We start from the raw sequence: 230,686 nt of genomic DNA, 5'->3' as shown, positions 1-230,686 counted from the left end.
CCTCAACCTCACCCGCGCCACCGGACTGTCCCGCTTCCCCGTCTACGCCGGCCGGCTGGACGAGGTCACCGGCATGGTCCACCTCAAGGACGCCCTCGCCGTCCCCGCCGCCCGCCGGGCGCGCACTCCCGTCGCGCGGATCGCGGTGCCGCCGCTGCTGGTGCCGGGGACGCTGCCGGCGCAGCCGCTGCTGGAGAAGCTGCGCGGCGGGCAGCCGATAGCCGTGGTCGTCGACGAGTACGGCGGCACGGCGGGCGTCGTGACGCTGGAGGACATCGTCGAGGAGCTGGTCGGCGAGGTCCGCGACGAGCACGACCGGGAGGTCGACGGCGTCCCCGACCTGCGGGCCGCGCCCGCCGCCGACGGCCGCCCGGCGTGGGACGCCGACGGCGGCTGCCGACTCGACGCGCTGCGCCGGATCGGGCTGACGGCGCCGGAGGGCCCGTACGAGACGGTGGCGGGGCTCGTCGCCGCGCTGCTGGGCCGGATTCCGGCGGCCGGGGACACGGCGGCGCTGCCGGGCTGGCGGCTCGCCGTACGGCACGTCGACCACCACCGGGCGGCGCTGGTACGGCTGGTGCGTACCGCAGGCGACGCGCCCCCGGTGCCCGCCGCGGCGGGCAGGGGCGAGGCGGAGGGGAGGGCCGCGTGAGCGCGCTCCAACTGGCCTTCGCCGCGCTGCTGGTGCTGGCCAACGGGTTCTTCGTGGGCGCCGAGTTCGCCCTCGTCTCCGTCCGCCGCAGCCAGATCGAGCCGTACGCCACCGCCGGCTCCGCCCGCGCCCGCCGGGTGCTCCACGGTCTTGAGCATCTGCCGCAGATGATGGCCGCCGCGCAGTTCGGCATCACGGTCTGCTCGCTGACCCTCGGCGCGCTCGCCGAACCCGCCATCGCCTCGCTGCTGGAGCCCGCCTTCCATGCAGCCCACGTGCCGCACGGCCTCATCCACCCGCTCGGCTACGCCGTCTCGCTGGCCGTCGTCGTCTGCCTCCACCTCGTCGTCGGCGAGATGGTGCCCAAGAACCTCGCGCTGGCCGCGCCCGCGGCGGCGGCCCTGTGGCTCGCGCCCGCGCTGGTCGCGTTCGCCCGGCCGTGCCGCCCCGTCACGGCGCTGCTCGGTGCCCTGGCCCGGCACCTGCTGCGGCTGGTGCGGGTGGAGCCGCGCTCGGCGCTCACCAGCGTCTACACCACCGAGCAACTGACCGACCTGGTCGCCGACTCCCGCGACGCCGGGCTGCTCGGCGACGGCGAGCAGCGCCGGCTCAACGACGCGCTGGGCCTCGGCTCGCGGCCGGTGACCGACGTGCTGCTCGACCCCGGCTCGATGGTCGCCGTCACCGCCTCCGCCACCCCGCGGCAGGTCGAGGAGCTGACGGTGCGCACCGGCTTCTCGCGCTTCCCGGTGCGCGACGCCGGCACCGGCGCGGCAGGACCCACGTATCTCGGCTATCTGCACGTGAAGGACGTCCTCGACCTGGACGAGCGCGAACGGGCCGTGCCCGCGCACCTCTTCCGGCCGATGACCGTGCTGCGCCCGGAGCTGCCGCTGGACGACGCGCTGGCCGCGATGCGGCGCGGCGCCTCCCATCTGGCGGCGGTGGCCGACCCGGCGGCGCCGGGTCGGGTGCTGGGGCTGGTGACGCTGGAGGACGTGCTGGAGCTGCTGGTCGGCGAGGTACGGGACCCCGCCCACCGGCTGACGGTGCGGCAGCGGACGGCGGGCGGGACGGCCGCGGAGTCCGTGCCCACCTCGGTCGGCTGACCGGAGGCGGGCCGGGCTTCGGCCGCCTGCCCGGCCCGAGCCGGTCCGGGCCGGGCGCGGCCGGTCAGCCGGCGTCCGGCTCCGCCTTCGGCTCGCGGCCGGACAGTATCTCGCCGTACGCCTGCATCAGGTCCGGCAGCCGCAGCGTCGCCAGGTCCTCGCGGCCCGGCGGCCCCGGGTAGGCCGACAGCCGCAGGTCGCGGTAGGCGCAGCTCTTCTCGTACAGCGTGCGCAGGAAGCGGCCGTTGCCCAGCTCGTCGATCCAGCCCTGGTCGACGACGTGCCCGCAGATGCTGCGCAGCTCCTCGACCGACTCCTCGTCCCACTTGTCGCCGTTCTGCGCGGCCAGCACCTCGCCGATCGCGGTCAGCTCCAGCGGGCGGTAGCTGGGGAAGCCGACGCGCGTCGTGAAGCGGGACGTGAGGCCCGGGTTGCTGGAGAGCAGGCGGTCCATGCCTTTGGGGTAGCCGGCGAGGATGACCACGAGCCGGTCGCGGTTGTCCTCGGCGCGCTTGAGCAGCACCTGGAGGGCCTCGTCGCCGTACGCGTCGCCGCGGGAGTAGCCGACGCCCGCGAGGCTGTACGCCTCGTCGATGAAGAGCACGCCGCCGAGCGCGGAGTCGATCAGGTCGTTGGCCTTCACCGCGGTCTGGCCCAGGAACTCGCCGACGAGGTCGGCCCGTCCGGCCTCCACCAGCCGGTCGCTGGCGAGCAGCCCGAGGGCGTAGAAGACCCGGCCCAGGATGCGCGCCACGGTGGTCTTGCCCGTACCGGAGGGGCCGGAGAAGACGAAGTGCCGCTTCGGCGGCTGCACCGGCAGGCCCTCACCGGCCCGCAGCCGCGCCATGTTGAGCTGCGCCGACAGCGCCCGCACCTGCCGCTTGACGGGGTCGAGGCCCACCATCCGGTCGAGGTCGGCCAGCGCCTCGGCGAGCATCCCGGGGTCGGCGGCGGCCGGCTGGTGTGCGGAGCCCGCGTGCAGTGAGGCGCGCTCGCGCAGCACGCCGGAGCCCCCGGCGGGGGGCGGCGGGCGCAGCACCTCGTCGGCGGGCACCAGCTCCCGGCCGTCGGGGGCCGGGGGAGCGGGGTCCCCCGGCGCGGTCTCCTGCTCGGCGCCGCCGAGGGACACCGACGCCAGGCCCGGCACCGGGTCCAGGCCGTCGAAGTCGTCGAGCCCGTCGATCGCGGCGATCCGGGCCGCGGTGTCCATGAAGGAGGGGTCGATCCGGTGCACCGCGCGGTACAGCGGCAGGGCGGCGGCGCTGCGGCCCGAGCCCTCCTGCGCGCGGGCCAGCCAGTAGCGCAGCTCCTTGCGCTGCGGCTGTTCGCTGCGGCAGCGCATCAGCGCGGCGGAGAGCATCGGCACGGCCTGCCCGTACATCTCCAGCCGGACCCGCGCCATGCCGGCGAACAGCCCCGCCTCGATGCCCAGCAGCGGATCGTCGGTCAGCGGCACGGTCAGCCGGACGAGCTGCTCCCAGTCCTTGACCAGGTACGCGCGGCAGGCGTGCAGGAAGCGCACCTGCGGGTCGGCGTCTGCCGGGGGACAGGCGGCGAGCGCCTGCTCCAGCTCGGCGACGTGCCGGCCGTCCAGCCAGTGTGAGGCGTGCGCGAGCAGCAGGTCGCGGCCGGAGTCGAGCACGGGCTGCACCCACCAGCCCAGCCAGTACCAGGAGTTGAGGGGGCGGCGGTGCCGGGCGCGCTGCTCGCCGAAGCGGTCGCGGTGCCGGTACATCTCCAGCAGCGCTGTGGCGGTGTCCGCCCGCAGCGCGTGCAGTCCCAGCCAGGCGTCGGCCATCTGCGGGTCCTGCCGTACGGCGGACCTGAACTCCTCCTCGGCCCGGGTGTACGCGCCCATGGTGTAGGCGTCGACGCCCCGCAGCCAGGCGAGCTCCGCGGGGGCCTCGGGCCCGCGCGCGCCGTTGTCCATCACGTAGCCACCAACCGTTCCCCCGTGGATCTCCTCGGGTCGCTGGTCGGCCGTCTCTCGCGAACTCCCTTGCAGAACAGGGGAGTTGCAGCAAAGACGGCCTGCTCGCATGGTACCCGCGGCGGCGATGCGGGCCGACGGCACGTATCGGACGCGCGCGCGGGGAATCCGGCCGCCCGCCGCGGTGACCGTGGGTGAGGGGCGGCCGGTACGTAAGTCATCCCATTGTTCCCTCTTGAGGACAGAACGAAGCCCCCGATCACGGGGGAACAATCGGGGGCTTCGCGCGTGAGGCGGTGCCGGTGGGGCCCGCTCACTGAGAACGTAAGTCCTGTACTGCCCCTGGGTCAAGCGGAGTTGGGGCCTGGAGGGGCCGATTCCGGCCGGGCCTCCGACCGGCTACGCAGGGTGTGCGCCCCGCGGGGTCAGCGGGCCGTCGCAGGGCCCGGGACCAGCCGGTACGCGTCCCCCTGACGCACCACCAGAAGACCGGCGTACGGGCGGGACGGGTCGGCCGAGAAGTGCGCACGCTCCGCCCGCTCCCAGTCGTCCCAGAACCCCGCGAGCCCCGGCCCGTCGCGCTCCCGCCCGCGCGCCCACGCCGCCGCGGCCGGCACCTCCATCCACAGCAGCCGGGCGAGGTGCGGCCGCAGCTCCCGGCGGCCCGCGCCGACGCCCTCGACGAGCACCACGGGCGCCGGCGGCAGGGTGCGGCGCGCGGTGAAGGCGCGGGCGTCCCAGTCGTACGCGTCGTAGACCGCCGGCCGCCCCGCGGCCAGCGGGTCGAGCACCTGGCGGCGCAGCCGTGCGGTCCAGCCGAAGAACTCGCGGTGTGTCGCGATGTCGTCCAGCCGGAGTACGGGCGCCCCGCCCAGCGCCGCGGCGAGCCGGCCGGCGAACGTCGTCTTGCCGGACCCGGCGTGCCCGTCGACGGCCACCAGCCGCACCGGTCCGCAGGACGGTTCGAGGCCCCGCAGCTCGCGGGCCAGGGCGGCCGGCGCGGTGCCGGGCGCCGGGGGGTCGGGTGCGCTCATCGCCGCAAGGCTACGGCGACCGCCCGGCGGGCCCGTTCTCCGCCCCAGGTCACACCAGTGGTATGAACCAATGTTCACCCATGTCGTAGCACGGATTGACTTCCTAACGGCAGAGCGAGGGTGAATAGTTGTGGCCTGCCCCCCAGCACGCGCCGCAATCGTCTGGAGAGTCCGCCATGCCCCGTAGTGCGTCACGGCGCGCCGTGCTGGCTGCCGCCCTGGCAGCCGCAGCGGCCGGTGCCGCCCCGGTCGCGTCCGCCTCCGCGCTCAGCGCCCCGCCCGCCCCGGGCGGCGCGGCCGGCCGGCCGCCGCTCGGCAGCTCCCTCGTCGACTACCACGGCTGGGCCTCCGCGCCGGCCTGGCGCCGCGGCAGCGCCCGCGGCACGAAGGTCGTCCCCGGCAGCCGCCCCGGCATCGTGATCGGCCGCCCCGCGGGCCGTACGGAGTACGCCGACCCGCACACCGGGACCACCGCCTCCTGGGAGTACGCCACCTGGACCTCCCCGGTCCACCGGCTCGCCCCGGCCGCCACCGAGGTCGTCGCCTCCTGGAACGCCGCCACCCCGGCCGGCACCTGGCTGATGGTCGAGCTGCGCGGCACGTACAACGACGGCGGCCGCACGCCCTGGTACGTGATGGGCCGCTGGGCCGCGGGCGACGGGGACATCCGCCGCACCACGGTCGACGACCAGTCGGACGGCAGGAGCAGCATCTGGACCGACACCTTCTCGGTCGACGACGCGGCGAGCGGACTGCGGCTCGTCGACTACCAGGTGCGGGTGACGCTCTACCGCAAGCCCGGCAGCGACGCGACGCCGCAGGTGTGGCGGGTCGGCGCGATGGGCTCCGACGTGCCGGACCGCTTCGAGGTGCCCGCGAGCACGCCGCGGCTGTCGCGCGAGCTGATCGTCCCGCGGTACTCGCAGAACATCCACGCCGGCCGCTACCCGGAGTACGACAACGGCGGCGAGGCGTGGTGCAGCCCCACCTCCGCGCAGATGATCATCGAGTACTGGGGCCGCAAGCCCGCCGCCGGTGACCTGGAGTGGGTCAACCCCGACTACGACGACCCGCAGGTCTGCCACGCCGCCCGCTTCACGTACGACTACCAGTACGAGGGCTGCGGCAACTGGCCCTTCAACACCGCCTACGCGAGCACGTACCGCGACATGCACGGCGTCGTCACCCGGCTCGGCTCGCTCGCCGACGCCGAACTCCTCGTGGCTGCCGGCATCCCGCTGATAACGTCCCAGTCCTTCATCGAGGCGGAGCTGGACGGGGCGGGCTACGGCACGTCGGGCCACCTGATGACCGTCGTCGGCTTCACCAAGGACGGCGACGTCGTCGCCAACGACCCGGCCTCGCCGAACAACCCGGCGGTCCGGCACGTCTACAAGCGCCGCCAGTGGGAGAACATCTGGCTCCGCACGAAGCGCTACGACGCCGCAGGCAAGGTCCGCTCCGGCACCGGCGGTATCTGCTACGTCCTCTGGGGTGGCGAGATCACCGGTGCTCAGAAGGCCGCACTGGCCGCCGTCGGTATCCGCTGAACCGCCCGCGCGAGGCCCCTCCGCAGCACTGCGGAGGGGCCTCGCCGGGGGTGGTCCGGGCGCGCGGGGAGAATCCAGGGAGATCCGCAGTCGGACGGCTTGCCGCGGTACCCGCCCCGGGTCAGAGCTTGGTGACGCCCCAGGTGTCGAGTTCGTAGCGCGCTCCGATCACCCTGAGGTGACCCTGCCTCACCTTCTCGGCCACCGGCCCTTCGAGCAGGATCTCGTCCCGGATGCGGCGCACGTTCGCGTTGATGGCCCGGTTCTCCCGGTCAGGGGAGTTCTTGTCGGGGTCGATGGAGGGCCTGATCTTCTCCGCCAGCCACAGCAGCCGCGGCGAGGTGTCCGGCGGCAGCGGGTCGCCGTCCACGACGTGCATGGCGAGCTTCACGGCGCCGCAACTCTGGTGACCCAGTACGACGATGAGCGGGATGTCCTTCTCCTGGACGCCGTACAGGGCGCTGCCGTAGACGGCCCCGTCGAGCACCTGTCCCGCCGTACGGGCCACGAAGAGGTCGCCCAGCCCCTGGTCGAAGATCAGCTCCGGCGGGACGCGGGAGTCGATGCAGCTCACGATCATCGCCCACGGCGTCTGGTTCGTGACCAGCAGCCTGCGGTCGGTTTCGTACTGGCGGGGGTTGGACTGTGCCTGGATCTTCCAGGCCGCGTTGCCCTCCCACAGCTTCGCCTCCGCCTGCGCCGGAGTCAGCGGCGGCCACGGCCAGTTGCGTGTGCCCGGCGCGTGCGGAGCGCGTGGTGTCGCGGTCGCGGGCCCCGCTCCCAGGCCGATCCCGGTCCCGAGGGCGGCCCCGCCGGCGAGGGCGGCGCGGAGTAAGGAGCGGCGCCCCGTGCCTATAGCACTCTTATCCGTGTGTTGGGCATCTATTTGCCTCTTGTTTCCCTTGTTGTTCATAAGGGTTGACGGTAAATCTCCGCCTGATGCTGCATAAGTGACCAAACTCGTCAGGAAATTGATCGAATTTGAATGCATTCACTGCTCGTCAGCGGTTCCCACGCTGAGGGCATGTGGTGAGGGCATGATCGATCCACTGTCCGGAAAGGTCTGGACCTGAACTGCGCAGAGCGGCAGGGGACTAGGGCCGGAACCAGAGCCGCCGGCGCGGGTCGCCGGGCGTGCCGGCCGGCACCTGGCGCTCGGCCGCCGCGCGGACCTCGTGGTGGGAGTCGTGCGCGGTGACGCGCATCGCCTCCTCGTACGCCGCGAGCGCACCCCGCATCGCCGAGCCGGCGAGCCCGCGGCGGCGTACGACCCCCTTGACCCAGGTGAGGAAGCCCGTCACCGCGAGCAGACAGCCGCCCACGACCAGATACGGCACGACCTCACCCATGCGGCCACCCGCCGCCATCGGCGTACCGGGCGACCGGGACGGGGGTGCGGGGCGCGGCGGTGCCGCCCCCCGCCGTCATCGCCGTCGCGTCCATGTACCGGAGAACTCCCGGTGCGCCCGCGGGGTTCCGCGCGGTCAGCCTTCGACGAATTTCAGCCCGATGACCCCCGCGAGGATCAGCCCCAGGCACGCCAGCCGGGCCGGCGACGCGCTCTCGCCCAGCGCGAGGATGCCCACCGCGGCCACCCCCAGCGACCCGAGCCCGACCCACACGGCGTACGCCGTGCCGACGGGCAGGCTGCGCAGCGCCATCGTCAGCACGACGACGCTCGCCATGGCCATCACCAGCCCGATCGTCGAGGGCCAGAGGCGGGTGAGGCCGTCGGACTGCTTCAGGGCGGTGGCCCAGACGAGTTCGAGGCCGGCGGCGATCAGCAGGAATATCCAGGGCACGGTGTCTCCCGGGTCGGTCGTGCGGGTGGTACGGGGAGGGGCGCGCGGGCCCGCGGGCGGCCGCGCTACGCGGCGAAGCCGCCGTCGACGGCGATCGCCGCGCCGGTGATCTGCGCGCCGCCGGGGCCCGCGAGGTGGGCCACGGTGGCGGCGACGTCCTCCGGGCTGCCGTAGCGGCCCAGCGCGCTGATCGCGCGGGCGGCGTCGGCGTCGGGGGAGTCGGCGGGGTTCATCTCGGTGTCGGTGTCGCCGGGGTGGACGACGGTGACGGCGATGCCCTGCGGGCCCAGGTCGCGGGCGAGCCCGCGGGTGAGGCCGGTCAGCGCGGACTTGCTGGCGGCGTAGACGGTCCAGCCCGGCATCGGCACCCGCTCGGCGAAGCTGCTGCCGATGCTGATGATCCGGCCGCCCGGACCGAGGTGGCGGGCGGCGGCCTGGGAGGCGAGGAAGACCGCGCGGACGTGGATGGCGAGCACCGCGTCCACATCCTCCCGGCTCACCTCGGCCAGCGGCCCGTACGGCGCGATGCCCGCGTTGTTCACCAGTACGTCCAGCCGGCCGAGTTCTGCCGCGGCGCGGTCGACCGCGGCGACGACGGCGTCGGGGTCCGCGGCGTCTGCCTGGATGGCCAGCCCCCGGCGGCCGGTCTTCTCCACGGCGCGTACGACCTCCGCGGCCCGTTCGGGCGAGCGGTGGTACGTCAGCGCCACGTCGGCGCCCTCCTCGGCCAGCCGCCGCGCGATCGCGGCGCCGATGCCGCGGCTGCCTCCGGTGACCAGGGCCGTCCGGCCCGCGAGCTGCGTCATGTTTGTTCCCTTCAGTATCCGGAGAACTCTCCGGTTGGCCCTTCGAAGAGTAACCGGAGAACTCTCCGGATGCCAGCGAGAACCGGAGAAGTCTCCTGTTCGCTATCCTCCGGACAGGAAGGAGCGCAGGTGACACACGACGACGCGACCAGCCGGCGGCGCCCGGCCGGCGCCGAGCTGCCCCTGGTGGGCGGCCCGCCGGCGGAGCGCGCGGACGCCGCGCAGAACCGCCGCAGGATCCTCGCCGCCGCGGCCGCGATGGTCGCGGAGCGCGGCCCCGACGCGCTGTCCATGGACGAGGTGGCCAAGGCCGCGGGCGTCGGCGTCGGCACCGTCTACCGCCGCTTCGGCGACCGCGCGGGGCTGGCGTACGCGGTCATCGACGACCGCGAGGTGCAGTTCCAGGCCGCGTTCCTCCAGGGCCCGCCGCCGCTCGGGCCGGGCGCGGGCGCGCCGGAGCGCATCCGCGCCTTCCTGCACGCCCTGGTCGACCGCACCGAGGACCAGCTCGGGCTGCTGCTCGTGGCCGAGATGGACTCCGCCGACGCCCGGTTCACCGAGGGCTCGTACGAGCTGTACCGCCAGCACCTCGCGCTGCTCGTCGGCCGGATCCGGCCGGGGGCCGACGTGCGCTGGCTCGCCGACGCCCTGCTCGCCCCGCTGGCCGCCAACCTCTACGGCTATCAGCGCCGCACCGGCGGCATGAGCGTCGCCCGCGTCAAGGCCGGCTACGACGACCTGCTCGCCGGCCTCGCCCCCGGCGGCGGTGCCGCCGCCCCCTGACGGGGGAACCCGCCCCGGTCAGTGGCCGGTTCGCTGCGTACCCCGTCTGTCTCGGCGTACCGCCGATCGGGCATACTCCCCTTCACCGCAGCCTTACATGCCGGCTCGCCGCAATCCGGCGGGGCAGCATCGGGCTGCACCAACACAACGGGCGGTGCCGGCGTATCCCGGCCGGAGCCGCCGTCGACAGCGCCGTACGCGCGCCCGGCGAAGAGGAGTGCACCGCATGGCCGAACGTGGTCCGCTGCCCGTGGAACGCGAGCTGCCCACCGAGGAGTCACGCGACCTGCTGGCCCTCGTCCGCGAGCTGGTCCGGCGGGAGATCGCTCCCGTGGCCGCAGAAGAAGAGGAAGCGGGCCGCTTCCCCCGGGAGTTGTTCACCACCCTGTCGCACTCGGGACTGCTCGCGCTGCCCTACGCGGCCGAGTACGGGGGCGGGGAGCAGCCGTACACGGTCTACCTCCAGGTGCTGGAGGAGTTCGCCGCCGCCCGGCTGACCGTCGGCCTCGGCACCTCCGTGCACACCCTCGCCACCCACGCGGTCGCCGGCTACGGCACCGAGGAGCAGCGCAAGGAGTTCCTTCCGGCCGTCCTCGGCGGCGGCCTGCTCGGCGCGTACTGCCTCTCCGAGCCCGCCTCCGGCTCCGACGCCGCCGCCCTGACCACCCGGGCCGTACGCGAAGGCGACACCTGGACCCTGGACGGCACCAAGGCGTGGATCACCCACGCGGGCGTCGCCGACTTCTACACCGTCCTCGCCCGCAGCGGCGGTCCCGGCGCCGGCGGCATCACGGCCTTCCTCGTACCCGGCGACGCCCCCGGGCTGACCGCCGCGCCGCCGGAGAAGAAGATGGGCATGAAGGGCTCGCCCACCGGCCTGCTGCACTTCGACGGGGTACGCGTCCCCGACGCGCGCCGCATCGGCGAGGAGGGGCAGGGCTTCGCGATCGCGCTCGACGCCCTCGACTCCGGCCGGCTCGGCATCGCGGCGTGCGCGATCGGGGTGGCGCAGGGGGCGCTCGACACGGCGCACGGATACGCGCTGGAGCGGCAGCAGTTCGGCCGGCCCGTCGCCGACTTCCAGGGGCTGCGCTTCCTGCTCGCCGACATGGCGACGCAGATCGCGGCCGGGCGCGCGCTGTACCTCGCTGCCGCGCGGCGGCGCGACGCGGGCCTGCCCTTCGCCCAGGACGCCGCGATGGCCAAGCTGTTCTGCACGGACGCGGCGATGCGGGTGACGACCGACGCCGTGCAGGCGCTCGGCGGCTACGGCTACACGGCCGACTTCCCCGCGGAGCGCTACATGCGCGAGGCGAAGGTGCTGCAGATCGTGGAGGGCACCAACCAGATCCAGCGCGTGGTCGTCGCGAGGCACCTGCTGGGCGCCGAGACGGACCGGGGCTGAGGGCCGGTCCGTACCGCGTCAGGAGGGCGGGACGGAGCCGGGGTGCGGGACGGGCGCGGGCGGGTGCCGCGGGGCGGTGTGCGGGCGCTACTTGCGCCGGCGCATCCCCGGCAGCCGACGCCGCGCCGGCTCGTTCCCCGGGCCGACGTGCGAGAAGGGCTGGCGGCGCCAGTCGAGGCCCTCGGGCAGCGTAAGCAGCACGGCCGTGTCCTCGGCGCGCGCGTCCAGCCGCGCGTCCTCGGGCACCGCGGCCGACAGCGGGCTGCCGGAGCCCGTGCACACGGTCAGGCCGAACGGGTTCGCCGGGGTCACGCGGGCGTGCTCGGGAAGCACGTCCTCGCCCTCCAGCAGGGCGATGGGCTGGACGCAGTCCGGGCAGAGCACCCGGAAGATCAGCGAGGTCTCGGCGTAACCGCCGCCCTCCTCGTCGTCGACGGCGTCGGGATCGACGAGCTGGACATGCTCGGAACGGCGCATGCTGCTCCCCCTCAGGTTGGGCCACCTGGACGGTCACGTGGTGGTCTCGACCACAGCAAGGATTTCCCTCGCTGTCATCCGAATAATCGTCCGCAGGGTCCCCCTCGCTCCCCGATGGACTGTGGCCTTCGTCACACGCTGCCGTGTGCGCCCCGTGCGCCCCCGAAGGCGCCCTCCCCGGCCGTTCCGGCGGCCCCGGATGTACCTGACCGCCGCAAACGAAGTAGGTTGATGCGTTGTGGAGGAGTTGGACAGGCACATCGTGGAGCTGCTCGTCAGGGACGGGCGGATGAGCTATACGGACCTGGGCAAGGCCACCGGCCTGTCCACCTCGGCCGTGCACCAGCGGGTGCGGCGGCTGGAGCAGCGCGGCGTGATCCGCGGCTACGGCGCCATCGTCGACCCGGAGGCCATCGGCCTGCCGATGACCGCGTTCATCTCGGTCAAGCCCTTCGACCCCAGCGCCCCGGACGACATCGCGGACCGGCTCGCCGAAGTCCCCGAGATCGAGGCGTGCCACAGCGTGGCGGGGGAGGAGAACTACATCCTCAAGGTGCGCGTCGCCGCCCCGGCGGAGCTGGAGGACCTGCTGGCCCGCATCCGCTCGCTCGCCGGCGTCTCCACCCGCACGACCGTCGTGCTCTCCACGCCGTACGAAGCCAGGCCGCCGCGCATCTGACGGCGCGGCGCCCCCGATCCGAATCCGAGGCACCGCAGCCGTGACCGCCGACAGCCCCGCCGCCCGACCCGCGGAAACCGCGAACTCCGCGTCTTCCCCGGCCGGTTCCGCCCGCCGTACCGTGCTGCTGCGCGGGGGCACCGTCCACAGCCCCGCCGACCCGTTCGCCACCGCCATGGTCGTCGAGGGCGACCGCGTCGCCTGGGTCGGCTCCGAGGGCGCGGCCGACGGCTTCGCGGACGCCGGCACCGTCGATGAGGTCGTCCACCTCGAAGGCGCCCTCGTCACCCCGGCGTTCACCGACGCGCACGTCCATCTGACCGCCACCGGGCTGGCGCTGACCGGGCTCGACCTCTCCGGCGCCACCGGGCTGGCCGACGCGCTGGCCCGGATCCGCGCGCACGCCGCCGACCGTCCCGCGGACCGGGTGCTCATCGGCCAGGGGTATGACGAGACCGGCTGGCCCGAGGGCCGCCCACCGACCCGCGCGGAACTCGACGAGGCCGCCGGCGGCCGCCCGCTCTACCTGACCCGCGTCGACGTCCACTCCGCCGCCGTCAGCACCGCCCTGCTCGACCTGGTGCCCGGCGTCGCGGACCGCGACGGCTACGCCCCCGACGCGCCGCTGACCCGCGACGCCCACCACGCCGTACGCCGCGCCGCGTACGCCGCCATGTCGCCCGCGCAGCGCGCCGCCGCGCAGGGCGCCGCGCTCGACCGGGCCGCGGCCGTCGGCATCGGCTCCGTGCACGAGTGCGCGGGCCCCGACATCAGCGGCGAGGACGACTTCGCGGCGCTGCTCGCGCTGGCCGCCGAGCGGCCGGGGCCGCGGGTGACCGGCTACTGGGGCGAGGCCGTCACCGGGCCCGAGGACGCCCGGCGCCTCCGCGAACTCGGCGCCTTCGGCGCGGCCGGCGACTTCTGCGCCGACGGCTCCCTCGGCTCCCGTACCGCCCACCTGACGCAGCCGTACGCCGACCGCCCCGGGCACCGAGGCAACGGCTACCTCGACGCCGCCGCCGTCGCCGACCACGTCGCCGCCTGCACCGAGGCGGGGCTCCAGGCGGGGTTCCACGCGATCGGGGACGCCGCGGTGGCCGCCGTGGTCGACGGCGTACGGGCCGCGGCCGAGCGGGTCGGCCTGGACCGCGTACGGGCGCTGCGGCACCGGGTGGAGCACGCGGAGATGCTCACCGCGGAGACCGTCGCCGGGTTCGCGGAGCTGGCGATCACGGCGTCCGTGCAGCCGGCGTTCGACGCCGCCTGGGGCGGCGAGGAGGGCATGTACGCGGCCCGGCTGGGACCGGAGCGGGCGCGGGCCCTCAACCCGTACGCGGCCCTCCTGCGCGCCGGTGTGCCGCTCGCCCTCGGCTCCGACGCCCCGGTGACCCCGCTCGACCCCTGGCGCACCGTCCAGGCCGCCGCGTTCCACCACACGGCCGAGCACCGCATCTCCGTTCGCGCCGCCTTCACCGCCCACACCCGCGGCGGCTGGCGGGCTGTCGGCCGCGACGACGCCGGCGTGCTCGTGCCCGGCGCGCCCGCGGACTACGCCGTCTGGGCGGCCGGCGACCTCGTCGTACAGGTGCCCGACGAGCGGGTCGCGAACTGGTCGACCGACCCGCGCTCCGGCACCCCGGGCCTGCCCGACCTCACGCCCGGCGCGGAACTGCCCGTGTGCCTGCGTACCGTCGTGGCCGGAAACACCGTCCACCCGGGGCCGATCGGGTGAGTTAACGATCTTCGATAGGCCGAACGAAGGCCGTCCCGGGCGTGGGACCACGGCCTGATTTCGGGACTGACCAGCCGCTTCGGCAAAACGCCACAGGTGACACGGCTGTTGACACGCAACGGGCAACGGCGGGTAGTTTCGGCCGAGTCCACCACAGGACGTCCGGCCGGATCACCTCCGCGCAGTCGTGGAACGCTCTGGGCCACGGATGGTGTGCCGCACCGGCGCCCCATCGCAGGCAGCCAGGTCCAGGACTCCGGCACGGGGGCGAGGGAGGATGGCATCCGTCGGGCTGGTGTGACCCCGGGTGGGGCCCGGACGCTCAGTAGACAACGGCCCTCGGTCGATCCGCAGCCAGCGGGTCCCAGGTCGGACCGAAGGGCGCCGGGCCCGACCCGCAGTGGCACGGGCCGTGCGGGCACGGCCCCGCGAGCCACCGGCCGCCACTCCCGTTCCCTCCTTCTTCCGCGGTCTACGCGCCCGTCCCTGTCATCGCCCCCGCCCGTCCCGCGGTACCGTTGCGCACCGCCTCGGTGCCGGACTCCGCCGGACTCTGGCTATGGTGGGCGTCCGTCCCGCGCGGCCGTGTGCGCGCGTGGACGGCTCAAGCGGGAATTGCGGAAGGGACGGCAGTGACAGACGGGGTTCAGGGGCGCTACGGCCCGCTGGGCGGGATCCTGGTGATCATCCCGACGTACAACGAGGCCCTGAACCTCGAGTCGATCGTCTCCAGGGTGCGGGCCGCGGTGCCGGACGCGGACGTCCTGGTCGTCGACGACAACAGCCCGGACGGCACCGGGAAGCTCGCCGACGAGCTGAGCGCGAACGACGAGCACGTACACGTGCTGCACCGGGCGGGCAAGGAGGGCCTGGGCGCCGCCTACCTGGCCGGCTTCGGCTGGGGCCTGGAGCGGGACTACGGCGTGCTGGTCGAGATGGACGCCGACGGCTCGCACCGGCCGGAGGAACTGCCCCGGCTGCTCACCGCGCTCAAGGGCGCCGACCTGGTGCTCGGCTCCCGGTGGGTGCCCGGCGGCCGGGTGGTCAACTGGCCCAAGTCCCGGGAGTTCATCTCCCGCGGCGGCAGCGCGTACTCGCGGCTCTGGCTCGGGCTGCGCATCCGGGACGTCACCGGCGGCTACCGCGCGTTCCGCCGGGAGACGCTGGAGGGCATCGGGCTGGCGAACATCGCCTCGCAGGGGTACTGCTTCCAGGTGGATCTGGCCCGGCGCGTGGCCGACGCCGGCCACCACGTCGTGGAGGTCCCGATCACCTTCGTCGAGCGCGAGCGCGGCGACTCCAAGATGAGCAAGGACATCTTCGCCGAGGCGGCCTGGCGGGTACCGGCCTGGGGCGTACGGTCCCGGCTGGGACGGATTCTCGGCCGCAGGCACACTTGAGTCATGAGCGATCGCATTCCGCAGCCGTACGAGGACCCGGCAGGCTCCGACGACCGGGGGGCGGGCCCCGGCGGCCCGGGCCGCCGCGGCCCCGGTGACGGCCGCGGCCGCCCGCCGCGCAGGCGCCGCTCGCTCGCCCGCACCCTGGCCCCCCTGGGCGTCGCCGCGTGGGCGCTGCTGGAGCTGTGGCTGCTGATCATGCTCGGCTCCCGGATCGGCGTCCTGGGTGTCTTCGCGGTGCTGGTGGGCGGGCTGATCCTGGGCTCGGTCGTCATCAAGCGGGCGGGCCGGCGGGCCTGGCGGTCGCTCGCCGACCAGCTCCAGCGGCAGCAGCGCGGCGAAGCGCCGGAGCCCGACCGCGCGCGCGGCTCGGGCAACGGGCTGACGATGCTGGCCGGGCTGCTGCTGATGGTCCCGGGCCTGGTCACGGACGCCGTGGGCCTTCTCCTGCTGCTGCCGCCGGTACGGGCGCTGGTGCGCCGGAGGCTGACCCGGGCGATCGAGCGCTCGGCCTCCGGGAGCGACCTGGGACAGGCGTACACACAGGCGCGCATCCACCGCCCGGACGGCAAGGTCGTCCAGGGCGAGGTGATACGGGACGAGGACGAGGACCGGCCGCCGGAGCGCTGAGCCCCGGCACCCGGGTCCTCGTTCAGCCGTCCGTCACCTCAGGACCGGCCGCCTTCGCAGCGTACGGGCCCGGAGGTCACCGTGTACCGCCCACCGTTTTCGGGCACCCGGAAGGGCCCGTCCCACTGCGGGACGGGCCCTTGCCGATGCCGTTCTCCGGAAGCGGCGCCGCGCCTCAGGCCGACTTGCGGCTGTCGCGCGGATGCACGGCGATGTTCATCGCGCCGGAGCGCAGTACCGCGAGCCGCTCGGCCAGGACCTCTTCGAGCTCGTCGCGGGTGCGCCGCTCCATGAGCATGTCCCAGTGCGTCCGGGCGGGCTTGACCTTCTTCTCCTCCGGTCCCTCGCCGTCGACGAGCAGCGCCTGGGCGCCGCACGTCTTGCACTCCCACTCCGGCGGGATCTCCGCCTCGACCGAGAACGGCATCTCGAACCGATGGCCGTTCTGGCATGCGTACTCCACCGCCTGGCGCGGGGCCAGGTCGATGCCGCGGTCCGTCTCGTAGCTGGTCACCACGAGTCGCGTGCCGCGAAGAGCTCGCTCACTCATGAATCGTTGCCTCCCGGGCTTGTCGCCCACAGGACAGGTGTCGCTGTCGTCGTCATCCGGTCAACGTCCGGTCGGCGATGAAGATTCCCGTTCCGGGACATGCGTCGCCCGTCGTGCCGCCCCATTGCTTCTACCCACAGGCGTCCGCTTTGTCACGTGTGACGGAGATGTCACCGACTGATTTCATCTCACTGCATGCTGTAACGGTCCGCCTGCCGAGCCGGAGGCGTACACTACCGCTCCGCGCCAGGCGGCACATAATTCACCTCGCGGGTGTCGCGTCGCACCTCGTCCCTCCGGCCCGTCTCCGGCCCGGTCGGCGCGGGTTCCGGGATCGTGAAGACGCGCAGGAAGTACTGGGCCAGCGGGCCGATCGCGAGGGCGTAGACGACCGTGCCGGCACCGACCGCGCCGCCGAGCGCCCAGCCGGATGCCAGTACGGCGATCTCGATCAGGGTGCGGACCAGCCGGACGGAGAGGCCGGTGCGCCGGTGCAGCCCGGTCATGAGGCCGTCGCGGGGGCCGGGGCCGTAGCGGGCGGAGATGTACAGGCCCGTGGCCACGCCGTTGAGGGCGATGCCGGCGAGCATCTGCGGGATCTGCAGGGCCAGGCCGTGCACGTCGGGCAGGAGGACGAGCGAGGCGTCCATGGCGACGCCGATCACCACCACGTTCGACACGGTGCCGAGCCCCGGGCGCTGCCGGATCGGTATCCACAGCAGCAGCACCGCCGCACCGACCACGATCGTCGCGCCCCCCATCGACCACCCGGTCTGCTTGCCGAGCCCCTGGTGGAAGGTGTCCCACGGGTCGAGTCCGATTCCGGCGCGCACCATCAGCGCGCAACTCAGCCCGTACAGCGTCAGGCCGACGTACAGATGCGCGAGCCTGCGGGCCGTACGAGATCCCCTCCAGCGCGACAAGACTGGCTCCCCTCTGGTCCTGTTGGATGGCTGCGTGCCACTATGTGGACTGGGCTTGTACAGGTGATATGGCCAATCGGGGAAAGGTGGACTGGTTCTCATGGCGGAATGGACATCGGCCGTCGGTGCGGTTCAGCTCGCGCGCCTGCTGCGGTCGCAGGAGAGCGCGGGCGCCGTGGCCCTCGACCGGCCGGGCCGCCGCGTGCCCGCGTACCGCGCCCTGGCCGACGGCGTGCGGCTGCTGGTGCTCGAAGGGCGCATCCCGGTGGCCACCCGGCTGCCCGCCGAGCGCGAACTTGCCGCCGCCCTCGGCGTCAGCCGCACCACCATCGCCGCGGCGTACGAACACCTGCGCGCGGCCGGCTTCCTCGAATCCCGCCGCGGCGCCGGAAGCTGGACCTCCGTGCCGGCCGGGCACCCGCTGCCCACCCGCGGTCTGGAGCCGCTGCCGCCGGACGCCACCGGCTCGATGATCGACCTCGGCTGCGCCGCGCTGCCGGCCCCCGAGCCCTGGCTCACCCGCGCGATGCACGGCGCCCTGGAGCAACTCCCGCTCTACGCCCACACCCACGGCGACTACCCCGCGGGGCTGCCGGGCCTGCGCGCGGCCATCGCCGAGCGGTACACCGCCCGCGGGGTGCCGACCATGCCCGAGCAGGTCATGATCACGACCGGCGCGATGGGCGCGATGATCGCCCTGTGCCGGCTCTTCGCCGGCCGCGGCGAGCGCATCGCGGTGGACTCACCGAGCTACGCCAACATCCTGCAGCTCATGCGGGAGGACGGCGCCCGGCTCGTGCCCGTGGCCATGGGCGAGGGGCTGACCGGCTGGGACGTCGAAACCTGGCGGCAGACCCTGCGCGACGCCGCCCCGCGGCTGGCGTACATCATCCCCGACTACCACAACCCCACCGGCGCCCTGGCCGACGACGACCAGCGCCGCGCGCTCGTCGACGCCGCCCGCCGCGCCGGCACCGTCGTCGTCGCCGACGAGACGATGAGCGAACTGCGCCTGGACGACACCGGCGAGCGCCCCCGGCCCGTCGCCGCGTACGACCCGGCGGGCTCCACCGTCGTCACCGTCGGCTCGGCCAGCAAGGCGTTCTGGGCCGGCCTGCGCATCGGCTGGGTGCGCGCCGCGCCCGAGGTGATCCGGAGCCTGGTCTCCGCCCGCGCGTACGCCGACCTCGGCTCGCCCGTGGTGGAGCAACTGGCCACCACCTGGCTGCTGGAGGGCGGCGGCTGGGCCGCAGCCACCGGTCTGCGCCGCTCCCAGGCGCGCACCAACCGCGACGCGATCGTCGCCGCCCTGCGGCGCCATCTGCCCGACTGGGAGTACACCGTGCCGCACGGCGGGCTGACCCTGTGGGTGCGCACGGGCGGTCTTTCCGGCTCGCGCATCGCCGAGGCGGGCGAGCGGGTGGGCGTACGGATCCCGTCGGGGCCGCGGTTCGGCGTCGGCGGGGCCTTCGAGGGGTACGTGCGGCTGCCGTTCACCGTCACCGGGGCGGTCGCGGAGGAGGCCGTCGGCCGGCTCGCGGCGGCGGCCCGCGCCGTGTCGGAGGGCGGCGGGCCCGTGGCGGCGGAGCCGGCGGGGGCGTTCATCGCCTGACGGACGGCACCGCCGAGGGGCGGGGGGCGCGGGCTGACGACCGGTGACCACCGCGATCACGTGTGTACGGAGCGGACCGGCGGGTCGGCACCCCGCACCTGCCTGCCGGTCCGGCCGCCGGGAGATGGCCGACGCCGTGGATACCGGGCCAGCCGCCCTGGCCGGCGCCGTTCGTCAGCCGCCGACCTGCGCCGCCGCCGTGCCGGTCGCGGAGCCGTCGGCCGGGGGCTCCGGCAGCAGTTCCAGCACCGCCCGGCGCAGCGCCTCCGGCGTCTCGCGGTGGTGCGGGTCGGGCGTCGCCGGCACCTGCAGCCGGTGCACCTCACCCTGGCCGAGGCGTACGTAGCCGCGCCCCGGCGGGACCTCGTACACCGGCGTGGTGTGCGGCGGGGCGCCGAGGATGGAGGCGACCTGGGCCGCCGAGGCGGGGCCCAGCACGACGCGGGCGCGGGTGTGGTCCCGTACGGCGGGACCCAGGGAGGCGGCGCAGTCGAACTGGTCCGCCACCACCACGGTGACGTTCGCCGCCCGGCCGTGCCGCAGCGGCACCTCCAGCAGCCCCTGCGGGTCCTCCCGCCCGGCCGCGGCGGCCAGATGGCTCAGCGCCGCGGGCCGGTCCACGACGATCCACAGCGGCCCCGCCGCCCGTCCGCCGTCCGCCGCGTCGTCCCGGGCGGCGACCGGGAGCTGCAGCCGGCGCTCCGTCTCCTCCGCCGCCCAGCGCAGCAGCGCCAGCGCGCCGGCCACCGTGGACTCCACCGCCAGCACCCCCGGCCGCCCCGCCAGGAAGGCGAACTCGCCCGCGCAGCCGCCGTCGACCACCAGCACCTCGCCGTGCGGCAGCGCCTGGAGCGCCAGCGACCGCAGCAGCGTCGTCGTGCCGGTGCCGGGCTGGCCGAGGGCGAGCAGATGGGGCTCGGTGGAGCGCGGTCCGGTACGCCAGAGCACCGGCGGCTCGTCCCGGTCGCCGGCCTCCGTGCGCACCGGCAGCGTCCGCCGGACGCCCTCGGCGTCGGTGAAGCCCAGCACCGACTCGCCGTGCGCCGTGACGTAGGGCTGCGCGCCGATGTCGGTGGGCAGCGGGTCGAGGACGGCGAGGTCGAGGCGGTTGTCGTCCTCGTGCCAGTCGAAGAGGTACTCGCGCCCGCGGCCGCACTTGGCGTACAGCAGTTGCTCGATGCGCGCCCGGGACTCCGGCTCGCCGTCGCGGAAGTACGGCGGGTAGCGCAGCCGCAGCGCGGTCAGCCGGTCGTCGCCGTCGAACCCGGCGTCCCCGAAGACCTGCTCGATGTCGCCTTCGTGGGCGTAGAGAGGGTGCGGGTCGTCGGGGGAGGAGAAGTACGGCACCAGTGCCTCGTACAGCGCCGCCAGCCGCTCCTGCCGCCGGGCCGCCGCGTCCTCGTCCGCCGCGGGGTCCGTCTCCCCCCGGCCGCGGCCCGCCCACACCGCCGCGGCCAGCAGCGCCACGGCGGCGGCGAGCGGCCCGTACGGCATCAGATACACCAGCAGCAGGCAGGCGCCGGCGAGGAAGGCCGTCGGCCCCCGCCGCTCCTTCGGGGTCGCGCTCCAGCGCCGCCGGGCGGCGGTCGCGAGCCGTCCGGCGCCGCGGGTCACGACCACCACCGGCCGCAGCACGTCCGCGGCGCCGTCCGCCGCCGTCCTGGCCAGCTCGCGGCCGCGGGCCGCCGGGGGCGTCTCGCGGCCGAGCAGCCGGGCCAACGGTCGTCGCATGCGTCGGGTCTCCGAGTCCTGGGTACGGACGCGCGGCTGGTCGGGGCGTCCTAGAGCTTGATGCCGCCCAGCAGGCTGGCGAGGCTCTGGCCGCCGGCCTTGATGCTGGGTGCGATCGCGGTGCCCGCCAAGTAGAACCCGAAGAGGGCGCAGACGATGGCATGGGACGGCTTAAGCCCGTCCTTGCGGAAGAACAGGAAGACGATCACTCCCAGCAGGACAACGCCTGAGATCGACAGAATCACGGAAATCTCCAGGGGCGACGGAGCCGTCAGAGGTCGTTTGCCAGCCTGGCAGTGAGATTTACCGAAGAAAAGCGGCAATTGGGTGATTTGCCCCATGCTCACCCGAGTGGCCGGAGAGCGGTCGCCGCGCGGTGTCGGCCGTGCTCCGGCGGGCGGGGCAGGCGAGCCGCGCGGGTGGCGTCACTCGTCCAGCCGGGGCTGGTGCGCGGGCGCGGGGCAGACGCGGCGGCCCTGCTGGTCGAAGACGTACAGGTGTTCCAGGTCGATCAGCAGCGGCACGTGCGTGCCGGGCCGGACCTGGAGGTCGGGCCCGGTCCGTACGACGAGGTCGCCCCCGGCGATCGCGGCCCGCTCGGCGCTCTGCGGCGGCGCGGCCGGCACCGGGGGCTCCTCCAGCACGCCCACCGCCCCCTCGCCCGGTTCGTCCTGGCCGAGGCCGTGCAGATGGGCCACCGCCCTGTCGCGCAGCCGCCCGAGGACGGTGCCCTCCTTGTTCTTGCGGTGGCCGCCGGGCGCGCTGTCCGTACGCGGTCCCTCCAGCGCCGGTACGAGGGCCGCGCGCGAGCCGGTGTTCAGATGCAGCAGCGCCTCGTGGCCCAGGTACTCCACGTGCTCCACGATGCCGCTCATCGCCCACTCGCCGGCGCGCGCCAGCGAAGGACGGGCGATGCGCACGGCCTCGGAGCGCAGGCCGACGATCACCGGCCGGCCCTGCTGGATGCGGAGCATCTGGTGGTCGGGGGAGAGGGGTTCCGGCAGCACCAGGCTCTGCCGGCCGAGGTCGATGGTCATGCGGCCGGGCAGCGGGGCGTGCACGACGGCTTCGAGCAGGTTGATCCGCGGAGTGCCGATGAACGCGGCGACGAAGATGTTCTTCGGCAGCGCGTACGCCTCCCGCGGCGAACCCACCTGCTGCAGCACGCCGTCGCGCATCACGGCGATCCGGTCGCCGAGCGACATCGCCTCGGCCTGGTCGTGCGTCACGTAGACCGTGGTGACCGCCAACTCGCGGTTGAGCCGGGCGACTTCCGCGCGCAGGTGGTTGCGCAGCTTGGCGTCGATGTTGGACAGCGGCTCGTCCATGAGGAACGCGGTGGGCTCCCGCGAGATCGCCCGGCCGATCGCCACGCGCTGCCGCTCGCCGCCGGAGAGCTGCGCGGGGTAGCGGTCGAGCAGGTCCTCGATGCCGAGCAGCCGGGCGGTGGCGTCCACCCGCGGGCCGACGTCGCCGCGGGCCTCCAGCTTCAGCGGGAAGCCGATGTTGTCGCGGTTGGTCATCCGCGGGTAGAGGGCGAAGTTCTGGAACACCATGGCCATGCCGCGCTGCCCGGGCGCCAGTTCGGCGGCGTCCTCGCCGTCGAGCAGCAACTGCCCCTCGGTGACGGACTCCAGGCCCGCGATCATGCGCAGCACCGTGGACTTGCCGCATCCGGAGGGGCCGAGCAGGACGACGAACTCGCCGGGTTCGATATCGAGCGAGAACCGGTCGACGGCCCTGATGCCGCGCTCGTAGACCTTGGTGACGCCGTCCAGTGATATCGCACGTGACATGGTGTTTTGTTCCGTATTTCGGCGACAAGGATGCGGTAGACGTGCACAGTTGGATTACGGGCCCCGAAAGATAGCGAAGTTCACCCGGGCTGGGAACGCCTTGCGCAGCCCGATGCGCAGGTCCGCAGGCGAATCCGCCGGAACGGGCCGGCGGCCGCCCGTACGGGGGCGGTTACAGCAGTTCCCGCTCGTCCGCCCGGACCAGTCGGGCGCCGCCGGCGCCCTCCGCGCGGGCCTGCTCCAGCCGCAGCCGGGCGGTGTCGCGGCCGCCGAGGGTGAGGGTCATCAACTGGTTGCCGAACCACGGTCCGCCGGTCTTGCGCCACTCGATCGGCGGGGCGGCGAGCCGGCCGTGCCGGGCGAGCAGCTTGCCGAGGAGCCGACCCGTGCGGCTCCAGCCGAACCGGAAGCCGGCCCTGATGGGGGCGGGAACGCTGTTGTGCATCGGTGAGCAGGTGAGCTGCGCGACCACCGGCCGCGGGCCCTCGGGACCGGCCGCCGCCGGCCACCGCGGCTCGGCCACGTAGGCGTGGTGGACGTCGCCGGAGAGCACCAGCACCGAGGCCGGCGCCCCGTCGGCGCGGCCGACCTCGGCGATGAGGTCCGCAAGTTCTGCGAAGGACCGCGGAAACGCCGACCAGTGCTCCAGGTCCGCCCGCCGCCGCAGCTTCTCGCCCAGCCGCGCCCAGCGCGCGCCCCGCTCACCTGCGCACAGCGCCGCGTTCCACCCCTCGGCGTCGTGCACCGCGGGCGGCAGCAGCCACGGCAGTGAGGTGCCGATCAGGAGGTGGTCGTACGCGCCCGGGTCGGCCAGCGCCTGCCGGCGCACCCAGTCCATCTCGTCCGGGTCGACCAGCGCGCGGCTCTTCTCCGCCAGCACCCGCGCGGCGCGCGAGTCGACCATGAGCAGCCGGGTGCGCCCGAGGTCGCGGCGGTAGCTCCAGCGCACGGCGGCCGGGTCGGCGTCGGCGCGTTCGGCGAACTCCCGGAGCAGCTCCGTGCCGTCGCCGGCCGCGCGCACGGCCGCGTAGAGCGGGTCGGCCGCCAGCTCGTCGGGGGAGAGGTTGCCGAGGTGCTGGTAGACCCAGTACGACATCAGCCCGCCGAGGATCCGCTCGCGCCACCAGGGCTCGGCGCGGATCTCCTCCAGCCAGGAGGCGGAGGTGTTCCAGTCGTCGATCACGTCGTGGTCGTCGAAGATCATGCAGGAGGGCACGGAGGCCAGCAGCCGGCGCACCTCGGGGTCGAGCCAGGACTCCTCGTACAGGTGGGTGTACTCCTCGTAGTCCGCGATCTGGTCGCCCGGCGGCACGTCGGGATCGCGGCGCCCGGCGAGGTACTCGCGGGTGGCGGCGGAGGTCTCGTCCGCGTACACCTGGTCGCCGAGGAGGAGCAGGATGTCGGGGCGCTCGGCGTCCGGGTCGGTGTCCAGCCGGCGCGAGAGGGTGTCGAGGGCGTCGGGCCCCACGGGGTCGTGGCCGCCGCCGGGCTTGGCGGCCCAGCGGCAGGAACCGAACGCCACCCGCAGCGGGGCGCCGGGGCGCGGGGTGCGGATGGTGCTCGCGGGGGCGCCGGGCAGCGGCCAGACCTCGTGGCCGTCGAGGAGCACGCGGTACGGGGTGGGGGCGCCCGGCGTCAGCCCGGTCACGGTGATCAGCGCGTAGTGGTGGCCGCCGACCTGCCAGGTGCGGGCGCTGCCGCCGGCGCCGTCCGCGCAGCGGACCTGCGCCTCGCAGGGGCCGCCGGTCTCCACCCAGACGGTGGCGCGGGAGTCGTCGGCGTACCGCAGCAGCGGCCCGAGCCGCAATTCCGCCATGGTCGCCTCCTCGTCCCGGTGGCCAGGCGCCACTGCGGGGGAACGCGCGGACCTGCCGGGAGGTTCCGTGGGGCGCGGCGGCTTCGTACCGGAGCCGGTCAGGCGACGGCCGGGGCGTGGTCGGCGCGTCCGGGCACGAGCGACTCCAGCAGGGCCAGGCAGCGGGCGAAGGACTGCCACTCGCGGTCCCGGTCGCAGTCCCCGCCGACGCCCACGTCCGCCGGGCCGCCGGTCCCGGCGGGCGCGGTGAACCGGGACCACACGGCCTTGCCGAACGGCCCCGGGGCACTCCAGCCCCACGCGTCGCTGAGCGTCGCCACTATCTGCAGCCCCCGCCCGGACTCGGCGACCTCGTCGGCCTCGCAGGGCGCCGGCACGCCCTCACCCGGGTCGAAGACCGCGCAGACGACCTCGCCGCCGCGGCGGACGAGGGTGAGGGTCACCGGCTGTGGCTCGGCGACGGGCAGCGGGGGGCAGCCGGGCACGCCGTGGCGTACGGCGTTGGTCACCAGCTCGGAGACGACGCACTCGACGCTGTCGGTCAGCTCGGCGAGATCCCAGTCACGCAGCGTGGTGCGGACCGTGCGCCGGGCTTCGGCTATCGACCGCGGATGGGCATCGAGGGCGCAGGCAGCGAACGCCGATGCCTCGGCCCGCTCCCCGAAAGCTGCCGCCATGCCGATTCCCCGATCGATGCTGTCGCCTTGGCACGTGCTGGTTGTTCAATGGTGAGTGATATGGACCTCCGGATGCAAGTACAGATGCACTTTCATCCGCAAGCACAGGTGCACGTCCCCCGGCAAGTCGGGCATACGGGCCGCACCGGGCCCGGCGGGGTGGATCCGGGGACGCGTCCGGCGCCCGGTCAGTCACGCAGCGCGTTCGCCGCCGTCGTCGTGTAGGTCTCCACGGCGTCGACCCCCGCCTTGTGGGACTCGTGCCCGTCGGAGAGGACGGCGACGAGCAGGGTGTGGCCGCCGTGCTCGACGCGGCCGATGCTGTTGATGTCCCACAGCCCGGTCGAGGAGCGCGGCAGCCAGCCGTTCTTGAGCGCCGCCGCCCCGGTGTCGTCCGCCGCCGCGGACACGCCCCAGCGCTGGTCGTCGACCACCGAGGCCATCAGCTTCCCGACGTAGTGGCGGGAGTCGCCGTCCAGCGGCGAGCGGCCGTCGCCGTACACCGCTTCGAGCAGCGTCAACTGGTCGGACGCGGTGGTCTGCGTCAGTCCCCAGGTGCCGCCGTCGCCGGGCTCGGTCTCGGTCAGGCCGAGGCGGCGGTTGGCGTCCGCGAGGCCGGAGCCGCCGCCGATGTCCGACCAGAGGGCGTCGGTGGCGTCGTTGTCGCTGCTGCGTATCATCTCCGCGGCCAGCTTCTTCTGCGCGCCGGTCAGCGTCTTGCCGTCGTCCTGGGCCTGGAGCAGCAGGGCGGCGAGGATGTCGACCTTGACGATGCTCGCGGTGTCGAAGGAGCCCTTGCCCGAGGCGTACGTGGCCTGGGCGCCCGAGTCGAGGTCCGCCACGGCGAGGTCGTACGCGCCGGCCGGCTTCGGCAGCGCCTTGAGCGCCTTCGTCACGGCCTTGTCCGCCGAGGGCGCCGGAGCCGGTGCCTTCCCGGCCGCCGGTGCGTACTGGACGTAGCGCGTGCGGGGCGCACCCGCGGCCTCCGCGGTGTCCCCCACGAGGGGAGCGGAGGACGACGCGGTGGCGGCGATCACGGCGAGCGTGCCCGCCGCGACCGCCGCGGAGCGCAGCGTGGGGAGATGATTTCTCGACACGCTGCCGGAGGCTAGAGGACCCAGGTGCGGAAACGACTGGGAATCAGATGAACATTCGATGAGAAAACGGGCGCCCGCGGTATTTATCCGGACCCGGCGTGACGCCCCGTGCGCCTTCGGTCAGCGGATGATCGACACGATGCGGCAGACGGCCTCCGCGAGGGCCCGGTCACCGGCGACCTCGGCGCGGGCCAGAGCCGCCGCCGGCTCCACGCCCCGTACGCACAGCCGCCAGGCGGTCTCGGCGTCCAGCCGCACCAGCGCGTCCGGCTCGCCCTCCCCGGGCGGCAACGCCAGCGACCAGCGGGTGCCGCCCGCGGGGGCGGGCCCGACGGCCGTCGCCGTCCAGGCGCCGCCGGCCGGTCCCGGCACCGCCATCAGGACCCGGGTCCCGGGCGGCGCGGCGGTGTCGCGCAGGGTGTGCGGCAGGGCCCGCATGAAGGTGTCGAGCACCGCGGCCAGCGGGCCGGCCTCCGGGTCGTGGGGCTGTCCCGCGGCGTGCCGGATCTGCTGCCGGTGGGTCCAGAACTCGGTGAAGTCCCGCGCCACGTCCAGCCAGCGCGGCGCCGGCTCGGCGCCCGCCCACGACACGCCCAGCGACGGGCCGCGCAGCGCGTCGCCCGCGAAGTGGGCGGCGATACCGGCGCCGGCCGCGTCGAGCGCGCCGGTCAGCGACGCGGGGCTGACCCGGGCGTGGGCGTCGACCCACTCCTGGTTGATGCGGTGGATGAACGCCGCCAGCGGCTCGCCTGCCGCGGGCGCCGGGCCGCCGGTGTGCCCGTCGCGCTCGCGGGCGAGGCGGCCGTAGAAGTCGCCGAGCAGGTGCGCGGCCACGTCGTGCACCGTCCAGCCGGGCACCGCCTCGCGCCGCCAGTCGTCCGGCCGCAGCGCGTGCAGCGCCGACATGAGCGCGCGCTGCTCGGGGGCGAACAGCGGCCGGGCGTCGATCGGCGGGCCGAGCCAGGGGAGGTCCGGCTCCGCGGGTGTCACCTGCGGTTCCATGGCCGGATCCTGCCACCCGCGGGCGGAGCGCGGCCAGCGATTACGGCCCCGGCGGGGCCTGGCCGGTCAGAATCAGAAGAGGCGGGTCAGCGCCGAGGCGTCCACCGGGTGCAGCGGCTCCTCGCCCGCCAGCAGCCGCAGCACCTCGGCGACCGCGGACTCGCCCAGCCGCTCCCGGCACTCCGCCGTGCCCGCCGCCTGGTGCGGGGTCAGCAGCACGTTCGGCAACTGCCGGAACGGGTGCCCGGCGGGCAGCGGCTCGGCGTCGAAGACGTCGAGGGCCGCGTCGATACGGCCGCCGCGCAGCTCCGCGAGCAGCGCGTCCTCGTCCACGAGCCACGAACGCGCGGTGTTCACCAGACCCGCACCGTCCGGCAGCAGCGCCAACTGCGGCGCGCCCAGCAGCCGCCGGGTCGCCTCGGTGGCCGGGGCGTGCACCGCCACGACGCGGCTGGTGCGCAGCAGCTCGTCCAGCGGCAGGATGCGTACCCCCAGCTCCGCCGCGTCCGCTTCGGACAGGAACGGGTCGGTCACCGACACCCGCGCGCCGAAGGCGCGGACCAGCTCGATGTACGCGCGGCCGGTGCGGGAGGCGCCGATGACGCCCACCGCGCTCGCACCCAGCTCGTGCCGCGGCGGCGCCTGCCCGGCGCTCTCCCAGTCCGCGCCACGGCGCATCGCGTGGTCGAAGCGGTGGATCCGGTGCAGCAGCGCGAGGGTGAACGCGAGCGCGACCTCGGCGACCGGCCGGGCCATCGCGTCCCCGGCCTGCGTGACCCGTACGCCGCGGGCGAAGGCGTCCCCCGTGACGTACGGGGCGACGGCGGAGCCGGTGTGCGCGAGGAGTTCGAGGCGGTCGGCCACCGCGAGCAGCCCGGCGTCCAACTGCGGCGCGCCCCACGCGGTGACCAGCGCCCGGGCCCCGGGCAGGGCGGCGGCCAGCGCCGCCCGGTCGCGGTGCTCGTCGAGCACCGTCAGCTCCGCGGCGTCCGCGAGCCGCCGCCACACCGCGTCGGTGAAGAACTGCGCGCGCAGCTCCGGCGGTACGCACACCACCACCCGGTCCCGGGCGGCGCCGCGGTCAGCGGAGCCAGTCATCCAGGTGCTCCTTCACGAAGTCGTCGTCGGTCAGCCACGGGTACGCGGCCGCCACGCGGCTCAGCTCGTCGGCCTGCCCCGGCGAGAGCACCTCGCCGGGGTCGAGGCACCAGGTGCCCTTGAGCAGCCCCTGCCGCCGCAGCACTTCGTGTACTCCGGCGATGCAGCCGCGGAACCCGCCCCGTACGTCGAAGACCGCGCTGTTGGCGTCGGTGAGCTGCGGCCGGCGCGCCAGGCAGCGCAGCAGCGCCTCGTGGTCCCCCGCGCGGGCCCGGCGCACGTCGGCCAGCAGCCCGGCCGCCGGCCGGGTCCACACCGCCCACTGCCCGAGGAGCCCGCCGGCGAACCAGCGCCGGCCCCCGGCCGTGTCGTACGGGGTGAGGAGGTCGCCGACGATGTCGTCGTCGTTGCCGGTGTAGAGCGCGACCTCCGGGCCGCGGTCGGCGCCGGCGACCGCGCGCACCACGTCCGCGGTGCGGTAGCGGTCGAACGGCGCGATCTTGATGGCCGCCGTCGAGGGCTGGTCGGCGAGCGCCGCCCAGAACGCGGGGGACAAGTACCGCCCGCCGACGGCCTCCTGCAGATAGAAGCCGATGACCGGCAGCACCTCGCCGACGGCGCGGGCCCGTTCCAGCAGTCCCTCCTCGTTCGCGCCCGGTACCGCGGGGCTGAGCAGCACCGCGTCGTAGCCGAGGGAGGCGGCCAGCTCCGCCTCGGCGACGGCCTGCGCGGTGTAACCGCAGGCGCCGGCTATCCTCACCGCCGGCCGGCCCGAGGCGGCGGCGCTCTCCGCCGCGGTCTCCGCGGCGAGTTCGAGCACCGGGCGCAGCAGGCCGACCTGCGGCTCGCGGATGGCGAACTGGGTGGTGTGCACGGCGACGGCGATGCCGCCGGCGCCGGCGTCGAGGTAGTAGCGGGTCAGGGCGCGCTGGCGGCGCTCGTCCAGGCGCCGGTCCGCGGTCAGGGCGAGCGGGTGGGCGGGGATGACGGCGCCGTCGGCGAGGACGTCCAGCGGGGTGGGGCGGTCGGTGGGCATGGGGCGGCTCAGAACCTTCCGTCGCGTACCTGGAACTTGGTGGGCTTGCCGGACAGCGGGAGCCCGCGGTGCAGCCAGTCGGCCTGCCAGCCGACGAGGGTGCGCAGCGGCACGTCCGGGTAGCCGAAGAGAGCGTGGCAGGCCGCGGCGTCGGAGAGGAGGGCCGTGGGGGCCTCGGTTCCCTCGAAGACCGGCTCGGTGCCGAACTCGGCGCCGAACCGGTGCGCCAGCCGGCGCACGGCGGCGGTCTCGGGCCCGGTGATGTTGAGGGTGAACGGCTCCCCGTCGCGGGCGTGCAGCAGTGCGCGCAGGGCGACTTCGTTGGCGTACCCTTGCCAGACGACGTTGACGTGGCCCGTGGTGACGTCCACGGGCGCGCCGGCGTGCACCCGCTGGGCGACGTCGGCGAGGACGCCGTAGCGCAGGTCCACCGCGTAGTTGAGGCGCAGCAGCGCGACCTTCGTGCCGTGGGTGAGCGCCGCGTGCGCGAAGAGCCGTTCGCGGCCCAGGCACGACATGGCGTACTCGCCGACCGGCCCCACCGGGTCCGACTCGGCCGAGCCGCCGGTGCCCACGGACACCAGCGGATAGACGTTGCCGGTGGAGAACGCCGCGACCCGGGCGTCCGCCCAGCGGCGTGCGACCCGCTCCGGCAGCCCCGCGTTCACCGCCCAGGCGTGCGAAGGCGCCCCGGCGGAGCCGAACTTGGCGCCGACCATGAACACGACGTTCCCCGCGTCCGGCAGCGCGGCCAGATCGGTGTCCGGGTCCATCAGGTCCGCGGCCACGGTGCGTACCCCCGCGGCCTGCAGCCGCCCGGCCGCGGCCGGGTCCGACCAGCGGGACACCGCGTGCACCGCCACGTCCGCACGCCCCGCGGCATCCAGCGCCCGCCGCGCCAGCCGGCACAGGCTCGGGCCCATCTTGCCGCCGGCGCCGAGCACCAGCAGGTCGCCTTCCAGGCGGGCCATGTCCTCGGTCAGCCCCGGCGAGGGGGTGGCCAGGCGCTCCTCAAGTGCCTTCTCGTCAGCGAACACGATCGGTTCTCACCCCTTGATCCCGGACGCCGTGACGCCCTCGGTGAAGTAGCGCTGGCCCACCAGATACGCGGCGAAGATGGGCACGAACGCGATGACGGAGCCGGACAGCACGACGTTCAGCGGCACGTTCTGCTGCTGCAGGGAGGCGATGCCGACGGTGAGTGTGCGCATGTCCGTGGACTGCCCGATGACCAGCGGCCACAGGAAGTCGTTCCAGTGCCACAGGAAGACGAAGACGCCGAGCGTGGCCAGGATGGGCTTGAGCAGCGGCAGCACGATGCGGCCGAAGATCTGCAGCTCGCTGCAGCCGTCCAGGCGCGCCGCCTCGAACAGCTCGTCCGGCAGCCCCTGGATGAACTGCCGCATGAGGAAGACCGCCTGGGCGTTGGCGAGCGTCGGCACGATCAGGCCCCAGTACGTGTCCACGCCGCCGAGCTTCGCGATCATCGCGAACGTCGGGATCATCGTGACGTGATAGGGCACCATCACCATCGACAGGAACGACCAGAACATCGCCTCGCGGCCGGGGAAGCGCTTCTTGGCGAAGGCATAGCCCGCAAGCGACGACAGCAGCAGCACGCCCACCACCGACACCAGCGAGTAGAGCAGCGTGTTGAAGAGCCAGCGCGGCACGTCCTGGGAGTTCATGACGCTCCCGTACGCCTCGCCGCCCAGCGGCCACGGCACCAGGCTGCCGGGGAACTCCACCGCCGCGGCGGGCTTCAGCGACAGCACCACCATGGCGTAGAACGGGAAGACGGTGACGACGGCGGCCAGGGCCAGCAGCAGGCCGCGGCCTATCCGGCCGGCGGTGCTGCCGCGCATCGCGTGCGGTACGGAGTCGCGGTTCGCGGCGCGGCGCAGCCGGCGCTCGTCGCGCCGGGCGGCGAGTCCGGGCGCGCGGCCCTTGCCGGGCGCGGGCGCCGGAGCCGGTCCTGCCGGTATCTCTTCGTGCGGGGTCTTCGCGGGGGCCGAGGTCATGGTCAGTCGTCCTTCCCGATCGTCAGCCGCTGGATCAGCGCGACCACCAGCGTCAGCGCGAAGAGCGCCACGCCGATCGCCGCCGCGTAGCCCAGGTCGAAGTACTTGAAGCCGGCGTCGTAGAGCTGGAAGACCAGCGTGTAGCTGGAGTTGGCGGGGCCGCCGCCGGTCATCGTGTAGACCGCGTCGAAGACCTGGAACGAGGCCGTCGTCTCGATCACCGCGAGGAAGAACAGCGCCGGCCGCAACTGCGGCAGCACGATGTGCCGGAACCGCTGCCAGGGGCCGGCCCCGTCGGTGAGTGCGGCCTCCTCCAGCTCCCGCGGGATGTCCTGCATCCGGGCCAGCAGGATGAGCATCCCGTAGCCGAACCGCGACCAGATGCCCACCAGCGCCAGCGCGGGCACCACCAGGGTGTCGTGGGAGAGCCACGACTCCTCCGGCAGCCCGATCCAGCCCATCGCCGTCGACCAGGGGCCGCCGGTGGAGAAGATCCACACGAACACGGTGGCTGCCAGCACCAGCGAGGTGACGACCGGCAGGAAGAACACCGAGCGGAAGACCTTCGAGCCGCGGAACGCCCGCCGGGTCAGCAGCGCGAGCCCCACCGAGACCGCGATGGTGCCGGGCACGGCCAGCACCGTGTAGATCACGGTGACCTTCAGCGCGTCCCAGAACAGCGGGTCGTCCTTCAGCCGGGTGAAGTTGTCGGCGCCGATGAAGCTGCCGCCCCCGGTGAGGGTGTAATCGGTGAAGCTCATCAGCACCCCGGCGACCGCGGGGCCGAACCGGAAGGCGAGGAAGAGCAGGAAGCACGGCAGGACGAACAGCAGGCCGATCCGGGCCTCGCGGCGCGCGTGCGGCCCGCTGCGGCGCCTTCGCCTGTTCCGGGTGGGTTCCGCGACGACTGCCACGGTGGGTCTCCTTGCGGTACGGGGGTGGTGCGGGCGGATGCGCGGCCCGGCCGGCGGCAGGGGTTCGGCGCCGCCGGCCGGGCGCGCGGTCCGTGGGGCCCGCGCCGGCCCGGAGCAGTCGGTGGTCCGGGCCGCGCGGGCTACGGGAGGGGAAGGGGGCCGCGGCCCCGCGGGGTCAGCGGGCGATCTGGGCGTCGGCCGCCTCGGCCGCCGCCTTCAGCGCGTCCTCGGGGCTCTTCTTGCCGAGCAGCGCGGCCTGCAGCTCGGGCGCGAGCACGCCCATCACCTCGCGCGCCTTCTCCTCCAGCGGACCCGCGTTCATCGCGGGCAGCGTGTCGGCGACCGCCTGCTGCAGCTCGTCGTCCGGGTAGAGGTCGTCGGCGGAGGTACGGGCCGGGAAGTAGCCGGCGCCCTTCTCCAGGTCCGCGGCGTTCTCCGGCTGGGCGACGAAGTTGATCCACTTGCCGGCGGCCCCGGTGTCGGCGCCCTTCAGCATCGACAGCGCGCCGACGGTGCCGTAGCCGACCGACTCCTCGCCGGTCAGCGGCGGCTGGACGACGATGTTCTCCCGGCCCCAGAACGGCTCGACGTCGGCCGGGACGTTGGTCCACGTACAGGCGACCTTGCCCTTGGCGACCGGGGTCTGCTCCAGGTTCGGCGTGGTGGTGACGAGGTCCTTGGGCGTCCAGCCCTCCTCGACGAACTCCGTCAGGTACGTCAGCGCCCCGACGCCCGCCGCGTCGTCGAACGCCACGGACTCGCCGTCCTCGGCGAACACCTCGCCGCCGGCCTGCCAGAGCAGCGGGTAAAACGTCATGTTGAGCGTCTGCGCGGTGTCACCGGTGTAGCTGAGGGCGTAGTAGCCCTCGTCCTTCATCTTCGGGCCGAGCGCCTTCAGGTCGTCCCAGGTCTCGGGGTAGGAGTCCTCGCCGACCGCGTCGAAGACGCGCTTGTCGCATATCAGCGGGTTGGCGCTGGTGAGGATCGGGGTGCCGAGCACGTCGTCGCCCACGGTCACGGACTGCAGCGCGAAGTCCGTGTAGTCGGACTCGGCGTCGGCCGGCATGTAGTCGGCGGCCGGCACGATGTCCGGCGCGTACTTCGGCAACTGGTCCGGCACCAGGTAGACCACGTCAGGCCCCTTGCCGGAGGCGATGGCGGTGCCGAGCGCGGTGTCGCGGTCGGCCCACGGGTAGGTCTCCACCTTGACCGAGATGTCCTTGTTCTCCTTCTCGAACTTCTCGACCATGCCGTCCCAGTACGCCTTGTTCTTCGCCTCGTCGAAGATCACGGGGTACGTCCACATGGTGACGGAGCCCTTCCCGCCGCCCGCGCCGTCGCTGCCGCCGCAGCCGGCGAGCGCGACGCCGGCCAGCGCGGTGGCGAGCAGCGGTACGGCGACGGCTCTGGTCCGTGAACGCCGGTGGTGGATCAGGGTCATGGCACTTCCTCCGGGGATGGGGCGGGATAAAAGGGTGTGGGGGCGGTGCGGATGTCAGCGGGCCGGCACCGCCTGGACGGTGCCGGTGTGCCGGGCGCGCTCCGCGGCGAACGCGGCGAGGTGGCTGCCGAGCGACGCGGCGGTGCCGGAGCGCAGCACGCCCGAGTCGCCGGTGGCGACGGCCCGTACGAAGGCGTCCATCAGCCCGGCGTCGCCGCCGCCGTGGCCGTCGGCCGCGTTGGAGCCGGCGGCGTCGACGGTGCGCACGGTGGTCTCGCCGGTGCGGAAGTCCTGCACGGTGACGCTCTCGCCGTCGCCGCGCAGCCAGCCGTGGGAGCCGAAGACGCGGGTCTGGCGGTGGGTCTGCTCGGTGAAGGCGACCATCTGGAAGGTGGCGGTGACCCCGCCGGACAGCAGCATCGCGAGGACCTGGTGGTCGACGACGTCGTTGTCCGCGCGGTAGGCGCACACCCCGTACGGGCCGGTGCGCAGCGCCTCGATCAGCCCGGCTTCATCAGTCGGGTCCGTCGCGCCGGTGACGTGGGTGACCGGCCAGACCGCGCCCTTGTCGCGCAGCACCGGCAGGTAGAGCTTCGGCGCGCTGTACGGGCAGTCGGCCTCGACGGCGCAGTCCGTGCAGCGCTCCCCGGCACCGGCCGGGGCGTTCTCGGGGCGGAAGTGCTTGAGCCCGCCGAAGCCGGTGACCTGCTCGATGCGGGCGCCGGTGACGTACGCGATCCAGTCCAGGTCGTGGCAGGACTTGGCCAGCAGCATCGGCGAGGACAGCTCCTCCTTGCGCCACGGGCCGCGCACGTAGCTGTGCGCGTAGTGCCACCAGCCGACCGGCTCCAGATGGTCCAGCGAGACCAGCTCGCCGAGCACGCCGGAGTCGACGACCTCCTTCACCAGGTCGGTGTACGGCATGTAGCGCATGACGTGGCAGACCGCGAAGAGCACCCCGGCCCGCTCGACGCCCTCGACGATGCGCCGGGTCTCCTCCTCGGTGGGCGCGAGCGGCTTCTCCGCCAGGACCGCGTAGCCGGCCTCGGCGAAGGCGAGCACCGGGTCGACGTGGTCGCGGTCCTGGGTGGCGACGACGACCGCGTCGGCCTCCACCCCGGCCGCGGCGAGCGCGCGCCAGTCGTCGAACTCGCGCGGCGCGCCCACCGCCGCCCGGGCGGCCGGGCTCGGGTCGGCGACCGCGACCAGTTCGGCCCGCTCCGGGTGCGCCCGCACCCAGTCGGCGTACGTGCGCCCGCGGTTCCCGGCGCCGGCGACGGCGATGCGGACGGGCCTGGCGGTGATCGGGGGATGCGTGGACACGGCAACTCCGGTGCTGGGTACGGGCGGTCGGGACAGCGGGTGCGGGGGGCGCGGGGGAGAGGTCAGAGCCGCAGGTTGCCCGCGGTGTGGACGACGCGGTCGCCCTCGTCCGGCAGGGCCGCCCGCGTCACGCCGTCCTCGACGCAGCCCGCGTGCAGCAGGTGCGAGCCGGAGTCCGCGAAGGCGGCGGGCTGCAGCTCCAGCCGGCCGCCGGTGAAGGTGCAGCCCTGCGCCCGGTAGCGGTTGACGCCGCCGTCGAGCGCGATGTGCGCGGTGCCGTCGTCCGCGGCGGTGGCGTCGACGCCGGTCAACTGCCAGGTGACGGTGCGGTCCCCACCGCCGCGGGAGAGCAGCGCGCCGGCCTTGTTGGTGCCCGAGAGCCGGGCGCCGTCCAGGCGCAGCCGCTGCCCGCCCGCGCCGGTCAGCCTGATCCCGGTGTCGGTGAACACCCCGCCCTCGACGGTGAGGTCGGCGTGCGCGTACGAGACGGGCTCCGCGCCGGGGGCGCCGGTGACCCGGCAGTGGTCGAGGACCAGCGGCCCGGTGCCCCGGAACGCCGCGCCCTCGGCGCCGTCGAGCACGACGCGTTCCAGCGTCAGCGGGGCCTTCACCCCGGGGGCGGTGATCTCGGCGCCGGGCGCGAAGGAGAACGCGGAGTCGGCGATGACGTTCGGCCGTGCGGACCGGTCGGACGCCTGCGAGACGATCAGCGGCCCGCTGGCCGTACAGCCGCGCATCTGCACGCCGTCGGCGTTCACCCACAGCATCCCCGAGCCGTCCAGGGACTCCTTGCCGATGACGGTGACGTCCTCCAGCGTGAGGTCGGTGACCTTGACGCGGGCGACGAACCAGGAGCACACGTGCCGGCGGACGGTGATCCGCCTGGCCGCGCCGCCCCAGGCGGCACCGGAGTTGGCGAACGTCATCAGGCCCGAGTTGCCGGTGTAGACGAGGTCGTGCTCGAACTGGCCGTGGGTGACGAACGGGCCCTGGTCGTCACCGTCGCCGTGGCAGTTGGTGACGTAGCAGTAGGCGGAGGCGGTGAAGTCGTTGAGGTGGCGGGCGTTGGAGGTGCGGCAGTCCGTGATGTGCCCGTAGAGACAGTAGATCTGCTGGGTGAGATAGCCTGCGCCGCCGTAGGTGACGGACTTGGGGTTGGCCAGGCTGCAGTTCTCGGTACGGAACCGGGTGCACCAGCGGCGCATGATCACGGGCCAGAAGGTGCCGGTCGCCCCGATGCCGGAGACGTCGCAGCCGACGGCGTACTCGTACGCCACCGGGTGCGAGCCGGTGTACTGGTCGTCGCCGGCGCCTTCGAAGACGAGGTTGCGCACGTGCGCCCGCTCGACGGGCTCGACCCGGGTCCAGGTCAGCGTGCGCCCGGCGGCCAGCGGCCAGCCGGTCTGGTAGCCGACGCGGATGTGCGTGCCGTCGACGATCCCGGTGACCTGGACGAGCCGCTGGATCTCCTTCTCGTACTTCCCGGACCCGGCGGCGTCCGACTCGACCGCCCACCACTGGCCGACGCCGAACGCGCCGGAGTCGCCGACCTCGTACACGTCGGACAGCTCGGGCAGCTCCGCGCCGAGCTTGTGCTCGTGGACGGTGTCGGTGACCTTGCCGCGGAAGAACAGCACCGCGCCGAAGGGGTTGTCGTGCCCGTTCTCCTCGATGCCCTCGGTGAGCATCCGGTTGCCGCCGAAGTCCAGCTCGACGTCCGAGCGGTCCGTGGTGTGGCGGCGGGTGAAGAGCAGGTCGGTGTGGGCCTCGATGCGGTGGATGCTCTTGTCGGCGAGCATCTTGTCCAGCGCGTCGTCGGCCGGACGCCCGGGGCCGGAGTGGCCGTAGTCGCGGAAGTCCGCGACACCGCCCCGGCGGGGGCCGTTGTCGGCGCCGGTGCCGCGCGCGGGGGCGGCGGCCCGGGCGGTGCCGGCGGAGGCCGCGGCGGCACCGGCGGCGGCCAGGCCGGCCAGGCCGGTGACGCGCAGCATGCTGCGGCGGGCGGTGCTCGGGTGCTGCGGAACGCTCATGGCGGACTTCGCCTTCCGAGAAGGTCCGGATCGTGAGAGGCGTTCCTGCGGTGACTGCCGTGACGGCGGATGGCCTTGCGGACCGCGGGCCGCCGGCGGGGGCCGGTGGCCGGTCCCGGGCGTGAAGGGCAGGCGCCGGGGACGGGTCCAGTGCATGTCGCGCCGGTGACCGTGAGGTCGCGGCGGATGGCTGGAAAGGTACGGCCGCCCCCGCCGATCGGTCAAGAGCCGATTTTCGCGGGCCGGCCGCCGGGTGGGCGGCGGGCGCGCTAGCGGACGGCGGTCCGGGGTGCCGTGCCGTCCGGCGCGCCGGACGCGTCCGCCCCCTCGCCCGGCCAGCCCAGTTCGATGCTGATCCGGTGGGCCGCGTCGCGTACCTCGCCGCCCAACTCCTGGTAGCGCCAGGCGGGGAGGCCGAGCTTGAGGCCGGTGATGCTGACCGCCCCGGCGCAGCCGCCGCGGTCGTCCCGCACCGGCGCGCCGATGCAGATGATGCCCTCGGCATCCTCCTCGTCGTCCAGCGCGTAGCCGACGCGGGCGATGTCGCGCAGATGGGCCAGGAACGTGTCCGGGTCGGTGATCGTCCTGCCGGTGCGCCGCGGCAGGCCGTGCCGCTCGATCACGGCCGCCGCCTCCGCCTCGGGCATCGCCGACAGCAGGGCCTTGCCCAGTCCGGTGCAGTGGGGGAGTTCGCGCTCGCCCATGCGCAGGTCGAGCCGGACGCGGTTGTCGACCTCGACCTGGTCCACGACCACGGCGAGGCCGCCCTCGGGCACGGCGACGCGGGAGGCCATGCCGGTACGGGCGCTGAGGTCGCGCAGCACCGGGTGGGCCAGCCGGCGCAGGGAGACCTGGGCCCTGGCGCGGTCGCCGAGGCGGGCCAGGCCCATGCCGAGCCGGTAGCGCCGGCTCATGCCCTCGCCGTCGTCCGAGACCAGGCCGAAGGCGCGCAGCGTCTGCAGGGTGCCGAACGCGGTGCTCTTCGAGACGCCGCACCGCTGGGCGATCTCCGTGACGCTCAGCCCGTCGCCGGGCGGCGGGCTCGCCAGGGTCTCCAGGATCTCGGCCGCCCGCCCCACGCTCTTGACCCAGTACTTCGGCTCGTCGGCATCCGTTCTGTTCGTCATGACCGAACAGTCTAGGGGGTGAGGTCGGGGTTCCGTCGAGTCCAAGGGGTTGACCGGCGCTTTTTTCGGCCGTAGAGTCAGGCTCTGTTCGGTTAGGCAGAACGGTGTTCTGAAAAAGACTCAACGCATCGTTCATCACTCACCGTTCGTACGACCTTTTGCACCTTTCCTGCGACGACTGCCGGGCGGATGGCGCCAGGGTTCACGGGCCGGGCAGGGCCCGTGGAACCGAGACACTCGACGCAAGGAGCACGCACCATGAGCCCAGGCCCGGACGTCACCACCGCCGGAGCCGGAGCAGCCCTCGCCGAGCGCGCCCAGCGGGTCGTGCCCGGCGGGGTGAACAGCGGCCAGCGCAGCATCCCGGGCCTGCCCGGACTCGTCGTCGCCGGCACCGGCGGCGCCCGCTTCCGCACCGCGGACGGGGCCGAGTTCACCGACTACCACGCGGCCTTCGGCCCGCCGCTGCTCGGCCACAACGACCCCGACGTGGCCCGCGCCGCCGCCGAGGCCGGCGCCGCGCTCGGCCACATGGGCGTCGGGGTGACCGAGGGCGAGATCGAACTCGCCGAGGAACTCTGCGCGCTGGTGCCCTCGCTGGAGAAGGTGCTGCTCACCAGCACGGGCAGCGAGGCGACGTTCCACGCGCTGCGCGTCGCCAGGGCCGCCACCGGACGCCGGCTGGTGGTCAAGTTCCAGGGCTGCTACCACGGCTGGCACGACTCGGTCAGCCTCAACGTGATCTCCGCGCCCGACCGCGTCGGCGGCCACGACCCGATCTCCGCCGGCATCCTGCCCGAGGTCCTCGACGCCACCCTGGTGCTGCCGTTCAACGACAGCGCCGCCGTGCGCCGCTGCTTCGCCGCGCACGGCGAGGACATCGCCGCCGTCATCGTCGAGCCCGTACCGCACAACGTCGGCGCGCTCCTGCCGCACCAGGAGTTCCTGACCACGCTGCGCGAGGAGACCGCCGGGGCCGGCAGTGTGCTCGTCTTCGACGAGGTCATCACCGGCGTCCGGCACAGCCTCGGCGGCTGGCAGCAGATCTCCGGCGTCACCCCCGACCTCACCACCCTGGGCAAGGCCATCGCCAACGGCGCCCCCGCCGGCGCCATCGGCGGCCGGGCCGACCTGATGGAGCTGTTCTCCACCCGCCCCGGCGCCCCCGCGTTCTTCGCCGGCACGTACAACGGGCACCCCTCCGTCGTCGCCGCCGCGCTCGCCACGCTGCGCAAGCTGCGCGAGGAGCCGGTCCACGACCACGTCTTCCGGCTGGGCGAGCGGGTGCGCACCGGGCTGCGCACCGTCTACGCGCGCCTCGGCGTGCCCGTCGCCGTCACCGGCTACGGCTCCGTCTTCGTCACGTACTTCATGCCGGGCTACGACGGCGGTGCCGCCGGCGCCGAGAGCCCCACCCCGCGGACGTACACCGACCTGCTCGCCAACGACGCGGGCCTCTTCGTCGGCTACCGCCGCCGGCTGCTGGAGCACGGGATCTTCGAGCTGCCGCTGAACCTCAAGCGCAGTCACCTCTCCTACGCCCACACCGACGCCGACGTCGACCGGCTGCTGGAGGCCACCGAGGCCGCCGTCACCGCCGCGCTCGCCGACGGCGGCGCCCGCGACCTGGAGCACGCCTCCACCATGGGCGGCGCCACCCCGGCCGCCGCCGGCCGGCCGGAAGAGGCGGGCCGCTGATGCTCACCGTCGACACCACCCGCCCCACCGGACCCGCCGGCCGGATCAGCCGCGTCGAGACCCTGATGCTCGGCACCGCCTGGCGCGACTTCGGCTACGTCCGCGTGCACACCGACGAGGGCCTCTCCGGCGTCGGCGAGATCACCCACCCGTACCGCGGCCGCGAGGTCTGCGCGCTCGCCGAGGCGATGTCCCGACGCCACCTGCTGGGCGCCGACCCCTTCGACGTCGAGGAGATCTGGCTCCGGCTGCACCAGGGCGACTTCCTGCGCGGCGGCGACGTCGGCGGCATCGTCCTGTCCGGCCTCGACCAGGCGCTCTACGACCTCATGGGCAAGGCCCTCGGCGTCCCCGTCTACCGCCTCACCGGCGGCGCCTGCCGCGACGGCGTCCCCGTCTACGCCAACGGCTGGTACGACGGCGAGCGCGACCCCGAGGTGTTCGCCGCCAAGGCCCGCGCGACCGTCGCCAAGGGCTACCGCGCGCTGAAGTTCGACCCCTTCGGCTCCGGGCTGCACGAGCTGGGCCCCGCCGAGCTGCGCCGCTCCATCGGCCTCGTCGCCGCCGTCCGGGAGGCGATAGGCCCGGACGTCGAGCTGTTCGTCGAGGGCCACGCCCGCTTCGCCATGCCCACCGCGGTGCGGCTGCTGCACGAGCTGGAGCCGTACGGCATCGGCTGGCTGGAGGAGCCGCTGCCCTGGACGCACATCGAGCGCTACGCCGAACTGCGGCAGCGGGCGTCGTTCCCCATCGCCGGCGGCGAGCACTTCCACGACCGCTACGAGTACAAGCAGCTCTTCGCCACCCACGCCGTCGACATCGTGCAGCCCGACCTGTCGATGGCCGGCGGCCTCACCGAGGTGCGCAAGATCGCGGCCATCGCCGACGCGCACGGCATGCTCGTCGCCCCGCACAACTCCAACTCGCCGCTGTGCACCACCGTCTCCGTACACGCGGCGCTCGGCATCCCCAACCTCAAGGTGCTGGAGACCTTCGACGGCCTGCTGGAGCCCTACGTCTTCGAGGCCCTGCGCGGCACGCTGCCCATCGCCGACGGCAGCATCGGCCTGCCCACCGCACCCGGCCTCGGCGTCGAGCTGGCCGACGAGGTCTTCGCCGAGCACCCGCCCACCCACCGCTTCTGGAACATGTTCGAGGACGGCTGGGAGAAGCGGGACAGGAGCGCACCGGCATGATCACCGACGTCCACTCCCATCTCTTCCGGCCCGGCACGGACTTCGACGACGCGTTCCGCACCGAGGCCGCCCGCGCCCACGCGGGCGAGGTGGACCTCACGGTGCGCTGGGAGGAGTACGCGGCCGCGGCCCCCGACGGCACCCGCACCATCGTCGTCGGGGGCAAGGCCCGGCGCAGCGGGCTGTGGGTCGACGACGCCGCGGTCGCCGCGTACACCGCGGCGCACCCCGGCCGGCTGGTCGGCTACCTCTCCCTCGACCCCACCCAGCCCGGCTGGCGGGACGAACTGCGCCAGGGCCACCAGGAGCTGGGGCTGCGCGGCATCAAACTGATGCCGATGTACGCGGGCTTCGACCCCGCCGCCGAGGAGTACGACGACCTCTTCGGCTACGCCGAACGCCACGGCCTGCCGCTGCTGGTGCACACCGGCACGACGTTCGTCTCGGCCGCCCCGCTGGAGTACGCGATGCCCCGGCACCTCGACGCCGTCGCCATCCGCCACCCCGAGCTGCGCATGGTCCTCGCCCACCTCGGCCACCCCTTCGAGGGCGAGTGCCTGGCCGTCATCCGCAAGCACCCGCACGTCTACGCGGACGTCAGCGCCCTGCACTACCGGCCGTTCCAGCTCTGGCACAGCCTGCGCCTGGCACAGGACTACGGCGTCTGGCACAAGCTGCTCTTCGGCAGCGACTACCCCTTCACCACGGTCGACGCCTCGGTCGCCGGGCTGCGCGAGATCGCCCGGATCCCGGGGATCCCCGGGCTGCCGCCGCTGGACCGGGACGAGGTGGAGAAGCTGATCCACCGGCCGGCCCTCGACCTGCTGGGGCTGTCGTGAGCGGGGCGGGGGAGCGGCGGCCCGGTGCGGGGGACCGGTTCGACCTCACCGGGCGCACCGCCGTCGTCACCGGCGCCGCCCGCGGCCTCGGCCGCGCCTTCGCCACCGGGCTCGCCGGGGCCGGCGCCGACCTCGTCCTCGTCGACCTGCCGGACGCCCCCGGGCTGGCGGAGACGGCCGCGGCGGTACGGGCCCACGGCCGGCGGGTGCGGACGTACGGGCAGGACCTGGCGCGTACCGGCGAACTGGCCGGGCTCGCCGACCGGATCCGCGCGGCGGCCGGGCCGGTGCACATCCTGGTCAACAACGCGGGCACCGCGGCCCTGGAGCGCTTCAACGAGATCACCCCGGAGAGCTGGTCGCACGTCATGCGGGTGAACGCCGACGCGGTGTTCTTCCTCTCCCAGCGGCTCGCCGAGCACATGGCCGCCGACCGGGTGCCCGGCCGGATCGTCACCGTCACCTCGAAGAACGCGCTGGTCGCCGAGGCGGGGCTGGCCCACTACAACGCCGCCAAGGCCGCCGCCCAACTGCTCACCGAGACCCTGGCGGTGGAGCTGGCGCCGCACGGCATCACCGCCAACACCCTGGCGCCCGGCATGGTCGACACACCCATCGACGGCGAGTTCCCGCTGGCGCGCGAGGGGTTCGAGGCCGCGTACCGCGAGCGGATCCCGCTCGGCCGCTACGCCCGGCCCGAGGAGTGCGTCGGCGCGCTGCTGCTGCTCGCCTCGGACGCCGGGGCGTACATCACCGGCGCCAGGATCGTCGTGGACGGCGGCGTGCTCGCCGACCAGATGCCGCGGCTGCGCTTCATGCCGCCGTACCGCAGCAGCCTGCCACCGGACGACGGCGCCGGGGACGGGTGAGCAGGGAAGTCAGCCCCCGGCCAGCGGGCGGAACACCAGCCGGGCCCGCTTCGGCGGCAAGTACACCTCCGGCAGGTCCACTTCGGGCAGTGTGACCTCCGGTCCCAGCGCGAAGCCCTCGCGGCGCAGCCGGTCGATCGCGGGCCCGTTGAGCGCGTCCGGCTCGGCAACCAGCCGCCGCGCGCCCGCCGCCGCGGCGAAGCGGATGATCACCCCCATCAGCGCGGCCGTGAAACCGGGCTCCGCCGCGCCCTCGGCGGGGCCGACCAGCAGGTGGAGGCCGAGGTCGCCGGGCTCGGCGGGGTAGCACTCCGAGACCCGGTCGGCGGCCGGTTCGTACGTCTGCACCAGCGCGACCGGCGCGCCGTCGCGCAGCAGCAGGTGGGCGTGGTGGGTGGGGAGGGTGTCCATGTGCGCGTAGACGTCGCGGACCTGGGTGCGGGACAGCCCGGCCATGCCCCAGAAGCGGGCGCGCTCCGCGGTGACCCAGCCGTGCAGCAGGGCCGCGTCCGCGTCCGGGACGACCGGCACCACGCGCACCGTGCCGAAGCCGCCGGCCTGCTGCTCGTGCCGTGGCCTCCGGTCGCGGGGCGCGGGGTCAGCGGTCGTCATGGGACTCCTTCAGGGCCTGCCAGTCGGTGAGTACGGGAATCAACTCGCCGCGCTGCCAGGGAGCGAGCTGGTCGCGATGGTGCGGGGCGCCGGGGACGCCGCACGCGCCGAACGGCACCACCCAGCGGCTCTCCTCGCGGCGGGAGACGTCCCAGACGTAGCGGGCGGCGGGGCCGCGGGCACACAGGTCGGTGACGCCGGGAACGGCGGCGGTGGCCAGCACGCAGTCGTGGTCACCGGCCAGCCCGGGCCACGGCTCGCCGGGGCCGCCCGAGCCGCCGGGGCCGCCCGTGCCGCCGGGCAGCGCCTGCCAGGGCGCCAGCCGGTGCGCCTCGCCCCAGGTCGAGGGGGCGCCCGGAGCCGCCGCCGCGAGGTGCGCGGCGGTCTCCTCGGCGGCGGCCCGCACCAGCGCGGGCAGGTCGATCTCCGGCAGCCGGTCGGTGGCGAGCAGGGTGCCCAGGGCGTACCCGATCCGGGTGTGCAGGTCCAGCCAGGGCAGCAGCAGCGCGGGGTACGGGGGCGGGTCGGCCAGCGGCGTCAGCGCGGGCTGCGCGGCCAGGGCGCGGACGACGGCGGAGCGCAGCCGCGCGTACGCCAGCGCGTCGGCGCTGTCCGCCGCCATCCGCAGATCCCAGCGCAGCAGCCGGTCGCGCAACTCCGCGGCGGCGGGGCCGAGTCCGTCGACGCCGGCGAGCAGGTCCAGCAGCGGCCGGGCCGCGGCGTTGAGGGTGTCGGTGTGGACGGCGGCCATGTCCCCGGCGCGCCAGGACCCGCCGCCGGCCAGCAGCTCGCGGATGCGCTCGGCCCGGTACGGCGGGGCGAACTCGGCGCCGAACGGGGCTGCCGGGCCGCGCTCGTTGGCCATCACGGCGATCCCGCCGGCCACCGGCACCGACGGCATCGGCGCGTGCCGCCCGCGCCACGCGTACGCCGCCTCCCACGCCGGTACGGCCCCGCGCAGGTTGGCCTCGTCGCGTACCGGCACCGTCCCGGCGACCCGGTGCAGCAGCCCGCCCGCGGTGTCGGCGGCCAGCACCACGTTGACCGGCTCGACCCAGCCGTCGAGCGCCGCGTCCACGTCGGCGACTTCACGGGCCCTGAGCAGCGCGGGCAGCGCCGGGAAGCCCAGCTCCCCGTACACCCGCGGCGGATACCTGAGGCTCAGTGCCTCCCACTCGCCGTCCGCCGCGCTCCCCGGCACCTCGGCGATCACCGGCCCGCGGCCGGTCTCCACCACCTCGACCCCGGTCGCCGCCGCGCCCGCGACCTCGACGGTCTCGGTGTGTGACGCGGCCGGCTGCCAGTCGTCGGGGCCCAGCGCCTCGATCCGGCCCGCGCGGCGGCGCAGCCGCTCGATGTAGAGATCCTGGTAGTCGGCCATCGCGTTGGTGATGGCCCAGGCGACGCCGCCCGTGTGGCCGAAGTGCGGCAGCCCGGGGACGCCGGGGACGGCGAAGCCGACGACGTCGTACTCCGGGCAGGCCAGATGGATCTGCTGGTAGACCCCGGGGTTCTCGATGAACCGGTGCGGGTCCCCGGCGATCAGCGCGCCGCCGTCCGCGGTCCGCTCGCCGGAGACGAGCCAGCCATTGCTGCCCGCGGTGCCGGGACCGTCGGTGGCGAACAGCTCCACCGCCCCGGCGCCCAGGTGTGCGTCGACCATCCGGCGCCACAGCTTCGCGGGGAAGCCGGCGAAGAGGATGTGGGTGGACAGCCACACGGCCAGCGGCGTCCACGGCGACCAGCGGCCGGGCGCGAGCCCCGTGGCCGCGAACTCCGGGGCCCGCGCGGCGCCTTGGGCGAGTCCGGCGTTGACCCCGTCGACGTACGACGACACCCAGCCGGCGGTCTCGCGGTCCTCCTCGGCCAGGTGGCGGAAGCAGCGGCGCGCGGTGTCGTCCAGCCGGACCCGGCGGGCGAAGACGTCCCAGTCGCGGGCCGCCTCGCCCAGGAACGCCGCGGAGGTGCCGGCGGCGCGGTGGCGTTCGACCTCCAGTTGCCAGCCGCGGTCGAAGGCGGCGTTCTGCCCCTGGGCGTAGGCGAGTTCGCGATGATCGGCGGCGCGGATGTGGGGGATGCCCCAGGAGTCGCGGTACACCTCGATGCCCAACGCCGTCGCCACCCCTCGCTCGAAAAAGCTTAGGGTAGCCTAACCAAAAAGGTCGGGTGGGGCGCGGTCGGGGGTCCGCGCCCCACCCGGTCGGGGGCCTGCCTCAGTGCCGGATGAGGGCCGTCGGGGGGCCGTACCTCATCCGGACGAGCGGCCGCCCGGGCTCTCGTCCGCGGATTCGAGCGTGCGTTCCCCGCTGCCTGCCGGCAGCTCCGCGTGCTCGTGGTCGTGTGCGACCGCGCGGTATTCCTCGATGGTCGGCTTCTCGATGCGCGTGTGCGGGCCGAACATGGCGTGCGCCAGCTTCGCGCGCACCCGGTTGGTGATGCCGGCCGGGGGCCGGCGGACGCCGTTGGCGTCGGTCTCCGGGCCGAGTTCGTACGGCTGCGGCTGCTCGTGCGAGGTGAGCTTGTGCAGCTCCGCCTGCGGGAGCGGCTCGTGCACCTCGATGTACTCGCCGTGCGGCAGCCGCTTGATCATGCCGGTCTCGCGGCCGTGCAGCACCTTGTCCCGGTCGCGCCGCTGCAGTGCCAGGCAGATGCGCTTGGTGAGGATGAAGGTGAGCACGGGCACCACGAACACCATGATCCGCAGGGCCCAGGTGACGTTGTTGACCGACACGTGGAAGTGCGTGGCGAAGACGTCGTTGCCGCCGCCGATGAGGAACAGGGCGTAGAGCGACAGCCACGAGGTGCCGAGTGCGGTCCGCACGGGCACGTTGCGCGGCCGCTGCAGCAGGTGGTGCTCCCGCTTGTCTCCCGTGACCCACGCCTCGATGAACGGGTACGCGCCGATGACGACCAGCATGAGCGGGAAGAGTGCGATGGGTATGAACACGCCGAGCGAGAGTGTGTGACCCCAGGCGTTGATCTCCCAGCCGGGCATGATGCGCACCATGCCTTCGGCGAAGCCCAGATACCAGTCCGGTTGGGCGCCCGTCGACACTTGGTCCGGCCGGTACGGTCCCACGCTCCAGATCGGGTTGATCGACGCCACGGCCGCGATGATGGTGACGAGGCCGAAGACCAGGAAGAAGAAGCCGCCCGCCTTGGCCACGTACACCGGCATGAACGGCGCGCCGACGACGTTCTTCTCGGTCTTGCCGGCACCGCCCCACTGCGTGTGCTTGTGGTAGAAGACCAGGATCAGGTGCGCCACCAGCAGGGCGAGCATCAGCCCTGGCAGCACCAGGATATGGAGTGCGTAGAAGCGCGGGATGATGTCGTGGCCCGGGAACTCGCCGCCGAACAGGAAGAACGAGAGGTACGTTCCGATCACCGGCGTGGAGATCGTCGCACCCTCCACGAAGCGCAGGCCCGTGCCGGAGAGCAGGTCGTCCGGGAGCGAGTAGCCGAGCAGGCCCTCGAAGAGGCCGATGAACAGCATCGTCCAGCCGAACACCCAGTTGATCTCACGCGGCTTGCGGAACGAGCCGGTGAAGAAGTGCCGCATCATGTGGACGAGCATGCCGACGACGAAGATGAGCGCGGCCCAGTGGTGGATCTGACGCACCAGCAGACCGCCGCGCACGTCGAACGAGATGTCCAGCGTGGAGGCGTACGCCTCGGACATCCGCACGCCGTTCAGGGGAGCGTAGGAGCCGTCGTACACGACCTCGGTCATCGACGGGTTGAAGAACAGCGTCAGGTAGACGCCCGTCAGCAGGATGACGATGAAGCTGTAGAGGCAGATCTCGCCGAGGAGGAAGGACCAGTGGTCGGGGAACACCTTTCTTGCGTACTTACGCCCGGCGCCATGTATCCCGAGCCGGCCATCGGCCCAGTCCGCGAGGCGCTCGCCGGACTTCGCCCGGGTGGGCGGACGGGTGCCCATCGCGCCCTGCGATGAGTCTTCCGTCTGGGTTACGGACATGCGGTTGCTCCTGCCTCCCTGGTGCACTCCCACCTAAAGGACAGGAACAGGCGGCCGAATGTGACATGAAACGAGGTAGTGTGAGCCACATCACACGGGTGGTCAACTACCCGGGATCTCCTGCTCAGTCCAGACGACCTTGCCCCGGGACGAGTACCGCACACCCCAGCGGTGCGCCAACTGGGCGACGAGGAACAGCCCGCGTCCGCCTTCGTCGTTGCTCGTCGCGTGCCGCAGATGCGGCGACACATGGCTGGTGTCGGAGACCTCGCAGGTCAGCACCGACTGCAGGATGAGCTTGAGCCCGATGGGCCCGGGCGCGTGCCGGACCGCGTTGGCGAGGAGTTCGCTGACGATGAGTTCGGTGGGCAGGGTCAGCTCCCGCAGCCCCCATTCCGTGAGCCGCCGGCGCACCAGGTCGCGGGCGTCGGAGAGGGCGGAGTGGTCCACCGGCAGCCGTACCGAGACCACGCGGTCCGGCGGCAGTGCCCGGAGCCGGGCCGCCAGCAGCACCGCGTCGTCGCTCGGCCGGGCGGGCAGCAGGTCGCGTACGGCCGCGTCGCACAGGTCCTGCACCGGGCGCCCCGGGCGGGCGAGCGAACGGCGCAGCCGGGCCAGCGACTCCTCGGGCCGCTCGGGCAGCAGGCCGTTGGTGTAGAGCGCGAGCAGACTGCCCTCGGGCAGGTCGAGTTCGGCGCAGCCGTACGTGCTGGAGCCGCCGCCCAGCGCCGGGCCGGTCGCCGCCTCGACGACCTCGCTGCTGCCGTCCGTCCGGACGACGACCGGCGGCGGGTGCCCGGCGAGCGCCAGGGTCACCCGCATCGCGATGGGGTCGTGGACGGCGTAGACGCAGGTTGCCGCGGGCGTCGGCAGGTTGCGCTGCGGGTCGGCGAACGGGTCGGGCGGCTCCTGCATCAGCCGGGACACCAGCGCGTCCAGATGGGTCAGCAGCTCGTCCGGCGGCAGGTCGAGGCCGGCCATGGTGTCGATCGCCGAACGCAGCCGGCCCATGGTCGCCGCGGCGTGCAGCCCGGTGCCGGTGACGTCGCCCACCACCAGCGCCACGCGGGCGCCGGACAGCCCGATGACGTCGAACCAGTCGCCGCCCGCGCCGCCGGTGCCGGGGAAGGTGCCCGGCACGTACGCCAGGCCCGCCTCGATCGCGCTGTTCTCCGGCAGGTGCGCGGGCAGCAGGCTGCGCTGGAGGGCGGAGGCGGTGGTGTGGGTGCGGGTCTGGCGGCGGGCGTTGTCGACGCTCACCGCCGCCAGTTCTGCGACCTCGGTGGCCAGCCGCAGGTCGGCGTCGTCGAAGGGGGTGGGGCGCTCGGAGCGGTAGAGGGTGACCAGGCCGAGGAGCGCGCCGCGCGCGGTCATCGGCACGAAGATGAGCGAGTGCGCTTCGTCCGCGGCGTCGGGCAGGGTCACGGGTGCGCCCCGCTCGCCCGGGGGCCCGCTCGCGGGATCGGGCTCCGGTACGGAGTGCCCCCGGTCCCCGTCGCCGCCGACCGCGGGCCCGGCGTGCGCCGGGTGCTGGATGAGCCGCGGGCGCAGGTCCGTCAGCGCGCTGGACTGCGGGGAGGCGTACGGGTAGCGCACCTGCGCGCCGACGCCGTCCTCCTCCCGGTACGCCGACGGCGCCACCGCCGCCCGCCGCAGCGCCAGTTCCTCCACCCCCTGCGCCGGCGCCGACTGCTCGCCCCGCCACACCGAGTCGGCGATGTCGACCACCACGGCGTCCGCCAGCGCGGGCACGACGACCGCGGCCAGCTCCTGCGCCACCCGGCCGACGTCGAGCAGGGCGCCGATGCGCGCCTCCGCGGCGTACAGCAGCTCCAGCCGGGACCGGGCCCGGCGCCGCTCGGTGATGTCGCGGACGTGGGCGAGCACGGCCACGAGGGCACCCTCACCGTCGCCGTCGCTCATCGGGTAGGCGGAGACCGACAGCACCCGGTCGCCGTCGCCGGCCATCCGCACGCCGCGCACCGGGTCACCGGACGCGAGCACGTGCCGGAGCAGTTGCTGCAGCTCGGCCCCGTCGGCGACCGCCCCCACGTCCCGCGCGGACGGTGCGCCTCGTTCCGTACGCTCCCCGTCCTCCTCCGCCGGCTCCTCAGGCACTCCCGGGAGCAGGCACGCGGAGGCGTTGGCGCGCAGTAGCCGCAGCTCGGAGTCGAAGACCAGCAGCGCGGAGCGCGCCCGGTCGAAGAGGACGCCGAGCAGCAGCGCGTCGAGCTGCGCACTCGGATGGGCACCGGCCATGCCCCCAATCTCGCCTCCCCGGGGTGATCGCGCATCCGCGCACCCCGGCGGGCACCGCGCGCCGCGGTTCCGGGCTCACCCGTTCGGGTGCCGGTCGCCCTGCTGGTCCGGCCGGCCGCGCTCCTGTTCGCCCTCCTCGCCCTCGCTGCCGGTGGGCGTCGGGGTGGGCGAGTCGGAGGGGGAGGGGGACTGCGAGCCCGACGGGGTGCCGCTCGGCGCCGACACCGTCGCCCGCGAGGAGGCGGTCGACGACGGGCTGCCGGGCTCCGTGGAGCTGCCGCCGGGGCTGGGCCCGGGCGTCGTCGGGTCCGCGGTCGGTGCGGGCGGCGGGGCCGTGGAGGGCCGGGAGCGCTGCGCGCGGTCCTGCGCGTCGGCCCGCGCGGGCGGCGGGCTCGCCGCCGACGGGGTGCCGGGGGCGTCGGGGGTGCCGGCGGAGTTCGTCGGCAGCGGTCCGAACGGGGCGTCGGGGCGCTCGTCGGCGCGGTCGGCGTCGGGTCTGCCGTCACCGCCGAGCACGTTCGCCGCGACCAGCCCGCCGGAGATCGCCGCCACCCCGGCCGCCGCGAGGGCCGCGAGCCGCGCGCGGGGCGGGCGCCGGCGCCGCCCCCGGCCGTGCCGGGCCCGGCCGGGGACGACGGGCTGCTCCAGCGTGTCGTCGTCCGGGGGCACCGGCGTGTACGGGGCGGTGTCCGGGTACGCCGCGCGGCCCTCGGCGAACAGCTCCAGATCGCGCGGATCCGGCCCCGGCACCGCCGGGCCCGGCTCCTGGAGCGGGACGGGCCCGCCGCCCGCCGGGGCGTCCGGGGCCGGGCCGGTGGCGGCGGCGCACCAGGGCGCGCCGCCCGCGTCGTGCCACCTGCCGCAGCCCGGACAGTCCATCATGGCCACCTGACCTCGCCGTCCTTCCGTGGCGTGGAGGGGTCTGCCGACAAGTCCCCAGTGTGCCAGCGGGCAACAGCGGCCGTAGCGTACTGAATCGGCATATATGAGCGCCGCCTGAGACTCGTCTCACACGGCGCCCACACCGGCCTCCGCAGTTACGGCACCACCACGATCTTCCGGCCCTTCCCCGACGCGAACTGCTCCAGGGCGGCCGGGTATTGTTCCAGCGGCAGCCGGTCGCTGATGAGCAGTTCGGGGTCGAGCACGTCAGCGGCGAACAGCTCCGCCGCCCGCTCGTAGCTGTGCAGCACGGCCATCGAGCCGGTGATGGTGATCTCCTGGTTGTAGATGCGGTACGGCTCGATGGTGGCGGTCGTCGCGTAGTCCGCCACCCCGAACTGCAGGAAGGTGCCGGCCTTCCCGACCCGGCCCAGACCGTCCTGGATCGCCGCCGCGTTGCCGGTGGCGTCGATGACGACGTCCCACCCCTCCGGCTGCCCGAACTCCTCCGGCGTGGCCGCCGCCCGGCTGCACCCCACCTTCTGCGCGGTGGCCAGCCGCTCGGGGTTGAGGTCGACCACGTCCACCGCCGCGGCGCCGGTGCGCTTGGCCAGCTCCAGCATCATCAGCCCCATCGTGCCCGTGCCGTAGATGAGCACATGGGCGGCGAGCTTGCTGTTGAGCACGTCGTAGCCGCGCACCGCGCACGACAGCGGCTCGATCAGCGCCGCGTCCTGGGTGCGTACGTGGTCGGGCAGCCGGACGCAGTTGGCGACCGGCGCGACCGCGTACTCCGCCGCCCCGCCGGCGACGGTGACGCCGATGGCGCCCCACCGCTCGCACAGGTTGCCGTGGCCGGTACGGCACTTGCGGCACTCGTGGCAGTACAGCGACGGGTCCACGGCGACCCGGTCGCCGACCGCGACCTCGGTGACGTCGCGGCCGATGCCGACGACCTCGCCCGCGAACTCGTGCCCCGGCACCACCGGCAGCGTGGGCGCGAACTCGCCCTGCAGGATGTGCAGATCGGTTCCGCACAACCCGCACGCCGCCACGTCCACCACGACCTCGCGCGGGCCGGGGGTGGGGTCGGGGACGTCGGTCACGGTGACCGTGCCGGGGGCTTCGATGACGGCGGCCCTCATTTGACGGCTCCTAGGGACAGGCCCTGGACCAGCTTGTCCTGGGCGGCGAACCCGGCGGCGAGCACCGGGAGGGAGATGACGACGGAGGCGGCGCAGACCTGGGCGAGGAAGAGCCCCTGACTGGTGATGAAGCGGGTGAGGAAGACGGGGGCGGTCTCCGCCGTCACCCCCGTGAGCACCCGCGCGAACAGCATCTCGTTCCAACTGAAGATGAAGCAGATCAGCGAGGTGGCGGCGATGCCCGGGCCGGCGACCGGGGCGATCACCCGGGTCAGCACGGTGGTGAGCTTCGCCCCGTCGATCTGCGCGGCCTCCACGATCGAGACGGGGATGTCCGCGAGGAACGACTGCAGCATCCACACCGCGATCGGCAGGTTCATCGACGTGTACAGCAGGACGAGCAGCCAGATGTTGTCGAGCATCCCGGTGTTCTTGGCGAACAGGTAGATCGGGAGCAGCCCGGCGACCACCGGCAGCATCTTGGTGGAGAGGAAGAAGAACAGCACGTCGGTCCAGCGCTTCACGCGCCGGATGGACAGCGCGTACGCGGCCGGCAGCGCCAGCGCGAGCACCAGCACGGTCGAGAACACGCTCGCCATCACCGAGTTGAGCAGCGCGGGCCACGGGCTGGGGCCGCCGCCGGAGCCGAAGAACGTGCGGTAGCCGTCGAGCGTGAGCGACGCGGCGACCGCCGGCGGGTTGGCGGCGGCGTCGGTCTCCGCGTGCAGCGAGGTGAGCACCATCCACGCCACCGGCAGGAAGAACGCGATGCCGACGAGCCAGGCCAGCAGCCCGAGCCCGGCACTGCGGCGCCGCGCCTTGCGCAGGGCGGGCGGCAGCGCGGCGCGGCCGGTGCGGGCCGGCTTCCGGGCCGTCGCTACGGTCGTGGTCATGCGCGGGACGCCTCCTCCCGGAACAGGGACGACACGACGCGCAGCGCGAAGGTCGCGATGACGATGGAGCCGATGACGACGAGCACGCCGGCGGCCGAGGCCAGCCCGTACTCGTGCGCCTGGTAGAAGGTCTGGTAGATCGTGTACGGCAGGTTGGCGGTGCCGAGCCCGCCCGAGGTGATGGTGAACACCGCGTCGAAGTTCTGCACGATGTACACCGAGCCGAGCAGCACGCCCAGTTCGAGATAGCGGCGCAGATGCGGCAGCGTGAGGTAGCGGAAGATCTGGAAGCTCGTGGCGCCGTCGAGCTTGGCGGCCTCGACCATCTCCGTCGGCCGGCTCTGCAGCCCGGCCAGCAGGATCAGCATCATGAACGGTGTCCACTGCCAGATCAGCGCGGCCTCGACGGCGATCAGCGGCATGTCCGACACCCAGTCCGGCTGCGGCGGCGTGTCGTCGCCGAACAGCTCCGCGACCCAGGTGATGGCGCCGTTGAAGAGGCCGTACTCGGGGTTGTAGAGCGCGTGCTTCCACAGCAGCGCGGCCGCGACCGGCACCAGCAGGAATGGCGCGATGAGCAGCGTGCGCACCACGCCGCGGCCGGGGAACGCCCGGTCCAGCAGCAGCGCGATGAGCAGCCCGAGCACCACGCTGACCAGGACGACCGCGGCGGTCAGCACCGCCGTGGTCACCACCGACTCGCGCAGGCCCTCGTCGCTCGCCACCTGGCTGTAGTTGTCGAGTCCGGTGAAGCTGCGGTCGTCGGGGCGCAGCGAGTTCCAGTCGAAGAGGGAGATCACCAGGGTCGCCACGAACGGCAGTTGGGTGACGGCGATCAGGAACACCAGCGCCGGCAGCAGCGGCGCGCGGGTGGCCCAGGCGCGGGCCCCGCGGCCCGGCCGGCGGGGTGCCGGCCGGCCCGCGCGCGGCGCCGGGCGCTCGGTGCGTACGGCGGTCGGAGTACTCATCGGTCCCGGTACTCCCCGCCGACCTCCTCGGCCAGTTCCTGGGAGTTCTCCAGCGCGTCCTCGACGGACTGCTTGCCCGCGATGGCCGAGCTGATCTCCTGGGAGACCTTGGTGCCCAGATCGGAGAACTCGGGGATGCCGACGAACTGGATGCCGGGCGCGGGCCGCGGCTGGGTGCCCGGGTCGCGCGGGTCGGCGCCCTCGATCGCCTCGCGGGTGATGTCGGCGAAGGAGCCGGCGGCCTTCAGGTAGTCGGGGTTGGAGTACGTCGACGCGCGCTTGCCCGCGGGCGCGTTGGCCCAGCCCAGCTCCTTGCCGACCAGCTCCTCGTACTCCTTGCTCGACGCCCAGGAGATGAACTTCCAGGCGCTCTCGGGCCGTTCCGACGCCTTCTGCACGCCCCACGCCCAGGTGTAGAGCCAGCCGGAGGACTCGGTCTTGTCGACCGGCGCAGGCGCGTAGCCGATCTTGCCGCGGACGGGGGAGTCCTCGGCCTCCAGCGAGCCGGTGGCCGCGGTGGCGTCGTACCACATGGCGGTCTTGCCCTGGGTGAGGTTGTTCAGGCACTCGGCGTAGCCGGACTGGGCCGCGCCGGCCTCGCCGTGCTCGCGGACGAGGTCGACGTAGAACTTCGCCGCCTTGGTGAACTCGGGCGAGGTGAGCTGCGCCTCCCAGTTCTCGTCGAACCAGGTGCCGCCCATGGTGTTGACCACCGTCGTCAGCGGCGCGATGACCTCGCCCCAGCCGGGCAGGCCGCGCAGGCAGATGCCCTTCATGCCGGGCTCGGCGCCGTCCGCCTCGGCGGCGAGGTCGGCGACCTGCTGCCAGGTGGGCTTGTCGGGCATCTTCAGGCCGTTCTCGGCGAAGACGTCCTTGCGGTACATGAGGAAGGACGACTCGCCGTAGAAGGGCTCGGCGTACAGCTTGCCGTCCTCGGCCGTCAGCGACTCGCGCATCGGCGCGAGGACGTCCTCCTGGTCGAACTTCGCGTCGTCCGCGGCGTATTCGTCGAGCGGCAGCAGCCAGTCGTTCTCGGCGAAGAAGGGCACCTCGAAGTTGCTGATGGTGGCCACGTCGTACTGGCCCGCCTGGTTGGCGAAGTCCTGGCTGATCTTGTCGCGGACCTCGTTCTCCGGCAGCACGGTGAAGTTCACCTCGATGCCGGTCTTCTTCGTGAAGTGCTTGGCCGTCAGCTTCTGCAGCTCGACCATCTGCGGGTTGTTGACCATGACGACGTTGACGGAGTCGTCGCCCCCGGAGCTGCCGCCGCCCCCGCGCCGCTGCACGCGGCGAGCAGGGCCGCGGCGGTGGCCACGGGCACGAGGGTGCGGATGGTGCGCTTGCTGCGGGTCGGAGTGAGCATCGCATGCTCCCAAAGAGGGTCGGGGGCGGGAATCGGGGCGTACGGAGCCGGGCCACCCGGCTTGTTGCTCGTCCGGGGAGGCGTGGCGTACACGGGGTATGGGATGTGGTGTGCGGACGTAGGGAAGGGGCGCCGGTCCCGTCAGGTCCTGATGACCTGCGGGCCGAGCAGCGAATAGCGGTGGGCCTCCGCGGCGGGCAGCCCGGTGTCGGTGATGATCACGTCGAACTCGGAGACCTCCGCGAACCGGCAGAAGCTCACCGCGCCGAACTTGGTGTGGATCCCGGCGAAGACCTTCCGCCGGGCCACCCGCATCGCCTGCGCCTTGACCTCGCTGACCGCCGGGTCCGGGGTGGTCAGCCCGTAGGCGCGGGAGATGCCGTTGGCGCCGACGTACGCCAGGTCGATGACGAAGCCGGCGAGCATCCTGGTCGTCCAGTGGTCCACGGTGGCCAGGGTGCTGCCGCGCACCCGCCCACCGAGCAGTAACACGGTGACCCGGTCGTCCCCGGCCAGGGCGCTCGCGGTGGCGAGCGAGGCCGTGACGATGGTCAGCGGGCGGGGCCGCGGCAGCGCCTCGGCGATGAGCTGGGGGTTGAAGCCCTCGTCGATGAAGACCGTCTCGGCGTCCCCGAGAAGCTCCGCCGCCGCGGTGGCGATGCGCGACTTCTCCGGCACGTGCATGGTCGTGCGGTACGCGAGCGTGGTCTCGAACCCCGCGCTCTCCACCGGATACGCGCCGCCGTGCGTGCGCCGGACGAGCCCGTGGTCCTCCAGGAGCGTCAGGTCACGCCGTACGGTCTCCCGGGAGACACCCAGGTCGGCGGCCAGCTTGGCGACGTCCACCTTGCCGGCGCGCCGAGCGGTCTCCAGGATGACCCGTCTGCGTTCTTCTCCGTCCACGACGACCACCTGCCTTCGCGGTTTGGCTGTGGGGGGTGCTGTCGGAGTGGTGAAGCCCTGCCCGTTCGGGCTTCCGAAGGCATTTCTACCGGCGGCGGAACGCACCGGCCAGGCTTCATGCACCGCACGTCGTGACCGACTGTGCCCGCTTTCACGGCTGTATCACCGCTGGGGAGCGGCAGTCGGCCGGTTTCGGTGCCTGCCGGGCATGCCCGCCCCGGCCAGGACGCGTGCCCGTTCGGTGCCCGGTTGGGCAACGGGCGTGGGTTCGGGCCCGTTCGCTTCGGGAGGTGAACGCGGCGGGATCCGCCGGATCCATTGACGGCGCCCGCGCGAAGGAGTTCACTTTCGCACCGAAACAGGTCTGGACCAAGCTCGATACCCGGCTGACCAGTCGGGACGCCCGGCACCCGCGGCGTTCCCCGGTCGGCAACCCCCCACCAGAGGATCGAGGCGCACCTTCATGACCTCACGGAGCAAACGGCGTCGCCGTACGCCCGCCGTCCTGCTGCTCGCGGCCGTCTGTGCCGGGCTGAGCTGGACACCCGGCTCTGCGGGCGCCGCACCGGACGGCGCCCAGGCTGTGACCTTCGAAGACAACTTCGACGGACCCGCAGGTTCCGCCGTCGACGGCGGCAAGTGGCTGACCGAGACCGGCGACAACGTCAACAACCACGAGCGGCAGTACTACACCTCGGGCAACGCCAACGCCGCGCTCGACGGCCAGGGCAACCTGGTCATCACCGCGCGCAAGGAGAACCCGGGCGACTACCAGTGCTGGTACGGCCGGTGCGAGTACACCTCCGCCCGGCTCAACACCTCCGGGCGGTTCACCACCACGTACGGCCACGTCGAGGCGCGGATGAAGCTGCCGCGCGGGCAGGGCATATGGCCGGCGTTCTGGATGCTCGGCGACGACATCGGCCAGGTCGGCTGGCCCGCCAGCGGCGAGATCGACGTGATGGAGAACGTCGGCTTCGAGCCGGGCACCGTCCACGGCACGATCCACGGTCCCGACTACTCCGGCTCCGGCGGCATCGGGGCCGGCTACTCGCTGCCCGGCGGCGAGGCGTTCGCCGACGGCTTCCACACCTTCGCCGTCGACTGGTCGCCGAACGAGATCACCTGGTCCGTGGACGGCAACGTCTACCAGACGCGCACGCCCGCCGACCTCGGCGGCAAGCGGTGGGTGTTCGACAAGCCGTTCTTCCTGATCCTCAACCTCGCGGTCGGCGGCTACTGGCCCGGCGACCCGGACGGCAGCACCTCCTTCCCGCAGCAGCTCGTCGTGGACTACGTGCGCGTCACCACGCCCGACGCCGCGCAGTAGCCCCGCGGGCCTACGTGCCGTAGCTCTGGATCCGGCGGCCGTGGCCGCGCTCGGTCAGCGCCGCGAGGCGCGGCGCGAGCTCGGCCGCGACCTCCGGCACGTCGACGGTCAGCAGCCGCCGGTCGCGCATGAGGACCCGGCCGTCGACGATCGTCGTGCGCACGTCGCCCGCGCGGGCGCTGTGCACCAGGGTGGCGGCGAGGTCGTGCACGGGCTGCGTGTGCGGCCCCGTCAGATCGACCAGGATCACGTCGGCCCGGCGGCCGGGCGCCAGCGAACCCACCCGGTCGCCGAGGCCGACGACCCGCGCGCTCTGGGTCGTCGCGTGGTGCAGCATCTGGCGCGCGGTGGCCCAGGTGGCGTCCCGCTCGGCCGACTTCTGCACCAGCGCGGTGAGCGCCATGCTCTCCCAGACGTCGAGCGTGTTGTTGGACGCGGCCCCGTCGGTCGCCAGCCCCACCGGCACGCCGGCCGCCCGCAGCGCGCGCACGGGCGTGGTGTCCCAGCCGAACTTCAGATAGCCGCGCGGCGCGGTCGCCACCCCGGCGGCCGGCGCCCGGCCCAGCAGCTCGATGTCGGCGCCCGTGAGCCCCGTGCCGTGCGCGATCAGCACGTCCGTGTCGAGCAGCCCGCAGCGCTGGAGCACCTCGACCGGCGTCCGGCCGTGCCGGGCGAGGCTGGCCTCGGTCTGCTCCCGGTTCTCCGCGGCGTGCAGATGGACGAGCAGCCCGTGCTCCCGCGCGAGCCGGGCCGTGGCCGCCAGGTCGTCGTCCGTCACGGTGTACGGCGCGTGCGGCGCCAGGCACGTGGTGATCCGGCCGTCCGCGCCGCTGGCGCGGCGCAGCGCGAAGTCCAGGGACCGCTCGCGGCCTTCCGCGCCCTGGGAGGAGAAGTACGCCAGGCCCAGCACCGCGCGCAGCCCGGTGGCCGTGACGGCGTCGGCGACCCGGTCCATGGCGAAGTAGTGGTCGGCGAACGTCGTCACGCCGCCGCGGATCATCTCGGCGCAGGCCAGCAGCGCGCCCAACTCGACGTCCCGGTCGGTGAGGTTGCTCTCCACCGGCCAGATCCAGTCGTTGAACCACTCCTCGACCGGCACGTCCTCGGCGAACCCGCGCAGGAAGACCATCGGCGCGTGCGTATGGCAGTTGACCAGCCCCGGCAGGGCGACCTGGCCGCGGGCGTCGATGCGCTCGGCCGCCGGCACGCGCGCGGCGTCCGCCGCCGTCGTCACCGCCGCGATGGCGCCGTCCCTGATCACGATCCCGGCGTCCTCGGCGAAGTCCACCTCGCCGCCGGGGCCGTGGACCAGCGCGGTGCAGCCCTCGATCACGAGGCCGGCGGGCTCCGCGCCCGGCCCGGCGTCCGCGGTGTGCTCCGGCTGCGCCATGGTCGACTCCTCGATCGGCCCGGGGATCCCGCCGGGAACGCTACCGGCCGCGACTGACAGCGCGCGGCGCGTTCCGTCGCCGCGGACGGCGCCCGCTGCCGCGGGCCTTGACGCGCGCCGCCGTGAGTGGGTGTATGGGAGCGCTCCCAAATTCCGCGTCAACCGACTTGCGAGGAGCCGCACATGAGCGCACCGAGAACCACACCCCCCACCGCTCGCGGACGCCGCCGGCGCGGCGGGACCCGTACCGGACGCGCCCTGCTCGCCGCCCTGCTCGGCCTGGCCGCCGCCGTCGCCGGGTTCGGTACCGGCGCGCAGGCCGAGCCCGCCGCCGCGGCCGTGGGGCTGCACACCGAGGGCGGCCGGCTGCTGGAGGGCAACGGCAGCGACTTCGTGCTGCGCGGCGTGAACCACCCGCACGCCTGGTACACCGGCGAGCTGGACTCGCTGCGCGAGATCAAGCAACTGGGCGCGAACAGCGTGCGCGTGGTCCTGGCCACCGGCGACCGCTGGCCGCGCAGCGACACCGCCGACGTCGACAACGTTGTCTCGCAGTGCAAGGCGAACCGCCTGATCTGCGTGCTGGAGGTCCACGACACCACCGGCTACGGCGAGGAGGGCGCCGCCGTCTCGCTCGACCGCGCCGCCGACTACTGGATCAGCGTCCGCGACGCCCTCGCCGGCGAGGAGGACTACGTCATCGTCAACCTCGGCAACGAGCCGCACGGCAACCGGGGCTACGAGCGCTGGACCGCCGACACCCGGGGCGCCATCGCCAAGCTGCGCGCCGCCGGACTGCGGCACACCCTGATGGCCGACGCCCCCAACTGGGGCCAGGACTGGACGAACACCATGCGCGGCAACGCGCGCGCCGTCGCCGACTCCGACCCGCAGGGCGACACGCTCTTCTCGGTCCACATGTACGGCGTCTACGACACCGCCGCGGAGATCGAGGACTACCTGACGTCGTTCACCGAGGCCGGACTGCCCATCGCGGTCGGGGAGTTCGGGCATGATCACTCCGACGGCAACCCCGACGAGGACGCCGTCATGCGCCTCACCCGGGAGCTGGGCCTCGGCTATCTGGGCTGGTCGTACAGCGGCAACGGCGGCGGCGTCGAATACCTCGACATGGTGCGGAACTTCGACCCGGCCGCGCTGACGGACTGGGGGCGGCGCTTCTTCCAGGGCCAGGACGGCATCGCGGCCACCGCGAAGGAGGCCACCGTCTACGGCGGCTGAGCCCCGGCCACCGCCACACCCGCCCGGCGGTACGCGCCGGCCCCCGGCCGCCGGGCGGGCAGCGGCGCCGTGCCGCCGCCCGGCCCGTACGAGGGCCACGCCGGGCTCGTACCGCCGCCCGTGCCTGTGCTTGTGCCTGTGCCCGCTCAGCTCCCCGCGCCGCCCGGCCCGCGGAAGCTCGTGTACACCGCCGCCACGTCATCGCGGCCGTGCCCCGCCGCCGACGCCTCCCCGTACAGCCCGCGCAGCGCCGCCAGCAGCGTCGTGTCGACTCCCGCGGCGCGGGCCGCGCCGTCGATCAGGTCGACGTCCTTCAGCGCGGCGTCGAGCGCGAACTGCGGCTCGTACGAGCCCGCGAGCATCCCCTCGCCCTTCGCGTGCGCGTACCCGCAGTCCGCGGGCGCGCCCTCGATGGCCGCGAGGAACAGCTTCGGGTCCAGCCCGAGCGCCCCGGCCAGGGCGAGCGACTGGGCCGCCGCCGCCGTGATCGAGGCGATCCAGGCGTTGCACGCCAGCTTCAGCGCCGTACCCGCGCCGACCTCGGGACCCGTCCACACGGTCTTCACCGAGATGGCCGCCGTCAGCGGCTCGATCCGGGCGAAGACGGCCGGATCGCCCGCCGTCAGCAGCGTCAGCCGGCCGGTCTCCGCGGGCTGCCTGGTGCCCAGCAGCATGGCCTCGACCAGGGTGCGCCCCGCCTGCGCGGCCAGCTCCGCGGCCCCGCGGGTCCCCTCGGGGCCGACGGTGGCCGTCTGCACCCACACGGTGTCCCCGGGCGACGCCGCCAGCGCGTCGCCCAGGACGGCGAGCACGGCGTCCGCGTCGTACAGCGCGATCAGTACCGCGTCGGCGTCGCGCACCGCCTCCGCCGCGCTCGGCGCGACCCGCGCGCCGTCGGCGGCGAGCGGCTGCGCGCGCTCCGGCGTGCGGTTCCAGACGGTCACCTCGACGCCTTCGCGGAGCAGCGAGCGCGCCATGCCCGCGCCCATCACGCCCGTTCCCAGTACTGCTGCTTTCACCTTGCGGACTCCTCTGTCATTGCTCGGCTGCGCGGCGCCGTACCTGACGGACCGCGGGTCACAACTCCTCGTGTGCGTCCGGGTCGCCGCCCACGCGCCGCTGCGGCCGGCCGGCGACCGCGGCCATCTCGGCGGCCGACAGCTCGAAGCCGAAGACGCCGAGGTTCTCCCGCTGCCGCGCGGGATCCGCGGACTTCGGGATGGGCACCGCGTCGAGCTGCGCGTGCCAGCGCAGCACCGCCTGGGCGGGCGTCACGCCGTGCGCCTCGGCCACCCGCGCGATCGACGCGTCGCGCAGCACGTCGGTGCCGCGGCCCAGCGGGCTCCAGCTCTCCGTGACGATGCCCTTCCCGGCGTGGTACGAGCGCAGCTCCTCCTGCGGGAAGTGCGGGTGCAGCTCGATCTGGTTGACCGCGGGCAGCACGCCGGTCTCCCGCTCCAGCCGGTCGAGTTGGGCGACGGTGAAGTTGGAGACGCCGATGGAGCGTACGAGGTCCTCCTCGCGCAGCTTGATCATCGCGCGCCAGGAGTCGGTGTACAGGTCCACGCGGGGCAGCGGCCAGTGGATCAGGTAGAGGTCGACGTAGCCCACGCCCAGCCGCCTGCGGGACTCCTCGAAGGAGGCGAGCGTCTGCTCGTAGCCGTGGTGGCGGCCGGGGAGCTTGGTGGTGACCACGACGTCCTGACGCGGCACGCCGCTGCGGGCGATGCCGCGGCCTGTGCCCGTCTCGTTGCCGTAGTTGAGCGCGGTGTCGACCAGCCGGTAGCCGGTCTCCAGGGCGGTGGCGACCGCCCGCTCGGCCTGCGCGTCGTCCATCGGGTACGTGCCGAGGCCGAGGGCGGGGAGCTTCGTACCGTCGTTGAGCCTGCGGACCGGGACGCTGGTCACACGTGCTCCTTCCCTTTATCGTACGGTGCGTTCAGTATAAGGCGGACGCCGGAGGCGGGCATGGGCGAAACGGGTGGGCCGCGCGCGCCGCGGGGCCGGCCGCGAAGCGAGCGGGCCAGAGCCGCGGTGCTCGCCGCCGCCACGGAACTGCTGGTGGCCGGCGGGGTGCAGGCGGTCACCATGGAGGCGATCGCCGCCCGGGCGCGGGTCAGCAAGTCGACGGTCTACAAGTGGTGGCCCACGCGCGGGCACGTGATGCTCGACAGCCTGGCGCACGTCACCGGGGACCCGCCCGCCCGGCCGGCCGCCGGCACGAGCCTCGCCGACGCCCTCGCCGCCGAGGCCGGCGCGCTCGTCCGGATCGTGCGCGACACCGCCGCCGGTCCCCTGGTGGCCGACCTCGCCGCCGCCGCGCAGGCCGATCCCGGCATCCGTACCGCGCTCGACGAGCGGTGGGTGGGCCCGCGGCGCGCCGCCTGCGCACGGCTGCTCCACGACGCCGTGGCCCGCGGCGAACTGCGGCCGGACACCGACGTCGCCGCCGCCCTCGACCAGCTCTTCGCACCCGTCTACCACCGGCTGCTCCTCGGCCACGCCCCGCTCGCCGACGACCTCGCCGCCACCCTCGTACGCCAGCTCCTCGACGGCCTCGGCGGCGGCCGCGGGCGATCGGAAGAAGATCAGTGACCATCCGGGCGACCGCCCCGCACACGACCCATTCGGTGCAAGAACTCCCTTACGTCCCAAGCGGTGTGGCCGGGTGTCCGCGGACTGGACGCGATCCAGCGGCGGGCCGTAGCGTGCTCTTCCGCGCGGGCGGACAGCGAAGGAATGTGGTCGGCCTCCCGATAAACCAGCACCTGGGGGGTGCTTACCGAATGGATCCGTTCTGTATGCGCCCGGCCAGCGGGCCACGGACCGGCTGACCCGGCATGGCAGAAGCTGACGCACCGTTCGCGGAGGCGATACGCGCCGCACAGGCCGGCGACGAGACCGCGTTCGTGCATCTGTACAGATCCGTGCACCCCTGCCTCGTCCGCTACGTCGGCACCCTCGTCGGCGACGCCGCGGGCGACGGCGACGCGGAGGAGGTCACCGCGGGGGCCTGGCAGGACATCGCCCGCGATCTGCGCGCGTTCGACGGCGACGCCCTGAGCTTTCGCGCCTGGTGCGCCCGCCTCGCCCGCGCCCGCGCGCTCGCGCACCTCCGCGACCGCCCCGGCGGCCCGCGGCCCGAGGGGGTCCCGGGGCGTCCTGACGGCGGGCGTACCCTTGCCCTGATCGCCTGGCTGCCGCGCGCGGAAGCCGACGCCGTCGCGCTGCGGGCGATCGTGGGGCTGGACGCCGAGCGAGCCGCCTACGTGCTCGGCACGAGCCCCGCCGCGGCCCGCTCCGCCACCCTGCGCGGTCTGCGCCTGCTGGCGGACCAGCTCGGCGACGCCGCGGCCGGCGCCTGTCCGGCGGGCGCACCGGCAGGTGACGCGACCTGCACGGCCACGTGGATGCTCAGGGGTATGTGATGGGCGACGACGACCGGAACACCTGGCTCGACCAGCGCGCCGCCGAGCGGCTGTTCGCCGGCGAGCAGTTGGACGCCGGGCCCGCGCTGCCGCCCGCCGACCGGGACACCGCCGAGCGGCTGGCCGCGCTGCTGGACACCGCGGCCCGCGCCGGCCGCCCGGCGCTCGACACCGAACTGCCGGGGGAGCGGGCGGCGCTGGCCGCGTTCCGCGCCGCGAACGGCTCCCGCCCCGGCTGCGAGTCCCGCGTGCCGGGGCGGCGGGTGCCCGCCGAGCCGGTGGTGCGGCTCGCGCCGTCCGCCGCGGGTGCCGTTCCCGTACGCCGTACGCCCCGGCGGCTGCGGCGCCTGCGCACCGCCGCCGCGGTCACCGCGGCCGGCTGCGTGCTCGGCGGCGTCGCGCTCGGGGCCGGCGCGATCCTGCGTACGGCTCCCGACACTCCCGGCCCCTCCACGGGACCCGCCGTCTCGCCGATGGCCACACCGGAACCGGGCCCCACCGGCGGCGACTACGCCAACGAGGGGGCCGCGTCCGCGGGCGGCAACAGGCTGGACGACAGACCCGAGGGCAGACGCGACGAGCCGGACACCGGCACCGCCCCCGGCGCCGGCGGCGCCGCCGAGCCGGACGGCACGCAGGACGAGGACGCCGGCCAGGGCGGCTCCGGCCAGGGCGAGGAGCAGGGCGCGCCGGGCAACTCGGTGGAGCGGCAGTGCGAGATGTTCCGCGCCGAACGCGACGGCGGGGGCCCGGTCAACGACAACAGGTCCTGGAACCGGCTCGTCCGCGAGGCCGGCGGAGAGGAGGCCGTCGCCGGCTTCTGCGCGAAGCACTTCGGCGACGGCGGCCAAAGCGACCACGGCAGCAGCAATAGCGGAAGCGACGGCGGCCATGGTGAGGACGACGAAGGCGACGAAGGCGACGAGGGCGACGAGGGCGACGAGGACGACTGATCGCCCGGCGCCGCCGGCCGCCGCAGCGCCGGGCACCCGGCCCGTACGCCCCTCAACCGAACTGCGTCAGCACCATCGTCACCAGCCACAGCACGATGGCGCACCCGATCGTGACCACCGGCCAGCTCCGCGCCGTCTCGCCCAGCGGATGCCGCCGCCGGACCGATGTCCACACCACCCAGAACGCCTCCGCCTCCGCGGGCTCCACGCGCTCGCCGTCCAGCAGCCACAGCGCGGGCCCGTCGCCGGCCGGCGCCGCTAAGCCCGAGGGTGCGCGGTCGTCGCGCACCTGCTCGACCTCCTTCACCAGCCGGCCGCCGCAGTAGCTCTCGCGTCGGATCAAGGGGGCGTTCCTCTCGGTGGCGGATGCCGCGAAATGACGATGCACGGGCAAGGAAGCCGATCATAAGGTGAGGCCGTGACAGACGACGAACGCGAGCGCCTGCGGGCGACCTTCACCGAGGCGCCCGAGCTGTACGACCGCGCGCGGCCCCGCTACCCCCGGGAGATGTACGACGACCTCGACGCCGCCGCGCCCGGCGGCCTCGGCCCCGGCTGCCGGGTGCTGGAGATCGGCTGCGGCACCGGGCAGGCCACCGTGCCCGTCGCCGAGCGCGGCTGCCGGGTGACCGCGGTGGAGCTGGGCGCGGGCATGGCGCGGGTGGCGCGCCGCAACCTCGCCGCGTTCCCGGACGTGCATGTCGAGAACGCGGTGTTCGAGGAGTGGCCGCTGCCGCCCGAGCCGTTCGACGTGGTCCTCGCCGCCACCGCGTTCGCCTGGGTCGACCCCGCGGTCCGGGTGCCGAAGTCGGCGGACGCGCTGCGCCCCGGCGGGGTGCTGGCGACCGTCCGTACGCACCATGTGGCCGGCGGCAGCGAGGAGTTCTTCGCCGCGGCGCAGGGCTGCTACGAGCGGTTCGACCCGGCGACGCCGCCGGGCCTGCGGCTGCAGCCCGCGGCCGCCGTCCCCGAGGACCGCGACGACCTCCGCGGCGAGGAGCGCTTCGCGGCGCCGGTCTTCCACCGGTACGAGTGGGACCTGCCGTACTCCACCGCCGAGTACCTCGACGTGCTGCGCACGTACTCCGGCCACCGGGCGCTGCCCGCCGCGGCCAGGGACGCGCTGCTGGCCTGTCTCGCCGGCCTGATCGACGGACGGCACGGCGGCCGGATCGTCAAGCGCTACCTGACCGAGCTGCGGATCGCCCGCCGCCTCGGCTGACGTCCCGTCAGCCGTCCCGGTAGCGCAGCAGCAGCATCGCCGCGTCGTCGTGGAGCGGGGCCCGGACATGCTCGATCACGTCCTGGCGCAGCGCGGTCAGCGCCCCCTCCGGGTCGGGGTCCTTGAGCAGCCCGGCGCGCTGCTCCAGCGGGTAGAAGGCCCCGGCACGGTCGCGGGCCTCGGTGACGCCGTCGGTGTAGAACAGCAGTTGGTCCCCGGGCGCGAACCCCGCCGTGTGCGGCTCCGGCTTGGCGACGCCGTGCTCCCCGAGACCCAGCGGTAAGGCCCGCTGCGGCGGCGCGAGATAGCGCACGTCGCCGTCCTGGCGCACCGCCAGCGGCGCGGGGTGCCCGAAGTTGAGCAGCGTCACCTCCTGGCCCGAGCCCACCTCGGCCAGGATGGCGGTGACGAACTTCTCACCGTCGAGCTGCCGGTCGAGCGCCCGCTCCAGCCGCTCCCCGACGGCCGTCAGGTCCGGCTCGTCGTACGCGGCCTCGCGGAAGGCGCTGAGGACCACCGCCGCGGTCTCCACGGCCTCCAGGCCCTTGCCCTGCACGTCGCCGACGATCAGCCGGACGCCCGCGGGCGAGGTCACCACCTCGTACAGGTCGCCCCCGATCCGCGCCTCCGCCACGGCCGAGGTGTACGAGACCGCCGCCCGCAGCCGCCCCGCGCTGCGGGGCACCGGGCGCAGCAGCACGCGCTGCGCCACCTCGGCGATGGACCGTACGCTCGCGAGTTCCTCCTCGCGGCGATGCCGCATCCGCACGGCGAGCAGCGCGGCGACCGTGACGCCGACGACGGACAGCAGGGCCACATAGCCGCGCCGCGACTCGAACATCACGTCGGAGATGCCCAGCAGGACGCAGAGCACCAGCGCGATCCCGCCCACGAACACCGTGCGCTGCCAGCCCCCGACCAGGCCGGCGAAGGCGGGACCCAGCGAGACCAGGGGGAGGAACCCGACGTCGGGTCCCGCGGTGACGTCCACGACCGCGACGCAGCCCATGACGGCGTACGGCAGCGCGTTGAGCGTGCGGTGATGCGGCAACTTCCGGTCGGTCATGCGCTACTCGCTACTCCAGCCGCTGGTCGGCTCTGCACCTCGGACGGCGCGGAGATACGGCCCCCGTCGCGGCCGGCCCCACCCGTGAGGCTAGGCAAGGATCGGCCCATCCGGGACCGATGCGGCCGAATCGTTGTCTGTCCGGCACCGGGTCCGGCGCGCCAACCCCCGTACGGTCGGGGCAAAACCCCCGCAACCGGGCGGTGTGCGGCGGGGTTTCCCGCCGGGCGTGGCCGGATCCGAACGGGCCACGGTTGAAGCAGGTCGCGACGCGAACGAATGTCCATTGTCCCGCAGATGCGGCCCCGCTGTCATAGGTCCGGTCGAGGCAGTGGCGGCCGGCTTCCGTGCGGCGCTCCGCCCGGCGGCCCGCTGCACGCTCCCGCGCTGAGGCAACCGCTCCGGTACAACGCCCGGTTGTCCACTCGGGCGTGTTTGTTGTTTGAAACGGTCCTCGACCTGGGGCTTTGATGGCGCTTCTGACAACGCCCCGTTGTGTGAGGAGCCGTCGTGGCCAAGCCACCTTTTACGCATCTGCATGTGCACACGCAGTATTCGCTGCTGGATGGGGCGGCGCGGTTGAAGGATATGTTCGCGGCGTGCCGTGAGATGGGGATGTCGCATATCGCGATGACGGATCATGGGAATCTTCATGGCGCGTATGATTTTTTTGCGCAGGCGTCGGCGGCGGGGGTGACGCCGATCATCGGTATCGAGGCGTATGTGGCGCCGGAGTCGCGGCGGAACAAGCGGAAGGTGCAGTGGGGGCAGCCGCATCAGAAGCGTGATGACGTGTCGGGTTCCGGTGGGTATACGCACAAGACGATCTGGGCGTCTTCCCGTACGGGTTTGCATAATTTGTTCCGGTTGTCGTCTGATGCGTACAAGGAGGGGTGGCTGCAGAAGTGGCCGCGGATGGACAAGGAGGTGATCGCCGAGCATGCGGAGGGGTTGATCGCTTCTACGGGGTGTCCTTCGGGTGAGGTGCAGACGCGGTTGCGGCTGGGGCAGTTCGACGAGGCGCTGGCGGCGGCGGCGTGGTATCAGGAGGTGTTCGGGAAGCAGCGGTATTTCCTGGAGCTGATGGATCACGGGATCGAGATCGAGCGGCGGGTGCGGGACGGGCTGCTGGAGATCGGGCGGAAGCTGGGGATTCCGCCGCTGGTGACGAATGACTCGCATTACACGTATGCGCAGGAGGCGGGGGCGCATGATGCGTTGTTGTGTATTCAGACGGGGAAGAATCTTTCTGATCCGGACCGGTTCAGGTTCGACGGGACGGGTTATTACCTGAAGTCGACCGAGGAGATGTATGCGGTCGATTCCTCGGATGCCTGGCAGGAGGGGTGTGCGAACACGCTGCTGGTGGCGGAGCAGATCGATACCGCGGGGTGGTTCGAGAAGCGCGACCTGATGCCCCGGTTCGAGGTGCCCGACGGCTACAGCGAGGTCACCTGGTTCCGCGAGGAAGTGTGGAACGGCATGCGCCGCCGCTACCCGGACGGCTGGGACGAGCACTACCAGAAGCAGGCCGAGTACGAGATGGACGTCATCATCCAGATGGGGTTCCCGGGGTACTTCCTGGTGGTCGCGGACTTCATCATGTGGGCGAAGAACGCGGGGATCGCGGTCGGTCCCGGCCGTGGCTCGGCGGCGGGTTCGATCGTGTCGTACGCGATGGGGATCACGGACCTGGATCCGATCGAGCACGGGCTGATCTTCGAGCGGTTCCTGAATCCGGAGCGGGTGTCGATGCCGGATGTGGACATCGACTTCGACGAGCGCAGGCGGGCGGAGGTGATCCGCTACGTCACGGAGAAGTACGGTGCCGACAAGGTCGCGATGATCGGCACGTACGGGACGATCAAGGCGAAGAACGCGATCAAGGACTCCGCGCGGGTGCTGGGCTATCCGTACGCGATGGGCGACCGGATCACCAAGGCCATGCCCGCCGACGTCGGCGGCCACGGCATCGATCTCGCGGGCATCACCGACCCCGCGCATCCCCGCCACGCCGAGGCCGGCGAGGTGCGGTCGATGTACGAGAACGAGCCCGACGTGAAGAAGGTCATCGACACGGCGCGGGGCGTCGAGGGCCTGGTGCGGCAGATGGGTGTGCACGCGGCCGGTGTGATCATGTCCAGCGAGCCGATCGTGGACCACGTCCCGGTCTGGGTGCGGCACAGCGACCAGGTGACGATCACGCAGTGGGACTACCCGACGTGTGAGTCGCTCGGCCTGCTGAAGATGGATTTCCTCGGCCTGCGGAACCTCACCATCATGGACGACGCCGTGAAAATGGTGCGCGCCAACAAGGGGGCCGACATCGAGCTGCTGTCCCTGCCGCTGAGCGACGCCAGGACCTTCGAACTGCTGGGCCGCGGGGACACCCTCGGCGTCTTCCAGTTCGACGGCAGCGCGATGCGCTCGCTGCTCCGGCTGATGCGCCCCGACCACTTCGAGGACATCACCGCCGTCACCGCCCTCTACCGGCCGGGTCCCATGGGCATGAACTCGCACATCAACTATGCGCTGCGCAAGAACGGCCGCCAGGAGATCACCCCGATCCACCCCGCGCTTGCCGAGCCGCTGAAGGAAGTCCTCGACATCACCTACGGGCTCGTCGTCTACCAGGAGCAGGTGCAGAAAGCCGCGCAGGTGCTCGCCGGCTACACGCTCGGCCAGGCGGACCTGCTGCGCCGCGCCATGGGCAAGAAGAAACAGGAAGTGCTCGACAAGGAGTTCGTCCCCTTCCGCGACGGCTGCCGGCAGCGTGGCTATCCGGACGAGGCGGTGCAGGCGGTCTGGGACGTCCTCGTGCCCTTCGCCGGCTACGCGTACAACAAGGCGCATGCGGCGGCGTACGCGCTCGTGTCGTACTGGACGGCGTATCTCAAGGCGAACTATCCCGCCGAGTACATGGCCGCGCTGCTGACGTCCGTGCGCGACGACAAGGACAAGTCCGCGGTCTATCTCAACGAGTGCCGGAAGATGGGCATCAAGGTGCTTCCCCCGGATGTCAACGAGTCCGAGGCCGACTTCACCCCCCGCGGCGACGACACGATCGTCTTCGGCCTCACCGCCGTCCGCAACGTCGGCCGGAACGTCGTGGACTCCATCGTGCGCTGCCGCCAGTCCAAAGGGCCCTATGCCTCCTTTCCCGACTACCTCGACAAGTCGGAACCCGTCGTCTGCAACAAGCGCACCACCGAATCGCTGATCAAGGCGGGCGGGTTCGACGCCCTCGGGCACACCCGCAAAGGTCTCCTCGCCCATTACGAGCCGATGATCGACGCCGTCGTCCAGGTCAAGCGGAAGGAGGCGGAGGGCCAGTTCGACCTCTTCGGCGGCATGGGGGAGGAGGCCGCGGCGGACGAGCCGGGCTTCGGGCTCGACGTGCAGTTCACCGACGAGGAGTGGGAGAAGTCCTATCTCCTCGCCCAGGAGCGGGAGATGCTCGGCCTCTACGTCTCCGACCACCCCCTCTTCGGCATCGAGCACGTGCTGGGCGACAAGGCCGACGCCTCCATCGCGGCGCTCAACGGGGGTGACCACGCCGACGGGGCCATCGTCACCATCGGCGGCATCATCTCCGGACTGCAGCGCAAGATGACCAAGCAGGGCAACGCCTGGGCCATCGCCACCGTCGAGGACCTCGGCGGCTCCATCGACTGCATGTTCTTTCCGGCCACCTACCAGCTCGTGGCGACCCAACTCGTCGAGGACGCCATCGTGTTCGTCAAGGGACGGCTCGACAAGCGCGAGGACGTGCCGCGGCTGGTCGCCATGGAACTCGCCGTCCCCGACCTCAGCACCGCGGGCGAACGCGCCCCCGTCCGCCTCGACATCACCGAGGCCCAGGTCACGCCCGAGTCGGTGGGCCGCCTCAAGGCCGTGCTCCAGGCTCACCCCGGCCCGTCCGACGTGCACCTGCGGGTGCGCGGCCGGTCCCGTACGACGGTCTACCGCCTCGGCCACCGCATCGCGCCGCGGCCGGAGTTCTGGGCGGACCTGAAGGCGGCGGTCGCGGTGAGCAGGGAGCCCGGGGCGTAGCGGGTGCCGCCGCGGTCAGGCTGGCGGAGCCGTCGCCTCCGCGCCCGTGTACGCCACGTCGTGCTCCCCGCGCGACCGCGGCTGGGTGTGCAGCCGCCAGTAGTGCTCCGCGATCAGGTCCGGGTCGAAGTCCGTGCCGGGCGCCACCGCACCGTCGACCGTCACCGTCGCGACGTGCACACCGCCCGGCCCGTACTCCAGGTCGAGCAGCCTTGCCAGCGTGCGCACCCCGGCCTTGCCCAGCGCCTTGGGCTCGGGCATGCCGCCGGTGAGCAGGAACGAGCCGCCGCCGCGCCGGGCCATCGCCGGCGCCAGGTGCGCGGCCGCGGTCAGCGCGCTGCCGACGTTGACGGCCCAGGCGTCCAGCAGGGCGCTCTGGGCCAGCTCGCCGATCGCGTCGGCGCGGACGAGGGCCGCGTTGCAGACGACGGCGTCGGGCACCCCGAACCTGCCGGTCGCGGCATCGAGCGCGGCGCGCAGCGCCGCCTCGTCGGTGACGTCGGCGACCAGCGGGAGCGCCCCGGACCCCGGCGCAACGCCCGTACCCGTCGCGGCGACCGCCTCGGCGCCACGGGCGAGCGTGCGCTCCGAACGCGCCACCCCGGCTGCCCCGGCGTGGAGGCCCGGCTGAGCCGGGAGCACGCCAGGCTCACCGCCGACTTCGACCGCCTCGACCAGTCCCGGCGGCTGCTCGCCCGCCTGCTGGGCACGGACGCGCCGGATGCCACGGCGCCGGATGCCGCCGCGCCGCAGGACCCCGTGCCGGACGCCGCCGTGCCGGACGCCCCGCGCCCCCCGGGCGACGTGCCCCCCGGCGACGTGACCCCGGGGCGCTGCCGGCGTCAGCGCGGCGTCGGGCGGCCGCTGGCGGCCTCGTACCAGGCCAGCGAGCCGCTGATGCGGGTGGCGAGAGCCGTCTCGCGGCGGCGGGTGGCGCCGTCGAGGGCCTCGCGCAGGTTGGCGATCTCCGCGTCCAGCCGGCCGATCCAGCGCTGCCGCGCGTGGCCCGCCCGCTCCGCCTCGGCACACTCCGCGAGCCGGGCGTAGTAGTCGTCGCGGCGCCGCAGCACCTCCGCCGTCTCCCCGGCCTCCTCCAGCCGCTCCCAGGCGTAGGCGGCGACCGTCTCCAGCAGCCGGAAGCGCTCGCCGTCCCGGGAGACCAGCGACCGGTCGACCAGCCGCGCCAGCAGCCCCGGCACCTCCTCGGCCGTCAGCCCCGCGGCCGGTACCTGCTCGCCGCCGGCCTCGATGGACACCCCGCCGTCCGGGCCCGCGCCGGTGTCCGCGCAGACGTAGATCGCCCCGCTCAGCGTGCAGCCCGCGCCGTGCACCGCCAGCCGCCGCAGCGCCGCGCGCTCCCGGTCGTCCAGCAGCCGCCAGCTCCACTCCAGGGCCGCCCGCAGCGTCCGCTGCCGCTCCGGCAGGCCGCGCGGGCCGTCGTCCAGGAGCCGGAAGCGGTCGTCGAGCCCGGCGGCGAGACCCCCTATGCCCAGGCCGCGGACCCGGGACGCGGCCAGCTCCAGCGCCAGCGGGATGCCGTCGAGCCGGCGGCACACCTCGGCGACCTCCGCCGCGTTCCCGGCGCCCAGCGCGAAGCCCGGCGCGGACGCCGCGGCGCGGTCGGCGAAGAGCCGCACCGCGTCCGCCTCGGCCAGCGGTGCCACCGCCCGTACCACCTCGCCCGCGACGCCCAGCGGCTCCCGGCCGGTGGCCAGCACCCGCAGCCCGGGCGCCGCGCGCAGCAGCCGGTCGGCGAGCTTGGCGGCCTGCTCGACGACGTGCTCCGCGTTGTCGAGCAGCAGCACCGCGGGGGCGTCGGCGAGCGCCGCGGCGATCCGGTCCTCGTCGGGCACGCCGAACGCCGTCGCCACCACGTCGGCCACGCTCCCGCCGCCGGCGCCCGCCAGTTCCGCGACGTAGCCAGGATCGGGGCGCTCGCCCAGCACGGCCAGCGCCAGCCGCGTCTTGCCCACGCCGCCCGGTCCGGTGAGCGTCACCAGCCGCTCCCCGCCGAGCAGCGGCCCGAGTTCCGCCAGCTCCGCCGCCCGGCCGACCAGCGGCGTCAGCGGCGCCGGCAGCCGCGGCGGGCGCAGCCGGGGCACCGCGGGCGGCGCGGCGGCCAGCGCCTCGTCGCCCGCCAGGATCCGCTGCTGCAACCCGGCCAGCTCCGGCCCCGGGTCGAGCCCCGCCTCCTCGCGCAGCCGCACCCGCAGCGCGCGGTAGGCGGCCAGCGCCTCGCTCTGCCGGCCGGAGCCGTACAGCGCCCGCATCAGCAGCCCGGTCAGCCGCTCACGCACCGGGTGGGCGCCCACCAGGTCCGTCAACTCGGCCACCAGCGGCCCGTGTTCGCCCAGCGCCAGCCGGGCCTGCGCCAGCTCCTCCAGCGCGGTCAGCCGCTGCTCCTCCAGCCGCGCGGCGGTGGCGCGGGCGAAGGGCGCGTCCTCGTACGGGCTGAAGGCCGGCCCGCGCCACAGCGCCAGCGCCCCGGTGAGCAGGTCGGCGGCGCCCGCGGGACCCGGCGCCGTACGGGCCCGCCGGACCAGCTCCGCGAAGTCCCCGGCGTCGGTGGCGGCGTCCAGCACGTACCCCGAGGCGCCCGAGGCGACCAGCTCCCGCCCGCCCGGCTCGGCGTCCCCCAGCGCCCGGCGCAACTGGGAGACCTTCGCCCTGAGCGCACCCGTCGGCTTGCCCGGCGGATGGGCGTCCCACAGGTCGTCGACCAGCCGCCACGGCGGCACCGGCCGCCCCTCGCGGGCGAGCAGCGCGGCCAGCAGCACGCGTACCTTCAGCTCCGGGACCCGCACCGGCCGTCCGTCGTCGGTCCAGACCCGCACGGGACCGAGCACTCCGAAGCGCATGACACCACCATAAGCAAACCCGAACACCGCGCGGCGACCGTGAACCCATGACCACGACCACCGCCACGAAGGCCGGGCCCCGGGCATGGCTCGGCCTGAGCGTCCTCGCCCTGCCCATGCTGCTCGCCTCGGTCGACAACAGCGTGCTCTACCTCGCGCTGCCGCATCTGACCGCGGATCTGGAGCCGTCCCCCACCCAAGTCCTGTGGATCATGGACGTGTACGGGTTCATGATGGCCGGCTTCCTCATCACCATGGGCACCCTGGGCGACCGGATCGGCCGGCGCCGGCTGCTCACCGTCGGCGCGGCCGCCTTCGGCGCCGCGTCGGTGCTCGCCGCGTACGCCGTCAGCGCGGAGATGCTCATCGCCGCCCGCATCCTGCTCGGCGTCTCGGCCTCCGCGCTCGCGCCCTCGGCGCTGGCCCTGGTCGGCACCATGTTCACCGACGCACGCCAGCGTGCCCTGGCCATCGGCGTGTTCACCGCCTGCTTCATGGGCGGCGCGGCGCTCGGCCCGGTCGTCGGCGGGGTGATGCTGGAGAACTTCTGGTGGGGCTCGGTCTTCCTGCTCGGCGTGCCGGTGGCGCTGCTGCTGGTGCTCACGGCCAGGCCGCTGCTGCCGGAGTCGGGCGGCGAGGGTGGCGGGCGGCTGGACCCGGCGAGCGTCGGGCTGTCGCTGCTGACGGTCATCCCGCTGGTGTACGGGCTGAAGGAGCTGGCCGACGAGCCGGACGCGCGGGCGGCCCTGGCCGTCGCCGCCGGGCTCGCCTTCGGCTACGCCTTCGCCCGCCGCCAGCTCCGGCTGGCAGAACCGCTGCTCGACCTGCGGCTGTTCCGCAACCGGTCGTTCTCCGCGGCGCTGGTGGTGCTGCTGTTCACGATGCTCGTGCAGGGCGGCAGTTACTTCTTCTTCAGCCAGCACCTCCAGATGATCGAGGGCTTCTCGCCGCTGAAGGCCGGGTTCTGGATGGCGCCGCCGGCGCTGGCGCTGGTCGCCGGCTCCCTGCTGGCGCCGGTGGTGGCGCGAACGGTCCGCCCGGCGGTCGTGGTCGGCGCGGGCCTGGCGGTCTCCGCGGCCGGGTTCGTGTACGTGGCCGTCAGCGACGACCTCGTACCGCTGGTGATCGGGTTCACGCTGGGCTTCCTCGGCGCCGCGCCGGTCGGGGCGCTGGGGCTGAACCTCATCGTGGGCAGCGCGCCCCCGGAGAAGGCGGGCTCCGCCTCGGCCACCGCGGAGAGCAGCGGCGAGATGGGCATCTCGCTGGGCGTCGCCGTCTTCGGCAGCCTCGGCGCCGCCGTCTACGCCTCCGGGTTCGACCTCCCCGCGGGGGCGCCGGAGCGGGCGGGGGAGTCCCTCGCCGACGCCGACGCGGCGGCCGTCGCGCTGCCGGAACGGCTCCGCGGCGAGCTGCTCGACGCCGCCCACGCGGCCTTCGGCTCCGGGATGACCGCCGTCGCCGTGGCCGCCGCCCTGGTCTGTGCCGGCCTCGCGGTGCTGGCCGCCGTACTGCTGCGGCACCTGCGCCCGATCGGCGCGGAGGACGCCGACGGCTGAGGCGTACGGCGGCGGGTCAGGGCTGCGTCGCCGCCCGCTCGGCGGCGCTGCGCAGCACGCAGAACTCGTTGCCCTCGGGGTCGGCGAGGACGGCCCAGCCGGTGCCGTCCGGGTTGCGGTGGTCGGCGACGAAGGACGCGCCGAGGCCGAGCAGCCGCTCGACCTCCTCCTCGCGCCCGGTTTCCGGGCGCAGGCACAGATGGATCCGGTTCTTGCCGGTCTTCCGCTCCGGCACCTGGTTGAAGTGCAGCACCGGCCCCTCGGGCAGGAGTACCTGCGTCTCCGGCGAGCCCGGTCCGTCCTCCGGATGGACCGGGCTGCCGGTCACCTTGCTCCAGAAGAGCGACAGCCCGTAGGCGTCGGCACAGTCGATCGCGATGTTCAGCACCACCGAGGTCATGGACGCACCCTGCCCCAGTGCCCCGCGCGCCGCCACCGGATTACGCCCCGGCGGCCCGCCGCCGTCAGGCGGACTCCGCCGCGGCCAGCAACTGGTCCTCGGTGGTGCCGCGGCGCCAGTAGCCGGAGAACGTCACCGCCCGGCGGTCGAAGCCCCGTTCGCGCACCAGATGGCGCCGCACCGCCCTGACCGTCGCCGACTCCCCGGCGACCCAGGCGTACGGCGTACCCCCGGGCAGCTCCGCGGCCCGCAGGGCCTCCTCCACCGGCGCGTCCTCGCCGCGTACGAGCCAGGTGACCGCCGCGTCCGCCGCGGTCGCCGGCGCCAGCCGGTCGCCGGCGTCGGCCACCTCGATCCAGGCGCGGACGGGCACGTCCGCGGGCAGCGCCGCGAAGATGCCGGCGACGGCGGGCAGCGCGGTCTCGTCGGCGGTGACCAGCAGCCAGTCGGTGCCGGCCGGCGGACGGAAGTCGTACGCCACGTTCTCCGCGACGATCGGAGCCAGCACGCTGAGCCGGTCGCCGGGGGCGGCGTGCAGCGCCCAGCGGGAGCCGGCGCCGGTCTCGCCGTGCACGGCGAAGTCGACCGCGAGCCGGTCGGGGCCGCGGGTGAGGCTGCGCGTGGTGTACGTGCGCATGATGCCGCGCACCGCGGGGTCGAGCGCCTGCCAGGCCGGGTACCAGTTGCTGCCGTCGTCGTCCGGCATCACGGGCGCGTCCTGGCCGGGGTGCGGGAAGAACAGCTTGATGCGCTGGTCGCGGCCCGCGGATTCCATCGAGGCCAGCGCGGGACCCGAGAACGCGACCCGGATCATGGTGGGCGACAGGCGCTCGACGCCGGCCACGACGATGTCGAAGAAGCGGAACGGGGCGACGGTCGCGGTGCTCACCGGACCACCTGCTTCGCGTCGCGCAGGGCGTCGGCCAGCGCCTCCATGAGCGGCGCGTGGCCGGCGTAGCTGTGGTGCGCCTCGCTCTGCCACGGGATCACCTGCCCGGCGGCGACCGCGGGCAGCCGGCGCCAGGTCGGCTTGGACTCCGCGAGTTGGTGCGGCTGGAGGTTGCCGGTGCGCCGGTCGACCATGACGACGTCGGCGCGGTACCGGCCGGCGGTCTCCCAGCTCGACTCCTCCCAGAAGCCGCGGTCGCCGGCGTTGTCGAGCGTGACGAACTCGACGCCGAGTTCCTCGTAGTAACGCAGGTCGCCGAAGTCCCGGGCGACGGCGGCGTAGAGCATCTCGGTGCTGGCGGAGACGGCGAGTACCTTCAGGCCGCGGCGGTCCTCCGCGGTCTTGGCCAGGGTCTGCGACGCCTGCTCGAAACGGGACTCGGCGCGCACGACCTTCTCGGCCTGAAGGTCGGCGCCGAGCGCCGCGGCCAGCTCCGCGTAGCGCCCGATGGCGGCCTTGAGGGAGGTGCCGGAGGTGCGGATGCCGACGGCGGGGGCGAGGGAGGTGATCTCCTCGGTGCTCTCCTCCGGTACGTACCAGAGCACCGGCGGCTCCTGCATGTTGGTGACCAGCAGCTCCGGCTGCAGCGAGGCGTACTTCTCGACGTTGAACTGGCCGTAGCTGTTGCCGAGGACGGTCAGGCCGGCCACGTCGAGGTCGCCGGCCTGGAGGTCGCGCTCGCCGTCGGGCGTCGTGGTCGGGCCGAAGACGCCGGTGCACTCGATGCCGAAGTCGTGCAGCGCGGCGGCCGACGCGACGTAGCCGACGATGCGCTCGGGGGTACGGCCGGCCTTCGCGACCTCGCCGCGGTCGTCCTCGAAGCGCCAAGTGCCGCCCGCGGCACCGGAGTCCGGTCCGCCGGAGCCGGAGTCGTCGCCGCAGGCGGCGAGCACGGCGCCGAGGCCGAGCGCGCCGCCGGCGGCGAGCAGGCCGCGGCGGGTGGGGTGGGCGACGTCGGGGCGTGGCCGGTGACGGCTGTCGCGTATCAGCATGAAGGTTAGGCTAACCTAACTATCACGGGCCGGGGGAGTGGCCCGGCCCGTGACAGTCGCCCGGCCGCCGCTCCCGGCGTGCGCGCACCGCCCGACTGCCCGGCGGGCGGCGGCGGTTCAGCGGGGTGCCCCCGGCTCGCGCAGCGGCCCCAGGAGCAGCAGCCCCACCGCCGGCAGGGCGATGAGCGGGCTGAGCGCCGCGGTCAGCGACGTCGCGTCCGCGAGCACGCCGATGACCGGGCTGGCCAGCCCGCCCGCGCTCACGGCGAGACCCAGCGTGACGCCGCCCGCGGTGCCGACGTGCCGGGGCAGGTAGTCCTGGCCGAGCGTGATGTGCAGCGAGAAGGGCACGTACAGGCCGGCGGAGGTGAGGGCCACGAAGACGTAGACCGCGGGCCCCGGCACGAACACCACCCCGGCGACCGCCGGGCAGGACAGCGCGTACGACCACCGCACCACCGGCAGCCGCCCGAACCGGGAGGCCAGCCGCCCGCCCGCGACCGTGCCCACCGCGCCGCCCAGATAGAGCACGAACAGCGCCGCCGTGCCCGCCGCCGTCCCGCCCGCCGTGCGCCCGGGCACGTACAGCGAGACGAACGCGCTCAGTCCTACGAACACCACGGAACGGCAGACCACCGCCCCGGTCAGCCGCGCGAAGGAGGGCCAGTCGTCCCGGCCCCCGGGTATCCCCGCCGGGCCCGCGCCGTCCGCCGTCTCCGCCGGCGCGTACGGCCGCAGCCCGCGCAGCGCCGCGGCGCACAGCGCCGCCCCCGCCAGCGCCGGCAGCACCAGCAGCGGCGAGGCCCGCAGCCCGCCGGCCGCGACGACGGCGGCCACCAGCGGGGGAGCGGTGGCGAAGCCCAGGTTGCCGCCGAGGGAGAACCAGCCCATCGCCGTGTGGCTGCCCGCGCTCGCCCGCCGCGCGACCCGCGCCGCCTCCGGGTGGTACGCGGCCACCCCGATGCCCGACAGCGCGACCACCGCGAGCGTCACGGCGTACGAGCCGGAGACCCCGGCCAGCGCCACCCCCGCGCCGGCCGCCAGCGTGCTCACCGGCAGCAGCCACGGCAGCGGCCGCCGGTCCGTCACCACCCCGAACAGCGGCTGCACCACCGACGACAGCAGCGAGGCCGCCAGCACCACCCCCGAGGCCGCGGCGTACGAGTACGCCCGCTCGGCGACGAACAACGGCACCAGCGCCGCCACCGCCCCCTGGTACACGTCGACGCAGGCGTGCCCCACGGACAGCAGGGTCAGCTGCCGGAAGCGGGCGGCGCGGGGCTCGGGCATCCCCCGATCGTCACCGAGTCGCCCGTGGCGAACTTCCGATAAAGTGCCAATCGATGCCGGATATCCGCCACACCCCCGAGGCGCCCACCCGGGCCACGACGCTGGCCGCGGGCGCGCGCATCGACGCGCACCGGCACGACGATCACCAACTCGTCTACGCCGGCGCCGGCGTGCTCGCCGTCACCACCGACGCGGGCACCTGGTTCGCGCCCGGCACCCGTGCGCTGTGGGTGCCCGCGGGCTGCGTCCACGCCCACCGCGCGTACGGCCGGCTCGACCTGCACCTCATCGGCGTACCCGCCGCCACCGACCCCCTCGGGCTCGGCGCGCCCGCCGTCCTGGCCGTCAGCCCGCTGCTGCGCGAGCTGATCCTCGCCTGCACCCGCGACCCGTACGACGAGACCGCCGAGCGGCAGCGGCTGCACACCGTCCTGCTGGACCGGCTGCGCGCCGCCGCCGCAGCCGGCGCCGCGGGGCAGCCGGTGCCGCTGCCCGCGCCCGCGGACCCGCGGCTCGCCGCCGTCTGCGACGTGCTGTACGCAGACCCCGCCGACCAGCGCACGCTGGCCGTCCTGGGCCGGGCCGCGGGCGCGGGGGAGCGGACGCTCAGCCGCCTCTTTCGCCGCGAGACGGGCATGACGTTCCCGCAGTGGCGCACGCAGGTGCGCCTTTACCACGCGCTGCGGCTGCTCGCCGACGACGTGCCGGTGACGACGGTCGCGCACCGCTGCGGCTGGTCCTCGGCGAGCGCCTTCATCGACGTCTACCGCCGCGCCTACGGCACCACCCCGGGCAGCCACCGCCGGAGTTGAGACAGCCGGCGTGCGGTCAGGGCCGGGACAGCTTCCCGATCTCGGCGACCACGTACTCCGTGTGCGGACGCACCGCGGCCCTCAGCTCCTCGGTCCAGCTCTCCTCCGCGTACCGGCTGCCGAGATACAGCTCCCGCGCGTACTCCAGCACCGGCTGGTGCTCCGGCGGCAGCCGGTCCAGCGCCCACGCGGCGGCGGCGTCCTTGGGGCGGATCTCCCCGGTGGCCAGCGTGCTCCAGATCCGGGCCAGGGTGAGCAGCACGTTGCGGGTGTCGCCGTCCGCCCCGGCCAGCAGCTCCGGGATGCCGGCCGTCGCGGCGCGGGCCACGTCCTCGAACGGCACCGGGTCCAGCACCCGCGCGGGCGGCGGTCCCGCGAGCGCGTGGTCACCGGCCAGCGTCATCGTGAGCACGATCGCCAGGTCGGGCATGGGCTCCGGCCGCGGCGGCCCGCCCGCCTCGAACTCCTCGCGCAGCCACTCCCCGTACAGGAAGTCGCCGGTCGGCGGGTAGCGCCACGGCCGGATCCCGGACTCCACGACCACCGTCAGCTCCACCGGGCGCAGCCCGCCGGTGAACCCGGACACCCGCAGCAGCCCGTCGAGGAGCGCCCGCCGCTCGCCGTCGGTCAGCGAGCGGCGGGCGACGACGAGGACGTCCACGTCGCTGGCGGGGCGCAGCCCGCCGAGGACGGCGGAGCCGTGCAGGTAGGCGCCGGCGACCTCGGGGCCCAGTACGTCGTCGACCAGCGTCATGACCGTGCGCACCTGATCTTCCATCGGATCAGTGTCGGTCATGGGCGGCCGGCGCCGTGCCTCAGGTGAGCTCGATGCTGTCGAGCTCGGCGTAGTACGTGCCGCGGCCGAGGCGCACCGTGTTCCAGCCCGCGTCGAGCCGGACCCGCTGGTCGACCGTGGCCCACTTCTCCCAGCCGGTGAAGGGGTAGTCCACGCTCCCGGCCGCCTTGCCGCCGACGGTGAGCAGGTGCGACGAGGTCACCGGGGCGGAGTCGGCCAGGGAGCCGTTGGCGTAGCGGACGGAGAGGGTGCGGTGGCCGGCGGCCGGGGCGAAGACGGAGAACTCCACGTAGCTGTTCGCGTAGTCGATGTGCCCGACGGCGCCGCCGTCGTGCGCGCCGGCGGAGTCGCGGATCCGCGCGTTGTTCACGACGGCGTTCTCCGCCTGGTACAGGACCTTGCTGCCCTCCACCACGGGACGGCCGTCCGCCCAGCCGATGCCCGTCGCGTACATCGCGCGCCGCGAGCGGTCCGCGCTCCAGCCGTGGAAGAGGATCCGGTCGCGCCCGTCCGGGGCGGTGACGACGTCCTGGCCGCCGGGGCCGCGGACGGCGCCGCCGAAGGTGTCGGTGCTCAGCAGCGGGTCGGCCACCTTGGTGTACGGGCCGGTGAGGCGGTCGGCGACGGCGTAGCCCGTCTTGTAGCGGTTGCCGTCGTAGAACGAGGCGGAGTAGAGCAGTACGTACCTGCCGTCGCGCTTGACGAGCGTCGGCGCCTCGATGACGTTGCCCTCCCAGGCGCGGTCCTGGCGGATGAGCGGCGTGGGCTTGCCCCTGACGACGGTGCCGTTCGCGTTCATGGGCTGGACGTACAGCCAGGTGTCCGTGCTGCAGCAGTTGCCGTCGTTCTTCCAGAGCATGTAGCGCTGGCCGCCCTCGGTGTAACTGGAGGCGTCGATGGCGCCGCCCTGGCGTTCGGGGCAGACCAGCGGGCCGCGGCCGGCGGGCTCGAAGGGGCCTTCCGGGGTGGCGGCCAGGGCGACGCCGATGCACTGCTTGTCGCTGGCGCGGTCGCGCGCGGTGTAGTGCATGGTGAACCCGGCGCCGTTGTCGAAGACTTCGGGCGCCCAGACCAGCCCCCGGTCCGGCACTGCCCAGTCGCCGAGGCGGGGCAGTACGTCGGCGCCGTCCGGCGACCAGGAGGCGAGGTCGGTGGAGGTGGCGTGCTGGATGTTCTTGCCGGCGCCGTTGGTGGCGTAGGCGTGGTACGTGTCGCCCGCCTTGACGACGTCGGGGTCGGGGAAGTTCACGTCGAGCACCGGCGGGCCGGGGGCGGCGGCGGTTGCGGGTACGGGCTCGGCGGCCGGCTCGGCGGCGGCGGACGGGCCGGGGGCGGCGAAGGCGGCGAGTGCGGCGAGTAGGGCCGCGGCGGCGGTGACGGCTCTGAAGGGGCGCGGGGACACGGAAGCTCCTTCCGGGAGCGGACTCCGGGCGGCCGGCCGCGGGGCCGACCGCCCGGTGAGGCGAGCTGCGCGCGCTATTACATCGTTGTAATCGCCTGACACGGTAAGGAGCCGCACCAGAGGTGTCAACGACCCCCGCGGGGGCGAGTGCTGCCGGGGCGGCGGCCCGTCCCACGCCGCCGCCCCGCGCTACTGAATGGTTTCAATCACGGCTGCGGTGCACGCCGCGCGTCACGGCTTCCCCGTAAACGTCCACGAGCCGTGCGGCACCCGGTACACCGCGAAGCCGGGCTCGGTCCGTACGAACTCCGCGCCCTCCGGCTCCCGGACGTCCGCGCGCGACCCGCTCGGCACGTGCACCTCCGCCGTCGACCCCACCGGGACCCGCACCGCCAGCCGCACCGTCGCGTCGATCCGCGACCACGACACGGCCGCGGGACCGCGCACCGTGTGCAGCTCCGTACGCGCCCAGTCCACCCCGGCGCGCGCGTCCGGGCGCACCGCGAACGTGCGGTAGCCGGCGTCGCCCGGCCGCAGCCCGGCCACGTTCTCGTACAGCCACTGGACCACCGTGCCCTGGAAGTAGTGGTCCCGCGAGCGCGAGTCGAGCTGCCACATCTCCCACATGGTGTCCGCGCCGTTGTCGAACCAGTAGCCCCAACCCGGGTACGTGCGCTGCGTCGCGATGGCGTGTGCCACGTCGGCGTGCCCCTCTGCGGTCAGCGCGCGCAGCAGCACGCTGGTGCCCAGTGCGCCCGTGTTGAGGTGGTTGCCGCGCTTCTCGATGTCGGCGAGCAGCGACGCGGTGACGCTCGCCCGCGCCCCGGCCGGCACCAGGCCGAAGGCCAGCGGTATGCAGTTGTTCGTCTGCCGGTAGCCCGGGTCCTTCGCCGTGCGGTAGTGGCCCTCCGGCCCCAGGAACGCGGCGTTCAGCGCCTCCCTGAGGTCGTCGGCGGCGGCCAGGTACCGGTCCCGGGTGCCGGACTCGCCCGCCAGGTCCGCCATCGCCGCGGTGTCGGTGAGCGCCCGGTGCAGATACGAGGTGGCGGTCAGCCGGGTGTCCTCGGGCGGGTTGCCGCCGTAGCCGGGCGGCAGGTAGTCGCCGAGTGCGGTCACCGCCAGCCCGTCCACCAGCCGGTCCAGCTCCCAGTCCAGATAGCGCGTGAGCGCCGGCAGATGGTCGCGTACGACGCGCTCGTCGCCGTACACGCGGTACATCTCCCGGACCAGGAACGGGTAGACGGTCGTCCACTCCGGCGCGGGTGCCAGGTCGCGGTAGCCCCAGCCGCCGCTGGGCACGATCACCGGCACCTGCCCCTCGGCGTTCTGGCTGTCGCGGAGGTCGTCCAGCCACTTGCCGAGCATCCGGTGCATGCCCAGCGCGTACATCATCACGGGCGCGCCGACCTGCGCGTCGCCCGTCCAGCCGTTCTTCTCGTACATCGGGGTGTCGGTGGGGATGCCGTGCAGGTTGTTCTGCACGGTGCGGCGCATGGCGCGCTCCAACTGCTCGTAGAACGGCTCCGAGCAGCCGAACGTGCCGGTGTCGGCGACCGGCGTGTGCACGACGCGGCCGAGGACGTCGCCGGGCTCCGGCCTGGCGGGCAGCCCGCTGATCTGCACGTAACGGAAGCCCTTGTACGAGAACTTGGGCTCCCACACCTCCGCGGACCCGCCGCCCGCGCAGACGTACTCGTCCGTCTGGAAGCGGCCCGGCACATGTCCCGTCTCGGCGTGCACGCTGCCGTCGGCCTTCAGCTTCTCACCGTGCACGAGCCGCACGACGGTGCCCGCGGGGGCGCGTACCGACAGCCGCGACCAGCCGGCCAGGGTGCGGCCCATGTCGACGATCCAGGTGTCGCCGTGGGCGGTGACGGCGACCGGCCGGACGGTGTCGATGACCTGGATGGCGTCGTGGGGCTGGGCGCGCAGGGTCCCCTTGGGCGGGTCCTGGCGCGCGGGCCGCGCCCAGGCGGTGTCGTCGAAGCCCGGCCGGGTCCAGCCCGCGGGGTGCTCGCGGGCGTCGTAGGTCTCGCCGGCGTAGAGGCAGTCGGAGCGGGTGGGGCCCTCGGTGAGGCGCCAACTGCCGTCGGTGGCCACGGTGGTACGGGCGCCGCCCGGGTGCTCGATCTCCAACTGGGCCAGCAGCCGGGGCTCGCCGTGCCACGGCGGCTGGTGCCAGTTCCAGACGTTGGGCGTCGTCATGCCGAAGAAGCCGCGGCCCAGGGTGACGCCGATGGCGTTGGCGCCGCGCGTGACCAGGTCGGTGACGTCGTGGACGGCGTACAGCACGGTCTCGTCGTAGTCGGTGAAGCCCGGGTCGAGGACCTGGCGGCCGACGTGACGGCCGTTGATCTCGGCCTCGTAGTAGGCGAGTCCGCTGAGGTACAGCCGGGCGCGCCGCACGGGCCGGCCGACGGTGAACTCGCGGCGCAGCAGCGGCGCGGGCCGCACCTCGGCGGGCACCGCCGCGCCGCTGCCCCAGGGGCCCTGGCCGTACGGCGCGAGCACCGTCGCCGCCGCCCACGCGCCGTCGTCGAAGCCGGGCTGCTGCCAGCCGTCCTGCTCCTGATCCGCGCACCGCCAGCCGGGCCCGGTGACCAGTTCGGTGACGTCGTCGCCGCGGTGCACCATGAGGCGTACGAGCAGACCGCCCGGGTTGACCGAGGCGCCGCCCCGGTTGGTGGCCCGTACGGCGACGACCACCCGGCCGTCCGCCGCGCGGACCGCGTCGGTGACGTCGGCCTGCCGCCCGGTGCGCCAGCCGTCGGTCTGCTGCGGGGCGTGCAGTACCTGCATGCCGTCGAGGAAGAGGGTGAAGTCGTCGTCGGCGGTGGCCACGATCCGGGCCGCCGACACCTCGGCCCCGGCGGGCAGTTCGAGCGCGGCGCGGAACCAGACCGGTCCCGCGGGGGCGTTCTGCGGCGTGGCACCGGGCGCCCAGATCCACGACGCCCCGGCGAAGCCGGGCGGCGCGGGCGCGGCGCCGGCGCCGATCCAGTGGCCGCGCCAGTCGCTCTCCGCCAGCGCGGTCTCCCACCAGCTCCATCTGCTCCAGGCCGACGGCCGGCCCCGGCCGTCCCAGACCCGCACCTGCCAGTGGTAGCGGGTACGGGTCTGCAGCGCGGGACCGCCGTAGGCGACGCCGACGGTCTGCGCCGAGGCGACCCGGCCGGAGTCCCACACCACGGGACCGTCGCCCTCGGTGTCCGGCGCCACCCTGACCTGGTACGCGCTCTGCCGCGCGCCGCTGCCCGGCGCGGACAGCTCCCAGCTCAGCCGGGGTGCGGCGATGTCGGTGCCGAGGAGGGAGGGCGCGTACTCGACGGTGGTGCGCTCGACGCGCAGTCCCTCCTCGCCGCCGTCCTCGCCGTCCTCGCCGTCCCGGCCGGCCGCGGCGGCGGGGACGGCGCCCTGGCCGAGGCCGATGACGCCGGCTGTCGCGCCGGCGGCGGCGGAGGTGCGCAGAAAGGCCCGCCGGTTCCATGCACTTCCGTTGTTCGTCTCGCGCTCGTGGCTCATCGCACGTCCCTTGGTTGAGGATGGCGTGTCCGGCCCAGAATTGAATCGTTTCAATCGGGCTCTTCGAGAATCCTAGATCGACGGGTCGGACAGCTCAAGAGTCGTGCAGCGAACGGCAGCAGGCGGCGCCCCCGCCGCGACCGGGGCGGCGGGGGAGAATCCCGGCTGCGCGGGAGGGTGCCGGAGTTACGCGGAGGCCGAGGCGCCGGCCGGCGCTCCCTCGGGCCTGCGGGCCGGCCCGGGACCGCCGGCCCCGTCGAGGGCGCCGTGGCCGTCGAGCGCCTCGATCACCGCCGCGCCGTGCTGCTCCGCCCAGGTGGTCAGCGCCGCGATCGCCGGCAGCAGGGTGTGCCCCAGCTCCGTCAGCTCGTACTCCACCCGGCGGGGCACCTCGGCGTACTCGTGCCGGCGCACCATCCCGTACCGCTCCAGCCGCCGCAGCGTCTGCGTCAGCACCTTGGAGCTGACGCCGCCGATGAGTTCGCGCAGTTCACCGTGGCGCCACGGTCGGGAGCCGAGCGCGTACAGCGTCACCATGCTCCACTTGTCCGAGATCACCTCAAGCGTCAGCCGGGCCGGGCAGTCGGCGAGGAACACATCCCCTGGCCGGTCGAAACGCACGACGAACTCCCCCTGGTCCGTAGGTACCGCATGGTTCGTACGGCGCTTCCTAGCGTAGTGCGGGTTCCGGCGGCACGTCAGCGCCGGATTCGTCAACGGGAGGCAAACAAGCGTGAGTTCGGCACAGTCATCCGACGGCGTGGCGCCGCCGCGCAGCACGTCGCCGGACCCCGCACCCGGCCCGGGCGCGCCGGGCCTCTCCAAGGCGATGGTCACGCTCTTCGCGGTCGCCGCGGGGTTCGCCGTCGCCAACATCTACTACTGCCAGCCGCTGCTGACCGCGATCGCCGACACCTTCGACGTCAGCAGCGACACGGTGTCGCTGATCGTGATCGCCAGCACCGTCGGCTACGCCGCCGGGCTCGCGCTGCTGCTGCCATTGGGCGACATCGTCAACAAGAAGCGCCTGGTGGTGAATCTGCTCCTGGTCGTCGCCGCGATGCAGGCGCTGTCCGCGGCGGCCTTCTCCGTCTCCATGCTGATCGCCGCCTCCGCGGTGATGTCGCTGACCGCCGTCGTCGCGCCGATCCTGGTGCCGTTCGCCGCGGGGCTCGCCGCCCCGCAGGAGCGCGGCCGGGTCACCGGCTCGGTGATGAGCGGCGTGCTCATGGGCGTGCTGCTGGCCCGCACCGGCGGCGGGCTCATCGCCGAACTGGGCGGCTGGCGCACCGTGTTCGCGGTCGCCGCCGCGCTGATGGTCGTGCTCGCGCTGGTGCTCAGGCGGGCGCTGCCCGACGCGCCGCCGGCCGCGCAGATGCCGTACGGGAAGCTGCTGCGCTCCATCTTCACGATCATGCGGGAAGAGCCGGTGCTGCGGCTGCGCTGCCTGTACGGCTTCATGTCCTTCGCCGGCTTCAACGCGCTGTGGACCTCGATCGCGTTCCTGCTCGACGACCCGCCGTACTCCTACGGGGCCGGCGCCATCGGCCTGTTCGGCCTCGCCGGCGTCGTCGGCGCCTACGCGGCGCGGATCACCGGCCCGCAGGTCGACCGGGGCCGGGACAACGCGGTCACCGGGGTCCTGTTCACGGTGATCCTGGCGAGCTGGGGCCTGATGGGCCTGGACGGCGGCACCTGGCTGTGGGCGCTGCTGCTCGGCGTCGTCGTGCTCGACCTCGGCGTGCAGGGCATGCAGGTCGTCAACCTCGCGGTCAACTTCCGGCAGCGCCCCGAGGCGCGCAGCCGCATCACCACCGCGTACATGGTGGCCTACTTCAGCGGGGCCATCGCCGGATCGAGCGCGTCGGCGGCGGCGTACGCGGCCGGCGGCTGGGACGCCGTGGTGCTGACCGGCGCCGCCTTCGCGGCGGTCAACCTGCTGGCGTGGTGCGGCGAGATGGCGCTGCGCGCGCGCCGGGCGCCGGCCGGGCAGGCGTGACTGCGGTGCCCGCGCGGCGCGGCCCGCGGCCGGCGCGTACGGTCTCAGCCCGCGGCCGGGACCCGCTCGGTCTCCCAGCGGAAGTCCTGTCCCGCGTAGTCCCGCCGGGCCAGCTCGATGGCCTCCTCGACGGCCATCACCGGCTCCCAGCCGAAGATGCCGGCGATGGTCTCCAGCCGCTCGGGCATGGTGCCGCTGACGATGTGGTACGGGATCTCCAGCTCGTCGAGCGTCTCCAGCAGCATCCCGTCCACCGTCGCGCGGAACCGGTCGTTCATCGGGCGGTGGCCGTCGGCGGTCACGGGCAGCTCGTTGCGCAGGTGCACGTACGCGTCGAACGTCGCCTTCACGTGCTGCCGCATCGCCCGGCCGTACTGCTCCACGACCTCCGCGAAGAAGCGCATCTCGGGGGTGGCTTCGACCGGGCGGAACGACGGGTCGCCGGCGCTGGCGTTCGGGTTCATGCCGTAGCGGATGCGGCCCTCGCCGTAGAGCCACTCCTGCAGCGACGACCCGTCGGAGATGAAGCGGTCGCCGAGCCGCGCCTCGGCCACGGCGCGGCCGGTGTGCCGGCGCATCACGAGCTGGAGGAACTCCGCCGGCGTCACGTCCGCCAGCTTCCTGCCCGGCAGGGTCTCGGGCATGATCTCCCGGATCGTGCGCGCGAGAGTACGCGGAATCCCCGTGTAGTGCGAAAGTGCCATCACGGTCGACGTCTTACCGGCGGAGTAGGTGCCGGATATGGCGATCTTCATGGCGGTGAAGTCCTCGGTTCGGTCGGTGCCGGGCGGTTCGGACGAACCGGCCGGAATGCCGGGTCTGGGTCGTACACGGACCGGTTCACCGTACTACTCGGGAACCGCAGGAAAGCGGGTGGGCGGCGGTAGCAAGATATTGCTCTAAAGCGCGGGCACGGCGGGTTCCCCCACGCGGTGCCGACTATGGTGGAATGCCATCGATAACGTTTTCTCAGCCTGAATCGCGATCGGCGCAGTGGGGCCGATGCACCCCCACGTCGATACGGGCCGGAGGCCACCGACAAACGCGTCTGCACGGGGGAGAGCCCGATCATGCAATTCATCGCGCAAACAGCACAGGAGCTGTATGCAGGCTCCGTGGACGACGTTCTGGGGGACCGGCGCGAGCGATTCCTCGGCGAGGGGTTCAAACGCGTCACCAACGTCCTCACCGACATCGCCGTCCGGCCCGCGGGTGACGGCGGGCGGGCCCGTATCGACGCGACCGCGGGCTTGCGCATCGACGGCACCTGGTCGCGGAAGGGCACCGTCCGGCAGCGCCCGCACCTGTCCACGATCGACGCCATGGTCTACGGGGCGTGGCTGGCCGGCCTGCTCGTCGCCCACACCCGCGACCTGCCCGCCGAGGCGCCCTTCACGGTCCGCTCGCTGTCCGTCAAGGCGGGCAACGAGCCAGTCGAGGACGGCCTCGGCCACTTCCCGGTCGGCGCCACCGAGGACGCCGTGACCGCCGGGTCCGCGCCCGGGCTGCGGCGGACGACCGCGGACTGCCGGGTCGGGGCGATGGCCGTGCGGGTGGAGGTGGAGCACCCCGCGGGCGACCGGACCGGCGTGACGGAAGGGACGTACGCGACGGCGGAGATGCGGCCGGGCCCCTGGAACGACGCCCCCTTCGGCGCGTCCCACTTCGGCCGCAGCCAGTTCGTCACCGGCGTCGCCGCCGAGGGCGAGGAGGCGATGAGCGCGGACATGTCCGTCACCGCCGGCACAGGACCCGGCGGAGCCGGACTCAGACCCACGATGGTCGACCTGTTCGTCGCCGCGCTCCAACTCGGGCAGGTGCTCCTCTACCGCTACGACGGCATCGAGCGGGCCGCCTCCCACACGCTCTGGATGCGCACCACCTCGATCGCCCTCGACGACACGGCCGTCGCCGCCGGCGGGACGGCGCACGACGACGGCCGGCTGCGGGTGGCGCTCGGCCGCCCCGTCAAGCTGACGACCGAGCGCGGCACCTGGCGCGCCGGCCGGCTGAGCAGCACCTCCGCCGGCATGCGGCTCGCCTGCAACGTCGCGCACCTGCTGCCCTGACCCCGTAGCACGCAGTCCGCGCGCCGGCACCGCGCCGCGCCGTCCGAAGGGGGAACCACACATGACGCAGCACGCCGCGCTCATCGGGCTGGGCGCACACCTGCCGCCGCGGCAGGTGACCAACGACGACCTCAGCCGCACCCTCGACACCTCCGACGAGTGGATCAGCACCAGAACCGGCATCCGCACCCGCCGCTGGGCCACCCCGGGCCAGGCCACCGGCGACCTCGCGGTGGAGGCGGGCGAACGCGCGCTGAAGTCGGCCGGCCTGCCGGCCGAGCCGGGCGCGGTCGACGCCCTGGTCCTCGCCACCACCACCCCCGACCACCCCTGCCCGGCCACGGCGCCGCAGGTCGCGGCCCGGCTGGGCCTCGGCCCCGTGGCGGCGTACGACATGGGCGCCGCGTGCTCCGGCTTCCTCTACGGGCTGGCGGCCGCGGCGGGGCAGATCGCCGCGGGGCAGGCGCGGCGGGTGCTGGTGATCGGCGCGGAGACGATGTCGAGCCTGCTGGACAAGGAGGACCGCACGACGGCGGTGATCTTCGGCGACGGCGCTGGCGCGGCCGTGCTCGCCGCCGCGCCGGACGCTGCCGCTCCGGGGGTGCTGCTCGGCACCGACCTCGGCTCCGACGGCTCCGGCTTCGACCTCGCGTACGTGCCCGGCGGCGGTTCGAGGGAGGCCGCCGCCGGGCCCGTACGCGACCCCCTGGCCCACCGGCTGACGATGCAGGGCGAGAAGGTCTTCGCGCACGCGGTCGCCAGGATGGCGGGCTCGGTGACGGTGCTGCTGGGGCGCGTCGGCTGGGAGGCCGGCGAGGTGGACCGGCTCGTCGGCCACCAGGCGAACATACGGATCCTCACCTCCCTGGCGCGCAGGCTGGATTTCCCCGCGGACCGGCTCGTCGTCAATATCGACCGCGTGGGAAACACCTCCGCCGCCTCCATTCCGCTCGCCCTCACGGACGCTGTCACGTCCGGCGAACTGAAGGAAGGGGACCGTGTGGTCCTCGCCGCGTTCGGCGGCGGATTCTCGTGGGGATCGGTCGCGCTCACGTGGCCGGGAATCACCGCGGTATGAGCACGGAGCTACGGCCTCCGCGCACGTAGAAAATGCAGGGAAGCAAGAATGCACGGAAACGGAGAGAACTCGTGACGTCGTCGACGCGGCAATCCGCGGAAGAACTTCTGGATCTGCTCACCACCGAATTCGGGGCACCCGAGGGAAGCACGGCGGAAACGCCCTTCGACATCATGGAGTTCGACTCGCTGGTACTCGTGGAAGTCGCCGTGGAACTGAGCCGGAGGTTCGACACGGAAGTCTCCCACGAGGAAGTCCAGGAGGCGGGAAACGTCACCGGCACCGTCGAGTTACTGAAATCGAAGGGCGTGGCCGTCTGATCCGCCCCGCGGAGGGTCCCGCGGCGCGCCCCGAAGGTGCGCCGCGGCGGGCCCGCCGTCTCGTTGCCCGCCCGGACCGGCGGGCGGGAGCACGGCCGCCATGACCTCCGGATCCCCTCCGCGGCGGGCCGCCCAACGGCAGGCGGGGCGCGTGCTGTCGGCCTGCGTGCTGGCCTCGTCGCTGGTCGGCATGGACAGCCTGATGACCACCGTCGCGCTGCATGCCATCGCCGCCGCCCTCGTCACCGGCGCCGTCTCGCTCGCCGCGTTCCTGCTCTGGGAGCGCCGCGTCCGCAACCCGCTGCTGCCACCCGCGCTCTTCCGTATCCGGGCATTCGCCGCTTCGGCGCGCTCGCCGACCGCCACTGCGGCCGGCCGTTCATCGCCGGCGGCTCGCTGCTCGCCGGGCTCGGCATGCTCCTGCTGCTGCGCGCGGACGCCGGGACCTCGATGTGGACCGTCGTGCTCCCGTCCGTCCTCGTGCACGGGCTGGGCCCTGGCGATGCTCGTCGCGCCGCTCACCTCCGGCGCGAAGTCCGCCGCCCCCGCCGACCGGCCGGGGTCGCCTCCGGCATCAGCAACGCCGTAGCCCGGATCGGCAGCATGATGGCCATCGCGGTGCCCGGCGTGGTCATCTCCGTGCAGTTCTCCGCCGCGCTCGACGACGGGCTCGCCCGCGCCGGCATCGCCGCACCGGACGGCGCCGCACTCGACACGGCGCGCGCACGCCCGCTCTCCGACGGGCCGCCCGCCGCGCTCCCGGCCGCCGAACGGGCGGCGCTGGAGCCGGTGCTCGCGGACGCCTCGGCGTCGGCGTTCCGCACCTGGGCCGGTGTCGCCGGCGGCCCGGCGGTGCTGGCCGGAGCCCTCGCCTGGGCCGGCTACCGGGACCCCAGGGCGCCGGCCTACGCCGCCGCCGGCACCCTCGGCTGCCCGATCACCGGCGCCCGCGACCACACCGGGGCCCCGCCGATCGGCTCGCGCACCGGGCAGCCGGTGAGCTGACACCGCGTCCGGTCCGCACCGCACGGCGCCGGGCCGCCGATCGCACCGTACCGCCGCCACCGCGGGCCGCTCAGCCGCCGAACGCGTCCAGGATCCGCTCCGCCGCCCGCGTCGCCGTCAACTCGCCTTCCCTGACCTGCCGTTCCAGCTCCGGCGCCAGGGCGTCGACCGCCGGGTCGGCGCGCAGCCGGCCCAGCAACTCGTCGCGCACCATCGTCCACGTCCAGTCCACCTGCTGATCGCGCCGCAAGGCGGCCAGCCGCCCGGTGCTCTCCAGCAGTTCACGGTGGCGCTCCAGCCGGTCCCAGACCGTGTCGAGCCCGGTCGCCTCGCGCGCGCTGCAGTGCAGCACCGGCGGCGTCCAGAACGCGCCCCTGCCGTGCATCAGGCGCAGCGCGCCCGCCAGTTCCCGCGCCGCCGCCCGGGCGTCGCGCTCGTGCGGCCCGTCCGCCTTGTTGACGGCGATGACGTCCGCCAGCTCCAGCACACCCTTCTTGATGCCCTGCAACTGGTCCCCGGTCCTGGCCAGCGTCAGCAGCAGGAAGGAGTCGACCATGTTCGCGACGGACGTCTCGGACTGGCCGACGCCGACGGTCTCCACCAGCACCACGTCGTAGCCGGCGGCCTCCATCACCACGATCGACTCGCGCGTCGCCTTCGCGACCCCGCCGAGCGTGCCCGCGGTGGGGGAGGGGCGCACGAACGCGGCCGGATCCACGGCGAGGCGCTCCATGCGGGTCTTGTCGCCCAGGATCGAGCCGCCGGTGCGGCTGGACGACGGGTCGACGGCCAGCACCGCCACCCGGTGGCCCAGCCCCGTCAGCATGCTGCCGAAGGCGTCGACGAACGTCGACTTGCCCACCCCCGGCACCCCGCTGACCCCGATGCGCCGGGCCTTCCCGCTGTGCGGCAGCAGCTCGGTCAGCAACTCCTGGGCCAGCGCCCGGTGCTGCGGCCGGGTGGACTCCACGAGGGTGATCGCGCGGGCGACGAGCGCGCGCTTGCCGTCGAGGACGCCCTTGACGTACGTGTCGAGATCGATGGCCACCGGTTCACCCGCTCACGCGGCGTCGTGCCCGAGCCCGGCGGCCAACTGCGTCACCAGGTCGTACGCGGCGTCCGGGATCACCGTGCCCGGCGGGAACACCGCCGTCGCGCCCATCTCCAGCAGCGTCGCCACGTCCTGCGGCGGGATCACCCCGCCGACGACGACCATGATGTCCTCGCGCCCCTCCTCCGCCAGCGCTTCGCGCAGCGCCGGTACGAGCGTCAGGTGCCCGGCCGCCAGCGACGACACCCCCACGATGTGCACGTCCGCCTCCACGGCCTGCCGCGCCACCTCCGCCGGGGTCTGGAAGAGCGGGCCGACGTCCACGTCGAAGCCGAGGTCGGCGAAGGCCGTGGCGATCACCTTCTGCCCGCGGTCGTGCCCGTCCTGGCCCATCTTGGCGACCAGGATGCGCGGCCGCCGGCCCTCGGCCTCCGCGAACGCGCCCACCCGCGCCCTGGTCCGCTCCACCGACGGCGACTCGCCCGCCTCGTTCCGGTACACCCCGGAGATCGTACGGATCTGCCCGGCGTGCCGCCCGTAGCTCTTCTCCAGGGCGTACGAGATCTCGCCCACCGTCGCCCGGGCGCGCGCGGCCCGTACCGCCAGCTCCAGCAGGTTGCCGTCGCCGCCGGCCGCCCGCGTCAGGTCGTCCAGCGCGTCCCGGCACGCGGCTTCGTCGCGCTCCGCACGCAGCCGCTCCAGCTTCGCGATCTGCTGCGCCCGCACCGAGGAGTTGTCGACCTTCAGTACCTCGATCTGCTCGTCGGACGCCACCCGGTACTTGTTCACGCCGATCACCGGCTGCCGCCCCGAGTCGATACGGGCCTGGGTGCGCGCCGCCGCCTCCTCCACCCGCAGCTTCGGGATGCCCGCGTCGATCGCCTGCGCCATCCCGCCGGCCTGCTCGACCTCCTCGATGTGCTGCCAGGCCCGCCGCGCCAGGTCGTACGTCAGCCGCTCCACGTACGCGCTGCCGCCCCACGGGTCGATCACCCGGGTCGTACCGGACTCCTGCTGGAGCAGCAGTTGCGTGTTGCGGGCGATCCGGGCGGCGAAGTCCGTCGGCAGCGCCAGCGCCTCGTCCAGTGCGTTGGTGTGCAGCGACTGCGTGTGGCCCTGGGTGGCCGCCATCGCCTCGACGCAGGTGCGCGTCACGTTGTTGTAGACGTCCTGCGCCGTCAGCGACCAGCCGGAGGTCTGCGAGTGGGTGCGCAGGGACAGCGACTTGGGATTCTGCGGATCGAAGCGCTTGACGAGCTTCGCCCACAGAAGGCGTGCCGCCCGCAGCTTCGCGATCTCCATGAAGAAGTTCATGCCGATCGCCCAGAAGAACGACAGCCGCGGTGCGAACGCGTCCACGTCCAGGCCCGCTTCCCGGCCCGCCCGGATGTACTCCACGCCGTCGGCGAGGGTGTACGCCAGCTCCAGGTCGGCCGTCGCGCCCGCCTCCTGGATGTGGTAGCCGGAGATCGAGATCGAGTTGTAGCGCGGCATCTTCCGCGAGGTGAAGGCGAAGATGTCGGAGATGATCCGCATCGACGGCTTCGGGGGGTAGATGTAGGTGTTGCGGACCATGAACTCCTTGAGGATGTCGTTCTGGATGGTCCCCGCCAGCTTCTCCGGAGGCACCCCCTGCTCCTCGGCCGCCACGATGTACAGCGCAAGCACCGGCAGCACCGCGCCGTTCATCGTCATCGACACCGTCATCCGGTCCAGCGGGATGCCGTCGAAGAGCCGGCGCATGTCGAGGATCGAGTCGATCGCCACGCCCGCCATGCCGACGTCGCCCGGCACCCGCGGGTGGTCGCTGTCGTAACCGCGGTGGGTGGGCAGGTCGAAGGCGACGGACAGCCCCTTCTGGCCGGCCGCGAGATTGCGGCGGTAGAAGGCGTTGGACTCCTCGGCGGTGGAGAAGCCCGCGTACTGCCGGATCGTCCAGGGCTGGTTGACGTACATCGTCGGGTACGGGCCGCGCAGATACGGCGCGACGCCCGGATAGGTGTCCAGGAAGTCCAGGTCCGCCAGGTCCTGCCCGGTGTACAGCGGCCGGACGGCGATGCCCTCGGGCGTCTCCCAGCCGAGGTCGCCGCCGTCCCCGCCGCGCTTGACGGCGGCGCGCCACTCGTCGGCCCCCGCCGCGGGGGCCGGGGTGCCCAGCTCGATGTCCGAGAAGTCGGGGACGGTCATCGGGCCACTCCCATGCGGTCGAGTGCGTCGGTGAGCACGGCCACGGCGTCGCAGCCGGCGTGCACGTAGGTGTCGGCGCCGTCGTACGCGCCCGGGCGCCCGGCGAGGTACACGTGCCGCGCCCCCGCGGCCCGCAGCTCCGCCGCGGCGGCGGCGCCCTGCTCCGCGTACACCGAGTCGCCGGAGCACAGGCACGCCTCGCGCGCGCCGCTGTCCGCGAAGGTGCCCCCGGTGACGGGCTCGACGCCGCCGGCCTGGAACAGGTTCGCGGCGAAGGTCAGCCGCGGGGTGTGCACGGCCGCCGGGCCCAGGGCGGCGAGGAAGACGCGCGGCCGGGCGCCGGTCGCGGCCAGATGCGCATCGGAGCGTCCCCGCAGTGCCTCGAACGCCTCGTCCCTGCGCACCCGCGGCAGCCCGCCGGCCGGCGGCGCGGGCGCGGGCTCGCGGACGACGGGCTTCTCCGCCAGGTCGGGGAACTCGCTTACCCCGGTCACCGGCTCGCGGCGGGTGGCGAGCTTCTTCCGGCGCTCCGCCCAGGTCCGCGCCAGCCGCTCGCCGACCGTCCCGGAGCGCAGCGCGGCGGCCTGGCCGCCGGCCCGCTCGATCTCCTGGAAGAACGCCCAGCCGGCGTGCGCGAGTTCGTCGGTCAGCCCCTCCACGTACCAGGAGCCGCCCGCCGGGTCGATGACCCGGGCCAGGTGGGACTCCTCGACGAGGACGGCCGAGGTGTTGCGGGCGATGCGCCGCGAGAACGCGTCCGGCAGGCCGATCGCGTGGTCGAAGGGGAGCACCGTCACCGCGTCCGCGCCGCCGACCCCGGCCGCCAGGGTGGCGACCGTGGTGCGCAGCATGTTCACCCACGGGTCGCGGCGCGTCGCCATCACCGGCGAGGTCACCGCGTGCTGGAGCTGCGCGCCCGCCGCGGGCGCCCCGCAGACCTCCGCGACCCGGGCGAACAGCCGGCGCGCCGCCCGCAGCTTGGCGACCGTCAGGAACTGGTCGGCGGTGGCCGCGTAGCGGAACTCCAGTTGGGCGCACGCCTGCGCGGTGCTCAGCCCGGCCGCGGTCAGCTCCCGCAGATAGGCGACCGCGGTGGCCAGGGAGCAGCCCAGTTCCTGCGCCGCGGAGCCGCCGGCCTCGTGGTACGGCAGGGCGTCCACGGTGACGGCCCGCAGGCCCGGGTGGCGGTCGGCGCACAGCCGGGCGAGTCCCGCCATCGTCTCGGGGTCCCCCGGTCGTCCGGTACGGGCCTCGTGGCCGAGCGGGTCGGCGCCCAGGCCGCCCCGGGCGGCTTCGGCGGCGACGCCGCGCTCCTCGTACAGCCGCAGCAGCTCCCGCGCGGCCGGCCCGGTCTCGGCGCCGGCGTCCAGGACGACGGGCGCGAGGTCGAGGTAGACGTCCTTCAGGACGTCCGCCAGCGCCGCCACGGGGATGCCGCCGGCGTCGCCGGCGGCGAGCCACAGGGAGGTGGCGCCGTTCTCCAGGTCGCCGAGCACGGCCTCCGCGTCCGCCACGGCGTGCCGCTGGCGTACGTCCCAGCCGCCCGCGGCGTTCCCCTCGGGCCGGCCGCCGCGGACGAAGGGCGCGAAGCCGGGCAGGCCCGGGTCGGGGGCGCGGTCGCGCGCGGTGTAGAGCGGCGGGGTGCGCAGCCCGCCCTCCAGCGCGGTGGACAGCAGGGACTCCGCCTCGGCGCCGGAGACCTCCTTGCCGGACTTGCGCAGCACGCCGGCCACCAGGTGCTGCCACTGCTCGTGCGACGCGTCGGCGAACTCGGCCGCCAGGGAGAGCCCGTCATCGGGCAGGACAGTCATGGTCGGATGCTAGCCAGGTCGGCTAATGGATAGGCGATGCCGGCCTTGGCTGTGACTTTGTTCTCGTCAAGGCCGCACCCGGCGGCCCCTCGCCGCCCGGACGTCCGGGGGCGTACGCGCCCGCCGCCGCCCGGCCCGTACGCCCGTGCCGGAACCGCGGAAAACGGGGCAACGGATATCTGGCCGAAAGTGTGCGCCATTCCGCCGGGGAAAGCGCAATACAGGACAGGGCTGTAATTTCACCGCTCCGCCAATGCCTGGTAAAGATAGTTTTCCCGATGCAGCCAAGTGGCCGGAATGCGGTTCCCGCGAGGCCGGGAAAAGGGGCACGCTGCGATCGACCGGAGTTGTGGTGCGCCGGCCGCCTCCGCGCTTTCGGCGTATCCGTCACCCGGAAGGGGTGCCACGTGGTGCGGAGCCGGACGAGAACAGGGCGGAGCGCGCGGCCGACGCCGCGGCCGAACGCCTGCTGCGAGCTGGGCAGTTACTGCGCAGATCGGCGGAGACGCCGGACGGCCGCGCCGTCTTCCGCGCGGACCACGACGTCAACGACGCCCCGTACCACGACCGTTGGGCACACGACAAAGTCGTCCGCTCGACCCACGGAGTCAACTGCACGGGTTCTTGTTCATGGCAGGTGTACGTCAAAGACGGGCTTATCACCTGGGAGACCCAGGCGTCCTGGCCGGCCGGACGGCGGTCACCGCACTGCTGCTGCACCACCGTGCCACGGCACCGGCGCGGCTGGCCGTACGCCCCTAGCCGGCCGGATCAGGGGGCGCGGAGCAGGCCGTCGAGGACGCGGGAGAAGACCCGGCGCGCGGTCCACGCCACTACCGGATCCAGCGTCCGCGGCACCCCCCGCACGCCCAGCTCCTCCCGCCACACCACCCGCACCGCGCCCGCGTCGCCGGCGTCCGCCTCCGGCCCGTACACCTCGATCTCGGCCCAACCGAGCACCACCCGCCCCCGCTTGACGAGCCGGCACCGCCCCACCGCCCGCCCGGCACCCGGCGGGGACCACTCGACGACCTCCATCGGATCGTCGAAGCCCACCCGGCCCACGCCGGTGCGTGCCGTGAACCGCGCCCCGACACCCTCCGCGGGCACGGACACGCCGACGATCCGGGTCAGCGGCACCCGCCCGCCGTGGGCCGGCCAGTCCGTCAGCCGCTCCCAGACCGCCACCGCCGGCGCCCGCACCGTACGCTCCACCTCGAACAGGGCCATGCCCCAAGGCTAGGCCGCCGCCGGATACCCTGCCGGAGGCCGGAGGCCGGAGCGGAACGGGCCGCCGCGGGCCGGAGAGGCGGGGTGCGGGTGGCGGACGCGGAACGCCGGGTGGTGCTCGTCGCGTACGACGACGCGCAGATACTCGACATCGCCTGCCCCAGCGGCGCCCTCGACGCCGCGAACCGCTTCGGCGCGGCGCCTCCGTACGCCATCGGGCTCGCCACCGCCACCGGGCGCGGCGTGCTCAGCTCCGCCGGCATCGGCGTCGGCGGCGGGCAGCGCCTCGCCGAGGTGCCGGCGCGGCCTGACACCCTCATGGTCGTCGGCGGCATCGGGCACGAGCGGGCCGCCGTGGACGGGGAGTTGGTCCGGCAGGTGCGCAGGCTCGCCACCGGCGCCCGCCGGGTCGCGGCGGTGTGCACCGGGGTGTTCGTGCTGGCCGCCGCGGGTCTCGTGGACCAGCGGCGGGTGACCACCCACTGGCGCTACGGCGCCGAACTCGCCGCCCGCCACCCGGCCGTCGCCGTCGACCCGGCCCCGCTCTACGTACGCGACGGGCACGTCTACACCTCCGCCGGGGTGACCAGCGCGCTGGACCTGACCCTCGCGCTCGTCGAGGACGACCACGGCCCCACCCTCGCGCGCGCCGTCGCCCGCGAGCTGGTGACGTACCTGCACCGCCCCGCCGACCAGGCGCAGATCAGCATGTTCCTCGCCGCCCCGCCCAGCGGCGACCGCCTCGTCCGCGACCTCCTCGGATACGTCTCGGGACACCTCGCCGACGACCTCGGCACGGGCGCGCTCGCCGCCCGCGCGGGCGTCAGCACCCGCCACCTCACCCGGCTGTTCGCCCGGCACCTCGGCACCACCCCGGCGCGCGCGGTGCGCGCCGCCCGCACCGAGGGCGCCGCCCACCTCGTCCGCTCCAGCGGGCTGACGCTCGCCGCGATCGCGCGCCGCTGCGGGTTCCGGTCCGCGGAGACGCTGCGGCAGGCGTTCCTGGAGCACTACGGGGCCACGGGGGACACGATTCGCAGGATGCCGGACATGCCGCGGGCCCGCCCCCTGCCCGACCGGCAGACTCCCGGAGCATGACGAACAGCCACACGGAGACGGACAGGAAGACCACGCGCAGGGCCGCCCTCGGCGGCGCTATGGCGCTCGCCGCGGCGGGCCTGGCGGCCGGACTCCCCGCCGGGACGGCCCGCGCCGCCGGCACGAAGGGGAACACCGCCGGACCGACCGGCCCGCGGATCGGGGTCATGCTCTACGACGGCTTCAGCCTGCTCGACCCGACGGGCCCGGTCGAGGTGCTGTCCCGGCTGCCCGGCGCGGACGTCACGATGATCGCCGAGCGCCGCGGCCCCGTCCGCACCGACACCGGGCACACCGCGGTCGTCGCCGACCGGTCGTTCGCCGAAACCGGCGAGCTGGACGTGGTCCTGGTACCGGGCGCCGGCAACCGCGGCACCATCGCCGCCATGGAGAACCCGGCGATCCTGGACTTCCTGCGCCGGGCCCACCGCCGCACCCGCTTCACCACCTCGGTGTGCACCGGCTCCCTCGTCCTCGGCGCCGCCGGCCTGCTCGGCACCCGCGCCACCACCTACTGGGCGTCGAAGGACTATCTGGAGGCGACCTTCGGCGTCACCTACGTGCCCGAACGCTACGTCCGCGACGGCAAGGTGATCACCGCCGCAGGCGTCTCCGCGGGCATCGACATGTCCGTCTACCTGGCCGCCCTGCTCACCGACGAGCTGACGGCGCGCGCGGTCCAGCTCGCCGTCGAGTACGACCCGCAGCCCCCGTACGACTCGGGCAACGCGGCCGAGGCGAGCCCCGAGTTGAAAGAACTGGCGCTGCGCCTGCTCGCGGAATCGCAGACGTAGAGGAACTGGCCGGAGGCGAGGCCGGTCTCGTGCGCGTAGATGACGGCCTGCGTACGGTCCCGCAGGCCCAGCTTCGCGAGGACCGCCGTCACATGGGTCTTCACGGTGGACCTGCCGATGCCGAGGACGGCGGCGATCTCCGGGTTGCTCAGCCCTTCGCCACCTGCCGCAGCACCTCCGCCTCCCGCTCGGTCAGCGCGTCCAGCCGGTCGTCCCGCGCCGCGCGCGGGACGACCGCGCCGGACACGAAGGCGTCGATCAGCCCGCGCACGACCGCGGGCGCCAGCAGCGCCTCGCCGGCCGCGACGGTGCGGATGGCGTTCACCAGGTCCTGCGGGTAGCAGTCCTTGAACAGAAAGCCGGACGCGCCCGCGCGCAGCGCCTCGAAGACGTAGTCGTCCCGCCGGAACGTGGTCAGGATCAGCACCCGCGCCGGCGGGACGAGCGCGGTCAGCTCCCGGGTGGCGGCCATGCCGTCCATGCAGCGCGACCCCGACCGCGGGGCTCACCGCGCGCGGCGCGAGGGCACAGCCGGCGAACGCGGCCACCTCCGCCGCGCGGGGCGGGCGGGACGGGTGGGCCGGGGCCCGGTCCCGGTCCCGGACGCGGACCGGAAGAGCGGCCCGTACGCACCACCCACCGCCACCGGCAGGTGGGTTGGCCGTCGCGGGACAGCGGCCGCTGGTCGCACGACCGGAGGGGCGCACGCCGTCCGATGTACGAACTCCCTGCTCGCCGTCACTCGCGCGCGGGCCGTTCTGCCCCCGGCCGCCGGGCGCCCCGTCAGGACCGCCCGGCCCCGCCGTCAGCCGCCCGCCCGCCGCCGCATCCCCGCAAGCCCGCGCCCGCCGGGGTGCATCGCCGCAGCCCGACCACCCTCCACCGCACGCCCGTTGGCCACCGTGAGGACCAACTCCTGTGCCCCGTCATGCAGTCGTACGGTGACGGGGGCGCCCGCCGCGTGCCGGATCGCGTTCGTCAGGGACTCCTGCGCCACCCGTACGCGGCCGTCCCGACCCCCTCCGGCAGCGCCGCAGCCCGTCACCGCCAGCGCCACCGGGAACCCCAGGTCCGCCAGCCTGCCGCAGAGCGCGGCGAGCCGCCGGTCGAGCGGGCCGTCGTCCGCCTCGTCGCCCGCGGCGTCCACCAGCCGCGCCAGTGTCGCCAGCGCCCCCCGGCCCGTGGCCGCCGCCCCCGCCCCGAAGGACGGCGCGACGGCCGCCGGCCCCGTGGTGCGGCTGCGTGCCCGGGTCACCGACCGCCTGTCGGGTGTCGGTGCGGGCGGCACCGGGGTCGAGGTCGACGGCCGCCCCGTGCCGCACCGCTTCGACCCGGCCACGGGCCGGCTCACGGCGTCGCTGACGCTGCGGCCGGGGCGGCACACGGTCCGTATCCGCGCCCGGAACGCGGCGCACGCGGCGGCGCTGGCCACGACGACGTTCACGGTCCGCGAGGGCGAACCGGGCGCCCGCTGGGGGAGCCGGGGAGGGGGCGGCGGCGGTGCCGCGGTGGCCGTCCCCCGATCCGGTCCCGGCGGGCGGACACGTCCGAAACCTTCAAGACCGCCGCCCGCGCCGCTGCCATCGTGGGCGTATGACCGCAGACCTCGCCGCCGCCGCCTCCTTCATGGCCACCCATGCGCGCCTCCTCGACCGCCGCCGCTTCGAGCTGCTGCTCGGCGGGACCGACCCCGCCGCCGTGCTCGCCGCCGTCGACGGCTACCGCAACCCCGACGGCGGCTACGGCTGGGGTCTGGAGCCGGACCTGCGGGCGCCGGAGAGCCAGCCCGGCGGCGCGCTGCACGCCTTCGAGGCGTTCGTCGACGCCGCCCCGGCCACCACCCCGCACGCGGCGCGGCTCTGCGACTGGCTGCTGTCCGTCACGCTGCCCGACGGCGGGCTGCCCTTCGCGCTGCCCGTGGCGGACCCCGCCGGCTGCGCGCCGTTCTGGACGCAGGCCGACCCGGCGGCCTCCGCCCTGCAGAGCACCGCTTTCGCCGCCGGCACCGCGCTGCGGCTGGCCGCGCACGACCCCGCCGTCGCCGCCCACCCCTGGCTGGAGCGGGCCACGCGCTACTGCCTGGACGCCATCGAGGTCATCGGCGACGAGCCGCACGCCATCGAGCTGTCCTTCGCCATCCGCTTCCTCGACGCCGCCGCCGACACCCGCCCGCAGGCCACCGCCCTGCTGGAACGGCTGCGCCCGCTCATCCCCGACGACGGGGTGCTGCCCGTCGCGGGCGGCTCGGAGGGCGAGGCGATCCGGCCGCTCGACGTCGCGCCCGAGCCCGGCCGCCCCGCGCGCACGCTGTACGCCCCGGAGGTCGTCGACGCCGAACTGCAGCGGCTGGCCGCGGGGCAGCAGGAAGACGGCGGCTGGCTGGTCGACTTCGGCTCGTTCTCGCCGGCCGCGGCACTTGAGTGGCGCGGCTACCGTACGGTCGGCGCGGTGGCGGTGCTGAAGCAGAACTCCCTGCTCTGAGCCGCCTTCGCGCGGGGCTCAGCCGCGGACGGCGGCCGGCTCCGGAACGGCACGCGCCGGCTCCGGGGCCTCAGGCACCTCGGGGGCATCGGCGCCGGGTGCCGCCTGCGCCGCCTCGGCAAGGGTGTCGACGGCGGACTGCACGAAGGCCCGTACCAGCGGCGTCTCGTGCGCCGTACGCCAGATCAGCCCCCAGACGCCCAGCGGCTGCTCCGTGATCGGCACGTACGCGATGCCCGGCCGCGGGAAGTGCCGCGCCGCCTCGCCCTGCACCACGCACACCGCGTCCCCGGCCGCGACGACCGCCTGCGCCTCCTGGAACGTGGCGATCTTCGGCCCGTCCGCGGGGATCGGCCGCCCCGACGGCGTACGCGCCGGCATCAGGGCCTCCATCCAGTACGCCGGGACCGGGTTCACCGGCTGCGGGAACGAGCAGTCCGCGAGGTCTTCGAGGCTCACGGACCCGCGGGCGGCGAAGGGGTGTCCTTCCGCGACCATCAGCACGTGCGGCTCGCGGGCCAGCACCGGGCCGACCGTCAGGTCCGGCTCGCGCACCGGGAGCCAGGTGACCTCCAGGTCCACCTCGCCCGCCCGCAGCATCCCGAACGGGTCGCTGAAGACCACCTCGCGGAAGCGCAGCTCGACCCCCGGGTAGTGCTCCTTGAAGCGCGCGAGGATCGACGCCTGGTCGAACGCCTGGGCGCACATCAGCCCCAGCGTCAGCACCCCCGTCGTGCCCCGGGCCGCCGCGGCGGCGGATTCGATACCGTCCTGGATCCGCTGATAGCCCGCCTGCAGATCGTCGTGGAGCCGGGCCCCGATGGCCGTCAGCTCCACCCGGCGGCTGGTGCGCTCGAAGAGCGGCGCGCCGATGCGGCGCTCCTGCTTGGCGATCGACTGGCTGACGCGCGCCTGCGAGACGTGCAGCCGCTCCGCGGTCCGGCCGAAGTGCAGCTCCTCGGCGAGCGCGAGGAATATCTCTATGTCCCGCAGCTCCATCCCGCACCCCCGTATCGCCTGGCCGTGGCCGGAAACCGGCTCCGCCACCGGAGCGTATCCCGGCTGCCCCGCCCCCGTCACCCTCAGGCCGCCGCGCCGTGACCTGCGGCGGAGGCGGACGCGGGGGCGGCAGCGGGGTCGGCCGCGGGGGCGGTGGCGTCCCGGCGGCGGGCCGCGGCGCCGTCGACGAGCCGCAGCAGCGCCCCGGCGTCCGGCCGCCCGCCGACGACGCTGATGTCGACGCCGACGCGCGCCGCCTCGCACGCCGCCGCCCGGCTCAGCGCCACCACCGCGCAGGTGCCGGCCCGGTCCAGCGCGGTCCCGGGAGCCCCGGGTGGGGCGACGGAGCCGCAGAGCTGCAGCAGATGTCCTGAGCGCTGCTCGTACAGCAGCGGCAGCACCGCCTGCGCGACCCACAGCGGGCCGAAGAACGCCGAGTCCATCCGCGCCCGCGCCGCCGGCTCGGGTATCCAACCGACCGGCGCGGCCGCGTCCCCGGCAGCGGTGTCGCCGGGGGAGGGGCGCGGCGGGCGGGCGTCGTTGACGACCGCGTCGAGGCGGCCGAACCGGTCGGCCGCCGCGCACACCGTGGCGTTCACCGACCAGTTGTCGGCCACGTCCAGCGCCCGTACGAACAACCTGCGCCGGTGCTCGTCGTGCCGCGCCAGCAGCCGGTCCCTGGCGGCCTCGTCCGGTACGGCGGCGGCGACCCGGTCGCCGCGCGCCAGCGCGGCCGCGGTGACGGCCCGGCCCGCGCCGTGTCCTGCCGTGGTGACGAACCAGACCCTGCCCCTACGTGCGGTGGCGGTCATGGACCTTGCGCCCCCTTCGGTGGCTGCGTGTGCTCCTGCTCTTTCCTCTGCGGGGACCAGCCTCCGCCCGGGGCGCCCACCGAACAACGGCCGATCCGGCAACGACGGATAACCCGTCGGTTATGAATCCCCCGCCCCCATCGATAACCGACGGGTTATGGCACGTTCCCGGATCGGCCGTTGTTCGCGTGGCGCGCCGCGGCGAGGCTGGAGCCATGAGTTCACCGGTGGAGATCACCGTCGTACGCGACGCCGCGCCGGCCGCCGCCGCCTGGCGCGCGGTCGTCGCCGCCGCGCGGGCGGCGGACCTGCCCGGCGTGCCCGCGCCGGTACGGGAAGAGGTCCTCGCCGGACTGCGGGGGGACGCCCACGCCGGCGGCAGGATGCCGCCGGCGTGGGCGGCCACGGGGGCGGAGGGCGAGGTGACGGCCGTCGCGGGGGTGCGGCCGGCCTCGCCCGGCCCGGCCCGTACCACCGCGGATCTCCAGCTCTACGTCCACCCCGCCGCCCGCCGCCGCGGCACCGGCACCCTGCTGCTGGCCGCCGTCGCCGCCGCGGCCCGGGAGGACGGCTGGGCCGCCCTGCGGGCGGCCGTCCCGGCGTGCACTCCGGCGGACGTCTTCTGCCTGCGCCACGGCTTCGTCCGCGAGCGCGTCGTCCACCACCTGCTGCTGCCGCTGGCCGAGGTGCACCGCGCCTGGCTGGCCGAACTGGTCTACGCCGACCACCCGGGCTACCGCCTCACCACCTGGTACGCCCCCGCCATCCCGGCGCCGGGGCCGCCCGCCCCGCCCCGTACCGGACCCGCACCGGCCGCGGGCGACGACCCCGAAGGGCTCGCCGCGGCCGTCCCCGGCTTCGCCTTCGGCACCGCCTCAGGCGCGCCGGAGCCCGGCAGCGGCCGGCTGCTGACGGTGGCCGCGCTGCATACCGGCACCGGTGCCGTCGCGGGCTACACCGAAGTGCTCATCCCGCCCGCCCCCGCCCCGCGCGCCCAGCATTCCCACCTGGCCGTGGTTCCGGCCCACCGCCGCCGCGGCCTGGGCCGCTGGGTCACCGCCGAGATGCTGCGCCGGCTGCACGCCGAGCACCCGCAGATCGGCGAGGTGGAGACCGCCGCCGCGGACGGCGACGCGGCGGTCCTCGCCCTCGGCGAGCAGCTCGGCTTCCGCCCGTACCGCCGCACCCACGACTACCGGCTGCGCCTGCCCGGCTGAGCCCGCGCCCGGTGCCGGACGGTCAGCCGGGCCCCGGGGTGGCGGCGAGCGAGCCGAGGAGCGCGAGTGCCTCGGCGCCGGGCGAGCCGGGCTCCGCGTGGTAGACGACCAGGCGCCATCGCCGCCGCGGTCTCGTACGCCCTGTCCCAGCCGCCGGAGGTGGATGTCAACGAGATCGTCGTACGGCCCGTGCACCAGCGCTGACCCCGTGCGGGCCGGTCGAGGTCGCCGCCGCCCGGGGACCGCCGCGCGGGGCGGGACCGGTACGTTGGGCACATGACAGCGGCAGCGGCGGGCCCGCCCACCGACCAGGGGACGACCGAGGACGCGCAGGCACTGCGGTCCCTCATGCGCGCGGACCTCCGCGCCGCGATGAAGGCACGCGACCGCGAAGTCGTCTCCGCGCTGCGCACCGCCCTCGCCGCCCTCGACAACGCCGAAGCCGTCGAGGCCCCCGCGGCCCCGGCGGACCAGGGGAGCGAGCACGTCGCCGGCGCCCGGTCCGGCGTCGGCTCGGCGGAGGCGGCCCGCCGGGTGCTCTCCGCCGACGACGTACGCGCCCTGCTGCGGGCGCAGATCACCGAGCGCCGCACCGAGGCCGGGGTCTACGAGACGGCCGGCCGCGCCGACTCCGCGGACCGCCTGCGCCGCGAAGCCGACGCGCTCGCCGCGTACCTCACCCCGTAGGCAGCCCGCCTCCTCCCTGGCCCAGGGCCAACCGGCCCCGGCGGCAGGGGAGTTCGGCACGGGCCGTTGTCAGTGCCCCTCGGCAGAATGAGGGCGTACGACACGTCCGACGAACGGAGGCGACGATGGCGGACGACACCGCCGAGGTGACCGCGGCCCAGGCGTACCGCCGGCTGGTGCGCAGCGCGCAGGCGGCGCTGGCCGAGCCCGGCGCGCCGGGGCTGGCCGCGGCGGTGCTGGCGGGGCCGCTGGCCGACGCCGACCGGGCGCTGGCGGCGGCCGGTCTTGCCGGGAACGAGCCGCGGTTCTTCGCCGTCGTACGCAGCGTGACGGCGATCTCCACGCCGGCGCCCGGCCCCGCATCGGCGTAGCACGCGGGACGCGGAGGTCACCGGCCGTTCCAGAAGCCGCACCGGTGGTTCGCCGCGAACGGCGTGGGCCGGCCGCGTACGGTACGCCCCGTCTCCGTGCTGTCCCCGCCGTCGCGCACGCCGCGCAGCAGCCCTCCGTCCGTCCGTACCAGAGTCGGATCGGGAGCTGCGGCGGTGGCCGGCACGCCAGCGGGGACAGCACGGAGACGGCGGCCAGGCAGAGCGCGGTGACTCGGGCACGTAACACCATGCCCCCCAGCACCGGCCGGGCCGCGCCCGCCCGCGTCCCCCGCCGGACGGCTCCGCCGCTACTCCCCGTGGCGTAGCCGCCCGCCCGCGGGACCCCTCCCGGACGCAGGGCCGCAGAGTAGGAGTCGGCAGGCCGCCTGGCGGCGCCCGTACGCAACCGATCCGCCGGCATCCCGCACCACTCTCCGCGACCACTGCCTTCCGCTCGCCCGGACGCCGCCGGCACCGCGGCCTGCGCCGACGACGTCGGCATCCAGGAAGGGGACGGCACCATGAAGACGATCGCCCGTATCGCCATGACGTCCGTGCTGGCGCTCATCGCGGTCCTCGGCCTCGCCGCCTGCGAGGACGACTCCAGCCAGGGCAAGGAGAACGCCGCCAAGCAGAGCAACTACGACGCCCTGGTGGCGAACCAGCCGGCGGGGAAGATGACCTACTCGCCGACCCGCGAGGCCATCAACGAGTGGGTGAAGACCTGGGGCAAGCGCGGCAAGCTGTCGTACGTCTACATCCAGAACGGCAAGGGCGAGTACGGGTACTTCGTCATGAAGGGCCTGCCCGTGCCCCGCTGCAAGAAGCTCACGCCGACCGAGGCGGTGGACTCCTCGTCGAACGGCAAGGTCGTGGTGGCGCAGCCGGGCATGGACGGCACGTACGACTCGGGCTCGGCGTGCAACGCCTACTTCGGCTTCGACGCGACGACGGGCGCGTACGTGGAGTTCACGGTCGGGACGAACCAGTCGTTCTTCCTCTTCGACCAGCCCATGAAGATGCCGGAATACGCGGACGCCACGCAACTCGGCCCGACGTCGGCAGGGGACGTCGCGGACTGACCCGGGTCGGGCACCCGTGCGGAGGACGGCTCCTCGGCGTCGGGAGCGGTGCCCCGGCCTGTGCCGCACCGGCCGGGGGCCGCTCACCTGTTCTCGGCGTGTCTGCGGGCCTCGTACAGCATGATCGACGCGGCCACCCCGATGTTCAGCGAGTCGACCGTGCCCCCCATGGGGATGCGCACCCGCCGGGACGCCCGCGCCAGCAGGTCCTCCGGCAGCCCCTCCCGCTCGCTGCCGAGCAGGAACGCGAGCGGCGGATCGTACGCGGCACTCCAGTGATCCTCGTCCGCGGAACCCGACGTGGCCACCACCGCGACCCCCCGCTCCGCGGCCCAGGTGAAGAACTCCGAGGCGTCGGGGGTGTGCACCACGTCGACGGCGAACAGCGACCCCATGCTGGCCTTGACCGCCGCCGGGGCGTACGGGTCCACCGTGTCCCCGATCAGGATCACCCCGGCCCCGCCCACCGCGTCCACGGTGCGGATGATCGTGCCGAGGTTGCCCGGGTTGGCGATGCGGTCCAGGGCGACGAAGACCGATCCGGGCCGGGCGTCCAGGCTGTCCAGCCCACCGTCCCGGCTGCGCAGGACGGCGGCGATGCCGCTGGGCCCGTCGCGGTCGACGAGCCGCTGGAACAGGTCCGCCCCCAGCCGCGCCACGGCCACGCCCGCCTGCTCCTGCTCCTCGACCATGCGCACCGCCGCCTGGTGCGTGAGCAACCCGGGCGCGACGAGAAGCGTCTCGACCTCCCACCCCGCCTCGACGGCGGACCACACCGGCTGCAGCCCCTCGACGACGAACGCCCCCTGACGCCGCCGGTGCTTGCGATCGGCGAGCAGCTTCACCCGCTTCGCGAGCGGGTTGGCGGCGCTGGTGATGGTGTCGGTCATGGTGCTCTTCCGTGGTCGCGGTCCGGGTGAGGGTATCGAAGCGGGCGGGAGGCGCCCAAACGGCCTCACGCAGCCGGCACCCCGCCGAATTCCCTCCCTCCGACTACCGCTGCACGGCGGGATTGCAGAGAAATGAGCGGGCATCCGATTTTCCGGCCGGAACGCTTATCCGGCTGAACGCGGCCCCTTGTTCTTCTTGATTCAGCCAGGGCGGCACAGGGCCGCTCTCCGGATCCAGGAGGATTCATGCGTAGGACTGGTGCTCTCGCCGGCGCGCTGTCGTCGGCGGCGCTGCTCGGCTTCACCGCGCTGGCCGCCGCCCCCGCGGCCTCGGCCGCGCCCGCCGGCAGCGGCGACGGGAAGGCCGCCGGGGCCGCCGCGTACGCGGCGACCGCAACCGCCGACGAGGGCAAGGGCGGCGACGAGATGCCGTACGGCCTGGCCCTGCGGATGCTCGACGACGGCTCGATCTCGGTCGTCGCGCTGACGGAGGACGACATCGACGACGACAGCGGCGACTGGCACCCCGCCGGGTAGTCCCTTCCACCGAGCGGCCTCCGGCGCCCACCCGGCGCCGGGGGCCGCGCGCCGCCGGGAGACCGAGTCGCCGATCACCTGGTGCGCACCCATGATGGAAAGGAGCATCCGTCCTGGTACCCGTACCCGCGGCCACCGGCAGCGAGGAGATGTCGTGTACGAGAAGCTGCTCCACAGGGCAGGCGGCCGGCTCGCCCCCCGCCACCACGGCCGGCAGTCCGCCACCAGCCGGACCCGCCCGGAAGAGCTCGTGCTCGACCCCGCGAAGGTACGCGGATTCCGCGCGGGCACCCTCGGCCCGCGGGACGAGGCCGCACTCGCCCTCGAAGTGGCCGGGCTGCTGCCGCACGGCTGGGATCTGCCCAACAAACTGAAGGCCGCGCTCCAGGACGTCATCGCACACCTCGGCGGCGAGGCCGGGCTGATGCAGTGGCTCGACGAATTCCCCGGCCGCCCCCGGCTCACGGCGCGGATCTACGTCTTCCGCGGCCTCCTGGACCGGTACGGCGACGCACCGGAGGTGGTCGAAGCCCTGCGGGAGGCCCGCGGCCAGGAGCCGTATCCGGCCGGCCTGCGCGACGTCCTCGTGCCGCAGACCGACTCGGAGACCCTGTCCGACCTCGGTTACCGGGTCGAGGCGTCCCTCACGGACGGGGAGGTGGAGCGGGCCGCGGAGCTGGCTCTCGCCATCGCCGACTGGCTGCGCCGGTCGCTCACGGGACCCGTAGCCGATCTGATGGGTCACGCCCGGGCGGACATCGCTCAGGCGGCCGCCGAGGCGGCCGTTCCCCGGAGTCCGGCGGGCCCGTGACGGCCGGTCTCGCCGGCCGTCCGCACATGCCCTGTGCCAGGATGCGCACCTACCCGTCGAATTGAGCAATTCCTTTAATGGCGCGCCTCTCACCGATAAGCGCCCCCTGCCTACTTGAACACTCCGCCACGGCGATGGTGCTGATCGCCGCGGTACTCGTCGCGGACTGGTTCCAGGGCCCGAACGTCGCCTTGGGCTCCGTGCTCGTGGTCGTGCCCGTGGTGGCGGCCATCGACGGCAGCCGGCGCACCACCGTGTTCTGCGGGACCCTCGCGCTGGCCGCCTTCGTGGTGCGGATGACCCTCGTCCCGGCCGCCCTCGCCCTGCTGGGCGAGTGCGCGTGGCGCCTGCCCGGGTGGCTGGACCGCGTCCTGCCGCATGTCGACATCGAAGGCGGGAACCTGCCCGACCCCGCCCCGGCACCGCACTCCGGCGAACGGCCGGTCCCCGCCCCGGCGCACGAACACGGCCACCACTGACGGGCGCGGCACCGGCGTCCGCGCATCGGCCGCCGGAAGGACGGCGTTCGTTCGCCGAACCGTGCATGTGGCGTACGCTGCCGGGCGTGAGTGAGGGAGACAAGGCCCGGTTCGACGCGGTGGACGCGCTGGTGGCGCGGTCGCGGGTGCTGCCGCCGCCGGGGGAGCGGCGCCGGCTGCGGGTGGCGCACGGCCTGACGCAGCAGGAGGTCGCCGACGCGCTGGGCGTACGGCGGGCGACGGTGGGCGCCTGGGAGAGCGATGACCCCGGCCGCAGTACGGAACCGCGCCCGCCCGAACGCGACGCCTACGCCCGCCTGCTGGAGCGGCTCACCGAGCTGTACCCGCCGCCCGCCGACGACGCCCCGACCGCACCGGAGACTCCGGCCGCGCCCCCGGCACGGCAGACCGTCCCGGCGCCTCCGCAGCCCGCGGACTCCGCGGCCGCGATGCCGCGTACGCGGCCGTCCGCAGGGAAGCCCGCGCCCACCGCCGCGTCGGTGGGGGAGGGGCGCTACCCGGCGGGCCCGCTGGCGGTGCTGGACGGTGCCGGCCTCGCCCACCTCGCCGACGGCCGTACGGCGCCCTGCCCCGCCGGCTCGGTCGTCGAACTGGTCGACTGGACCCTGCAGTCGGGGCTCGGCGCCGAGCGCCTGCACCGGCACGGGCAGGACGCCGACCCCCTGGTCGTGCTCACCGAAGCCGCCGCCGAGCGGCTCGGGTTGCCGCTCCGGCTGGACAACCGCGCCTTCGACGACGGGATGCGCCTGGCGGAGGACCACCCGGTGGTACGCGAGATCCTGGCCGCCGGCTGGAAGCTGACCCGCCGCGGGTTCGGCCCCTGGCCGCGGATCTACCGCCCCGCCGAGCACGGCCGCCGCCGCTGCGTGCAACTCGCCGTGCTGGGCTGGGACGCGCTGGAGGACCGCGCCTGGCCCGGCGCCGGCCACGTGCCCCCCGGCGAACTTGCGCGCATGCTCGGCACGTACGCCACGCGGGTGCTCACCCCCCGCGGCTCCACCGCGGTCACAGGACTGGAGCTGATGACCGCGCTGCGCCCGCCGACCCGCCCGGTCCGCGACGGCGCCGCCTGGACCTCAGGACCCGTACCCGGATCCCTCACCGCCCCGGTCGATCCCGCCCCGCCGGAGGCCCCGGAGGAGCATCCGGTCGCCGAAGGCCGGGAAGAGGGGCAGGAGCTGGACGAGGAGGCGTACGACTGGGTACGCCCCGGTGGTTTCACCGACGCCGAGTGCGAACTGCCGTACGTGATCGGCCTGGACGTCAACATGGCTTTCGCCGCGGCGGCGAACCGGCTGACCGTGGGCCTGGACGCCCCCGTCCACACCGACGGCCCCCGCTTCGACAAGAAGATCCCCGGCTCCTGGTACGTCGACCTCTCCCACATCGAGCTGGACCCCCGCCTGCCCGGCCCGTTCACCCCCGGCGGCGACCGTCCCTCCGGCCCGGCCTGGTACGCCACTCCCACCGTCGCCTACGCCGTCGAACTCGGCCACGACGTCGCGCCGCTGGAGGCATGGCTGCGCCCGGAGGCCGGCGCGTACCTGGACCCGTGGTACGAGCGGCTGCGCGACGCGTACCTGGCCACGATGGCCGACCTCGGCGTGACGAAGGACCTCACCGAGGCCGGCTACGTGGCCGCGATGGACGGCCACAAAGGAGTCGACCCGGCCGCCGCGGCGGTCCTGTCCGCGATCAAGGCGACTGTCAAGGGCGGCATCGGCAAGCTCCGCGAACGCGCCCAGGGCAAGGCCAAGTTCCGTACGAACCAGCGGTGGCCGGCCCTGGAACGGCCGACGTGGCGGCCGGACATCCGGGCCGCGGTCATCGCCACCGCGCGGGTCAACATGCACCGCAAGATGGTCAAGATGGCCGCACACGGCCGCTACCCGGTCGCCGTGCTCTCCGACTGCGTCGTCTACCCCGCCGCCACCCCCTCACCGCTGGACCTGCTGCCCCGTACCCCCGATGGCAAGCCGGCCCCCGGCGTCTTCCGCCTCGGCGTCAGCCCCGGCATGACCAAGGTGGAGGGCGTACGCGACCTGTGGTGGGCCGCCGAGGTCATCGAGCAGCACTACAACCCCGCCAGGCACATCAAGGACGACCCCACCCGCGACGGGGAGGAGTGAGCGGTGGCGACGATCGGCGAGTCACTCGAAGCGGCGCTGCAGGCCACCGCGACCCGCCCCATCCCGGTGAGCCCGCAGGCGCGGATGCGGTTCCTGGTACGCGCCGAGCGGGGCTCCACCCGCCGCGCCGCGCAACGCCTCGGCTGCTCCCGGCGCCAGGTCGAGCGCTACCTCGCAGGGCAGGCCAAACGCCCCACCCCGCGCCTGGCCGCGGCCCTGGAACGCGAGGTCCGTAAAAGCTGGCAGCCCCGCGTACGGGCCCGCGCCGTCCGGCAGGCCGCCCAGCGCGGCGTCATCGTGGAGACCCGCGCCCGCTTCGGCTTCACCGCCGCCCCCGGCTCCACCGACGACCCCCGCATGCGCCGCATCACCGAACAGCTCCCCCCGGACATCACCGCACGGCTCCTCGCCCAGCACGCCGCGGGCGCCGACGAGACCGAACTGCGCGACCTCCTCGGCGCCGGCCTGGGTCACGCCTACTTCCAGGACCGCGGCCGCCGCGCGGCGGGCCTGGAGGTGACGGTCACCGACATCGACCACCTCGACGTCGACCTGAGCTGAGCGCTTCCTCCACGTCCCCGGCGGCAGCCCGCTGTCCGGTCCGTCAGTCGGGCTGCTTCTCCATGTGCGCGAGCACGCGGTCCGAGATCCGGGCGAGCGCGGCGAGTTCCTCCTGCGTGAGGGCGTTGATGAACAGCCGGCGGACGTGTGCGACGTGGAGCGGCGCGGCTTCCTCGATCGCCTCGTAGCCGGCCGGGGTGGCCACGACGAACGCTCCGCGCCCGTCGTCGGGACAGTCTTCCTTGGTCACCAGGCCGCGTTTCATCATCCGCCCGACCTGGTGGGACATCCGGCTCTTCTCCCACTCCACCAGCTTCGTCAGGTCCATGAAGCGCATCCGCCCCTCGTCGCTCTCGGTGAGCTTGACCAGCACGATGTAGTCGGAGGCAGACATGCCGGAGTCGGCCTGGACCCGGCGGGAGAGCCGTCCGATGAGCTTCTCCTGCATCCGGATGAAACTCTCCCAGGCGGCGGTCTGCTCCGAGGTCAGCCAGCGAGGCGTTGCGTCCATGGGGGGAGCGTAACGAGGTCGCCGACGGGTCTTCTATCCGGCGGACATGGCCGATGTCGAATCAATGCCCAGAACATCCGGGACGCCGCGAGCGTCGGCACCCTGCGGTTCGCCACCGCAACGTCGACGCCCGGGCGAGGGTCGGCAAGTCGACGCCCCGGGCGTCTAGTTGACGCCTCAACGATCATTCCTTAACGTAGATGATGCGTCAACCAAATGCTGCGGCGAGGTCACCATCCGGTCGGCCCCTGCTGCCTTACGTCCGCGAACGCACAGTTCCAGAAGGGGACTCCCCATGAGCACCGAGAACAAGGCCGGACTCGACGCGCTGCTGACGCCCGAGGAGAGCGTCCTCGCGCTGATCGACCACCAGCCGTTCCAGTTCGCCAACCTGAACAGCCACGAGCCGACGATGGTCGTCAACAACGTCGTCGGACTCGCCAAGGCCGCGAAGGTGTTCGACGTCCCGACCATTCTGACGACCGTGCTGGAGGAGCGCGGGGGCCTCCTCATCCAGGGCGTGCAGGACGTGTTCCCCGAGCAGAAGCCGATCAACAGGACCTTCATCAACACCTGGCAGGACCAGCGCGTCGTGGACGCCGTCAAGGCGACCGGACGCAAGAAGCTGATCATCGCCGGCCTCTGGACGGAGATCTGTGTGGCGATGCCTGCCATACAGGCGGCGGGCGAGGGCTTCGAGGTCTTCGCCGTCACCGACGCCTCGGGTGGCGTCTCGAAGGAGGCGCACGACATGGCCGTGCAGCGCATGGTCCAGGCGGGCGTGGTGCCGATCACCTGGCTGGCGGTGATGGGCGAGTGGCAGCGCGACTGGGCCCGGGAGAAGACCATTGCGGGTGTCGCCGAGGTCCAGGCGCAGCACGGCGGCGCCAGCGGTGTGGCCTTCGCCTGGGAGATGCAGCTTCTCGCCACGCCCGCCGGAAGCGACGCCTGACGTAACGGATCGAGGCGGATCGTCGTGTCCCCGCCGGGGGCGTCCTCCGGACAGCTCTCCTTCTCCTGCGCGGAGGCTGTCGCCGCCGCGTGGCGGAGCCGGTCGGCGTTACACTCGCTCCTGCTGCAAGTTGATGCATCAACAGGATGGGTTCTGCGGGGAGCACGGTCCGCGCGGAAGGTACATGGAGGAACACGTGTCAGTGGAAGTGAGTGACGCTCCCGAGGCCAACCGGTACGAGGCCCGGGTCGACGGGGAGTCCAAGGCCGCGGGCGTCGCGGTCTACATCCGTACGCCGGAACTCATCGCGTTCGTACACACCGAGGTCTCGCCGGAGTACGAGGGCAAGGGCGTCGGCGGGGCGCTGGCCCGCGCCTCCCTCGACGAGGCGCGCGCCGCCGGCCTGCGGGTGCTGGCCACCTGCCCGTTCTACGCGGGGTGGATCGCCCGGCACCCCGAGTACAAGGACCTGCTGTATCAGTCCCGCAGCAGAGTCAGCGACTGAACACCGGGCATGGCGGAAACGGAGGCGGCATGAGCAGCAAGACCCAGAAGAAGTCCTACGAGGGCAAGTCGATCACCGTGACCTTCGAGGCCGGGCGCTGCCTGCACGCCGCCGAGTGCGTCCACGGTCTGCCGGAGGTCTTCGACCCGGACGCGCGGCCGTGGATCCGGCCGGACGGCGCCGAGGCCGAGCGCCTGGCCGAAGTGGTGCGGCGCTGTCCCTCGGGCGCGCTGCAGTACGAACGCGTGGACGGCGAGGCGGAGACCCCGGACCGGCCTACGAACGTCACGCGCAACTCCGTCGGGCAGGTGCTCGTGCGCGGCGAGTTGAGCCTGGACACGGCGGCAGGCCCGCGCGCGGAGACCAGGGCCGTTCTGTGCGGTTGCGGGCAGAGCGGTCTCCAGCCCTACTGCGACCACGCGGGGCCATGCGGTCGGACAGCGTCGGACTGACCCCGCCCGTCCACAGGTAAGTGCCCAGAACGACCAGGAGCCGAGCAGTTGTCCCTCACAGTGCAGTTCTCCGAGTACGGCACCCCTGACGTGCTGCGTGTCGTCGATGTCCCGCCGCCCACCGCGGGCCCCGGACAGGTGCGGCTCGCGGTACGGGCCGCGGGAGTCAATCCGATCGACTGGAAGATCCTGCACGGCGACATGCGCCAGGTGATGCCACTCGACCTCCCCGGCGGGCTCGGATCCGACGTGGCCGGCGTGGTCGACCAGGTGGGCGAAGGCGTGACCGCTTTCCGCGTGGGGGACGAGGTGCTGGGAGGCTCCCTCACCCCGTCCTACGCGCAGTTCGCGCTCGCCGACCCGGCCGCGCTGGTCGCCAGGCCGGCGGCCGTCCCGTGGGAGGTGGCCGGAACCCTGGCCGGCCCTGGCATCACCGCCTGGGCGGTGCTGGACAAGCTCAGGGTCGCCAGGGGCGAGACGCTCCTGGTGCATGCCGCCGCCGGTGGCGTGGGCACGTTCGCCGTGCAGCTCGCCGTCGACCGCGGGGTGCGCGTCATCGGCACCGCGAGCGAGGCCAACCACGACCGGCTCCGCGCCTTCGGAGCGGAGCCGGTCACGTACGGCCCGGGGCTGGTCGACCGCGTACGGGCCCTCTCGCCGCAGGGAGTCGACGCGGTCCTCGACGCCTCCGGCCGCGGTGAGATCCCGGACTCGATCGAACTCGCCGGCGGCCCGGAACGTGTGCTGTCCCTCGTGGCCTTCGACGCGGCCGGGAGCGGAATCCAGCTCCACCAGACCGAGCCCGGAGCGGGCGGGGCCCGAGTGCTCAGGGACGTCGTCGCCCTGATCGAGGCGGGCCGGCTGAGCGTCCCGATCCAGCGGACGTACCCCCTCGGCGAGGCGGCGGACGCGCTGGAGGTCAGCAAGTCGGGGCATCTGGGAGGCAGGCTCGTCGTGCTCCCCGGGTAGGGCGCGACGCCCGGGTCGTCCACTGGGACGTCGTCCAGGACCTCACTCCTCCGGACGCGACCGTCAGCGGCAACCCGATGGTCTGACACCGGGCAGGCACAGTCCGCAGGACCGACATCGACGGAGCATCCATGTCAGACGTTTTCATCATCGGTATCACCGGCGGCGTCGGCCGTCTGCTCGCACAGAAACTGCGCTGGCGAGGAGACTCCGTACGCGGGCTCGTCCGCCGGGACGACCAGCGGGCCGAACTCGCAACACAGGGCGTGGACACACGAGTCGGCGATATCTCCGGCATGACCGTCGACGAGCTGGCGGCGGCGTTCGCCGGCGCCGGCGCGATCGTCTTCAGCGCCGGGTCGAACGGCGGCAGCAGGGAGGTCACGAAGGCCGTCGACGGCGACGGGGTGGCCAAGGCGATCGCGGCGGCACGCCTGGCCGGTGTCGGGCGCTTCGCGCTGGTCTCCGTGCTCCCGGAATCGTGGCGGGAACGGGACCTCGGCGAGGAGGTCGAGTACTACTTCGCCGTGAAGAAGGCAGCGGACATCGCGCTCAGCCGCAGTGAGCTGAACTGGCTCATTCTCCGTCCCTCACTACTTGTCGACGGCCCGGGAGCCGGCGCCGTGTCCCTCGGCCCGGCGGAGTTCCACGGCCAGATCACCCGCGAGGACGTTGCCGCCACCCTGGCCGAACTGCTCCATGAGCCCCGTATCGGCCGGCAGATCCTCGAACTCGACACGGGCTCCACGCCGATCGAAGAGGCGGTCCGCGCGAATGTCCGCTGACGAGCGAGTCTTCCACGCCGAGGAGCACGAATGCGGTCAGTGATTCCCGACTATCTGGCCGAGGCGCTCGGCGACGTCGAGTCGGACTCTTCCGGAGTGCAGGCGGGATACATCCCCGAGCTCGCGGCGGCAGACCCCGAGCGCCTCGGTGCGGCCCTCGCCACCGTCGACGGCAAGGTCTACGGTGCCGGCGACGTCGATGCCGCGTTCACGATCCAGTCGATCTCCAAGCCGTTCGCGTATGCGCTGGCCCTGGCAGATCGCGGCTTCGACCCCGTGCTCGCCAAGGTCGGTGTCGAGCCGTCGGGAGAGGCGTTCAACCAGATCTCCCTCGAAAGCGACACCGGGCGCCCGCTCAATCCCATGATCAACGCCGGGGCGATCACCACCCACGCGCTGGCAGGCTCGGCGGACCTGGACCCGGCAGCGCGCGTGGAGCGCGTGGTCACGGGCCTCTCGGCGTTCGCCGGCCGGCCGCTGAAGATCGACGAGGCAGTGTGCGTATCGGAGATGGAGCACGCGCACCGCAACCTCGCCATCGCCCACATGCTCCGCAGCCACGGCGTCCTCACCGAGGACCCGGACGCCGTCGTCGACGGCTACACCCGCCAGTGCGCCGTGCTCGTCACCGCGCGTGACCTGGCCATGATGGCCGCGACGCTGGCCAACCGCGGGGTGAATCCCCTCTCGGGTGAGCAGGTGGTGCGCGAACCGGTGGTGCGTCAGGTGCTGAGCGTCATGTTCACCTGCGGCATGTACGACGCGGCCGGTGACTGGGCGACCCAGGTCGGCATCCCGGCGAAGAGCGGCGTGGCCGGTGGCCTGATCGGCGCACTCCCCGGCCAGGTCGGCATCGCCACCTTTTCCCCGCGACTTGACCAGCACGGGAACAGCGTGCGCGGGGTGTCGCTGTTCGAGCGCTTCTCCTCCGACATGGGCATGCACGTGATGCAGGTCCCGCCCCCGGCGCGTGCGGTCGTGCGCTCCAACCACGTCGTCGGCAGCGGGCCGAACGCGGTCCGGGTCCTCCAACTGCAGGGCGGGATCGGCTTCTCCGGAGCCGAGAAAGTCGTCCGGGAAGCCGTGGACACGGCACCCGCGGAGGTCGGGGTGGCCCTGGACCTCACGATGGTCTACTCGATCGAGGACGTGGCACGGCGCATGTTGCTGGAGGTCGTGCGCCGGCTCACGCTGGACGGTCACGAGGTCTTCCTCGTCGACCCGGAATCGGTCATGCCGGACCCCGACCCCGGAGACGGCGGCCGCGTCACCGTCGTGGGCAACGTGGACCAAGCCGTGGTTCCGCCGCACAAGACGGCCCAGCGCTAGCAGCCGCACTTCCTGAAGGACGTGCTATTTGCCTAATCAGATTAGGTAGATGCATAATCGACTCTGGAAGGACTCGGAGTCGATTCGGAGGATGGGTATGGCTCGGGCAGGACTGACCACGGAGCGCCTGGTCCGCGCGGGCGCGGATCTCGCCGACGAGATCGGCTTCGAGCAGACGACCCCCGCCGAGCTGGCCCGGCGCTTCGGCGTCAAGACCGCGAGCCTGTACTCGCACGTGAAGAACGCCCACGACCTCAAGACCGGGATCGCGTTGCTGGCCCTGGAGGAACTCGCCGACCAGGTGTCCGCCGCGGTGGCCGGGCGGGCCGGCAAGGACGCCCTGACCGCCTTCGCGAACGTCTACCGCGACTACGCCCTCGCGCACCCGGGCCGCTTCGCCGCCGCCCGGTTCCCGCTCGACCCCGAGACCGCAGCCGCCAGCGCGGGCGTCCGGCACGCCCGGACGACGCGGGCGATCCTGCGCGGATACGACCTGGCAGAACCGCACCAGACGCACGCGGTACGGCTGCTGGGCAGCGTCTTCAGCGGCTACGTCGGCCTGGAAGCCGCCGGCGGCTTCAGCCACAGCACCCCCGACTCGCAGGAGAGCTGGACCGAGATCCTCGACGCGCTCGACGTCCTGCTGCGCACCTGGCCCACCGCCTCCTGACCAGCCCTTCCGGCCGCCCCCTGAGCGAAGAGACCGAGGACATGAACACCGAGCGCACGTGGACCACCACCCCCGTCACCGCCGACCTGCTGCGCGGAGCCGTCGACGTGGAGCACACCGAACGCGGCGTCCTGCCCCACCGGCTGCCCGCGCTCGCCCGCCGGCAGATCCCCGACGGCCAGATGGCGATGGCGGAGTCGGAGCCCTCCGGCGTACGACTGGTCTTCCGCACCCCGGCCACCGCCGTCGAGCTGGACGTCGTGGCCACCAAGCGGGTCTACGTCGGCGCACCGGCACGCCCCGACGGGGTGTACGAGCTGCTCGTCGACGGACGGCTCGCCGGCCGGGCCGGCGTGACGGACGGCGACGTACTCACCATCGACATGGCCGCCGGGACCGCGGAAACCCGGCCCGGGCCGCTGCGGACCGTGCGGTTCACCGGCCTGCCCGGCGACGACAAGGACGTCGAGATCTGGCTGCCACACGACGAGACCACCCGGCTGGTCGCCCTGCGCACCGACGCCCCCGTCCGGACCGCGCCGCCCGACGGCCGCAGGGTCTGGCTGCACCACGGCAGTTCGATCAGCCACGGCTCCAACGCCACCACCCCGACCGGGACCTGGCCCGCCGTGGCCGCGGCCCTGGGCGAGGTGGCGCTGGTGAACCTCGGGTTCGGCGGCGGTGCCCTGCTCGACCCCTTCACCGCCCGCACGATGCGCGACACCCCCGCCGACCTGATCAGCGTCAAGATCGGCATCAATGTCGTCAACGCCGACCTGATGCGGCTGCGCGCCTTCGGCCCGGCCGTCCACGGCTTCCTCGACACCGTCCGCGAGGGTCACCCCACCACGCCTCTCCTGGTCGCCTCCTCGATCTACTGCGCCATCCACGAGAACACCCCCGGGCCCAGCGCCCCGGACGTCGGCGCGATGAGCGAGGGGCGGATGCGGTTCATGAGCACCGGCGACCCCGCGCAGACCGCCGCCGGGAAGCTGACCCTGACCGTGATCCGCGACGAGCTGACCCGCGTCGTCCGGCAGCGCGCCGGCACCGACCCGAATCTGCACTATCTCGACGGTCTCGACCTCTACGGCGAGACCGACTACGCGGAACGGCCGCTGCCGGACGAACTCCACCCGGACCCAGCCACCCACCAGCACATCGGCGAGCGCTTCGCCACCCTCGCCTTCGGCGACGGCGGCCCCTTCGCCCCCGCGCGCCGCTGACCGGCAGGGGACAGGGGTACGCCGCGGGGATCAGCCGACGGGTCCGCCGGCCGTGGTGAAGGTGTGGGAGACCGCGAAGGGTCCGTGGCCGTACGACACGGTGACCCTGTCGCCGTGGCCCGCCTCCACCGCGGTCAGGTCCAGGGTCGCGCGGAACGTCCTCGCGTTCTGCCCGGCCTGCGTGACGGTCAGGGGCACGGCGGCCCGATCGCCCACCCGCACCTCGACCGAGCCCTGGTCGACGGCGGCCGCGTCCAGGTTCAGCGGTGCCGTCAGCTCCACCGTCACCTTCGCGTGACGGGGCACCACGCGGGCGGGGACGCCGCCGCGGGTACGTACCTCGATGCCGGTCTGATCGGCGGCGCGCCAGGCGAGCGAGGCGTTCCAGGCGCTGTTGAACGCCACCCAGCCCTCGGTGTGGCCGATGTTCCCCTGGTCCGGGTTGAAGGGGTAGTGGCCGTTCTTGGGGCTGCCGTCGAGTACGCCGGGCAGATCCTCCAGCAGGCCGGCGCCGCCGCGGTACTCGGAGAACCAGCCGCGTTCCACGCCCTCGAAGCCGGCCGTGCCGCTGGGCGCGTCGTACGAGGCGTGCCGCCCGGTGGGGTTGCGGCCGAAGATGTTGTCGACGTGTGCCGCCGCGATCTCACGCAGCCGGCCGGCCAGCGGGTCGTCGCCGAGCAGTTGGGCCGCGGCGAGTGCCGGCGCGGCGAAGCCGGCCACGTTGCCGGTCTCGTTGGGGTCGTCGGCGCCGCCGCCGGTGAAGGCGGGGATGGTCCAGCGGTCGTCGGAGTAGCGGCGGAAGTCCCAGAGGTTGTCCGAGCGGCTGGTCACGGTCTGCGCCCAGTCGCGGACGAAGTCCTCGATCCCCGCGGGTGCCTGGTCCGGGTACACCTCGGCGAACTGCACCAGACCCGTGATCAGCACGTGCTCGCTCTGCCGCTGCCCCTTGGTGGTCCGCGGGTCGCCGACGTCGAGGTTCCCGATCAGCCAGGCGGCCTGGTCCTGCGCGGCGCGCAGGTAGCGCTCCGCGTCGTCGCGGCCCTCCCGCTGCGCGACCTCGTACATCATCAGGTTCGGCCACACCGAGTGGCCCGGCGCGAGTTCGCCCTTCCCGGTGCCGATCTGGGTGTACGTCTGGAAGAGGTCCCCGGTGTGAGGGGTGAACGCCTGCCAGTAGTAGCGGTCGCGGGCGGTCGCGCCCCAGGAGGCGAAGAGGTGGTCGAGGGCGCGCTCGTAGACGCCGGCCGGTATCCACTCGGCGAGTTGCGGATAGGCGTAGGCGAAGGCCGCGAGCTGCTCCCTCAACTGGGGGTCGTTGACGTCCGCTTCGAGGAGCAGTTCGACGCCCCAGTGGATGAGCCGCACGATCTCCGGCGTGCCGTCGGGAAGCGTCACCGGAAGCCCCTTGTAGACCGCGTCGTCCACGGTGATCTGCTCGAACGCGCTCGGGTTGGCCAGATAGAGGTCGACGAGCGTCTGGATCTCCTTCGAGTACTGGGCCCCGTCCCGCCAGGTCACCGCCTTCATGCACGCGCGGTGGCCGTACTCGTCGCTGATCAGTCCCGGCCCTTCCGCCTTGCGGGTGAAGTCGCCGAAGTAGCAGCGGCTGCCCGACATGAACTCGATGGCCCTGCTGTACGAGACCCGGTCGATCCAGTACGCCCCGACGCCGAACGGCACCGAAGTGCCCGCGCCCGCCGCACCCTTGACGGTGACGACGAAGTCCCCGGTGTCGCGGGGGTCGAACGCGGTGAAGTCCCCGACGCCGTCGGTGACCTCGCCCCGGTACCTGACCTTCCCGGCGGCGTCGGTGACCGTGAACGCCGCCCCGTCCTCGGCCCGTGGGGCGGTGAACCGCTTCGGCTCGCCCAGACCGAACCCGCTCTGGTTCAGCAGCACCGGCTGGTCGGCCCGCGGATCGCCGGGCGCCAGGCCGCTGACAGCGGCCGGCTCGGCCGGCGCCGCGACCGCGGTCGCCGGGAGGGCGCCGAGGCAGAGCACACCGGCGGTGATGAACGCCTGGACCTTCATACGTGCCTCCAACTTGCTCATCTGCAAGGGAAATTCACGATGCGCATGCTTCAGTCATCATGTGCAACGCGTCAACCCCTGCTGCATGTGAAAGTGGAAGCCGGTGTCGTCGTATGCGCCGCCGCACGCGGCCGCCGTCCACGCGGGCGCACCGAACTTGCCCAGCCCCGGGCAGGGGTTCGGGCCGGAGTGCTAGGCCCGTGCCAGGAACCGGCGTTGGGCGGCGAGGAGATCCGCTTCCTCCGCCGCCTCGCCGGGGTGCGGGAAGTGGCCCGCGGTGAGCACGTGCAACTCCTTCGGGCCCGGCAGGGCGTTGTGTACGGCGAACTGCCCCGGCGGCGGGACGGCCGGGTCGAAGAGCGCGGCTCCGACGTGCACCGGGATGCCGATGTGCCGCGCCGCGGTGGCGGCGTCGAAGTACGCCAGCACGTCCGCGACTTCCGGATGCACGGCGTGGTGCTGCCGGACCGGCTCGCCGCTCCCGGTGCACGGCAGCGTCAGCCGCAGCGGGTGGTTGCCGAAACTGGGCACGGTCAGCACGGCGGCCACGAACCGCTCGTCCCACGGCAGCGCCAGCGCCCCGATGCCGCCGCCGAGGCTCGCCCCCGCGTACGTGAGCCGCCGCGCCGACGTGGGTACGAGTTCCGCGAGCGCCGTCGCCGCGCACCAGACGTCGGCGGCGCAGCCCCCGTGCACGTACGACCGCCGGGAGCCGATGCCGTGCAGGACGTGCGCGGCCGCCTCGGACGGCAGGTCCGGCTGGCGGCTGCGTGCCCCCTGCCCGCGCAGGCACGGCCAGATGGCCGCCGTGCCGGGCGGCAGCAGCGCCGGGTCCGGGGCTTCCCGGCCGTCATAGCCGTGCGTGACGACGCAGCCCTGGCGCACCTGCCCGTCCGCGGGCAGCGTCACCCAGCCGCCGATGCGGCGTCCGCCGAGCGAGGTGTACGCGACCTCGTGCACCGCCACCGCTTCCGGCCCGCCGATGGTCTCCGTGCATCTGCCGAGGCGGGGCGCGACCCGCGTGCCGCGGGCCTCGGCGTGCAGAGCGCGCCAGAACTCCCCGAAGCCGGAGGGGGCTTCGGGGGCGGGCACGGCGAGCAGCCGGTCGAGGTCGTAGCCGTGCGTGGGGTCGAAAGGCAGGCCGTGTACGAGGCCGGCCGCCTGCCCGCGCGGGCGGTGGCCGTGACCGCCGCCATCCGTCCGTACCACCCGAGCCTCCAGCCCCGCACCGCCGTTCGCCCCAACGTACCCGGGGTGATCCACGCCGGCGAGGGCGCGGTCCTCAAGTCCGGGAAACCCCCCGGAAATTCGTTCGCCACCGCCTGTTGACGGGGCCATGCCCCGCTCCTATGGTCGCTGCTACGAAACAGCAAGAGGGGCTCAAGTCCTGCTAATTAGCTGCTGATACGTAACAGCAAGGGGTTCCTTTGTCAGTCAAACGCCGTCGCGGGGCACCGACCCAGGCCGACGTCGCCCGCCGTGCGGGCGTGTCGCAGGCGACCGTCTCCGCCGTCGTGAACGGTCGTGCCACCGACCACCGGATACCCGTCGAGACGGAGGAACTGGTCCGCCAGGCCGTCCGCGACCTCGGCTACGCGGCGAATCCCGCCGCCCGCAGCCTCAAGGGCAAGCGCAACCGGATGATCGGGGTGCACACCTTCGAGTCGGTCTTCCCGATCGGCAGCCGCGACTTCTACCACGAGTTCCTGGTCGGAGTGGAGGAGCAGGCCGTCGCCGAGGGCCACGACCTGGTGCTGTTCACCTCCACGGAGGGCCCCGACGGCCAGCGTCAGCTCTACAGCGACGGCTCGAACCGGCTCAACGTCGCCGACGGCAGCGTGCTGCTGGGCGTCGCGCACGATCACTCCGACCTCGCCCGCCTCAGCCGGGAGGGCTACCCCTTCGTCCACATCGGCCGCCGCGACGTCCCGGGCGCCGACATCGCCTGGGTCGGCGCCGACTACGCCGAGGCGACCCGGGACGCCGTCGCCCGGCTGGTCTCGCTGGGCCACCGCCGGGTCGGCTACCTCGGCATCACGCACCGGGTCGAGGCCGTCGTCGACCGCGAGGCCGGCTACCGCGCCGCCTGCGCGGACGCCGGCATCCCGCAGCTACCGGTGCTGATGAACGCCGGGGACCTCACGCAGGAGTGGTTCGACCTGGCCCTGGCGTCCGGGATGACGGCGTTCGTCGCCGAGGACGAGTCGTTCGCCGGCCGCATCGCCGCATTCGCCGCCGCCCGGGACCTGGCGATACCCGCGCAGCTCTCGCTCGTCGTGCTGCGGGGTACGGAGACGGGCCCGTATCCCGGGACCGGCTGGAGCTGCGTGGAAATACCCCGCCGGGAGATCGGCCGCGAGGCCGTGCGGCTGCTCCTGCGGCTGCTCGACACACCGGACGCGCCGCGCGAGGACCAGATCCTGCTGTCCTGCACCCCGCCCGGCGAGGAGACCGTCGCCGCGGCCCCGGCGAGCGCTCCGGAGGCAGAGGCATGACGGAGCTGCGCACCGACATAGCCGTCGTCGGGGGCGGGCTCGGCGGCGTGGCCGCCGCGCTGGCCGCCGCCCGCTCCGGCCACAGGGTCCTGCTCACCGAGGAGTACGACTGGGTCGGGGGCCAGTTGACCGTCCAGGGCACGCCGCCCGACGAGCACCCCTGGATCGAGCAGTTCGGCTGCACCGCGAGTTACCGCCGGCTCCGGGACGGGATCCGCGACTACTACCGGCACTGGTATCCGCTGTCGGCGGCGGCGCGCCGGCAACCGGCCCTCAACCCCGGCGCAGGCCGGGTGAGCGCGCTGTGCGCGGAGCCGAGCGCGGCGCATGCCGTGCTACGGGCCATGCTCGCGCCGTACCGGGCGAGCGGCCTGCTCGACCTGCGGCTCAGGCACCGCCCCGTCGCGGCGAGCACCGACGGCGACGCCGTCACGAGCGTGACGCTGCGCGACCTCGACTCCGGCGACGACGTCACGGTGACCGCCCGGTACTTCCTGGACGCCACGGAGACCGGCGAGCTGCTGCCCCTCACCGGCACCGAGTACGTCACGGGGTTCGAGTCGCAGGCCGACACCGGGGAGCCCAGCGCCCCCGCGGAGCGCGCACCGCTCAACATGCAGGCCGCCTCCTGGTGCTTCGCCGTCGAGCACCGCGCCGGCGAGGACCACACCATCGACAAGCCCGACGACTACGGCTTCTGGCGCGACTACCGCCCCCCGTACTGGCCCGACCGGATGTTCAGCATGGTCGCGCCCAAGCCGCAGACGCTGCGGCCGACGACCCGCGTGCTGATCCCCAACCCCGCGCCGGACGAGCCCGCGCTGCAGGGACTCGCGGGCGACCTCGACCTGTGGGCCTTCCGCCGCGTCCTCGCCCGCTCCTCCTTCGAGGACGGCACGCTCGCCAGTGACGTCGTCATCGTCAACTGGCCGATGATCGACTACGTCGAGGGGCCGCTGTACGAGGTCGAGCCCGCGTCGGCCGCGCGCCACCTGGCCGGCGCGCGGCAGATGAGCCTGTCCTTCCTGTACTGGATGCAGACGGAGATGCCGCGCCCCGACGGGAGCACCGGGCTGCCCGGGCTGCGGCTGCGCGGCGACGTCCTGGGCACGGCGGACGGGCTGTGCATGGGCCCGTACATCCGCGAGTCCCGGCGCATCCGGGCGGTGTACACGGTGACGGAACAGGACGTCTCCCTCGCGGTACGGGGCGATCGCGGGGCGGTCGCGTACGAGGACTCGGCCGGCATCGGCTCGTACCGCATCGACCTGCACCCCTCCACCGGCGGCGACAACTACATCGACGTGGGCTCCTCGCCCTTCAGCATCCCGCTGGGCGCCCTGCTGCCCGAGCGGATGCGCAACCTGCTGCCCGCCGCCAAGAACATCGGCACCACCCACCTCACCAACGGCTGCTACCGGCTGCACCCGGTGGAGTGGAACGCCGGCGAGGCCGCGGGACTGCTCGCCGCGTACTGCCTGCGCCACCGCACCACCCCGCACCAGGTCCGCGCCCAGCCCGCCCGACTCGCGGACTACCAGAGCGCGTTGACCGGCCACGGCGTCGAACTCGCCTGGCCCGACATCCGCGGTTACTGAACCCGAGGGAGCGAGAAGATGACGGGACGCATCGACAGGAGAAGGCTGCTGATGGCCGGCGGGTCGCTGGTGGCGGCCGGGGCCGTCGGCGGACTCACGCTGAACGGCTGCGACTTCAGTACGGATCCGGCGGGCGGCGGGGACGCGGGACCGGTCGAGGGGAAAGGCCAGGCGCCCGAGCTGCAGCGGCTGGTCGACGAGGGGAAGCTGCCCGCGCTGTCCAAGCGGCTGCCCGCGGAGCCGCTCGTGGTCCGCCCCGTCGACCGGGCGGCGGCCTACGGCGGCACCTGGCGCAACGCGCTCATCGGCGCGGGCGACGCCGGCCGCCTCGGCTACGCCTTCGCGTACGAGAACCTCGTCCGCTGGGACCGGGACTGGAAGAAGATCATCCCCAACGTCGCCGAGTCGTTCACCGAGAGCGAGGACGCCACCCGGGTGACGTTCCGGCTCCGCAAGGGCCTGAAGTGGTCCGACGGCGAGCCGTTCACCGCGGACGACATCGAGTTCGCCTTCCGGGACCTGATCACGAACAAGGAGATCATCCCGGACACGCCGGGCCAGTACACCGTCGGCGGCGGCCCGGCGAAGCTGCGGAAGATCGACGCGTACACCGTGGAGTTCACCTTCGCCGGGCCCAACGCCCTCTATCTGACGGGCATGGCCAACGAAGTCTACGACATGCTGACCCGGCTGCCCAAGCACTACCTCGGGCAGTTCCACCCCGACCTCAGCCCGGACGCCGAGAAGGCGGCCACGGAGATGGACTACGCGGGCCCGATGGAACTGCTCCAGGACGCGCTCTACGCGGGCATGCTCTGGAAGGACCCGCGGCTGCCCCGGCTGCACGCCTGGCTGCCCGACGACGCCATAGGCGCCGGCACGCGGATGCGGTTCACCCGCAATCCGTACTACTTCAAGGTCGACCCGGAGGGCAACCAACTGCCCTACCTCGACGGCGTCGACTTCGCCATGGCCCAGGACGCCGAAGTGGTGCTGCTCAACGTGCTCCGGGGCGATATCGACATGATCGAGCGCAACGTCACCACCACCAAGAACAAGCCGGTGCTGGCCAAGGACAGGACGAAGGGGCACTACCGCTTCTTCGACCTGGCGTCCGACAAGCTCAACACCCTCACGATCATGCTCAACCTCACCTGCAAGGACGAGACGAAGCGGGAGGTCTTCGGCAACCGCGACTTCCGCATCGGCCTGTCGTACGCCATCGACCGCCGGAAGGTCATCAAGGCGGTGCACGCCCGGCAGGGCGAGCCCTGGCAGGTCGCCCCCGCGCGCGACTCCGGCTTCTTCGACGAGGAGATGGCCAAGCAGTACACCGAGTACGACCCGGACAAGGCGAACGAGCACCTGGACCTGGCCGGTCTGCGCCGCGACGGCGACGGGCCGCGGCGCGGCCCGGACGGCGAGCCGGTCTCCTTCCGCATCCTGGTCAGCGCCGGGGCCGGGAAGCCCGAGCTGGCCGACGCGCTGGAGATCATCAAGCCCATGTGGGAGGCCGTCGGCGTGCGGATGATCGTGCAGGCCGAGGACGAGACCCTGCGCATGCAGCTCATCCAGGGAAACGGCCACGAGGCTCTCGCCTGGGACGGGGACGGCGCCCTGGACCCGGTCAGCACCCCCGCCTTCTTCATGCCGGAGTGGGGCGAGAACAACGCCTTCTGCCCCGAGTGGTTCACCTGGCTGGCCACCGGAGGGCAGGAGGGCATGGAGCCGCCGGCGCACGCCGAGGAGCAGTACCGCCTCTACCACGGGGAAATCGCGGCCGAGACGGACGAGAAGCGGCGTGCCGCGACGATGAAGCGGATCCTCGCCATCGCGAAGGAGCAGTTCTACACCATCGGGATCAGCACCCCGCTGCCCGGCTACGGCATCGTCGGCGAGACCTTCCGCAACGTGCCGGAGAAGAGCTTCTTCGCCGCCAAGTTCCCCATGCCGGGCGCCATGAACCCCGAGCAGTTCGCCATCGGCGCGTAACCGGCACACGGCTGACGGGACGGTCGAGCAGTGTTGAGCTACCTGGCACGTCGGTGCCTCTACATGATCCCCACGCTCTTCGGGATCTCCGTGGTGGCCTTCGCCATCATCCAGTTGCCCCCGGGTGACTTCCTGACCACCCTCGCCGCCCGGCTGGAGAACCAGGGCGAGCGGATGGACGAGGCGCAGATGTCCGCGCTGCGCGAGCGCTACGGACTCGGCGAGCCGGTGTACGAGCAGTACTGGAAGTGGGTCTCCGCGATCGTGCTGCACGGCGACTTCGGGGAGTCCTTCGAGTACGGGAAGTCCGTGTCCAGCCTGGTCATGGACCGGCTGCCGCTGACCGTGGTGCTCGCGGTCTCGACCCTCCTGGCGACCTGGCTGCTGGCGTTCCCCGTCGGCCTGTACTCGGCGGTGCGGCAGTACTCGGCCGGCGACTACGTCGCCACCACGGTCGGGTTCCTGGGCCTCGCCATCCCCAACTTCATGATTGCGCTCGTCCTGATGTACCTCGGCCACAGCGTCTTCGGGATGAGCGTCGGGGGACTCTACTCGCCCGAGTACGAGGACGCCGCCTGGAACCTGGGCAAGTTCCTCGACCTCCTCAGCCACCTGTGGGTGCCCGTCCTGGTGCTCGGCGCGGCGGGCACCGCCGGCCTGGTACGGGTGCTGCGCGCCAACCTGCTGGACGAGCTGCGCAAGCCGTACGTCGTCGCCGCCCGGGCGCGCGGCATGCCGGAGCGCAGGCTGGTCCTGAAGTATCCGCTGCGGGTCGCGCTCAACCCGTTCGTCTCCAACGTCGGCTACGTACTTCCGGCGCTGGTGTCGGGCGAGGTCATCGTCTCCCAGGTGCTGTCGCTGCCCACCACCGGGCCCCTGCTGCTGGGCGCGCTGCGCAGCCAGGACATGTACCTGGCCAGCTCCATCATTCTCATCGTCAGCCTGCTGACCGTGATCGGCACCCTGCTCTCCGACGTACTGCTGGCCTGGCTGGACCCGCGGGTCCGGCTGGCCCAGGGATGAGGGACGACCATGCGCATACGCACCCGGCCCGCGCCGGCCGCAGCACCGGCCAGGCACGGCGCCTCCCAATGGCGGCTCATCTGGCGCCGGTTCCGCAGGCACAAGCTCGCCATGGCCGGCCTGATCGTCACCGTCGCCTTCTACTTCGTCGCGCTGTTCGCGGAGTTCCTGGCGCCCTACGGCACGGACTACCTCAACGACGACTACCCGTACGCCCCGCCGCAGACGGTCCAGTTCAGCGGCGGCCTGCACGTCGACGGCTACACGACGACCGTGGACGACGAGACGTACGAGCAGACCTTCACCACCGACCCCTCGGCGGAAGTCCCCATCGGCTTCTTCGTCAAGGGCGACGAATACCACCTCTTCGGCCTCATCCCCTGGGACCGCCACCTCATCGGCCCCAAGGAGCCAGGCGCCGCGATGTTCCTGCTGGGAGCCGACCGCAACGGGCACGACCTGCTCTCCGAACTCATCCACGGCACCCGGGTGTCGATGACCATCGGACTGGTCGGCGTCGTGGTGGCGTTCCTGCTCGGCGTGACGCTCGGCGGGATCTCCGGCTATCTGGGCGGCAGAACCGACACCGCGATCCAGCGGGTCGTCGAGTTCTTCATGTCCCTGCCCCACCTGCCGCTGTGGCTGGGCCTGGCGGCGGCCCTGCCACCGGACTGGGGGCCGCTGCGGCGGTACTTCGCCATCACCGTCGTGCTGGCCATGATCGGCTGGACCCATCTGGCCCGGGAGGTACGCGGCCGCTTCCTCGCCCTGCGCCAGGAGGAGTTCGTCACCGCGGCCCGCCTGGACGGCTGCACCCGGCGCCGGGTGATCTTCCGGCACCTGCTGCCGTCCACCAGCAGCCACCTCATCGCCCAGCTCTCGCTGTCCATCCCGGCGATGATCCTGGCCGAGACCGCGCTGAGCTTCCTCGGCCTGGGCCTCCAGGCGCCCGTCGTGAGCTGGGGCGTGCTGCTGCAGGACGCGCAGAACATCCGCGTGCTCTCCTCCGCCCCGTGGCTGATGCTCCCCGGCCTCGCCGTCGTCACCGCGGTACTGGCCCTCAATTTCGCCGGCGACGGGTTGCGCGACGCCGCGGACCCCTACAGGAAGTGACGGAACGAGACGATGGCCCCTGAACCGGACCCCCCGTTGCTCGACATCAGCGACCTGAAGACGCACTTCGACACCCAGGAGGGCACCGTCCGCGCCGTGGACGGGGTGAGCTTCACCGTCCCGCGCGGCAGGATCGTCTGTGTCGTGGGGGAGTCGGGCTGCGGCAAGAGCGTGACCGCGCGCTCCGTACTCGGCCTGGTCGAGGAGCCGGGCCGGATCGTCGGCGGCTCGATCCGCTTCTACACCGATGGGGCCGCGGACGCCGAAGCCGCCGCGGACCCCGAAGCCGCCGCGGACGACGAAGGCCCCGCGGACGGTGCTGCGGCCGGGGATGCCGCGGACACCGCGCAGGCCCGGTCCGTCGACCTGGCCGCGCTCGACCCGCGGGGCGAGGAGATCCGTGCCGTCCGCGGCGGCCGGATCGCGATGGTCTTCCAGGAACCGATGGCCGCCCTGTCGCCCATGTACACCGTCGGCGACCAGCTCGTCGAGGCCATCCGGCTGCACCTGCCGCTGAGCCGGGAGGCGGCCCGCGCGCGGGCCGTGCACCTGCTGGAGCGGGTCGGCATCCCCGGCGCCGGGCGGCGCATGGACGCGTACTCCTTCCAGCTCTCCGGCGGCATGTGCCAGCGCGTGATGATCGCCATCGCGCTCTCCTGCGACCCCGAGCTGCTCATCGCCGACGAGCCGACCACCGCGCTGGACGTCACCACCCAGGCCCGGATACTGGACCTGCTGACCGAGATCCAGGCGGACTCCGGCATGTCGGTCCTCTTCATCACCCACGACCTCGGTGTGGTCGCCGAGATCGCGGACGAGGTGGTGGTGATGTACCTCGGCACGGTGGTCGAGCAGGGCCCCGTGGACGCCGTCTTCCACGACCCCGCGCACCCCTACACCCGGGCCCTCCTCGGCTCCGTACCCCGCATGGGCGCGGGTGCCCGGCAGCGGCTGGCCTCCATCCGCGGGAACGTACCGCATCCGTCCGAGCGCCCCGCCGGCTGCCCGTTCCACCCGCGCTGCGCGAGCGCGGTCGCCGGGGTATGCGATACGGCGGAGCCGCCCGAGACGGCGCTGTCCGCTGACCGCAGGGTCCGCTGCGTACTGCACGGCGACACGTCGCCGGTCCCCGCGGCGGCCACGGCCGAAGGAGCCCAGGCATGACCGGCACCGCGCTCCCGGACACCGCCGCGGCCGCGCGCACGGCCCCGGTCCTCGAAGTCCGCGGCCTGCGCACGCACTTCCCCGTCAAGCGCGGCTTCCTCGGCCGCACCGTCGGCCACGTCCGCGCCGTCGACGGCGTCGACCTCTCCGTCCGGCCCGGTGAAACCCTGGGCCTGGTGGGGGAGTCGGGCTGCGGCAAGACCACGCTGGGCCGCAGCGTCGCCCGGATCCTCCAGCCCACCTCGGGCCGGATCTCCTACCGGCCGGAGGCGGGGGCGGAGCCGGTGGACGTCGCCGCGCTGTCCGGCCGCGGGCTGCGCGCGTACCAGCGGCAGGTCCGGGTCGTCTTCCAGGACCCCTTCTCCTCGCTCAACCCCCGGATGACGCTGCTGCAGATCGTCGGCGAGCCGCTGCGCTCGTACGGGATCGCCACCGGGGCGGAGCTGGAGGACCGGGTGGCGGCGATGCTCACCCGCGTCGGGCTGTCGCCGAAGTACCTGCACCGTTACCCGCACGCGTTCTCCGGCGGCGAGCGGCAGCGCGTCAGCATCGCCCGCGCGCTGATCGTGGACCCGAAGCTGGTCGTCGCCGACGAGCCGGTGTCCGCGCTCGACGTGTCCGTCCGCGCCCAGATCCTGAACCTGCTCCGGGACCTCCAGGACGAGTACGCGCTGACCTATCTCTTCATCTCCCACGACCTGTCGGTGGTGGAGAGCGTCTGCGACCGGGTCGCCGTGATGTACCTCGGCAGGATCGTCGAACTGGCCGGGACGGACGAGCTGTACGCCCGCCCCCGCCACCCCTACACCGAGGCGCTGCTGTCCGCGGTACCCCGCCCGGACCCGCGGCTGCGCGGCACCGCCCGCCGTATCCGGCTCTCCGACGACCTGCCCGACCCGGCGCACCCGCCGGCCGGCTGCTCGTTCCGCACCCGCTGCCGCTTCGCCCGCCCCGGCCTCTGCGACGTCCCGGAGAAGCCGCCCGAGCCGGTTCCCGCCACCGGCGGTGCCGGCACGGGACACCGGGTCGCCTGCCACCTCGCCGACGAGCTCACGCTGTCCGGAGTCCACGAAACCCCTGGAGCGACCCCATGACCGACAGGACCGACACGGAGTCCACCGCCGCAGCACTGCGGGGCCTCGTCGGCAAGCTCACCCTGGAGCAGAAGGTACGGCTGCTCACCGGCGCCGACAACTGGGCCCTGCACGCCGAGCCCGCCGTCGGCCTGCGCCGGATCGTCCTGTCCGACGGGCCCAGCGGGGTGCGCGGCGAGAGCTGGGACGGCCGCTTCACGGCGCTCAACCTGCCCTCCGCCACCGCCCTGGCCGCCTCCTGGGACCCCCGGATCGCCTACCGTTACGGCGCGATCATCGCCTGCGAGGCCCGCCGCATGGGCGTCGACGTCATCCTCGGCCCCACCATCAACCTGCACCGCAGCCCGCTGGGCGGCCGGCACTTCGAGACGTACTCCGAGGATCCGCTGCTCACCTCGCAGCTCGCCGCCGCGTTCGTCCGCGGGGTCCAGGACGGCGGCGTCGGCGCCACACCCAAGCACTACGTCGCCAACGACGCGGAGACCGACCGCTTCACCGTCGACAACCGCATCGGCGAGCGCGCCCTGCGCGAGCTGTACCTCGCCGCCTTCGAGGACACCGTGGCCGGCGAGCGGCCCTGGATGGTGATGTCCGCCTACAACTCCGTCAACGGCACCACGATGAGCGAGCACCCGCTGCTCGCCGAGCCGCTGTGCGGCGAGTGGGGCTTCGACGGCGTCGTGGTCTCCGACTGGTGGGCCGTCCGCAGCACAGAGCCCGCCGCGCTGGCGCGCCAGGACCTGGTGATGCCGGGACCCGAAGGACCGTGGGGCGACAGGCTCACCGAGGCCGTGCGGGAAGGCCGGGTGCCGGAGGAGGCCGTCGACGAGAAGGTGCTGCGGATCCTGCGGCTCGCGGTCCGGGTGGGTGCGCTGGAGGGCTTCGCGCCGGCCGTCGCCGCACCGCCCGCCGGGGAGGACGGGCCCGCGCTCGCCCGGGAGGTGGCCGCCGCCGGCACCGTGCTCGTATGTAACAGCGGCGAGCTGCCCTGGCCGGCGACCGGTCTGCGCTCCGTGGCCGTCATCGGGCACCTCGGCTTCCTGCCCCGCACCCAGGGCGGCGGCAGCGCCACCGTCGAGCCCGACCGGGCCGTCTCCCCGCTGGAGGGCCTGCGGGCCGCGCTGCCCGGCACCCGCGTCGACTGGCACCTCGGCGCCCTCGCCCAGCGCGGCATCGCCCCCTTCGCGGGCACCGACCTCACCGATCCGGTCAGCGGCCGGCCGGGCGTGCGCCTGGTGTGCCGCGGCGCCGACGGCACCGTGATCCTCGACGAGCACCGCCGCGACGCCAACCTCGCCCGCATGGGCTCGGCCCGGCTCGCCCACACCGCGACCGTCGAGGTCACCACGCGCTATCTCCCGGCGCGCTCCGGCCGCGTACGGATCGGGGTCGCGGGCGCCGGCACCCTCCGGCTCCTCATCGACGGCACCGAACTCCTGCGGGAAGAACTCGTCCACACCGGCGAGGAGTTCGGCGGCGGACTCGTCTCCCCGCCGCACGCGAGCGTGCCCGTCGAACCCGCCGCCGGCGAGCCGCTGGACATCACCGTCCACCTCGACCTGCCGCCGCGGCAGGGCCCGGACTCCGGCGTCACGCTCGTCGCCGGGCTCGACCTCGACACCGGCACACCCGACGCCGAGATCGCCGCCGCGGCCGCGGCGGCACGCGACGCCGACGCCGCTCTCGTCGTCGTCGGCACCGGCCCCGAGGTGGAGAGCGAAGGCTTCGACCGCACCACCCTCGTCCTCCCCGGCCGGCAGGACGACCTGGTCCGCGCGGTCGCGGCGGCCAACCCCCGCACCGTGGTCGCCGTGAACGCGGGCGCACCGGTGCTGCTGCCGTGGCGCGACGACGCCGCCGCCGTGCTGCTCACCTGGTTCGGCGGCCAGGAGTTCGGCCACGCCCTCGCCGACGTGCTGCTCGGCGCGGTGGAGCCCGGCGGCCGGCTGCCCACGACCTGGCCGGCGGACGAGGCGGACGTACCCGTGCTGTCCACCACGCCGGCGGTGGGGCGGCTCCCGTACGACGAAGGCATCCGCATCGGCTACCGCGCCTGGCTGGAGTCCGGCGCCGAGCCGGCGTACCCGTTCGGGCACGGCCTCGGATACACCACCTGGGACCCGCCGACGGCCGAGATCCCCGCCGAACTCGCCGCCGGCGACGACCTGCTGCTCACCGCCGGCCTCCGCAACACCGGAGAGCGCCGCGGCAAGCAGGTCGTCCAGGCGTACCTGTCCCGCCCGGCCGGCGAAGTCGACCGGCCGGTGCGCTGGCTCGCCGGGCACGTGACCGTGACGGCCGGCCCGGGACAGACGGCCACCGCCGGCCTGCGGATCCCGGCCCGCGCATTCCAGCACTGGGACGGCGCCTGGCACACCGAACCGGGCGACTACCGGGTGCACCTCGGCTTCAGCTCGGCGGATCTCGCGGTCACCGGGACCGTACGGATCCGCTGAGACCACCCCGTACCGAGAGGAGGACCGCAACCGCATCGGCACCACCCCCCACCGAACCTTTCGTTCCCAGGAGAGCCGCATGCACAGAAAAGCACGAAAGCTCCTGCTCGCCCTGCTCGCCGCGGTGGCGGTGCTCGTCACCGTCATCGCCCCGGGACAGGCCACCGCAGGACCGGCGCCCGAAAGCGCCGCTCCCGCAGACGTCGCCCCCGAGGCCGCCGTGCCGTGGCTGAAGACCGAGGGCAACCGCATCAAGGACGCGGCGGGCAACCCCGTCACGCTGCGCGGCGTATCGATGATCGGGCCGCGCCACAACAACGAGTGCACCGCGTGCAACCCCAAGCCGATGTCGGAGCTCATCAACCGGGCCACCGACCCCGCCCTGGGCTGGTACTCCAAGGTGGTCCGGCTGCCCGTCACCGAATGGGCGCCCAACGACTCGCTCAGCCTGGAGGAGAACTTCCGCCAGCACATCGACCCGTACGTCAAGCAGGCCGTCGCCCGCGGTGTCTACATCATCGTGGACCTGCACAAGGTGCAGGACTACGGCGGCACGAGCGGCATGCCGCAACAGCGCGTCCTGGACTTCTGGTCGTACGTCGCACCGAAGTACAAGGACATCCCGAACGTCATCTTCGAGGTCTACAACGAGCCCATCAACCCCGACTCGTGGGCGACCTGGAAGAGCTACATCCAGCCCGTCGTGAACAAGGTCCGCGCCGCCGCCCCGAAGAACCTCATCCTCATGGGCGGCCCGCAGTGGAGCACCCGCGTCAACCAGGCCGCCGCCGACCCCATCAGCGGCGGGAACATCGCGTACGTCTACCACCTCTACCCCAACCAGGGCGCGGCGACCGCCGCCAACCTCGACGCGAAGTTCGGCAACGCCGCGAAGAAGATCCCGGTGATCCTCACCGAGTTCGGCTGGAACCCGGAGGGCCCCTGGTCCGACCCGGTCACCAAGGGCACCACCTCGGGCTGGGGCACGCCGCTGCGCCAGTACCTGGACGCACGCCCGGAGATCAGTTGGGTCGCGTGGGCCTACAGCAACTACTGGAAGCCCATGATGTACGACCACAACTGGAACCTGCTCGGCGGTGAGCACCAGGGCCAGTTCATCAAGCAGTGGCTGGCCGACAAGAAGACCGCCAACCAGCCCGCGCACGGCTGACCCCGGCACACCGGCTCCGCCGCCCCCGGCGGCGGCGGAGCCCGCCCGTGGGAGGCCCCGCGGCCGGGCCATCCGCCGGGAAGCGACCCCCGGAAAAACCCAAGGCCCTTTCTGCCGCGCGCTGTCACGGCTGAGTCCGCCGCGAAGCGAAGCCCGGGGTTACTTCCCTTTCACCGGCGAACGAGTCCCTGCGAAAACGAAGCGGGTGCGGGCTGCCCCTCAGCCGTGCGAGAACTGGGCCGGAGGACGTCGGTGTCGGAGGCGATCCCGGGGTGCCGATGTTCGGCGTCAACACCACCGGCTACGGCAAGGCGTCGATCGACACCGCCCGGCCGCACCGGTACGAGATCGCCGGCTTCAGCGACGCCCTGTTCCGCCTGGTGGACCTCCTCGGCCGGAACCGCACCACCGGCTGGCCCTGGGAGAACTGACCGCACGCCGTGGAGCCCCCGCCGCCTCCGGCCGGCGGGTGTCCGGTGCTGCCGCGCGGGCTCGGCTCCTGGTTGCACCGCGCCGGTGGCCTTGCCGCGCTTGCGGCCGGATACGTGGCCTTCGGGAGCGCGCGGATGCACTCGCGCTTCATGCCGGGCCGGTGCGCCCGCAGTGGCGCCCGGCCAGGTGATCCACAGGCGCCGGGTCGCGTGTTGGGCGATGCCCCCGTGTGGGGACGGGGGAACCTCGGGTCACCAGGCCGCCGGCGGCGGCTCCTTTCCTCTCCGCATCGGAGGTACCTGTGCGTACGGGAAGTGCCCTGGCAGCCCTGATCCTGGCCTCGGCCGCCGTTCTCGCCTCCACCGGAACCGCCGCTGCGGACAACGGGTTCGAGTACGTGGCGAGCCCGCAGGGCTTCACCGCCACCTCCGGAGACGCCGCGGGGGCAACGGGTACGAGTTCGTCGCGGACCCGCAGGGCGTGAAGTTGCGGTGCCCCACCGACCCCTTCACCTCCGTCCTCGCCGGCTGCTGACATAGCGGCGCGCGGTCGCGTTCCACTCCGTACGTGTCTGCGCAGTCGTACGCGGTCGTCGGCAGGCGTCAGGGGGCACCGTAGCGCTCGGCGTGGTCGGCCCGGAGGGCGGCGTCGAACTCCTCGATGCGGGCCGTGAGCGTCGTGACGAGTTCGGGGTAGTGCCGGGAGAGGTCGTAGCACTCCCCGGGATCGCGGGCGAGGTCGAAGAGCTGCGGCAGTTCCTCGGTGGGGGAGAAGGCGCGGCCGGTGAAGTACGGTCCGGGTACGCGGCGCACGTGCAGCTTCCAGTCCCCGCGCCGGACGGCGTTGCAGTTGCCGACGGACGGTGTCCGCTGGTCGTCGTAGGAGAAGAGGTCGCCGCGGTCCACCCGGCGGCCGGTGGTCAGGGCATGCAGGATGCTGCGGCCGTCGATGGTGCGCTCCGGGTCGGGCTCGACGCCCGCGGCCTCCAGGAGGGTCGGGAGAACGTCCACGAGCGAGGTGGGCTGGCGGTAGGTGACCCCGGCCGGCACGACGGCGGGCCACTCGACCACGAACGGCACCCGCTGGCCGCCCTCGTACGTCTCGGCCTTGCGGCCGTACAGGTCCCCGGCGCTGCCGACGTACCACGGCCCGTTGTCGCTGGTGAAGATCACGCAGGTGTTGTCGCGGACGCCGAGGGCGTCGAGTTCGTCCAGCAGCACGCCCACGTAGTGGTCGATCTCCTCCACCGAGTCGCCGTGCGGGCCCGCCGCCGAGCGGCCCGCGAACTCCGAGGCGAGGGGCTCGTGCGGTTGGGTGATGGCGAGGTAGACGAAGAACGGCCGGCCGGCGTGGGCCCGGATGAAGGAGACCGTCTCCTCTGTGTAACGCCGCGTCAGGCTCGCCTGGTCCGGCGGCTGTTCGACGATCTCGCGGTCGTCGTAGAGCGGCAGCGGCGCCATGTCGTTGGAGTACGGCAGACCGAAGTAGCGGTCGAAGCCGTGCTCCATGGGGTGCAGTCCGGGGTCGACGGCGGGGTTGCCGAGGTGCCACTTGCCGATGTGGGCCGTCGCGTAGCCCGCGCCCCTGAGGTACGTGGCCAGCGTCGTCTCCCGCGCCGACATCCCGTTGGTGTGGTCGGGGAAGAGCACGGTCGCGAGGTTCACGCGCGGCGCGTAGCAGCCGGTCAGCAGCGAGGCGCGGGACGGGGTGCAGGTGGGAGCGCCCGCGTAGAAGTCGGTGAAGCGCATACCGCGGCGCGCCATGCCGTCGATGACGGGCGTGTCCACCAGCGGCGAGCCGTAGCAGCCGGGGTCGCCGTAGCCGAGGTCGTCGCAGTAGACGATCACGACGTTCGGCGCGGCGGCCCCCTCGCCGTGGGCGGGGGCGGCCGCGGTGACGCCGGCGACGGCGGCCAGGCCCATGGCGCCGGAGCCCTTCAGGATGGTCCGTCGGGTGGCGGATGCCGTAGAAGAAGTGGCTTCTCCGGGTTGGACGCTCATACGGTCGTCGTCTCCTTCCGTGCCGCGGCCTCGGCGGCGACGTCGTCGCGCAGCTCCTCCAACGGCCCGCGCAGCCGCTCCACGACACCGGGGTGGAGCGCGGCCAGGTTGTACGCCTCGCGGACGTCGGCGGTGACGTCGAACAACTGCGGCATGTACGCGGTCCTGTCGGCACCGAACGCGACGTGCAGCTTCCAGCGGTCGCTGCGCACGGCGTTCAGCCACTGGTCGAAGAAGAGGTAGACCGGTCCCCGGCCGGGGGAGGGACGGCCGGACAGCAGCGCGGACATGTCCTCGCCGTCGAGGCCGTCCGGCGGGCCCACCCCGGCGAGCGCGCACAGCGACGGCGTCAGGTCCAGCAACGAGCGCGGCGTCGCGTCGCGGGTGCGGCGGGTGACGGACGGCCAGGAGGCGAGGAACGGCACGCGGACGCCGCCGTCGAAGACCTCGGGTTTGCGGCCGCGCCGCTCCTGGGTGCGCCCCTCGTAGCGCGGGCCGTTGTCGCTGGTGACGATCACCAGCGTCCGGCGGGTCAGTCTCCTGCGGTCGAGGTGACGCAGGAGCACGCCGAGGTAGTGGTCGAGTTGCTCGACCAGGTCGCCGTAGGCGCCCGCGGCCGACGCGCCGTGGAAGCGGGGCTCGACCCGGTAGGGGGCGTGCGGTCCGAGGTGGGAGAGGACGGCGAGGAACGGGCCGTCGCGGTGGTCGTCGACGAAGTCGAGGGCGGCGTCGGTGAGGTGGCGCGCGGACTGCGCCGGGTCGGCGTCGTCCACGACGGCCTTCCGCCCCTCGTACCAGGCCAGCGGCGTGACGTCGGTGCCGTACAGGGTGCCCTCGAAGCGGCCGAAGCCGTGATCGAGCGGGTGCCGGCCGGGCTGCGCGCCGAGCCGCCACTGACCGAACAGCCCGGTGGCGTAGCCCGCGCTCCCGAGCAGCTTCGCGACGGTGACCGCGTCCGGTGGCAGGCCGGCGTCGGTGCCGGGGCCGGTGGAGGCGGGCAGGCCGTAGCGTGCCCCGTAGCGGCCGGTGAGCAGGCCGGCGCGTGACGGCGTGTCGGTCGAGGCGGCGGCGTACATCGCCTCGCAGACAACGCCGTTGGCCGCGAGCCGGGTCATCGCGGGCGTACGGATGAGGCGCGAGCCGTAAGGACTGAGATCACCGACGCCCAGGTCGTCCGCCAGAACCACGACAACGTTCGGTGGCACCATGACCCGCCTCTCTCTCAATGACAGGGACATGTCGACCATAGAAGGCTTCCATCGCGCAGCCAACATCTTTGGCGGTAGAAGTGCGAACTTTCTCCTCTGTGAGGCGAAAGTGGTGAGGTCCTCGCTGACGGCGGTACGACTGCCGCTTGGCCGCCCACCGCACCGAGGACGCCCCGGTGGCCGGTCCGCTCCGGTCACCGGGGACGCGGCGGTCACCGCACCGTCGGCTCTACCACTCGGGGGAGGGCTCGCCGGGCGCGAGCGGCGTGGGGGTGCCGGTCTCTTCGGGGACGGGCGTCGGCTCCTCCGGCTCCTTGCTCGGAGTGCCGGGCTCTGAGGGAGCGGCTGTCGGCTCTTCCGGCATCTCGCTCGGAGTGCCGGCGTCCGAGGGGATCGGTGACGGCTCGCCGGGCGTCTCGGCCGGTGTGCCGGGCTCCGAGGGGACGGGGGTCGGTTCGCTGGGCATCTCGCTCGGCGTGGCGGACTCCTGCGAGCCGGGGCCGCCGGCCGGATTCTCGGTGCCGGTGGTGGCGTGGGCGAGGGCGCCCAGGCCGCCGATGGCCAGGACGCCCGCGGCGGTTGCCGTGAGGATCAGACGGCGCGGACGCCTGGGGTGACGGGTCGTCAAGGTGACTCCTGATGCGTGGTGGTCGACCGGCCCCGGCTGTCGCCGAAGCCCTTGCATGAGAGGAGTACGGGGTCGGGGACGCCTCAGGTTGCACGGCCTGTCCGGGAGAATTTCCGCCCGGCGGCGTGCAACCTCCCGCCGCCCGCTCACGTAGAGGACTGTGAGAAGCGTCGTGTCATCCGAAGGGTGGGGTGGGTGAGGGAAGCGGTACGGGAGCGGGAGTTCCGGGAGTTCGCCGAGGCCCGGCAGACGGACCTCAGGCGCAGCGCGTACCTGCTCTGCGGTGACTGGCACCAGGCCCAGGACCTGACTCAGACCACGCTTATGAAGCTCTACGCGGCCTGGGGGCGGGTCCGCCGGGACGGCAATGTGGACGCGTACGCCCGTACGATCCTCACCCGCGTCTTCATCGACCAGCTCCGCCGCCGGGCCTGGCGGGAGGAGCTGATGGAGGATGTGCCCGAGGCGCAGCCGGCGCCCCCGGCCACCCGGGAACTGCGGCTGGTGATGCAGTCCGCGCTGATGGAACTGCCGCCCCGGTACCGGGCGGTGCTGGTGCTGCGGTACTGGGAGGACTGGAGTGTGGAGCAGACCGCCGAAGCGCTCCGGGTGAGCCCGGGAACGGTCAAGAGCCAGAGCACGCGGGGGCTGCGCCGGCTGCGTCAGCTCCTCGGCGCGCTCGCCCACGAGGTGAACGGAAGGTGAGGCGGGAGATGGGCGAGCGTGAATCCGCTGACCTGCACCGCGCCTTCGCGGCGCTGGTGGACGACTCCACGGCGCCGCCGATGCCCAGCCTTACGGACGCGGCCGTCGCCGGTGGACGCCGTATCCGCCGCCGTCGCGCCGCGGCCGCCGCCGGCGGCGCGCTGGCGGTGGTCGCCCTTGCCGTCAGTCTGGCGGCGGGCCTGCCCGGTCCTGGCGCCGAGGACCGTTCCAGGCCCGCCACCCCGCCGCCCAGTAGCCCACCGGCGTCGCCCACGCCACCCACGCCGTCCGGGCCTCCGTCGGAGGTCCCCAGCGGGATTCCCACCCCGACGCGGAACGACGACCACGCCGAGACCCCGGCAGTGCCGTCCACCGGGAGTTCCCCGTCCACCGACTCTGAGTAGGACGGTGCACCCCGGCGACGGCACCAGAGTCGGGTGCGCACCAGAGCGGCGCGGCAGAGCCGCGAGAGGGGCTGCGTCTACTCGAAGAACTTCAGGCTGTAGCCCACGTTGGTGGTACTTCCGGGGACGTTGGCGCGCCGGTACGTGGTGTTGCTCCACCAGACCGCCGTCCCGGAGTACCAGAAGCGGTTGGACCACGTGTACGGGGTGCCCTTGGCCACCGCGTGGAACATCGTGGGGAAACGGTTGCCGGAGGGCGGGCCGGCGTTGACGTCGCCCTGCGGAAGGATGAACGTGTGGTGGCCGGGACCGTTGACGTTCACCGTCGGTGTCCAGCCGGACATCATGGACGGCGCGTGCGAGCCGAACAGGCAGCCGTTGCTCTTGTACCAGTCCCAGACGTAGGTGGGATCGCCGCCGGCCCTCAGCCGCAGGTCGGCGATGCAGTACTTGTCGCTCCAACTGCCGTTAGCGGAGTAGACGACGTGCAACTGGCCGCTCGGGTCGACGATCGGCTGGGGCGCTTCGTTGATGAACGGGTTGCCCACCACGCGCTCCCACGGCTCACGCGGCTGCGAGATGATGTAGCGGCCGCCGGTGGAGGCGGTGGGGCTGCTCATCCGGGCGACGTAGAGGTTCTGTTCGACGTTGGTGTCGCCGGCCCAGCCCGACCACACGAACCAGCGCTGCCCGCCGAACGTGAAGGGCACCCCGTCGATGGCCCACTTGTCGCCGGGCAGGGCCACCTTGACGGCCGCGGAGTATCCGGACGTCGGGTTCGGGGAGCCGATGTGGTACATCCGGTGGGCCGCGCCGCGGCCGGCGGCGAAGTAGATGCGGTACTGGCCGTCGTGATGGACGATCTCCGGCGCCCAGACCTCGCCCAGACTCGCGGTGTCCTGCCACACCTGGTGCTTGGGGGCGGTGGCCACGGCCTCCGGCGTGGACGCCGTCCGCACCGCGATCCCTCCGTCCACCGATTTTGCCGAGACGTAGAGGCTGCCCACCTTGATGACGCTGGGGTCGGCGCCGCCCACCAGGGCACTGCCGAGCGTGGAAGGCGGATCGGCCGTCGCAGCCGTCGCCGCTTCCTGAGCTGATCCGCCGGTGGGTCCGTCCCCGGGCTTGGCGGCGGTGGCGGCTTGTCCGAGAGCGAGTACGCCGATCAGCCCTAACGGAACGGCACCGGCGAGCCAACGGGAAGGTCGCATCAGATCCTCCTGGCGTGTACATGACGTAGAGAGCGCTCTCAACTGTCACAGCGGCGGGGGAAACCTGTCAAGGAACGGAGCCGGGGCACTGCGCCAGGGCTGGACGGCGCCACCCTGTCGCGGCATGTGCGCACAGGGTGGCGCTCGCCCCAGCCCGGAGCCGGCGTGGGGGATCCGGGTCAGCGTCCGTACACCTCGAACGAGAACAGCGAGTACCCGTACTGGGTGTTGCGCTGCGTCCCGTACATACGGACGTATCGTGCGTCGGCGGAGACGGGGATCGTCTCCACCCCGCCCGGTCCGCTGGTCGTGGAGTGGACGTCGGTCCAGTCGCTGCCGTCGTCCGAGACCTGGAGCCGGTAGCTCTTGGCGCTGGCCGTCTCCCAGTGGAGTTTCACGGTGCCGATGGCCGTCGTGGCACCCAGGTCGATGCTCAGCCACTGCGGGTCCGAGTAGTCGGATCCCCAGCGGGTGTTGTCCTGCCCGTCCGTGGCGTTGGCCGGGGCCAGTTCGGCGACGCGGGTCGAGGAGGCGGTGGCGGGCTTGCCGCGTGCCAGGTCCGGAGCCGCATGGACCTCAAGGCCCCGCAGCGCGAAGCCCCGGCCGGCGTGCCGCTCGGTGAGGTCCAGGCGGACGAACCGCACCGGCTGGGGGGTGAGGGCCAGGGTCCGGGTTCCGCCCGTTCCGGCGGTGGTCGAGTGGACGGTCCGCCAGGTCTCCCCGTCGGGGGAGACCTGGACGGCGTACGTCTGCGCATAGGCCGTGTCCCAGTGCAGCGTCACCGCATCGGCGAACTGCGGTGTCAGCAGGTCGACCATCGCCCATTCGCCGTCCGAGGGCGCCGAACCCCAGCGGGTGCGGGGGTTGCCGTCGGTCAGGAAGTGGGCCCCGACGGAGGTGTCCTGTTCGGAGGAGGTGAGCACCGGGCGGCGCAGGGCGACGTTGTTCGCCGTCGCGCCGAGGGTGACTCCCGCTCCCTGGCGGTCGCCGTCGGGGAGGGTGGCGGTCCGGCGGGTGACCTTTCCGGAACGGGTGAGGGTGACGGCGACGGTGACGCCGGGTTTCTGCGGGGCGGAGACGGTGATGACAGGCGCGCCGGACCCCGACTCGTCGAGGATGACCATGCAGGGCTGGTCGACGGCCAGGGTCACTCCCTTGCGGACTTCGGCGGTGCCGGGGGAGTAGAAGAGGAGCTGGGAGATGCCCAGACCGTCGTGGCGTACGCCTTGCAGGGACGTGGTGTTGGCGAGCACGCGCACGGGGAGGTGCTGCGCGTACGCGACGGCCTGGCCCTGGTTGACGCCGGGCCGGACGACGTAGGCGTAGGTCGCGTCGCTCGGCTGCGCACCGTGGTCGAGCCAGAGGCCGAACACGTCCTGGGTGACGGGGGTGGGGTCCTGGCCGGTGGCGACGTCGGCCCAGGATCCGGTGACGGTCTCGTTCTTGACGGTCATGGCGACGGGCTCGAAGAAGCCATCGACGGTCACGGCCGGGTCACGCGGACTCGTGAGCGCATCGTGAAGGGCGAGGCGCGCCTTGACCGCGAGTGGCGTTTGTCCGCGCCGTACGCACGAGACCTGACCGAACGGGGGGGCAATCTGAAGGTGGACGCAATCCAGCAGGTGCTGTCCATGTCGACCGAGCAGCGGGAGGCGTGGCTGACGGCGATGATCCAAGCAGAGGGGCACGTGGCGCCTAAGAAGGGTGGGCGTCAGCCGATCACGCAGATCTCGCAGACGGCTGGTCAGGTGGCTGAGGCGATCGTGCTGGCCGTCTACCTATCCGGTCGGCGACCGTCGGTCTACGTGTCCAAGCGGCGCAGCAGTCGAGACGGCGACGCTCCTAACTGGACGATCACCATCACCGCGCCCCACACGGGGAGCCCCGAGAGACGGTAGGCGGCCGGGTGTGCTTCACGGACGTCTCCCTCGGTGTGCAGGACGTGTGGTGCGTGACGACCGAGCTGGGAACGTGGACTGTCCGTCAGGAGACCAACGTCTTCCTGACCGGCAACAGCTTCCCCGCGTCGAAGATGGCGTCGGCCGGCTCCGACTGGCGCACCAACCCTGCCACGCAGATCAAGTGGGGCCTGGGGTACATCAAGGGCCGCTACGGCAGCCCGGCGTCCGCCTGGTCCTTCTGGAACCGGCAGTCCCCGCACTGGTACGACCAGGGCGGCTGGCTCCCCGCGGGCGGCATCGGCCTCAACGGGCTGTCGCAGCCCGAAGCCGTCCTCACGCCGCAGCAATTCCAGGCGAAGGAGGGCGCCGCGGCGGTCGGCGTCACCGGCGCCCGCGGCGGCAACACCTCGGTCACGTACGAGATCAACGCGAAGACCGCGGACTTCACCTTGCGGGATCTCGACCGCGTCCAGCGGCAGCAGTACGCCCGGCTCCGCGCCGGCCGCCCGCACTGACCCAGACCGCAGCGCCGACGCAGGAGGCGTACCCCGAAGCCATCTTCCAGGCGCACGCGGACTTCGCCGATCTCCACGACATCCCCCGCCCCCGCCGAGTCCGCATCCGGCGGCCGGACGACCCGCTCACCCCGACGCCAGCCGGCCCATGATTAATCTCAGCGCCGACCACGGTCCGATTGATCCCCGGGGCGGACTGACCACGTCGCGACCCGGTGACCCACCCGACTCGGACACCCAAACCGAGTCACACACGGACCATGATCGTTCTGGCCGATAACCGCTGCACCGATAGACAGCCACCCGCTTGGTCACCGAGGCCGGCGGCACCTGGAGCCGATACGTCCACGGCGACCACACACGGTGATTGACAGGCCGATCAATCACCGCTGCGCGGCCTTTCACACTGGGTGAGGCGGTCGACGGTCAGGCGACGGCTGGCTGAACCGTCAAGGTTCCCGTTCTGACCGCGACCGCGCTCGCGGCCACCACCCGTGTGCTGGCTGCGGTGTTCACCGGGGACGACATCGCCGCCGGGCTGCGCGAGAACCTGACCGCCGTGCTCGTCCTCGTGCTCGCCGGCTGCGGCCGCTACCTCCTCGATGCCGCCGCCCGCGCTGCCGCGGCTCAGCTTGCGCCGAAAGCCGTACGCGAAGCCGACCTCGCGGTCATCACCGCCGCCACCGGCGCCGAGCTTGTCGCCTACGAGGACCCCGACTTCGAAGACGCCCACGCAGCCGCATCCGACGGGGCGGACAGGACCGGCGACCTCATCATCGACTCCCAGATGCTGACCTCCGCCGCAGCCCAACTCGCCGCCGCGGCGACCGTCGTCACCGTGCTGCCCCCGGTGCTGCTGCCGCTGCTGGTCCTCTCCGTCATCCCGTGCGCCTGGGGCGCGCGCAAAGAGACATCTTACGCTCGGGCGATCCGGACCAGGAGACTGAGCGGGGGATCGGATCGTCCGTACTCGATCCGGTGGATCGTCTTGTGGTCGGCACCGACCAGTTCGCCGAGCTGCCACTGCGTCAGATTGGACTCGACGCGCAGTTCGCGTATGCGTGCCCCGACCGCCTGGCGGTAGGTGAGGGTCTCGTCGTGGGCTGACATCGCGCAGACAACAGTCTGACGATCATGACGGCAGGTCTTTACCCAACCCGGTGAAATTTCCGGATCAAAAGATTCGGGACACGGCCGGGCTGCGCTGTGACACCCGTGCCCGGGCTGGGAGAAGCTCGGCGGCGGAACCCGCCCGGGCACGGGGCCGAAAGCCCGCCCGCCGACGTCGTCGGCGGGCCGGCTCACCGCGCGGGGAGCGCGACCTCCAGCGTCGTCCCCGACTCCGGGTCGCGCAACGTCACCAGCGGCACGGTGTCGTCCGCCTCCGGACGCCGGCAGGACCTGGCGGGCCAGCCGGCTCCCGCCCCCGAGGGAGACCTCAGCGCCCTCCTGCCTCGTACCCCAGCCCGTACGGGCGCACGTCGCCATTCCATTCCACCGCAGCGGCTGCAGCACGATCCACGCAAGCTTGGGGTCCCGTTAACGAGCCGCGAACCAACCGACAGATAGCTGATTGTGATGCTTGGGCCTCTGGTGGGGTGTGGCGGCGGCGCGGGCATCCGATCGGAAGGCCCGTCATCCATCACTGAAGCTGGTGTAGCGGTCCACGATGAGGAAGTATCGGGTGCCTGCTGCGAGGGGCGAGCGCTGAATTGGGGATCGGGGAAGAACCCATGGTTCGATTGGTAGACAGCGCGGATCTCGAAGTGCGGGTCAGCTTTCATCTGTTCGGTCTCGCCGATGCCGCGGCGGACGAGGACCTGCCGGAGGCCGGGCGGCCGAACCCGTGGTTGGGTGTAGGGGAATCGGTTCTGGTCTTCGAGAGCGAGGAGGATCTGGTGCGGGCCCGTCTGCGGATCGAGCTGTGGGACGGTCCGGCCGAGGTTGGTAAAGGTCAGTGGCCGGACACTGTGGAGACGGGCTGGACTCTTCCCAGCGGTGTCCTGAGCCTCGACGAGTTGACGGCTGGGGCCGTCCCGGACGTCTTCGAAGTGCCAGCCGGGAAGTACAGGATGCGGCTGGGCTGGAGAGCCGAAGGCGCGGCGCTCGTGCAGTTGTGGCCGGGGTGACCACGTTTGGGCACCGTGGCACCCGTCCTTCAGAGGACGGGTGCCACGGCGGTGCGGTCGTCAGCGCGCGGGTGTGGGGATGAAGAACCGGTCGTGGTCGAGGATGCGGTCGTTGACGTACCAGCGACCCAGACGGCGCCCCGCTTCCTGGTTGTGCGTGCGCTTGACCCATCGCGCCGACCAGAAGTTCTGAAGGTGGGAACCCTCGTACCGGTAGCGCGCGGCGCCTTCGTAGGTTGAAGCGAAGGGGTACTCATCGCAGTCGTAGGGCCCGCCCTGGCCGGGCTGCTGGGGCATGCCGGTGCGGCAGAAGCCGTTACGTGACAGTGCTTCGTTGGCCGCGAAGCGGTCCTGTTGCCAGGTGCCGGCGCCCGGTGCGAGCCGCCGGATGGGGTCGTCGCGGGTGGCGCCGGGCAGGTGCTTGGTGGCGTTGTTGTTGGCCGACACCGGGATCGTCGCTCTCGGGTTCGTGCGCGCCTCATGGATGTGCTTGGCCAACTGAGCGATCGGGCGGTTGTTGCGCCTGTGGGTCAGCCCAGGACGGGACCGATCGAAGACCGAGCCGAGCTGTTCCTTCCGGTTGGTGGTCAGGTACCACGCACTGTCGAAGCGCATCCCGCCCTCGGGCATCCGCCACTCCTTCTCTCCGGCGGGGGCCCAGGTGAGCACGAAGTGAGGTCGGAAGGTGCCAACGGCGATCTGCGGGCTGCGGCTCGCGTCGGGCGGATAGGCGTCGGAGATGATCTCCATGGTCGTCGTGCGGTTCCTCAGCCAGCCGGGAACCGTGTCGCTGCGGCCGTTCGCCTTACCCGCGTAGCAGGCGCGGGAGTTGGGCAGGCCGATGTCGTTGCGGTAGTCGCCGGAGCACTCCATGTTCACCGACATGCGTGAGGTGGGCTGCCGGAAGCGACCGGTGACATTGAGTGGCGTGACCTTGAAGGTGAACTTCGCCCACCGGTTCGCCGCGTTGGCGACGTGGCCGCCGATCTTGCCCTCGCCGAGGATGGTGTGCCGCGCTATGTACCGGGCCGTGACACGGCACCGGGGTGGGAACGGCGGGATGTTGCAGGTGGTGACCGGCACAGCCACGATCTCGGTCTTGCAGAAGCTGTAGCGGTTCTTGATCCACCCCTGGTCGCGCCACGCATTCGTCTGCCCGAGGCAGGCGGCTTCCGTGGTGTACTGGTACGGGTCGGCCGGCTTGCGGCCCCGGTTGAACCGCTGACTGTCCACCGCGTAGGAGGCGGGGACCTCGGCCCTCGTGCTGGGCCCCTGGGACGGTCGTGCGGCTGAGTCCTTGAGGGGTTCGACGCCGAGCTTCTCCAGACCGCCGGGCTGCTTGGATGCCTTGATCACCTTTTCAGGGTGTTTGATCAGGTCCGGTTGCGTGATGACGTACATCTTCGCCTGCTCGGTGGTCTTCTGCTTCTGTACCGCGCCCGTCGCGTCCGTGGCGGTGGCGGGGAAGGCCAAGATGCTGGCCAGCGCACCGACGGCGAGGACTCTCAAACCTTGTCGTGCTAACCGTCCCGTTCCACTCATGTATCCCCCTGTGCTCGTGGTCCGGCACAAAGTGAACGAAAGGCCCGCGAGCCGTAACATCCGCCGCTCGGCGATCCCCTGCTACGAAAGGGTTGAACAGCCGCGTGTCCCCCTGAGCCCCCTGTGCGAGCACCGGCTCTGGCGGCACTCAGTTATTGACGGTAGCACGTCAATATCCAGATAAGACGCCTACTTTAAGCCCTCTATGGGTTCGCCAGCAGCCCGAATGTGCACCGCCACACGGCGGCGAGGCGTACGGGCTGCCCGTCGGCCCAGGAAGCGCCGTTGACGGCGTGGTGTGCGGCCCAGCCCGTGAGGGCAGCGAGGGTGAAGGCCCGCGGCCAGGAGCGCGCCGCCGCGGTGCATCACGGCGGCGCGCTCCTGGTTTCCTCGGTGCCCGGCCCCTCACCGCTCGCCGGCGGCACGGTCTCGGCGGAACCGCATACGGATGAGCAGGGCGCCGGCGGCCACCGCGGCGGCGGGGATGAGCAGCAGCTTCCAGCCGGTGATGGTGCCGACGCCTCCGATGGTCACGGCGAGGGCGCCGCCGTGCGGGCGAGCGGAGCGTTGTCGGACATGCGGTCCTCCTCTGCCGGGAAGATGATGTCCTGTGCCTCGCCGAGCAGTTCGAGCACGGCACGGAGGGGGCCCTCGCGGTCCGCGGGGCTCACCGGCCGGCCGGACGGTTCAGGCCGGCCACGCCGGCGGCGAGCATCACCGCGGGGACGGCGGCCGCCCACTCGGCTGCGAGGACGAGGCCGGCCGGGGCGCCCGCGACGACGGCCACGAAGGCCGCGGTGCCGGCGGCCGCGACGGCGGCCATGCAGTAGGCGACGACCATGGTTACCGCCCCGCCTTCGTGATGGTCCCGGTCCACTCGGGGTCCGTGGCGGTCCAGTCGGTGTCGCCGGTGACCCGGGAGAGGGTGACGCGGACCTTGCTGCCGTACGAGTCGTCGATGACGAACTCGCTCGTCTTCGTGGTTTTCACGCCGGCGTCGATGCGGCCGGCGATCTCCTTCGACCCGGTCTCCACGTACTGCCACTCGACGGCGCCGCGCCGTTGGTCGCCCCTTCGGCTTCGAGGAACATCTCGTCCAAGTCGACGGGCGCGGCGGTACGGTTGTCGAGGGTCATGGTGACGCGGAACGGGGTCTGGCCCGCCGGGGGCGGGTCGTCCCACTCGCCGAACTCGGTGATCTCGCTGATCGAGTCGACGGTGGCGGTGAAGCCGTCCTGGTGTCCACGTTGTTCGTCACGTGGATGCCCTCGTCGTCGCCTCCGCCACCGCCCCTTGGCATTGGTCATCCAGTGAGGTTCGTCCAGTCACCGGTACGCAGAAAGGACCGCGGCATGTCCAGCGACCGTCTCATGCGCATCCACAGCGCCGAGTTCCAGGCCATGGCCGAGAGGGTCCTGCGGGTCACCAAGCTCACTTCCCGCCTGAACGTCCTGCCTTTCGAAGACGAAGCGGGCAAGGCGGATCTGTTTGAGCAGATTCTCGGCAAGCCTCTGCCGCCGAGAGTCACGATCTATCCGCCCTTCTTCACGGACCATGGCCTGAACCTCGACCTCGCAGAACGCGTCTTCATCAACCAGAACTGCACGTTCCTGGACTATGCCGGCATCCGCCTCGGCGAGCGCGTGATGATAGGACCGAAGGTCACGTTCATCACCAGCGGCCACCCGGTTGATCCCGAGGAGCGGCGGCTGTACCTCACCGGCGCACCCATCAACGTGGCGGAGAACGTGTGGATCGGTGCCGGTGCCACCATCCTGCCCGGTGTCACCATCGGCCGTGACGCCGTGGTCGCCGCAGGTGCAGTCGTGGCCGATGACGTTCCGCCGGCAAGCCTGGTGACCGGCAGCAAGGCGACTGTGCACCGAAAGTGGAGCTCAAGTGAGGAATGACGCTACGACAAGGTCTGCCACCCTTGGAGCCCCGCCGCGTGCTGCGCGGCAGGGCTCGAAGGGTGATTTGCTGAGGGGCCGTCAACTGGTCCGGTTGTAGATCGCCGTGCCGGGGCAGCCGGAGTAGCCGAGGCGGGTGCCGCAGCCGGTGTACTGGCTGGAGCCGTTCCACCAGGTCCAGCCGCCGATGGTGCGGCCGTTCAGCCAGGTGTACTGGCCGACGAGGTTGGCGTCGTACGTGCGCAGGCTCCAGTGCACGTGGGCGCCGGTCGCCGAACCGCCGGCGCAGACGTCGGTGCCGATCGTGCCGAGCAGGGCGCTGCTCCCGATCGATGTCCCGTTGTAGTAGGTCGTGTTCCACATGTGGTAGTAGTCCGTCGAGAAGCCGCCGGGGTGGATCACCCTGGTCCAGCCGCCGCCGGCACCGCACATCGAGGTCGCCGTGCCTTCACGGGACGATCGGACCCGCCCGCTGGCGTTGCCGCCGGCGAAGTCGAGGCTGCTCCAGTAGCCGGTCCCGCCGGTGTGGGAGTGGGGACCGCCGGTCACGGTCATGTAGTAGTCGGGCATCCAGGGCAACAGCAGACCGCCGGTGTTGGCCGTAGCCCTCGTTGGTGACGCCTTCTTCTCCGGGGTCACCTTGCGCTGCGCGTAGTCCGTCATGGCTTTCCGCTCGGCCTTGCCGACCAGCGGTGAGGTCGCTACGTGCGCGGTGAACTCGCGGTCGCCTTCGAGACCGGCAATCCAACGCCCGTTCTCGCGGTGAGCGAGGTAGAGCCAGCCCTCCGGCTGGCCGTGGGCCTTGCGCGAGGCTTCGACGTACGCCACCCCGCGGGCCCATCCGGGCGAGACGGTGCGGACGTCGACGACCACCTTGCGGCCCTCGGCGGCGAGTTTGCTGACGGCCTTTGCCGGGGCGAGGCCCTTGGCATCGTGGGAGCGGGAGAGGACATCCGCGGAGACGGCGTCGATCAGCGCTTTGCGGCCGGAGCCGAGACGGTCGGCAACCTTGTCCGGCATCTTCACGGTGACACCGGCGGACGGCGACGTGGCGGACGCCGGTGTCGCGAGGGGTCTTTCTGCCGTCTCCGGGGAGGTGGCCACTGCCGAGGGCGCGGTGGCGACCAGCCCGGTGATGGCGAGAGCGGCGAGGGTGGTTCTCACGGACAGCTTGGAGAGCAAGGGTGGTACCCCATTTCCGTACGCGAGGCCCTGTCGGGTGAACAGGTCAGCGGGATTCTGACACAACGCGGTCACGCTCTGCGAGCGTTGGAAGTCAGGGAATTTGCAGACTGGATGACCAATGTCTCTCTTGCGTCCCAACCGCTGTTAACTGGCTGACTCTGGCCGGTGATTACGCGAATTACTCTGACACCTGAAACCGCCTGACAATGACTGGTCCCGGTCGCGTGCATCCAGTAGTGGTAATACGGGGAGCGCCGCCCACCACGCGCCGGCACCGCACCGTCGCAGGTCGCCCGCCCCGCCGGAGACCGGTGGGAGTAGCATCCGGACGGGGACCGGAGTTCGAACGTCCCGTAGGGAGGGAGGCCGGAGATGGCGGAGGCCGCGGCGGAGGATCCTGAGCCGGACATACGGCTACGCGAGCTGGAGTCGCTGCTGGACGCGATCACCGACTACGCCATCCTCAGGCTCGGCCCCGGCGGCCGGATCGCCGGCTGGAACAGCGGCGCCCGGGAGCTGCACGGTTATGGCGACGACGAGGCCCTGGGGCAGCCGGCCACCCTGCTCTACCCCGCCGACGAACGCGCCGCCGGGCGGCCCGAGCAGGCGCTGGCCGCCGCCCGGGAGAGCGGGCGGCATACGTCCGAGGGGTGGCGGCAGCGCGGGAACGGCACCCGGTTCTGGGCGAGTTCGGTGCTCACCGCGATCCGCGACGCGAACGGCGAGGTGTCCGGCTTCGCCGAGGTGGTCAAGGACGCCAGCGAGCAGCGCCGCGCGGACGCCCTCTTTCAGGGCCTGCTGGAGTCGGCGCCGGACGCCATGGTCATCATCGGCCCCGACGGCCGCATCAGGCTTGCCAACCGGCAGACGGACCTCCTCTTCGGATACGACGAGGGACAGCTCATCGGCCAGGAGGTCGAGGTCCTGGTTCCGCCGCGGTTCCGCAAGCACCACTACGGACACCGCGCCGGCTACCTCGCCGACCCGCGGACCCGCCCGATGGGCGTGGGCCTGGAGTTGTCGGGCCTGCGCCGCGACGGCACCGAGTTCCCCGTCGAGATCAGCCTCAGTCCGCTGGAGACCGATGAGGGGACCCTGGTCGCCGCCGCCATCCGCGACGTCACCGAACGCCGCGAGACGGAGCAGCGCCTGGTGCGGCAGCGCGACGAGATCATGGAGCTTTCGACCCCGGTGATCCAGGTGTGGGACCGGGTGCTGGCCCTGCCGCTCATCGGCACCCTCGACTCCGTCCGGGCGGCGCGGCTGACCGAGGGGCTGCTGGAGCGTATCGCCGAGACGCAGGCCGAGGTGGCGATCCTCGACATCAGCGGCGTACCGACCATCGACACCCAGGTCGCCCAGCACCTGCTGCGGACCGTCCAGGCCGCCGCGCTGATGGGTACGGAAAGCATCTTGAGCGGCGTACGGCCCGAGACCGCCCAGTCCATGGTCCATCTCGGCATCGACATGGGGCGGCTGCGTTCCCGCAACACCCTTCGTGACGCGCTGCAGTTGGCGCTGGCTCTCCTCCGGGAGCGCGACGACGTGGCGCCCCCGTCCGCGGACCCGCTGCGGGGGTCCCTGTGAGTGGCGGGCCCGTGCCGGTCATGCAGATCGGTGACACGCTGCTGGTCGCGTTGCAGGGCGATCTCGACGACACGACCGTCGTCAGCATCGAGGAGCATCTGACGAGCGAGGTTGCACGTACGGGCGCCGGGGGCATGCTGATCGACGTCAGCGGGCTCAGCGTGGTCGATTCGTTCATCGCCCGGGTGCTTACGCGGATGGTCGCCATGGTGCGGCTCCTCGGTGCGCAGGTGGCGGTGGTCGGCATCCAGCCGGCCGTGGCGATCACCTTGGTGGAACTCGGCGTTCCGATGGGCGGTTTGGACACCGCCCTGAACGCCGAGCAGGGACTGGCCCTGCTGGCGCGGTTGCGCCGCGCCGATCGCCGTGCGGGCTGATGCGGGGACGGCGGTGTCGGGCACGGACGACATCGTCATCGCCGACCAGACGGATCTGATACGGGTGCGCCAGGCCCTGCGCGCGCAGGCGCGAAGCGCCGGCCTGGGCCTGGTGGACGAGACCAAGCTCATCACCGCCGGGAGCGAGCTGGCCCGCAACATCCTGAAATACGCGACCGGCTCCCGCGGCCGGTTGCGCGTGGAGCAGGTCGCCGCCGGGGGTCGGCGGGGCGTACGGGCGACGTTCACCGACGAGGGCCCGGGCATCGAGGACGTCGACGCCGCGCTCACCGACGGGTTCAGCACGAGCGGCAGCCTGGGCCTCGGTCTGCCCGGGGCGCGCCGGCTGGTGGACCGGCTGACGCTGACCTCGGCACCGCGCTCGGGTACCACGGTGGTGATCGAGAAGTGGCAGCGGTGACCGGGACCCCGCACCTGCGTTTCCCTGTCGGTACGGAGGAGGATGTCGGCGCCCTGCGTCGCGCGGTCGCCCGGGTCGCCGCCGGCCGACCCGGGCTGCGTGCAGGCGAGGCGGAGCTGGCCGCCACGGAGCTGGGCACCAACCTGCTGCGCCACGCCCACCCCGGCGGTTACGTGCTGTTCCGCCCCGCGGGCGACGGCATCGAGCTGATCTCGGTCGATCACGGCCCCGGGATACCGCCGGAGCGGATGCCCCCGCCGCCGTACGGCCCACCCGCCCCCGTACCAGGGGAGCGGCTCCGCGCCGGCGGCGGGCTCGGCGCCGGACTCCCCGCCGTACGCCGCCTGGCCCGCGACTTCGACTGCTACAGCACCCGCACCGGCACCGTCGTCCTGGCCCGCCTCGACCGGACCCCCCGGCCAGCCCCCTCCCGCTGGCGCCTGGGCGGTGTCAACGTCCCGTACGCGGGCGAGGACGAATCCGGCGACGGCTGGGCGGTGCGCCCCGGTGACGGCAGGCTGGAGGCCGTCGTCGTCGACGGCCTGGGCCACGGGCCCGCGGCGGCGGTGGCCGCGCGTGCGGCACTGGCGGAATTCGGGCGGCAGTTGGTGACCGACCCGGTCGCGTACCTGGCCCGTGCGCACGAGGCGATGCGGGCGACCCGCGGCGGCGTGCTCGGCGTGTGCCGGATCGACGCCGACGGCGGCGCGCTGGCGTTCGCCGGGATCGGCAACGTCACCGGGCGTGTTCTGCACGGCGGCGGGAGCAGTCCGCTCCTCGGCCGTCCCGGCACCCTGGGCACGCGGCCGGCGCCGCCGAGCCCGTACGTCGAGCGCGTCCCCTGGGCGCCGGGCGCCACCCTGGTGCTGACCTCCGACGGGATCCGCAGCGGCTGGGACCTCGCCGGGCACCGCGGCCTGCTGCGGCACGACCCCGTGCTGGTCGCCGCCGTGCTCCACCGGGACCACGGCCGGCCGGCCGACGACGCGACCGTGCTGATCGTCAGGGAGGTTCCGTCATGGGAGCGGGGAGGCCCGTACAGCGAGGGGGAGGCGACGTGACCAGCACACCCCCGCCGCGTACGCTCGCCGAGGCGCAGGAGGCGCTCCGGCGGCGGGAGAGAGAACTGGCCGAGGCCGGGCGGCAGATCGCCGAGCTGAGCCGCGAGCTGAGCGACGCCGACCACGGCCTCATCGCCCTGCACACCGAACTGGAGGAGGCGCGCGGCGCCGCCGCACGGCTCGCCGCCATCGTCGTGGCCTCCGGGGACGCAGTGATCTCCATCGATCCGCTGCGTACGATCCAGACCTGGAACCCGGGCGCGGCCCGTCTCCTGGGCCACGACGCCGACGCCATCGTGGGCCGCTCCGCCGACGAACTCCTTCCCGAGGGTGCGCTGCCGGCGTTCGAGGACGCGCTGGCCGGTGCGGCGGCGGGGGAGCACGCCGAGCCGGTGGAGACCCGCTGGCACCGTGCCGACGGCGGCCTGGTCGACGTATCCGTGACCGTGTCCGCCATGCGGGGAAGCGACGGGGCGGTCACCGGCTACGCGATCGTGGCCCAGGACATCGGCCGGCGGCTGGTTCTGCAGTCAGAGCTGGCCGCCGCCCGCGCGGAGCGGGAGGTGATGGCCGACCGCGAGCGGATCGCGCGCGACCTGCACGACATGGTCATCCAGCGGGTGTTCGCCGCCGGTCTGACGCTGCAGAGCGTTACCGCCCTCCTCGACCACGACCGGGCCGTCGACCGCATCGACGGGGTAGTCGGCGAACTCGACGCCACCATCGAGGAACTGCGCAACGCGATCTTCGATCTGCACCGCGCCCCACAGCAGGCGACGAGCCTGCGGGCGCAGATCTTCGACGCGGCCTCCGCCGCCCGCCGCCCTCTCGGCTTCGCGCCCACCGTCACCTTCGACGGGCCGGTCGACACCGCCATACCGCAGGAGGTCGGCGTCCATCTGCTGGCCGTGCTGCGCGAAGCGCTGTCCAACATCGGCAAGCACGCCAAGGCTTCCGCCGCCGAGGTCGTGCTCGACACCGGCACGGAGCTACTGCTGACCGTCAGCGACAACGGCCGCGGCCTCGGCCCCGGTACGCGCCGCAGCGGGCTGGCCAACCTGCGTGAGCGCGCGACGCAGTTGGGCGGCACCTTCGAGGTCACCGGCCGGCCGGGCGGCGGCACCCGGCTGGCGTGGCGCGTCCCCCTGACCGGGCACCCCGGCGGATCCGACCGGCCCTGAGCACGACCGCCCGCCACGGCCGGGTCAGTGGCGGCCGTCCGCCCGCTTGCCGTCCGCCCGCTTGCCGTCCGCCCGCTTGCCGTCCGCGCCCGCCCCCCTGGCCTGGCTGGCGATCATCGCTGCCTGGATGCGCCGCTCGACGCCGAGTTTGGCCAGCATGCGGGAGATGTGGTTCTTGACGGTCTTTTCGGAGAGGTAGAGCTGCGTGCCGATCTCCCGGTTGGTCAGCCCGTCGCCGATGAGGTCGAGGACGTCGCGTTCGCGGTCGGTCAGCGAGGCCAGCGCCGCGTCCTCGGGGTCGGGCTCGGCCTCCTGGCGCAGGGTGTCCATCAGCCGGGTGGTGGTGGCCGGGTCGAGCATCGACTGGCCGGTGGCGACGGTGCGTACCGCGTTGACGATCTCGGCGCCGCGTATCTGCTTGAGGACGTAGCCGGAGGCGCCGGCGAGGATGGCGTCGAGCAGGGCCTGGTCGTCGTCGAAGGACGTGAGCATCAGGCAGGCCAGGCCGGGCATGCGGGAGCGCAGCTCGCGGCAGACGGTGATCCCGTCGCCGTCGGGCAGCCGCACGTCCAGGACCGCGACGTCGGGCTGCAGGGCCGGGCCGCGGGCGAGGGCTTCGGCGGCGTTGGCGGCGTCCCCGACGACTTCGATGTCGGGCTGGGCGTCGAGGAGGTCGTGCAGGCCGCGCCGTACGACTTCGTGGTCGTCGAGCAGGAAGACGCGTATCGGACGCTGGACGGTGGATGCGGGGGTGTCGGCCATGGGTCTCCTCGGGAATCGGTCGCACGCCCGCTGCCATACGGGTACGTGAGTACCTGAACGCAGCACGATTATCCGCCCCGCACGAGCCGGTGGCAGGGGCCGGGTAGACCCGGGGGAGAAGGCGGGCCGGGCCGCCGGTCTTCCGCTACGTCCCGGGAGCCGGGAGCCGGACGGCCCCTGCGCCGCGTCCCGTACGGCCCTACGCGCCCGCCGCCGCGGCGACGGACGCTGGCCGGAAGTCCGGCGCCGGCGAAAACCGGCGACCGGAAAGTCGTTGCCCAGTGCCGCTGGCGCGCAACGGCTCTGCCGAAGGGACGAGGGCATGCCAGGGGAGGAAGCCACACGCACCCGCGGGCGGGCGCCCCGGCTGCGGCTGGACGACCTGCTGGGAGAACTGCAGTTGCACATCGAGCAGGTCCGCGGCACCCGCGACCGGCTGCACGGTCTGCTGGACGCCGTAGTGAACGTCGGCCGTGACCTGGAACTCGGCCAGGTCCTGAGCCGCATCGTCGAGGCAGCCGTCGACCTGGTCGACGCGCGCTACGGTGCCCTGGGCATCCTCGCCGAGGAGGGCCGCGGCGACCGGCGGCTCGCGCGGTTCCTGCCGGTCGGCGTCGGCGAAGAGCAGGCGGCGGCCATCGGCGGCCCGCCGTGCGGACGGGGCGTCCTGGGCATGCTCATCGACCACCCGGAGCCCCTGCGGCTGCGGGACATATCCGCGCACCCCGCCGCGTACGGCTTCCCCGCCCAACACCCCGAGATGCGCACCTTCCTGGGCGTCCCGGTCCGGGTGCGCGACGAGGTCTTCGGCAACCTCTACCTGACCGACAAGCGCGGCGGCGAGGAATTCGACACCGAGGACGAGACCGTGCTCGCCGCGCTCGCCGCCGCCGCGGGCGTGGCCATCGAGAACGCCCGGCTGTACGAGGAATCCCGCCGCCGTCAGGGGTGGCTCGCCGCCTCAGCGGAGGTGACCGCCGCGCTGCTGTCCGGCGAACCCGAGGGGATGGTGCTCGACTTGATCGTCAGACGGGCGCGGGAGCAACTGGGCGCGCGGCTGGGCTCGGTGGCGCTACCCGTTCCCGGAGCCGCACGGCTGAGGGTGGCGCTCGCCCGCGGCCCCGGCGCCGAGGCACACCGGGGCCGGCTACTCCCCGTCCACGACTCACTGTCCGGCCTCGCCTACGCCGGCGGCGAACCCGTACTCAGCGACGACGTACAGAACGAGCCCCGCCTGTACGGCAGCACACTGCGCGACACCGGCCTCGGCCCCGCGGTCGCCGTGCCGATGGGCACCAAGGTGGGCCGCCGCGGCGTGCTGCTCCTCGCCCGCGCCGCCGGCGATCCGGCGTTCACGCCCGGGGAGACGGCGCCGCTGCGGGGCTTCGCCGGTCAGGCGGCACTGGCCCTGGAACTCGCCGACCGCCGCCGCGACGCCGAACGGCTGGCGCTGTCCTCGGACCGCGAGCGGATCGCACACGATCTGCACGATCTGGCCATCCAGCGGCTCTTCGCCACCGGGATGACCCTGCAGAGCACGGTCCGCCTGGAGCGCTCCGCGGAGGGCGAGGAGAAACTGCTGCGCGCGGTGCGCGAGCTCGACGAGACCGTCGAGATCATCCGGTCCACGATCTTCGACCTGCGTACCCACGCAGAGCACAACCACGGCACCGGGCACGCCGACCCCGACACGGTCCCACCGCCCGCCGCCGGCTGACGGGACCCTGCCTGCTGGACCAGCCCGATCGTGTGCCAGGCGCGTAGCCGGCGGTCGTGGACCTCCTGCCGCCGCGCGGACCCGGCCCGCCGGTCGAACTCCCGGGCTACCGCCCGAAGGCTTCGGCGCGAAGCCGTGCTCGGGCGCTTGCCTCAACTGCTAAGACCGGCCGTCTGGGCTCGCGTATACGTCAGCGACGTAGCGTGGTGGATGGGGACTCGCGGAACCGCTGGCGATAGTGGGCTGAGAAGCGGCCGAGGTGCGTGAATCCCCAGCGTGTCGCGACTGCAGTCACCGTGGTTGTCGAAGGATCAGATGCGACGAGCTCCTGCCGGACACGCTGAAGCCTGGTTTCGCGCAGGAACCCCATCGGCGTGGAATCCATTTGGTGGCGGAACCCTGCCATGAGGGCGCGGACGCTGATCCCTACGGCTTCGGCGATGTCTGCCATGGTGATCGGCTCCGCTGCATGCGCCTCGATCAACTCCACTGCTCGATGGATTGTCGTGGACGGCGTGGGCCGGGGGTGGGCTGCGGTGGCGAGGAGGGCCTGCGTCTCGGCGGTCAGGGCATCGTCGGGGGCTGCGCCGTTCTGGCGGGCGGAGCCACGCAGGTAGTGGCTCAGACCTGCCGTGAGGACGACATCGATCTCCTTGTGGTCGAGACGCCCCAGCGCCCGGGCCCAGTGCGGGGCGAGTGGAACGTTGAGAGTTGCCTGCGGATTGCGTGGGGCGGCCCAGGTGCCCACCATCGCTTTCAGGACCTGGTGACGCTGCAGTGTGCTGGGGCCGTCCGGACGCACGTTGCCGGCATGCCTGGAGGCCGTGGTGGCGAGTTGCCACGCCTGCCTCCACTGGCCCAGCGTGCGCTCACCGCTGGCGCCGCAGCCGAGAAGGAAGGCTTCGCACTGCTCCCAGGTAGGGCATCGGCACTGCCGGTTGACGATGCGGGACACGGTGGCGAGAGGGAGGCGGAACACCTCCGGCCAGTCCGCGCTGTTGATGGAGTGTGTGATGGTGCCGGCGCGTTGCTGGAGGGTACGCAGAGGCGGCGCGCCTGCGAGCTCGTAGGCAGCAGCGAGTGCGGCGGTCAGATCGGCGGGAGTGCGGATGTTGTCGACTGCGGGGGCCTGCAGTTGGTGCAGCCTGCCGCGTTCCTCGACACGGGCCTCTCGCCACAGCTCCAGCGCCGTGTGTTCGTGCTTGTCGGTGGCACCGCATCCGCGGGCGAACGCCACGACGGTGGTCTCCTTGGGCACGGGCCGGCAGGCGGCCGCCCGCTTGAGAGTGGCTGAGGAAACAGCCGAGTAGTCGCCCCCGAGGGCACCAGTGCGCCCGGCGAGGCCGGCGAACGTCAGACCAGCGGTGCACCGGAGCTTGTCGAGATACTTACTGAGCAGGGCAGCGCGATACCGCGCGGGACGGATCTGGACGGCACGCATGGCGGGCGTCGACCTTACTTGCCGGCCGCGGCATTCAGTGCGGCGGCGAGGGCCTCAAGGAGGCGGCGGCCGCCGCCTCCGATAGCGAAGACAGCCGCGCCGATCCCCCCGCAACCGGCGAGCAGGACGAGCACATCCTGTACCGGCATACCGGTCAGGGCGAGGACCGAGCCCAGAAGAGGAAAGGCAATGATGCCTGCGACGTGCGCGGCACTGGCGGGCGCGCGGCCTTGACGGTCGGACCGGCCGGACCGGTCGTGGAGCGGCGCTGCACCACCAGGGCGGATAGCGGACATGACGGGTTATGCCTCCCTCAGACGGGCGACCGGTCAGTATCAAGCACACCGATCGGCCACACAGTGAACGTGCTACTGGCCGCAAACCCCGGTGCCGTGTGCGCAGTTGACGCTGCGCCGGCTTCCGAGATGAGTGCAGCATGGCACGAGGCTTGCGAGGCATGCACCGGCCCGGCTCATTGGTGTTCCAAGCCCGGAGATCGCTCAGCAGCCGTCTGAGAGGCGGCCAGACGGTGTACTGACCAGATGGTTCGCCTGAATGGACACCGGGCGGCATCGTTCCTCGGCTCAACAGTGTTCGAGGTGTATAGCCCCGGCGATGACGCAAGCAGGATGGTGAACCTCAGCCCCGAGCGACAGAGCTCGCCCGGGGCGGACTCCCTGACCTGCTACTGGCCGCAAACCATGCATCCAGGGAACAGTGGTGTGTTGACGCGCACCCGTTGCAGAAGAGGGACCGTCTTCGCAGGGACTGTCCCTCTTCGCGGGAGAACCCCGGGACGCTTTCACTCTGACTGATGGAACCACCACCGCCAGCGCACCGGAACCCGGCTGCTCACCGCTGGCCATTTGCCGCTGCGTTACCGCCCGCCACCGAACGACCTGCCGCGCATGTTCGGCCGCGAGGGGCGCCCGACCGTGCTGGAGGTGGCGTTCGCCGAGCACGGGCGATCACGAAGACCGCTGCGCCGCCCGGCGGTCCTGGCCCGGCCGGGCGGGAGTTCGCCGCCCGCCGCCGCCTGGCGGCGGTTGACGGGGCCTGCCTGCACGGGGGGCTGCGCTGTCCGGCGTGGTCAGGGCCACACCCGGCGGGAGTTCGCCGCCTACTCGCGGCCCTGACCCTCCCTGCGGGCGCCCCGGCAGGGTCAGGGCCGTGCCCCGCTGCCGTGGGGTCCGTACAGGTCGAGTAGGCGGGTGCGGGCTGACTGCAGCCGGTGGCCGATGATCTCGGCGACCCGCCGGGCGACGGCCCGGCCGGTGACGGGATCCGCCTCGCACAGGGCCCGTACCACCCGGGCGTCGAACTCCAGGGCACGCACCGGGCTCAGGGCCTGCGCCCCCAGATGCCACTGATAGGGCGGGAACAGCCAGGACCAGCCCAGCAAGTCGCCGGAACCGAGGGTCTCCACGGTGGCGGCCCGGCGCCCAGGCACATGCACGTCGAGGGTGACGGAGCCGGTGTGAAGTATCCAGAACCGGTCGGCGCGCTGCCCTTCGTCGAAGATCCGCTGTCCGGCGTCGAAGGCCACGCTCCGCGCGGTTTCCAGGAGTCGTTCCCGTGTCCCGGGCTGCAGTGCACCGAGCAGCCCGGCACTCGTGTTGATCACGGCGTGTCTCCCTCCGGTCGTGGTCCCCCTGCTGGCACTGGGGCCACGACCAGAATCCGGCGCCGGCCCCGTACGCCTCAGGTGCCGTCCGGGCGCGTCCGGAGGGCCGATGGACCCGCCACGACCGGCCGCCAGGTCCCCGGAGACGGCCGCCCCTCCGCCGCGCGCGTACGCGTGCCCGGAGCCTGGCCGAACCCGAACCGCCCTGCCGCAGGGGGAACGTCCGCCCCCGACCGGACCCCGAAACGCCCCTTCGCCCGTACGCGTCTCCTGTTCATGCTCGGCGGTGTCACGTCCCGTCGGCGGAAGGCAGTGCGATGAGCGCAGAGCGAGTGGTGGTGGGCTTCGACGGTTCGCTGCCCGCGGTACGGGCCCTGGACCTGGCGGCGGAGGAAGCGGTGCTGCGCCGTGCCGAGTTGGAGATCGTCTACGCCCTCCCGGACACCGACGCCGCCGCGCCCGTCCTGACCGCCGCGCAGGACCGCGTACGGGCCCGGCACCCGGAACTTCCCACCTCCGCCCTGCCGGAAGCCGGCGACCCGGCACGGGCGTTGCTCCGCCGCGGCCGGTCGGCCGCCCTCACTGTCGTCGGCTGCCGCGAACACGGCGGCGTCGCCGGCCTGCTGACCGGTTCGGTCAGCAGGCGCGTCATCGCACGGGCGCACGGGCCGGTGCTGGTCGCCCGCGGCGGGCGAAGGGGCCGGCGACCCGCTCAGGGCGGCGGTTTCGTGCTGCTCATCGCCGGCGGCGGTGACGTGGACGCGGCCGTGTTCGCCTTCGCGGAGGCCCAGCGCCGCGGCGTGGAACTCCGCGTGCGGCACGCGCGCATGCACACACCGCCCCCGGCCCTCAACACCACGCCCCCGCGGCACACCGCCCCCACCCCCGCCCACCCGCCGCCCCCCTCGGACACACCCCGCCCGCCCCGCGCCCGCCCCGCCCCACCGGCCGGCGCCCCACCGCCCCCGGACACCGGCGAAGCGCTGCTCGTGGTCGCCGCCTGCCGGCCGAGCCGGGGCCGGCACACCGCGGCACGGGCAGTCCTGCAGCCAGCCGACTGCCCGATCGTCCTCGTGCCCGCCCACTAGGCCGCAGCGCCGGGCCCGATGAGCCCTACGCTTCGGCGACCTTCGGCCCCGTACGAACGCCCTCGTCAGACCATCCGCAGACAGCGCCCCAGCGGGAGATTGGAGGTGCACCGACCGGATGGCAACGAGATCTCACGCAAAAGGGAGCGCACACCATGGCAGTGCACCAGCAGCCCCCACGGCACTCCGCCCTCCGCCTGCCGCAGCGGCGTGCGGCGCGCTCGACGAACGGGACCGGCACCGAGGCGGCGACGGGTGAGAGGGTCACGTCCCCGGTGGTCGGCTACGTCCTGGCCGGCGTCCGGATGATCACCGGTCTCGTGTTCCTCTGGGCCTTCCTGGACAAGGTCTTCGGCCTCGGCTACTCGACCCCCGGCAACGGCGCCTGGGTCGACGGGGGCTCACCCACCGAGGGCTTCCTCGGCAGCGTGGCGGTCGGCCCGATGGAGGACACCTTCCACTCCTGGGCAGGGGATGCCTGGGCGGACTGGCTGTTCATGCTCGGTCTGCTCGGCATCGGCCTCGCCCTGGTCCTCGGCGTGGCGCTGCGGCTGGCCGCGGCGGGGACCACGGTGATGATGGCGCTGATGTGGATCGCGGAGTGGCCGCCGGCGAAGCATCTGTCGGACGGCTCGCCGAGCATGTCGACGAACCCCGTGATCGACTACCACGTCATCTACGCGGCCGTGGCCGTCGCCCTCGCCGTCACCTACGCCGGCCACACCTGGGGCATGGGCCGCACCTGGTCCCGGCTCCCCGTCATCCGAGACCACCGCTCCCTCCAGTAACCACACACCCCCCGACACGGCGGTCCGGGCCCCCCGCCCGGACCGCCGTCTTCATGCGCTTCGCTCGGGACCCTACGGGTTCGGTGGGCAGGCTCTCGCCACCGCCCGTGCCGCGGGCGTGGATCAGCCGCCCGCCCGGACAAGGACACCCTGCTGCTCACGACCCACGGTTGACGGGCACGAACCGATACGGCTCTGCTTATGTTTTCGGTACCACCATGGTGATGAGCATGCGGCCTTGCGAGGGGTCGGCCTCGACATGCGGCATCGGGGGTGGGCACGCCGCGTGGGCGGAGAACTCGGTTTCCCAGTCGGCCCAGGGATCCAGCGGCACGTCCGCGCGGGCTGCCTCGACATCCCGCACCTTCTGCTGCCCGGCGGGCGCAGACCCGGGGAAGAGGTGCCCGGAGTTATCGGTGCGGCGATGCCTCCCGCGGGGAATGGTCGGAGAGTCGGGATCAGGGAGAAGCCCCTGGGTGGAGAGCGTCTTGAGGCGGTCGACCACGGTATTCACCTCCACGCCGGCCTCCGCGGCCAGCGCGTGCAGGTCCACGCCGCTGCGCCAGCCCTCCGCCAGCGCCTCGTCCATCGCCGACAGCGGCAGCGGACCGGCGGGCGCCGGCGCATCGGATTCGTCCGTACGGCCACCGCCTTCGGAACCTTCCCGGGTGGCGCGCTGGTGGAAGGAAGCCAGCAACTCGTCGGCCACACTGCGGGCTTCTTTCCTGCCGACGCTGCGGCGCGCGGCCCGCACATCGCGCTCGGCCAGCCCCAGCAAGTCGGCCGCCGAGCGGTCCCGCCCGAGGCTGACCGCGAAAGCGGCCAACGCGTGCTGGCGTGCGCTCTGGGCCTGGGCAAGTACCGTCTGGGCGATCCTGACCTGCTCGTCGTAATAGCAGAACTCCTCGGCAATCGCCCGATTCTGCACCCAGGAGTGTCGTGGATCCATATCCGGATCAACGGCGTATCTGAAGGGAAGTGCTGATTCAGTAACTTTAGCCACTCCAATGGCGTAACCGGAGGCTCGCGGACGAACCTGCCCCCGGGGCCCGCTTGGCCGTGATCAGCTAGGTGCGAGTCGTCGCGCGTCGGCGGTATCTGCCGGGGGAGAGACCGAAGTGGCGTGTGAACGCGGCGGCGAAGGCGAAGTCGGAGGAGTAGCCGACACGGGTGGCCACGGCATCGAGCCGGGCGGCCGGGTCGGCCTCCAGCAACCGGGCCGCAAGGTTCATCCGCCACCACGTCAGGTACATCAACGGCGGCTGCCTGACGAGGGTGGCGAAGCGGCGGGAGAGCGTGGCCCGCGACATCCGCGCTGTGTCGGCCAGTTCTTGCACTGTACCGGATCACCGGGCGATGCCGCGGGCCGTCCGCTCCGTCAGGAGCGGGGGCCGTCGGAAGGCAGCGTGACGCGGTTCGGGATGGCGTCGTAGACGCCCGTGTCGAGGGAGTTCACCGAGCCGTCCGCGACGGCGTCGACCAGGCCGCCGAGCCCGGTCTCGACTTGCTCGGTGAGCATGCCGTTGCGCTTCATGCCGTCGTACTGGGTCTGCGAGGACGTCTCGAAGAGAACCACCGCAGAGCCGCGAAGCTGGTACGAACCGAGCGCGGTGCCCGGCAGGTTGGTGGACTGGGGGTAGAGGGTCAGCTTGCCGTAGCCGGACTTGCCCCGCTCCTGGAGCGCCTGGTAGACGGCGACGTTGGCCCGCTTGGAGGCGTCCAGGTCGAACTTGGGCCAGTTGCCGAACTCGGCCGGGTTGTCGATGAACTTGGCCGAGATGGACAGCGGCGACATGCTCTCCATGTCTTCGGTGGCGTAGCAGGACCACTGGTTGTGCAGGTCGACGAAGTAATCGACCGTGCCGAACTCCTGCTCCAGCGAACGGTAGACATTGCGGGAGGTCTGCGCCTCGGGAGTGATGTACCAGCCGGTGTCGGCGCTGTTGCCCGGGAAGTCCTCGGCGGCGGGAACGTAGTCCAGGTTCGGGTTGAAGTCACGGTTGATGTCGAAACCGCCGACCCGGGAGTTGTAGTTCCACGCCGGGGACGCACCCGATAGCTGCGGGAAGTCGGCGACGACCTCGTTCCAGGTCATGTCGTTCTGCCGCTGGTCGAGCTCGCCTCCGTCGACGTTCAGCCGGGGGACGACCACCACGGTGACGTTCTCCCGCAGCTTCTTGGCCTCCGGGGTGTTGGAGCCCCACCGCTTGAGCAGCTCCAGGGCCGCCTCGGTGCCGTGCATCTCGTTGCCGTGGATCTGCGTCTGCACGTACACGACCTTGTCGCCCTCGCCGACGCGCGCGGTGTGGATGGCGCGGCCCTGGTTGGAGTACCCGGCCACCTCCACGTCGACGATGCCGCCGGTGCTGGTCTCCAACTGCTGGAGAGCGGTGGTCAGTTGCCGGTAGTTGACGAAGCCGTTGTTGCCGGATCCGGATGCCTCGGTGCCGCAGTGCGACACGGGCGGGATCGCGCCGGCGGTGGGATTGTCGGCGGCGTTGGCGGCGACGGTGGAGAGGCCGGCGACCAGGGCGGTGCTCGCCAGTGCGGCGACCCAATTTCGTGCGGACATTCACTGCTCCTCAGGCGTCGTAAAGGCACTACTGAGGGGGGCGTGCGTCACTCTAGGCGCTCAGGAGACATCTGTGAACGGGGTGTTGCTCCTGTCGCATACGCACCTGGCCCGGCGGGCGGCCGTCCTGCCTGCAACGGCCGTGCACTTCGCGGTATTTCCTCGCCAAATGCTCTGATCTGCAGTAACGCCACCGGGCGTCTACGAGATGCGGGAGATCGTCAACGCGATCCTGTACCAGAACCGGACCGGCTGTCAGTGGGACTTCCTGCCGCACGACCTGCCGAAGGTTCACGATCCGTGACGCCGAGTGGGACTTGTACGTTCCCGTGCACCGTGATCCGGTGACCGGCGTCGTCCTGGCGACCATCCCGCCCCGCCGGGAGTTCCACGGCGCATGAGTTCTGCGATGGCGGAGACGGCGGCCGCGCATAGCTCGGACCCTGGGCAGTAGAGCGGGATCCTGCTTCCGCACAGCGGTGGCGCGCCATGCCACATCGACACCCAGATCGACCAGGGGCTGCCGCCGCCCTGCGGTAGGTCTGTCCGCGCCGGGAGTCGCTCAATGAGGCGCAGGATCGTCCGTCCTGGGCGCCCGCCCTGCGGCGAGAATCCGCACAACTGGGCTGCCCCAGGCGGCGCCTGGCCTGCTGGGTTCGATCGGTGCCAGGCCCGCGCCCGCCCACACCCTCACCGTCAGCGCCATCGACAAGCGAATGAGCTTCGATGACTACAGGTACGGGGCCCGGCTCACCAAGGTCGACTCGACGTCCACGGAAGCGGACATGAAGCCCTTCCTCGTACGAGGTTCAACTTGCCTACAGCAGCAAGAGCATGCGCTGCCATTATGCGCCGCCGGCGGTGTTCGGCGTACGGGAGGGCGTGCTCATCGCCCTGCCCGCGCCGCTCAGCACGGACGAGCCGTCGAACCCCTTCTGCGACAGTTTCTTTGAGGCGTACCGCTACACAGACGCGGACGGGACCGACCTCGACGCACTACCGCTTGACAGGGAGTGGGATGTCTACGGGTGGCGTGGCTGTGGCCCTGGAAGCCCTGACCGGCGGCCCGCCGCCAGCTCACCTTCTCCAGGTGGCGTCCCCGGTTTCGCGCCCGGATCCCGGAGCCTGAGTGTGCCTTGCGGAACCGTACCCGGGCGGGCGAGGGCCGGGTCCCGGGCAGGCCGGCTTGTTCGCCCGGCGGCCCCGCCACGCGGGCCCTGCCCTGGCTGTAGGTGGTGGCTCGCGTCAAAGTGTCCTCAAAAACTCACGTCTGTCTGTCCACCCCTATGACAGCACCCATGACGCATCAGCTCAGGTCACAGCACCTCCCGGCTGGACACTCCGACGCGAACAAGTCCTCCACTTCCACGCGATTCATCAGCGGTGGTGCGCGGGCGCCTTCGGTTTGCGGGCCGCTGCCCGGAGACCGCCCCACAGCGCCGCCGCGGCGGCCTCCGCCGGGAGCGTCGCCGTCGGCGGGGCGGCCGGGGCAGGGGAGGGGGCGGTGGGGGGTGTCGGGGGCGGGGCAAGGGAGCGGAGGTTGCCGGCTACGCGGACGCCGGCGGCGGTGATGCCCGCGACTATCTCGTTCGCCACCGCCGCCGCGGCCTGGGTCGCCCAGCGCGGGGTCGTGATGCGGGGGGCGTCCGGCGGGGGTGCGTACGTCTGGTCGAGGTGGCGCATCACGCCGTTGCGGATCACCTTGTGGTAGCGGTCGCCCGACCAGCCGCGGGCCTCCGCCTCGATGTTCAGCTGCCGCAGCAGCTCCACCTCGCCGAGCGTCAGCGAGCGGTTGATCACCCCGTCCTCCGGCACCAGCGTCCCCGCCGCGACCCCCAGCAGCTCCTCGAAGACCCGCAACTGCATGTCGCGGTCGGTCTCGTCGACCACCACCACCGTCAGCCGGTCAGGGCCCACCGCCCGCGCCCACCGCGCCACCAGCTCGTCGTGCCGGTGCCGCAGCCAGAACGTCGCCGCCACCGGATCCTTCCGCGGGACGCGGAAGACGGTCTCCAGCCACTCCTCGTACGGCGTGCAGAGCCCGTCCTTGACCTCCTGCTGCCACTGCGAGGGCACGATCTTCACCAGCGGCCGCAGCGTCACCGCCACGTGGACGCGCTCCCCGCCGAGCCCCTCGACCGCCCGCCGCGCCGCGTCCGCCTCCGCGTTACAGAACGCCTCGCTGCTGATCATCACCCGGCGCTCCCCGGCCGCCGCCACCTCCGCGCACAGCCCGTCCCAGTCGGCGGCCGTCGGCGTCACCGAGCCCTTGCGTAGCCGCGCCCCCGTCACCGCCGCCGCTGCCACCCGCGCCTGCCGGCCCCTCCCCGCGTACACCGCGCCGCCCGCGGCCAGCCGCTCCCGCGACTGGTGGAACGCGCCCTGCAGCGCGGTCGTGCCCGTCTTGTACGGGCCTATGTGCAGCAGGCGCGTACCCGCCGCGAGTGTCAGCCGCTGTTCCGTCATCCGCGCGTCCGATCCCCTTGGTCCCCTGGGCCGCCCTCGGCCTCCCCGCGGGAGCGGGGAACAGGACTAAACCACAGGGCGCGCCCCGCGCCGCCCGGCGGGGTCGGGGTTCTCGGGCGGCGCGGGGCACGGGGAGGGCGGGGCTGCAGCGCATTCCTGCTTCAAGGCAAGATCGGCACCATCCGCGGTGTCATGGCGGCCGCCACCGTCCTGGGAATGCTCCGCCGGACCTGCATCGGCGCCGCCCTGCTCGGCCACGTGAATCTCCAGACCACTCGGGGGTACGTCGCGGTCTTCGCCGAGGACATCGTCAAGTCCAGTCTCCGCGGCCCGGCCGGTGACAGCGGGAGCGGTCGGCCGGATCGCGCATGACCCACGGAGACGGGGCGGCTCTGTCGGTGTCGACCACAACACCGAGGCTCGACGCTCCTCCACGTTGCCGAGTCCCGAGCGCAGACCTCGGTTGATCTACGGGCCTTGCCGGCGAGTCATGTCGCTCAACCCGGCGAGAGCCGTGTTCTCGGCGCGAGGGTGTGTGGCGCAGCAGTCAAGTCACCCTCGGAAACACTGTTTGTGCATATCTGCCGAATTTCGGCGTGCGGGTTCGGCGCCCGCATCTTGCTCAGGGGAGGGATGGGCGTTTGTGCTGTGACCAGTCCCTGCACGGTCAGCGGGCGTGGGGTCGGCCGAGGCGGATCTTTTCCTCTTTGGGGGTTCCGACAATGGTCCGTACCTGTCGTAAACATTGCCAGAATTTTACAAGAAGTGCTTGGTGGGTGGCAGAACTTTGTCCTGTGTGCCAGGCGCATCATTCAGCGGTGGCGGCTCCAGAATGTTCGAGTGTCCTCCGGGCGGCTTGCCTTCGCGCTTGACGTCCCGGCGGCCTGTCGATATATCAAGCCTGTATACGCGCGTATACAGGGCAAGACCCCGAACCTGGCGGGACGGGTGCATGTGAACGTGGGGGTTGCGTGCATGGATGCACATGCGGTCAGAGTGGAGGAGGGCTTCAGGGCTTTCGTAAGCGGTAAGGAATCTTTGCCAGTTCATGAGCACGCCGGGACGTCCTCGATGTCGTGCTCACGGAAGTGCTAAGAGGGGCTACGTGTCCGATATATTCCATGAGCGACTAGTCTCCCGCGATACTCACTCATTTCTCATCAGCTCCCTGTTGCCTGCGGACTCCCCGCGCCTGGCGGGCGAGATCGAAGAGCACGCGCGGGCACTTGCCGAGTCGAGCGCGCCCTTACCGCCCATCGTCGTCAACCGCTCCACGATGCGAGTCGTGGACGGCATGCACCGGCTGCGCGCCGCGAGACTGCGCGGCGCGCAGCACATCGAAGGCTGGTTCGTGGAGGGCACGGCGGAGGACGCCTTCGTGCTCGCCGTGGAGCTCAACGCCAAGCACGGGCTGCCGTTGTCCCGGAAGGACCGCAGCGCGGCGGCGCGGCGCATCGTCGAGAGCCACCCGCACTGGTCGGACCGGCGGATAGCGTCCGCGACGGGCCTGTCCCCGGGGGTGGTGGGCGCGCTGCGCGGCGACGTCGACGTGCCAGTGGCTCACTTGTCCCTGCGCGTCGGCCGGGACGGGCGTGCCCGCCCGCTGAACAGCGCCTCCGGTCGCATCGCCGCCAGCCAGGTCATCGCCGAATCCCCCACCGCTTCATTGCGGGAGATCGCCAGCAGGGCGGGGGTCGCCCTCGCCACCGCCCGCGACGTACGCAACCGTATGCGAAGGGGTCTGGATCCGGTGCCTCCCAAGCTGCGGGCCGCCGAGTCGGACTTTGCCCCGGCGGCCGGACGCGGGCCGACGGCAGCGGGGACGGCGTCAGTGCCCGACCAGGATGCGGCGAGCTATGAGAACGTGCTGGCCAGGATGCGCCGTGATCCCTCGCTGCGCATGTCACAGAACGGCCGGACACTGATACGCCTGCTGCTCTCGCAGCACCTTGCGGACGACCAGTGGGGGGATCTTGCGGCGGGTGTCCCAGCCCATCGCGCGGTCGACGTGGCGCACGCAGCCCAGCTGTGCGCCGACAGGTGGCTGAAGTTCGCCGCCGAAGTCCGGGTGCGTCGGGCCCAGTCCGAGGACGCGGCACCGGAGGGCGGCGGCCCCCGGCAGCTCTCACCAGGCGCCTGAGCTTGATGCACCCCCGGCAGGCCGGAAACCACGAGAGGACATGAGGCCATGACGGATACGGTCAACGCGTTCGACGTTCCCGACGAGCGGTACCACGTGCTGGTCAACTCCGAGGGCCAGTACTCACTGTGGCCGGCGCTCACCGATGTGCCGGCCGGTTGGGAGCCGGTGCACGGCCCAGCGGGACGGGCGCAGTGCCTGGAGTACGTCGAGAGCAACTGGACTGACATGCGGCCCAGAACGCTGACAGTCGCCCTCGACGAGGGGTGATCTGGTGGGGACAGACCGGCGGGGGTGGGTTCGCGTGCGGCGCCGGCCCGCCCCCCCGGCGAGGTTCTGCTCTGCTGGAGGCCCCTCACCCGGCCGCCGGAACCCGACCGGTGCGGAACCTGTTGATCGCCGTCTGGTGGCGCGCGCGCAGTTCGGGGTCCCGGACCCCGAGCCCCTCCCGGGGTGCCAGGCACAGGACGCCGACCTTGCCCTGGTGCAGGTTGCGGTGTACGACGTGCACCGCCTGCGCTGTCTGCTCCAGCGGAACCACCTCCGACAACGTGGGGTGAATCCGGCCCTGGACGATGAGCCGGTTGGCGGCCCACGCCTCGCGGTAGTTGGCGAAGTGCGTTCCGACGATTCGCTTGAGGTGCATCCACAGGTAGCGGTTGTCGTACGTGTGCTGGAAGCCCGAGGTGGACGCGCAGCTGACGATCGTGCCGCCACGGCGAGCCACGTACACGCTGGCGCCGAAGGTCTCCCGCCCCGGGTGCTCGAACACGATGTCCGGGTCCTCGCCGCCTGTCAGTTCCCTGAGCCGGGTGCCGAACCGCCGCCACTCGCCCTGGTCCTGCGTGTGCTCGTCCCTCCAGAACCGGTAGCCCTCCGCGCTCCGATCGATGATCAGCTCCGCGCCCATCCGGCGGCACACCTCGGCCTTCTCCGGGCTGGAGACCACGCACACCGGCGTCGCCCCCCCGTTGAGCACCAACTGCGTGGCGTACGAGCCGAGGCCGCCGGAGGCGCCCCAGATCAGCACGGTGTCGCCCTGCTTGAGCCGGGCGCCGTTGGCCGACACCAACTGCCGGTACGCGGTGGAGTTGACCAACCCCGAGGCGGCGGCCTCCTCCCAGGTCAGGTGGCCGGGCTTGGGCATGAGCTGGTTGGCCTTGACCAGCGCCAGCTCGGCCAGACCGCCGAAGTTCGTCTCGAACCCCCAGATCCGTTGCTCAGGATCGAGCATGGTGTCCCCGTGCCCGTCGGGGTGGTGCAGCTCGACCGACAGGCAGTGGGCCACGACCTCATCCCCGGGCCGCCACGGCGTCACCCCCTCGCCACAGCGGAGCACCACGCCCGCGAGGTCCGAGCCGAGGACGTGGAACGGCAGGTCGTGCCGCGCCCCCTGCGGTGAAGCCTTGCCGTAGCGGGACAGGAAAGCGAATGTCGGCAGCGGTTCGAAGATCGAGGACCACACCGTGTTGTGGTTGATCCCACTGGCCAGCACCGCGACCAGAACCTCACCGGCGGCCGGCTGCGGCGTCGGCACCTCCTCCAGGTGCAGGGACTTGCGCGGATCCTTGTCGCCGCTCGCCACTCCGTCGAACATCGTCGCCTCGTCGGCGTGGAGGGTGACGCCCCGGTAGAAGTCGGGCACCCGAAGGCGCCCTACTTCGCCGGGTGTGCCCGCGATGATCGCGTCGAGGATCTCTTGCATGACTCCAGCCCTCTTTCCGGTTTACTCCGCGAGCACCGCAGAACGTGGGTGATGCGAGGTTCCCGTAGGGAAGTATTCGAGCCGCTACGGATGTCCGTTTCGCTGTCGCCTTGCCGAATTGTCGCGGCAAGTGCGCGGTTCATGCTGGCACTCGGCGGACGGCGCAGTCCAGCCGCCCCGGCCCGGAACCGATGTGCTGTGGACACCGAGGTGGCGCCGAGGTGTTCAACTGACTGGGAAAGGCAGTTGAACGGAGGGCGCACAGATGCCGTGGTTCGCCATTTCTTGACGGGTCTCGGAGCTTCCTGGAGGCTGACTCGCCAGTCATGGGAGCCGCTTGGGAAATGTACCGGTCGGCTGGCCGGGTTAATTCACCACCCGCTGAGTAATCGGCGGTGTGATGCTTCGGATCGTGCTCGCTCTTTTCGGAACGATGCGGGCGCGCGGTGATTTCGCGCCACCGGCCCGGACTCGGTCCGCGGGTAGGCGCGCCTGAGTCGAGCATGTGAGAGGGCAGTCGGATGCTGAGACGCGATTCCGAATCGCTTGTTGACCATTTCCGTACGGTCTTCGAGGAGCACCCGGAGCAACGGATCTTCCGGTTCCTGGTGGATGGCGAGGGCGAGCCGGAGTCCGTGGCCAACGACTCGTTCGACCTGCGGGTCCGTGCGATCGCCGCGGCGCTCCGGGAGCGCGTTCCTGCCGGGGAGCGGGCGCTCATCATGTGCCCGGCCGGGCTGGACTACGTGACCTCCTTCTTCGCCTGCTTGTACGCCGGCGTCCTCGCCGTGCCCGTCTACCCGCCCGACCCGGCCTTCCTGATGCGCACCCTGCCGAGGCTGACCGGGGTCATCGAGGATGCCGATCCCGGAGTGATCCTGGCCCCGGCCGAGACCGTCGCCCTGGCCGACCGGTTCGCCGAACAAGCTCCGGCGCTGCGGGACATCGCCTGGCTGACAGTCGACGACCTCGACCCGGCCGCCGCCGACGCCTGGCGCCACCCCGGATCGGTCCGCGAGGACATCGCCTTCCTGCAGTACACCTCGGGCTCGACCAGCCGCCCCAAGGGCGTGATGGTCAGCCACGGCAACCTGCTGCACAACATCGCGGCGATGAACAGCCGGTTCTTCGCCGGGGACCCGGCCCAGCACATGGTCAGTTGGCTCCCGCCGTTCCACGACATGGGTCTGATCTTCGGCCTGCTCACCCCCGCCTACGTCGGCTTCCCGGTGACTTTCATGTCGCCGTTCTCCTTCCTCAAGCGGCCGCTGCGCTGGCTGCGGGCGATCTCGGAAGCCGGCGGTACCGCGTGCGCGGCGCCCAACTTCGCCTACGACCTCGCTGTCCGCAAGGTGACCGAGGAGGAGCGGCGCACCCTGGACCTGAGCACCTGGCGGGTCGCCGCGAACGGCGCCGAGCCCGTCCGGCAGCAGACCATGGAGCGCTTCTCCCGCACGTTCGCCGACTGCGGCTTCCGGCCGTCGGCGCACGCCCCCTCCTACGGACTGGCCGAGGGCACGCTTCTGGTCTCCACCGGCGACCCCCGTGCCGAACCGCTCAGCAGAAGGCTGCGGGTGAGCGGACTGCTGTCCGGGGCGGCCGAGGACGCCGGACCCGACGAGGCCGCGCGGACACTGCCCAGCTGCGGCACTTCGGTGCACGACCAGCGGGTCGTCGCGGTGGACCCAGAGACCCTCGGCCCGATGCTCGACGGCCGGATCGGGGAGCTGTGGGTCGCGGGGCAGAGTGTCGCCGGCGGGTACTGGCGGCGCAGCCGGGAGACCGAGGAGACCTTCGGCGCCCGTCTCGCCGGGAGCGGCGAGGGACCTTTCCTGCGCACCGGCGACCTCGGCTTCACCGACGGCGACCAGATCTACGTCACCGGCCGTATCAAGGACGTCATCATCATGGCGGGCCGCAACCACTACCCGCACGACATCGAACGCACCGTCGAGGCCGTCGACGACGGCCTGCGGTCGGGCTGCGGCGTGGCGGGCGTTCGCGACATCGACGGCGAGGAGCGCCTGATCGTCGTCCAGGAGTACCGGGGGAGCCGTTCTCCGGGGGACCGTGCCCGCATCATCGCCGCCATCCGGGCCGAGGTCGCACGCGAACACGGTCTGCAGGCGTTCCTCGTCGCGCTGGCGCGCCCCGGTAGCGTACCGAAGACGTCCAGCGGAAAGCTCCAGCGCCAGGCGTGCCTGGACGCGGTGCTCGGTGGGACCCTGAACCCGCTGGCACAGTGGCGGGCGGACGAGGCGGCTCGGGACGGCCGGGCGGACGCGCCCGAGCACCCGCCCGGTCCGGCCGGTGCGCACAGCACCGGCCGGACCGCCCCGGGCGCGGCCGAAATTGAGCAGTGGCTGCGGGAGGCGCTTGCCGCCACGACCGGCGGCCGGACCGAGGCAATCGACCCCGGGCTGCCGTTCGCCGGATACGGGTTGCGCTCGGTCGACATGGTCACCATGGTCGGCGACCTCGAACAACGGCTCGGAGTGCCGCTCTCGCCGACGGTGGTGTGGGAGCATCCCACCCCCGCCAAGCTCGCCGAGCACCTGGAAGGCGTTGTCCCGGCGGTGTTCCCCGGGACACCGGTCGCGGTGGACCAGAGACCCGTTGGCGCCACCGAAACCGGCGCCCGCCTTGCTGAAACCGACGCCCGCCTTGCCCGTCGGGCCGAGCCCGCCGCCGCGCCCGACCCCGTCGCGATCGTCGGCATCGGATGCCGCTTCCCCGGCGGCGTCGACGGCCCCGACGACTTCTGGCGGCTGCTGACCGAGGGGCGGGACGCGGTCACCGAGGTCCCGGCGGACCGTTGGGACATTGAGCAGTACGCCTCCGACGACCCCGCCGCCCCCGGCCGCACCACCAGCCGCTGGGGTGGGTTCCTCGACGGCGTCGACCGGTTCGACGCGGGCTTCTTCGGCATCTCCCGCCAGGAAGCTACGCGCATGGACCCGCAACAGCGCCTCCTCACCGAAGTCGCGTTCGAGGCGCTGGAAAACGCCGGGATGCCCTCCGACCGGCTCGCAGGCTCGCCCACCGGCGTGTTCGTCGGGATCTCCACCTTCGACTACGCCACGGGCCAACTGCGCGACCTGGCCGCCATCGACCCCTACACGGGCACCGGCAGCGCCCTGAGCATCTCCGCGAACCGCCTGTCCTACTTGCTGGACCTGCGCGGCCCCAGCCTCGCGGTGGACACCGCCTGCTCCTCCTCGCTCGTCGCGGTCCTCCAGGCGTGCATGAGCCTGGAGCGCGGTGACTGCGAACTGGCCCTCGCCGGCGGCGTCAACCTCGTTCTCTCTCCCGCCTTCGCCATCAACTTCAGCAAGGCCGGGGCGATGTCCGCGGACGGCCGGTGCAAGCCGTTCGACTCCCGTGCCGACGGATACGTGCGCTCCGAGGGCGCAGGCGTCGTCGTACTCAAACCGCTCAGCCGCGCGCTCGCCGACGGAGATCCCGTGTACGCCGTGATCCGCGGGGGCGCCGTCAACCAGGACGGCGCCAGCAACGGCCTGATGGCGCCCAACCCGCAGGCCCAGGAAGAGGTGCTGCGCGCCGCCCACCGCAACGCCGGCGTGCGCGGCGCGGACATCGGGTACGTCGAGGCCCACGGCACCGGCACGGCCCTCGGCGACCCGATCGAGGCCAAGGCGCTCGGTGCCGTCCTGAGGGAGGGGCGTGACCCCGCCCGGCCGTGCCTGATCGGCTCGGTGAAGTCCAACCTGGGGCACATGGAGGCCGCCGCGGGCATCGGCGGGCTGATCAAGGCTGCGCTGGCGGTCCGCCACCGCACCGTGCCGGCGACCCTGCACTACCGCGAGCCCAACCCGCACATTCCCTTCGACGATCTCGCCCTACGGGTCGCCCACATCCTCCAGCCCTGGCCGGCCGGCGAGGACGGCATTGCGCTGGCCGGAGTGAGTTCGTTCGGTTTCGGTGGCACCAACGCCCACGTGGTGCTGGAGCAACCCCCGGCCACCGACCCCGCGCCCCGGCAGGACCCGGCTGACGACACCGTCCTGCTGACCGTCTCGGCGCGCGACGAACACGCCCTGCGCGACCTCGCCGCGGCCTACGCCGACAAGCTCGCCGCGCCCGGCCTGTCCTTGGGCGACTTCGCCGCCGCCGTGGCAGTCCGCCGCACCCACCACGAGCACCGGCTGGCCTGCACCGGCTCGTCGGCGGACGAACTGCGCACCGCGCTCGCCGCGTTCGGCCGAGGCGCGGAGGTGCCCGGCCTGTCCAGCGGCGTCCGGCGCGTGGGCTGGCACCCCAAGCCGGTGTTCGTCTTCTCCGGCCAGGGGCCCCGGTGGTGGCCCCTGGCCGACGACCTGCTCGCCGGGGAGCCGGTCTTCCGCGCGGTCGTCGAACGCTGCGACGCCCTGCTGCGCCGGCACACCGACTGGTCGTTGCTGGACCAGCTCACCGCCGACCCTGCCAGGTCCCGTCTGCTGGACACCGCCGTCGGGCAGCCCGCTCTCACCGCCGCGCAGATCGCCCTCGCCGCCCTGTGGCGCTCCTGGGGTATCGAACCGGCCGCCGTCGTCGGCCACAGCGTCGGTGAGATCGCCGCTGCACATCTTTCCGGTGCGATCGGGCTGGAGGACGCCCTCGTCATCGCGCTGCACCGCGGTGCCGCCCTGCACAGCGCCACCGGCAGGGGCAGGATGGCGGTCGTCGGCGTCGGTCTGGAACGGGCCCGGGAGATCCTGGCCGAACGTCGCCCCGGACAGGTGTGGATCGCGGCGGGCAACAGCCCTGGCTCCACCGTTTTCTCGGGAGAGAGCACCGCCCTGGAGACGCTGGCCGAGGCACTTCAGGAAGAGGGCCTGTACTGCCGCGTCCTGGAGTCGGTCGAATTCGCCTCCCACTGTCCGCTGATGGAGCCCGTCGCACAGGAGCTGTGGGGGCTGCTGTCGGACCTGCGTCCGCGCACCGGCACCCTTCCCATGATCTCCACCGTCACCGGAAAGCCGGTCGACGGGGGCCGGCTGGACGCCGAGTACTGGGCGTCCAACCTCACCCGGCCGGTGCTCTTCGACACCGCGGTCACCGAGCTGGCCGAGTCCGGTCACGACGTCTTCGTCGAGATGTCGCCGCACCCGATGCTCACCGACGCCGTCACCGAGCGCATGTCGTCGTACGGCCACACGGTCGCCGTCTCGTCCCTGCGCAGCGACCGGCCGGGTCGCGCCACCCTCCGCGCGGAGCTCGGCCGGCTCTACACCGCCGGCTACCACGTCGACTGGACCCGGGTGTACGGCCCGGCCGCGCCTATGGCCGACCTTCCCACGTACCCGTGGCAGCGCACCCGCTTCTGGTACGCCGAGCACACCCGCTACCGGTCCGAGCGCCGCGGGCACCCCGTCCTCCGCACCGCCGTGCGGTCCGCCCTGCCCCCGCACGCCGCCCACTGGTCCGCGCCGGTCGACCTGGACGACTTCGGTTACCTGACCGACCACCAGGTCGGCGGCAGCGCCGCCCTGCCCGGCGCGTTCGTCTTGGACGCCGGGCTCGCGGCGGCGCGCGAGCACCTCGGCGGTCCGGCCACCCTCGCGGACGTCCACTTCACCCGGCTGACCGTGGTGCCCGAGCACGCCCAGGACGCCACGCTGCAACTCGTCCTCGTCCCCGAGACCGCCGACACGGGTTCGCTGCGGCTGTTCACCCGCGCCGATGCCGACGACGAATGGGCCGAGGCCGCCCACGGCGCCTTCCGCCGCGGCGCGCCCGAATCCGGTGGCGAACCACTGTCCGCCGTACGCAACCGCTGCTCCACCCCCGTCGACACCGACGACCACTACGCCGCGCTGCACCGGGCCGGGCTGGCGTACGGCCCGGCCTTCCGGGGCGTCGAGGAGCTGTGGTCCGGTACCGGCGAGGCCGTTGCCCGGCTGCGCGACCGGGCCGCCCTGACCGCGGACCGCGGCGAGCACTTGGTGCACCCGGCCGTTCTCGACAGCGCGTTGCAGACGCTCATGGCCGCCCTGTCGCCCCCCACCGGCGGGGACGACGCCGTCGCGAGCACCTATCTGCCGATGCGCGTCGGCTGCTTCGCCCTCTTCGCCGAGCGGGCCGAACCACGCTGGGCACACGCCGCGGTCACCGCGCCGGAACCGGGCGCCGAGGAGATCACCGATGCCACCGTCGTTCTCTACGACGCGTCCGGGGCCCCGGTCGGCGAGGTCACGGGCATCGCCCTCAAACGCCTGGACGGCGAGACCGCCGCCGACCCGCTCGGGGAAGCCCTGTACGACGTGGCCTGGCGGCAGACCCCCGGTGAGTCCGGCACGGACGCCGAGCCCGGCACCTGGCTGGTGTTCGCCGACGCCGGCGGCACCTGCGACACGCTCGTCACCGGACTGCGCGCCCGCGGCGGCACCTGCGTCACCGCGACCGTAGGCCCCGGCTACGGCAGACCCGCTCCGGACCACTACGTGCTGGATCCCGCGCGGCACGAGGACGTCGCCGCACTGCTGGCCGACCTGGCCGCGACCGGCGTCCGTCCCGACGGCATCGTGCACGGCTGGGCCCTCGATGCCGCGCTGGCCGAGGACGACACCCCCACGCGGCTGCTCGCCGTCCAGGACTCCGCCACCGTGCCCGCCCTGCACCTGGTCCAGGAGATCACCCGCGCCGGACAGGACTCCGCACCTCGCCTGGTGCTGCTCACCCGCGGCGCCCAGCAGGCCGGCGACGGCGACGAACTGTCCGTCGGCCAGGCGCCGCTGTGGGGACTGGCCCGCGTGATCGGCCTGGAACACACCGAACTGCGCCCCACCGTCGTCGACCTGGACCCCGCCCGCCCCGAGGGCGAAGCGGAATTGCTCCTGGCCGAGGTGCTGCGCCCCGGCGACGACGGCCAGGTCGCCCTGCGCCACGGCGAGCGCCTGACACCCGCACTCCAGAGGTGGACTGCCCCCGACGCGACCCCGGACACTCGGCCCACCTGGGCCTTCGACGCGGCGCGCGACGGCAACCACCGGCTGCTCGCGACCCGCCCCGGCCGCCTCGCCAGCCTCAGAGCGACTTGGGGGTACCGCACCCCGCCGGGGCCCGGCCAGGTGGAGATCGAGGTCGCCGCCGCCGGCCTGAACTTCAGCGACGTCCTGAAGGCCCTGGAGACCTACCCCGGCGCGGAGGGCATCGTCCCGCTCGGCGCCGAGTGCGCGGGCCGCGTCGTCGCCGTCGGCGAGGGCGTGACCCGTCACCGCGTCGGCGACCGGGTGATCGCGGTCGGCGCGCACAGCATGGCGGCGTTCACCACGGTCGGCGAGGACCTGGTTGCCGCCGCGCCGCCGGCCCTGGGCGAGGACGAGGCCGCCGCCGTGCCCATCGCCTTCCTCACCGCCGTCCACGCCCTGGAGCGCCTTGCCCGGCTGCGCAAGGGCGAGACCGTGCTCGTCCACTCCGCGACCGGCGGTGTCGGGCTGGCCGCGCTGCAGGTCGCCCGGCGCCGCGGCGCCCGCGTCTACGCCACGGCCGGTACGGAGGAGAAGCGTGAACTGCTCCGCAGCCTCGGCGTGGAGCACGCCATGGACTCGCGCACGCTCGCCTTCGCCGACGAGATCACCGAACGCACCGGCGGCCGGGGCGTCGATGTCGTGCTCAACTCCGCCACCGGCGAGGCCCTGGTGCGCAGCCTGCGGCTGCTGGCCCCGGGCGGCCGGTTCGTCGAGATCGGCAAGCGGGACGTCTACGGCAACAGCCATATCGGGCTGGAGCTCTTCAAGGACAACCGCGCCTTCTTCGCCGTGGACCTGGAACGCACCATCCGCGAGCGGCCCGAGGAGATCGCCGAGCTGTTCGCCGACATTGTCCAGGGTTTCGACGGCGGCGAGTTCACGGCCCTGCCCGTCACCGGCCACCCCTTTTCCGACGCGCCGGCCGCCTTCAGCGCCATGGCGCAGGCGCGGCACACCGGCAAGCTGGTGCTGCGGCCCGACCCCCACGAGCGGATCACCACCGCTCCGGGCGCCGCTCCCGTACGGCCGGACGTCTCCTACCTGATCACCGGCGGGCTCGGCGCGCTCGGCCTGGAGACCGCCCGCTATCTGGCCGGACAGGGCGCCCGCCACCTCGTGCTGGCCGGCCGCAGCGCCCCCTCGGCCGCCGCCGAACGGGCCGTCGCCGAGCTGCGCGACTGCGCCGAGGTCGCCGTCGTCAGGGCCGACGTGTCCGAGCGCGCCGCCCTCGACGGGGTCCTGGCGCGCATCGACGCCACCATGCCGCGGCTGGCCGGAGTCGTGCACGCCGCCGGAATCCTCGACGACGGCCTGCTGACCGGCCTGGACCGGGAAAGGTTCCGCTCGGTTGCCGGGCCCAAGTCCACCGCCGCCTGGCACCTGCACCACGCCACGTCGGACCGCGAACTGGACTTCTTCGTCCTGTACTCCTCGGCCGCCGCCGTGCTCGGCTCGGCCAGCCAGGCCAACTACGCCGCCGCCAGCGCCCTCCTCGACACCCTCGCCCACCACCGGCGTGCCCGCGGACTGCCCGCGCTCAGCATCGACTGGGGCCCTTGGTCGGACATCGGCCTCGCCGCCCGCCCCGACCGCGGCGGAGCCCTCGCCGCCCGCGGCATCGAGAGCATCAGCCCCGGCGACGGCATAGCGACCCTCGACCGGCTGCTGCGCACCGACGCCGCCCAGGTCTGCGTCCTGCCCCTGGACCGGGACAAGCTGGGCGACCACCCCGGAGGCAGTCTCCTCGCCACCCTGCTCGGGGACGCGCCCGGAGAGTCCCCGGCGGGCCGGCCGGCCACGAGCGAGGTGCGCCGCCGGCTCCTCGCCGTGGAGCCGGGTCGCCGCCGCCGAGCCCTCCTGACCGAGCACTGCCGGGCCGTCGCGGCCCGCGTGGTGGGCGCCGAGCCCGGCAGGATCGACACCAGCGCCCCCATGAACAGCATGGGGTTCGACTCGCTGCTCTCCCTCGAACTGCGCAACTCGCTGGTGTCGTCGCTTCGGGTGCAGCTGCCCTCGACCATCGCCTGGCGCTTTCCGACCATCGACGCGCTGGTGCCCTATCTGGCGGAGCGCATGGACGTCCAGCTGGAACCCGGCCGAACGGCCCCCGATCGCCCCGCCGGGAAGGCCGCGTCCGATCCACCCGGTCCGCTCCCCGGTGACCAGGGGAGCGCCAGCCCGCTCCCGACGAGCGCCTCGGCCGGCCTCAACGCGATGTCCACCGCCGACCTCGAGGCGCTCCTGCTGGCCAAGACGAAGCAGATCGACGAAGGGGGTCGGCGATGACGTCACCGGAACGCACCCTGGTGTCGGCTGACACGCTCAAGAACGCCTACCTGACGATGGAGCGCCTGCAGCGCCGGATCGAGGAGTACGAGCGGGCGCGCACCGAGCCCGTCGCCGTCGTCGGCGTCGGCTGCCGCTTCCCCGGCGGCGTCACCGACATCGCCACGTACTGGCGGATGCTCACCGACGGCATCGACGCCGTCGGCGACATCCCCGCAGACCGGTGGGACCACGACGCCTTCTACGACGAGGAAGCCGGCAAGCCGGGCAAGATCTACACGCGCTCCGGCGCGTTCATCGAGGGTCTCGACCGGTTCGACCACGACTTCTTCGGGGTCTCCCGCCGCGAGGCGCTGGCGATGGACCCCCACCAGCGCCTGACTCTCGAAGTGTGCTGGGAAGCCCTGGAGGATGCCGGCCAGGCGCCCTCCGGCCTGGCCGGCAGCGACACCGGCGTGTTCATGGGCACCGCCAGCTCGGACCACGTCACCTCCCGGATCCGCCACCCCGAGGACGTCACCGCGTACACCAGTTCGGGCGCCGCGGCCAGCTTCGTCCCGGCCCGCATCTCCTACCTCCTCGACCTGCGCGGCCCCAACCTCGCCGTCGACACGGCGTGCTCCTCCTCGCTGCTGGCCGTCCACCAGGCATGCCAGAGCCTGCGTACGGGGGAGTGCGACATGGCGCTGGCCGGTGGCGTCAACGTCGTGCTGTCCCCGGTCCTGCTGATCTCCCAGTCGCAGTTCGGCTCGGTGTCCCGGCAGGGGCGGGCGATGACCTTCTCCGACGCCGCCGACGGCTACGTACGCGGCGAGGGCTGCGGTGTCGTCGTGCTCAAGCGGCTCTCGGACGCCGTACGCGACCGGGACCGGATCCTCGCCGTCGTACGCGGCGGCGCGGTCAACCAGGACGGGCGCAGCGCCGGCATCACCGCCCCCAACGGCGCCGCCCAGGTGGGCGTGTACCGCCGCGCCCTGGCAGCCGGCGGGGTCCGGCCCGAGCACGTCGGGTACATCGAGACACACGGCACCGGCACCCGCCTCGGCGACCCGATCGAGGCCGGGGCACTCGCCGAGGTATACGGGCGCGACCACGGCGCACCCGTATACCTCGGCGCCGTCAAGACCAACATCGGCCACCTGGAGGCCGCGGCGGGAATCGCCGGGCTGATCAAGGCCGCGCTGTGCGTCTCCCACGGAGCCATCCCGCCCAACCTGCATTTCACCCGGCTGAACTCCAACATCTCCTTCGAGGGCACCACCTTCGACGTGCCCACCCGCGTCACCCCCTGGCCGGAGACCGAAGGCCCGCGCACCGCCGCCGTGAGCAGCTTCGGCCTCAGCGGCACGAATGTGCACGTGATCCTGGAACAGGCGCCGTCAGCCGCCCCGCCGCCCGCGGACCACCGGCGGCCGGCCGGAGTCCTGGCACTGTCCGCCCGCACCGAAACGGCGCTGACCGCTCTGGCCCGCCGGTACGCCGACCGGCTCGCCGACGGCGACGGCACGCCCCTCGCCGACCTGTGCCACTCGGCCGCCACCGGCCGCACCCACTTCCGGCACCGCCTCGCCGCCGTCGGGACCACGCGCGAGGAAGTTGCCGACCGGCTCGCCGGCTTCGTCCGCGGCGATACCGGACCCGGCCTGGCGCTCGGCGAGGCACACGGCTCCGACGTGGTCTTCCTGTTCACCGGGCAGGGCGCCCAGCGCCCCGGCATGGCCCGCGGGCTGTACGACACCCAGCCCACCTTCCGGCGCGCCGTCGACGAGTGCGCGCGGATCCTCGAACCGCTCCTCGACCGCCCGCTGCTGTCGGTGCTCTTCCCGGACGATCCGGAGGACCGGCAGATCAACGAGACGGCGTACGCCCAGCCCGCGACCTTCGCGGTGGAGTACGCGATGGCCGAGCTGTGGCGCTCCTGGGGGGTGACTCCCGCGGCGGTGCTCGGCCACAGCTTCGGCGAGTGCGTCGCCGCATGCGTCGCGGGCGTGATGTCGCCGGCGGACGGGCTGGCGTTCACGGTGCAACGCGCCCGCGTCATCCAGGAGCACTCGCTGCCGGGCACCATGGCCGCGGTGTTCGCTCCCGAGGAAGAGGTGGCCGCCGAGATCGCCGCGCACCCGGACCGGATCGCCGTCGCCGCGGTCAACGGTCCGGCCAGCACCACCATCTCCGGCGACCGCGACCTGGTCGAGGTCGTCTGCGCCGCCTTCGCCGCCCGCGGCGTCAAGGCCAAGCCCCTGCACATCGCCTCCGCCGGCCACTCGCCGCTGATGGAGCCCGCCGTCGAGCCGCTGCGCCGCGCCGCGGACAAGATCGCGTTCGCCGCTCCCCGCATCCCCCTCGTCTCCAACGTCAGCGGCGAGCTGTGGCCATGGGAGCAGGTCCCCGGGGCCGACTACTGGGGCCGGCACGTCCGGGACACGGTGCGCTTCGCCGACGGCGTGCAGACCCTGCGCGACATGGGCCACCACACCTTCGTCGAGGTCGGCCCCGCCCCGACCCTGCTCGGCGTCCTCAGCGACGCCCTGCCGCCCGACCATGACGACCTGCTGCTGCCCAGCCTGCGCCCCAAGCACGACGACTGGGAGGTGCTGCTGGAGACGGTCGCCGAGCTGTACGCGGCCGGTGTCGACATCGACTGGCACGGGTTCGACGGCGACTACACCCGCACCAAGGCCCCGCTGCCCACCTACCCCTTCGAACCGACCCGCTGCTGGGAGCCACCCCGGCCCTGGCACGGGGACCGGCCGGCCGCGCCCGCCGCCGAGAGCACCGCCGAGGCGGGGGACGACTCCCATACCCGCCCCGCCCGGTCCTCCCGGCGCTCCTCGCGCACCCGGCGCCGCCCTAGCCGCATCCCCACCGCCACCGAACTCCGCGGGCTGGCCGAGCCCGAGCAACTGGACACCCTGGCTGCCCGGTTCGTGCTGAGTGTCAAGGACGTCCTCGGCTCCGCCTCCGGCGACGTCGGCCTGGACGAGCCGCTGACCGGTTTCGGCCTGGACTCCCTGATGGCCGTCGAACTGCGCAACGAGATCCAGGACAGGCTCGGCCTCACCCTGCAGATCACCGACTTCCTCGGCGGCGCGACCATCCGCAGCGTCGCCGAGCGCCTCGTCAAGGAACTGGCTGCGACCGGCGGCGACTCCGAGACGGATACACCGCACGACCGCTCCGGGGCACCGACCGCGATCCGGCGCGTGCCCCGGGCGGCCGACACGGCCGCCGCCCTGCTCGCCGAGTTCACCAGTCCGCCCCAGGGCTCCGCCGCACAGAACTCCGGCCCGGAGGGACGGCAGTGACCGACGACGAGCTGGCCCGGAAGCTGGCCGCCCTCACTCCCGAGCAGCGCGCCCGCTTCGACGTCCTGCTCGCCGAGCGGACACCTGCCGAGGACACCTTCCCACTCGCGGTCCTGCAGCGCGGCACCTGGTTCCTCGAACAGCTCCGGCCCCGCAACCCGGGCTACATCGTGCCCGGCGCGGTCCGTATCGAGGGCCACCTCGACACCGGCGTGCTGCGCGCGGCGGTCGACGAGATCGTCCGCCGCCACGAGGCCCTGCGCACCACCTTCCAGCTCCGCAACGGCACCCCCGTCCAGGTCGTCCACCCCAGTCCGGCCGTCGACATCCCGGACACCGACCTCGGCGGCCCGGGGTACACCGACGCCGACCGCCAGAAGTGGATCGACGACGCCCTTGCCGAACCCTTCGACATCGACACCGGCCCGCTGCTGCGCGTCCGGCTGCTGCGCACCGGCCCCGAGCGGGCCGTGCTCGTCGTCGCGATGCACCACCTCGTCTCCGACCGCTGGTCCACCGAGGTCTTCCTCGCCGAACTGTCCGAGCTGTACGAGGCGTTCGCCGCCGACGCGCCTTCGCCGCTGCCCGACCTCGCCATCCAGTACGGAGACTTCGCCACTTGGCAGCACCAGCAGCTCGACGGCCGCGGTTGGCAGCAGGACCTGGCGTACTGGCGCGGCCACCTGGCCGGCGCGCCCACCGTGCTGGACCTGCCCACCGACCGCCCCCGGCCCGCCGCCCAGGGATTCAACGGGGGCTCCGTCCCCGTCGACCTGCCGCCGGCTCTGATCCGCGAACTGGCCGCGCTGGCCGGCCGGCACGGCGCCACTCCGTACATGGCGCTCCTGGCCGTCTTCCACATTCTGCTGCACCGTTACACCGGCCAGGAGGACATCGTCGTCGGCGTGCCCACCGCCCTGCGCGGTCGCGCCGAAGTCGAGCCGCTTATCGGCTATTTCGTCAACACCTTGCCCCTCAGGGCGGATCTGTCCGGTAACCCCGCCTTCGCGCAGGTCCTCACCCGCGTCCGGGACGCCTGCCTGGGCGCGTACGCCCACCAGGACGTTCCCTTCGAGCTGATCGTCGCCGATCTCAACATCCCACGCGACCTCAGCCGACCCCCCGTCTATCAGGTCAGTTTCAGCTACGGCCGGGAGCCCGTGCCCACCCTCGCGATGGCCGGCGCCCGCCTCACCCGGCTCCGGGTCAGGAGCGAAGGCGCCCGCTTCGACCTGGAGTTGCAGGCGTTCGACACCGACGGCGGGATCACCGGCTGGTTCGAGTACGACCGCGATCTGTTCGACGAGTCCACCGTCGTCCGCCTCGCCGGCCATTTCCACCGCCTGGTCGAGCAGGTCGTCGCCCGGCCCGGCACCCCCGTCGACGGCCTGGACCTCCTCGACGAGAGGGAACGACACCGCCTCCTCACCGAGTGGAACGCCACCGACAGGAAATGGCCCCACGGACTGGTCCACGAGTGTGTCGAGGAGCAGGCACGCAGGACCCCCCAAGCCGAGGCCGTCCGGTACGCCGGCACCTCCCTCACCTACGCGGAGCTGAACCGGCGCGCCAACCGCCTCGCGCACTTCCTGCGCGCCCGCGGTGTAGGCCGCGACGCCCTGGTCGGCGTCGCCATGGAGCGCTCCTTCGACCTCGTCGTCGCACTGCTCGCCGTCCTCAAGGCCGGTGCCGCGTACGTGCCGTTCGACACCGAGTTGCCGCCCGCCCGGCTCGCCGCCATCGCCGACGACGCCCGGCCGCCGGTGGTCCTCACCCAAGGTGCCCTGTCGGGCCGGCTGCCGGCGCTCGACTGCCCCGTGCTGCGCGTGGACGATCTCGCCGCGGAGCTGGCCGCGCAGTCCCCGGACGACCCCGGTGTAGCGGTGGACGGGGAGGATCTGGCGTACGTCATCTTCACCTCCGGCTCGACGGGCCGCCCGAAGGGGGTGATGAACGTCCACGCCGCTCTGCGCAACCGGCTGCTGTGGATGCAGGACGCCTACGGCCTGGACGCCACCGACCGCGTGCTGCAGAAGACGCCGTTCTCCTTCGACGTGTCGGTGTGGGAGTTCTTCTGGCCGCTGATGGCCGGCGCGACCCTCGTCGTGGCCCGGCCCGGCGGGCACCGTGACAGCGCCTATCTCGCCGACACCATCGCCGCCGACCGGATCACCACCGTCCACTTCGTGCCGTCCATGCTCCAGCTCTTCCTCACGGAACCCCCGGGGAAGTCCGCCGGGCTGCGCCGCGTCTTCTGCAGCGGCGAGGAGCTGCCCCGCGCCCTGCACGACCGCTTCCTGGAACTCCACCGGGCCGAGCTGCACAACCTGTACGGCCCCACCGAGGCCGCCATCGACGTCACCGCCTGGCACTGCCGTCCGGGACCGGATCCCCGACCGGTGCCCATCGGCCGCCCCATCGCCAACACCCGCATGTACGTCCTGGACCGCCGGGGCCGTCCAGTCCCGGCCGGGGTGCCCGGCGAACTGTGCATCGGCGGCCGGGGCCTGGCACGCGGCTACCTCAACCGACCGGACCTGACCGCCGAGCGCTTCACCGACGATCCCTTCGTGCCCGGCGCCCGCATCTACCGCACCGGCGACCTCGCCCGGCACCGCGCCGACGGCGCGCTGGAGTTCCTCGGCCGCCTCGACCACCAGGTCAAGCTCCGTGGCCAGCGCATCGAGCTCGGCGAGATCGAGGCGGTCCTGGTCCGGCACGACACCGTACGCGAAGCCGTCGTGGTCGCCCGCGAGCACGCCCCCGGTGACGTCCGTCTCGCCGCCTACGTCACCGCCGCGGGCGCTGCGGCGCCCACCCCCGGCGATCTCGCCGCCCACCTGCGGGAGTATCTGCCCGAGTACATGGTCCCGGCCTCCTTCACCGCGCTCGACGCACTGCCCCTCACCGCCAGCGGCAAGGCCGACCGCAAGGCCCTCCCCGAGCCGCGTACCGGCCGCCCCGACCTCGAAGCCCGGTTCGTCGCACCCGAGGACGGCCTGGAGCACGCGCTCGCCGAGATGTGGCGCGGCCTGCTCGGCGTCGAGCGCGTCGGAGCGCGGGACAACTTCTTCGATCTGGGCGGCCATTCCCTCCTCATGGCCGAGTTCCGCACCCGCCTGCTGGCCACCCTCGATCACGAGCTGACGATGGTCGAGCTGTTCCAGCACCCCACCGTCGAATCTCTGGCCGCGTACCTCGGCGGCTCCCGCACCGGGTCCGAGAGCGCCGGACACGGAGCCAGGCAGCGTGCGGAAAACCGTCGTCAGTCCCGCAGCCGGCGGCAACAGGCGGCCGAGCGCCGGGCTTCCTCCCGCGGAGACAGGTGATCGAAGTGTCACAGCCACAGCAGGACCCGACCCGCGTACCCGGTGAGGACCGGGGGCAGGATCTCGACCGCGTCGCCGTCATCGGCATGGCCGGCCGCTTCCCGGGCGCCGGTGACGTGGAGACGTTCTGGGCCAACCTCGCCCAGGGCCGGGTGGGCATCACCGCCTTCTCGGACGAGGAACTGGCCGCTTCCGGCGTCGACCCGGCGCTCCTGGCCCAGGACGGCTACGTCAGGGCCAAGGGGGTGCTGGAGGATGCGGACCTGTTCGACGAGGGGTTCTTCGGATACAGCCCCCGCGAGGCCGAACTCCTCGATCCCCAGCACCGGGTCTTCCTCGAATGCGCCTGGCAGGCCCTGGAATCCGCCGGGGTCGACCCCGGCAGCTTCGACGGCCGCATCGGCGTGTTCGCCGGCGCCGGACTCAATTCGTACCTGCTGTTCAACCTCATGAACAACGAGCAGGTCCGCGACGCGGCCGGCATGTATCAGGTGCTGCTCGCCTCCGACAAGGACTTCCTGGCCACCCGAGTCGCGTACAAACTGGATCTCACCGGGCCGGCCGTCACGGTCCAGACAGCCTGCTCCACCTCGCTGACCGCCGTGCACCTGGCCTGCCAGAGCCTGGTCAACGGCGAGTGCGACATCGCGCTGGCCGGCGGCGTCTCGGTCTCGGCGCCCATGCGCGCCGGTTACGCCCACGAGCCCGGCGGCATCCTGTCCCCGGACGGCACCTGCCGCGCCTTCGACGCCGACGCCTCCGGGACCGTCGCCGGCAACGGCGCCGGCATCGTCGTCCTGCGCCGGCTAGCGGACGCCCGCACCGACGGCGACGGCGTCGACGCGGTGATCCTGGCCACCGCCGTCAACAACGACGGCTCCCTGAAGGCCGGATACACCGCGCCGAGCGTCGACGGCCAGGCTGATGTCGTCGCCGAGGCCCTGGCCCTGGCCGACATCGACCCGGCCACCGTCGGCTTCGTAGAGGCCCACGGCACCGGCACCCCGCTCGGCGACCCCATCGAGGTCGCCGCCCTCACCCGCGCCTTCCGCCCCGGCACGGAGGAGCGGGGCTTCTGTGCCCTGGGCTCGGTCAAGAGCAACGTCGGCCACCTCGACGCCGCCGCCGGCGTCACCGGCCTGATCAAGGCCGTCCTCGCACTCAGGAACGAGGCCATCCCCCCGACTGCGCACTACGAACGGCCCAACCCCGCCCTGGAGCTGGAGACCAGCCCCTTCTACGTCAACACCGACCTGCGCCCCTGGCCGCGCCGGACCGAGCCGCGGCGGGCCGGCGTCAGTTCCTTCGGCATCGGCGGCACCAACGTCCACGTGGTCCTCGAAGAGGCCCCCGCCGACCCGCGGGCCGGGGACTCCGGCGGCAACCGGCCGACCGGCCAGGCCGCCGCCGAGCCCCCGGCGCGATTGCTGCCGCTGTCCGCGAAGTCCGCCCCCGCGCTCGCAGAAGGTGCCGGACGCCTGGCAGACCACCTCGAAGCCCACCCCGATACTCCGCTCGACGCCGTGGCCCACACCCTGGCCCGCCGCCGTGCCCGCTTTCCCCACCGCACCGCCGCGGTCGCCCGCACCACGGAGGAGGCCGTCACCGCGCTGCGGCTGCTCGCGGCCGACGCGGCCTCCGCCGTCGCCGCCCCCGACAGCGCCCCGGTCGCGTTCCTCTTCCCCGGGCAGGGCGCCCAGTACCCCGGCATGGCCCGCGGTCTGCACGCCCGCGAGCCGGTCTTCGCCGCCGAATTCGACCGCTGTGCCGACCTGTTCGCCCCGCATCTGGGGGAGGACCTGCGTGCCCTCGTCCTCGTCCCGGACGACCCGTGGACCGGGCAGGATCCCGGCGAGCTGCTGCGGCAGACCGGATTCGCCCAGCCCGCGCTGTTCTGCGTCGAGTACGCCCTCGCCCGGCTGTGGCAGTCCTGGGGCGTCCAGCCGCGCGCCATGGCCGGCCACAGCGTCGGCGAGTACGTTGCCGCCTGCCTCGCGGGGGTGTTCTCGCTGGAGGACGCCGTACGCCTCGTCGCCGCCCGCGGCCGGCTCGTCCAGAAGACGCCGGGCGGCGCCATGCTCAGCGTCTTCCTGCCCGAGCGGGAGACCACGGCCCGCCTCGGCGACAGCCTGTCCATCGCCGCCGTCAACTCCACCGCGCTCTGCGTGGTCTCCGGGGACCCGGAGGACGTCGACGGCCTCGAACGACGGCTCAAGGACGAGGGGGTGGGGTGCCGCCGCCTGCATACCTCGCACGCCTTCCACTCGCCGGCGGTCGATGCCGCCGTGGCTCCCTTCACCGACGAGGTGCGCGGTGTCCGGCTCCATCCCCCGGCGATTCCGTTTCTCTCCGGCGTCACCGGGACCTGGATCACCGACGAGCAGGCCACCAGCCCCGACTACTGGGGCAGCCACCTTCGGCAGCCGGTACGGTTCCGGGACGCCCTCGACGTTCTGCTCGCCGACCCCGCACTGGTGCTGGTGGAGGTCGGCCCCGGCCAGACCCTGGCCAACTTCGCCCGCGCGCACCGCTCCTGGACCCCGGGCCGTACCGCCGCCGGGTCACTGAGGCACCCCGGGGAGGACATCCGCGACGACGCGCACCTGCTGACGAGCCTCGGCTCCGTGTGGAGCGCGGGAGCCGCCGTGGACTGGGCCGCCGTCCAGGGGGAGGACCGGCACCTCCCGCTCCGGCTGCCGGGCTACGCCTTCCAGCGCCGCCGCTACTGGGTCGAACCCGCCGAGACCCCGCGCGGCACCCGGCCCGCCGCCACCGCGGACGACTGGTTCCACGCCCCCGGCTGGCAGCGGGTCACCCTGCCCGCCCGGCGCACGGCAGGACCCACCGGCGACGTCTGGGTGGTGCTGGGTGCCGGCCTCGCCCTGGGCGGCGCCCTCGCCGACCGGCTGGCCGCCGCCGGCGACCGGGTCGTCCGGGTCACCGCGGGCCGCGCCCTCGCCGGCAGCGGCGACACCTGGACCGTGGACCCGGCCGACCGGGACCACCTCACCGCGCTCGTCTCCTCGCTCGCCGGGCTGCACACCGCGGCCGGAGACGGGGTGCGCCTGCGCTTCGTCCACCTGTGGAGCACCGAGGCAGGCCCCGCCGGCGATCCGCCGCCGGGGGAGCCGCCCACCCCCGAACGCGTGGATGCCGCACGCCGAACCGGCTTCGACAGCCTCCTCGCGCTGGCACAGGCACTGGCCTCCGGCGAGCGTCCCGCCGCGCCCGTCACCGTAGACGTGGTGTGCCGCGGCGTGTACGACGTCACCGGCGACGAGACTCTGCGGCCCGAACACGCCCTGCTGCTCGGTGCCACCACCGTCATCCCCCAGGAGACCGCCGACACCGCCTGCCGCGTCCTGGACATCACCGGCACCGACCCCATGGCCCCCCACGACCACGCCGTACGTGCCCTGCTCACCGCCCTCACCGGGGCCGCGGAGGAACCCGAACTCGCCCTGCGCGGCCGCCACTGGTGGCGCCGCACCTTCGCCGCCGCCCCGCTCGCTGCCGACGGTACCGGCTTGCGCGACGAGGGCGTCTACCTGATCACCGGCGGCCTCGGCGGCCTCGGCCTTGCCATGGCCGAGCACATCGCCGCCACCGCCGAGCGGCCCGTACTCGCCCTGCTCGGCCGCTCCGCCTTCCCCGCACCCGGGGACTGGGACGCCCACCTGGCCGCCCACGGCGAGAACGACCCGGTCAGCCTGCGGATCCTGCGCTTGCGCCGCATCCGGGACCTTGGCGCGCGCGTACACCTCCTGCGCGCCGACATCACCGACGAGGAACAGACGCAGCGGGCAGTACGCGAACTCCGCGCGGCCGCCGGACCGCTGAACGGCGTCGTGCACGCCGCCGGCAGCCCCTCCCGGGGGATGATCGTCGCGAAGTCCCCGGCCGACGCCGACCAGGTGCTCGCGGCCAAGACCCACGGCCTGCTCGTATTGGACAGAGCCTGCTGCGACGACGACCTGGACTTCATGCTGCTGTGCTCCTCCGTGACCGGGGTACTCGGCGGACCCGGCCAGAGCGACTACGCCGCCGCCAACGCCTTCCTCGATGCCTTCGCCCAGTGGAAGCGACGTGAGACCGCCGTTCCGGTCACGGCCATCGGCTGGGACACCTGGCACGAGGTCGGCATGGCCGCCGACCTAGGCGCCCGCTTCGGCACGGCTGCTGCGGGAACCGGCGGCCACCCCCTGATCCAGCGCCTGGTGCGCAGCACCCCCACGTCCCGTACGTACGCCACCGTCTTCAGCACGGCCGAGAGCTGGATCGTCCGCGACCACCGCATCCAGGAACACGGGCTCGTCCCGGGCACCGCCTACCTGGAACTTGTCCGGGCCGCCGTGGCCGAGCAGGCCGCCGGGAGGGACATCGAGATCGGTGATGTGCAGTACACGATCCCCGTCGTCGTGCCGGAGGGGCAGACCCGCGAGGTCTTCACCACCGTCGAAGAACGCGACGGCCACTGGCACTTCCTCGTGCGGAGCCGGACGGGGGCGCCCGGGCCCGCGGCCTGGCACGACCATGCGAGCGGCACCGTCGCCTTCCCCGAACGCGAACCCGATACCGTGCGCGACCTCGCCGAACTCCGCGCCGCCTGCGAGGTGAAGGAGGTCCTCGACACCGACGAGGCGATCACGCTCGGCCTCGGCCTGGACCGGTTCCAGCAGGGCGGGCCCATCGAGTTCTCCTTCGGGCCGCGCTGGAACTGCATGCGCGAGATCGCGGTCGGCCCGCGGCGGGTCATGGCCACGCTGCGGCTGGACGAGGAGTTCCACGGCGACCTCGACCACTACCTGCTGCATCCCGCGCTGCTCGATGCGGCCGGCGGCACCGCCCGCGTGCACGCCCCCGACACCTACTACCTGCCGTTCAGCTACCGCAGCCTGCGCTTCCACCACGGTCTGACCGGCACCGTCCACGCCCATGTCGAGCTGAAGGAGTCCGCCGACTCCACGGGCGAGACCAGCACCTGCGACATCGAGATCCTCGACCCCGAGGGCCGGGTCCTGGTCCGCATCGGCGACTTCACCATCAAACGCATCAACGACCTGGACGGCCTGCGCGACCAGATCGCCCGCGCCGCCGAGCCGCCCGCGCCCGGCCACGGCCACGACGCCGGCGGGGACGGCGCCGGCATCCTGCGGGCCCTGGCCGAGGGGATCACCGAGCAGCAGGGCAAGGACGCCTTCGCCCGTATCCTCGCCGCCCCGGACCTGCCAGGCCACCTCGTCGTCTCCCACCGCGACTTCACCGCCGTCCGCGAGCTGGCCCGCTCCCTGACCCCGGCGCTGCTGGCCCGGGAAATGGACGAGCTGGCGCTGCCCGTCGCCACCCACCCGCGCCCCGACCTGCCGACCCCCTACGCGGCCCCCCGCACGCCCCGCGAACAGGCCGTCGCCGACGTCTGGCAGGAGGTGCTGGGCCTGGACCGGGTCGGCGTCGACGACGACTTCTTCGCTCTGGGCGGCCACTCCCTGGCCGCCGTGCAGATCGGCACCCGGCTGAAGTCCCGTCTCGGCACCGAACTCGACCTGCGCGCCTTCTTCGAACGCCCCACCGTTGCCCGCACCGTCGAGGTCCTGGACTCTCGTGCGGGCGCCCCGGCCACCGGCCCGGACGACGCGATCGAAGTCCTGGCCCGGGACGACGCCGCCGGCACGGACCTCGACGCGCTCGCGCACCTCACCGACGACGAGGTGGAGGCCCGGCTGCGCGAACTGCTGACAGCGGAGGAGGACCAGGCGTGAGCAGGTCCCACACCCCAACCGACACGACGGCGACACCGGCGCCCCGGCCACGGGAGAGCGTATGAGCGGCCATTCCCCGACTCCCGTCGCCCTGGTGGCGGGCGGCTCGCGCGGCATCGGGCGGGCCGTCGCCCTGCGGCTCGCCCGGGACGGCTACGACCTCGCCGTGTGCTACGCGTCCGACGACTCGGCCGCCCGCGAAGTGGAAAAGGAGATCACCGCCACCGGCCGCCGTGCCCTGGTCCGGCGCACCGACGTCGCCGACCCCGACGCCGTCGAGACGTTCGTCGACTCCGTCGAGGACACCCTCGGGCCCGTGCACGCCGCCGTCACCTCCGCGGCCGTACTGCGCGACCAGCCTCTGAAGCTGATGGAGGACGAGGACTGGCGCGATGTGCTGCGCATCAACCTCGACGGCGTCTTCCATGTCTGCAGAGCCGTCGTCGGGGCCATGATCGAAAGCCGCCGCGGCGCGATCGTCACCCTGTCCTCTGTCGCCGGCCTGCACGGCAACGCGGGACAGACCAACTACGCCGCGTCCAAAGCCGGGATAGTCGGCTTCACCAAGTCCCTGGCCCGGGAGGTCGGCCGGTACGGCATCCGGGCCAACACGGTCGCACCCGGCTTCATCGCCACCGACCCCGTGCTCGCTCTGGAACCGGGCATCCGCGAGCGGTTCGAGCAGCGCATCGCGCTCGGCCGGCTCGGCCGTCCCGAGGAGGTTGCCGATCTCGTGTCGTTCCTCGTCTCGAACCGGGCCGGCTACCTCACGGGCGCCACCTTCACCATCGACGGCGGCATGGCCACCTGACCCGCCGCCCCCGCCGCCGACTCCCGCCCCTCGTGAACAGGAGGATGCCGACCATGCGCATCGAGGCCGACACCGACACCTGTGTCGGCTCGGGCATGTGCGTCCTGACCACACCCGAGCTGTTCGACCAGTCGGACAAGGACGGAACAGTCGTACTGCTGCGCTCCGTACCGACGGACGCACAGCTCAAAGACGCCGAGGACGCGGTGCGTCGCTGTCCGTCGGGCGCTCTGAGCCTGGCGGACTGACCGGCGGTCCGTCCGGATGTTCCGGCGGGCGCGAGACGAAGGAGGACGGAAAGGTGCCCAACCCGTGGTTCGGCCGCAGCGAGCCCGCACAGGGGGCCGCGTTCCGGCTGTTCTGCCTGCCCTACGCCGGCGGCAGCGCTGCTGCCTACCGCGACTGGCACGCACTGGCGCCCCACGACATCCAGATCTGCCCGCTCGAACTGCCCGGCCGCGGCAGCCGCATCCTTGAGCCACCGCTTACCAGGCTGCCGCAGCTCAGCGGTGCGCTGGCCGAAGCGCTGGCCCCCCACCTGGACCGGCCCTTCGCCGTGTTCGGCCACAGCATGGGCGGCCTGCTCGCGTTCGAACTGACCAGGACCTTGCGCCGCTGCAGACGACCGCTGCCTGCCCACCTGTTCGTGTCAGCCGTCGCCGGGCCCGACGCCCCCCGGACCCGGCCCCCGGTGCACCGGGCATCCGACGCCGACGTCGTCGACGAACTGCGCGCGCTCGGCGGCACCCCGCGCGAACTGCTTGAGGACGAGGAGCTGATGAGGTTGATGCTGCCCACGATCCGGGCCGACTTCTCGGCGCTGGAGACCTACCGGTACCGCCCCGAGCCGCCGTTGCCGGTCCCCCTCACTGTGCTCGGCGGCACCGACGATCCGCTGGTGCCCGTACCCGGCCTGGAGGGCTGGCACCGCCAGACCGACGTGGACGCCGCCGTGCGCCTCCTGCCGGGGGGGCATTTCTTCCTCCACTCCGCCGCTGCCGGCGTCATGGCCGTCATTGCCGAAACCTTCGGCATTCCCGCGCCCGTAACCCGGTGCCTCTGATCCGGTATTCCGCCCGCGCCGGAAGAGTCCGAACAGCAGAGAATAACCCGTTGTTCGCCGGTGGTGGCCGAACCGCGTTCAACTGGCCAGAGCGGACAGTTGAACACCGCCCCCTTGCAGACCACGGCGTATGACGACGGTGGACTGGCCGGTTCACCTGGTGCCAGCATGCATCGCGCCCCTGCAATTCCGTTACGGGGCAGGGCAGTCGCGCACCCGGAAATCCCGCAACAACCCGATTCCCTCCCACCGGCACTTGGAATTTCGCCTGTTCCGCCGTCGAGACCAACGATCAGGAGATTCGCGCATGACCGAGTTCGACCTGACCAGCCTCACGGCGGAGCAGAAGCGCAAACTCCTGGCGGAGCGGCTGCGGCGCACGGACGGCAATCCTCCGCCGCCGCGCCGGCGGAGCTTCGCCGCGTCGTTCCCTCAGCAGCGCATGTGGTTCCTGGACCAGCTGAACCTGGGCAGCGCGGCCTACAACATCCCGGCGGCGGTGCGGCTGCACGGCCCGCTGGACGTGGAGCTCTGGCGCCGGAGCCTGGCGGAGATCGTCCGCAGGCACGAGTCGCTGCGCACCACCTTCGACGAGGTCGACGGCGAGCCAGTGCAGGTCGTGCACGACTCCGGTGAGCTGGAACTGACCGTCGAGGAATGCGGGCACCTGCGCGGCCCCGGCGGCCAGGCGGGCATCGACGAGCTGGCGCGCCGGGAGTTCGCCCGCCCCTTCGGCCTGGGCACCGGGCCGCTCATGCGGATGACGTTCCTGCGGCTGGCTCCCGACGAGCACGTCCTGCTGCTCACCATGCACCACATCGTCGCCGACCTGTGGTCGACTTCGGTGCTCATCGGCGAGCTGGTCGCGCTGTACCAGGGCTATCTCACCGGCACCGAGGCCAGGCTGCCGGAGCTGCCCGTCCAGTACGCCGACTATGCGGCCTGGCAGCGCAAGAAGCTGGCCGGCCCCGGTCTGGCGGCCGAGCTGGAGTACTGGAAGGAAGCGCTCCACGGCGCCGCACCCATCCTGGAGCTCCCCACCGACCGGCCGCGGCCCGCCGTGCTGGGCACGGCCGGGGGCTCGCGGCCCTTCCACCTGTCCGCCGCCGTGATGAACGGGGTGCGGGAGCTCAGCCGAACCGCCGGCGTCACTCCGTTCATGACCCTGCTCGCCGCCTACGTCGTGCTGCTGCACCGGTACAGCAGGGAAGAGGACGTCGTCGTCGGCGTGCCCGTGGCCAACCGCGGGCAGCCCGAGGTCGAGCGGCTCATCGGCTACTTCGTCAACACGCTCGCGATCCGCAACGACGTCTCCGGCAACCCGTCCTTCACGGAGTTGCTCGGCCGGGTGCGCGGCGCGGCTCTCGGCGCCTTCGCCCACCAAGAGGTGCCGTTCGAGCGGCTGGTAGAGGAGCTGCACCCGGAGCGAGACCTGTCCCGGTCGCCGATCTTCCAGGTGTCGTTCGTCTTCCAGAACATCCCGATGCCCGAGTTCGAGGCCGGCGGGCTGCGCCTGGAGCTGATGGAGGTGGCCAGTTCGACCGCACGGTTCGATCTCGAACTGCAGGTGTTCGAGCAGGGCGACGCCCTCAGCGGCTGGTTCGAGTACAACACCGAGCTGTTCGACGCCGCCACCATCGACCGCATGGCCGGCCACCTGAAGGTGCTGCTGGACAACCTGCTCGCCGACCCGCAGCGGCCGATCCTGGACGTCGCGCTGCTGACCGAGGAAGAGGAGCGCGAGCAGCGCAGGGAGCGGACGGACACCCGCAACGAGTGGCCCGACCAGTTGCTCACGCACCAGCGCATCGAACGGCAGGCGGCGCTGCGACCGGACGCGGAGGCGGTGTACTGCCGGGGCGAGATGCTCACCTACGCCCAGCTCGACGCGTCCGCGAACCGACTGGCCCGCAGGCTGAAGCGCCTCGGTGTCGGGCGCGACGTGATGGCCGGGATCTGCCTGGAGCGCTCGCTCGACATGGTCGTGGCGGTGCTGGCCGTTCTCAAGGCGGGCGGCGCCTACGTGCCGATCGATCCGGAGCTGCCCGCGGACCGCATGGCGTTCATGATCGAGGACGCCCGGCTGCCGGTCCTGATCACCCAGCGCTCGGTGGCGCCCGGCCTGCCGGAGTCCGCGGCCGCCACGTTGTGCGTGGACGAACTGCGCGAGGAGATCGCCGCCGAGCCTGCCGAGGCGCTCGATGAGCCGGTGACGGGCGTGGACCTCGCCTATGTGATCTACACGTCCGGCTCGACCGGCCGCCCCAAGGGCGTCCAACTGCCGCACCGTGCGCTGCGCAACCTCTTCTGGGCCATGAAGCAGTGGCCGGGCATCGACGCCGACGACAGCCTGCTTGCGGTCACCACGCTGTCGTTCGACATCGCGACCCTGGAGCTGCTGTTCCCACTGGTCGAGGGCGCCCGGGTGGTGCTTGCCACCCGGGAGGTGGCCACCGACGGCGGACTGCTGGCCGCGGAGATGGCAGCCACCGGCGCGACCGTGATGCAGGCGACCCCGTCCACATGGCGGATGCTGCTCGACGCCGGCTGGCCGGGCAGCCCGGGGTTGCGCGGATTCATCTGCGGCGAGGCGCTGCCGCCGGACCTGGCGCGCCGCCTGCTGGCCGGGGGCGTGGACCTGTGGAACATGTACGGTCCGAGCGAGACCACGATCTACTCGCTGGGCACCCGGATCGTGGACGACACGATCACCATCGGCGGACCGATCGCCAACACCGAGGTGCACATTCTCGACCCCGAAGGCCGCCCGGTGCCGCCGGGTGTCCCCGGCGAACTGTGCATCGGCGGCGACGGGCTGGCGCGGGGATACGTCGACCGGCCGGAGCTGACGGCGAAGCAGTTCATCGACAATCCGTTCGAATCTGACCTCGCCGACCGTCTCTACCGCACCGGGGACCTGGCGCGGCGCCGGGTGGACGGCAGGGTCGACTACCTCGGCAGGCTCGACCACCAGGTCAAGCTGCGCGGCTACCGGATCGAACTCGGCGAGATCGAGACGGTGCTGATGTGGCAGGAGCAGGTCAAGGAATCGGTGGTGGTGGTCCGCGAGGACCGGCCCGGCGATCAGCGCCTGGTCGCCTACCTGGTACCGGACCCGGCGGCCGGCCCACTCGACGAGCTGAGTCGTCACCTGAGGGCCGGGCTGAACGACCAGCTGCCCGCCTACATGGTTCCGTCGGCGTTCGTGTTCCTCGATGAGCTGCCGCGCACCCCCAGTGGCAAGACCGACCGCGGTGCGCTGCCCGCGCCCGAGCCGGGCCAGGGCACCCGCGCGGCCACGGCCCATGCCGCACCCCGCGACGCCGGGGAGAAGGCCCTGTGCGCTCTGTTCGCCCAGGTGTTGAACCTGCCCGAGGTGGGCATCGACGACAACTTCTTCGACCTTGGTGGGCACTCGCTGCTGGTCACCCGGCTGGTGGCGAGGATCCGCGGCATGCTCGGCGTCGAGGTGCCGGTACGCGGCCTGTTCGAGAGGCCGACCGTTGCCCAACTGGCCGAGCTGATCCGGCAGGGCGGCGGCGATGCGCGGCCCGCGCTGAGCCCCATGCCCCGGCCCGATCCGCTGCCGCTGTCGTTCGCTCAGCGGCGGCTGTGGTTCCTGCACCAGATGGAGGGCCCCTCGGCCACGTACAACCTTCCGGTGGTGCTGCGTCTGACCGGGGCGCTGGATGCGGACTGCCTGCGGGCCGCCCTCGTCGACGTGGTCGCGCGCCATGAGTCCCTGCGAACCGTCTTCCAGGACCCGGGAGCGGTGCCCTGCCAGCACGTCCTCGCCCCCGAACAGGCCCGGCCCGCGCTGCCTGTGCGAGAGATCGGCGAGGACAGCCTGAACGACGCGGTGGCCGCCGCGGTCCGGCACTCGATCGACCTGACCACCGAGATCCCGCTGCACGCGGAACTGTTCAGGGTCGGCGCCGAGGCACACGTGCTGGTCGTCGTCGTCCACCACATCGCGGCCGACGGCTGGTCGCTGGCCCCGCTGCGCCACGACCTGGCGGTCGCCTACCGCGCGCGGCTGGCCGGCCACGCACCCGAGTGGGCGCCACTGCCCGTGCAGTACGCCGACCACACCCTCTGGCAGCGCCGGTACCTCGGCGCACAGGACGACCCCGAGAGCACGTGGTCGCGCCAACTCGACCACTGGCGCGGTGCGCTGGACGGCCTGCCCGAGCGGATCGCCCTCCCGGTCGACCGGCAGCACCCCGCCGAGGCGTCCCACGACGGAGACACCCTCACCTTCCGCTGGGACGCGGACCTGCACGAGGGCCTGGCACGCCTGGCCCGCGGCTGCGACGTAAGCATGTTCATGATCCTCAACGCGGCGCTGGCAGTGTTGCTCCGCCGGCTCGGCGCCGGTGCGGACATCCCCGTCGGCGTGGCCACCGCAGGCCGCGACGACCAGGCCACCGAAAACCTCATCGGCTTCTTCGCCAACACCCTCGTGCTGCGCACGCAGCTCTCGGACCGCCAGACGTTCCGTGAACTGCTCGGGGCGGTGCGGGAAGGAACCCTTGAGGCGCTCGCCCATCAGGACATCCCGTTCGAGGCCCTCGTGGACAGCCTGCGGCCGACCCGGTCGATGGCCCACCACCCGCTCGTGCAGGTCATGCTCTCCTGGCAGAGCGTGACCGACGCGAGCCTGGAGCTGCCCGGGGTCGAGGCGGCGCCGATGGTGGTGAGCACCGGCACGGCACGGATGGACCTGGTCTTCCTGCTCCACGAGCGCCTTGCGGCCGACGGCACGCCGGGCGGTATCGAAGGCGGCATCGAATACAACACCGACGTCTTCGACCAGGAGACGATACGCACCATGGCGCACAGGCTGCGCCAGGTGCTGTTGGCGATGATCAGGCACCCCGACCGACCGGTCGGCGACCTCGACCTGCTCACCCCCGCCGAGCGGCACCACGTGCTCGAAGAGTGGAACGGCCCGGCCTGCGAGATGCCCGTGGCCACGCTGCCCGAGCTGTTCGAGGCGCAGGTGGCCCGCACCCCGGACGCCGTCGCGGTCAGCCACGGCGACGAGCGGCTGACCTACGCCGGGCTGGCCGCCGCCGCGGACCGGCTCGCCGCTCGGCTGCGTGAGCTGGGGATCGGCGCCGGCGGCGGCGAGGACGCGGTGTGCCTGCTGATGGAGCGCTCCGTGCGGCTGCCCGTGGCGATCCTCGCCGTGGCCAAGGCCGGTGGCGTATACGTGCCGCTGGACCCCCGCTATCCCGGGGCCCGCATGCGGCTGATCATGGCCGACACCCGAGCGAGCGTGCTCCTCGTGGACGGGCAGGATCCGGAGCACCCCGTCCCCGCGGGGGTGCACGTGCTCGACGTGGCCGCCGAACTCTCCGCCGGCACAGGCACCGGAGAGGAGGCCGTCGGCCTCGCGCCCGAAGGCGGTCCGGACCGCGTCGCCTACGTCATGTACACCTCCGGATCCACCGGACGGCCGAAGGGCGTGGCGGTCACCCACCGGAACGTGGTGGGCCTCGCCTTCGACCGCGCATGGCGCGGCGGCAACCACACGCGGGTGCTGATGCACTCCCCGGCCGCGTTCGACGCCTCCACCTACGAGCTGTGGGTGCCGCTGCTGTCCGGCGGTGAGGTGGTCGTCGCACCAGCCGGTGAACTCAATCCCGACACCCTGGTGCGCACCATCGGCGAACGCCGCGTCACCGCTGTGTTCCTCACGACCGCCCTGTTCAATCTGCTGGTCGAACGCGATCCCGCGGAGCTGGCCGGAGTGGCCGAGGTATGGACCGGCGGCGAGGCCCACTCGCCCCTGGCGTTCGCTAGGGCGCTGGCCGCGTGGCCGCAGACCTCACTCGTTCACGTGTACGGGCCGACGGAGACGACGACGTTCGCCGTCCGGCAGACCACCTGCAATGTGGTCGACGGCATCGTGCCGATCGGCATGCCGATGGACGACACCCGGGCGTACGTGCTCGACGAGCGGCTGCGACCGGTGCCCGTCGGCGTCCCGGGCGAGTTGTATCTCGCTGGCACGGGCGTGGCCCGCGGCTACCTCGGGCAACCCGGGCTGACCGCACAGCGGTTCGTCGCCTGCCCGTACGGAGCGCCGGGGACGCGGATGTACCGGACCGGTGACCTGGTCCGCCGGCGTACGGACGGGCGAATCGTGTACCTCGGCCGTACCGACGACCAGGTCAAGATCCGCGGCTTCCGCATCGAACCCGGCGAGATCGAGAAGGCCCTCGACGCACACCCCGCCGTGGCGGGCGCCGCGGTGGTGGTGCGTGATAAGCCCTCCGGCGGCAAGTACCTCGTCGGCTACGTCGTGCTCGCCCGGGGCGCCCACGCCGAGCCTGCCAGGTTGCGGGCGTTCGTGGCCGAACGGTTGCCGCAGTACATGGTGCCGGTCGCGGTGATGGTGCTCGACGCGTTCCCGATGACCGGCAACGGCAAGCTCGACCGCCGCACGCTGCCGGCACCGGACCTCGGCGCGGGCACGGATTCCCGGGCGGCGGTGACGCCGGTCGAGCGGACACTCGCCGGGGTGTACGCCGAGGTACTCGGGGTCCCCGAAGTCGGCGCCGAGGCCGGTTTCTTCGACCTTGGCGGGGACAGCATCCAGGCCACCCAACTCGTCGCACAGGCCCGCACGGCCGGACTGGTGTTCACCGTCAGGGACGTGTTCGTACACCAGACGGTGGCCGGCATCGCCCAGGTCGCCCGCTCGGCAGGCGAGGTCACCGCCGCGAGCGTCGCGGACGTCGGCACAGGCGCGATCCCGCTGCTGCCGGTCATGGAACGGCAGCGGCAACTGGGCGGCTCCGTGGTGGGCTTCGACCTCTCCGCGACCGTCGGCCTGCCCTCCGATGTGGATGAAGTCCGGCTCACCGCGGCACTGCAGGCCGTCGTCGACCGGCACGACGCGCTGCGCACCAGGCTGGTGACCGGCCCCGACGGGCAGTGGTCGCTCTTCGCGGACGAGCCTGGCGCGGTACGGGTCGCGGACGTCCTGCGCCGCGTCGACACCAGCGGGCTGACCGACGCGGAGGCGCGGGCGCTGACCGACGAGGAGACCGCCGCCGCCAAGCACCGGCTCGACCCCGCCGCGGGCGCCATGCTCCAGCCGGTGTGGTTCGACGCCGGAGCGGGCCGCGCGGGCAGGCTGCTGCTTGCCGTGCACCACTTCGCGGTCGACGGAGTGTCGTGGCGGATCCTCCTCACCGACCTCGCCGCCGCGTGGGACGCGGTGTCCGCGGGCCGCGAACCGGACCTCGCTCCTGCGACGACGTCGCTGCGTGGCTGGGCAGCCGGAGTGGCCTCCGCCGCAAGCACCACACGGCACCGCGCCGAACTGCCGGTGTGGGAGCGCATCCTGCGGGACGCAGCGCCGCTGGTGGACGGGGAACTGGACGCCGACCGCGACGTCACCGGCACCTCGGGCCGGCTGTCGGTGACCCTGCCGGCCGAGGACACCGCAACGCTCGTCGGGCAGGCGCCCGCAGCATTCCACCGCGGCATCCAGGACGTGCTGCTGACGGCCTTCGGGCTCGCCGTCCAGCGGTGGCACGCCCACCGGACGGGGGCGGACGACGCTCCGGTGGTGCTGGATGTGGAGAGCCACGGCAGGCACGAGCACCTGGTCGAGGGCGTCGACCTATCCCGCACGGTGGGCTGGTTCACCAGCGTCCACCCCGTCCGCCTCGACTTCGGTGGGCTGACCTGGGACGACGTGACCAGGGCGGGCAGCGGGCTGGCAGCCGCAGTCGCGGGGACCGGCAGACACCTGCGATCGATCCCGGAGCGCGGCCTCGGCTACGGGCTGCTGCGCTACCTCGACCTGCAGACCGCGCCGACGCTCGCCGCACTGCCCGCGCCGCAGGTGCTGTTCAACTACCTCGGCCGCGTGCCCGTCACCGACGAGGGGAAGCCGTGGATGCCGCTGCGCGACGACAGCGCGCCCGGCACCACCGGGGTCCGGCCGCTGCTCCACCCCTTGGAGGTCAACGCCGTCACGCAGGACGGCCCGGACGGCCCGCAGTTGGTGGCCAACTGGAGCTGGGCGGCCTCGCTCCTCTCGGAGGACGAGGTGCGCGAGCTGGCCGACACCTGGTTTGACGCGCTGCGCGCCGTCGCCCGGTGCGCCCGCGAGATCGAGGCCGGCGCGGTCGAGCCGGTCCGCGAGGACGACGAGCGCGCCGCTACGGTCGACGCGGCCGACCTGCTGCACGCGCCGATCCCCAAGGCCGATCGCGGCGACGGCGTCGGACTGTCCTTCGGACAGCTTGAGTTCCTGCTCCAGCCGGTGGGCCCCGACCACCCGCATCACGGCGTCATCACCGCGTGGCGCGTGCGGGGCGAGCTGGACGTCGCCGCGCTGCGTCGCGGCCTGGACGACCTGGTGCGGCGGCACGACATCCTGCGCACCCGCTACGTCCGGCAGGGCTCGGTGACCCGGCAAGTCGCCGACGGCAGCCCCGCGTGGCCGATCGACACCGTCAACCTGAGCGTGCACCGGGGGCAGGCCCAGCGCGAGAAGCTGCGCGAGCTGCTCACCGCAGAGACGAACCGGCCGTTCCGTATCGAGGACGGGAACCTGGTCCGCGGTCTGCTCGTGCGGCTCTCCGACCAGGAGTACGCGCTGGTACTCGTCGCCCACCACATCCTGGTGGACCACTGGGGTTTCATCGTGATCGTCAACGAGCTGTCGGAGCTGTACGCGGCCCACTCCTCCGGGCGGCGGCCGAAACTCCCCGAGGTGATGGTCCAGCACCTGGACTACGCGGTGTGGGAGCAGGAACTGCTGGCCGTCGGCGCGCTCGACGAGCACATCGAGCACTGGCGCGGGGAGCTGGACGGCGCGGCACACACGCTGGTCTTCGACGCGCCGGAGCACCAGAAGGACGACTTCATCGAGGGCTACAGCCAGGCGGTCGTGATCGGAGCGGAGGCCATGGCCGCGGTGCGGAAGGCCGCCCGCCGCGAGGGCGTGACCCTGTTCATGATGCTGATGTCCGCGTTCCACGTGCTGCTGCACAGTTACTCGGACGCCACCGATATCGCGGTCAGCCATCCGCTGGCCGGCCGCGAACGGCCGGAGACCAAGTCGATGGTCGGCCCGTTCATCAACGTCATCCTGAACCGCTCGCGGATGGCGGACGACCCGACCCTCCGCGAGCTGATCCAGCAGGTCCTGCAGGCCGAGCTTGACGCGTACGCGCATCAGAACGTACCGATGCGTGCGCTGATCGAGGACGGCGTCATCGGGGACGGCAATCAGTTGCCCCTGCGCGTGATGCTCAACCTGCTCGGCGTACCGAGCACCACGCTGGCACTGGACGGACTCGACGTGACGCCGCTGGATGTGCGGATCGGCGACGAGACCCCGCTTCCGGAGCTGATCGCCGCCATCGAGCCGCACAACGTCGACCTCTACCTGGTGGCCCGCGAGGTGGCGGGAGAACTGCGCGGCCTGTGGGTGTACTCGCCGGACCGCATCGCGCCGCCGGTGATGGGCGCGCTGGTGCGCCAGTGGCCGCGGGTGCTGGAGCTGGTCGCGCGCCACCCGGAGCTCACCGTCTCGCAGCTGCGCGACCGCGTGCGGGCCGAAGAGGGCGAGGCGCCGGGCGACCAGTAGGTGCCATCAGACCGGCTCGATATCCATCCACCGGAGCCGTCAGACCGACGGCGGAATGAAGGTAGACATGACTGACGACGCGACGTGTCCCCTCTCCAACGGGCTGCCCACGCTCCGGGAGCGGCCGTTCGACCCTCCGGAGGCGCTGCGCGCCCAGGAGCCGGTCTCCCGTATGACCTTCCCCGACGGGTACGAGGGCTGGCTCGTCACCAGCTACAAGCTGGGCCGGTCGATCCTGTCGGACAAGCGGTTCAGCTCGGCCCCGACGAACAAGCACCTGGCGTTCCCGTCCAACCGCGCGGCGGACCTGGAAGCGGACATCCCAGGCCTGTTCGAGCACATGGACCCGCCGGACCACACCCGCTTCCGGCGGCAGCTCGCCGGCCAGTTCACCCTGCGCCGGATGCGCCTGCTTGCGCCGCGCATCGAGGAGATCACCGCGCACTACGCCGACGCGATGCTGGCCAAGGGGTCGCCCGCGGACCTGGTCGCGGACTATGCGGTGCCGGTGTCCTCGCAGGTGATCTGTGAGCTGCTGGGTGTGCCGGTCGCCGACCGGGACCGCTTCGAGGGCGACTCGGAGAAGCTGCTGAGTCTGGACGTCGAGCCCCAGGAGGTGCAGCAGGCGCTGGGAGACCTCGTCGAGCTGACCGGTGAGCTCCTCGCACGCAAGAAGGCCGAGCCGGCGGACGACGTCCTGAGCGTACTGGTGTCGGGGGAGGAGATCAGCCTGCCGGAGTCGATCGGCGCCACGCTGCTGCTGCTCGTCGCCGGGCACGAGACCACGGCGAACATGCTCTCGCTCGGCACGTACGCGCTGCTGAGCAACCCGCGCCAGATGGAAGTGTTGCGCGCGGACGAGTCGCTCATGGAAGGCGCGGTCGAGGAGCTGCTGCGCTACCTCACCGTCGTGCATGTGGGCGTGCAGCGCACCGCCACCGAGGACGTCGAGCTCGACGGGTTGACCCTGGGCAAGGGGGACACGGTGCTGATCCATCTGCCCAGCGTGAACCGTGACCCGAACCAGTTCCCGGACCCGGACCGCCTCGACATCACCCAGGGCGAGGTCGGCCACCTCACCTTCAGCCACGGCATCCACCAGTGCCTCGGGCAGCAGTTGGCCCGCCTGGAGCTGCGCATCGGGTACTCCACGCTGCTCCGGCGGTTCCCGGGCCTGCGGCTGGCCGCAAAGCCGGACGAGATCCCGACGCGCTCGAACATGACCGTCTACGGCGTGCACCGGCTGCCGGTGGCGTGGTGACGGGCAGCCACGGCGGCACCGGCGGCCCGGCACCGTCCGCCCGGTGAGCACGACCGCGCCGGTGAAGCGCTCACCTATGCGGAGCGGGCAATTCCGCAGGGTCATCGTCGCTGAGTTCGTCTCCTCCATCGGCACTCAGATGACGACACTGGCGTTGCCGTGGTTCGTCCTGATGACCACCGGCTCGCCGGCGCGGATGGGGCTGGTGTTCGTCGTCCAGATCCTGCCGGTGCCCTTGCTGAGCATGCCTGCCGGCCTGCTCGTGGCCCGGTGGGGTGCCCGCCGGGTGTCCATCGTGGGCGACGCCGTCGGCGCGGTTCTGATCGCGACGGTGCCCACGCTGTACCTGGCGGGGGCGCTGCCATTCTGGGCGTTGCTGGTCATCGTGGCCCTCCTCGGCTGCATCGCGTCGGCCTACCTGCCCTCGCAGCGGATGCTGCTGGTCGAGACCCTCGGGTCGGACGAGCGGATCGTCACCGCGGCCAACGCCCTGTTCGAGACCGCGACCTCGACGGCGCGGCTGGTCGGCCCGGCGGCCGCCGGATTCCTGATCGCCGGGTTCGGCCCGCTTCACGTGCTGTGGGTCGACGCCGCCACGTTCGCGCTGTCGGCGGTGCTGCTGCTCGGGCTGCCGCACCGCAAGCGGACGCCGGAGCCGATATCGGCGAGCAAGATGGCGGAGGGCCTGTCCTTCGTGCTCCGGGACCCGGTGCTGAAACGGATGTCGCTCGCCGCCTTCGGGTACGGCCTGCTCATGCCAGTCGTGCTGCTCGCACTGCCGGTGATGGCCAAGACCCGCTACGACTCCGATCCGCATGTGGTCGGCTGGCTGATGGCCGCGTGGGGCGGCGGAACCGCCGTGGGCACCGTCGTCGTCGCCAGGCTGGCCGGCCGGATCCCACCGGTGCACTTCGCGGCATGCGGCGGTGTGGGCGCCGCCGTCATGCTGTGGCTGCTGCCGTGGGACCAGCCGGCCGTCACCGCGGCCCTCACCATCGGGGCCTGCTGCATGTTCCTGCCCGGAGTGACCGCGCCCGCCGTCGCGCTGCTGACGCTGCGACCGCCGGCTGACCTGCGCCCGCACGTCATTCCGCTGTTCGGCGCCGCCGTCTTCGTGGCCAGCCCTCTCGCGTACGGGACGGCGGGCGTGCTGTTCGAGCACCTCGCGGTGGCCGCCGTACTCGCGGCGGTCGCCGCGGGGGCGACCCTGTGCGCGCTGGTACTGCTGAGCCTGGTCCGCCACCCGGCGGCCGGCCCGCGCGGGGCGTCCCGCCGGGGAGCGGAGGACGGTGCAGCGAACGGAACCACGCGGTGATATGAGGCAACGCGGCGACGTGTTCGCCGAAAAGGCGGGAGGTGCCGTTCATACCCTGGGCGACCATCGGGGGTTCCGTTGCAAGCCGTGCCGGCACTGGCGCTCGTAGCGTGCCCGGGGGCAGTGCCGGCGCTGTGGCCGGGGCAACCTCCCGCTGCGCGATGGTCGCTGTCGTGGCTGCCACCCGTACCGCATCCTCGACGAGGCCCGACCCGCCACGGCTGCACAGCCGCTGATCGACCTGCCGATCGGCGTGGGTGGCCCGGCGCGGCCGTTCCCGGTCGACGCACCACCAGTAGACGACGACCACGAGGCGCCCGCGTGGCATACGGGCCGTGGGCAAGAGCCGCTGTTGACGCTGCGGCGCGACTGGTCACCCGTGCTCGCCCGGCTGCGTCGCCGGCCTTCCGGTGAGCTGCCGCTGACCGAGGCGGCCCGACGGCTGGTGGAGGAGTCCGCCCGACTTCGACGGAACGGGTAGTCGCCGGACTACCGCAAGAACATCCGCACGCTCACCACCCTCGTGTACCGGCTCGGCGCCGAGGCCGCCATCTTCGAGGGCGACGTCCACGACATGGCCCGGCTCGATCCGAACTTCGGGGCCGGGCCCGTCTGCCAGTGAACGGCGCCGGGATCACCAGCACCGGACTCCTGCTCGTCTCGTGGAAGAACGCCCCGCTTCGCCGCCGACTCGGCCTTGCCCGCCGCCAGCTTCTCCCGGCTCGCAGGGGCCTGGCTATCGCTCGACGGCGGCTCGTCATCGCTGAACCAGTCCTTGACGGTATCTACCACGCCACCCGCCACGGGCGAGGACCCGCCGGAAAGCCGGCTGCGGCAATGCGGTGCCCAGACGCGGCGTAGGCCCGGCTGGGGCGTGGCGGTGCGTCAACCGGGCGGTGGCGTGGAAAGTACGTCGGGTGCGGGCCCCACTGCTCGCCGAGTGCCTCGGCAACTCGGGTTCCCCGCTGCTGGCCAGGCGTACACGTACACATCGGCCGCCGCAGCAGGAACCCGGTCAAGACGGGTAGGAACACGTCGTACTGCGGGGGGCACCCGGATACGCGAACAGGTCTCCGCGTCTGCGGTCTGCCACCTCGAGTCTTTGGCATGTACAGTCCATCTTGCTCCCCACAGGATGCGGCGCGGCAGTCAACCGCGTTGGCCCGCCCTGTGGTTGGGACACCGCATCCTTTTTCCCCTTGGATCGCTTACGGGAAGGATGCCTGCCATGTCTCACTCGTTATGGAACAGACGCCGCGTCCTCGCCACGATCGCCGGCGCAGCCGCAGCCCCTGCTCTGCCCTCCATCGTCACCTGGTCCGCCACGCCGGCCCACGCCGTCGGCACCCGCAGTACGGACACCGGCTTGCCGGACACGGAACGGGGGCAAGCCGTCTGGGCCTACAAGACCGGCGGCCGCCGGGTTCAGGAAGCCGCGGCCGCTGCCCTGACGGGGAGCCCGGCTGCGATCTCCGTATTCCTCACCACCGAACTGCCCGTGCTGCAGGCGGAGGACAACCGCTTCGCCATCGTCGCCGCTCTCCCCTACGCCGACCGGGCCGTGCAAGGTTCGGCGGACACGGCCCTGTCCGGCGGGGACGACGCGGTCACCGCCTATCTGGCGGGGGGCTTCCAGCCCTCCCTGATGGAGGATCTGCGGGTCGCGGTCACCGTCATCATGAACAACTCCGACACCACGGTCCGGCAGAAGGCGTCGGAGGCTCTGGACGCGGGTAGCGAGACCGCCCTGCGCGCCTTCCTGGACGACATCCAGTACACGGCCAGGAACGAGGACGAGCGGGTGGAGGTCGTCTACCTGCTCGCGACAGCCACGCCGTGGGTGAGGGAGTACGCACAGCGAGCCCTGGACGACGGATCACCCGAGGCCATTCACCGGTTCCTCGTCTCCGGCCAGTACATCGCCCGCGCCCGGGACGAAGAGGCCGCGAAGATCGAGCAGTTGGTCGAGATCGTGGAGCGCGAAGGCGAGAAGGCCAAGCTCAGTACGGAGCAGGCCGTCGCCGCCTCCGAGAAGGCGAAGGAGGCCGCCGAGAAGGCCAAGGCCGCCGCTCTGGAGGCTGCCGAGGAAGCAGCGGCCGCCCAGGGGGACGTGCGCAGGTCGGCGCGGGCCGCGAACAACGCCGCGAGTGCCGCCCGCGGAGCCGCGAGTGCCGCCCGTACGGCTATCGCCGCGTCCCGGCAGGCACAGAACGCATCCCAGCGTGCCGCCCGGGCGGCACAGGCAGCCGCTGCCGCCGCCGCGGCGGCCGGTCGGGCCGCCTCGCGTGCCTACCGGTCCGCCATCGCCGCATCCAAGGACGCCTCCCAGGCGTCGGCCGCCCGTGCCGCCGCCGAGGGTGCCCGTGACGCCGCGCGCCGCGCCCGCACCGCTGCTGCGGCCGCCGATCAGGCTGCCATCGCCTCGTCCAAGGCATCGTCCGCCGGCTCCGCCGCCGCGAGCGCGGCCCAGAACGCCGCGGCGGCGGCCGGTGCCGCCGCGGCCGCCGCCACGTCCGCCGGTGCCGCCCAGGCGCAGGCAGCCGAGGCCCGCCGGGCCGCCGCCGAGGCCAATGCCGCCGCCGCCAGGGCCACCCGGGCCGCGACTACCTCTCAGGCGCTGTCGAACAGGGCGGCGGCCGCGGCACGCGTCGCACGCGACGCCGCCAACAGCGCGGCGAACCACGCCGACAAGGCGGCGGCCGCCGCCGAGGAAGCGGCGGAGCACGCCGGGGAGGCGATCGAGTACGCCAAGCGGTCCACCGAGTACGCGACGGCGGCGGTGCTGGCGGCCAACACCGCCTCCGACGCGGTCAAGGAGGCCGCGGAGGTGGAACAGGCGGCACGGGATGCCGACATGGCCAAGCTGGCCGAGGACACCCAGATCGGCGTCGAGGAGGCCCGGGTGCTCGCGCAGGAGGAGGCGGAGGACACCCGCCTGCTTCAGCAGGACCTCGACCAGTCGGGCCAGACGTCCCAGGCGATCAAGGACCTGATCGCCGCTGCCGAGGCGGCGTACCAGTCCGGTGACACCGCCACAGCGGTCACCGAGGGCCGCAGGGCCGCCGTCAGGCTCCTGGACGCGACCGGCTCCTGGACCAGGGAGGCGGCCGAGTTCGCGCTGTCCGGCAGCGAGGACGACGTCCTCAACTGGATCGACGTGGACCGTCCGCTCGCCCAACGCCAGGACGACCAGGAGAACACCCTCACGCTGGCGAAGTCCGCCGTCTCCGATGTGGTGGCGGCGGCTGTCTCGGCGCTGGCGAGCACCGACCCGGACGCGCCGGCCGCGTTTCTGACGCACGGGGCCATCGAGGCCGCGGCCGAGGAGTACCGCATACAGATCGTGCGGATCCTGGGCGCCGACACGGGGCGGGCCGTGCAGGCGAAGGCCCAGGCGGCACTGGATGCCGGGACGGCTGAGGCGATGCACCGCTTCCTGACCTACGAGTGGGCGGAGGCGGTCAAGGAGGACGACCGGGTCGAGGTGGCCACTCTCCTCGACTCCGGCGGCCCGTACATGAAGGCCGCGTGTCAGATCGTGCTGGAGGGCTCGGCCCGGATGCGGCGCGCCTTCGTGCTGAAGGACAAGTTCAACATCGCCCGGATCGACGAGGACCACGCGGCCCATGTGGCGGCCATGCGGGCCGCCATCGCCCACGCGGCCAGGATCGCCGCCCAGGCGCAGGAGGACGCCGCGGTGGCCTCCAAGGCCGCGGCCGAGGCCCGGCAGGCCGCCGAGGAGGCCGCCGAGTGGGCGTCGAAGGCACAGGGCTGGGCGAAGGCCGCCGCGGACTCGGCCGCCGAGGCGAAGCAGAACGCGGATGACGCCGACGCCTCGGCCGCCGCCGCCAAGCAGTCGGCGCAGTCCGCGAAGGCGGCGGCGGCCACCGCGCGGGGTGCGGCCCGTACGGCCAACTACTCGGCCAAGCGGGCGGCCCTGTCCGCCGGGCAGGCGGTGGCGTCCGCGCTGCAGGCGCAGTCCTCCGCCACCGCCGCCAGGGCCTCCGCCATCCAGGCCGGGAAGGACGCACGGGCCGCCGCCGTGGCCGCCACCGAGGCGCACCAGATCGCCGCGGAGAAGCTGAAAGCCGAACTCAAACGGCAGGCGGAAGAAGAGCTGGAGCGGCAACGGGAGGCGGAGCAGTACCACATCCATCCCGCCGACAACGAGGAGAACGACGACGACGGCGACACAAAGTGGCTCGGTCTGTGGCCGGAAGACATATACGACCCAAAGGACTGGGCGGAGGCTCTGGGCCACTGGAGCACGTATGCCGGAGGTCTCGCCGTCATTTCCGGGCTCGTCGCCCTGTTCCCGCCGGCCGCACCGATCGCCGCCCCACTCGCGGTGAGCCTCGGACTCTTCTCCTGGGCCATGCAGGGCGGCAGCGCCATCATCAGCGGATTCGCCTACGGCTGGGGAAGCAGCGAATTCTGGAAGGCGCTCGGAGCCGCCGCGCTACCGCCCGTGCTCTCCAAGATTGGCCGGGCTGTCCGGCACATCGGACTGGTCAAGGAGGCCGGGAAGAAGGTGGTCGACATCGGAAGCGACGCCTATACCACGGTGATCGGCTGGGTCACCTGGTAACCGACTCCACGGAATCGACCGGAAACATGCCGAGTGTGACTCTGACGCCTGCACAGTGGTGGATTCCCGCCAGCGCTGCCGGACTTGCCTTGTCAATGGCGTTGCAGTTCTTCGCGACCACGCCGCGGCAGCGGTTCCTCATCGGCGCGACTCCGCTGCTGGGGTTCGCTTCCATCGCGCTGTCCGCCGTGGTGCGTGGAGACCCGGTTGAGACGGCGCTGAAGCTCTTCACCGCGGGGGCGCTGGGAGCGGCCGTGGCACGGGTGGTTTTCACGCCGTATGTCAGGCGTCAGGTCGCACGAAGGCGGTCGGGACTGCCGTTCGAGCAGCTCTCCGGCCCGAAAGCGGCGTTCTTCCTGGTAGTTCTGACAGCCGCCACGCTCGGCGTGGCGGCCACCCTGTCAGTACTCGAATAACACCGGTGGCGTACCGGAGAAACGAGAATCCATGAGGTTGATCAGGCGTGCACTGATGACGGGCATGGTCGCGGCTCTCGCGGCGGTGGCCTACGCTGTTGCGGCACCTGCCGGACAGCAGAATGTGTCTCCCGCACCCGCGGCGGTGGGTGATCCGGGGTACGCGGTGGAGGATTTCTCCTATCCGAACGCGGACCAGATCCTGACGGAGCGCGGGATCCTGCTGAAGCGCGGTAACGGGCACATTGTGCTGTCCCCCACGTGCGCCGACGGCCTGCTGCGCGTATGGGCCCGCGGCAAGCCGGAGTTCTGCTTCAAGGTAACCGGCGACAGCGGTTATCTCTCGCTCGAACTTCCTGCGGTCTACACGATCAGGGGCATCGACTACGACACCACGATCACCATGACCGTCGATGACGAGACCAAGACCTACGACATCCCCCGCAACCAGTGGGAGGCGGTCGGGGAGGGTGCCGATCCGGAACGGCGCGATCACACGCTGGTGGAGATCAGGACCAGTAAGTGACGGCGTTCTCCACGTGTTTCGACTGCCGGCGCAGTCAGTACCGGATCCCCTGAACCCGATCGAGGAAGAGGCCATGAAAAAACCACGTACGGCCCGAAGCGTGTGGGCCGCCCTCACCGCGGTCGCCACAGCGGCTCCGCTCGCACTGGCCGCGACACCGGCCGCGGCCGTGGTCGGCACCCCGCAGGGCGACAACACCTACGGTTTCACCAGCAGGCTCATCATCGGAGACTTCCATCGCGGGTGCTCCGCCACCTTGGTCGACCAGGAGTGGCTGCTCACCGCGGCCAGTTGCTTCGCCGATGACCCGGCCACGGACATCGCCGTCGCACCGGGCAAGCCGAAGGTCAAGACCGTGGCCACCATCGGCCGCACCAACGTGTCCGATACGTCCGCCGGCCAGGTCCGCGACGTTGTCGAGCTGGTGCCCTATGCCGGCCGCGATGTGGTGCTGGCCCGGCTGGCCCGACCAGTGTTCGGCGTACCTCCGGTGGCCGTCAGCGCCACCGCACCCTCCGCGGGTGAGGAGCTCCGGGTGGCCGGCTACGGCCGCACCGCAGCGGACTGGGCCCCGGACAAGCTGCACACGGGCGCCTTCACCGTTGACACCATCGGCACCGCCGATCTCACCATCTCCGGCCAGGACGGCGCCGCTGTCTGCGGCGGCGACACCGGCGGTCCCGCCGTCCGCGTGGTGAACGGCACCGCCGAGCTCGTCGCGCTGAGCTCCCGCTCGTACCAGGTCGGCTGCTTCGGCATCGAAACCGCTGACGGCACCCCGAACAGTGCCGTCAGCGCCCGCGTCGACGATCTGCGCTCCTGGATCGACGGCACTGTCGGGCGCCCGCGGTACACCGACTTCAACTGCGACGGCGCCGAGGACGTCGCGATCGCCGACCCCAACGTCACGGTGGGGGGCGCCGCCAACGCCGGCCTCGTGCGCATCGTCTTCGGCGGCGGCAAGGGCACCGCCGAGATCACGCAGAACCTTGCCGGCGTCCCGGGCGGAGCCGAGCCGAACGACCAGTTCGGCCGCGCACTGGCCACCTACGACCAGAACGAGGACGGCTGCACCGACCTCGTCGTCGGTATTCCGTACGAGGACCTCGGCGGCGCCGCGGACGCCGGCATGGCCAGTCTCCTCTACGGCGCCCCGGGCGGCCTGACCACCGGACAGACCTCGGTCAACTATGAACAAGGCTCTGGCTCCGGCGACATCGCCGCCTCTGTGTCCGAGGCCGGTGACCGCATGGGCGCCGCGCTGGCCGCCGGGCACACCACCACGGGCGAGCCCTACCTGGTCATCGGGGATCCCGGTGAGGACGTCGGCTCCGGGAGCACGGCCGCCGTCGACGCCGGCGGGGCCTACTATCTGCGCGGCACCGTCAACGAAGGGTTTGTCCAGGGTGCGGACGGGGTGTCCGGGGGGCCGGAGAGCGGCGATGACTTCGGCGCCACCCTCGCGGCCACGCCGCAGCACATCGCCATCGGCGTACCCGGTGAGGGCCTTGGCAGCAACGCCGACGCGGGCGGGGTGCAGATCCTTGAGCACACGCTGTCCACAGCCGGCATCCCCAGACCGATCGGAGTGGTGAACCAGGACCAGGACGACGTCACCGGCGCCGGCGAGGCCGGCGACCGGTTCTCCGACGGCCTGGCCGGCGTCCCCTACCGACCGGCCGGCTCCGCCGCGGCCACCGACTCGATTTTCTTCGTGGGTGCCCCGGGTGAGGACGTCACAGTCGACGGCACCGCCCGCGCCGACGCCGGCGGTGTCTTCAACATCCAGGTGACCGGGGCCGGCGTCATCAGCCAGCACAGCACGATCTGGCAGGGCAACGCGGGCGTCTCCGGCGGGCCGGAGAACGGGGACCGCTTCGGCGCGACGTTCGCCGCGGCGAACACCAGGCCGAAGGAACTGAGCTCCGCCGACAACCTCGCGCTGGCCGTCGGCGCTCCCGGAGAAGACCTCGATGGGGTCGCGAACGCCGGCGCCGTCCAGACCTTCGCCCCCCTGTGGTCGCCGGGCGACTCCGACCGCTGGATCCAGGCGGGCTCCGCCGGGCTGCCCGGCAGCCTGGGCGCCAACCAGCAGGTGGGCAGCAACATCCAGGGCACCGGCCGGAACCTGTACGTCGGCATGCCCTACGGCCCCTCCCCTTACGGCGCCATGCACGCGCTGCCGTGGCCGAACGTACGCGGCTGGCCCGACACCTCCTCGGTGACCAGCCACGAACCCGGCAAGAACGGCCTGCCGGCCGTGGGCACGCGGTTCGGCTGGGCCATGCAGTGACCCGCCGAGCGCCCCGTACCGGCTAACCTCGCGCTTTCACGAGGCGGGCTGTCCGGCTGGTGACCGCGAAAGCAGAAAGTGCCTCTGACCAGCGATAATGAGGATTGCTGAGATCCTTGTTCCCGCGACCGTCGGAGGCACTTTCCAGGTGAAGAGGGTATCGGGTCCTACCCGCGTGTCCGCGTCGAGGCGGCGGTCGCGGAGTGGTTTCGCAGGCCGGTGCGGTGCCGCTGGTCGAGACGGTCCGCAAGACCGGCCTGGATGCGGCGATATCGGCGGCACTCGCCCCGTGGCGCAAGCAGCGGCCGTCCACGACGCGGGCAAGGTCCTCCTCGACGTTGCCCGCGGTCGCGCTGAGCGGGGACTGCCTGGCCGATGTGGGCATGCTGCGGGCGGAGCCCGCTGTGTTCGGGCCGGTGGCCTCCGACCCGACGGTCTCCCGACTCCTGCTCGCCCGGGGCGGGAAGCGGGCTCTGACTGCACTGCGCACGGCCCGCGCCGGAGTACGCGAACACGTCTGGAAGTTGGCCGACCAGGCGGCGCCGCGGGCGGGCAGGTGATCGTGGACATCGACGGCGTCCTCGTCATCGCGCACTCCGCGAAGCAGGACGGCGCCGCGATCTGGAAGAAGACGTTCGCACCACCCGCTGAGGGGGTTCGTCGACCACGGCCGGGGCGGGTCCGGCGAGTTGGTCGTCGGGTTGCTGCGGCCCGGCAACGCGGGCTCCAACACCGCCGCGGACCACATCGAAGCCACCAGGCTGGCCCTGGCCCAGATGCCGAAACGACTGCGGCCCGGACGTCAGACGCTGATCCGCACCGACTCCGGCGGCGGCACCCACGAGTTCGTCGCCTGGCTCGCCCAGCGCGGGAGGTGGCTGTCGTACTCGGTCGGGATGACCATCACCGACGCCATCCACCAGGCCGTCCTGAAGGTCCCGGCCTCGGCCCGGACGCCGGCCGCCGAACCCGACGGCCGGCGTCCGCGATGGCGCCTGGGTCGCCGAGATCGACGCCGGCAGCGATTGCCTGACGGGCTGGCCGAAGGGACTGCGGCTGATCGTGCGCAAGGAACGGCCGTACCCCGGCGCCCAGTTGCGCTTCACCGACGCCGACGGCAGGGCGGTTGACCTCCTTCGCCAACCAACACAGCCAGCGAGGCGATCGCCACCCTCGAACTGCGCCACCGGCAGAGGGCCCGGGCCGAGGACCGCATATCCGCGCCGCCCGCGCCACCGGCCTGCGCAACTTCCCCCTCCACGACGCCGCGCAGCACCAGATCTGGCTGGAGATCGCGCAGATCGCCCTGGACCTGCTGGCCTGGATGCCCCTGCTCGTCTCGCCGGCACCGCTCGGCTCTGGGAGCCCTGCCGCCTGCGGCTTCGGTTGTTCTCCACCGCCACCCAGCTCGTCACCACCGGCCGCCGCCGCTACCTCCGCCTCGCCAAGCACTGGCCCGACGTGATCACCGACGCTCTGGACCGGCTCCACGCCCTCCCGAACCCAGGCTGACCAGCATCTTCCCATCCCTGCGAGCAGCACGAGCCCACCGGAGCCGTGGAACCCGGCGCACACCCGACGCGACAGCCGGGCTCTCAACCTGCTCAGACTCCGAAATCCCCACCGACACTCACCCCAAAGGGCCCGTCAGCAAGCTGACGGACCCTCACGAATGATCGAGGCTAAGCTTGTCTTTTAACCTTCGCCCGTCTGGTGCCTATTTGTTGTGGCTTCGTGAGCCGCGAGTTCTTCCGGGGTGCCCAGGAAGGCAGGACCGCAGCACGCCGGAAGACGCTGGACCACCGTGGCGATGGCCTCTTGTGCTGTAGCTGCCGGGCCAACCGTCTGGCTTCGAAGAGGGCCGGAGACCCGGTAGGCGCCCTCAGCGGCGGGCTGAATGTAGGGGATGTCCCAGGTCCACCGCGGCTCGGTGCAACGGCTGAAGTGAAGTTCTCCCATCCCGGTCCAGGGGAACAGTTGCCGCAGGCAGGGCTCGGCGTAGGCCACGTCCAACAGTTCTACCCGTACTCGCCCGTCGTCTCTTACTGCCTGCCAGCCTGCTTCAACGACGGAATCGCGTGCTGCATCCCTGTTCACCTCACCATCGTGCACGAGGCGCGGCCGAACCGAGGCCCCTTGATTGACCTAATAGTCCCTCGAACTTGTTCACCCGGGATGGGAACGGCCAGACGCGAGAGCGGCCCTCGCCCGATCCTTTGCTCCGTCACAGAGTCAGGGGACAGCACGAAGGCGGTGGTCGTGAGTCTGATGCATCAGGGTGTCCTGCGGAATGCAATCGCGGACGTGTCATGCTTCCGGACGGAGTTGTACGCGTGTCTGACCACTCGGCGCGGCGCGCTGCTGTGCACGGACGGGCCGGGGCGGACGCTGGTCGACCTGGCGCTCGCGCCGGAACAGCGCCGCGGGCACGGGGCTCTCTACGGCGGCCTGAATCAGGGACGGATTGATGTGGCCCGGCTGCGTCGCGCGCTGGCCTCGGTTCCGTTGCCGAGGGCGACGGACGGTCGGATGCTGGGCACCAGCTCAATGGCTCCAACCACGGCTGCACAGGGGAAACCGCATCGATCACGATCACCAGTCGGGATCGGCGGACCGACAGTCTCCGTCTCAGAAACGAACGGTCCATTCGCGCACTGGGATGGGAAGCCGTCGGCGGCGGCGCCAGCGGACGACGGCCTGCGTCACGCAGTCTGAGCCGACGACGTGCATCCGAGTCGCGCCGCCCGGGTTGAGGATCGGCACGGTGAGTTCCAGCAGAACGCTGTCAGTCCAGCCGCTACCGTTCTCGGAGCACGAGAACACCACCCTGATCGGGAAGAGCGGCTCTTCGCTGATGTTGGTGAGCCGCCAGAAGTCCTCTCCGTCGACCCTGCGCAGTTCCCAGCTACTACCCCTGGCTACCTGTAACGATGTCATGCTCCGGCAGCCTAGCTCGCGGAGCAGGGAGGGGTCCCCGAGAGGTCCGGCCCTGGTTGAGGCCGTCGTACATCGCGCCATGTCCACGGCGGTGTTCGGGCAGGAGCGTCAGCTCGACCGCCGAGTGCACCGCACCTGGCGCACACAGCACCGCGTCCGCGAGCTCGAACAGCTCATCGCCACGTCTGGTCAGACACGCGTACAACTCGTTCGGGTCTGATGCAGATTCGGGTGACAGGTTGACCTGCCCTACCTCTCAGGTTCCAGTTCTGGTGGCTAACTGACAGCCCTTCACGGAAGGCTGGCAGTCATGCCTCGTCCCTATCCTCCGGAGTTCCGGGCGCGTGCCATCGCGCTGGTCCGCGCCGGCAAGCAGGCCAGACAAACGGCGGTGGAGCTCGGCATCCATCCCGTCACGTTGTCGAAGTGGTTGCGGCAAGACGACATCGACAACGGGCGGCGGCCGGGAACGCCGTCGAGCGAGTCTGCTGAGTTGCGAGCCGCTCGCCGGCGGATCCATGAGCTGGAAACCGAGCTGGCGATCGTCCGGCAGACGGCGAAGTTCCTTGGCGAGGACAAGCCGGCCCCAAAAGGCTCTACCCGGTGATCGACCGACTCGTCGATGCCGGGGCACCGGTCAACAGGTGCTGCCGGATCCTTGGTGTCGCCCGGCAGAACTACTACAAGCACAAGCGCACACCGACCACTCCACGGCAGCTACGGCGGGACTGGCTGACCGGGCTGATCCGAGAGGTTCACGTCGCTTCCCGCGGCACCTACGGCTACCGCCGCATCCACGCCGAGCTCACCCTGGGCATGGGCCTTCGGGTCTGCACCAGGACCGTGTCGGTGCTGATGACACAGGCCGGGATCCACGGCCTGCCCGGACCGGTGCGCGTCAAGCGGCTGCGTGGCATCGTCACCGCTGAGGACCTCGTCAATCGCAAGTTCCATCGGTTGCGTCCCGACGAGCTGTGGGTCACCGACATCACGCAGCATCGCACGAGGGAAGGGTGGGTCTACTGCGCGGCGGTCCTGGATGCGTTCAGCCGCAGGATCGTGGGCTGGTCCATCGACTCACGGCAGGACTCCACCCTCGTGGTCAACGCGCTGGACATGGCCATCCGCAACCGCCGCCCCGAGCCGGGCGGGATCGTTCACGCCGATCACGGCACCCAGTTCACCTCCTGGGTCTTCGGGGAACGGATCCGCTCCGCCGGCCTCCTGCCGTCGTTCGGCACCGTCGGGGACGGCCTGGACAACGCGATGATGGAATCGTTCTGGTCCTCGATGCAGATCGAGCTGCTCAACCGCAAGCGCTGGAAGACCCGGGTTGAACTGGCCAACGCGATCTTCGAGTTCATCGAGATCTTCTACAACCGCCAGAGACGACATTCAGCACTGGGCTACCGCACCCCCGTCGAGTACGAACTACTCTCCCCACAAGACACCATCCACGCCGCCAGTTAGCCACCGCAGCTGGAACCCAAACCGTGGGGCAGGTCAAGATGTCACCCGATCGTGCATCAGACCCGAGTTCCACGACCGGCTGTGCAGCCGGGTTCGCGAAAGCCAGGGGCGGGAGAGGGAACCAACGGCCGCGATCGTCGACTCGCAGTCGGTCAAGGCAGCCGCATCCGTCCCGGCACGGTCACGGGGCTTCGACGGGGCCAAGAACATCAACGGCCGCAAGCGGCACCTGATCGTGGACTGCCTTGGTCTGCTGCTGATGGTGCTGGTCACCCCGGCCGACGTCACTGACCGGGACGCCGCCTGCGGCATGCTGCCCCGCCTGCTGGCCCGTCACCGCAAGATCCGGCTCGTGTGGGCCGACGGCGGCTACACAGGCCGCCTCGTTGACTGGGCCAGGAACAAACTCCGCCTCACCCTGGAGATCGTCAAACGCAGCGACAATACCCGTGGCTTCGTCGTACTGCCCCGACGCTGGTGCGTCGAGCGCACCCTGGCCTGGCTGATGCGCTCCCGCCGCCTGACCCGCGACTACGAGACCCGCCCCGCCACCAGCGAAGCCGTGGTGCACTGGTCGATGGCCATACTCATGGGACGCCGCCTCGCCCGCCGCCGCACCTGATCACTCACTGCGCCGGACATCGCAGGATGAACAGACCCGGCCGGTCCTCCGCCAGCCAGCCCCGCGCGACCAGCCGCTTCGCCTTCACCCGCACACCCTCGACCTTCGCCGGCACCAACTCCAGACCCAATCGGGCAGCCAGGCCCCTCGCCCGCAGTCCCTGGCCGCCACTGTCGGCCTCCAGCACCGCCAGCAACCTGCGGTACTCAGGAGCAAGCACCTGGGCCGTGACACCCTCGCGCCACACGGGGACCACCGAACCGGCCGCGGGCTCCCTCACCTCGACCGGAACCGGCGCCGGCCCGACCGGCTCTGGCAGCACAGCACCCGCAGCCAGGACCTCGGCCAGCTCCGCAAGCGCGACGACCCGCCGGCCCAGCACGGCTTCCGCCTCTACCAGCTCAACCCGAACCCGGTCCGCCTCGGCACGCAGTTCCTCCACCCGCACCCGGGCAGCCGACTCCCGAGCCTCCAACATCCCCATCACCGACGGCACCCGCATACCTCCCCGACGACACAACACGACGTGTCGTCCCTGCCGCAGAACCACCGACATCATGCCTGAACAGCGAAAACACAGCGATCACATTCGGAAAGACAACGGCTTCTTATGTGTTCTGTGTTGAGTGGGGCTGGGTCTGTTGTAGTTGGTTCTAGCGTGTAAAAGCCCCGATTGGTGTTTGTGCTGGTCAGGGCTGTTCTGCCTGCTCAGTGGGCGTGGGCTATCGGCTTCGGCGGGGGCGGTGGTGGGTTTCGGCGAGGTGGTCGAGGCGGATGGTGTCGAGGGTGGTTTTGGTGATGCGTTCGGTGCCGTCGTGGATGGCGGTGATCGCGGCTTGGCGGATGAGGCGGGTGAGGGATCCGATGCGGCCGGCGGTGCGCTGGTGGAGGTAGGGGGTGTGGCGGGGGAGGGTGCCGGGTTTGTGCTGCTGGAGGTCGAGATGGTTTTCGATGTCGGTGATGACGTCGCGGAACGGGTGGCGGGTGCCGTGGCGGGCGGGTAGGGGGCCGCAGTCGACGAGGGTGGCGCGTCCGGCGAGTTGGGCGCCCCGCGTCCCGGTGAACAGGGGTGTGTCGGTGACGTTGATGCCGGCGTAGACGAACGTGGCGGGAAGGCGTTCGCTGAGGTCCTTGATGAGGTCGGCGGTTTGGGCGCCGGTGGTGGTGCGGGGGTTGAGGCGGTGGATCTCGTCGATGAGGACGAGTTGGACGCCGGCCTGGGTGTAGGTGTGGCAGACGGCTTCGGTGATCTGGGTCTGGGTCATGCGCGCGGTTGTGGGGATACCGAGGTAGCGGGCGAACTCGGTGATGAGGGTCTTCGCGGTCGCGCCGGGCGGGACCAGAACATACGCGACCGGTACCGCGGCATGCGCTGATCCCGGTGGCGGCGGGTTCTTGCGGGTGTGGGCGAGGTGGCAGATACGCCCGACGTTCAGGAGGGCGGTGGTTTTTCCTGCTGCGGCGCGTCCGGTGACGATGAGGGAGGGCCGGGCGGTGGTCTGCTGGTGGCGTCCGAGGATCATTAGGGTGCGGACCTGAGTGGCCAGGGCGTGGATGGCGGGGGTGCGGATGGTGACGAAGCTGGAGTGGTAGGCCAGGCGTTCCTCCGCACTACGGGGCGGGTCGCCGGGCCGGGGCGGGACGACGGGGTCGGTGGTCGCGAAGCGGTGCCAGCCCTGCCAGGTGGTCAGCGGCCAGGACGGCTCGGCTCCGCCGACGCCGCCGGCTGGTGTGCTGCTCGCGCTTGTCTGGCTGGGGTTCACCATGTGGCGGCTTCCTCGTGCGCGTTGTAGAGCCCGAATCCGGTGGCCGGGGCGGGGCTGACGTCGTCGTCGGGCAGGTCGTCGATGCTGTCGTCGTTGCCTTCGTCGCCTTGCTGCGCCGGGCTGCCAGCGGGTGCTTCGGTGCCGTGGTCCCCATCGCGGGCTTCGGGGAGCGGGAGGCGAGCGGTGCGGGCCATGAGTGCCTGCTCCGCTGTGGTGGCGTGGCCGCTGTGGACGCGGCGCATGAGCTGGTCGAGGGCATCGGCGAGGCCGGCTTCGTACTGCTCGGCATCACCGTGGTTGCCGTCAACGGCCTGGGCGCGGATGTGCTGCCAGGTGCGTTCGTCGAAGGGCCGGTGGACGTGGTCGCGGTGGATCCACGGAATCTCGGTGAGTTCACCGTCGGGAAGCCGGACCCAGACCTGGCGCACGTCGTGCGGGTTGTAGTGGATCTCCCATTTCCCGCCGCGGCCGGCGACGGGGGAGGCCTGGCCGCGGTGCGGGGCGAGGAGATCCGCGTCGTAGGTGCGGTGGTGGATGGTGATGCCGGCGGGGGTGATGGCCTGCCAGCGCACGGGCAGCAGTTCGAGGTAGTCGCGCCCGGTCAACGGGACGGGTACGTATCCGGCGACGGCGACGAGCGCGGCCCACATCTCGTTCGGCGTGAGTGCCTTCCTGGGCATCATCGGGTGGCGCAGCCCTTCGTGGGGCCGGTGGTGGTAGTGCACCAGCCACTCATCGAGGAGGTCCTGGAGCTGGGCGACGCTGTAGCAGGCGTCTTTCTCGGTGTCGGGGCCGCGGCGGGTGACGTCGGATCCGGTGTAGCCGGGCAGGTGCTGGCAGAACAGGGCGTTGATGGAGCCGAAGGTGCGCTCGACGATGCCCTTCGCGGTGGGGGCGCGGGGCGGGGCGGGCTGGACGCTGATGCCGAGGCTCTCGCAGGCGGCGGTGAACGCCCGGGAGACGAAGATTTTGCCCCGGTCGACGACGATCATCTCGGGCAACACGACCGGCCGGGCCGCCGCACCGGCCAGACGCTCGTCCACAGTGGCCAGACGCTCGTGGGGAAGTGTGCGGGCGTGGTCCATGCGCAGGATGTCCGGCCAGGTCGGGCGGGCGGGGTGGGGGACGGCCATCTCCGCGAGCAGCAGGGCCGCATCCACGGCTTTGGTCGCGCTGGGGCACAGCACGGCGGCGAGGATGGCGCGGGTGGCGACGTCGACGGCGATAGTCAGCTCGGGCCGGGCCAGGCGCCCGTCGTCGAAGAGGGCCAGGACATCCAGGCGGGTGGTGTCGATCTGGACCTGCTCGCCCGGCCGCAGCGCCATGGCGGGGGTGAAAGCCCGCCCCTCGACACTCGCGGGCACCTGCCGCACCGGACCACTGGGCAGTTCACCGGGGCGGGCGAGGGAGGTGACGAGCCGGTACAGCGTGGCCTGGGACGGCACGGGCACCGCACCGGGGCCGTGCCGGTCCTTGAGGATCTGGTTGATCAGAGGGAACAGGCCGTTGATGGTGCCCGTGGAACGCCCGCGCCGGCGGCGCAGCGCCTCACGGACGGCGTCGACGACCCGTTCGTCGGAACGTCCGGTGGGGCTGGAGGCGCGGGTGGTCCGGTGGTCCAAGAGCCCCCACAGTCCCTGCTTGCGGTAGGCCAGGCGCATGCGCTGCACCGTCGTACGCGACACCCGCCCGAACCCCAGGACGGTCAGCTCCTCGGCCTTGGCCTGCTCCCGCTCGGCCAGCGTGTGCTGCTCGGGGTCGTACTGCGGCCGCACCACTCCACCGCTGCCGGGCCCGTCGGCAAGGCCGCATTCGACTTCCCGTACATGCCGCTGCCAGGCCAGGGCCTTCTCGCGCGCCGCGGCGGGCGCGGTCTCGAACAGCCCCCACTGCGGGGCCGCCTGCGGCACGTCGGCCCCGATGATGCTGAAGCCGGGATCGGCGAACAGGTACCCGGCGAGCACCGCCTCACCGCCGCCGTCCGGGCCGACGAGGTGAACGGTCTGCCCGGACAGGGCGGCCACCTGCCACTTCACACCGCGGAACCGGACCTGCGCCCCGACCTTCACCGCCGGCCGCGCGTTGCGCCGCGCGCTCACCCGGCACCTCCCGTCTCGTCCGGACCGTTCCAGTCCCTGGGGCCGACGAGGGCGCACTCGTGCAGCGGCGCCTCCAGGTTGGTCGTGAGCTCTCCGTGCCACAGGGCGTGGAAGACGGCGGGAAGAACCTCGATCGGGTCACCGACAGCTTCGGCTCCCTCGATCAGCGGCCGCGGCCGCGCGAACGCCTCCAGAACCGCGGGCGTCAGGCCCAGGCGCCCGGCGTTGCGGGGATGGCGGTAGCCGGCCAGCCACTTCAGATTGGCGGCCGGTACATCGTCGAGCGGCGCAAGGCGCCGGTAGGTCCAGCCGATCTCCTCACACGCCTCGCCCATCGCTTCGGCAGCCTTCAAAGCACGGTCGCCGCCGGCTTCCGGGTGGCTGGGGCAGTCGGCCAGCAGAACCTGTGCCGTCGAGGTACCGGGCGAACAGCTGCGGCACCCAGGAGCGCACCCGTCCCCGTTCGTCGCGCCAGATCACTCGTACCGGCCGCCCCGCGAGCCCGGTCACGTGCGGGTCGCGGTCCAGGACCATCAGCTGGGTGCGCATCGCGTTCGATCCCGCGGCCACGTGCCGGCCGGTGGTTGCTGACCACCACACGCCCGGTCCCCAGCGCCGTCCCGGGATCACCGGGAAGGCCGACACCGGCGGCAACTCCTCGAACGCCACGGTCATGGCGGCATCCGCCCACCGCTGCTGGACCGACTGTCCCACCGGGTCGAGGAAAACCGCCTCGAACCCGCTCCCTCGACCTACGGCCGCTCGCCCTGCCCAGCCCCCGGACCGGGCCGCTCCTGTGCTGCTCACCAGCGTCAGTCAAGCTGCTCCCGTAGGCAGCCACCGCTGTTTTCAGTATTTCTGCCACAAGCGAGTGCTCTATCAGCTAACCGCCGATGCACTCGCCCCTGGTCGTTCTCAGGCGCCGTCTTCCTGCCCGCCCGCCGTCAGCATCGTCCTGAGCACCTCGACGGGAATGTCCGCCCACCGGGCCACCTCCTCCAGCGGCACTCCGCCGTTCACCGCTGCCACCGCGGTCCGCTTCCAGGCCGCCTCGATCAGACCGGCACTGTGACCGAGGCTGCGCAGCAGTTGCCGGGCAACCTCGGCGGTAGGCCCAGTCTGCACGCCGCGCAGTTGGAGCAGCTGTTCCTCGGCACTGTCGATGAGGCTGCCGATCCGTGCCCGCTGCTCGGGCGGTATCACCGCCCTCCACATCGTCCCCGAGCCCGGCGCCCGTTTCTCCTTGCCGAGCACCCGCAACTGCCCAGCCATCGTCACCGGCTGATGCTCCTGGCGCACCCACCACGGGTCGTCCGCGTACCCGGGCGGGCCGTCGGCTGTGCGGCGCTGGCGGATGATGCTGCCCATCCAGGCGATCAGCGGACCGCCGTGATCCGTCGCCGCCAGCGGCCCCAGCCACGTGCGCCCGGCCCTCTCCCCGAGCCGCCGGCAGAACATTCCCGTCAGCGGGCAGCGCCCGCGGCCGCCCCGCACCACTGTCCACCCACACCAGCTCCGCCATGGTCCGGTCGAGCAGCGCGTCGGCGACCGCCACCACCTCCGGGAAGACAACCGCGTCCCGCCCCACGATCCGCCACCGCTCCAGATCACCACCGGCGTCACCGCCCGCGACCTGATGCAGCCGCCGCGGCCAGATCGTCTCCCGCTCCCAGTGCAAGGCCTGGTCCCACCACCGGGCCACCACTGCATGCGCCAAAGCGAACACCCGCTCCGGCTCTGCTCCCGCCCGCACGGCCCGCCGCACCACACCCGCCCACCGCCGCTGCGCCGCGACCACTTCCGGCAGGTGCCGCACGTCCAGATGCTCCAGGGCCTGGTCAGCGTCCGCGTCCAGCAGCCACCGCCCGTGCCGGGCACACACCCGCTGCCAGCGCGGCAGATACCGCACCGCCCGCACCGGCTGCCCGGTCCGCCGCGCGGTGCACGACCGGCAGGTGAACGCCGCTTCTCCCGCCACCGCTCTCGCCGCCCGCCACCGCGCCTGCGCCACGGCTGCCTCCCGGCCGCTGCTGATCTTGGGATCATCCACGGTGAACGCGGGCAGAGCGCGGGCCAGCACCTGCGGTTCCACCCCGCACAGCTCGGCGAGCACACCCCGCCCGGCTTCGTTGAGCACGACCTCCGCATCGGCCCGCACGCCGCCGCCGTCGTCGTGCCGGGCGGGGGAGTTGGCGAACGTCCACAGCCGCAGCACATTGGCAGCCGCCAGACCGTAGCGGTCGGCGGCCCGGTTGATCAGTGACGCGGTCAGCTCCCCAGCCAGCGGCACGGTCCGTAACGCCCCTGCTGCCACAGCTCTCCCCGACTCCCCTCCCTGTTTCCGGTCCAGCGCTCTGACCGGCTACAACTCGAAGCGGCCTTCGCGGTGGGCGAACCTCACCTTCGTCTACGTCCACCGGAGTCCGAGTTCGTTCAGCGCTTCGGCGCGCTCCGGCGTCAGCGTCCCGCGGCGGCTCTTGACGTTGGTGAGCCATACCCCCAGCCGGACGCTTGCCTCTTCTCCGGTCACCGGATCGACCACGACCTCGGTGTGTTTGCGGCTCACGGCGTCGAGGGTGCCTTCGCGTTCGCGGTACTGCCGCGCGGCGGCCAGGCCGCGTTCGAAGGCCGCAGCGCGAGCGCCGCCCGGGGGAGGGGCTGTACGCCCGTCTGCGGGCCTCACGGCGGCCGCGACACCCAACTCCGCGAGCCGGTGCTGTTGCTCGGCGTTGAGGGCGTCCCAGCCCTCCTGCTGGCGCTTCAGCCACCGCCCGACGTCCTCGCCCCCGACCCGTACGCCCGGCGCCAGCTCTTCGAGGGAAGCCCCGTCGTCCAGGCAGGTCTTGACCTTGACGTAGTTGCGCTGCCAGTCGACGGTCCACCCGAGTTCGCGGGGGTTCCACTCGGGGTCGATCGCGGCCAGGTCCGCGGCCCGCTGCGCCGCCTTGATCGGGTCCTTCCCGAGCCCGCCCGGGCGGCGCAGGTTGGTGAGCCACTGCCCGACCGGCTTCCCTGCCGCCGCGGCGCCTTGGGGAGCGCACAGCGTGCCGTGTTCGGCGTAGTACTCCCGCGCGGCGGCGAGGTTCTCCTCCCACGCCAGGTCGGGCGCCGACCACACCATGCCGATCTCATCGAGGCGCCGGCGGCGGTCCCCGCCTTCGCCGTCGTCCATCCGCCCGGCCGCGTACTCCGTGCGTTGGTCCGAGATCCAGCGCCCCACCGGATGCTGCGTACGCGGGTCGCGGTACGTCAGCGGCACCCTCAGGTGCCCGAACTCGCCGAGGAAGCGGACCGCGGCGGCGTACCCATTCGCCCAGGAGGCGCGCACGGGGTTGATCACCTGCATGTCCACGAACCGCCGGATCGCCTCCGGACTCCGCCGGCTGGAGAACCGAAGCAGCAACCGCTGCTCCTCTTCACCCTCCGCGGGCGCCGTCCCGATCGACGTGGACGGCTCCACCGGCGACGTGTGATCCTGCGGCACCGCCAGCATCTCGACCATCTTGGAATCGTGCGCCCGCAGAGCGGACATCACTTTCACAAGCGGCCCAAAGCTCCCCGAGGAATACATGTCCTCGGGTTCCTCGTCCCTTTCCAAGAACACCGGGACGATGATGGTCGCAATCTTCCCCTGACGAGGTTTCTGCCGCAGCGCCCGGCCGATCGCCTGGACAATGTCCACGACCGAACCCTTCGGATCAATAATGGCAATACTGTCGACCGCCGGAACGTCCACGCCTTCCGACAGGACACGGCAATTCGAAAGAAAGGCGCGGCTTACTGGACGCCCCTGTGAGTTTACTCCTTCACCGAACTGCCGGAGTACGGAGCGGCGGTTTTCGGGCTCGTGTTCCCCGCACAGCCAGTCCGCCCAGACAAGCCTGCGGTCCGGGTGCCGCTCGGGAACCTTGGCGTGCAGCTTGGCCGCCACCGCGGGCAGGCCGGCCGCGAACGCCTCCGCCTCCATAGTGCGATGATGAAACGTGATCATGGTCCGCAGACCGTGCTCGGCGGCCGCCTCCAGCACCGCCGTCTGTAGCGCAGCCATCCGCTTCCCACGGACCATCTCGGTACGTTTTTCCTCCCCGAGAAGCTGCCCCTCATCCAATTCCGGATCACGCAGCTCGACCACCGCGATCTGGAACTGCGCAAGCAATTCACGGCGGACCGCCTCGGCCAATGGGAGCTCATACACGGTCGGGCCGAAGATGCTCTCATCCGTCATGGACGCGGCCATCTCCTCCGGCAGCGCCTCCCGCAGCCCCTCGCGGACCTCCGTCGGCGGCCGTGCCTCCCAGATCCGCGGCGTAGCCGTCAGGTACAGCCGGCGGTCCGCCGGAAGCAGCGCCTGGTTGTGGACGTCGGCCCATGCCTTGCCCATGGATCCGGAGGTGCGGTGGGCTTCGTCGACGACGACCAGGTCCCAGCGATCGAGCTGCTGGCCGTAGGTGCCTTCGTGGGCCTCGATGAGGACGGGGAGGCTGGAGTAGGTCCCGAAGACGGTCACGTGGCTCTTCCCGGCCAGCCAGAGGGCCAACTGGGGCGGGCTGGTGGTCACCTGCACGCCGGCGTTCCACAGCACGGGGTCGTCGGTGAGCGAGCACACTGCCACCGCCATGCCGTCCCGCCCTTCGGCCTGCCAGGCCGCCACGGTCTGCGACAGCAGATCCAGTGTGGGCACGAGGACCAGGACGCGGCCGTACGGAGCGATGCGCATCGCGGCATGCGCCGCCGTGATCGTCTTACCGGTGCCGCACGCGGACACTACCGTCGCCCGCAGCCCGTCCGGCGGGAAGGACTTCCCGGGCTTCGGCTCTAACGCCCTTACCGCGGCGTCCGTTGCTTCCACTTGATGCGGGCGGAGAGTGCTCGGTCCCGTGTGCATCAATTCCTCCCTTGAGGCGAGAGCGTATGCTGCTGGAGCTGCTGAATTCGGGTCTATGAAGGCGATGTTGGAGCCTCGCGCCCGGCGGTTCGATCAGCCGCTGACAGGGCTCCGGAGGTAGTGCTTATCTCGGGATTCTACATGAAGCATCTGAACGATGCACCACGCTGGGCTCCCTTCCCTCGATCGGGTGGGAGTGGTACGCGCGTCGCGCGCGGCTCATTGAGCGGCTGGCGCACAACCGATTGGGTCCTGGGCCTCCCCGGGGCCAGTCAAGGCATCCGCACGGGGTGCGGCGAGACTCTGCGGCTCCACCCTCCGCCGTTCCTGATGTACCGTCAACTAAGGGGTGTAGGC

The 230,686-nt window shown here is 72.8% G+C and carries 184 protein-coding genes and 9 pseudogenes (1 of these 193 cut by a window edge); 97 read left to right on the top strand and 96 right to left on the bottom strand.

The features are described from left to right. Together CXR04_RS00945 and CXR04_RS00940 are read left to right on the top strand one after the other, a co-directional pair. Positions 1-652, top strand: the end of a protein-coding gene (locus CXR04_RS00945; RefSeq protein WP_101420008.1) for a hemolysin family protein. Its footprint begins 719 nt before the window's first position; 652 of the gene's 1,371 nt are visible here — the last part of the coding sequence; its start codon lies beyond the left edge, outside the window; its stop codon occupies positions 650-652. Further along, positions 649-1,761, top strand: coding sequence for a hemolysin family protein (locus CXR04_RS00940; protein ID WP_101420007.1), 1,113 nt, complete (start codon positions 649-651; stop codon positions 1,759-1,761). The genes CXR04_RS00945 and CXR04_RS00940 overlap by 4 nt, the downstream gene beginning before the upstream one ends. 64 nt (positions 1,762-1,825) lie before the next feature. On the opposite strand, the gene CXR04_RS00935 is transcribed toward CXR04_RS00940, so the two are convergent. After that, a complete protein-coding gene (locus tag CXR04_RS00935) occupies positions 1,826-3,691 on the bottom strand; it encodes an AAA family ATPase (RefSeq protein WP_101420006.1) in 1,866 nt (621 codons plus the stop codon). 425 nt (positions 3,692-4,116) lie between these two features. Beyond that, positions 4,117-4,725, bottom strand: a complete 609-nt coding sequence (locus CXR04_RS00930) for a uridine kinase family protein (RefSeq protein ID WP_101420005.1) — start codon at positions 4,723-4,725, stop codon at positions 4,117-4,119. Between the two features lie 176 nt (positions 4,726-4,901). On the opposite strand from CXR04_RS00930, the gene CXR04_RS00925 reads away from it, so the two are divergent. After that, entirely contained in the window at positions 4,902-6,275 is a 1,374-nt protein-coding gene (locus CXR04_RS00925) for a peptidase C39 family protein (protein WP_199850359.1), read from the top strand. 121 nt (positions 6,276-6,396) lie between these two features. Here the strand turns inward: CXR04_RS00925 and CXR04_RS00920 are convergent, their stop codons facing one another. The 4 genes from CXR04_RS00920 to CXR04_RS00905 all read right to left on the bottom strand — a co-directional run bounded on the left by CXR04_RS00920 (position 6,397) and on the right by CXR04_RS00905 (position 8,883). Continuing rightward, positions 6,397-7,188 carry a carbonic anhydrase gene (locus CXR04_RS00920; protein ID WP_101420003.1) on the bottom strand — a complete coding sequence of 264 codons (792 nt, stop codon included), beginning with the start codon at positions 7,186-7,188 and terminating at the stop codon, positions 6,397-6,399. A 181-nt stretch (positions 7,189-7,369) separates the two neighbouring features. Beyond that, entirely contained in the window at positions 7,370-7,624 is a 255-nt protein-coding gene (locus CXR04_RS00915; protein WP_101420002.1) for a hypothetical protein, read from the bottom strand. A 135-nt stretch (positions 7,625-7,759) separates the two neighbouring features. Beyond that, a complete protein-coding gene (locus tag CXR04_RS00910; RefSeq protein ID WP_101420001.1) occupies positions 7,760-8,077 on the bottom strand; it encodes a DMT family transporter in 318 nt (105 codons plus the stop codon). A gap of 65 nt (positions 8,078-8,142) precedes the next feature. Next, on the bottom strand, positions 8,143-8,883 hold the full coding sequence (locus CXR04_RS00905) for an SDR family NAD(P)-dependent oxidoreductase (RefSeq protein ID WP_101420000.1): 741 nt from the start codon (positions 8,881-8,883) through the stop codon (positions 8,143-8,145). Between the two features lie 129 nt (positions 8,884-9,012). Here CXR04_RS00905 and CXR04_RS00900 point away from each other — a divergent pair, with 129 nt between their 5' ends. Further along, on the top strand, positions 9,013-9,666 hold the full coding sequence (locus CXR04_RS00900; RefSeq protein ID WP_101419999.1) for a TetR/AcrR family transcriptional regulator: 654 nt from the start codon (positions 9,013-9,015) through the stop codon (positions 9,664-9,666). A gap of 226 nt (positions 9,667-9,892) precedes the next feature. Then, positions 9,893-11,071: an acyl-CoA dehydrogenase family protein gene (locus CXR04_RS00895; RefSeq protein ID WP_101419998.1), complete on the top strand. Its 1,179-nt coding sequence runs from the start codon at positions 9,893-9,895 to the stop codon at positions 11,069-11,071. 87 nt (positions 11,072-11,158) lie between these two features. On the opposite strand, the gene CXR04_RS00890 is transcribed toward CXR04_RS00895, so the two are convergent. Next, positions 11,159-11,548, bottom strand: coding sequence for a hypothetical protein (locus CXR04_RS00890; protein ID WP_101419997.1), 390 nt, complete (start codon positions 11,546-11,548; stop codon positions 11,159-11,161). A gap of 238 nt (positions 11,549-11,786) precedes the next feature. Here CXR04_RS00890 and CXR04_RS00885 point away from each other — a divergent pair, with 238 nt between their 5' ends. From CXR04_RS00885 to fxsA, 4 genes are all read left to right on the top strand, one after another. Continuing rightward, on the top strand, positions 11,787-12,227 hold the full coding sequence (locus CXR04_RS00885) for an Lrp/AsnC family transcriptional regulator (RefSeq protein WP_018835479.1): 441 nt from the start codon (positions 11,787-11,789) through the stop codon (positions 12,225-12,227). Positions 12,228-12,267: 40 nt separating this feature from the next. Beyond that, positions 12,268-13,959, top strand: a complete 1,692-nt coding sequence (locus tag CXR04_RS00880; RefSeq protein WP_101419996.1) for an amidohydrolase — start codon at positions 12,268-12,270, stop codon at positions 13,957-13,959. Between the two features lie 632 nt (positions 13,960-14,591). Then, positions 14,592-15,359, top strand: coding sequence for a polyprenol monophosphomannose synthase (locus CXR04_RS00875; RefSeq protein ID WP_101419995.1), 768 nt, complete (start codon positions 14,592-14,594; stop codon positions 15,357-15,359). A 3-nt stretch (positions 15,360-15,362) separates the two neighbouring features. Further along, the gene (gene fxsA, locus CXR04_RS00870; protein WP_101419994.1) at positions 15,363-15,989 is read left to right on the top strand and encodes an FxsA family membrane protein; all 627 of its coding nucleotides are present in this window, start codon (positions 15,363-15,365) and stop codon (positions 15,987-15,989) included. 175 nt (positions 15,990-16,164) lie between these two features. Here fxsA and CXR04_RS00865 read toward each other — a convergent pair whose 3' ends face one another. Further along, entirely contained in the window at positions 16,165-16,539 is a 375-nt protein-coding gene (locus tag CXR04_RS00865; RefSeq protein ID WP_026276152.1) for an RNA polymerase-binding protein RbpA, read from the bottom strand. Positions 16,540-16,772: 233 nt separating this feature from the next. Further along, positions 16,773-17,564, bottom strand: a complete 792-nt coding sequence (yczE, locus tag CXR04_RS00860) for a membrane protein YczE (RefSeq protein ID WP_442802345.1) — start codon at positions 17,562-17,564, stop codon at positions 16,773-16,775. Between yczE and CXR04_RS00855 the strand changes: the two genes are divergently transcribed. Further along, complete coding sequence (locus CXR04_RS00855; RefSeq protein ID WP_101419993.1) at positions 17,563-19,074, top strand: SCO1417 family MocR-like transcription factor; 1,512 nt, start codon at positions 17,563-17,565, stop codon at positions 19,072-19,074. The two genes, yczE and CXR04_RS00855, sit on opposite strands and share 2 nt — an antisense overlap. Before the next feature lie 174 nt (positions 19,075-19,248). On the opposite strand, the gene CXR04_RS00850 is transcribed toward CXR04_RS00855, so the two are convergent. The 16 genes from CXR04_RS00850 to CXR04_RS00775 all read right to left on the bottom strand — a co-directional run bounded on the left by CXR04_RS00850 (position 19,249) and on the right by CXR04_RS00775 (position 38,183). After that, on the bottom strand, positions 19,249-20,805 hold the full coding sequence (locus CXR04_RS00850; RefSeq protein WP_101419992.1) for a hypothetical protein: 1,557 nt from the start codon (positions 20,803-20,805) through the stop codon (positions 19,249-19,251). Between the two features lie 50 nt (positions 20,806-20,855). After that, positions 20,856-21,050 carry a hypothetical protein gene (locus CXR04_RS00845; RefSeq protein ID WP_018835487.1) on the bottom strand — a complete coding sequence of 65 codons (195 nt, stop codon included), beginning with the start codon at positions 21,048-21,050 and terminating at the stop codon, positions 20,856-20,858. A gap of 180 nt (positions 21,051-21,230) precedes the next feature. Beyond that, entirely contained in the window at positions 21,231-22,601 is a 1,371-nt protein-coding gene (locus tag CXR04_RS00840) for an ABC transporter ATP-binding protein (protein ID WP_101419991.1), read from the bottom strand. Positions 22,602-22,773: 172 nt separating this feature from the next. Then, the gene (locus CXR04_RS00835; protein ID WP_101419990.1) at positions 22,774-24,417 is read right to left on the bottom strand and encodes an alkaline phosphatase D family protein; all 1,644 of its coding nucleotides are present in this window, start codon (positions 24,415-24,417) and stop codon (positions 22,774-22,776) included. A 98-nt stretch (positions 24,418-24,515) separates the two neighbouring features. Next, positions 24,516-25,094, bottom strand: coding sequence for an ATP-binding protein (locus tag CXR04_RS00830; protein ID WP_101419989.1), 579 nt, complete (start codon positions 25,092-25,094; stop codon positions 24,516-24,518). A gap of 188 nt (positions 25,095-25,282) precedes the next feature. Then, entirely contained in the window at positions 25,283-26,191 is a 909-nt protein-coding gene (locus CXR04_RS00825; RefSeq protein ID WP_101419988.1) for a serine hydrolase, read from the bottom strand. A 120-nt stretch (positions 26,192-26,311) separates the two neighbouring features. Continuing rightward, entirely contained in the window at positions 26,312-27,193 is an 882-nt protein-coding gene (locus tag CXR04_RS00820; protein WP_101419987.1) for a maleylpyruvate isomerase family mycothiol-dependent enzyme, read from the bottom strand. Between the two features lie 72 nt (positions 27,194-27,265). Continuing rightward, on the bottom strand, positions 27,266-28,291 hold the full coding sequence (locus CXR04_RS00815; RefSeq protein ID WP_101419986.1) for a hydroxyacid dehydrogenase: 1,026 nt from the start codon (positions 28,289-28,291) through the stop codon (positions 27,266-27,268). Next, positions 28,275-29,327 carry a dihydrodipicolinate synthase family protein gene (locus CXR04_RS00810; RefSeq protein ID WP_101419985.1) on the bottom strand — a complete coding sequence of 351 codons (1,053 nt, stop codon included), beginning with the start codon at positions 29,325-29,327 and terminating at the stop codon, positions 28,275-28,277. The genes CXR04_RS00815 and CXR04_RS00810 overlap by 17 nt, the downstream gene beginning before the upstream one ends. 8 nt (positions 29,328-29,335) lie before the next feature. Then, a complete protein-coding gene (locus tag CXR04_RS00805) occupies positions 29,336-30,364 on the bottom strand; it encodes an NAD-dependent epimerase/dehydratase family protein (protein ID WP_101419984.1) in 1,029 nt (342 codons plus the stop codon). 9 nt (positions 30,365-30,373) lie between these two features. Next, positions 30,374-31,348, bottom strand: coding sequence for a carbohydrate ABC transporter permease (locus CXR04_RS00800; protein ID WP_101419983.1), 975 nt, complete (start codon positions 31,346-31,348; stop codon positions 30,374-30,376). A gap of 2 nt (positions 31,349-31,350) precedes the next feature. Continuing rightward, a complete protein-coding gene (locus CXR04_RS00795) occupies positions 31,351-32,262 on the bottom strand; it encodes a carbohydrate ABC transporter permease (RefSeq protein WP_101419982.1) in 912 nt (303 codons plus the stop codon). 175 nt (positions 32,263-32,437) lie between these two features. Further along, positions 32,438-33,703, bottom strand: coding sequence for an extracellular solute-binding protein (locus CXR04_RS00790; RefSeq protein WP_101419981.1), 1,266 nt, complete (start codon positions 33,701-33,703; stop codon positions 32,438-32,440). A gap of 54 nt (positions 33,704-33,757) precedes the next feature. After that, positions 33,758-35,026 (bottom strand): Gfo/Idh/MocA family protein, encoded by a 1,269-nt coding sequence (locus CXR04_RS00785; RefSeq protein ID WP_101419980.1) that lies wholly within the window; start codon positions 35,024-35,026, stop codon positions 33,758-33,760. Between the two features lie 62 nt (positions 35,027-35,088). Continuing rightward, positions 35,089-37,017: a peptidase C14 gene (locus tag CXR04_RS00780; protein WP_101426125.1), complete on the bottom strand. Its 1,929-nt coding sequence runs from the start codon at positions 37,015-37,017 to the stop codon at positions 35,089-35,091. A 308-nt stretch (positions 37,018-37,325) separates the two neighbouring features. Beyond that, positions 37,326-38,183 carry an IclR family transcriptional regulator gene (locus tag CXR04_RS00775; RefSeq protein ID WP_101419979.1) on the bottom strand — a complete coding sequence of 286 codons (858 nt, stop codon included), beginning with the start codon at positions 38,181-38,183 and terminating at the stop codon, positions 37,326-37,328. A gap of 258 nt (positions 38,184-38,441) precedes the next feature. On the opposite strand from CXR04_RS00775, the gene CXR04_RS00770 reads away from it, so the two are divergent. Genes CXR04_RS00770 through CXR04_RS00755 form a run of 4 tightly spaced genes read left to right on the top strand, consistent with a single transcriptional unit; the run spans position 38,442 to position 42,785 of the window. Then, positions 38,442-39,881, top strand: coding sequence for an aspartate aminotransferase family protein (locus CXR04_RS00770; RefSeq protein ID WP_101419978.1), 1,440 nt, complete (start codon positions 38,442-38,444; stop codon positions 39,879-39,881). Continuing rightward, positions 39,881-41,077 (top strand): mandelate racemase/muconate lactonizing enzyme family protein, encoded by a 1,197-nt coding sequence (locus CXR04_RS00765; RefSeq protein WP_101419977.1) that lies wholly within the window; start codon positions 39,881-39,883, stop codon positions 41,075-41,077. Before CXR04_RS00770 ends, CXR04_RS00765 begins: the two co-directional genes overlap by 1 nt. Further along, complete coding sequence (locus tag CXR04_RS00760; RefSeq protein WP_101419976.1) at positions 41,074-41,916, top strand: amidohydrolase family protein; 843 nt, start codon at positions 41,074-41,076, stop codon at positions 41,914-41,916. The genes CXR04_RS00765 and CXR04_RS00760 overlap by 4 nt, the downstream gene beginning before the upstream one ends. Further along, positions 41,913-42,785: an SDR family NAD(P)-dependent oxidoreductase gene (locus CXR04_RS00755; protein WP_101419975.1), complete on the top strand. Its 873-nt coding sequence runs from the start codon at positions 41,913-41,915 to the stop codon at positions 42,783-42,785. Before CXR04_RS00760 ends, CXR04_RS00755 begins: the two co-directional genes overlap by 4 nt. 9 nt (positions 42,786-42,794) lie before the next feature. On the opposite strand, the gene CXR04_RS00750 is transcribed toward CXR04_RS00755, so the two are convergent. The 10 genes and pseudogenes from CXR04_RS00750 to CXR04_RS00705 all read right to left on the bottom strand — a co-directional run bounded on the left by CXR04_RS00750 (position 42,795) and on the right by CXR04_RS00705 (position 55,792). Beyond that, a complete protein-coding gene (locus tag CXR04_RS00750) occupies positions 42,795-43,397 on the bottom strand; it encodes a GNAT family N-acetyltransferase (RefSeq protein ID WP_101419974.1) in 603 nt (200 codons plus the stop codon). Then, entirely contained in the window at positions 43,384-45,507 is a 2,124-nt protein-coding gene (locus tag CXR04_RS00745; RefSeq protein ID WP_101419973.1) for a penicillin acylase family protein, read from the bottom strand. Before CXR04_RS00745 ends, CXR04_RS00750 begins: the two co-directional genes overlap by 14 nt. Before the next feature lie 138 nt (positions 45,508-45,645). Further along, entirely contained in the window at positions 45,646-47,340 is a 1,695-nt protein-coding gene (gene qcrB, locus CXR04_RS00740; RefSeq protein ID WP_101419972.1) for a cytochrome bc1 complex cytochrome b subunit, read from the bottom strand. Positions 47,341-47,481: 141 nt separating this feature from the next. After that, complete coding sequence (locus tag CXR04_RS00735) at positions 47,482-49,638, bottom strand: SpoIIE family protein phosphatase (protein ID WP_101419971.1); 2,157 nt, start codon at positions 49,636-49,638, stop codon at positions 47,482-47,484. A gap of 75 nt (positions 49,639-49,713) precedes the next feature. Next, positions 49,714-50,520 (bottom strand): hypothetical protein, encoded by an 807-nt coding sequence (locus tag CXR04_RS00730; protein WP_234380666.1) that lies wholly within the window; start codon positions 50,518-50,520, stop codon positions 49,714-49,716. Between the two features lie 155 nt (positions 50,521-50,675). Next, positions 50,676-51,665: a zinc-dependent alcohol dehydrogenase family protein gene (locus tag CXR04_RS00725; protein ID WP_101419969.1), complete on the bottom strand. Its 990-nt coding sequence runs from the start codon at positions 51,663-51,665 to the stop codon at positions 50,676-50,678. Continuing rightward, positions 51,662-52,558, bottom strand: a complete 897-nt coding sequence (locus tag CXR04_RS00720) for a carbohydrate ABC transporter permease (RefSeq protein ID WP_101419968.1) — start codon at positions 52,556-52,558, stop codon at positions 51,662-51,664. Before CXR04_RS00720 ends, CXR04_RS00725 begins: the two co-directional genes overlap by 4 nt. Further along, positions 52,555-53,526 (bottom strand): carbohydrate ABC transporter permease, encoded by a 972-nt coding sequence (locus CXR04_RS00715; protein ID WP_101419967.1) that lies wholly within the window; start codon positions 53,524-53,526, stop codon positions 52,555-52,557. The genes CXR04_RS00720 and CXR04_RS00715 overlap by 4 nt, the downstream gene beginning before the upstream one ends. After that, a pseudogene (locus tag CXR04_RS00710) lies at positions 53,523-54,889 on the bottom strand (ABC transporter substrate-binding protein). Before CXR04_RS00710 ends, CXR04_RS00715 begins: the two are co-directional and overlap by 4 nt. Positions 54,890-55,030: 141 nt before the next feature. Further along, positions 55,031-55,792 carry a DeoR/GlpR family DNA-binding transcription regulator gene (locus CXR04_RS00705; protein WP_199850358.1) on the bottom strand — a complete coding sequence of 254 codons (762 nt, stop codon included), beginning with the start codon at positions 55,790-55,792 and terminating at the stop codon, positions 55,031-55,033. A 463-nt stretch (positions 55,793-56,255) separates the two neighbouring features. Between CXR04_RS00705 and CXR04_RS00700 the strand changes: the two genes are divergently transcribed. After that, a complete protein-coding gene (locus CXR04_RS00700; RefSeq protein WP_234379966.1) occupies positions 56,256-57,122 on the top strand; it encodes a glycoside hydrolase family 16 protein in 867 nt (288 codons plus the stop codon). A 10-nt stretch (positions 57,123-57,132) separates the two neighbouring features. On the opposite strand, the gene CXR04_RS00695 is transcribed toward CXR04_RS00700, so the two are convergent. Beyond that, positions 57,133-58,512 carry an amidohydrolase gene (locus tag CXR04_RS00695; RefSeq protein ID WP_101419965.1) on the bottom strand — a complete coding sequence of 460 codons (1,380 nt, stop codon included), beginning with the start codon at positions 58,510-58,512 and terminating at the stop codon, positions 57,133-57,135. Between the two features lie 183 nt (positions 58,513-58,695). On the opposite strand from CXR04_RS00695, the gene CXR04_RS00690 reads away from it, so the two are divergent. Continuing rightward, a complete protein-coding gene (locus CXR04_RS00690) occupies positions 58,696-59,754 on the top strand; it encodes a glycoside hydrolase family 5 protein (RefSeq protein WP_101419964.1) in 1,059 nt (352 codons plus the stop codon). A gap of 146 nt (positions 59,755-59,900) precedes the next feature. On the opposite strand, the pseudogene CXR04_RS36785 reads toward CXR04_RS00690, so the two are convergent. Both CXR04_RS36785 and CXR04_RS00680 read right to left on the bottom strand, forming a co-directional pair. After that, positions 59,901-60,785, bottom strand: a pseudogene (locus tag CXR04_RS36785) (NAD(P)-dependent oxidoreductase); the annotation flags it as partial. Between the two features lie 46 nt (positions 60,786-60,831). After that, positions 60,832-61,662, bottom strand: coding sequence for an aldo/keto reductase (locus tag CXR04_RS00680; protein WP_101419962.1), 831 nt, complete (start codon positions 61,660-61,662; stop codon positions 60,832-60,834). A 60-nt stretch (positions 61,663-61,722) separates the two neighbouring features. Here CXR04_RS00680 and CXR04_RS00675 point away from each other — a divergent pair, with 60 nt between their 5' ends. The 3 genes from CXR04_RS00675 (at position 61,723) to CXR04_RS00665 (ending at position 64,135) form a co-directional block, all read left to right on the top strand. After that, a complete protein-coding gene (locus CXR04_RS00675; RefSeq protein WP_101419961.1) occupies positions 61,723-62,349 on the top strand; it encodes a TetR/AcrR family transcriptional regulator in 627 nt (208 codons plus the stop codon). Between the two features lie 245 nt (positions 62,350-62,594). Further along, positions 62,595-63,182, top strand: coding sequence for an RNA polymerase sigma factor (locus CXR04_RS00670; protein WP_101419960.1), 588 nt, complete (start codon positions 62,595-62,597; stop codon positions 63,180-63,182). Beyond that, positions 63,182-64,135: a hypothetical protein gene (locus tag CXR04_RS00665; RefSeq protein ID WP_101419959.1), complete on the top strand. Its 954-nt coding sequence runs from the start codon at positions 63,182-63,184 to the stop codon at positions 64,133-64,135. Before CXR04_RS00670 ends, CXR04_RS00665 begins: the two co-directional genes overlap by 1 nt. 52 nt (positions 64,136-64,187) lie before the next feature. Here CXR04_RS00665 and CXR04_RS00660 read toward each other — a convergent pair whose 3' ends face one another. Further along, the gene (locus tag CXR04_RS00660) at positions 64,188-64,478 is read right to left on the bottom strand and encodes a hypothetical protein (protein WP_101419958.1); all 291 of its coding nucleotides are present in this window, start codon (positions 64,476-64,478) and stop codon (positions 64,188-64,190) included. A gap of 75 nt (positions 64,479-64,553) precedes the next feature. Here CXR04_RS00660 and CXR04_RS00655 point away from each other — a divergent pair, with 75 nt between their 5' ends. Then, positions 64,554-65,357 carry a class I SAM-dependent methyltransferase gene (locus CXR04_RS00655; protein ID WP_101419957.1) on the top strand — a complete coding sequence of 268 codons (804 nt, stop codon included), beginning with the start codon at positions 64,554-64,556 and terminating at the stop codon, positions 65,355-65,357. A 7-nt stretch (positions 65,358-65,364) separates the two neighbouring features. Here CXR04_RS00655 and CXR04_RS00650 read toward each other — a convergent pair whose 3' ends face one another. Further along, on the bottom strand, positions 65,365-66,423 hold the full coding sequence (locus CXR04_RS00650; RefSeq protein WP_101419956.1) for a PP2C family protein-serine/threonine phosphatase: 1,059 nt from the start codon (positions 66,421-66,423) through the stop codon (positions 65,365-65,367). Positions 66,424-66,933: 510 nt separating this feature from the next. On the opposite strand from CXR04_RS00650, the gene dnaE reads away from it, so the two are divergent. After that, positions 66,934-70,476: a DNA polymerase III subunit alpha gene (gene dnaE, locus CXR04_RS00645; RefSeq protein WP_101419955.1), complete on the top strand. Its 3,543-nt coding sequence runs from the start codon at positions 66,934-66,936 to the stop codon at positions 70,474-70,476. Between the two features lie 15 nt (positions 70,477-70,491). Here dnaE and CXR04_RS00640 read toward each other — a convergent pair whose 3' ends face one another. Next, positions 70,492-71,076 (bottom strand): SDR family oxidoreductase, encoded by a 585-nt coding sequence (locus CXR04_RS00640; protein WP_234379965.1) that lies wholly within the window; start codon positions 71,074-71,076, stop codon positions 70,492-70,494. A 242-nt stretch (positions 71,077-71,318) separates the two neighbouring features. Further along, positions 71,319-73,334, bottom strand: coding sequence for a BTAD domain-containing putative transcriptional regulator (locus CXR04_RS00635; RefSeq protein ID WP_101419954.1), 2,016 nt, complete (start codon positions 73,332-73,334; stop codon positions 71,319-71,321). A gap of 47 nt (positions 73,335-73,381) precedes the next feature. Between CXR04_RS00635 and CXR04_RS00630 the strand changes: the two genes are divergently transcribed. After that, positions 73,382-74,890, top strand: a complete 1,509-nt coding sequence (locus CXR04_RS00630; RefSeq protein WP_101419953.1) for an MFS transporter — start codon at positions 73,382-73,384, stop codon at positions 74,888-74,890. Between the two features lie 16 nt (positions 74,891-74,906). Here the strand turns inward: CXR04_RS00630 and CXR04_RS00625 are convergent, their stop codons facing one another. The 4 genes from CXR04_RS00625 to CXR04_RS00610 form a co-directional block, all read right to left on the bottom strand. Continuing rightward, the gene (locus CXR04_RS00625; RefSeq protein WP_101419952.1) at positions 74,907-75,290 is read right to left on the bottom strand and encodes a VOC family protein; all 384 of its coding nucleotides are present in this window, start codon (positions 75,288-75,290) and stop codon (positions 74,907-74,909) included. A gap of 64 nt (positions 75,291-75,354) precedes the next feature. Beyond that, complete coding sequence (locus tag CXR04_RS00620; protein WP_101419951.1) at positions 75,355-76,179, bottom strand: siderophore-interacting protein; 825 nt, start codon at positions 76,177-76,179, stop codon at positions 75,355-75,357. After that, positions 76,176-77,231, bottom strand: a complete 1,056-nt coding sequence (locus CXR04_RS00615) for an ABC transporter substrate-binding protein (protein WP_101419950.1) — start codon at positions 77,229-77,231, stop codon at positions 76,176-76,178. Before CXR04_RS00615 ends, CXR04_RS00620 begins: the two co-directional genes overlap by 4 nt. A 117-nt stretch (positions 77,232-77,348) precedes the next feature. After that, the gene (locus CXR04_RS00610) at positions 77,349-78,521 is read right to left on the bottom strand and encodes an MFS transporter (RefSeq protein ID WP_101419949.1); all 1,173 of its coding nucleotides are present in this window, start codon (positions 78,519-78,521) and stop codon (positions 77,349-77,351) included. A gap of 53 nt (positions 78,522-78,574) precedes the next feature. Between CXR04_RS00610 and CXR04_RS00605 the strand changes: the two genes are divergently transcribed. Continuing rightward, complete coding sequence (locus tag CXR04_RS00605; RefSeq protein WP_101419948.1) at positions 78,575-79,333, top strand: AraC family transcriptional regulator; 759 nt, start codon at positions 78,575-78,577, stop codon at positions 79,331-79,333. A 16-nt stretch (positions 79,334-79,349) separates the two neighbouring features. Here CXR04_RS00605 and CXR04_RS00600 read toward each other — a convergent pair whose 3' ends face one another. From CXR04_RS00600 to CXR04_RS35450, 4 genes are all read right to left on the bottom strand, one after another. Beyond that, positions 79,350-80,111, bottom strand: coding sequence for an aminoglycoside adenylyltransferase family protein (locus CXR04_RS00600; RefSeq protein WP_101419947.1), 762 nt, complete (start codon positions 80,109-80,111; stop codon positions 79,350-79,352). A 37-nt stretch (positions 80,112-80,148) separates the two neighbouring features. Then, positions 80,149-81,531: a family 43 glycosylhydrolase gene (locus CXR04_RS00595; RefSeq protein ID WP_101419946.1), complete on the bottom strand. Its 1,383-nt coding sequence runs from the start codon at positions 81,529-81,531 to the stop codon at positions 80,149-80,151. Positions 81,532-81,762: 231 nt separating this feature from the next. Beyond that, positions 81,763-85,053: a family 78 glycoside hydrolase catalytic domain gene (locus CXR04_RS00590; protein WP_101419945.1), complete on the bottom strand. Its 3,291-nt coding sequence runs from the start codon at positions 85,051-85,053 to the stop codon at positions 81,763-81,765. A 186-nt stretch (positions 85,054-85,239) separates the two neighbouring features. Beyond that, a complete protein-coding gene (locus tag CXR04_RS35450; RefSeq protein WP_234379964.1) occupies positions 85,240-85,674 on the bottom strand; it encodes a winged helix-turn-helix transcriptional regulator in 435 nt (144 codons plus the stop codon). A gap of 112 nt (positions 85,675-85,786) precedes the next feature. Between CXR04_RS35450 and CXR04_RS00580 the strand changes: the two genes are divergently transcribed. Continuing rightward, entirely contained in the window at positions 85,787-87,052 is a 1,266-nt protein-coding gene (locus CXR04_RS00580; RefSeq protein ID WP_234379963.1) for an MFS transporter, read from the top strand. A gap of 44 nt (positions 87,053-87,096) precedes the next feature. Here CXR04_RS00580 and CXR04_RS00575 read toward each other — a convergent pair whose 3' ends face one another. Further along, entirely contained in the window at positions 87,097-87,807 is a 711-nt protein-coding gene (locus CXR04_RS00575) for an AAA family ATPase (RefSeq protein WP_101419943.1), read from the bottom strand. A gap of 360 nt (positions 87,808-88,167) precedes the next feature. On the opposite strand from CXR04_RS00575, the gene CXR04_RS00570 reads away from it, so the two are divergent. The 5 genes from CXR04_RS00570 (at position 88,168) to CXR04_RS00555 (ending at position 91,524) form a co-directional block, all read left to right on the top strand. Continuing rightward, entirely contained in the window at positions 88,168-89,121 is a 954-nt protein-coding gene (locus tag CXR04_RS00570) for an AvrD family protein (protein ID WP_159072239.1), read from the top strand. Between the two features lie 61 nt (positions 89,122-89,182). Next, positions 89,183-90,199, top strand: coding sequence for a beta-ketoacyl-ACP synthase III (locus CXR04_RS00565; protein ID WP_101419941.1), 1,017 nt, complete (start codon positions 89,183-89,185; stop codon positions 90,197-90,199). Positions 90,200-90,270: 71 nt separating this feature from the next. Beyond that, a complete protein-coding gene (locus CXR04_RS00560; RefSeq protein WP_101419940.1) occupies positions 90,271-90,519 on the top strand; it encodes an acyl carrier protein in 249 nt (82 codons plus the stop codon). A gap of 100 nt (positions 90,520-90,619) precedes the next feature. After that, positions 90,620-91,108: a hypothetical protein gene (locus tag CXR04_RS34690; RefSeq protein ID WP_159072238.1), complete on the top strand. Its 489-nt coding sequence runs from the start codon at positions 90,620-90,622 to the stop codon at positions 91,106-91,108. Between the two features lie 14 nt (positions 91,109-91,122). After that, on the top strand, positions 91,123-91,524 hold the full coding sequence (locus tag CXR04_RS00555) for a hypothetical protein (protein ID WP_159072237.1): 402 nt from the start codon (positions 91,123-91,125) through the stop codon (positions 91,522-91,524). Between the two features lie 70 nt (positions 91,525-91,594). Here the strand turns inward: CXR04_RS00555 and meaB are convergent, their stop codons facing one another. From meaB to CXR04_RS00540, 3 genes are read right to left on the bottom strand one after another with little or no spacing between them, the layout of a single operon-like run. Beyond that, on the bottom strand, positions 91,595-92,572 hold the full coding sequence (meaB, locus tag CXR04_RS00550; protein WP_101419938.1) for a methylmalonyl Co-A mutase-associated GTPase MeaB: 978 nt from the start codon (positions 92,570-92,572) through the stop codon (positions 91,595-91,597). Positions 92,573-92,584: 12 nt separating this feature from the next. After that, positions 92,585-94,762 carry a methylmalonyl-CoA mutase gene (scpA, locus tag CXR04_RS00545; RefSeq protein ID WP_101419937.1) on the bottom strand — a complete coding sequence of 726 codons (2,178 nt, stop codon included), beginning with the start codon at positions 94,760-94,762 and terminating at the stop codon, positions 92,585-92,587. After that, entirely contained in the window at positions 94,759-96,573 is a 1,815-nt protein-coding gene (locus CXR04_RS00540) for a methylmalonyl-CoA mutase family protein (RefSeq protein ID WP_101419936.1), read from the bottom strand. The genes scpA and CXR04_RS00540 overlap by 4 nt, the downstream gene beginning before the upstream one ends. A gap of 400 nt (positions 96,574-96,973) precedes the next feature. On the opposite strand from CXR04_RS00540, the pseudogene CXR04_RS35445 reads away from it, so the two are divergent. Beyond that, a pseudogene (locus CXR04_RS35445) lies at positions 96,974-97,249 on the top strand (hypothetical protein); the annotation flags it as partial. Between the two features lie 95 nt (positions 97,250-97,344). On the opposite strand, the gene CXR04_RS00530 reads toward CXR04_RS35445, so the two are convergent. After that, the gene (locus CXR04_RS00530; protein ID WP_101419935.1) at positions 97,345-97,803 is read right to left on the bottom strand and encodes an Immediate-early protein 2; all 459 of its coding nucleotides are present in this window, start codon (positions 97,801-97,803) and stop codon (positions 97,345-97,347) included. Between the two features lie 111 nt (positions 97,804-97,914). On the opposite strand from CXR04_RS00530, the gene CXR04_RS00525 reads away from it, so the two are divergent. After that, positions 97,915-98,901 (top strand): GlxA family transcriptional regulator, encoded by a 987-nt coding sequence (locus CXR04_RS00525; RefSeq protein WP_442802439.1) that lies wholly within the window; start codon positions 97,915-97,917, stop codon positions 98,899-98,901. After that, a complete protein-coding gene (locus CXR04_RS00520; protein WP_101419933.1) occupies positions 98,898-99,695 on the top strand; it encodes a DJ-1/PfpI family protein in 798 nt (265 codons plus the stop codon). Before CXR04_RS00525 ends, CXR04_RS00520 begins: the two co-directional genes overlap by 4 nt. A gap of 148 nt (positions 99,696-99,843) precedes the next feature. Here the strand turns inward: CXR04_RS00520 and CXR04_RS00515 are convergent, their stop codons facing one another. Both CXR04_RS00515 and CXR04_RS00510 read right to left on the bottom strand, forming a co-directional pair. Further along, positions 99,844-100,167, bottom strand: coding sequence for a hypothetical protein (locus tag CXR04_RS00515; RefSeq protein WP_442802344.1), 324 nt, complete (start codon positions 100,165-100,167; stop codon positions 99,844-99,846). A 333-nt stretch (positions 100,168-100,500) separates the two neighbouring features. After that, positions 100,501-100,950 (bottom strand): hypothetical protein, encoded by a 450-nt coding sequence (locus CXR04_RS00510; RefSeq protein ID WP_159072236.1) that lies wholly within the window; start codon positions 100,948-100,950, stop codon positions 100,501-100,503. Between the two features lie 338 nt (positions 100,951-101,288). Here CXR04_RS00510 and CXR04_RS00505 point away from each other — a divergent pair, with 338 nt between their 5' ends. Next, entirely contained in the window at positions 101,289-102,176 is an 888-nt protein-coding gene (locus tag CXR04_RS00505) for a hypothetical protein (RefSeq protein WP_101419931.1), read from the top strand. An 18-nt stretch (positions 102,177-102,194) separates the two neighbouring features. Here CXR04_RS00505 and CXR04_RS00500 read toward each other — a convergent pair whose 3' ends face one another. Both CXR04_RS00500 and CXR04_RS00495 read right to left on the bottom strand, forming a co-directional pair. After that, positions 102,195-103,175, bottom strand: a complete 981-nt coding sequence (locus CXR04_RS00500) for a LysR family transcriptional regulator (protein WP_101419930.1) — start codon at positions 103,173-103,175, stop codon at positions 102,195-102,197. Between the two features lie 83 nt (positions 103,176-103,258). Further along, positions 103,259-103,987 carry an SDR family NAD(P)-dependent oxidoreductase gene (locus CXR04_RS00495; RefSeq protein WP_101419929.1) on the bottom strand — a complete coding sequence of 243 codons (729 nt, stop codon included), beginning with the start codon at positions 103,985-103,987 and terminating at the stop codon, positions 103,259-103,261. A 215-nt stretch (positions 103,988-104,202) separates the two neighbouring features. Between CXR04_RS00495 and CXR04_RS00490 the strand changes: the two genes are divergently transcribed. Next, positions 104,203-105,204 (top strand): GNAT family N-acetyltransferase, encoded by a 1,002-nt coding sequence (locus tag CXR04_RS00490; RefSeq protein WP_234379961.1) that lies wholly within the window; start codon positions 104,203-104,205, stop codon positions 105,202-105,204. A 22-nt stretch (positions 105,205-105,226) separates the two neighbouring features. On the opposite strand, the pseudogene CXR04_RS36780 reads toward CXR04_RS00490, so the two are convergent. Next, positions 105,227-105,316 (bottom strand): annotated as a pseudogene (locus CXR04_RS36780) (transcriptional regulator); the annotation flags it as partial. A 164-nt stretch (positions 105,317-105,480) separates the two neighbouring features. Between CXR04_RS36780 and CXR04_RS00475 the strand changes: the two are divergent. The 3 genes from CXR04_RS00475 to CXR04_RS00465 all read left to right on the top strand — a co-directional run bounded on the left by CXR04_RS00475 (position 105,481) and on the right by CXR04_RS00465 (position 107,344). Continuing rightward, a complete protein-coding gene (locus tag CXR04_RS00475) occupies positions 105,481-105,891 on the top strand; it encodes a GatB/YqeY domain-containing protein (RefSeq protein ID WP_101419927.1) in 411 nt (136 codons plus the stop codon). A 125-nt stretch (positions 105,892-106,016) separates the two neighbouring features. Further along, positions 106,017-106,262, top strand: coding sequence for a hypothetical protein (locus tag CXR04_RS00470; protein WP_101419926.1), 246 nt, complete (start codon positions 106,017-106,019; stop codon positions 106,260-106,262). A 521-nt stretch (positions 106,263-106,783) separates the two neighbouring features. Further along, positions 106,784-107,344, top strand: a complete 561-nt coding sequence (locus CXR04_RS00465) for a hypothetical protein (RefSeq protein ID WP_101419925.1) — start codon at positions 106,784-106,786, stop codon at positions 107,342-107,344. A gap of 83 nt (positions 107,345-107,427) precedes the next feature. On the opposite strand, the gene CXR04_RS00460 is transcribed toward CXR04_RS00465, so the two are convergent. Then, a complete protein-coding gene (locus CXR04_RS00460) occupies positions 107,428-108,234 on the bottom strand; it encodes a TrmH family RNA methyltransferase (protein ID WP_101419924.1) in 807 nt (268 codons plus the stop codon). 246 nt (positions 108,235-108,480) lie between these two features. Between CXR04_RS00460 and CXR04_RS00455 the strand changes: the two genes are divergently transcribed. The 5 genes from CXR04_RS00455 (at position 108,481) to tpg (ending at position 112,772) form a co-directional block, all read left to right on the top strand. Continuing rightward, positions 108,481-108,771, top strand: a complete 291-nt coding sequence (locus tag CXR04_RS00455) for a hypothetical protein (protein WP_101419923.1) — start codon at positions 108,481-108,483, stop codon at positions 108,769-108,771. Positions 108,772-108,925: 154 nt separating this feature from the next. Continuing rightward, positions 108,926-109,582, top strand: coding sequence for a hypothetical protein (locus tag CXR04_RS00450; RefSeq protein ID WP_101419922.1), 657 nt, complete (start codon positions 108,926-108,928; stop codon positions 109,580-109,582). 134 nt (positions 109,583-109,716) lie between these two features. Continuing rightward, on the top strand, positions 109,717-110,061 hold the full coding sequence (locus CXR04_RS36775; protein ID WP_101419921.1) for a hypothetical protein: 345 nt from the start codon (positions 109,717-109,719) through the stop codon (positions 110,059-110,061). A gap of 86 nt (positions 110,062-110,147) precedes the next feature. Beyond that, positions 110,148-112,211, top strand: coding sequence for a telomere-associated protein Tap (gene tap, locus CXR04_RS00440; RefSeq protein ID WP_442802343.1), 2,064 nt, complete (start codon positions 110,148-110,150; stop codon positions 112,209-112,211). Positions 112,212-112,214: 3 nt separating this feature from the next. Then, positions 112,215-112,772 carry a telomere-protecting terminal protein Tpg gene (gene tpg / locus CXR04_RS00435; protein WP_101419919.1) on the top strand — a complete coding sequence of 186 codons (558 nt, stop codon included), beginning with the start codon at positions 112,215-112,217 and terminating at the stop codon, positions 112,770-112,772. Between the two features lie 43 nt (positions 112,773-112,815). On the opposite strand, the gene CXR04_RS00430 is transcribed toward tpg, so the two are convergent. Beyond that, the gene (locus tag CXR04_RS00430) at positions 112,816-113,283 is read right to left on the bottom strand and encodes a MarR family winged helix-turn-helix transcriptional regulator (protein ID WP_101419918.1); all 468 of its coding nucleotides are present in this window, start codon (positions 113,281-113,283) and stop codon (positions 112,816-112,818) included. A gap of 295 nt (positions 113,284-113,578) precedes the next feature. On the opposite strand from CXR04_RS00430, the gene CXR04_RS00425 reads away from it, so the two are divergent. The 8 genes from CXR04_RS00425 (at position 113,579) to CXR04_RS00390 (ending at position 120,171) form a co-directional block, all read left to right on the top strand. Further along, positions 113,579-114,235 (top strand): hydrolase, encoded by a 657-nt coding sequence (locus CXR04_RS00425; RefSeq protein ID WP_101419917.1) that lies wholly within the window; start codon positions 113,579-113,581, stop codon positions 114,233-114,235. 196 nt (positions 114,236-114,431) lie between these two features. Further along, a complete protein-coding gene (locus tag CXR04_RS00420; RefSeq protein WP_101426121.1) occupies positions 114,432-114,740 on the top strand; it encodes a GNAT family N-acetyltransferase in 309 nt (102 codons plus the stop codon). 29 nt (positions 114,741-114,769) lie between these two features. Next, entirely contained in the window at positions 114,770-115,192 is a 423-nt protein-coding gene (locus tag CXR04_RS00415; RefSeq protein ID WP_101419916.1) for a (4Fe-4S)-binding protein, read from the top strand. A 48-nt stretch (positions 115,193-115,240) separates the two neighbouring features. After that, positions 115,241-116,161, top strand: a complete 921-nt coding sequence (locus tag CXR04_RS00410) for an NADP-dependent oxidoreductase (protein WP_101419915.1) — start codon at positions 115,241-115,243, stop codon at positions 116,159-116,161. Positions 116,162-116,292: 131 nt separating this feature from the next. Further along, on the top strand, positions 116,293-116,946 hold the full coding sequence (locus CXR04_RS00405; protein ID WP_101419914.1) for an NAD(P)H-binding protein: 654 nt from the start codon (positions 116,293-116,295) through the stop codon (positions 116,944-116,946). Between the two features lie 30 nt (positions 116,947-116,976). Continuing rightward, positions 116,977-118,275, top strand: coding sequence for a glutaminase (locus CXR04_RS00400; RefSeq protein ID WP_101419913.1), 1,299 nt, complete (start codon positions 116,977-116,979; stop codon positions 118,273-118,275). Positions 118,276-118,372: 97 nt separating this feature from the next. Then, the gene (locus tag CXR04_RS00395) at positions 118,373-118,945 is read left to right on the top strand and encodes a TetR/AcrR family transcriptional regulator (protein ID WP_101419912.1); all 573 of its coding nucleotides are present in this window, start codon (positions 118,373-118,375) and stop codon (positions 118,943-118,945) included. Between the two features lie 41 nt (positions 118,946-118,986). Further along, on the top strand, positions 118,987-120,171 hold the full coding sequence (locus CXR04_RS00390; RefSeq protein ID WP_101419911.1) for a GDSL-type esterase/lipase family protein: 1,185 nt from the start codon (positions 118,987-118,989) through the stop codon (positions 120,169-120,171). A 30-nt stretch (positions 120,172-120,201) separates the two neighbouring features. On the opposite strand, the gene CXR04_RS00385 is transcribed toward CXR04_RS00390, so the two are convergent. Both CXR04_RS00385 and CXR04_RS00380 read right to left on the bottom strand, forming a co-directional pair. Beyond that, positions 120,202-122,223: a hypothetical protein gene (locus tag CXR04_RS00385; protein WP_159072235.1), complete on the bottom strand. Its 2,022-nt coding sequence runs from the start codon at positions 122,221-122,223 to the stop codon at positions 120,202-120,204. 171 nt (positions 122,224-122,394) lie between these two features. Then, positions 122,395-123,411, bottom strand: coding sequence for an acetylxylan esterase (locus CXR04_RS00380; RefSeq protein WP_442802342.1), 1,017 nt, complete (start codon positions 123,409-123,411; stop codon positions 122,395-122,397). A gap of 218 nt (positions 123,412-123,629) precedes the next feature. On the opposite strand from CXR04_RS00380, the gene CXR04_RS00375 reads away from it, so the two are divergent. The 11 genes from CXR04_RS00375 to CXR04_RS34685 all read left to right on the top strand — a co-directional run bounded on the left by CXR04_RS00375 (position 123,630) and on the right by CXR04_RS34685 (position 137,224). After that, positions 123,630-124,697, top strand: coding sequence for a LacI family DNA-binding transcriptional regulator (locus CXR04_RS00375; RefSeq protein WP_101419908.1), 1,068 nt, complete (start codon positions 123,630-123,632; stop codon positions 124,695-124,697). After that, positions 124,694-126,295: an FAD-dependent oxidoreductase gene (locus CXR04_RS00370; protein ID WP_199850356.1), complete on the top strand. Its 1,602-nt coding sequence runs from the start codon at positions 124,694-124,696 to the stop codon at positions 126,293-126,295. Before CXR04_RS00375 ends, CXR04_RS00370 begins: the two co-directional genes overlap by 4 nt. Positions 126,296-126,313: 18 nt before the next feature. Beyond that, positions 126,314-128,287 (top strand): ABC transporter substrate-binding protein, encoded by a 1,974-nt coding sequence (locus CXR04_RS00365; protein WP_101419907.1) that lies wholly within the window; start codon positions 126,314-126,316, stop codon positions 128,285-128,287. Between the two features lie 30 nt (positions 128,288-128,317). After that, positions 128,318-129,310 (top strand): ABC transporter permease, encoded by a 993-nt coding sequence (locus tag CXR04_RS00360; RefSeq protein ID WP_101419906.1) that lies wholly within the window; start codon positions 128,318-128,320, stop codon positions 129,308-129,310. A gap of 9 nt (positions 129,311-129,319) precedes the next feature. After that, positions 129,320-130,423, top strand: a complete 1,104-nt coding sequence (locus tag CXR04_RS00355; RefSeq protein WP_101419905.1) for an ABC transporter permease — start codon at positions 129,320-129,322, stop codon at positions 130,421-130,423. Positions 130,424-130,435: 12 nt separating this feature from the next. Next, positions 130,436-131,587 (top strand): ABC transporter ATP-binding protein, encoded by a 1,152-nt coding sequence (locus CXR04_RS00350; RefSeq protein WP_101419904.1) that lies wholly within the window; start codon positions 130,436-130,438, stop codon positions 131,585-131,587. Continuing rightward, a complete protein-coding gene (locus CXR04_RS00345) occupies positions 131,584-132,681 on the top strand; it encodes an ABC transporter ATP-binding protein (protein WP_101419903.1) in 1,098 nt (365 codons plus the stop codon). Before CXR04_RS00350 ends, CXR04_RS00345 begins: the two co-directional genes overlap by 4 nt. After that, positions 132,678-135,137 (top strand): beta-glucosidase family protein, encoded by a 2,460-nt coding sequence (locus tag CXR04_RS00340; protein ID WP_101419902.1) that lies wholly within the window; start codon positions 132,678-132,680, stop codon positions 135,135-135,137. Before CXR04_RS00345 ends, CXR04_RS00340 begins: the two co-directional genes overlap by 4 nt. A gap of 79 nt (positions 135,138-135,216) precedes the next feature. After that, entirely contained in the window at positions 135,217-136,308 is a 1,092-nt protein-coding gene (locus CXR04_RS00335) for a glycoside hydrolase family 5 protein (protein ID WP_101419901.1), read from the top strand. A gap of 272 nt (positions 136,309-136,580) precedes the next feature. Then, positions 136,581-136,739 (top strand): hypothetical protein, encoded by a 159-nt coding sequence (locus CXR04_RS00330; RefSeq protein ID WP_234379960.1) that lies wholly within the window; start codon positions 136,581-136,583, stop codon positions 136,737-136,739. Positions 136,740-137,041: 302 nt separating this feature from the next. Beyond that, the gene (locus CXR04_RS34685) at positions 137,042-137,224 is read left to right on the top strand and encodes a hypothetical protein (RefSeq protein WP_159072234.1); all 183 of its coding nucleotides are present in this window, start codon (positions 137,042-137,044) and stop codon (positions 137,222-137,224) included. Positions 137,225-137,342: 118 nt separating this feature from the next. Here the strand turns inward: CXR04_RS34685 and CXR04_RS00325 are convergent, their stop codons facing one another. The 3 genes from CXR04_RS00325 to CXR04_RS00315 form a co-directional block, all read right to left on the bottom strand. Beyond that, the gene (locus tag CXR04_RS00325; RefSeq protein WP_101419900.1) at positions 137,343-138,740 is read right to left on the bottom strand and encodes a sulfatase family protein; all 1,398 of its coding nucleotides are present in this window, start codon (positions 138,738-138,740) and stop codon (positions 137,343-137,345) included. Further along, complete coding sequence (locus tag CXR04_RS00320) at positions 138,737-139,948, bottom strand: sulfatase-like hydrolase/transferase (RefSeq protein ID WP_159072233.1); 1,212 nt, start codon at positions 139,946-139,948, stop codon at positions 138,737-138,739. Before CXR04_RS00320 ends, CXR04_RS00325 begins: the two co-directional genes overlap by 4 nt. 229 nt (positions 139,949-140,177) lie before the next feature. Next, a complete protein-coding gene (locus CXR04_RS00315; RefSeq protein WP_101419898.1) occupies positions 140,178-140,576 on the bottom strand; it encodes a hypothetical protein in 399 nt (132 codons plus the stop codon). A gap of 195 nt (positions 140,577-140,771) precedes the next feature. Between CXR04_RS00315 and CXR04_RS00310 the strand changes: the two genes are divergently transcribed. Next, a complete protein-coding gene (locus CXR04_RS00310; protein WP_101426118.1) occupies positions 140,772-141,281 on the top strand; it encodes a SigE family RNA polymerase sigma factor in 510 nt (169 codons plus the stop codon). Between the two features lie 8 nt (positions 141,282-141,289). Then, entirely contained in the window at positions 141,290-141,685 is a 396-nt protein-coding gene (locus CXR04_RS00305) for a hypothetical protein (protein ID WP_101426119.1), read from the top strand. Positions 141,686-141,762: 77 nt separating this feature from the next. On the opposite strand, the gene CXR04_RS00300 is transcribed toward CXR04_RS00305, so the two are convergent. Then, positions 141,763-142,722, bottom strand: coding sequence for a glycoside hydrolase family 43 protein (locus CXR04_RS00300; RefSeq protein WP_101419897.1), 960 nt, complete (start codon positions 142,720-142,722; stop codon positions 141,763-141,765). 353 nt (positions 142,723-143,075) lie between these two features. Further along, positions 143,076-144,383, bottom strand: coding sequence for a discoidin domain-containing protein (locus tag CXR04_RS00295; protein WP_234379959.1), 1,308 nt, complete (start codon positions 144,381-144,383; stop codon positions 143,076-143,078). Positions 144,384-144,413: 30 nt separating this feature from the next. On the opposite strand from CXR04_RS00295, the gene CXR04_RS00290 reads away from it, so the two are divergent. Both CXR04_RS00290 and CXR04_RS36770 read left to right on the top strand, forming a co-directional pair. Beyond that, the gene (locus tag CXR04_RS00290) at positions 144,414-144,794 is read left to right on the top strand and encodes a hypothetical protein (protein ID WP_101419896.1); all 381 of its coding nucleotides are present in this window, start codon (positions 144,414-144,416) and stop codon (positions 144,792-144,794) included. A gap of 53 nt (positions 144,795-144,847) precedes the next feature. Beyond that, positions 144,848-145,312 (top strand): hypothetical protein, encoded by a 465-nt coding sequence (locus CXR04_RS36770; RefSeq protein WP_159072232.1) that lies wholly within the window; start codon positions 144,848-144,850, stop codon positions 145,310-145,312. A gap of 379 nt (positions 145,313-145,691) precedes the next feature. Here the strand turns inward: CXR04_RS36770 and CXR04_RS36765 are convergent, their stop codons facing one another. Together CXR04_RS36765 and CXR04_RS36760 are read right to left on the bottom strand one after the other, a co-directional pair. After that, positions 145,692-146,045, bottom strand: coding sequence for a hypothetical protein (locus tag CXR04_RS36765; RefSeq protein ID WP_199850354.1), 354 nt, complete (start codon positions 146,043-146,045; stop codon positions 145,692-145,694). A 182-nt stretch (positions 146,046-146,227) separates the two neighbouring features. Then, on the bottom strand, positions 146,228-146,422 hold the full coding sequence (locus CXR04_RS36760; RefSeq protein WP_101419894.1) for a helix-turn-helix transcriptional regulator: 195 nt from the start codon (positions 146,420-146,422) through the stop codon (positions 146,228-146,230). A 623-nt stretch (positions 146,423-147,045) separates the two neighbouring features. Here CXR04_RS36760 and CXR04_RS00265 point away from each other — a divergent pair. Further along, entirely contained in the window at positions 147,046-147,441 is a 396-nt protein-coding gene (locus tag CXR04_RS00265) for a hypothetical protein (protein ID WP_101419893.1), read from the top strand. A gap of 60 nt (positions 147,442-147,501) precedes the next feature. On the opposite strand, the gene CXR04_RS00260 is transcribed toward CXR04_RS00265, so the two are convergent. From CXR04_RS00260 to CXR04_RS34670, 6 genes are all read right to left on the bottom strand, one after another. Then, entirely contained in the window at positions 147,502-148,950 is a 1,449-nt protein-coding gene (locus tag CXR04_RS00260; protein ID WP_159072231.1) for a NucA/NucB deoxyribonuclease domain-containing protein, read from the bottom strand. 438 nt (positions 148,951-149,388) lie between these two features. Then, the gene (locus CXR04_RS36350) at positions 149,389-149,517 is read right to left on the bottom strand and encodes a hypothetical protein (RefSeq protein ID WP_267898170.1); all 129 of its coding nucleotides are present in this window, start codon (positions 149,515-149,517) and stop codon (positions 149,389-149,391) included. Beyond that, positions 149,514-149,654 carry a hypothetical protein gene (locus CXR04_RS34680; RefSeq protein ID WP_159072230.1) on the bottom strand — a complete coding sequence of 47 codons (141 nt, stop codon included), beginning with the start codon at positions 149,652-149,654 and terminating at the stop codon, positions 149,514-149,516. The genes CXR04_RS36350 and CXR04_RS34680 overlap by 4 nt, the downstream gene beginning before the upstream one ends. Then, positions 149,651-149,824 carry a hypothetical protein gene (locus CXR04_RS34675; protein ID WP_159072229.1) on the bottom strand — a complete coding sequence of 58 codons (174 nt, stop codon included), beginning with the start codon at positions 149,822-149,824 and terminating at the stop codon, positions 149,651-149,653. Before CXR04_RS34675 ends, CXR04_RS34680 begins: the two co-directional genes overlap by 4 nt. A gap of 2 nt (positions 149,825-149,826) precedes the next feature. Continuing rightward, complete coding sequence (locus CXR04_RS00255) at positions 149,827-149,973, bottom strand: hypothetical protein (protein WP_159072228.1); 147 nt, start codon at positions 149,971-149,973, stop codon at positions 149,827-149,829. Continuing rightward, on the bottom strand, positions 149,970-150,290 hold the full coding sequence (locus CXR04_RS34670) for a hypothetical protein (protein WP_159072227.1): 321 nt from the start codon (positions 150,288-150,290) through the stop codon (positions 149,970-149,972). The genes CXR04_RS00255 and CXR04_RS34670 overlap by 4 nt, the downstream gene beginning before the upstream one ends. A gap of 45 nt (positions 150,291-150,335) precedes the next feature. On the opposite strand from CXR04_RS34670, the gene CXR04_RS00250 reads away from it, so the two are divergent. Beyond that, the gene (locus CXR04_RS00250) at positions 150,336-150,893 is read left to right on the top strand and encodes a sugar O-acetyltransferase (protein ID WP_199850353.1); all 558 of its coding nucleotides are present in this window, start codon (positions 150,336-150,338) and stop codon (positions 150,891-150,893) included. A gap of 81 nt (positions 150,894-150,974) precedes the next feature. Here CXR04_RS00250 and CXR04_RS00245 read toward each other — a convergent pair whose 3' ends face one another. After that, positions 150,975-152,075: a peptidoglycan DD-metalloendopeptidase family protein gene (locus CXR04_RS00245; RefSeq protein ID WP_101419890.1), complete on the bottom strand. Its 1,101-nt coding sequence runs from the start codon at positions 152,073-152,075 to the stop codon at positions 150,975-150,977. Positions 152,076-152,450: 375 nt separating this feature from the next. On the opposite strand from CXR04_RS00245, the gene CXR04_RS00240 reads away from it, so the two are divergent. From CXR04_RS00240 to CXR04_RS00220, 5 genes are read left to right on the top strand one after another with little or no spacing between them, the layout of a single operon-like run. After that, positions 152,451-153,665: a PAS domain S-box protein gene (locus CXR04_RS00240; RefSeq protein WP_101419889.1), complete on the top strand. Its 1,215-nt coding sequence runs from the start codon at positions 152,451-152,453 to the stop codon at positions 153,663-153,665. Continuing rightward, complete coding sequence (locus CXR04_RS00235) at positions 153,662-154,042, top strand: STAS domain-containing protein (RefSeq protein ID WP_101419888.1); 381 nt, start codon at positions 153,662-153,664, stop codon at positions 154,040-154,042. The genes CXR04_RS00240 and CXR04_RS00235 overlap by 4 nt, the downstream gene beginning before the upstream one ends. A gap of 13 nt (positions 154,043-154,055) precedes the next feature. After that, the gene (locus CXR04_RS00230; RefSeq protein WP_101419887.1) at positions 154,056-154,463 is read left to right on the top strand and encodes an anti-sigma regulatory factor; all 408 of its coding nucleotides are present in this window, start codon (positions 154,056-154,058) and stop codon (positions 154,461-154,463) included. Continuing rightward, on the top strand, positions 154,460-155,524 hold the full coding sequence (locus CXR04_RS00225; protein WP_234379956.1) for a SpoIIE family protein phosphatase: 1,065 nt from the start codon (positions 154,460-154,462) through the stop codon (positions 155,522-155,524). The genes CXR04_RS00230 and CXR04_RS00225 overlap by 4 nt, the downstream gene beginning before the upstream one ends. Further along, positions 155,521-156,705 (top strand): PAS domain-containing sensor histidine kinase, encoded by a 1,185-nt coding sequence (locus CXR04_RS00220; RefSeq protein WP_234379955.1) that lies wholly within the window; start codon positions 155,521-155,523, stop codon positions 156,703-156,705. Before CXR04_RS00225 ends, CXR04_RS00220 begins: the two co-directional genes overlap by 4 nt. A 24-nt stretch (positions 156,706-156,729) precedes the next feature. Here the strand turns inward: CXR04_RS00220 and CXR04_RS00215 are convergent, their stop codons facing one another. Next, entirely contained in the window at positions 156,730-157,467 is a 738-nt protein-coding gene (locus tag CXR04_RS00215) for a response regulator (RefSeq protein ID WP_101419884.1), read from the bottom strand. 322 nt (positions 157,468-157,789) lie between these two features. Between CXR04_RS00215 and CXR04_RS00210 the strand changes: the two genes are divergently transcribed. Continuing rightward, positions 157,790-159,184, top strand: a complete 1,395-nt coding sequence (locus CXR04_RS00210; RefSeq protein WP_101419883.1) for a GAF domain-containing protein — start codon at positions 157,790-157,792, stop codon at positions 159,182-159,184. 190 nt (positions 159,185-159,374) lie between these two features. Here CXR04_RS00210 and CXR04_RS35420 read toward each other — a convergent pair whose 3' ends face one another. The 3 genes from CXR04_RS35420 to CXR04_RS00195 form a co-directional block, all read right to left on the bottom strand. Next, positions 159,375-160,625 (bottom strand): helix-turn-helix transcriptional regulator, encoded by a 1,251-nt coding sequence (locus CXR04_RS35420; protein WP_234379954.1) that lies wholly within the window; start codon positions 160,623-160,625, stop codon positions 159,375-159,377. Positions 160,626-160,639: 14 nt separating this feature from the next. Next, positions 160,640-160,921, bottom strand: coding sequence for a hypothetical protein (locus CXR04_RS00200; RefSeq protein ID WP_101419882.1), 282 nt, complete (start codon positions 160,919-160,921; stop codon positions 160,640-160,642). Positions 160,922-161,787: 866 nt separating this feature from the next. After that, complete coding sequence (locus tag CXR04_RS00195) at positions 161,788-162,246, bottom strand: Crp/Fnr family transcriptional regulator (protein WP_199850589.1); 459 nt, start codon at positions 162,244-162,246, stop codon at positions 161,788-161,790. 320 nt (positions 162,247-162,566) lie between these two features. On the opposite strand from CXR04_RS00195, the gene CXR04_RS00190 reads away from it, so the two are divergent. Together CXR04_RS00190 and CXR04_RS00185 are read left to right on the top strand one after the other, a co-directional pair. Next, the gene (locus CXR04_RS00190) at positions 162,567-163,337 is read left to right on the top strand and encodes a universal stress protein (protein WP_101419880.1); all 771 of its coding nucleotides are present in this window, start codon (positions 162,567-162,569) and stop codon (positions 163,335-163,337) included. A 155-nt stretch (positions 163,338-163,492) separates the two neighbouring features. After that, positions 163,493-164,125: a DoxX family membrane protein gene (locus CXR04_RS00185; RefSeq protein WP_101419879.1), complete on the top strand. Its 633-nt coding sequence runs from the start codon at positions 163,493-163,495 to the stop codon at positions 164,123-164,125. A gap of 199 nt (positions 164,126-164,324) precedes the next feature. On the opposite strand, the gene CXR04_RS34665 is transcribed toward CXR04_RS00185, so the two are convergent. From CXR04_RS34665 to CXR04_RS00165, 3 genes are all read right to left on the bottom strand, one after another. Continuing rightward, positions 164,325-165,074 (bottom strand): hypothetical protein, encoded by a 750-nt coding sequence (locus CXR04_RS34665; RefSeq protein ID WP_159072226.1) that lies wholly within the window; start codon positions 165,072-165,074, stop codon positions 164,325-164,327. Between the two features lie 118 nt (positions 165,075-165,192). Beyond that, positions 165,193-165,462: a helix-turn-helix transcriptional regulator gene (locus CXR04_RS00170; RefSeq protein WP_267898169.1), complete on the bottom strand. Its 270-nt coding sequence runs from the start codon at positions 165,460-165,462 to the stop codon at positions 165,193-165,195. 41 nt (positions 165,463-165,503) lie between these two features. Next, complete coding sequence (locus CXR04_RS00165) at positions 165,504-166,697, bottom strand: M14 family zinc carboxypeptidase (RefSeq protein ID WP_101419876.1); 1,194 nt, start codon at positions 166,695-166,697, stop codon at positions 165,504-165,506. A 196-nt stretch (positions 166,698-166,893) separates the two neighbouring features. On the opposite strand from CXR04_RS00165, the pseudogene CXR04_RS00160 reads away from it, so the two are divergent. After that, positions 166,894-166,983: pseudogene (locus tag CXR04_RS00160) on the top strand (transposase); the annotation flags it as partial. 1,091 nt (positions 166,984-168,074) lie between these two features. On the opposite strand, the gene CXR04_RS00155 reads toward CXR04_RS00160, so the two are convergent. After that, positions 168,075-169,163 (bottom strand): hypothetical protein, encoded by a 1,089-nt coding sequence (locus tag CXR04_RS00155; protein WP_101419875.1) that lies wholly within the window; start codon positions 169,161-169,163, stop codon positions 168,075-168,077. A 1,276-nt stretch (positions 169,164-170,439) separates the two neighbouring features. Between CXR04_RS00155 and CXR04_RS00145 the strand changes: the two genes are divergently transcribed. Together CXR04_RS00145 and CXR04_RS00140 are read left to right on the top strand one after the other, a co-directional pair. Continuing rightward, on the top strand, positions 170,440-171,303 hold the full coding sequence (locus tag CXR04_RS00145; protein ID WP_442802438.1) for a hypothetical protein: 864 nt from the start codon (positions 170,440-170,442) through the stop codon (positions 171,301-171,303). Positions 171,304-171,351: 48 nt separating this feature from the next. Then, positions 171,352-171,573 carry an MbtH family protein gene (locus CXR04_RS00140; protein ID WP_101419873.1) on the top strand — a complete coding sequence of 74 codons (222 nt, stop codon included), beginning with the start codon at positions 171,352-171,354 and terminating at the stop codon, positions 171,571-171,573. 85 nt (positions 171,574-171,658) lie between these two features. On the opposite strand, the gene ccrA is transcribed toward CXR04_RS00140, so the two are convergent. Then, positions 171,659-173,008, bottom strand: a complete 1,350-nt coding sequence (gene ccrA, locus CXR04_RS00135; protein ID WP_101419872.1) for a crotonyl-CoA carboxylase/reductase — start codon at positions 173,006-173,008, stop codon at positions 171,659-171,661. 521 nt (positions 173,009-173,529) lie between these two features. On the opposite strand from ccrA, the gene CXR04_RS00130 reads away from it, so the two are divergent. From CXR04_RS00130 to CXR04_RS35415, 16 genes and pseudogenes are all read left to right on the top strand, one after another. Beyond that, on the top strand, positions 173,530-182,265 hold the full coding sequence (locus tag CXR04_RS00130; RefSeq protein ID WP_101419871.1) for a type I polyketide synthase: 8,736 nt from the start codon (positions 173,530-173,532) through the stop codon (positions 182,263-182,265). Continuing rightward, positions 182,262-185,570, top strand: a complete 3,309-nt coding sequence (locus tag CXR04_RS00125) for a type I polyketide synthase (RefSeq protein ID WP_101419870.1) — start codon at positions 182,262-182,264, stop codon at positions 185,568-185,570. Before CXR04_RS00130 ends, CXR04_RS00125 begins: the two co-directional genes overlap by 4 nt. Continuing rightward, positions 185,567-188,899 (top strand): non-ribosomal peptide synthetase, encoded by a 3,333-nt coding sequence (locus CXR04_RS00120; RefSeq protein WP_101419869.1) that lies wholly within the window; start codon positions 185,567-185,569, stop codon positions 188,897-188,899. Before CXR04_RS00125 ends, CXR04_RS00120 begins: the two co-directional genes overlap by 4 nt. A gap of 5 nt (positions 188,900-188,904) precedes the next feature. Beyond that, positions 188,905-194,658, top strand: coding sequence for a type I polyketide synthase (locus CXR04_RS00115; RefSeq protein WP_234379953.1), 5,754 nt, complete (start codon positions 188,905-188,907; stop codon positions 194,656-194,658). Positions 194,659-194,719: 61 nt separating this feature from the next. Further along, on the top strand, positions 194,720-195,469 hold the full coding sequence (gene fabG, locus CXR04_RS00110) for a 3-oxoacyl-ACP reductase FabG (RefSeq protein ID WP_101419867.1): 750 nt from the start codon (positions 194,720-194,722) through the stop codon (positions 195,467-195,469). Positions 195,470-195,522: 53 nt separating this feature from the next. Beyond that, on the top strand, positions 195,523-195,717 hold the full coding sequence (locus tag CXR04_RS00105) for a ferredoxin (protein WP_101419866.1): 195 nt from the start codon (positions 195,523-195,525) through the stop codon (positions 195,715-195,717). Between the two features lie 53 nt (positions 195,718-195,770). Continuing rightward, positions 195,771-196,532, top strand: a complete 762-nt coding sequence (locus tag CXR04_RS00100) for a thioesterase II family protein (RefSeq protein ID WP_101419865.1) — start codon at positions 195,771-195,773, stop codon at positions 196,530-196,532. 307 nt (positions 196,533-196,839) lie between these two features. Continuing rightward, positions 196,840-206,151, top strand: a complete 9,312-nt coding sequence (locus tag CXR04_RS00095; protein ID WP_101419864.1) for a non-ribosomal peptide synthetase — start codon at positions 196,840-196,842, stop codon at positions 206,149-206,151. Between the two features lie 67 nt (positions 206,152-206,218). Then, a complete protein-coding gene (locus CXR04_RS00090) occupies positions 206,219-207,412 on the top strand; it encodes a cytochrome P450 (RefSeq protein ID WP_101419863.1) in 1,194 nt (397 codons plus the stop codon). Positions 207,413-207,488: 76 nt separating this feature from the next. Beyond that, entirely contained in the window at positions 207,489-208,727 is a 1,239-nt protein-coding gene (locus CXR04_RS00085; protein WP_101419862.1) for an MFS transporter, read from the top strand. Positions 208,728-209,955: 1,228 nt separating this feature from the next. Further along, the gene (locus CXR04_RS00080) at positions 209,956-213,315 is read left to right on the top strand and encodes an ALF repeat-containing protein (protein WP_234379952.1); all 3,360 of its coding nucleotides are present in this window, start codon (positions 209,956-209,958) and stop codon (positions 213,313-213,315) included. Positions 213,316-213,350: 35 nt separating this feature from the next. Then, complete coding sequence (locus CXR04_RS00075) at positions 213,351-213,731, top strand: hypothetical protein (RefSeq protein ID WP_159072225.1); 381 nt, start codon at positions 213,351-213,353, stop codon at positions 213,729-213,731. A gap of 55 nt (positions 213,732-213,786) precedes the next feature. Further along, entirely contained in the window at positions 213,787-214,257 is a 471-nt protein-coding gene (locus CXR04_RS00070; RefSeq protein WP_234379951.1) for a hypothetical protein, read from the top strand. A gap of 73 nt (positions 214,258-214,330) precedes the next feature. Next, entirely contained in the window at positions 214,331-216,550 is a 2,220-nt protein-coding gene (locus CXR04_RS00065; protein ID WP_101419860.1) for a S1 family peptidase, read from the top strand. 203 nt (positions 216,551-216,753) lie between these two features. Continuing rightward, a pseudogene (locus CXR04_RS00060) lies at positions 216,754-217,680 on the top strand (transposase). 256 nt (positions 217,681-217,936) lie between these two features. Next, positions 217,937-218,062 (top strand): transposase, encoded by a 126-nt coding sequence (locus CXR04_RS35415; protein ID WP_234379950.1) that lies wholly within the window; start codon positions 217,937-217,939, stop codon positions 218,060-218,062. A gap of 183 nt (positions 218,063-218,245) precedes the next feature. Here CXR04_RS35415 and CXR04_RS35410 read toward each other — a convergent pair whose 3' ends face one another. Further along, entirely contained in the window at positions 218,246-218,647 is a 402-nt protein-coding gene (locus CXR04_RS35410; RefSeq protein ID WP_234379949.1) for a DUF6193 family natural product biosynthesis protein, read from the bottom strand. 78 nt (positions 218,648-218,725) lie between these two features. Between CXR04_RS35410 and CXR04_RS36755 the strand changes: the two genes are divergently transcribed. Further along, a complete protein-coding gene (locus CXR04_RS36755; protein WP_442802341.1) occupies positions 218,726-219,265 on the top strand; it encodes a transposase in 540 nt (179 codons plus the stop codon). Here CXR04_RS36755 and CXR04_RS35035 read toward each other — a convergent pair. Further along, positions 219,179-219,487 carry a hypothetical protein gene (locus tag CXR04_RS35035; RefSeq protein WP_199850693.1) on the bottom strand — a complete coding sequence of 103 codons (309 nt, stop codon included), beginning with the start codon at positions 219,485-219,487 and terminating at the stop codon, positions 219,179-219,181. The two genes, CXR04_RS36755 and CXR04_RS35035, sit on opposite strands and share 87 nt — an antisense overlap. Before the next feature lie 13 nt (positions 219,488-219,500). Further along, positions 219,501-219,725, bottom strand: a pseudogene (locus tag CXR04_RS35400) (transposase); the annotation flags it as partial. A 72-nt stretch (positions 219,726-219,797) separates the two neighbouring features. Here CXR04_RS35400 and CXR04_RS00040 point away from each other — a divergent pair. Continuing rightward, positions 219,798-220,957: pseudogene (locus CXR04_RS00040) on the top strand (IS3 family transposase). Beyond that, positions 220,881-221,579, top strand: coding sequence for a transposase (locus tag CXR04_RS00035; protein WP_234380660.1), 699 nt, complete (start codon positions 220,881-220,883; stop codon positions 221,577-221,579). Before CXR04_RS00040 ends, CXR04_RS00035 begins: the two are co-directional and overlap by 77 nt. A 4-nt stretch (positions 221,580-221,583) precedes the next feature. On the opposite strand, the gene CXR04_RS34660 is transcribed toward CXR04_RS00035, so the two are convergent. The 6 genes and pseudogenes from CXR04_RS34660 to CXR04_RS00005 all read right to left on the bottom strand — a co-directional run bounded on the left by CXR04_RS34660 (position 221,584) and on the right by CXR04_RS00005 (position 230,329). Beyond that, positions 221,584-222,081 carry a hypothetical protein gene (locus CXR04_RS34660; protein ID WP_442802340.1) on the bottom strand — a complete coding sequence of 166 codons (498 nt, stop codon included), beginning with the start codon at positions 222,079-222,081 and terminating at the stop codon, positions 221,584-221,586. A gap of 220 nt (positions 222,082-222,301) precedes the next feature. Next, positions 222,302-223,270, bottom strand: a complete 969-nt coding sequence (locus CXR04_RS00025; protein WP_442802437.1) for an ATP-binding protein — start codon at positions 223,268-223,270, stop codon at positions 222,302-222,304. A gap of 68 nt (positions 223,271-223,338) precedes the next feature. Next, complete coding sequence (locus CXR04_RS00020; protein WP_101419858.1) at positions 223,339-225,444, bottom strand: Mu transposase C-terminal domain-containing protein; 2,106 nt, start codon at positions 225,442-225,444, stop codon at positions 223,339-223,341. Continuing rightward, positions 225,441-226,251: pseudogene (locus tag CXR04_RS36750) on the bottom strand (TnsA-like heteromeric transposase endonuclease subunit). The gene CXR04_RS00020 and the pseudogene CXR04_RS36750 overlap by 4 nt, the downstream one beginning before the upstream one ends. Before the next feature lie 108 nt (positions 226,252-226,359). Next, the gene (locus CXR04_RS36575) at positions 226,360-226,812 is read right to left on the bottom strand and encodes a hypothetical protein (protein ID WP_324843334.1); all 453 of its coding nucleotides are present in this window, start codon (positions 226,810-226,812) and stop codon (positions 226,360-226,362) included. A 1,039-nt stretch (positions 226,813-227,851) separates the two neighbouring features. Continuing rightward, positions 227,852-230,329: a DEAD/DEAH box helicase gene (locus CXR04_RS00005; RefSeq protein ID WP_101419857.1), complete on the bottom strand. Its 2,478-nt coding sequence runs from the start codon at positions 230,327-230,329 to the stop codon at positions 227,852-227,854. Between the last annotated feature and the right edge of the window lie 357 nt (positions 230,330-230,686).

It is taken from the genome of Streptomyces sp. CMB-StM0423 (assembly GCF_002847285.1).
Classification (GTDB): Bacteria; Actinomycetota; Actinomycetes; order Streptomycetales; family Streptomycetaceae; genus Streptomyces.
Note: the sequence above shows the minus strand (reverse complement) of the source record. Positions and strands in the feature narration are given on the sequence as shown.

Excerpts from the sequence above, each read along its gene's own strand:
- CXR04_RS00630 (WP_101419953.1), top strand. The coding sequence starts at position 73,382 with ATGACCACGACCACCGCCACGAAGGCCGGGCCCCGGGCATGGCTCGGC.
- CXR04_RS00720 (WP_101419968.1), bottom strand. The coding sequence starts at position 52,558 with ATGACCACGACCGTAGCGACGGCCCGGAAGCCGGCCCGCACCGGCCGC.
- CXR04_RS00615 (WP_101419950.1), bottom strand. The coding sequence starts at position 77,231 with ATGCTGATACGCGACAGCCGTCACCGGCCACGCCCCGACGTCGCCCAC.
- CXR04_RS00200 (WP_101419882.1), bottom strand. The coding sequence starts at position 160,921 with ATGTCCGCTATCCGCCCTGGTGGTGCAGCGCCGCTCCACGACCGGTCC.
- CXR04_RS00155 (WP_101419875.1), bottom strand. The coding sequence starts at position 169,163 with ATGACGGAACAGCGGCTGACACTCGCGGCGGGTACGCGCCTGCTGCAC.
- CXR04_RS00345 (WP_101419903.1), top strand. The coding sequence starts at position 131,584 with ATGACCGGCACCGCGCTCCCGGACACCGCCGCGGCCGCGCGCACGGCC.
- CXR04_RS00470 (WP_101419926.1), top strand. The coding sequence starts at position 106,017 with ATGGCGGACGACACCGCCGAGGTGACCGCGGCCCAGGCGTACCGCCGG.
- CXR04_RS00695 (WP_101419965.1), bottom strand. The coding sequence starts at position 58,512 with ATGGCGCAGCCGGAGCACACCGCGGACGCCGGGCCGGGCGCGGAGCCC.
- CXR04_RS00500 (WP_101419930.1), bottom strand. The coding sequence starts at position 103,175 with ATGGAGCTGCGGGACATAGAGATATTCCTCGCGCTCGCCGAGGAGCTG.
- CXR04_RS00320 (WP_159072233.1), bottom strand. The coding sequence starts at position 139,948 with ATGGTGCCACCGAACGTTGTCGTGGTTCTGGCGGACGACCTGGGCGTC.
- CXR04_RS00715 (WP_101419967.1), bottom strand. The coding sequence starts at position 53,526 with ATGAGTACTCCGACCGCCGTACGCACCGAGCGCCCGGCGCCGCGCGCG.
- CXR04_RS00385 (WP_159072235.1), bottom strand. The coding sequence starts at position 122,223 with ATGAGCAAGTTGGAGGCACGTATGAAGGTCCAGGCGTTCATCACCGCC.
- scpA (WP_101419937.1), bottom strand. The coding sequence starts at position 94,762 with ATGACCGTCCCCGACTTCTCGGACATCGAGCTGGGCACCCCGGCCCCC.
- CXR04_RS00335 (WP_101419901.1), top strand. The coding sequence starts at position 135,217 with ATGCACAGAAAAGCACGAAAGCTCCTGCTCGCCCTGCTCGCCGCGGTG.
- CXR04_RS00185 (WP_101419879.1), top strand. The coding sequence starts at position 163,493 with ATGGCAGTGCACCAGCAGCCCCCACGGCACTCCGCCCTCCGCCTGCCG.
- CXR04_RS00810 (WP_101419985.1), bottom strand. The coding sequence starts at position 29,327 with ATGCCCACCGACCGCCCCACCCCGCTGGACGTCCTCGCCGACGGCGCC.
- CXR04_RS00125 (WP_101419870.1), top strand. The coding sequence starts at position 182,262 with ATGACGTCACCGGAACGCACCCTGGTGTCGGCTGACACGCTCAAGAAC.
- ccrA (WP_101419872.1), bottom strand. The coding sequence starts at position 173,008 with ATGCAAGAGATCCTCGACGCGATCATCGCGGGCACACCCGGCGAAGTA.
- CXR04_RS00325 (WP_101419900.1), bottom strand. The coding sequence starts at position 138,740 with ATGAGCGTCCAACCCGGAGAAGCCACTTCTTCTACGGCATCCGCCACC.
- CXR04_RS00840 (WP_101419991.1), bottom strand. The coding sequence starts at position 22,601 with ATGTCACGTGCGATATCACTGGACGGCGTCACCAAGGTCTACGAGCGC.
- CXR04_RS00760 (WP_101419976.1), top strand. The coding sequence starts at position 41,074 with ATGATCACCGACGTCCACTCCCATCTCTTCCGGCCCGGCACGGACTTC.
- CXR04_RS00415 (WP_101419916.1), top strand. The coding sequence starts at position 114,770 with ATGAGCAGCAAGACCCAGAAGAAGTCCTACGAGGGCAAGTCGATCACC.
- CXR04_RS00700 (WP_234379966.1), top strand. The coding sequence starts at position 56,256 with ATGACCTCACGGAGCAAACGGCGTCGCCGTACGCCCGCCGTCCTGCTG.
- CXR04_RS00855 (WP_101419993.1), top strand. The coding sequence starts at position 17,563 with ATGGCGGAATGGACATCGGCCGTCGGTGCGGTTCAGCTCGCGCGCCTG.
- CXR04_RS00495 (WP_101419929.1), bottom strand. The coding sequence starts at position 103,987 with ATGACCGCCACCGCACGTAGGGGCAGGGTCTGGTTCGTCACCACGGCA.
- CXR04_RS34675 (WP_159072229.1), bottom strand. The coding sequence starts at position 149,824 with ATGGTCGTCGCCTACTGCATGGCCGCCGTCGCGGCCGCCGGCACCGCG.
- CXR04_RS00475 (WP_101419927.1), top strand. The coding sequence starts at position 105,481 with ATGACAGCGGCAGCGGCGGGCCCGCCCACCGACCAGGGGACGACCGAG.
- CXR04_RS00915 (WP_101420002.1), bottom strand. The coding sequence starts at position 7,624 with ATGGGTGAGGTCGTGCCGTATCTGGTCGTGGGCGGCTGTCTGCTCGCG.
- CXR04_RS00130 (WP_101419871.1), top strand. The coding sequence starts at position 173,530 with ATGCTGAGACGCGATTCCGAATCGCTTGTTGACCATTTCCGTACGGTC.
- CXR04_RS00515 (WP_442802344.1), bottom strand. The coding sequence starts at position 100,167 with ATGGCCGCCACCCGGGAGCTGACCGCGCTCGTCCCGCCGGCGCGGGTG.
- CXR04_RS00650 (WP_101419956.1), bottom strand. The coding sequence starts at position 66,423 with ATGACCGACCGGAAGTTGCCGCATCACCGCACGCTCAACGCGCTGCCG.
- CXR04_RS00835 (WP_101419990.1), bottom strand. The coding sequence starts at position 24,417 with ATGGCGGAATTGCGGCTCGGGCCGCTGCTGCGGTACGCCGACGACTCC.
- CXR04_RS00815 (WP_101419986.1), bottom strand. The coding sequence starts at position 28,291 with ATGACTGGCTCCGCTGACCGCGGCGCCGCCCGGGACCGGGTGGTGGTG.
- CXR04_RS00265 (WP_101419893.1), top strand. The coding sequence starts at position 147,046 with ATGGTTCGATTGGTAGACAGCGCGGATCTCGAAGTGCGGGTCAGCTTT.
- CXR04_RS00575 (WP_101419943.1), bottom strand. The coding sequence starts at position 87,807 with ATGAAGATCGCCATATCCGGCACCTACTCCGCCGGTAAGACGTCGACC.
- CXR04_RS00340 (WP_101419902.1), top strand. The coding sequence starts at position 132,678 with ATGACCGACAGGACCGACACGGAGTCCACCGCCGCAGCACTGCGGGGC.
- CXR04_RS00775 (WP_101419979.1), bottom strand. The coding sequence starts at position 38,183 with ATGACGAACAGAACGGATGCCGACGAGCCGAAGTACTGGGTCAAGAGC.
- yczE (WP_442802345.1), bottom strand. The coding sequence starts at position 17,564 with ATGAGAACCAGTCCACCTTTCCCCGATTGGCCATATCACCTGTACAAG.
- CXR04_RS34670 (WP_159072227.1), bottom strand. The coding sequence starts at position 150,290 with ATGACCAATGCCAAGGGGCGGTGGCGGAGGCGACGACGAGGGCATCCA.
- CXR04_RS00765 (WP_101419977.1), top strand. The coding sequence starts at position 39,881 with ATGCTCACCGTCGACACCACCCGCCCCACCGGACCCGCCGGCCGGATC.
- CXR04_RS36575 (WP_324843334.1), bottom strand. The coding sequence starts at position 226,812 with ATGGGCAGCATCATCCGCCAGCGCCGCACAGCCGACGGCCCGCCCGGG.
- CXR04_RS00665 (WP_101419959.1), top strand. The coding sequence starts at position 63,182 with ATGGGCGACGACGACCGGAACACCTGGCTCGACCAGCGCGCCGCCGAG.
- CXR04_RS00005 (WP_101419857.1), bottom strand. The coding sequence starts at position 230,329 with ATGCACACGGGACCGAGCACTCTCCGCCCGCATCAAGTGGAAGCAACG.
- CXR04_RS00370 (WP_199850356.1), top strand. The coding sequence starts at position 124,694 with ATGACGGAGCTGCGCACCGACATAGCCGTCGTCGGGGGCGGGCTCGGC.
- CXR04_RS00465 (WP_101419925.1), top strand. The coding sequence starts at position 106,784 with ATGAAGACGATCGCCCGTATCGCCATGACGTCCGTGCTGGCGCTCATC.
- CXR04_RS00540 (WP_101419936.1), bottom strand. The coding sequence starts at position 96,573 with ATGACTGTCCTGCCCGATGACGGGCTCTCCCTGGCGGCCGAGTTCGCC.
- CXR04_RS00460 (WP_101419924.1), bottom strand. The coding sequence starts at position 108,234 with ATGACCGACACCATCACCAGCGCCGCCAACCCGCTCGCGAAGCGGGTG.
- CXR04_RS00425 (WP_101419917.1), top strand. The coding sequence starts at position 113,579 with ATGAGCACCGAGAACAAGGCCGGACTCGACGCGCTGCTGACGCCCGAG.
- CXR04_RS34690 (WP_159072238.1), top strand. The coding sequence starts at position 90,620 with ATGACCTCCGGATCCCCTCCGCGGCGGGCCGCCCAACGGCAGGCGGGG.
- CXR04_RS00725 (WP_101419969.1), bottom strand. The coding sequence starts at position 51,665 with ATGAGGGCCGCCGTCATCGAAGCCCCCGGCACGGTCACCGTGACCGAC.
- CXR04_RS35420 (WP_234379954.1), bottom strand. The coding sequence starts at position 160,625 with ATGCGTGCCGTCCAGATCCGTCCCGCGCGGTATCGCGCTGCCCTGCTC.
- CXR04_RS00250 (WP_199850353.1), top strand. The coding sequence starts at position 150,336 with ATGTCCAGCGACCGTCTCATGCGCATCCACAGCGCCGAGTTCCAGGCC.
- CXR04_RS34660 (WP_442802340.1), bottom strand. The coding sequence starts at position 222,081 with ATGCGGGTGCCGTCGGTGATGGGGATGTTGGAGGCTCGGGAGTCGGCT.
- CXR04_RS00670 (WP_101419960.1), top strand. The coding sequence starts at position 62,595 with ATGGCAGAAGCTGACGCACCGTTCGCGGAGGCGATACGCGCCGCACAG.
- CXR04_RS00890 (WP_101419997.1), bottom strand. The coding sequence starts at position 11,548 with ATGCGCCGTTCCGAGCATGTCCAGCTCGTCGATCCCGACGCCGTCGAC.
- CXR04_RS00690 (WP_101419964.1), top strand. The coding sequence starts at position 58,696 with ATGAGCGCACCGAGAACCACACCCCCCACCGCTCGCGGACGCCGCCGG.
- CXR04_RS36760 (WP_101419894.1), bottom strand. The coding sequence starts at position 146,422 with ATGTCAGCCCACGACGAGACCCTCACCTACCGCCAGGCGGTCGGGGCA.
- CXR04_RS00905 (WP_101420000.1), bottom strand. The coding sequence starts at position 8,883 with ATGACGCAGCTCGCGGGCCGGACGGCCCTGGTCACCGGAGGCAGCCGC.
- CXR04_RS00770 (WP_101419978.1), top strand. The coding sequence starts at position 38,442 with ATGAGCCCAGGCCCGGACGTCACCACCGCCGGAGCCGGAGCAGCCCTC.
- CXR04_RS00210 (WP_101419883.1), top strand. The coding sequence starts at position 157,790 with ATGCCAGGGGAGGAAGCCACACGCACCCGCGGGCGGGCGCCCCGGCTG.
- CXR04_RS00165 (WP_101419876.1), bottom strand. The coding sequence starts at position 166,697 with ATGTCCGCACGAAATTGGGTCGCCGCACTGGCGAGCACCGCCCTGGTC.
- CXR04_RS00920 (WP_101420003.1), bottom strand. The coding sequence starts at position 7,188 with ATGAACAACAAGGGAAACAAGAGGCAAATAGATGCCCAACACACGGAT.
- CXR04_RS00830 (WP_101419989.1), bottom strand. The coding sequence starts at position 25,094 with ATGGCGGCAGCTTTCGGGGAGCGGGCCGAGGCATCGGCGTTCGCTGCC.
- CXR04_RS00095 (WP_101419864.1), top strand. The coding sequence starts at position 196,840 with ATGACCGAGTTCGACCTGACCAGCCTCACGGCGGAGCAGAAGCGCAAA.
- CXR04_RS00800 (WP_101419983.1), bottom strand. The coding sequence starts at position 31,348 with ATGACCTCGGCCCCCGCGAAGACCCCGCACGAAGAGATACCGGCAGGA.
- CXR04_RS00080 (WP_234379952.1), top strand. The coding sequence starts at position 209,956 with ATGTCTCACTCGTTATGGAACAGACGCCGCGTCCTCGCCACGATCGCC.
- CXR04_RS00365 (WP_101419907.1), top strand. The coding sequence starts at position 126,314 with ATGACGGGACGCATCGACAGGAGAAGGCTGCTGATGGCCGGCGGGTCG.
- CXR04_RS00735 (WP_101419971.1), bottom strand. The coding sequence starts at position 49,638 with ATGGCCGGTGCCCATCCGAGTGCGCAGCTCGACGCGCTGCTGCTCGGC.
- CXR04_RS00355 (WP_101419905.1), top strand. The coding sequence starts at position 129,320 with ATGCGCATACGCACCCGGCCCGCGCCGGCCGCAGCACCGGCCAGGCAC.
- CXR04_RS00190 (WP_101419880.1), top strand. The coding sequence starts at position 162,567 with ATGAGCGCAGAGCGAGTGGTGGTGGGCTTCGACGGTTCGCTGCCCGCG.
- CXR04_RS00395 (WP_101419912.1), top strand. The coding sequence starts at position 118,373 with ATGGCTCGGGCAGGACTGACCACGGAGCGCCTGGTCCGCGCGGGCGCG.
- CXR04_RS00490 (WP_234379961.1), top strand. The coding sequence starts at position 104,203 with ATGAGTTCACCGGTGGAGATCACCGTCGTACGCGACGCCGCGCCGGCC.
- CXR04_RS00790 (WP_101419981.1), bottom strand. The coding sequence starts at position 33,703 with ATGACCCTGATCCACCACCGGCGTTCACGGACCAGAGCCGTCGCCGTA.
- CXR04_RS00625 (WP_101419952.1), bottom strand. The coding sequence starts at position 75,290 with ATGACCTCGGTGGTGCTGAACATCGCGATCGACTGTGCCGACGCCTAC.
- CXR04_RS00600 (WP_101419947.1), bottom strand. The coding sequence starts at position 80,111 with ATGGAAGATCAGGTGCGCACGGTCATGACGCTGGTCGACGACGTACTG.
- CXR04_RS00105 (WP_101419866.1), top strand. The coding sequence starts at position 195,523 with ATGCGCATCGAGGCCGACACCGACACCTGTGTCGGCTCGGGCATGTGC.
- CXR04_RS00820 (WP_101419987.1), bottom strand. The coding sequence starts at position 27,193 with ATGGAACCGCAGGTGACACCCGCGGAGCCGGACCTCCCCTGGCTCGGC.
- CXR04_RS00430 (WP_101419918.1), bottom strand. The coding sequence starts at position 113,283 with ATGGACGCAACGCCTCGCTGGCTGACCTCGGAGCAGACCGCCGCCTGG.
- CXR04_RS00455 (WP_101419923.1), top strand. The coding sequence starts at position 108,481 with ATGCGTAGGACTGGTGCTCTCGCCGGCGCGCTGTCGTCGGCGGCGCTG.
- CXR04_RS00390 (WP_101419911.1), top strand. The coding sequence starts at position 118,987 with ATGAACACCGAGCGCACGTGGACCACCACCCCCGTCACCGCCGACCTG.
- CXR04_RS00505 (WP_101419931.1), top strand. The coding sequence starts at position 101,289 with ATGACCGCAGACCTCGCCGCCGCCGCCTCCTTCATGGCCACCCATGCG.
- CXR04_RS00090 (WP_101419863.1), top strand. The coding sequence starts at position 206,219 with ATGACTGACGACGCGACGTGTCCCCTCTCCAACGGGCTGCCCACGCTC.
- CXR04_RS00935 (WP_101420006.1), bottom strand. The coding sequence starts at position 3,691 with ATGGACAACGGCGCGCGCGGGCCCGAGGCCCCCGCGGAGCTCGCCTGG.
- CXR04_RS00730 (WP_234380666.1), bottom strand. The coding sequence starts at position 50,520 with ATGATGGACTGTCCGGGCTGCGGCAGGTGGCACGACGCGGGCGGCGCG.
- CXR04_RS00925 (WP_199850359.1), top strand. The coding sequence starts at position 4,902 with ATGCCCCGTAGTGCGTCACGGCGCGCCGTGCTGGCTGCCGCCCTGGCA.
- fabG (WP_101419867.1), top strand. The coding sequence starts at position 194,720 with ATGAGCGGCCATTCCCCGACTCCCGTCGCCCTGGTGGCGGGCGGCTCG.
- CXR04_RS00215 (WP_101419884.1), bottom strand. The coding sequence starts at position 157,467 with ATGGCCGACACCCCCGCATCCACCGTCCAGCGTCCGATACGCGTCTTC.
- CXR04_RS00520 (WP_101419933.1), top strand. The coding sequence starts at position 98,898 with ATGACGAACAGCCACACGGAGACGGACAGGAAGACCACGCGCAGGGCC.
- CXR04_RS36775 (WP_101419921.1), top strand. The coding sequence starts at position 109,717 with ATGGTGCTGATCGCCGCGGTACTCGTCGCGGACTGGTTCCAGGGCCCG.
- CXR04_RS35035 (WP_199850693.1), bottom strand. The coding sequence starts at position 219,487 with ATGACATCGTTACAGGTAGCCAGGGGTAGTAGCTGGGAACTGCGCAGG.
- CXR04_RS00240 (WP_101419889.1), top strand. The coding sequence starts at position 152,451 with ATGGCGGAGGCCGCGGCGGAGGATCCTGAGCCGGACATACGGCTACGC.
- CXR04_RS00590 (WP_101419945.1), bottom strand. The coding sequence starts at position 85,053 with ATGAGCCACGAGCGCGAGACGAACAACGGAAGTGCATGGAACCGGCGG.
- CXR04_RS00140 (WP_101419873.1), top strand. The coding sequence starts at position 171,352 with ATGACGGATACGGTCAACGCGTTCGACGTTCCCGACGAGCGGTACCAC.
- CXR04_RS00530 (WP_101419935.1), bottom strand. The coding sequence starts at position 97,803 with ATGGCCCTGTTCGAGGTGGAGCGTACGGTGCGGGCGCCGGCGGTGGCG.
- CXR04_RS00065 (WP_101419860.1), top strand. The coding sequence starts at position 214,331 with ATGAAAAAACCACGTACGGCCCGAAGCGTGTGGGCCGCCCTCACCGCG.
- CXR04_RS00635 (WP_101419954.1), bottom strand. The coding sequence starts at position 73,334 with ATGCGCTTCGGAGTGCTCGGTCCCGTGCGGGTCTGGACCGACGACGGA.
- CXR04_RS00305 (WP_101426119.1), top strand. The coding sequence starts at position 141,290 with ATGGGCGAGCGTGAATCCGCTGACCTGCACCGCGCCTTCGCGGCGCTG.
- fxsA (WP_101419994.1), top strand. The coding sequence starts at position 15,363 with ATGAGCGATCGCATTCCGCAGCCGTACGAGGACCCGGCAGGCTCCGAC.
- CXR04_RS00070 (WP_234379951.1), top strand. The coding sequence starts at position 213,787 with ATGACGGGCATGGTCGCGGCTCTCGCGGCGGTGGCCTACGCTGTTGCG.
- CXR04_RS00145 (WP_442802438.1), top strand. The coding sequence starts at position 170,440 with ATGCGAGTCGTGGACGGCATGCACCGGCTGCGCGCCGCGAGACTGCGC.
- qcrB (WP_101419972.1), bottom strand. The coding sequence starts at position 47,340 with ATGGGCACCCGTCCGCCCACCCGGGCGAAGTCCGGCGAGCGCCTCGCG.
- CXR04_RS00610 (WP_101419949.1), bottom strand. The coding sequence starts at position 78,521 with ATGCCCGAGCCCCGCGCCGCCCGCTTCCGGCAGCTGACCCTGCTGTCC.
- CXR04_RS00675 (WP_101419961.1), top strand. The coding sequence starts at position 61,723 with ATGGGCGAAACGGGTGGGCCGCGCGCGCCGCGGGGCCGGCCGCGAAGC.
- CXR04_RS00605 (WP_101419948.1), top strand. The coding sequence starts at position 78,575 with ATGCCGGATATCCGCCACACCCCCGAGGCGCCCACCCGGGCCACGACG.
- CXR04_RS00930 (WP_101420005.1), bottom strand. The coding sequence starts at position 4,725 with ATGAGCGCACCCGACCCCCCGGCGCCCGGCACCGCGCCGGCCGCCCTG.
- CXR04_RS00085 (WP_101419862.1), top strand. The coding sequence starts at position 207,489 with ATGCGGAGCGGGCAATTCCGCAGGGTCATCGTCGCTGAGTTCGTCTCC.
- CXR04_RS00850 (WP_101419992.1), bottom strand. The coding sequence starts at position 20,805 with ATGCGACGACCGTTGGCCCGGCTGCTCGGCCGCGAGACGCCCCCGGCG.
- CXR04_RS00350 (WP_101419904.1), top strand. The coding sequence starts at position 130,436 with ATGGCCCCTGAACCGGACCCCCCGTTGCTCGACATCAGCGACCTGAAG.
- CXR04_RS36755 (WP_442802341.1), top strand. The coding sequence starts at position 218,726 with ATGGGAACGGCCAGACGCGAGAGCGGCCCTCGCCCGATCCTTTGCTCC.
- CXR04_RS00565 (WP_101419941.1), top strand. The coding sequence starts at position 89,183 with ATGACGCAGCACGCCGCGCTCATCGGGCTGGGCGCACACCTGCCGCCG.
- CXR04_RS00405 (WP_101419914.1), top strand. The coding sequence starts at position 116,293 with ATGTCAGACGTTTTCATCATCGGTATCACCGGCGGCGTCGGCCGTCTG.
- CXR04_RS34665 (WP_159072226.1), bottom strand. The coding sequence starts at position 165,074 with ATGGATCCACGACACTCCTGGGTGCAGAATCGGGCGATTGCCGAGGAG.
- CXR04_RS00865 (WP_026276152.1), bottom strand. The coding sequence starts at position 16,539 with ATGAGTGAGCGAGCTCTTCGCGGCACGCGACTCGTGGTGACCAGCTAC.
- CXR04_RS00780 (WP_101426125.1), bottom strand. The coding sequence starts at position 37,017 with ATGCTGCGCGTCACCGGCCTGGCCGGCCTGGCCGCCGCCGGTGCCGCC.
- CXR04_RS00750 (WP_101419974.1), bottom strand. The coding sequence starts at position 43,397 with ATGACGACCGCTGACCCCGCGCCCCGCGACCGGAGGCCACGGCACGAG.
- CXR04_RS00400 (WP_101419913.1), top strand. The coding sequence starts at position 116,977 with ATGCGGTCAGTGATTCCCGACTATCTGGCCGAGGCGCTCGGCGACGTC.
- CXR04_RS00895 (WP_101419998.1), top strand. The coding sequence starts at position 9,893 with ATGGCCGAACGTGGTCCGCTGCCCGTGGAACGCGAGCTGCCCACCGAG.
- CXR04_RS00555 (WP_159072237.1), top strand. The coding sequence starts at position 91,123 with ATGATGGCCATCGCGGTGCCCGGCGTGGTCATCTCCGTGCAGTTCTCC.